203 protein-coding genes (1 of these 203 cut by a window edge) are annotated in these 230,686 nt (G+C 55.7%); 96 read left to right on the forward strand and 107 right to left on the reverse strand.

The genetic code is table 11. From position 1 onward, the window contains the following. Positions 1-301 carry the 5' portion of a hypothetical protein gene (locus CLR77_RS13370; RefSeq protein WP_097461167.1) on the reverse strand. 173 nt of this gene lie to the left of the window's left edge, so the window shows 301 of its 474 coding nt (coding positions 1-301); its start codon is at positions 299-301; its stop codon lies off the left edge, out of view. Between the two features lie 62 nt (positions 302-363). Then, positions 364-1,578, reverse strand: a complete 1,215-nt coding sequence (locus CLR77_RS13375) for a pyridoxal phosphate-dependent aminotransferase (RefSeq protein WP_097461168.1) — start codon at positions 1,576-1,578, stop codon at positions 364-366. 120 nt (positions 1,579-1,698) lie between these two features. On the opposite strand from CLR77_RS13375, the gene msrB reads away from it, so the two are divergent. The 4 genes from msrB (at position 1,699) to CLR77_RS13395 (ending at position 3,875) form a co-directional block, all read left to right on the forward strand. After that, complete coding sequence (gene msrB, locus CLR77_RS13380) at positions 1,699-2,103, forward strand: peptide-methionine (R)-S-oxide reductase MsrB (RefSeq protein WP_097461169.1); 405 nt, start codon at positions 1,699-1,701, stop codon at positions 2,101-2,103. After that, positions 2,100-2,768, forward strand: coding sequence for a DNA-3-methyladenine glycosylase I (locus CLR77_RS13385; RefSeq protein ID WP_198962762.1), 669 nt, complete (start codon positions 2,100-2,102; stop codon positions 2,766-2,768). Before msrB ends, CLR77_RS13385 begins: the two co-directional genes overlap by 4 nt. Positions 2,769-2,876: 108 nt before the next feature. Further along, complete coding sequence (locus CLR77_RS13390; protein ID WP_097461170.1) at positions 2,877-3,374, forward strand: glutathione peroxidase; 498 nt, start codon at positions 2,877-2,879, stop codon at positions 3,372-3,374. Between the two features lie 36 nt (positions 3,375-3,410). Next, a complete protein-coding gene (locus tag CLR77_RS13395; protein WP_097461171.1) occupies positions 3,411-3,875 on the forward strand; it encodes a MarR family winged helix-turn-helix transcriptional regulator in 465 nt (154 codons plus the stop codon). Here the strand turns inward: CLR77_RS13395 and CLR77_RS13400 are convergent. From CLR77_RS13400 to CLR77_RS13410, 3 genes are all read right to left on the reverse strand, one after another. Next, complete coding sequence (locus CLR77_RS13400) at positions 3,872-6,235, reverse strand: hybrid sensor histidine kinase/response regulator (RefSeq protein WP_097461172.1); 2,364 nt, start codon at positions 6,233-6,235, stop codon at positions 3,872-3,874. The two genes, CLR77_RS13395 and CLR77_RS13400, sit on opposite strands and share 4 nt — an antisense overlap. Before the next feature lie 97 nt (positions 6,236-6,332). Further along, positions 6,333-7,118 (reverse strand): hypothetical protein, encoded by a 786-nt coding sequence (locus CLR77_RS13405; RefSeq protein WP_097461173.1) that lies wholly within the window; start codon positions 7,116-7,118, stop codon positions 6,333-6,335. An 89-nt stretch (positions 7,119-7,207) separates the two neighbouring features. Beyond that, on the reverse strand, positions 7,208-7,708 hold the full coding sequence (locus CLR77_RS13410; RefSeq protein ID WP_097461174.1) for a SixA phosphatase family protein: 501 nt from the start codon (positions 7,706-7,708) through the stop codon (positions 7,208-7,210). A gap of 170 nt (positions 7,709-7,878) precedes the next feature. Between CLR77_RS13410 and CLR77_RS13415 the strand changes: the two genes are divergently transcribed. Next, positions 7,879-8,889: a LysR family transcriptional regulator gene (locus CLR77_RS13415; RefSeq protein ID WP_097461175.1), complete on the forward strand. Its 1,011-nt coding sequence runs from the start codon at positions 7,879-7,881 to the stop codon at positions 8,887-8,889. Here CLR77_RS13415 and CLR77_RS13420 read toward each other — a convergent pair. The 7 genes from CLR77_RS13420 to CLR77_RS13450 form a co-directional block, all read right to left on the reverse strand. Then, a complete protein-coding gene (locus CLR77_RS13420; RefSeq protein WP_097461176.1) occupies positions 8,878-9,843 on the reverse strand; it encodes a GNAT family N-acetyltransferase in 966 nt (321 codons plus the stop codon). The two genes, CLR77_RS13415 and CLR77_RS13420, sit on opposite strands and share 12 nt — an antisense overlap. Further along, positions 9,840-10,994, reverse strand: coding sequence for a cupin domain-containing protein (locus CLR77_RS13425; protein WP_097461177.1), 1,155 nt, complete (start codon positions 10,992-10,994; stop codon positions 9,840-9,842). Before CLR77_RS13425 ends, CLR77_RS13420 begins: the two co-directional genes overlap by 4 nt. A gap of 127 nt (positions 10,995-11,121) precedes the next feature. Next, the gene (purB, locus tag CLR77_RS13430; protein WP_097461178.1) at positions 11,122-12,501 is read right to left on the reverse strand and encodes an adenylosuccinate lyase; all 1,380 of its coding nucleotides are present in this window, start codon (positions 12,499-12,501) and stop codon (positions 11,122-11,124) included. A gap of 113 nt (positions 12,502-12,614) precedes the next feature. After that, positions 12,615-13,247, reverse strand: coding sequence for a high frequency lysogenization protein HflD (gene hflD, locus CLR77_RS13435; RefSeq protein ID WP_097461179.1), 633 nt, complete (start codon positions 13,245-13,247; stop codon positions 12,615-12,617). Next, positions 13,244-14,425: a tRNA 2-thiouridine(34) synthase MnmA gene (gene mnmA / locus CLR77_RS13440; RefSeq protein WP_319823065.1), complete on the reverse strand. Its 1,182-nt coding sequence runs from the start codon at positions 14,423-14,425 to the stop codon at positions 13,244-13,246. Before mnmA ends, hflD begins: the two co-directional genes overlap by 4 nt. A 95-nt stretch (positions 14,426-14,520) precedes the next feature. Then, positions 14,521-14,985, reverse strand: coding sequence for an NUDIX hydrolase (locus tag CLR77_RS13445; protein ID WP_097461180.1), 465 nt, complete (start codon positions 14,983-14,985; stop codon positions 14,521-14,523). A 2-nt stretch (positions 14,986-14,987) separates the two neighbouring features. Next, the gene (locus tag CLR77_RS13450) at positions 14,988-15,626 is read right to left on the reverse strand and encodes a pseudouridine synthase (RefSeq protein ID WP_097461181.1); all 639 of its coding nucleotides are present in this window, start codon (positions 15,624-15,626) and stop codon (positions 14,988-14,990) included. A gap of 391 nt (positions 15,627-16,017) precedes the next feature. Here CLR77_RS13450 and icd point away from each other — a divergent pair, with 391 nt between their 5' ends. Next, positions 16,018-17,280, forward strand: coding sequence for an NADP-dependent isocitrate dehydrogenase (gene icd / locus CLR77_RS13455; RefSeq protein ID WP_097461182.1), 1,263 nt, complete (start codon positions 16,018-16,020; stop codon positions 17,278-17,280). Positions 17,281-17,626: 346 nt separating this feature from the next. On the opposite strand, the gene cspD is transcribed toward icd, so the two are convergent. Beyond that, a complete protein-coding gene (cspD, locus tag CLR77_RS20450) occupies positions 17,627-17,899 on the reverse strand; it encodes a cold shock domain-containing protein CspD (protein ID WP_097461183.1) in 273 nt (90 codons plus the stop codon). A 321-nt stretch (positions 17,900-18,220) separates the two neighbouring features. Between cspD and clpS the strand changes: the two genes are divergently transcribed. Together clpS and clpA are read left to right on the forward strand one after the other, a co-directional pair. Then, positions 18,221-18,580 (forward strand): ATP-dependent Clp protease adapter ClpS, encoded by a 360-nt coding sequence (gene clpS, locus CLR77_RS13465; protein WP_097461184.1) that lies wholly within the window; start codon positions 18,221-18,223, stop codon positions 18,578-18,580. Between the two features lie 18 nt (positions 18,581-18,598). Continuing rightward, positions 18,599-20,872 carry an ATP-dependent Clp protease ATP-binding subunit ClpA gene (gene clpA, locus CLR77_RS13470; RefSeq protein ID WP_097461185.1) on the forward strand — a complete coding sequence of 758 codons (2,274 nt, stop codon included), beginning with the start codon at positions 18,599-18,601 and terminating at the stop codon, positions 20,870-20,872. A gap of 537 nt (positions 20,873-21,409) precedes the next feature. Here the strand turns inward: clpA and CLR77_RS13475 are convergent. The 10 genes from CLR77_RS13475 to CLR77_RS13520 all read right to left on the reverse strand — a co-directional run bounded on the left by CLR77_RS13475 (position 21,410) and on the right by CLR77_RS13520 (position 31,363). Beyond that, positions 21,410-23,368, reverse strand: coding sequence for an acyltransferase family protein (locus tag CLR77_RS13475; protein WP_158227198.1), 1,959 nt, complete (start codon positions 23,366-23,368; stop codon positions 21,410-21,412). Positions 23,369-24,132: 764 nt separating this feature from the next. Next, positions 24,133-24,351 (reverse strand): translation initiation factor IF-1, encoded by a 219-nt coding sequence (gene infA / locus CLR77_RS13480; protein WP_097461187.1) that lies wholly within the window; start codon positions 24,349-24,351, stop codon positions 24,133-24,135. Positions 24,352-24,533: 182 nt separating this feature from the next. Beyond that, positions 24,534-25,247 carry an arginyltransferase gene (locus tag CLR77_RS13485; protein ID WP_097461188.1) on the reverse strand — a complete coding sequence of 238 codons (714 nt, stop codon included), beginning with the start codon at positions 25,245-25,247 and terminating at the stop codon, positions 24,534-24,536. After that, positions 25,244-25,960: a leucyl/phenylalanyl-tRNA--protein transferase gene (gene aat / locus CLR77_RS13490; protein ID WP_097461189.1), complete on the reverse strand. Its 717-nt coding sequence runs from the start codon at positions 25,958-25,960 to the stop codon at positions 25,244-25,246. The genes CLR77_RS13485 and aat overlap by 4 nt, the downstream gene beginning before the upstream one ends. Positions 25,961-26,039: 79 nt before the next feature. Continuing rightward, positions 26,040-26,996 carry a thioredoxin-disulfide reductase gene (trxB, locus tag CLR77_RS13495; protein WP_097461190.1) on the reverse strand — a complete coding sequence of 319 codons (957 nt, stop codon included), beginning with the start codon at positions 26,994-26,996 and terminating at the stop codon, positions 26,040-26,042. A 251-nt stretch (positions 26,997-27,247) separates the two neighbouring features. Further along, positions 27,248-28,156 (reverse strand): AAA family ATPase, encoded by a 909-nt coding sequence (locus tag CLR77_RS13500; RefSeq protein ID WP_097461191.1) that lies wholly within the window; start codon positions 28,154-28,156, stop codon positions 27,248-27,250. Between the two features lie 20 nt (positions 28,157-28,176). Beyond that, positions 28,177-29,091 carry a carbon-nitrogen hydrolase gene (locus CLR77_RS13505; RefSeq protein WP_097461192.1) on the reverse strand — a complete coding sequence of 305 codons (915 nt, stop codon included), beginning with the start codon at positions 29,089-29,091 and terminating at the stop codon, positions 28,177-28,179. Next, positions 29,088-30,146 carry an agmatine deiminase family protein gene (locus CLR77_RS13510; RefSeq protein WP_097461193.1) on the reverse strand — a complete coding sequence of 353 codons (1,059 nt, stop codon included), beginning with the start codon at positions 30,144-30,146 and terminating at the stop codon, positions 29,088-29,090. Before CLR77_RS13510 ends, CLR77_RS13505 begins: the two co-directional genes overlap by 4 nt. 62 nt (positions 30,147-30,208) lie before the next feature. Continuing rightward, the gene (locus tag CLR77_RS13515; protein ID WP_097461194.1) at positions 30,209-30,535 is read right to left on the reverse strand and encodes a hypothetical protein; all 327 of its coding nucleotides are present in this window, start codon (positions 30,533-30,535) and stop codon (positions 30,209-30,211) included. A gap of 168 nt (positions 30,536-30,703) precedes the next feature. Beyond that, on the reverse strand, positions 30,704-31,363 hold the full coding sequence (locus CLR77_RS13520; RefSeq protein WP_097461195.1) for a PilZ domain-containing protein: 660 nt from the start codon (positions 31,361-31,363) through the stop codon (positions 30,704-30,706). 178 nt (positions 31,364-31,541) lie between these two features. Here CLR77_RS13520 and CLR77_RS13525 point away from each other — a divergent pair, with 178 nt between their 5' ends. After that, positions 31,542-32,780 carry a lipoprotein-releasing ABC transporter permease subunit gene (locus tag CLR77_RS13525; RefSeq protein ID WP_097461196.1) on the forward strand — a complete coding sequence of 413 codons (1,239 nt, stop codon included), beginning with the start codon at positions 31,542-31,544 and terminating at the stop codon, positions 32,778-32,780. Further along, positions 32,773-33,459 (forward strand): lipoprotein-releasing ABC transporter ATP-binding protein LolD, encoded by a 687-nt coding sequence (gene lolD / locus CLR77_RS13530; protein ID WP_097461197.1) that lies wholly within the window; start codon positions 32,773-32,775, stop codon positions 33,457-33,459. The genes CLR77_RS13525 and lolD overlap by 8 nt, the downstream gene beginning before the upstream one ends. 21 nt (positions 33,460-33,480) lie before the next feature. Here the strand turns inward: lolD and CLR77_RS13535 are convergent, their stop codons facing one another. Then, positions 33,481-33,993, reverse strand: a complete 513-nt coding sequence (locus tag CLR77_RS13535; RefSeq protein WP_097461198.1) for a DUF2062 domain-containing protein — start codon at positions 33,991-33,993, stop codon at positions 33,481-33,483. Positions 33,994-34,068: 75 nt separating this feature from the next. On the opposite strand from CLR77_RS13535, the gene CLR77_RS13540 reads away from it, so the two are divergent. The 9 genes from CLR77_RS13540 to murB all read left to right on the forward strand — a co-directional run bounded on the left by CLR77_RS13540 (position 34,069) and on the right by murB (position 42,884). Continuing rightward, positions 34,069-36,366 (forward strand): DNA internalization-related competence protein ComEC/Rec2, encoded by a 2,298-nt coding sequence (locus CLR77_RS13540; protein WP_143269416.1) that lies wholly within the window; start codon positions 34,069-34,071, stop codon positions 36,364-36,366. Positions 36,367-36,448: 82 nt separating this feature from the next. Continuing rightward, positions 36,449-37,075 (forward strand): MotA/TolQ/ExbB proton channel family protein, encoded by a 627-nt coding sequence (locus CLR77_RS13545; RefSeq protein WP_097461200.1) that lies wholly within the window; start codon positions 36,449-36,451, stop codon positions 37,073-37,075. Between the two features lie 5 nt (positions 37,076-37,080). After that, positions 37,081-37,509, forward strand: a complete 429-nt coding sequence (locus CLR77_RS13550; RefSeq protein WP_097461201.1) for an ExbD/TolR family protein — start codon at positions 37,081-37,083, stop codon at positions 37,507-37,509. 50 nt (positions 37,510-37,559) lie between these two features. After that, a complete protein-coding gene (gene msbA, locus CLR77_RS13555) occupies positions 37,560-39,302 on the forward strand; it encodes a lipid A export permease/ATP-binding protein MsbA (RefSeq protein ID WP_097461202.1) in 1,743 nt (580 codons plus the stop codon). Positions 39,303-39,304: 2 nt separating this feature from the next. Beyond that, positions 39,305-40,300, forward strand: a complete 996-nt coding sequence (gene lpxK, locus CLR77_RS13560; RefSeq protein WP_097461203.1) for a tetraacyldisaccharide 4'-kinase — start codon at positions 39,305-39,307, stop codon at positions 40,298-40,300. 91 nt (positions 40,301-40,391) lie between these two features. Further along, entirely contained in the window at positions 40,392-40,580 is a 189-nt protein-coding gene (locus tag CLR77_RS13565; protein ID WP_097461204.1) for a Trm112 family protein, read from the forward strand. Between the two features lie 14 nt (positions 40,581-40,594). Continuing rightward, on the forward strand, positions 40,595-41,362 hold the full coding sequence (gene kdsB, locus CLR77_RS13570) for a 3-deoxy-manno-octulosonate cytidylyltransferase (RefSeq protein ID WP_097461205.1): 768 nt from the start codon (positions 40,595-40,597) through the stop codon (positions 41,360-41,362). Then, a complete protein-coding gene (locus CLR77_RS13575) occupies positions 41,359-41,841 on the forward strand; it encodes a low molecular weight protein-tyrosine-phosphatase (protein WP_097461206.1) in 483 nt (160 codons plus the stop codon). Before kdsB ends, CLR77_RS13575 begins: the two co-directional genes overlap by 4 nt. Continuing rightward, positions 41,838-42,884 carry a UDP-N-acetylmuramate dehydrogenase gene (gene murB, locus CLR77_RS13580; protein WP_097461207.1) on the forward strand — a complete coding sequence of 349 codons (1,047 nt, stop codon included), beginning with the start codon at positions 41,838-41,840 and terminating at the stop codon, positions 42,882-42,884. Before CLR77_RS13575 ends, murB begins: the two co-directional genes overlap by 4 nt. A gap of 76 nt (positions 42,885-42,960) precedes the next feature. On the opposite strand, the gene CLR77_RS13585 is transcribed toward murB, so the two are convergent. The 3 genes from CLR77_RS13585 to CLR77_RS13595 all read right to left on the reverse strand — a co-directional run bounded on the left by CLR77_RS13585 (position 42,961) and on the right by CLR77_RS13595 (position 44,920). Then, the gene (locus tag CLR77_RS13585) at positions 42,961-43,533 is read right to left on the reverse strand and encodes an AAA family ATPase (RefSeq protein WP_158227199.1); all 573 of its coding nucleotides are present in this window, start codon (positions 43,531-43,533) and stop codon (positions 42,961-42,963) included. Continuing rightward, positions 43,526-43,879: a TA system antitoxin ParD family protein gene (locus CLR77_RS13590; RefSeq protein ID WP_158227200.1), complete on the reverse strand. Its 354-nt coding sequence runs from the start codon at positions 43,877-43,879 to the stop codon at positions 43,526-43,528. The genes CLR77_RS13585 and CLR77_RS13590 overlap by 8 nt, the downstream gene beginning before the upstream one ends. Positions 43,880-44,191: 312 nt before the next feature. Beyond that, positions 44,192-44,920 (reverse strand): DUF4114 domain-containing protein, encoded by a 729-nt coding sequence (locus CLR77_RS13595; protein WP_143269427.1) that lies wholly within the window; start codon positions 44,918-44,920, stop codon positions 44,192-44,194. Positions 44,921-45,455: 535 nt separating this feature from the next. Here CLR77_RS13595 and CLR77_RS13600 point away from each other — a divergent pair. The 11 genes from CLR77_RS13600 to xrt all read left to right on the forward strand — a co-directional run bounded on the left by CLR77_RS13600 (position 45,456) and on the right by xrt (position 59,959). Further along, entirely contained in the window at positions 45,456-46,697 is a 1,242-nt protein-coding gene (locus CLR77_RS13600) for an efflux RND transporter periplasmic adaptor subunit (RefSeq protein WP_097461211.1), read from the forward strand. Continuing rightward, on the forward strand, positions 46,694-48,646 hold the full coding sequence (locus CLR77_RS13605; protein ID WP_097461212.1) for a MacB family efflux pump subunit: 1,953 nt from the start codon (positions 46,694-46,696) through the stop codon (positions 48,644-48,646). The genes CLR77_RS13600 and CLR77_RS13605 overlap by 4 nt, the downstream gene beginning before the upstream one ends. A 3-nt stretch (positions 48,647-48,649) precedes the next feature. Beyond that, complete coding sequence (locus tag CLR77_RS13610; protein WP_097461213.1) at positions 48,650-50,086, forward strand: efflux transporter outer membrane subunit; 1,437 nt, start codon at positions 48,650-48,652, stop codon at positions 50,084-50,086. A gap of 231 nt (positions 50,087-50,317) precedes the next feature. Beyond that, positions 50,318-50,980, forward strand: a complete 663-nt coding sequence (locus CLR77_RS13615; protein ID WP_158227201.1) for a DUF6515 family protein — start codon at positions 50,318-50,320, stop codon at positions 50,978-50,980. A gap of 471 nt (positions 50,981-51,451) precedes the next feature. After that, positions 51,452-52,867 (forward strand): TIGR03013 family XrtA/PEP-CTERM system glycosyltransferase, encoded by a 1,416-nt coding sequence (locus CLR77_RS13620; RefSeq protein WP_097461215.1) that lies wholly within the window; start codon positions 51,452-51,454, stop codon positions 52,865-52,867. Positions 52,868-53,023: 156 nt separating this feature from the next. Further along, entirely contained in the window at positions 53,024-53,656 is a 633-nt protein-coding gene (locus CLR77_RS13625; protein WP_097461216.1) for an XrtA/PEP-CTERM system exopolysaccharide export protein, read from the forward strand. A 55-nt stretch (positions 53,657-53,711) separates the two neighbouring features. Further along, positions 53,712-55,235, forward strand: coding sequence for an XrtA system polysaccharide chain length determinant (locus CLR77_RS13630; protein ID WP_097461217.1), 1,524 nt, complete (start codon positions 53,712-53,714; stop codon positions 55,233-55,235). After that, on the forward strand, positions 55,235-56,164 hold the full coding sequence (locus CLR77_RS13635) for a P-loop NTPase family protein (RefSeq protein ID WP_227519926.1): 930 nt from the start codon (positions 55,235-55,237) through the stop codon (positions 56,162-56,164). Before CLR77_RS13630 ends, CLR77_RS13635 begins: the two co-directional genes overlap by 1 nt. Next, positions 56,109-57,452, forward strand: a complete 1,344-nt coding sequence (locus tag CLR77_RS20030; protein ID WP_143269417.1) for a porin family protein — start codon at positions 56,109-56,111, stop codon at positions 57,450-57,452. The genes CLR77_RS13635 and CLR77_RS20030 overlap by 56 nt, the downstream gene beginning before the upstream one ends. Positions 57,453-57,472: 20 nt before the next feature. After that, positions 57,473-58,336: an XrtA system polysaccharide deacetylase gene (locus tag CLR77_RS13645; protein ID WP_097461219.1), complete on the forward strand. Its 864-nt coding sequence runs from the start codon at positions 57,473-57,475 to the stop codon at positions 58,334-58,336. 81 nt (positions 58,337-58,417) lie between these two features. After that, on the forward strand, positions 58,418-59,959 hold the full coding sequence (xrt, locus tag CLR77_RS13650) for an exosortase (protein WP_097461220.1): 1,542 nt from the start codon (positions 58,418-58,420) through the stop codon (positions 59,957-59,959). A 12-nt stretch (positions 59,960-59,971) separates the two neighbouring features. On the opposite strand, the gene CLR77_RS13655 is transcribed toward xrt, so the two are convergent. After that, positions 59,972-60,931, reverse strand: coding sequence for a VanZ family protein (locus CLR77_RS13655; RefSeq protein ID WP_097461221.1), 960 nt, complete (start codon positions 60,929-60,931; stop codon positions 59,972-59,974). Between the two features lie 174 nt (positions 60,932-61,105). Between CLR77_RS13655 and CLR77_RS13660 the strand changes: the two genes are divergently transcribed. The 9 genes from CLR77_RS13660 to CLR77_RS13700 all read left to right on the forward strand — a co-directional run bounded on the left by CLR77_RS13660 (position 61,106) and on the right by CLR77_RS13700 (position 73,096). Next, positions 61,106-62,098 carry a polysaccharide deacetylase family protein gene (locus CLR77_RS13660; RefSeq protein WP_097461222.1) on the forward strand — a complete coding sequence of 331 codons (993 nt, stop codon included), beginning with the start codon at positions 61,106-61,108 and terminating at the stop codon, positions 62,096-62,098. Further along, positions 62,095-63,921: a carbamoyltransferase family protein gene (locus tag CLR77_RS13665; RefSeq protein ID WP_097461223.1), complete on the forward strand. Its 1,827-nt coding sequence runs from the start codon at positions 62,095-62,097 to the stop codon at positions 63,919-63,921. Before CLR77_RS13660 ends, CLR77_RS13665 begins: the two co-directional genes overlap by 4 nt. Positions 63,922-63,945: 24 nt before the next feature. Continuing rightward, complete coding sequence (locus CLR77_RS13670; protein ID WP_198962763.1) at positions 63,946-65,073, forward strand: GNAT family N-acetyltransferase; 1,128 nt, start codon at positions 63,946-63,948, stop codon at positions 65,071-65,073. Further along, positions 65,070-66,200, forward strand: coding sequence for a FemAB family XrtA/PEP-CTERM system-associated protein (locus CLR77_RS13675; protein ID WP_097461224.1), 1,131 nt, complete (start codon positions 65,070-65,072; stop codon positions 66,198-66,200). Before CLR77_RS13670 ends, CLR77_RS13675 begins: the two co-directional genes overlap by 4 nt. Beyond that, positions 66,197-67,468, forward strand: coding sequence for a glycosyltransferase family 2 protein (locus tag CLR77_RS13680; RefSeq protein WP_097461225.1), 1,272 nt, complete (start codon positions 66,197-66,199; stop codon positions 67,466-67,468). The genes CLR77_RS13675 and CLR77_RS13680 overlap by 4 nt, the downstream gene beginning before the upstream one ends. Before the next feature lie 61 nt (positions 67,469-67,529). Beyond that, positions 67,530-68,873 carry an O-antigen ligase family protein gene (locus CLR77_RS13685; protein WP_097461226.1) on the forward strand — a complete coding sequence of 448 codons (1,344 nt, stop codon included), beginning with the start codon at positions 67,530-67,532 and terminating at the stop codon, positions 68,871-68,873. Then, positions 68,870-70,039 carry a glycosyltransferase gene (locus CLR77_RS13690; RefSeq protein ID WP_097461227.1) on the forward strand — a complete coding sequence of 390 codons (1,170 nt, stop codon included), beginning with the start codon at positions 68,870-68,872 and terminating at the stop codon, positions 70,037-70,039. Before CLR77_RS13685 ends, CLR77_RS13690 begins: the two co-directional genes overlap by 4 nt. A gap of 1 nt (position 70,040) precedes the next feature. Next, on the forward strand, positions 70,041-71,942 hold the full coding sequence (gene asnB / locus CLR77_RS13695) for an asparagine synthase (glutamine-hydrolyzing) (RefSeq protein ID WP_097461228.1): 1,902 nt from the start codon (positions 70,041-70,043) through the stop codon (positions 71,940-71,942). A gap of 50 nt (positions 71,943-71,992) precedes the next feature. Continuing rightward, the gene (locus CLR77_RS13700; RefSeq protein ID WP_097461229.1) at positions 71,993-73,096 is read left to right on the forward strand and encodes a glycosyltransferase; all 1,104 of its coding nucleotides are present in this window, start codon (positions 71,993-71,995) and stop codon (positions 73,094-73,096) included. Between the two features lie 46 nt (positions 73,097-73,142). On the opposite strand, the gene CLR77_RS13705 is transcribed toward CLR77_RS13700, so the two are convergent. Genes CLR77_RS13705 through wecB form a run of 5 tightly spaced genes read right to left on the reverse strand, consistent with a single transcriptional unit; the run spans position 73,143 to position 79,478 of the window. Continuing rightward, positions 73,143-74,090, reverse strand: a complete 948-nt coding sequence (locus tag CLR77_RS13705; protein ID WP_097461230.1) for a glycosyltransferase family 2 protein — start codon at positions 74,088-74,090, stop codon at positions 73,143-73,145. 34 nt (positions 74,091-74,124) lie between these two features. Further along, positions 74,125-75,588 (reverse strand): oligosaccharide flippase family protein, encoded by a 1,464-nt coding sequence (locus CLR77_RS13710; protein ID WP_097461231.1) that lies wholly within the window; start codon positions 75,586-75,588, stop codon positions 74,125-74,127. A 25-nt stretch (positions 75,589-75,613) separates the two neighbouring features. Further along, on the reverse strand, positions 75,614-77,014 hold the full coding sequence (locus tag CLR77_RS13715; RefSeq protein ID WP_097461232.1) for a glycosyltransferase: 1,401 nt from the start codon (positions 77,012-77,014) through the stop codon (positions 75,614-75,616). Between the two features lie 34 nt (positions 77,015-77,048). Then, positions 77,049-78,314 (reverse strand): UDP-N-acetyl-D-mannosamine dehydrogenase, encoded by a 1,266-nt coding sequence (wecC, locus tag CLR77_RS13720; RefSeq protein WP_097461233.1) that lies wholly within the window; start codon positions 78,312-78,314, stop codon positions 77,049-77,051. A 30-nt stretch (positions 78,315-78,344) separates the two neighbouring features. Then, positions 78,345-79,478, reverse strand: coding sequence for a non-hydrolyzing UDP-N-acetylglucosamine 2-epimerase (wecB, locus tag CLR77_RS13725; RefSeq protein ID WP_097461234.1), 1,134 nt, complete (start codon positions 79,476-79,478; stop codon positions 78,345-78,347). 131 nt (positions 79,479-79,609) lie between these two features. Here wecB and CLR77_RS13730 point away from each other — a divergent pair, with 131 nt between their 5' ends. Then, entirely contained in the window at positions 79,610-80,566 is a 957-nt protein-coding gene (locus CLR77_RS13730) for a glycosyltransferase family 2 protein (RefSeq protein ID WP_097461235.1), read from the forward strand. A gap of 261 nt (positions 80,567-80,827) precedes the next feature. Then, positions 80,828-81,919, forward strand: a complete 1,092-nt coding sequence (locus CLR77_RS20035; protein ID WP_143269418.1) for a hypothetical protein — start codon at positions 80,828-80,830, stop codon at positions 81,917-81,919. A 2-nt stretch (positions 81,920-81,921) separates the two neighbouring features. Here CLR77_RS20035 and CLR77_RS13735 read toward each other — a convergent pair whose 3' ends face one another. The 15 genes from CLR77_RS13735 to CLR77_RS13810 all read right to left on the reverse strand — a co-directional run bounded on the left by CLR77_RS13735 (position 81,922) and on the right by CLR77_RS13810 (position 104,108). Further along, positions 81,922-82,863 carry a glycosyltransferase gene (locus tag CLR77_RS13735; RefSeq protein WP_097461236.1) on the reverse strand — a complete coding sequence of 314 codons (942 nt, stop codon included), beginning with the start codon at positions 82,861-82,863 and terminating at the stop codon, positions 81,922-81,924. Continuing rightward, on the reverse strand, positions 82,860-84,221 hold the full coding sequence (locus tag CLR77_RS13740) for a phenylacetate--CoA ligase family protein (RefSeq protein WP_097461237.1): 1,362 nt from the start codon (positions 84,219-84,221) through the stop codon (positions 82,860-82,862). The genes CLR77_RS13735 and CLR77_RS13740 overlap by 4 nt, the downstream gene beginning before the upstream one ends. Positions 84,222-84,224: 3 nt before the next feature. Next, a complete protein-coding gene (locus CLR77_RS13745; protein ID WP_097461238.1) occupies positions 84,225-85,931 on the reverse strand; it encodes an asparagine synthase-related protein in 1,707 nt (568 codons plus the stop codon). Next, positions 85,931-86,533: an acyltransferase gene (locus CLR77_RS13750; RefSeq protein ID WP_097461239.1), complete on the reverse strand. Its 603-nt coding sequence runs from the start codon at positions 86,531-86,533 to the stop codon at positions 85,931-85,933. Before CLR77_RS13750 ends, CLR77_RS13745 begins: the two co-directional genes overlap by 1 nt. A gap of 1 nt (position 86,534) precedes the next feature. Beyond that, entirely contained in the window at positions 86,535-89,141 is a 2,607-nt protein-coding gene (locus tag CLR77_RS13755; RefSeq protein ID WP_097461240.1) for an RIFT barrel domain-containing protein, read from the reverse strand. Between the two features lie 125 nt (positions 89,142-89,266). Then, positions 89,267-90,730 carry an oligosaccharide flippase family protein gene (locus CLR77_RS13760; protein ID WP_097461241.1) on the reverse strand — a complete coding sequence of 488 codons (1,464 nt, stop codon included), beginning with the start codon at positions 90,728-90,730 and terminating at the stop codon, positions 89,267-89,269. Between the two features lie 161 nt (positions 90,731-90,891). Then, a complete protein-coding gene (locus tag CLR77_RS13765; protein ID WP_097461242.1) occupies positions 90,892-93,591 on the reverse strand; it encodes a tetratricopeptide repeat protein in 2,700 nt (899 codons plus the stop codon). Between the two features lie 278 nt (positions 93,592-93,869). After that, positions 93,870-95,240: a PEP-CTERM-box response regulator transcription factor gene (prsR, locus tag CLR77_RS13775; RefSeq protein WP_097461244.1), complete on the reverse strand. Its 1,371-nt coding sequence runs from the start codon at positions 95,238-95,240 to the stop codon at positions 93,870-93,872. A 229-nt stretch (positions 95,241-95,469) separates the two neighbouring features. Continuing rightward, a complete protein-coding gene (gene prsK, locus CLR77_RS13780; protein WP_097461245.1) occupies positions 95,470-97,551 on the reverse strand; it encodes an XrtA/PEP-CTERM system histidine kinase PrsK in 2,082 nt (693 codons plus the stop codon). 152 nt (positions 97,552-97,703) lie between these two features. After that, the gene (locus tag CLR77_RS13785; RefSeq protein ID WP_097461246.1) at positions 97,704-98,651 is read right to left on the reverse strand and encodes an SDR family oxidoreductase; all 948 of its coding nucleotides are present in this window, start codon (positions 98,649-98,651) and stop codon (positions 97,704-97,706) included. After that, positions 98,651-99,469: a lysophospholipid acyltransferase family protein gene (locus CLR77_RS13790; protein WP_097461247.1), complete on the reverse strand. Its 819-nt coding sequence runs from the start codon at positions 99,467-99,469 to the stop codon at positions 98,651-98,653. Before CLR77_RS13790 ends, CLR77_RS13785 begins: the two co-directional genes overlap by 1 nt. 527 nt (positions 99,470-99,996) lie before the next feature. Then, positions 99,997-101,163: an AMP-binding protein gene (locus CLR77_RS13795; RefSeq protein ID WP_143269419.1), complete on the reverse strand. Its 1,167-nt coding sequence runs from the start codon at positions 101,161-101,163 to the stop codon at positions 99,997-99,999. Between the two features lie 63 nt (positions 101,164-101,226). Next, positions 101,227-101,604 (reverse strand): photoactive yellow protein, encoded by a 378-nt coding sequence (gene pyp / locus CLR77_RS13800; RefSeq protein ID WP_097461249.1) that lies wholly within the window; start codon positions 101,602-101,604, stop codon positions 101,227-101,229. Positions 101,605-102,165: 561 nt separating this feature from the next. Then, on the reverse strand, positions 102,166-103,797 hold the full coding sequence (gene groL, locus CLR77_RS13805) for a chaperonin GroEL (RefSeq protein ID WP_097461250.1): 1,632 nt from the start codon (positions 103,795-103,797) through the stop codon (positions 102,166-102,168). After that, a complete protein-coding gene (locus CLR77_RS13810) occupies positions 103,794-104,108 on the reverse strand; it encodes a co-chaperone GroES (RefSeq protein ID WP_097461251.1) in 315 nt (104 codons plus the stop codon). The genes groL and CLR77_RS13810 overlap by 4 nt, the downstream gene beginning before the upstream one ends. Before the next feature lie 224 nt (positions 104,109-104,332). On the opposite strand from CLR77_RS13810, the gene CLR77_RS13815 reads away from it, so the two are divergent. Further along, positions 104,333-104,929 carry a hypothetical protein gene (locus tag CLR77_RS13815; protein WP_097461252.1) on the forward strand — a complete coding sequence of 199 codons (597 nt, stop codon included), beginning with the start codon at positions 104,333-104,335 and terminating at the stop codon, positions 104,927-104,929. A gap of 610 nt (positions 104,930-105,539) precedes the next feature. On the opposite strand, the gene CLR77_RS13820 is transcribed toward CLR77_RS13815, so the two are convergent. Then, positions 105,540-106,367 (reverse strand): YiiX/YebB-like N1pC/P60 family cysteine hydrolase, encoded by an 828-nt coding sequence (locus CLR77_RS13820; RefSeq protein ID WP_198962764.1) that lies wholly within the window; start codon positions 106,365-106,367, stop codon positions 105,540-105,542. Positions 106,368-106,541: 174 nt separating this feature from the next. Here CLR77_RS13820 and CLR77_RS13825 point away from each other — a divergent pair, with 174 nt between their 5' ends. After that, positions 106,542-106,982 carry a phasin family protein gene (locus CLR77_RS13825; protein WP_097461253.1) on the forward strand — a complete coding sequence of 147 codons (441 nt, stop codon included), beginning with the start codon at positions 106,542-106,544 and terminating at the stop codon, positions 106,980-106,982. Positions 106,983-106,997: 15 nt separating this feature from the next. Here CLR77_RS13825 and CLR77_RS13830 read toward each other — a convergent pair whose 3' ends face one another. The 10 genes from CLR77_RS13830 to CLR77_RS13875 form a co-directional block, all read right to left on the reverse strand. After that, on the reverse strand, positions 106,998-107,621 hold the full coding sequence (locus CLR77_RS13830) for a TetR/AcrR family transcriptional regulator (RefSeq protein WP_198962765.1): 624 nt from the start codon (positions 107,619-107,621) through the stop codon (positions 106,998-107,000). Between the two features lie 23 nt (positions 107,622-107,644). Continuing rightward, a complete protein-coding gene (gene xthA / locus CLR77_RS13835) occupies positions 107,645-108,457 on the reverse strand; it encodes an exodeoxyribonuclease III (protein ID WP_097461254.1) in 813 nt (270 codons plus the stop codon). Between the two features lie 103 nt (positions 108,458-108,560). Further along, on the reverse strand, positions 108,561-109,298 hold the full coding sequence (locus tag CLR77_RS13840; protein WP_143269420.1) for a hypothetical protein: 738 nt from the start codon (positions 109,296-109,298) through the stop codon (positions 108,561-108,563). Between the two features lie 28 nt (positions 109,299-109,326). After that, positions 109,327-109,854 (reverse strand): DUF2878 domain-containing protein, encoded by a 528-nt coding sequence (locus CLR77_RS13845; protein ID WP_097461256.1) that lies wholly within the window; start codon positions 109,852-109,854, stop codon positions 109,327-109,329. Between the two features lie 14 nt (positions 109,855-109,868). Continuing rightward, positions 109,869-111,125 (reverse strand): SAM-dependent methyltransferase, encoded by a 1,257-nt coding sequence (locus tag CLR77_RS13850; RefSeq protein WP_097461257.1) that lies wholly within the window; start codon positions 111,123-111,125, stop codon positions 109,869-109,871. Between the two features lie 5 nt (positions 111,126-111,130). After that, positions 111,131-111,994 carry a DUF1365 domain-containing protein gene (locus CLR77_RS13855; protein WP_097461258.1) on the reverse strand — a complete coding sequence of 288 codons (864 nt, stop codon included), beginning with the start codon at positions 111,992-111,994 and terminating at the stop codon, positions 111,131-111,133. Further along, the gene (locus CLR77_RS13860) at positions 111,969-113,291 is read right to left on the reverse strand and encodes an NAD(P)/FAD-dependent oxidoreductase (RefSeq protein WP_097461259.1); all 1,323 of its coding nucleotides are present in this window, start codon (positions 113,289-113,291) and stop codon (positions 111,969-111,971) included. The genes CLR77_RS13855 and CLR77_RS13860 overlap by 26 nt, the downstream gene beginning before the upstream one ends. Further along, positions 113,288-114,085: an SDR family NAD(P)-dependent oxidoreductase gene (locus CLR77_RS13865; protein WP_097461260.1), complete on the reverse strand. Its 798-nt coding sequence runs from the start codon at positions 114,083-114,085 to the stop codon at positions 113,288-113,290. The genes CLR77_RS13860 and CLR77_RS13865 overlap by 4 nt, the downstream gene beginning before the upstream one ends. After that, positions 114,082-114,516 (reverse strand): nuclear transport factor 2 family protein, encoded by a 435-nt coding sequence (locus CLR77_RS13870; RefSeq protein WP_097461261.1) that lies wholly within the window; start codon positions 114,514-114,516, stop codon positions 114,082-114,084. Before CLR77_RS13870 ends, CLR77_RS13865 begins: the two co-directional genes overlap by 4 nt. Next, positions 114,500-115,474, reverse strand: coding sequence for an acyl-CoA desaturase (locus tag CLR77_RS13875; RefSeq protein ID WP_097461262.1), 975 nt, complete (start codon positions 115,472-115,474; stop codon positions 114,500-114,502). The genes CLR77_RS13870 and CLR77_RS13875 overlap by 17 nt, the downstream gene beginning before the upstream one ends. A 110-nt stretch (positions 115,475-115,584) precedes the next feature. On the opposite strand from CLR77_RS13875, the gene CLR77_RS13880 reads away from it, so the two are divergent. After that, positions 115,585-116,610, forward strand: a complete 1,026-nt coding sequence (locus CLR77_RS13880) for an NAD(P)/FAD-dependent oxidoreductase (protein WP_097461263.1) — start codon at positions 115,585-115,587, stop codon at positions 116,608-116,610. A 54-nt stretch (positions 116,611-116,664) separates the two neighbouring features. Here the strand turns inward: CLR77_RS13880 and CLR77_RS13885 are convergent, their stop codons facing one another. Next, entirely contained in the window at positions 116,665-118,128 is a 1,464-nt protein-coding gene (locus CLR77_RS13885) for an HD domain-containing protein (protein WP_097461264.1), read from the reverse strand. Between the two features lie 524 nt (positions 118,129-118,652). On the opposite strand from CLR77_RS13885, the gene CLR77_RS13890 reads away from it, so the two are divergent. Genes CLR77_RS13890 through sixA form a run of 4 tightly spaced genes read left to right on the forward strand, consistent with a single transcriptional unit; the run spans position 118,653 to position 121,862 of the window. Beyond that, positions 118,653-119,834 (forward strand): SpoIIE family protein phosphatase, encoded by a 1,182-nt coding sequence (locus tag CLR77_RS13890; RefSeq protein ID WP_097461265.1) that lies wholly within the window; start codon positions 118,653-118,655, stop codon positions 119,832-119,834. Position 119,835: 1 nt separating this feature from the next. After that, a complete protein-coding gene (locus CLR77_RS13895) occupies positions 119,836-120,324 on the forward strand; it encodes an STAS domain-containing protein (RefSeq protein ID WP_097461266.1) in 489 nt (162 codons plus the stop codon). Positions 120,325-120,358: 34 nt separating this feature from the next. Further along, on the forward strand, positions 120,359-121,390 hold the full coding sequence (locus tag CLR77_RS13900; RefSeq protein WP_097461267.1) for an NAD(P)H-dependent glycerol-3-phosphate dehydrogenase: 1,032 nt from the start codon (positions 120,359-120,361) through the stop codon (positions 121,388-121,390). Positions 121,391-121,400: 10 nt separating this feature from the next. Continuing rightward, positions 121,401-121,862: a phosphohistidine phosphatase SixA gene (gene sixA / locus CLR77_RS13905; protein WP_097461268.1), complete on the forward strand. Its 462-nt coding sequence runs from the start codon at positions 121,401-121,403 to the stop codon at positions 121,860-121,862. A gap of 32 nt (positions 121,863-121,894) precedes the next feature. On the opposite strand, the gene CLR77_RS13910 is transcribed toward sixA, so the two are convergent. Next, positions 121,895-123,028: an aminotransferase class V-fold PLP-dependent enzyme gene (locus CLR77_RS13910; RefSeq protein ID WP_097461269.1), complete on the reverse strand. Its 1,134-nt coding sequence runs from the start codon at positions 123,026-123,028 to the stop codon at positions 121,895-121,897. A 172-nt stretch (positions 123,029-123,200) separates the two neighbouring features. Here CLR77_RS13910 and CLR77_RS13915 point away from each other — a divergent pair, with 172 nt between their 5' ends. Both CLR77_RS13915 and CLR77_RS13920 read left to right on the forward strand, forming a co-directional pair. Further along, positions 123,201-123,776 carry a DUF1285 domain-containing protein gene (locus CLR77_RS13915; RefSeq protein WP_097461270.1) on the forward strand — a complete coding sequence of 192 codons (576 nt, stop codon included), beginning with the start codon at positions 123,201-123,203 and terminating at the stop codon, positions 123,774-123,776. Between the two features lie 211 nt (positions 123,777-123,987). Beyond that, on the forward strand, positions 123,988-124,443 hold the full coding sequence (locus CLR77_RS13920; protein ID WP_097461271.1) for an FKBP-type peptidyl-prolyl cis-trans isomerase: 456 nt from the start codon (positions 123,988-123,990) through the stop codon (positions 124,441-124,443). Between the two features lie 155 nt (positions 124,444-124,598). Here the strand turns inward: CLR77_RS13920 and CLR77_RS13925 are convergent, their stop codons facing one another. Further along, entirely contained in the window at positions 124,599-126,248 is a 1,650-nt protein-coding gene (locus CLR77_RS13925; protein WP_097461272.1) for an electron transfer flavoprotein-ubiquinone oxidoreductase, read from the reverse strand. Positions 126,249-126,942: 694 nt separating this feature from the next. On the opposite strand from CLR77_RS13925, the gene CLR77_RS13935 reads away from it, so the two are divergent. Together CLR77_RS13935 and CLR77_RS13940 are read left to right on the forward strand one after the other, a co-directional pair. Further along, positions 126,943-127,692, forward strand: coding sequence for an electron transfer flavoprotein subunit beta/FixA family protein (locus tag CLR77_RS13935; RefSeq protein ID WP_097461274.1), 750 nt, complete (start codon positions 126,943-126,945; stop codon positions 127,690-127,692). Next, the gene (locus CLR77_RS13940) at positions 127,693-128,634 is read left to right on the forward strand and encodes an electron transfer flavoprotein subunit alpha/FixB family protein (RefSeq protein ID WP_097461275.1); all 942 of its coding nucleotides are present in this window, start codon (positions 127,693-127,695) and stop codon (positions 128,632-128,634) included. It begins immediately after the preceding gene. 230 nt (positions 128,635-128,864) lie between these two features. Here CLR77_RS13940 and CLR77_RS13945 read toward each other — a convergent pair whose 3' ends face one another. The 12 genes from CLR77_RS13945 to CLR77_RS14000 form a co-directional block, all read right to left on the reverse strand. After that, on the reverse strand, positions 128,865-129,515 hold the full coding sequence (locus CLR77_RS13945) for a class I SAM-dependent methyltransferase (protein ID WP_097461276.1): 651 nt from the start codon (positions 129,513-129,515) through the stop codon (positions 128,865-128,867). Between the two features lie 56 nt (positions 129,516-129,571). Beyond that, entirely contained in the window at positions 129,572-130,210 is a 639-nt protein-coding gene (locus CLR77_RS13950) for a peroxiredoxin (protein ID WP_097461277.1), read from the reverse strand. A 56-nt stretch (positions 130,211-130,266) separates the two neighbouring features. Further along, on the reverse strand, positions 130,267-132,267 hold the full coding sequence (locus tag CLR77_RS13955) for an acetoacetate--CoA ligase (RefSeq protein ID WP_097461278.1): 2,001 nt from the start codon (positions 132,265-132,267) through the stop codon (positions 130,267-130,269). Positions 132,268-132,337: 70 nt separating this feature from the next. Further along, positions 132,338-133,243, reverse strand: coding sequence for a hydroxymethylglutaryl-CoA lyase (locus tag CLR77_RS13960; protein ID WP_097461279.1), 906 nt, complete (start codon positions 133,241-133,243; stop codon positions 132,338-132,340). Beyond that, complete coding sequence (locus tag CLR77_RS13965) at positions 133,233-135,221, reverse strand: acetyl/propionyl/methylcrotonyl-CoA carboxylase subunit alpha (protein ID WP_097461280.1); 1,989 nt, start codon at positions 135,219-135,221, stop codon at positions 133,233-133,235. The genes CLR77_RS13960 and CLR77_RS13965 overlap by 11 nt, the downstream gene beginning before the upstream one ends. Before the next feature lie 3 nt (positions 135,222-135,224). After that, on the reverse strand, positions 135,225-136,031 hold the full coding sequence (locus CLR77_RS13970) for an enoyl-CoA hydratase/isomerase family protein (protein WP_097461281.1): 807 nt from the start codon (positions 136,029-136,031) through the stop codon (positions 135,225-135,227). Between the two features lie 12 nt (positions 136,032-136,043). Then, positions 136,044-137,648 (reverse strand): carboxyl transferase domain-containing protein, encoded by a 1,605-nt coding sequence (locus CLR77_RS13975; protein ID WP_097461282.1) that lies wholly within the window; start codon positions 137,646-137,648, stop codon positions 136,044-136,046. Positions 137,649-137,656: 8 nt separating this feature from the next. Further along, a complete protein-coding gene (locus CLR77_RS13980; protein ID WP_097461283.1) occupies positions 137,657-138,826 on the reverse strand; it encodes an isovaleryl-CoA dehydrogenase in 1,170 nt (389 codons plus the stop codon). Positions 138,827-139,000: 174 nt separating this feature from the next. Then, on the reverse strand, positions 139,001-140,686 hold the full coding sequence (locus CLR77_RS13985) for an AMP-binding protein (RefSeq protein ID WP_097461284.1): 1,686 nt from the start codon (positions 140,684-140,686) through the stop codon (positions 139,001-139,003). A 97-nt stretch (positions 140,687-140,783) separates the two neighbouring features. Further along, positions 140,784-141,185 (reverse strand): MerR family transcriptional regulator, encoded by a 402-nt coding sequence (locus CLR77_RS13990; protein ID WP_097461285.1) that lies wholly within the window; start codon positions 141,183-141,185, stop codon positions 140,784-140,786. A gap of 111 nt (positions 141,186-141,296) precedes the next feature. Beyond that, positions 141,297-141,959 (reverse strand): transglutaminase-like cysteine peptidase, encoded by a 663-nt coding sequence (locus CLR77_RS13995; RefSeq protein WP_097461499.1) that lies wholly within the window; start codon positions 141,957-141,959, stop codon positions 141,297-141,299. 104 nt (positions 141,960-142,063) lie between these two features. Then, positions 142,064-142,738, reverse strand: coding sequence for a type II secretion system protein N (locus CLR77_RS14000; protein ID WP_158227202.1), 675 nt, complete (start codon positions 142,736-142,738; stop codon positions 142,064-142,066). A gap of 697 nt (positions 142,739-143,435) precedes the next feature. On the opposite strand from CLR77_RS14000, the gene gspE reads away from it, so the two are divergent. The 11 genes from gspE (at position 143,436) to gorA (ending at position 153,445) form a co-directional block, all read left to right on the forward strand. After that, a complete protein-coding gene (gspE, locus tag CLR77_RS14005; RefSeq protein WP_406564960.1) occupies positions 143,436-144,947 on the forward strand; it encodes a type II secretion system ATPase GspE in 1,512 nt (503 codons plus the stop codon). A gap of 61 nt (positions 144,948-145,008) precedes the next feature. Beyond that, positions 145,009-146,220, forward strand: a complete 1,212-nt coding sequence (gspF, locus tag CLR77_RS14010; protein ID WP_097461287.1) for a type II secretion system inner membrane protein GspF — start codon at positions 145,009-145,011, stop codon at positions 146,218-146,220. A 169-nt stretch (positions 146,221-146,389) separates the two neighbouring features. Then, positions 146,390-146,839 carry a type II secretion system major pseudopilin GspG gene (gene gspG, locus CLR77_RS14015; protein ID WP_198962767.1) on the forward strand — a complete coding sequence of 150 codons (450 nt, stop codon included), beginning with the start codon at positions 146,390-146,392 and terminating at the stop codon, positions 146,837-146,839. A 10-nt stretch (positions 146,840-146,849) separates the two neighbouring features. Next, on the forward strand, positions 146,850-147,377 hold the full coding sequence (gspH, locus tag CLR77_RS14020) for a type II secretion system minor pseudopilin GspH (RefSeq protein ID WP_158227203.1): 528 nt from the start codon (positions 146,850-146,852) through the stop codon (positions 147,375-147,377). Beyond that, positions 147,374-147,757, forward strand: a complete 384-nt coding sequence (gene gspI, locus CLR77_RS14025; protein ID WP_097461289.1) for a type II secretion system minor pseudopilin GspI — start codon at positions 147,374-147,376, stop codon at positions 147,755-147,757. The genes gspH and gspI overlap by 4 nt, the downstream gene beginning before the upstream one ends. Beyond that, positions 147,757-148,485: a type II secretion system minor pseudopilin GspJ gene (gene gspJ / locus CLR77_RS14030; RefSeq protein WP_097461290.1), complete on the forward strand. Its 729-nt coding sequence runs from the start codon at positions 147,757-147,759 to the stop codon at positions 148,483-148,485. The genes gspI and gspJ overlap by 1 nt, the downstream gene beginning before the upstream one ends. Next, the gene (gene gspK, locus CLR77_RS14035; RefSeq protein WP_097461291.1) at positions 148,482-149,483 is read left to right on the forward strand and encodes a type II secretion system minor pseudopilin GspK; all 1,002 of its coding nucleotides are present in this window, start codon (positions 148,482-148,484) and stop codon (positions 149,481-149,483) included. Before gspJ ends, gspK begins: the two co-directional genes overlap by 4 nt. A gap of 62 nt (positions 149,484-149,545) precedes the next feature. Further along, positions 149,546-150,856 (forward strand): type II secretion system protein GspL, encoded by a 1,311-nt coding sequence (gene gspL / locus CLR77_RS14040; RefSeq protein WP_097461292.1) that lies wholly within the window; start codon positions 149,546-149,548, stop codon positions 150,854-150,856. Positions 150,857-150,859: 3 nt separating this feature from the next. After that, positions 150,860-151,378: a type II secretion system protein GspM gene (gene gspM, locus CLR77_RS14045; protein ID WP_097461293.1), complete on the forward strand. Its 519-nt coding sequence runs from the start codon at positions 150,860-150,862 to the stop codon at positions 151,376-151,378. Between the two features lie 15 nt (positions 151,379-151,393). Then, positions 151,394-152,026: a GNAT family N-acetyltransferase gene (locus CLR77_RS14050; protein WP_097461294.1), complete on the forward strand. Its 633-nt coding sequence runs from the start codon at positions 151,394-151,396 to the stop codon at positions 152,024-152,026. A 54-nt stretch (positions 152,027-152,080) separates the two neighbouring features. Continuing rightward, positions 152,081-153,445, forward strand: a complete 1,365-nt coding sequence (gene gorA, locus CLR77_RS14055; RefSeq protein ID WP_097461295.1) for a glutathione-disulfide reductase — start codon at positions 152,081-152,083, stop codon at positions 153,443-153,445. A gap of 60 nt (positions 153,446-153,505) precedes the next feature. Here gorA and CLR77_RS14060 read toward each other — a convergent pair whose 3' ends face one another. From CLR77_RS14060 to CLR77_RS14095, 8 genes are all read right to left on the reverse strand, one after another. Continuing rightward, positions 153,506-155,446 (reverse strand): ATP-binding protein, encoded by a 1,941-nt coding sequence (locus CLR77_RS14060; protein ID WP_097461296.1) that lies wholly within the window; start codon positions 155,444-155,446, stop codon positions 153,506-153,508. Continuing rightward, positions 155,443-156,399 carry an ABC transporter substrate-binding protein gene (locus CLR77_RS14065; RefSeq protein ID WP_097461297.1) on the reverse strand — a complete coding sequence of 319 codons (957 nt, stop codon included), beginning with the start codon at positions 156,397-156,399 and terminating at the stop codon, positions 155,443-155,445. Before CLR77_RS14065 ends, CLR77_RS14060 begins: the two co-directional genes overlap by 4 nt. Before the next feature lie 9 nt (positions 156,400-156,408). Beyond that, on the reverse strand, positions 156,409-158,448 hold the full coding sequence (locus CLR77_RS14070; protein WP_158227204.1) for a TonB-dependent receptor plug domain-containing protein: 2,040 nt from the start codon (positions 158,446-158,448) through the stop codon (positions 156,409-156,411). 420 nt (positions 158,449-158,868) lie between these two features. Then, complete coding sequence (locus CLR77_RS14075; RefSeq protein ID WP_097461299.1) at positions 158,869-160,398, reverse strand: DHA2 family efflux MFS transporter permease subunit; 1,530 nt, start codon at positions 160,396-160,398, stop codon at positions 158,869-158,871. A gap of 10 nt (positions 160,399-160,408) precedes the next feature. Continuing rightward, positions 160,409-161,617 carry an HlyD family secretion protein gene (locus CLR77_RS14080; protein WP_097461300.1) on the reverse strand — a complete coding sequence of 403 codons (1,209 nt, stop codon included), beginning with the start codon at positions 161,615-161,617 and terminating at the stop codon, positions 160,409-160,411. Positions 161,618-161,628: 11 nt separating this feature from the next. Further along, positions 161,629-163,110 carry an efflux transporter outer membrane subunit gene (locus CLR77_RS14085; protein WP_227519929.1) on the reverse strand — a complete coding sequence of 494 codons (1,482 nt, stop codon included), beginning with the start codon at positions 163,108-163,110 and terminating at the stop codon, positions 161,629-161,631. Position 163,111: 1 nt separating this feature from the next. Beyond that, the gene (locus CLR77_RS14090) at positions 163,112-163,600 is read right to left on the reverse strand and encodes a MarR family winged helix-turn-helix transcriptional regulator (protein ID WP_097461302.1); all 489 of its coding nucleotides are present in this window, start codon (positions 163,598-163,600) and stop codon (positions 163,112-163,114) included. Positions 163,601-163,744: 144 nt separating this feature from the next. Next, positions 163,745-164,977, reverse strand: coding sequence for an SLC13 family permease (locus CLR77_RS14095; RefSeq protein WP_227519942.1), 1,233 nt, complete (start codon positions 164,975-164,977; stop codon positions 163,745-163,747). A gap of 177 nt (positions 164,978-165,154) precedes the next feature. On the opposite strand from CLR77_RS14095, the gene CLR77_RS14100 reads away from it, so the two are divergent. Continuing rightward, a complete protein-coding gene (locus tag CLR77_RS14100; protein WP_158227206.1) occupies positions 165,155-165,613 on the forward strand; it encodes a CBS domain-containing protein in 459 nt (152 codons plus the stop codon). Positions 165,614-165,644: 31 nt separating this feature from the next. On the opposite strand, the gene CLR77_RS14105 is transcribed toward CLR77_RS14100, so the two are convergent. Beyond that, the gene (locus CLR77_RS14105) at positions 165,645-166,130 is read right to left on the reverse strand and encodes an acyl-CoA thioesterase (protein WP_097461305.1); all 486 of its coding nucleotides are present in this window, start codon (positions 166,128-166,130) and stop codon (positions 165,645-165,647) included. A 156-nt stretch (positions 166,131-166,286) separates the two neighbouring features. Here CLR77_RS14105 and CLR77_RS14110 point away from each other — a divergent pair, with 156 nt between their 5' ends. Both CLR77_RS14110 and CLR77_RS14115 read left to right on the forward strand, forming a co-directional pair. After that, on the forward strand, positions 166,287-167,453 hold the full coding sequence (locus CLR77_RS14110) for a 1-acyl-sn-glycerol-3-phosphate acyltransferase (protein WP_097461306.1): 1,167 nt from the start codon (positions 166,287-166,289) through the stop codon (positions 167,451-167,453). Positions 167,454-167,619: 166 nt separating this feature from the next. Beyond that, positions 167,620-167,775, forward strand: coding sequence for a DUF1127 domain-containing protein (locus tag CLR77_RS14115; RefSeq protein WP_097461307.1), 156 nt, complete (start codon positions 167,620-167,622; stop codon positions 167,773-167,775). 93 nt (positions 167,776-167,868) lie between these two features. Here CLR77_RS14115 and CLR77_RS14120 read toward each other — a convergent pair whose 3' ends face one another. Beyond that, positions 167,869-168,234, reverse strand: a complete 366-nt coding sequence (locus CLR77_RS14120; protein ID WP_097461308.1) for a hypothetical protein — start codon at positions 168,232-168,234, stop codon at positions 167,869-167,871. 223 nt (positions 168,235-168,457) lie between these two features. Between CLR77_RS14120 and CLR77_RS14125 the strand changes: the two genes are divergently transcribed. Together CLR77_RS14125 and CLR77_RS14130 are read left to right on the forward strand one after the other, a co-directional pair. Continuing rightward, complete coding sequence (locus tag CLR77_RS14125) at positions 168,458-169,624, forward strand: patatin-like phospholipase family protein (protein ID WP_227519930.1); 1,167 nt, start codon at positions 168,458-168,460, stop codon at positions 169,622-169,624. A gap of 251 nt (positions 169,625-169,875) precedes the next feature. After that, entirely contained in the window at positions 169,876-170,727 is an 852-nt protein-coding gene (locus CLR77_RS14130; RefSeq protein ID WP_097461309.1) for a ferritin-like domain-containing protein, read from the forward strand. Between the two features lie 17 nt (positions 170,728-170,744). Here CLR77_RS14130 and CLR77_RS14135 read toward each other — a convergent pair whose 3' ends face one another. After that, the gene (locus CLR77_RS14135) at positions 170,745-171,611 is read right to left on the reverse strand and encodes an SDR family NAD(P)-dependent oxidoreductase (RefSeq protein WP_097461310.1); all 867 of its coding nucleotides are present in this window, start codon (positions 171,609-171,611) and stop codon (positions 170,745-170,747) included. Beyond that, positions 171,608-173,185 (reverse strand): flavin-containing monooxygenase, encoded by a 1,578-nt coding sequence (locus CLR77_RS14140; RefSeq protein ID WP_097461311.1) that lies wholly within the window; start codon positions 173,183-173,185, stop codon positions 171,608-171,610. The genes CLR77_RS14135 and CLR77_RS14140 overlap by 4 nt, the downstream gene beginning before the upstream one ends. 237 nt (positions 173,186-173,422) lie before the next feature. Here CLR77_RS14140 and CLR77_RS14145 point away from each other — a divergent pair, with 237 nt between their 5' ends. Together CLR77_RS14145 and opgC are read left to right on the forward strand one after the other, a co-directional pair. Next, positions 173,423-174,145, forward strand: a complete 723-nt coding sequence (locus CLR77_RS14145) for a TetR family transcriptional regulator (protein ID WP_198962768.1) — start codon at positions 173,423-173,425, stop codon at positions 174,143-174,145. A 158-nt stretch (positions 174,146-174,303) separates the two neighbouring features. Continuing rightward, positions 174,304-175,410 (forward strand): OpgC domain-containing protein, encoded by a 1,107-nt coding sequence (opgC, locus tag CLR77_RS14150; protein ID WP_097461313.1) that lies wholly within the window; start codon positions 174,304-174,306, stop codon positions 175,408-175,410. A gap of 23 nt (positions 175,411-175,433) precedes the next feature. On the opposite strand, the gene CLR77_RS14155 is transcribed toward opgC, so the two are convergent. Continuing rightward, a complete protein-coding gene (locus tag CLR77_RS14155; RefSeq protein ID WP_097461314.1) occupies positions 175,434-176,138 on the reverse strand; it encodes an alanyl-tRNA editing protein in 705 nt (234 codons plus the stop codon). Positions 176,139-176,198: 60 nt separating this feature from the next. Next, entirely contained in the window at positions 176,199-177,095 is an 897-nt protein-coding gene (locus CLR77_RS14160; protein WP_097461315.1) for a LysR family transcriptional regulator, read from the reverse strand. Positions 177,096-177,250: 155 nt separating this feature from the next. On the opposite strand from CLR77_RS14160, the gene CLR77_RS14165 reads away from it, so the two are divergent. Both CLR77_RS14165 and CLR77_RS14170 read left to right on the forward strand, forming a co-directional pair. Next, the gene (locus CLR77_RS14165) at positions 177,251-178,162 is read left to right on the forward strand and encodes an EamA family transporter (RefSeq protein ID WP_097461316.1); all 912 of its coding nucleotides are present in this window, start codon (positions 177,251-177,253) and stop codon (positions 178,160-178,162) included. Between the two features lie 3 nt (positions 178,163-178,165). Next, a complete protein-coding gene (locus CLR77_RS14170; protein WP_097461317.1) occupies positions 178,166-179,236 on the forward strand; it encodes an NAD(P)H-dependent flavin oxidoreductase in 1,071 nt (356 codons plus the stop codon). 52 nt (positions 179,237-179,288) lie between these two features. Here CLR77_RS14170 and CLR77_RS14175 read toward each other — a convergent pair whose 3' ends face one another. The 5 genes from CLR77_RS14175 to CLR77_RS14195 all read right to left on the reverse strand — a co-directional run bounded on the left by CLR77_RS14175 (position 179,289) and on the right by CLR77_RS14195 (position 182,197). Further along, the gene (locus tag CLR77_RS14175; protein WP_097461318.1) at positions 179,289-179,711 is read right to left on the reverse strand and encodes an OsmC family protein; all 423 of its coding nucleotides are present in this window, start codon (positions 179,709-179,711) and stop codon (positions 179,289-179,291) included. A 110-nt stretch (positions 179,712-179,821) separates the two neighbouring features. Then, complete coding sequence (arsB, locus tag CLR77_RS14180) at positions 179,822-180,895, reverse strand: ACR3 family arsenite efflux transporter (RefSeq protein WP_097461319.1); 1,074 nt, start codon at positions 180,893-180,895, stop codon at positions 179,822-179,824. Then, the gene (locus CLR77_RS14185) at positions 180,895-181,386 is read right to left on the reverse strand and encodes an arsenate reductase ArsC (RefSeq protein ID WP_097461503.1); all 492 of its coding nucleotides are present in this window, start codon (positions 181,384-181,386) and stop codon (positions 180,895-180,897) included. The genes arsB and CLR77_RS14185 overlap by 1 nt, the downstream gene beginning before the upstream one ends. A gap of 14 nt (positions 181,387-181,400) precedes the next feature. Next, positions 181,401-181,859 carry an ArsI/CadI family heavy metal resistance metalloenzyme gene (locus CLR77_RS14190; protein WP_097461320.1) on the reverse strand — a complete coding sequence of 153 codons (459 nt, stop codon included), beginning with the start codon at positions 181,857-181,859 and terminating at the stop codon, positions 181,401-181,403. Next, on the reverse strand, positions 181,856-182,197 hold the full coding sequence (locus CLR77_RS14195) for an ArsR/SmtB family transcription factor (RefSeq protein ID WP_097461321.1): 342 nt from the start codon (positions 182,195-182,197) through the stop codon (positions 181,856-181,858). Before CLR77_RS14195 ends, CLR77_RS14190 begins: the two co-directional genes overlap by 4 nt. Positions 182,198-182,547: 350 nt before the next feature. Between CLR77_RS14195 and CLR77_RS14200 the strand changes: the two genes are divergently transcribed. Genes CLR77_RS14200 through CLR77_RS14215 form a run of 4 tightly spaced genes read left to right on the forward strand, consistent with a single transcriptional unit; the run spans position 182,548 to position 188,134 of the window. After that, positions 182,548-183,738, forward strand: coding sequence for a thiamine pyrophosphate-dependent dehydrogenase E1 component subunit alpha (locus CLR77_RS14200; protein WP_097461322.1), 1,191 nt, complete (start codon positions 182,548-182,550; stop codon positions 183,736-183,738). Beyond that, entirely contained in the window at positions 183,731-184,708 is a 978-nt protein-coding gene (locus CLR77_RS14205) for an alpha-ketoacid dehydrogenase subunit beta (protein ID WP_097461323.1), read from the forward strand. Before CLR77_RS14200 ends, CLR77_RS14205 begins: the two co-directional genes overlap by 8 nt. A 12-nt stretch (positions 184,709-184,720) precedes the next feature. Beyond that, positions 184,721-186,280 (forward strand): dihydrolipoyllysine-residue acetyltransferase, encoded by a 1,560-nt coding sequence (locus tag CLR77_RS14210; RefSeq protein ID WP_097461324.1) that lies wholly within the window; start codon positions 184,721-184,723, stop codon positions 186,278-186,280. A 21-nt stretch (positions 186,281-186,301) separates the two neighbouring features. Further along, the gene (locus CLR77_RS14215; RefSeq protein WP_097461325.1) at positions 186,302-188,134 is read left to right on the forward strand and encodes a protein kinase domain-containing protein; all 1,833 of its coding nucleotides are present in this window, start codon (positions 186,302-186,304) and stop codon (positions 188,132-188,134) included. A 35-nt stretch (positions 188,135-188,169) separates the two neighbouring features. On the opposite strand, the gene CLR77_RS14220 is transcribed toward CLR77_RS14215, so the two are convergent. From CLR77_RS14220 to CLR77_RS14230, 3 genes are read right to left on the reverse strand one after another with little or no spacing between them, the layout of a single operon-like run. After that, positions 188,170-191,220 (reverse strand): efflux RND transporter permease subunit, encoded by a 3,051-nt coding sequence (locus CLR77_RS14220; protein WP_097461326.1) that lies wholly within the window; start codon positions 191,218-191,220, stop codon positions 188,170-188,172. Further along, positions 191,220-192,263 (reverse strand): efflux RND transporter periplasmic adaptor subunit, encoded by a 1,044-nt coding sequence (locus CLR77_RS14225; protein WP_097461327.1) that lies wholly within the window; start codon positions 192,261-192,263, stop codon positions 191,220-191,222. The genes CLR77_RS14220 and CLR77_RS14225 overlap by 1 nt, the downstream gene beginning before the upstream one ends. Continuing rightward, complete coding sequence (locus CLR77_RS14230; RefSeq protein WP_097461328.1) at positions 192,260-193,678, reverse strand: TolC family protein; 1,419 nt, start codon at positions 193,676-193,678, stop codon at positions 192,260-192,262. Before CLR77_RS14230 ends, CLR77_RS14225 begins: the two co-directional genes overlap by 4 nt. Before the next feature lie 211 nt (positions 193,679-193,889). Between CLR77_RS14230 and CLR77_RS14235 the strand changes: the two genes are divergently transcribed. Genes CLR77_RS14235 through CLR77_RS14245 form a run of 3 tightly spaced genes read left to right on the forward strand, consistent with a single transcriptional unit; the run spans position 193,890 to position 196,946 of the window. Continuing rightward, the gene (locus CLR77_RS14235) at positions 193,890-194,552 is read left to right on the forward strand and encodes a response regulator (protein WP_097461504.1); all 663 of its coding nucleotides are present in this window, start codon (positions 193,890-193,892) and stop codon (positions 194,550-194,552) included. Further along, entirely contained in the window at positions 194,528-195,856 is a 1,329-nt protein-coding gene (locus CLR77_RS14240) for a sensor histidine kinase (protein WP_097461329.1), read from the forward strand. The genes CLR77_RS14235 and CLR77_RS14240 overlap by 25 nt, the downstream gene beginning before the upstream one ends. A gap of 40 nt (positions 195,857-195,896) precedes the next feature. After that, positions 195,897-196,946: a DMT family transporter gene (locus tag CLR77_RS14245; protein WP_097461330.1), complete on the forward strand. Its 1,050-nt coding sequence runs from the start codon at positions 195,897-195,899 to the stop codon at positions 196,944-196,946. On the opposite strand, the gene CLR77_RS14250 is transcribed toward CLR77_RS14245, so the two are convergent. Beyond that, positions 196,943-197,395, reverse strand: coding sequence for a SirB2 family protein (locus CLR77_RS14250; RefSeq protein ID WP_319823066.1), 453 nt, complete (start codon positions 197,393-197,395; stop codon positions 196,943-196,945). The two genes, CLR77_RS14245 and CLR77_RS14250, sit on opposite strands and share 4 nt — an antisense overlap. 104 nt (positions 197,396-197,499) lie before the next feature. Here CLR77_RS14250 and CLR77_RS14255 point away from each other — a divergent pair, with 104 nt between their 5' ends. From CLR77_RS14255 to CLR77_RS14265, 3 genes are read left to right on the forward strand one after another with little or no spacing between them, the layout of a single operon-like run. Then, positions 197,500-198,531 carry an AI-2E family transporter gene (locus tag CLR77_RS14255; RefSeq protein WP_097461331.1) on the forward strand — a complete coding sequence of 344 codons (1,032 nt, stop codon included), beginning with the start codon at positions 197,500-197,502 and terminating at the stop codon, positions 198,529-198,531. A gap of 60 nt (positions 198,532-198,591) precedes the next feature. After that, entirely contained in the window at positions 198,592-199,740 is a 1,149-nt protein-coding gene (locus CLR77_RS14260; protein ID WP_097461332.1) for an efflux RND transporter periplasmic adaptor subunit, read from the forward strand. A 3-nt stretch (positions 199,741-199,743) separates the two neighbouring features. Beyond that, the gene (locus CLR77_RS14265) at positions 199,744-202,788 is read left to right on the forward strand and encodes an efflux RND transporter permease subunit (RefSeq protein ID WP_097461333.1); all 3,045 of its coding nucleotides are present in this window, start codon (positions 199,744-199,746) and stop codon (positions 202,786-202,788) included. Between the two features lie 179 nt (positions 202,789-202,967). Here CLR77_RS14265 and CLR77_RS14270 read toward each other — a convergent pair whose 3' ends face one another. Beyond that, positions 202,968-204,212, reverse strand: a complete 1,245-nt coding sequence (locus CLR77_RS14270) for an EAL and HDOD domain-containing protein (RefSeq protein ID WP_097461334.1) — start codon at positions 204,210-204,212, stop codon at positions 202,968-202,970. A gap of 151 nt (positions 204,213-204,363) precedes the next feature. Between CLR77_RS14270 and CLR77_RS14275 the strand changes: the two genes are divergently transcribed. From CLR77_RS14275 to CLR77_RS14295, 5 genes are all read left to right on the forward strand, one after another. Next, positions 204,364-204,711, forward strand: a complete 348-nt coding sequence (locus CLR77_RS14275; protein ID WP_097461335.1) for a zinc ribbon domain-containing protein YjdM — start codon at positions 204,364-204,366, stop codon at positions 204,709-204,711. A gap of 107 nt (positions 204,712-204,818) precedes the next feature. Next, the gene (locus CLR77_RS14280; RefSeq protein WP_097461336.1) at positions 204,819-206,096 is read left to right on the forward strand and encodes an NRAMP family divalent metal transporter; all 1,278 of its coding nucleotides are present in this window, start codon (positions 204,819-204,821) and stop codon (positions 206,094-206,096) included. A gap of 226 nt (positions 206,097-206,322) precedes the next feature. Further along, positions 206,323-207,399, forward strand: coding sequence for a fatty acid desaturase (locus CLR77_RS14285; RefSeq protein ID WP_097461337.1), 1,077 nt, complete (start codon positions 206,323-206,325; stop codon positions 207,397-207,399). Between the two features lie 201 nt (positions 207,400-207,600). Further along, a complete protein-coding gene (locus CLR77_RS14290; protein ID WP_198962770.1) occupies positions 207,601-209,031 on the forward strand; it encodes an NfeD family protein in 1,431 nt (476 codons plus the stop codon). A 62-nt stretch (positions 209,032-209,093) separates the two neighbouring features. Beyond that, entirely contained in the window at positions 209,094-209,822 is a 729-nt protein-coding gene (locus CLR77_RS14295; RefSeq protein WP_097461507.1) for a slipin family protein, read from the forward strand. 24 nt (positions 209,823-209,846) lie between these two features. Here CLR77_RS14295 and CLR77_RS14300 read toward each other — a convergent pair whose 3' ends face one another. The 4 genes from CLR77_RS14300 to CLR77_RS14315 are packed head-to-tail and all read right to left on the reverse strand — an operon-like array spanning position 209,847 to position 214,723. Continuing rightward, positions 209,847-210,956 (reverse strand): ABC transporter permease, encoded by a 1,110-nt coding sequence (locus CLR77_RS14300; protein ID WP_097461338.1) that lies wholly within the window; start codon positions 210,954-210,956, stop codon positions 209,847-209,849. Between the two features lie 5 nt (positions 210,957-210,961). Beyond that, on the reverse strand, positions 210,962-212,086 hold the full coding sequence (locus CLR77_RS14305; RefSeq protein ID WP_097461339.1) for an ABC transporter permease: 1,125 nt from the start codon (positions 212,084-212,086) through the stop codon (positions 210,962-210,964). Beyond that, complete coding sequence (locus CLR77_RS14310; RefSeq protein ID WP_097461340.1) at positions 212,083-213,849, reverse strand: ATP-binding cassette domain-containing protein; 1,767 nt, start codon at positions 213,847-213,849, stop codon at positions 212,083-212,085. The genes CLR77_RS14305 and CLR77_RS14310 overlap by 4 nt, the downstream gene beginning before the upstream one ends. Next, positions 213,830-214,723 (reverse strand): efflux RND transporter periplasmic adaptor subunit, encoded by an 894-nt coding sequence (locus tag CLR77_RS14315; RefSeq protein WP_198962771.1) that lies wholly within the window; start codon positions 214,721-214,723, stop codon positions 213,830-213,832. The genes CLR77_RS14310 and CLR77_RS14315 overlap by 20 nt, the downstream gene beginning before the upstream one ends. A 308-nt stretch (positions 214,724-215,031) precedes the next feature. On the opposite strand from CLR77_RS14315, the gene CLR77_RS14320 reads away from it, so the two are divergent. Further along, positions 215,032-215,925, forward strand: a complete 894-nt coding sequence (locus tag CLR77_RS14320) for an NAD(P)-dependent oxidoreductase (RefSeq protein WP_097461341.1) — start codon at positions 215,032-215,034, stop codon at positions 215,923-215,925. 55 nt (positions 215,926-215,980) lie between these two features. Continuing rightward, positions 215,981-216,496, forward strand: a complete 516-nt coding sequence (locus tag CLR77_RS14325; protein WP_097461342.1) for a GNAT family N-acetyltransferase — start codon at positions 215,981-215,983, stop codon at positions 216,494-216,496. Here the strand turns inward: CLR77_RS14325 and CLR77_RS14330 are convergent. Next, a complete protein-coding gene (locus CLR77_RS14330; protein ID WP_097461343.1) occupies positions 216,486-217,340 on the reverse strand; it encodes an AraC family transcriptional regulator in 855 nt (284 codons plus the stop codon). The genes CLR77_RS14325 and CLR77_RS14330 overlap by 11 nt on opposite strands. A 159-nt stretch (positions 217,341-217,499) precedes the next feature. Between CLR77_RS14330 and CLR77_RS14335 the strand changes: the two genes are divergently transcribed. The 3 genes from CLR77_RS14335 (at position 217,500) to CLR77_RS14345 (ending at position 221,236) form a co-directional block, all read left to right on the forward strand. After that, positions 217,500-218,441 (forward strand): LysR family transcriptional regulator, encoded by a 942-nt coding sequence (locus tag CLR77_RS14335; protein WP_227519943.1) that lies wholly within the window; start codon positions 217,500-217,502, stop codon positions 218,439-218,441. 156 nt (positions 218,442-218,597) lie between these two features. Continuing rightward, the gene (locus tag CLR77_RS14340) at positions 218,598-218,819 is read left to right on the forward strand and encodes a hypothetical protein (protein WP_097461345.1); all 222 of its coding nucleotides are present in this window, start codon (positions 218,598-218,600) and stop codon (positions 218,817-218,819) included. A 674-nt stretch (positions 218,820-219,493) separates the two neighbouring features. Then, positions 219,494-221,236 (forward strand): methyl-accepting chemotaxis protein, encoded by a 1,743-nt coding sequence (locus CLR77_RS14345; protein WP_158227208.1) that lies wholly within the window; start codon positions 219,494-219,496, stop codon positions 221,234-221,236. A gap of 210 nt (positions 221,237-221,446) precedes the next feature. On the opposite strand, the gene CLR77_RS14350 is transcribed toward CLR77_RS14345, so the two are convergent. Next, positions 221,447-222,886, reverse strand: a complete 1,440-nt coding sequence (locus tag CLR77_RS14350) for a sigma-54 interaction domain-containing protein (protein ID WP_198962772.1) — start codon at positions 222,884-222,886, stop codon at positions 221,447-221,449. Positions 222,887-223,075: 189 nt separating this feature from the next. Here CLR77_RS14350 and CLR77_RS14355 point away from each other — a divergent pair, with 189 nt between their 5' ends. The 3 genes from CLR77_RS14355 (at position 223,076) to CLR77_RS14365 (ending at position 226,861) form a co-directional block, all read left to right on the forward strand. Then, positions 223,076-224,620 carry a class I adenylate-forming enzyme family protein gene (locus CLR77_RS14355; RefSeq protein ID WP_097461347.1) on the forward strand — a complete coding sequence of 515 codons (1,545 nt, stop codon included), beginning with the start codon at positions 223,076-223,078 and terminating at the stop codon, positions 224,618-224,620. Between the two features lie 58 nt (positions 224,621-224,678). Next, complete coding sequence (locus tag CLR77_RS14360) at positions 224,679-225,458, forward strand: 3-hydroxybutyrate dehydrogenase (RefSeq protein ID WP_097461348.1); 780 nt, start codon at positions 224,679-224,681, stop codon at positions 225,456-225,458. 179 nt (positions 225,459-225,637) lie between these two features. After that, positions 225,638-226,861: an ABC transporter substrate-binding protein gene (locus CLR77_RS14365; RefSeq protein WP_097461349.1), complete on the forward strand. Its 1,224-nt coding sequence runs from the start codon at positions 225,638-225,640 to the stop codon at positions 226,859-226,861. 312 nt (positions 226,862-227,173) lie between these two features. On the opposite strand, the gene CLR77_RS14370 is transcribed toward CLR77_RS14365, so the two are convergent. After that, positions 227,174-227,656: a Panacea domain-containing protein gene (locus tag CLR77_RS14370; protein WP_158227209.1), complete on the reverse strand. Its 483-nt coding sequence runs from the start codon at positions 227,654-227,656 to the stop codon at positions 227,174-227,176. Between the two features lie 216 nt (positions 227,657-227,872). Further along, positions 227,873-228,583 (reverse strand): ArsR/SmtB family transcription factor, encoded by a 711-nt coding sequence (locus CLR77_RS14375; RefSeq protein WP_097461351.1) that lies wholly within the window; start codon positions 228,581-228,583, stop codon positions 227,873-227,875. A gap of 124 nt (positions 228,584-228,707) precedes the next feature. On the opposite strand from CLR77_RS14375, the gene CLR77_RS14380 reads away from it, so the two are divergent. Beyond that, a complete protein-coding gene (locus tag CLR77_RS14380) occupies positions 228,708-230,120 on the forward strand; it encodes an MFS transporter (protein WP_198962773.1) in 1,413 nt (470 codons plus the stop codon). Between the two features lie 67 nt (positions 230,121-230,187). On the opposite strand, the gene CLR77_RS14385 is transcribed toward CLR77_RS14380, so the two are convergent. Beyond that, the gene (locus CLR77_RS14385; protein WP_097461352.1) at positions 230,188-230,664 is read right to left on the reverse strand and encodes a DUF1203 domain-containing protein; all 477 of its coding nucleotides are present in this window, start codon (positions 230,662-230,664) and stop codon (positions 230,188-230,190) included. Positions 230,665-230,686: the final 22 nt, after the last annotated feature.

Here is a 230,686-nt window from a genome sequence, read left to right on the forward strand (position 1 = left end):
TAAGCTGCGGGTCCCGGCTAAGGGAGCTTAGTCGGACAAAACTCTGCTGGGTCAGGATGGCCTGATCGACGGCTTCCTGTCGGATGGTATCCACGTAGCGGATAAAGCCTTCTTCGGCGAGCCAGAGCATGGCACCGAAACAGGCCATATGGCGCTTGCTGTGAAGGCCGAATTCATCGGGTTGATCCGGACCGGCGATGTCTTCGACGAAAACGCTGGCCTTGCGCGGGAAGGCATTGTAAAGCTGCAGCAGTATGCGAGCGGTGTCCTTGTAGAAGTCGTCGATATGGATGTCGGCCATGATTTTCCTGTCTTACCGTCGGTGAAACGGGGGGCGCCCTTAAGACGCACCCCGCTTCTTTTCTATTGGCGGTAGCTGGCCAGGAAATGTGCCAGACGCTTGATAGCGTCTTCGAGGAGGTCTTCCCGTGGCAGAAACACCACGCGCATGTGCTGGCGGTCGTCGATGTTGAAGGCCGACCCTTGCACCAGCAGGATGCGCTCCTGCAGCAACAGATCCAGCACCAGTCGCTCGTCGTTCTGAATAGGGAAGCGTTTTGGATCCAGCTTGGGGAAAAGGTATAGCGCGCCATTCGGCTTCACACAACTTACCCCGGGAATATCGTTCAGCAGTCGCCAGGCCGTGTCGCGCTGTTCGCGCAACCGTCCACCGGGGGCGACCAGGTCATTGATTGACTGATAACCGCCGAGTGCAGTCTGGATGGCGAACTGTGCGGGAACATTGGCACAGAGGCGCATGGACGCCAGCATGTCGATGCCTTCGATGAGGTCGCGGGCCTGATACTTGGCTCCGCTGATGACCATCCAGCCGGCACGGTAGCCGGCAGCCCGGTAATTTTTCGACAGGCCGTTGTAGGTGAAGAACAGGACGTCATTGGCCAGCGATGCCGTTGAGATGTGGGTGGCATCCTCGTAAAGGATCTTGTCGTAGATTTCATCCGACAACACCACGAGGTTGTGCTCCCTGGCAAGATCCACGATCTGCTGGAGCAAATCGCGGGAATAGACAGCGCCGGTCGGGTTGTTGGGGTTGATCAGTACGATGGCGCGGGTCCGCGATGTCAGCTTACTGCGTATATCGTCGATATCCGGGTACCAGTCCTGCTGTTCGTCACACCGGTAGTGGACGGGTTTGCCGCTGGACAAGGTTACGGCGGCGGTCCACAGAGGATAGTCCGGCGCGGGAATCAGGACTTCGTCTCCGGTATTGAGCAGTGCTTGCATCGACATGACGATGAGTTCGCTGACACCGTTGCCGATGTAGATGTCTTCGATGTCGACATCGGAAATTTCCCGCTGCTGGCAATATTGCATGACCGCCTTGCGCGCCGAGAAAAGGCCCTTCGACTCGCAGTATCCCTGGGCCTGGGGCAGGTTGTAGATCATGTCCTGCTGTAGCTCGTCGGGGACATCGAAGCCAAAGGGGGCAGGATTACCGATATTGAGCTTGAGGATGCGGTGACCTTCATCCTCGAGGCGGCGGGCTTCCTGAAGCACCACACCACGAATTTCGTAACAAACATTGTCCAGTTTTGATGACTTCTTGAAACTTTGCATGATCGTCGGCAATCCTTGAAAACCGGAGAACAGGGCCAAGCTCTTACCGTTGACGGGCAGCCAGCGTAAAAGTACGGCATTATTGGAGCTGAGGATCGTATTCTAAAGGAGGCTCGGTCTATGAAAAAAGTGATGAAATCTGACGAAGAATGGCAAAAAGAGCTTTCACCTGAAGTGTATCGCATCACGCGGCAAAAAGGCACAGAGCCCCCATTCAGCGGTCTCTACAACGGTTGTCACAAGCAGGGCACCTACGTCTGTGCCTGTTGTGGGCAGCCCCTGTTTCGTTCCGGCGAAAAATACGATTCCGGTTCCGGCTGGCCGAGTTTCTGGCAGCCGGTGGCGGAGGCTGCCATCGAAGAGCATGTCGACCGTAGTCATATGATGGTTCGTACTGAAATCGTTTGCAGCCGTTGTGAGGCTCACCTGGGGCATGTTTTTGAGGACGGCCCGAACCCAACGGGCTTACGCTATTGCGTTAACTCTGCCTCCCTGAAACTGGATGAAGAGGGTCAGGAAGGGTGACGTCATTCCGTATTATCGAAGACCGGGCTCTTCGTCGCCTGGGCAGTCCAGAGGCGCTGGAGGCCCGTATGCCGGCGGTACTGACCGGGGGCGAGCTGGCTTCCCGCCCTGACGGTTATTTCCTGTCCGCCATGTCTCGCCGCATTTTTCAGGCAGGGATGAAGCATTCGGTGATCGATGATCGCTGGCCGTTTTTCGAGGAATGGTTCTGGCATTTCGATCCTGAAAAGCTATCGCTGTTGTCGGAGCCCCAGCTCGAACAAGCCATGCAGGAGCCACGGTTAATTCGTCATTGGGGCAAGTTAAGGACGATTCCGATCAATGCTGCGGAGATGTTGGCGATCAGTCGGGAGCACGGCGGGTTTGGGCGCTGGCTGGCGGAATGGCCGGACAGCGATCTTGTCGGCCTTTGGAAAGTGCTGGGAAAGCGCTTTGAGCGAATGGGAGGGCATTCCGCTCCGCGTTTCCTGCGACTGTGTGGGCGAGATACATTTGTTTTCACCGATGATGTGCTCGCGGCATTGAAAGCGCTCGACGTGATCGACGGCAAGCCCACCCGTAAAGATGACATCGCGCGGGTAACGGCCCAATTTCTGACGTGGCAATCTGAGAGCGGGCGCCCCCTGGCTCACCTGAGTCGGATACTGTCACTGACCGTGGATTGAATTCGGGCAGGGCCGCCTTCAGTCGTTCGGTTTTCATAAAAGATTGTGCGCAATATTATTTTGTGCAATGCTTTTAGCATAACCGAATCATGGGAAAGGGACTTGGATATGGCAGAGAATACGTCGATTTACGACATCGCGGTAAAGGATATCAAGGGGAACGAACTCGCTCTTGAGGCGTATCGCGGCAAGGTGATGCTGATCGTCAATACCGCAAGCAAGTGCGGCTTTACACCGCAGTTTGAGGGCTTGCAGGCGCTGAATGAGGCTTATGAATCGCAGGGGCTGGCTATTCTGGGTTTTCCCTGTAACCAGTTCCTCAGCCAGGACCCTGGTAGTAATGACGAAATCAGCCAGTTCTGCTCGCTCAATTACGGCGTGACATTCCCAATGTTTGCCAAGGTTGAGGTCAATGGTCCGGATGCGCACCCGCTTTACCAGTTCCTCAAGCATTCCGCCAAGGGCATGTTGGGTTCTGAAGGGATCAAGTGGAACTTCACCAAGTTCCTGGTCGACCGGTCCGGCCGGGTCGTTAAGCGTTATCCGCCGACAGTGAAGCCGGAAGCGCTCAAGGCCGACATCGAAAAATTACTGAAAGCGGCTTAACGGAGTATCCCCGTGTCTTCAGACGCCCCGGCTTCGATGGAGGCAGATGATCTCTGGCTTCGGTTGGACAATCAGCTGTGTTTTGCGCTTTATGCGGCAAACCGTGCGGTAACAGCCGAATATCGGGAGTTGCTGGCCGATCTCGATCTGACGTACCCCCAGTATCTGGTCATGCTGGTGCTCTGGGAGGCGGAGCGGTCGGGGCAGGTCGTAAAGATTTCCGATCTGGGGCAGCGGTTGCGTCTGGATACCGGTACGCTTACCCCGTTATTGAAGCGAATGGCTGGGCACGGTTTGCTCGAGCGGCGTCGCGACCAGCAGGATGAACGGATCGTGACGCTGCATTTGACAGCGTCCGGCTCCGCTTTGCGGGAAAGTGCCAGGTCAGTTCCGCGGGAGCTGGTCTGCCGGGCCGGTATGGAGCGCGAACAGCTCGTCAGTCTGAGGCAGACCCTGTATCAGTTGCTCGAACACTTGGAGAAAGTGACTGATCACGGTTAGGCATCGCGCTCCAGTCGATGGCTGGCCCGGTCGGTCAGCCATTTGCTGATGGCGACCCGCAGGGCATCCATATTGTATGGTTTGGTGACATAATCATTCATGCCGGCGCGGAGGCAGTCTTCCCGGTCGCCCTGCATGACGTTGGCCGTGACGGCAATGACAGGCAGGTCTTTCCAGCGACCGTTTTGACGAATATGACGGGTGGCTTCAAAACCATCCATAACCGGCATCTGGCAGTCCATCAGGACCATATCGAAACTTTGTTTTTCCAGGGTCGTCAGGGCGCGCTCGCCGTTTTCCGCCAGGGTGACGGCGCAGCCGAGTTTTCGCAGCATGCCGCTCGCAACAATCTGGTTGACCCGGTTATCCTCCACCAGCAATACGCGAACGCCTTGAAGAGAAATATCCTCCATGTTGCTTTGGTCGCTGCGTCCCGGGAGCACTTCTTCCGCCATTCCCAATACGGCCCGGACTGCATGCCTGAATTGGGCACGGCAGAGTGGAAGTTGCACGCGAATGGTCGTGTCGGCATCGGTCAGTCTATTTTCCGGTTCGTCCAACACGAGGATCTTGGCTTGATCTTCTGCGGGGAGTGAGGATCGCTGAGAGCGGAGTGTGGCGGAACGGATCAGCAGGATATCGGGATTATCCTGTTTCAGTATTTCGGGTTCCAGCGAGGGCCGGATACTCACTTCAGCGCCCCAGTACTCCAACTGGGCCACCAGGGCCGGGCGGTGAAGATACTCTTCAGAAACATTGAGAAGGACGCGATAACCCTTGAGGAAACGTGGGTCGGCGCCGGCTGAAGCGTCTTCAGCGATTTCCAGTGGCAGTGTGACAATAAAAGAGGTACCCACGTTTTCCTGCGACTCGACGTTGATGGAGCCTCGCATACGGTCGACCAACTGGCGACATAGCGCGAGCCCTAAACCCGTTCCCCCGAAACGTCGGGTGGTGTCCGAGTGAGCCTGCGAGAAGGGCGAAAAAATACGCTCCAAAGAGAGTTCAGAAATACCGATACCGGTATCCGATATACGCAGCATTACACCCTGGGATGCCGCCTCCACCCTTAATGTCACGCTACCCTTGTCGGTGAATTTGATGGCGTTGCCCAGAAGGTTGGCAATGATTTGGCGGATGCGGGTCGGGTCACCCAGGTAGGTATCCGGTAGATCCGGCGCGACATCGACCACCATGGCCACCTGCTTGCGAGCGGCCTGTTGAGACAGCAGTGCGGCGTTTTCTTCCGCCAGTTCGCGCAAGCTGAACGGAATATGTTCCAGGCTGAGTTTGCCGGCCTCGACTTTTGATATGTCGAGGATGTCGTTGAGCAGGCTCTGCAAGCTATGTCCGGCACTCAGGGCAATCTGCAATCGGTTGCGTTGCGCAGGCGACAGCTCTTCATCGAGCGCCAGGCTCACCATGCCCAGCAGGCCGTTTAGCGGCGTGCGGATTTCATGACTCATGCTGGCCAGGAAGTTGGCACGGGCGCGGGCCCTGCGCATCGCGTCCTCCTTGGCCTGAATCTGCGCACGGTTGCTACGCTGTAAGGCTTCGTTCTTGTCGGAGATTTCGCGGGTACGGGCTTCGACGATCTGTTCCAGCTCTTCGGAATAGCCTTTCAAGCGCCCTTCGGCTTCGCGCAGTTTCTGTAGGTTTTCATCGATCTTGTCGAGATGCTCATTGGTGATACTGACCAGCAATCCAATCTCGTCTTCACGATGTCCCAGGGGAATCGGCAGGCGGATTTTTTCCCGTGTGTCGGTATCGACCTGGGAAAGGGCCTCAATCACGGCCAATAGCGGTTTGGTCAGCATGACGTAGTAGAGGAACAGCAGGATAACGGCGAGGATCAGGCTCCGTGCGAATCCGCTGATGATGGTCGACGCCGCCCGCTGCAGGAACGCGGTGCCGTAATAGTAGGTGTCGACCACCAGATCCAGGTGCCCCAGGTCTATATCCGAGAGCTGAGGCACGCGCAGTTGTTCCGTGTATTGGCGCTTGGCGCCAAACAGAAGATCGCTGAGCCATCGGTAGGGGGATTCGCTGACAGGGCGTTCGCGTTTGGCCAGGACCCGGCCGTCAGGATCAACGATTTTTGCCTGCACGATGGCGGGGTGCTGAAGCAGGCCTGTCAGGAGTTCCTGGGCGAGGCGTGTATCGATGTTATAGGCGATTTGCGACGCCGGGCTGTGGCTAATGTCGAGGAGAGCCCGAATCTCCTGATCCATGGCACGCTGCGCGTTGAAATAGTCAAAAGTGACCTGTACGAAGTTCAACAGGATGCCGAGCGTCAGCGCGAGCAAAACCGTGTTACGCGCAAGTTTGAACGACAGGCGTTTGGCGACGTCAATCTTCACGGTATGCACTCATCCCGTTGTGTGCTGGAGCGGCGTCATCGAACGCCTTTGCCCGATAGTCCCGTCGGGTGCCCGTTGATATGTTATACCGTGCGAATCAGGAGTCGTAATCCGCTTTTTTCTTCCAGGCATCTTCGTCCTTGAGCATGGATTCCATTTCTTTATCGAGACGGTTGGTGTCTTCGGCGCGTTTAGCGGCGGGCTGCTTGCCCAGGGCTTGTTGTTGCAATTCCTCAATTTTCTGCCGGTATCCCTTGATCGCCTTAACGGCTTCTGGATTGTCCTTGCTCTTTTCGAGTTCAGTGCAGGCGAGGTTCAGGCAGTGAATCGCCTTGCGGAAGTCTTTGCGCTGAAGGTGTTCATTGGCAGTATGCGCCAGCAAGTCCGCCTGGGCCCGGTGGACGAAAAACAGAATCTGCTTGAGGTGCTGGCGGGCGACAGACGTCGCCAGCTTGCCGCTTTTGTGTCGCGCTTCGACGAAGCGGAACAGTAATTCCAACAGATGCTTGGCGGTATCGAACGTTTCTTTGTTGTCGATCGGTAAAGGCTTTGGGGCCGGCCCCTTCGCCGATTCGATGATCTGTTGACGCCGACTTTTGTCATCGGCGAGCAAGGTGTCGATATCCATCGTTGATTTGAGCGCACGCATTTCCCCGCAAAGTTCGATCGCACGGTCGACGATCAACAAGCGCAGCTCATTCGTAAGAAACTGCGGAGGCAGTTCATTCAGCATGCGGTTCATGCGTGAATGGGCATCTTCAAGTGCGGTCAGACGTCGAGCCTGCTCGAGGCGATTGCGCTCTCGTGCCTGCACGAACAAGATGATGCCAATCGACGCGATTACCAGCACACCGAACAATACGACAATATTGGTAGTTGTCATTACTACAGTTCACACCTGCAATGATTCTGCGTTTGCCAGCAGTATAGCTCACTGTTGGATAACGGAAAGTCGCGAGTTATGTCGAAATGTTATCGAAAGTTGAGACCCTTCGGTGTGAGCAACAGGGAAAGGGTGCCCTGGACTTGGTCGAGCCCGGACCAGGATTTGACGCTGAAACGTATGGCGGCCAATCCGCAGGTGGGAAGGTTGGTGATGTGGCTATCGCTAAGGCGGTTTATCACATCGGTCAGTCCAGGATTATGTGCGCAGATCATCAGGTGGTCTATGTGATCGGGAGTACGGCAAATACACTCGAACAACTGGCTCCAGTCGGCGTTGTACAGGGTTTTGTCGGTGGTCAGCGCTGACGTTTTGAGGGAAAGGTGGGCACCCACACAGCGGGCCGTGTTGTAGGTTCTGACGGCAGGACTGGCGACCAGAATATCCGGCGACCAGTGCAGGCTGGCCAGTAGATCGCCCATCGCCGCGGACTGCTTTTTGCCCCGCTTGTTCAGAGGCCGGTCGAAGTCTTTCAGCGATGTATCCTTCCAGGACGACTTCGCATGCCGGAGGAGGGTTAACGTTTTCATGGCGATAGCGCTCAAGTTAAGGGAGGTCTTTGCGTTTTAGCACACCAATATGAACCCATGCGAGCATGCGTCGGTTCCGGAATTTTTTCCATGTATGTTCGGTGTGGATGCATTTAGATGGTGAATGATGGGATAATGCCGTACGTTTATGTTGTACGAAGGGGCGCCTGATGGACCTATCCCGAGTTGATCTCAACCTGCTGGTTTACCTGGATGTGTTGTTGCGCGAGAAAAGCGTGACGAAGGCCGCCAATCACCTCGGTATCACGCAGCCGGCATTGAGTAACGGTCTTCGACGCTTACGCCAGTTGTTCGACGACCCCATTCTGGTTCGCACCAGTGAAGGCATGACGGCAACCGACCGTGGGACGGAATTACAGCCGCTTGTGCGGTCCATTCTGGCGGAGGTTGAGCGAGCCGTGCAGCCGACTCGTTCATTCCAGGCAGAGGAAAGCCAGCGGGTGTTTCGGGTCATGGCCAGTGACTATGCCGAATCGACGTTGATTCCCCGGGTTCTCAAACGTATCCGCCAGGAAGCCCCCTATGTCACTCTGGATGTGCTGACACCCAGCGATGTCAGCTTTCTGGACGTCGAGCAGGGGCGGGTGGATATGGCCATCAATCGCTTCGACAAGATCCCCCAATCGTTTCACCAGAAAACGCTCTGGATGGACTACTTTGCCTGCCTGATGAGTGCCCGCAATCCGATCCTGCAGGAACCGTTCGTTTTGGAAACCTATCTGGCGGCGAGTCATATTTGGGTCAGCAAGACGGGCTTTGGGGTAGGCGTGGGCGTCAATCCCAAGGATGTTCAGCGTTTGGGTTGGGTCGATGAGGCCCTGGCGCGAATGGGGCGTAAACGGCGTATTTCGGTATTTACCCGTCACTATCAAGTGGCCACGCTGCTGGCGGAGCAGCATGACCTGATTGCGACCTTGCCCAGCCGTGCCGCGTGGCGGCAGCGGGATAATCCCGCTTTGGTGATCAAGGCGCCTCCCTTTGATATTCCGCCCTTTGAGTTAAAAATGGCCTGGAGCCCCCTACTGCAACACAACCCGGACCATCAATGGCTGCGCCGAGTGATCGTCGATGTCGCCCATCAGGTCGATGAGGAATTCGCACCTTTCGGTGTACAGTTCGAGCCGAGTGGGCCGCGGCCGCTCAATCCGTCAGAGCGGTAATTGACGTAGTTCGACGGATGCCTTGGCATAGTCCCACTGGCGCTGGTATTGCTCTGCCAATAAGCGGATTTTGCCCGACGCGCTGAAATTGGCGAATCCGGCCGGCGCCGACCAGTCGTGCCGGAACAGCAGCCCGTCGTTATCGGCGATAATGAAGGCCCTTTCGTCGAAGGGGTAAGCCGGGTTAATCAGCTTAAGACTGATACTGCTGGGGAGGCGCTGCATCAGTTGAACAAGCCGATGACGGCGCTCGACCAGCGGGCGATCATCCTGAATCAGTAAGCGCACCTCGGTCGCACGATGACGACGGGCAAGGCGTGACATTTCGTCATAGAGAAACTCGGAGTCGTAGCGCTCATGCTCCAGTTGCCTGTCATAGATCCAGAGTCGCTGGCTGGCCTGGCCGATCAGGTGATTTGCCAACTGACTCCAGTCGCGCACGTCGGAGTATAGCCAGCTGCTGTCGTCGCGCCCCAGTTGCATGGGAAAGGGCGCGTCGGCGGGCGAGCGTAGGATGAGTTGGGCCGCGGCACAGCGCATGTCCCGGTGAGGCAGGCCGGCTTCTTCATAGGTCTCAGAGCACAGGTGGAATCCGCTGCGCTCATAGAAGGGTATGGCCTGCTCCTGTGCGCTGAGGCAGAGGAAGGCGTAACGTTGAGCGCCTGCACGCATGATCTCATGCAGCAGTGCGCTGCCAATACCCTGACCGCGCACCGAAGGTTCAACCGCCATTCGCCCTATGCGTCCGGTTTCCACGACGGAAGGGTAAAGTCGCCCGACAGCGACGACATCCCCGTTATCGTCAAAGCCGACAAAGTGTTCGGCGATCTCGTCGGTGTCGTCCCATTCCAGATCGGCAGGTACGCCTTGTTCTTCGATGAATACCCGTTCCCTGAGCCGACGCGCTGCCTGAGGCAGACGATGCCAGGGAAAACGTTCAACCTGTAAGCTCATGAGGCATCATAGAGGCTCCCCTGGTTGAATAGCAGGGTCACCAGCTCCAGTAAGGCCTGATCGTCGATGAGGCGGGCCAGCTGTTCTGTATCCACCTCATAGCGGCGGCAGAGCAGGGGTGCCAGTTCGCGGGCTTCTCCCCGCAAGAGGTAACGCTCGCCATCAACGAACAGAGCAGTTTCGTCACCCAGATCATGGTAGGCGAAACGTGAGCCTTCGTTCCAGCAAATGGGCGCCCCGCTGTCGATCAGTTCTCGAATGTCCTGGTCGCTCCAGGGTTCATCGAGGGGGATGACAATGTCTTCGTGCTTGGGTTCGGTGGAGAACTGGCCGAACCAGAGCGTAAGCTGACGGCGGTCGAGCAGTTTTTCCCGGATAATCGCTTCGAGGTCGTCCAGTACCTGTGTGTCGATTCGGCCGGGGTTGTCCTGCAGGCGCAGGTCACGGTCCTCCAGGTGCCGCTCGCTGTCTTCCTGATGGCAGCAGTAGTCGCTGAAACTGGTAATGATCTCTTCGTGGGTCGGTGACCTGAAACCAACGGAAAAGGTGATGCAGTCGCCTTCCGCCACACCCCAGTGGGCAACCTGCGGCGGTAAATAAAGCATGTCGCCCGGTTCCAGTACCCATTCCTCGTCGGGTTGGAAGTCGCTCAGAATCCGTAGAGGCGTCCCCGACAGGCGTGGAGAATGGCTGTCGCAGTTGCCCCCCACCTGCCAGCGCCGGCGGCCTTCGACCTGCAGCAGGAAAACATCGTAATAGTCGAAATGCGGGCCGACACTGCCGCCATCCGGTGCGTAGCTGGCCATGATGTCGTCAAGACGCCAGTTGGGGATGAAGCGAAAACGGTCAAGCAGTTCGGCGACTTCGGGTACCCAGTGATCAAGGCCTTGGACCAGGAGTGTCCAGGGGCTATCCGGAAGTTTCTCGAAATGACTTTCATCAAAAGGACCGTGCCGGAGCTGCCAGGGTTTGCCGTTGTCGTTTTCGATAACGATACGTGCCTCGACGTTTTCTTCGCAGGCCAGGCCGGCGAGCTCGTCGGCGGAAATCGGTGAAACCAGGTCTGGAATCGCCTGCCGGATCAGCAAGGGACGTTTTTGCCAGTAATCGCGCAGGAAGGTCTCGATCGAAAGGTCGCCGAGCACGGACATGGTGAGCTCCTGATAGTCAGCCATAATGCGCTGGTATCGATACACAGGCATCAAGGCGTGAAGTTGCAGTGTCGAGATACTAGCCGGTGGATGCAGTTGGACTGCACCCATCAGCAGAAAGGCCCGGTTAGATGGCGCGCGCCTGATCGGTGGCGTTACCGGTATAGGTCGCAGGTGTCAGCGCAAGAAGCTGGTCCTTGGCGTCCTGGGGGATATCCAACTGGGCAATGAATTGTTGCAGGACTTCACGGGTCATCGCTTTGCCCCGGGTCAAGGCTTTCAGCTTTTCATAAGGCTGTTCGATATTGTATCGGCGCATGACCGTTTGGATCGGCTCAGCCAGGACTTCCCAGCTTTGGTCGAGATCGGCGGAGAGTCTTGCCGGGTTGATTTCCAGCTTGTTCAGGCCCTTCAGGGTGGCCTGGTAGGCGATCAGGCTATGGGCAAAGCCGACACCGAGGTTGCGCAGCACGGTGGAATCGGTCAGATCGCGCTGCCAACGGGAAATCGGGAGTTTGCTGGCCAGGTGCCCGAGAATCGCATTGGCGAGGCCCAGGTTGCCTTCGGAATTTTCGAAGTCGATAGGGTTGACCTTATGGGGCATGGTCGAAGAGCCCACTTCACCTTCCACAGTCTTCTGCTTGAAATAGCCCAGGGAGATATAACCCCAGATATCCCGGTCGAGGTCGATCAGGATCGTGTTGAAACGGGCAACGGCGTCGAACAGTTCCGCGATGTAGTCGTGCGGCTCAATCTGGGTGGTATAGGGGTTCCACGTCAACCCCAGGGATGTCACGAAGGCTTCGGCGTTGGCCTGCCAGTCGACATCCGGATACGCGGACAGGTGAGCGTTGTAGTTGCCAACGGCACCGTTCATTTTTCCGAGCAGTTCGACCGATTGAATCGGCCGTAGTTGGCGGCGCAGACGGTGCACGACATTGGCCAGTTCTTTGCCCATGGTTGTCGGCGATGCGGTCTGGCCATGGGTACGGGCGAGCATTGGCTGGTCGGCGAGATCCTGGGCCAGCCCTGTGAGGCGGTCGAGAATCTGGTTCATGGCGGGCAGCAGGCCATGATCCAGGCCTTCGCGCAGCATCAATGCGTGGGACAGGTTATTGATGTCTTCGGAGGTGCAGGCGAAATGAACGAACTCAGTGACGGCCTGCAACTCGGGAAAGCGGTCAGCGACGGCATCGAATTTCTGCTTGATCAGGTATTCAACGGCCTTGACGTCGTGATTGGTTGTGCGCTCGATCTGTTTGACCTGTTCGGCGTCCGCCAGGCTGAATTCGGAGATCCACTGATCGAGCCAGGCATTGGCGGCTTCGGAGAAAGGCGGAACCTCGGGAATACCAGGATGATTGGCCAGTTGCTGCAACCAGCGAATTTCCACCGTAACGCGACAACGGATCAACCCATACTCGCTGAAGATTTCGCGAAATACCTGGACTTTATCACCGTAACGGCCGTCGACCGGGGAGATGGCGGTCAGGGCAGTCAGTTCCATCAGAAGACCTCTTGAAATTCGATACCGGAGAAGGGATGCAATGATACACCAATACCGGTGTATTTTCGGCGATTTTGTCGGGGCCTCATTGAAGGCCCCCATGACTCGGGGATTCAGTGTGTTCCGAGGGAGGCGGCCAATTGCCGGGCGGATTTGATATACCGTTGCCGCCCGAAGACCAGCTGCCAGCGGCGGCCTCCGGTTTGATGCCAAAGGATGGCGGAGCGGATTCCCGCAAGCAGCAGTGCGCGAATCTTGACGGCGTTGCTGTCGACCCGCAGGTGCGATGGATTTCCCGTCACCTGGATGCGCTGGCTGAAGGTGCTGATACTGTCCAGGTAAACGGACGCCAGATTGCTCAGCGTATTGCTGTGGGTATAGCCAAAATGATCGGCCGTATGGCGAGCCTGTTCGATGCGCTTCCCAATCAGGTCAAGCATATCCTTGCGGCGGCGTAGCCTGCCGCTGAGGTGAACCAGGTTAAGACTGTAGCGGAGGATCTCGATATCCTTATGGCTGGTCTGGCGATCCAGCACCTCGCCCATTTCCTGTAAGCCCAGGCGAATACCATAGTAGTCACCAAAGACATCGATGGTTGACTGTGGGTTTGTAACGAACAGCGACATCAGGCTGCTGTCCATAGTGGCTTCCGGACAGGTTCCGCGATGGGCAATCTGGTGTACCAGCGCGGCCGCCTGGAAGACTCCGGCCAGAGCAACGGTGCGATCTTCTTGCGTATAGCTCAAGGGTGTGACGCCTTGTCGATAGGAATGGTATGCGTGAGAACAGCGCCGGCTTCAGCGATTTCATCATCACGGAAGCTTTGCTCAATAACACCGCCCCCGAGACAGATATCCCCCCGATAAAAGACCACGGACTGCCCCGGCGTCACCGCTCTTTGGGGCTGGTCGAAAACAACATGGAATCCGCCGTCTACCTTTTCTACGACACAGTCCTGATCGGGCTGCCGGTAGCGCGTTTTGGCCTTACAGCGCAAGGGCATGTCGGGAGCTTCTCCGGCGACCCAGTCAACGGTGCCGGTGGTCAGGGCGCGGGCGAAAAGCAGGGGGTTCTGTTTGCCTTGGACGACCACCAACACGTTGCGTTCCAGATCCTTTTTCGCGACATACCACGGCGCATCGCCATAGTCGCGCAGCCCGCCGATGCCGAGGCCCTCCCGCTGGCCGATCGTATGATACATCAGGCCCTGGTGACGACCGATAACATCACCGTCCGGGGTCTGTATCTCGCCGGGCTGAGCGGGTAGGTATTGCTTGAGAAAGTCGCGAAATTTGCGTTCGCCGATAAAGCAGATGCCGGTGGAATCCTTTTTATCGTGAGTGATCAAACCCTGTTCTTCGGCGAGTTCGCGTACGCGGGGCTTTTCCAGCTCGCCAACCGGGAAGAGCGTTCGGGCGATCTTGTCGCCGGATACGGCGTGCAGGAAGTAACTCTGATCCTTGTTGGGGTCCAGGCCCTTGAGCAACTGAGCCTGTCCTTCCGTCACGCGGGACCGGGTGTAATGGCCGGTCGCAATATAGTCGGCGCCCAGCGTCAGTGCGTAATCCAGAAATGCGCGGAATTTGATCTCTTTATTGCAGAGAATGTCAGGATTGGGCGTGCGGCCCGCCTGATACTCTTCGAGGAAATGTTCGAATACCCGATCCCAATATTCGGCAGCGAAACTCGCTGTATGCAGCTTGATGCCCAGGCGATCGCATACCGCTTGGGCGTCAGCGAGATCCTGCATGGCCGTGCAGTACTCGGTGCCGTCGTCCTCATCCCAGTTCTTCATGAACAGGCCTTCCACCTGGTAACCCTGTTGCTGCAACAGCAGGGCTGAGACGGAAGAGTCCACACCGCCGGACATGCCGACGATAACTCGGGTATCTTGGGGAGCCTTTTTCATGTCGTTGCGTTTCATCTTGGATCGGTCAAAGAGGCGCTATTGTATCAATCTTGCGGCAAATTGCCCGGTTGCCTGTTGTGGATTGTACGCATGCAGGATCCCGCGACGGCCTAGGCTTGGTTGGAAGGCTCTGCCTGCAATTCCCGAATAACGTCCAGCGGCCAGCGACGCCCCTGGCGATAATCGTCGATACATTGCATCACCAGTGGGCTGCGTAGGGATTCGGCACGTGCCAGCAGGGCGTCATAGGACAGCCAGTGGGCGGCTACGATATCCGGGTCCAGCTCCGTAGTAACCTGTTCGACCGCCTTTGCGACAAAGCAGAAGCGGTAGTATGTCACGCCGTTTGCGGGCGCTTTCCAGGTATAGAGGCCGAGAAATTCCGTCGGTTCCACCTGCCAGCCGGTTTCCTCCAGGGCTTCACGACGGGCCGCATCGATCAGCGATTCGTTCTCTTCGACGTGGCCTGCGGGCTGGTTGAACACACGGGCCTCTTCCCGGCCTTCTTCGACCATAAGGAACTGGCCGTCGGTTTCGACGACGACTGCGACCGTAGCGTGGGGTGTCCAGCTCATGGTTATGGGCTCCTCTTGTGTCGGGTGGCGTGGGTGCGAGGCTTGGGTGTCGGGCGCTGGCCGCCCTGTCGTCGAGCCGGCCGAGAGGCGCCCTGCGACAGGTGTACGGACAGGACGCGGGATTCGCCCGGCGCAAGACCCTGTAGTGTCCAGTCGCCCACAGCCCAGCGAACCAGGCGCAGTGTAGGGTAGCCTACCGCAGCCGTCATGCGGCGAACCTGACGATTGCGGCCCTCGGACAAAGTCAGTTCCAGCCAGCTGGTCGGGATCTGGCGCCGTTCACGTACGGGAGGCTGGCGTGGCCAAAGGTCCGGGGCTGAAATCCGGCGCGCCTGGGCCGGGCGAGTGGGGCCGTCGTTCAGATTGATGCCGTGACGGAGTGCGTCGAGGGCTTCGTCGCTGATAGTGCCTTCGACTTGTACCCAATAGGTTTTGGGGAGTTTAAAGCGTGGGGAGGCGATTCGGGCCTGCAGGCTGCCGTCGTCGGTCAACAGGACCAGTCCCTCGGAGTCGTAGTCCAGACGCCCGGCAGCGTAGACGTTAGGCACGTCTACGTAGTCGGCCAGCGTGGCCCGCCCTTTCGTATCGGTGAACTGGCAGAGCACGTTGAACGGCTTGTTAAGAAGGATCAGTGTTGCCATGGATGCGTCGTGTCGCGATTTGTAATAAAATTACGCCCGGCAGGGAGGGGCTTAGATCTTCGTGTAATAAAACTACAAAAACGGCTTCATTCCCTCTAATATACTGCCGACAGCTCAGAAGCGCTTAATGGGAAGCGAAGTGTAGTCGTTCGCTCCCAGGTTTGATAGCGATGTATGACGGCGACGCCGCCACCTGTCATAACCCCCCGCCAGGTGCCTGTCACTGAAGCGTGTCCGTCACAAGAGGATGGGGTGCTCAGATTTCGGTGGAGGTCCGGTTTGCTCATCGCATCGGCTGCTTGCGGCCGCCCCCCGGCCCGGATGTCCACGCTAGCTATCAGCTACAGCTATCAAAACGTGCATCTTTCGTTTCACCAATACGGAGACAAGCATGGGATACCAAAAGATTACGGTTCCTAAAGACGGTGACAAAATCACTGTTAACGCGGACCTGTCCCTGAACGTACCTAACCACCCCATTATTCCTTTCATCGAAGGCGACGGTATCGGTACAGATATCACGCCGGCCATGATGAAGGTGGTTAATGCCGCGGTCCAAAAGGCTTACGGTTCCAAGCGTTCCATCGTATGGATGGAAGTATACTGTGGTGAGAAGTCGACCAAGATTTACGGTCCGGACGTCTGGCTGCCGGAAGAAACCCTGGAAGTGCTGCGAGAGTATTCTGTCAGCATCAAGGGCCCTCTGACGACGCCGGTGGGCGGTGGTTTCCGCTCCCTGAACGTTGCCCTGCGCCAGGAGTTGGATCTTTACGCCTGTATCCGCCCGGTGCGTTGGTTCAAGGGTGTTCCCAGCCCGGTCAACCATCCCGAGCTGACCGACATGATTATCTTCCGTGAGAATTCGGAGGATATCTACGCAGGTATCGAGTGGAAGGCTGACTCGGAAGATGCCAAGAAGCTGATTCGCTTCCTGCGCGAAGAAATGGGTGTCAAGAACATCCGTTTCCCCGAAGGCTGTGGTATCGGCGTTAAGCCGGTGTCGAAGGAAGGTACGCAGCGTCTGGTGCGCAAGGCGATTCAGTACGCGATCGACAACGATATGCCCTCCGTTACCTTGGTGCACAAGGGCAATATCATGAAGTTCACCGAAGGTGCTTTCCGTGACTGGGGTTACGAGTTAGCACGTGATCGTTATGGTGCAGAGCCCCTTGACGGTGGTCCCTGGCACACGATCAAGAATCCTGTGACTGGCCGCGACATCATCATCAAGGATGTTATCGCCGACGCCTTCCTGCAGCAGATCCTGATGCGTCCCAATGAGTACAGCGTCATCGCGACCCTGAACCTCAACGGCGACTACATCTCCGATGCCCTGGCCGCGGAAGTGGGTGGTATCGGTATCGCTCCGGGCGCCAACATCGGTGGTTCCATAGCCATGTTCGAGGCTACCCACGGTACGGCGCCGAAGTACGCCGGCCAGGATAAGGTGAACCCTGGTTCATTGATCCTGTCTGCGGAAATGATGCTGCGCCACATGGGCTGGTCCGAAGCCGCAGACCTGATTATCAAAGGCGTTGAAGGGGCGATCGAGGCGAAGACGGTTACTTACGACTTCGAACGTCTGATGCCTGATGCCACGCTGCTCAAGTGCTCCGAATTTGGTGACGCTGTCGTTACCAATATGGACCGCTGAGTGGTTTGACGGGGCCACCGGCCTTGCGCTGGTGAGTCCCGACTTTTGGCGGGAGCGGTTGCTTCCGCCAAATTCCTGAACCCTGCCTTCGTTTTGTCTCTTGTTCAGGTTGTAAATCTGAATTAGCCATATCTACGTATAACGACAACTCGATCTTCGTCTTATGGTGTGGATAGTGGCTGTGGTGATAAAAAAGGCAGTATAAGAGAGCCTCCTTGCCAGACATCTTGATACTTGGCAAGGTAGTTAGGCAGTGCCCCTTTTTTGCAGGCGCAAAAAGACTCAGCCTATTGACGTCATCAAGGGGCTGTACGGAATGCCGGCTTAGTGGCTGGCGCTAGTCCTTTTAGGCGTTTGCGGCTACCGCGGTGACTTGAGCGGTTTCAGGTTCATGCTCCGCCTGCTGCTCAAGCTTGTCCTGCGGAACGATATTGACCGCATGAGTGCCCTTATCGCTCGGCTGCTTTTCGAAGCTGACGCTTTGACCCGCTTTCAGTGTCTTATAACCTTCCATCTGGATGGAAGAAAAGTGCGCGAAGAGGTCTTCGCTGCAACCGTCTTCAATGATGAAGCCGTAGCCCTTGGCATTGTTGAACCATTTCACTTTACCTTGAGGCATTTTCCACTCCCTTGTTTCATCGTTTTTATAAGCAAAACGCTGCAAGTCATGTCCTCGGGATATTTAATTGTTATATAACGATATTAATCCCGTACCAACAGCGCCCACTGGCTACTTTTGACTAATCTTCATACATAGTCAAGATGCGTGAATGGTGGTTCGCAGGTGTTGCAGGGCGCTATGATAGAAGTAGCTTGAAGGCCGGCAAATGAATCGGGAAGCTTGGGGTTGTGACATGTGCCTATGGTCATCCGCAAGCCTTGAATTCAGTGTCCGGAGTAACCATTTGACACATTTGGATTCACCAATCCGGTGAGAAACATGCTTAAACTGGAAAATAGTCTACTAATATTGAATCAAGGAGGTGATCACGAAGGGGAGCGCGAAGACGGCGTCGCACTGGAGTCGGCGAAACCCGCGCTTAAGCGTCCATCGATGTATCGGGTTGTCATGATGAATGACGACTATACGCCAATGGATTTCGTGGTTGACGTATTGATGAAGTTTTTTGGCATGGATGAAGAGAAGGCCACGCAGGTGATGCTGATCGTACATACGCAGGGTAAGGCAGTCTGTGGGGTTTACACGAGGGATATTGCAGAAACCAAGGCAGCACAGGTGAATCAATATTCCTCTGAGTGTGAACATCCGCTACTCTGCGAGATAGAACGTGCCGACTGATAGATATCGGGGTGACCAATGTTGAGCAAAGACCTCGAAATGACGCTGAATGCAGCGTTCAAGAATGCGCGGGACAAACGTCATGAATTCATGACCGTCGAACACCTTTTGCTGGCGTTACTGGATAACGATTCGGCAATCAAGGTGTTGCGTGCCTGTGGCGCCGATTTGGGGCGGCTACGGGAGGAGCTGACGGAGTTTGTCGATTCCACCACACCATTGATTCCCAATAACGACGCCGAACGCGAAACCCAACCTACGTTGGGCTTCCAGCGTGTTCTGCAGCGTGCCGTTTTCCATGTCCAGTCTTCCGGCAAGAAGGAGGTCACGGGTGCCAATGTGCTCGTCGCCATCTTCAGTGAGCAGGAAAGCCAGGCAGTTTATGCGCTGAAGAAACAGAACGTCGCCCGTATCGATATCGTCAACTTCATCTCCCACGGCATCAGCAAAGTGCCTGGACACGATGGTCAGGAAGGTGATGAAGGCGTACAGGGGCAGGAAGAGGGTAGCGAAGAGGGTGGCGTGGGCAACCCCCTGGAATCCTATGCCACCAACCTGAACGAACAAGCCCGTCGCGGCCGGATCGATCCACTGATCGGTCGGGAGCGGGAGGTCGAGCGTGTGGTCCAGATACTGGTCCGCCGCCGCAAGAACAATCCGCTGCTGGTCGGTGAGGCCGGTGTCGGCAAAACCGCAATTGCCGAGGGGCTGGCGAAGCAGATCGTCGATAAGCAGGTGCCCGAAATCATCGCGGATGCCGTCGTATATTCGCTGGACCTGGGCGCGCTCCTGGCTGGTACCAAATATCGCGGTGACTTCGAGAAGCGGTTCAAGGCGCTGTTGGCGGAACTGAAAAAACAGAAGCATGCGATTCTGTTCATCGATGAAATTCACACGATCATCGGCGCGGGATCAGCTTCTGGTGGGGTTATGGATGCTTCGAACCTACTCAAACCGTTGTTGAGTTCGGGTGAGATCCGCTGCATCGGCTCGACGACCTTCTCCGAATTCCGGGGTATTTTCGAGAAAGACAGTGCCTTGGCACGCCGCTTTCAGAAGATCGATGTCAACGAGCCCAGCGTCGATGACACGTATCAGATCCTGCGTGGCTTAAAGAGTCATTTTGAGAAACACCATGATCTGAAATACACCGACAAGGCGTTGCGCTCCGCAGCCGAGCTGGCGGCTCGTTATATCACGGACCGTCATTTGCCCGATAAAGCGATCGACGTGATTGATGAGGCTGGCGCTCGTCAGCGTCTTGTGCCCGCGAACAAGCGCAAGAAGGTGATTGGTGTTTCAGCGATCGAGGATGTCGTAGCGACCATCGCGCGGATTCCGCCGAAGAATGTTTCGTCGACGGATAAGGATCTGCTGCGCAAGTTGGAGCGGGATCTCAAGATGGTGGTGTTCGGGCAGGATCGAGCCATCGAGTCGCTGTCGACGGCGATCAAGCTGGCGCGTGCAGGCTTGAAGTCGCCTGAGAAGCCGGAGGGTGCCTTCCTGTTCGCGGGTCCCACCGGTGTCGGTAAGACTGAAGTGACCCGCCAGTTGGCGAAGATCCTGGGTATCGAGTTGGTACGCTTCGATATGTCGGAGTACATGGAGCGTCATACGGTATCGCGTCTGATCGGTGCCCCTCCGGGGTATGTCGGCTTTGACCAGGGCGGTTTGCTGACGGAATCGATCAACAAGCATCCGCATTGCGTGTTGCTGCTGGATGAGATCGAGAAGGCCCACCCGGAAGTGTTCAACCTGCTGCTGCAGGTGATGGACCACGGGACCCTGACCGATAACAACGGTCGTAAAGCGGATTTCCGTCATGTCATCATCGTAATGACAACGAACGCCGGAGCTGAAAGTCTGGCGCGACGTTCAATCGGCTTCCAGGAGCAGGATAACAGTACGGATGCCATGGAGGTGATCACCAAGATGTTCACGCCAGAGTTCCGTAACCGGTTGGATGGCATCATTCAGTTCTCCGCGCTCAATCGGGATACCATCACCCATGTGGTGGACAAATTCCTCGTTGAGCTGCAGGCGCAGTTGGATGAGAAACGTGTGGTTCTGCACGTGGATGAGGCGGCCAAACGCTGGCTGGCCGAGCATGGCTACGACGACAAGATGGGCGCTCGCCCGATGGCGCGCCTGATCCAGGAGAAGATCAAGAAGCCTATGGCGGAGGAAATTCTCTTTGGACGACTCGCGGATAATGGGGGTGAGGTTTCTATTACCCTCAAGGGCGACGAACTCGAGTTTGAGTTCGAGGCGGAGCCTGCTGAAGCGGTCTAAGTTGATGTAGTCGCTCGTTTAAAAGGCGCGGTCCTGAAAGGGGCTGCGCCTTTTTTATAGGCGTTGTTGTGAATAAGGCGCTGTGAGGTATGGCTTATGGGCCATAGCGAAACTCCTACGGCATGCGTAATGGCCTTCAGTTACTCGTCTGGCCCCCTAAAAAAAGGATCGTCGCGGATTAGCGTGAAAAGCCGTAGGGCGCAATAACCGAAGGGCATTGCGCCGAATGAGACGCCACTCGGTGTAACAACACCCCATGACTGACCAACGGCGATACTACACCCGGAAGCTAAACTCGGAGTTTGCCTGCTGCCATGCGGCGCAATGCCCTTCGGTTATTGCGCCCTACCGATGGAGCAAGCGCTAACCTCCAGGTATGACAAAGGGGTATCGGGGCAGCGACTTCTCTTTGAAATCAAAGCCGCTTTTCCCGGTAAAGTGCGATGAACCTAAAAAATGGGGCTGACGGGTAATCAGCTGACCACTCGTTGAGAGCAAAGAGTGGTCAGTTTATATTCCATGAACCAGCTGTCGGAGCTACTTCCTCTGGATCGAGATCACTTTCTCGACAGCTGGTGTGATTAGGTTAACCATCTGTAGCGCCATAAAATTGCTGATATGATGATTGTCCTTGAATAGAATTTGTCCTTTTTTAATACTCACACAAGTTTCTTTGTCGCAAAAATAGTTTTCTAAAGACAAAATGTGCGCTCCCCATCGCTTGCCAATTGCCTCATAGAAAGGAGAGAGTTGCTTGTCATATTCCTTTCGACTTATGGTTTCGCCGTCATAAGGTATGCCTAGCATTGCGTTATGGATATATTGGTCTGGTACTCTTCTGTTGAAGCGCGGCGGCTGAGCCATTATCAAAAATTTAGTGTTATTGGTTGTAAGTTTTTCGAAGGTGCTATTTGCGGCAGCAGAAAAATCTATTTCAGACTTTGAGGGATTTCTATAGAAATTTGATTTATTGCTTTCGATTACGCCCCAATCTAAATAGTTGTCAAATGCGCCGAATAAAATAATTAAATCGTAATGATTTTTAAGTATGTAGTGAAAAACCATATTGTTCACGCGAACGCACGACTGTCTCCAATCGTTTCTCCTAATATCAATTATAGGTGGGCATCCCGTAGTGTTTGCGAAGTCAATTTTGTACTTTGAAGCTAATTCTGAAAATCCGGTCATTGCAGCGCTGCCGTGGCTATCTCCCCAAACGAAGATCTTCTTGCTGGGGTTGGAACCATAGGGGATTTTTAAACTACAAATATGAAGCTTTCCGGTATTTCTGGTCCTATCAGTGCAATCTCTTCTTATTTCTGGATGAATAGCTTTCTCATATTTTGCAACGACTGCACCGGTAGGGTCAGAATAAAAGGCATTTCCATAAATAATTCCACCCGTTGATAGTAGCGCTACTGCTGCAAAGGCGGGAATGAAAATTTTTTTGAACTGAGTATTTGATATGATCTCTTTTTTTCTAAATGGCGTTTCAATGTATTTGTATGATAGCCATGAAAATATAAAGGTAGCGCTCAGGATAAGTAAAGTTTTTGGCCAGGCGTTTGTGCTGTAAATCCAATTACTAAAAACAATGATTGGCCAGTGCCAGAGATAGAGCGAGTACGAAATAATTCCAATAAAAGTAAGGAGCTTTGACTTAAGTAATAAATTAACAACGCTTCGCTCGTTCGAAGAAAACATTATAAGTGAAGCCCCGATAACCGGGAATAAGGCGTTGTATGAAGGAAATTTTGTGTTGCTATTAAATGCGAATATTGGGATTGCGATTAAGGCCATCCCTACTTCTTTTAAGTATGGAAGAGATCTATAGCGAGATTGAGGGTAGTAATGAATGTAAATCGCAGCTATCCCTCCAATGCAGAGTTCATAAAATCTGGGTGGAAGCAAATAAAATGCAGCAAAAGATCTATATGATGGCGTGTAGTGTATGGCTAAGTATATTGAGAATAGTGAGACAATAATAAATATTAGAAGCTGGGCTAGCTTTTCCCTGAATAAAGTTAGCGTAATCAGCATGAAAAGTGGAAAAGCAAGATAATATTGCTCCTCAATGCTCAGACTCCAAGTGTGAAGGAAGGGGTTTAAGCTAAGATCAGAGCTGAAGTAGCCGCCTTGTTTCCAAAAATAGATGTTGGATACAAATGTCAAAGATGATAATGCCGCTTTAGACACACTTTGATAATAAGGTGGCGGATATATGAAGAAAAAGGTTAAGAGTGTTGTTAAATATATAATTAATGCCGCTGGAGCCAGTCGTCGGAATCGTCTTGCATAGAAGTCTTTAAAAGAAAAGGTGGATGTGTTCATTTTTTTTATTATGATTGAGGTTATCAAGAATCCGCTAATGGCAAAGAAAACATCTACCCCTATAAATCCTCCAGAGAAAGCTGATAAATGCATATGGAAAAATATAACGGGAATTATTGCTAAAGCGCGTAGGCCATCAATATCTTTTCTGTATTCTATATCCACTTTTTGAACCATCCTTGATAATGGACTCAGTTGTATTTAAATTTTGCAATTTTTTTCGATTGCATGAGGGATATAAATTAAATTTATTTATGCAACCTTCATGGTTCAATTTTGTAGTGAATTTTAGATGAAAATGTGTTTGAAGGGAATTTTTGATCTTGGTAGGGGGCAGAAAGCAGGTTATCAATTGATTTTATCGTTGTTGCTTCGAGCCCTTTCCTCGTAATGAGAGTCTCTTTTGTTGTGGGGGTTGTACAAAAAACGCTCAATATATGTTTGTGGGGCTGTGTTGTGTTCAAACAATTAGATTTATGTGCCCTGGTAAGCGCCTTTCTCGTGGCGTGCTAGGTGAGAAGATTTCTCAGTAGGTCTGCGTCGATGATTGCGTCATAGCGCACGTAATGAAGGTTGGGCGCAAGTAATCAAGAGCATGGCGCTGAGTGGAAGAACCTACTTTTCCCGCTAAAGTTGTTCCAGATGCACATGTGTGGCGAGCTGCGCACAGCAAGCCACACTCTTCGACGACACGTGTGTACGATCTGCGAAAATTCGTTTTCATCGTTACTGTGTTCGAACAACTTCCTGCAAGACCGTTTGGCGACGGATGCATTTACAATATTTTGAGGTGCTCACCGTGACGAAACGATATTAATTCTCGGTCTTCCGTTTTTTTGTTTAAGTCAATAAGTTACTTTGTGATCATGAATGTATCATTAGTCAGCGAAGTAACCAGAACCGGGCGCCGCCAGGGTGAGGGATTCGGATCAGCGGGCGCGGTAGACGATGCGACCCTTGCTCAGGTCGTAGGGAGTCAGCTCAACTTTGACTTTATCTCCGGTCAGGATGCGGATGTAGTTTTTGCGCATTTTGCCGGAAATGTGTGCCGTCACAACGTGACCGTTGCTCAGTTCAACACGGAACATGGTGTTGGGAAGGGTATCGATAACAGTCCCTTCCATTTCGATGACATCAGTCTTCGCCATTCAGTATAAACCCCAGTTGCGATCAATCTGTAATAAGCCGGTGATGCACAAAAGCCTGCTCAGCGGGGATTTTGCACCGCCTGAACATGACCGGCCGGAAAGTGGCAGCAATTCTGCCTGAATTATCGGCAATTGGCAAAAGCCGTAAGTGTCTTAGTGCGGTAGAGGCAATCCGTTAAGGTCTAATCGAGGGGAAGATCCTGCCAGTGACCGTCTGAAAGCATTTCCAGTGGCTGGAAATGGTCCTTATAGCTCATCTTGCGACAGTCCTTAATCCAGTAGCCCAAGTATACGTAGGGCAATTCCCGTCGACGTGTTTCTTCGATTTGCCAGAGGATAGCCAGTGTGCCAAGTCCCCTGGGGGTGGATGATGGCTCAAACAACGTATAGATCGCGGAGAGGCCGTCGTCCAGGGCGTCAACGACGCCCAGGCCGATCAGTCGCCCATGTTCCCGCATTTCCAGATAAAACCCATCGACACCACCTTCTACCAGAAAGGAAGAAAACTGCTCCCGGCTCGGTGGATACATATCGCCATCCGAATGGCGCTGATTGATATAGTTCTCGTAAAGCCGGTAATACTCTTCGGTATAGCGCGCAGGGACTGGGCGTAACTCAAGGTCGCTGTTCTGGCGCAGGTTACGTCGCTGCGATCTATCTGGCCGAAAGCGGTCTACCGGTATTCGGACGGGAATGCAGGCGTTGCAGGATTCGCAGTGTGGACGATAGTAATGCGAGCCGCTGCGCCGGAAGCCGAGGGCCGTCAGTTGACTGTACAGTCTGCGGTCAACATGCGCTCGAGGGTCCACGAACATGGTGGTGGCGTGCCGATCAGTCAAGTAGCTGCAATGGTGTTCCGGTGTGGCGAAAAATACTAACGTCTTGAGACTGCTCATGGCGCCTCCCGTTCTGACCATTGCCACTCCATTTGCCATAACACATGGTCTGGAGACTGGTCGATGTTCTTTTCCAGTATAGATAAAAATTCGGCGCGGGGAACAAGTCGGGCGCCCAGGGAACGCAAGTGGGCATTCTCCACCTGGCAGTCGATGAGGGCATATTTCCAGGCCTGAAGTTGTCGCACCATATGGGTAAAGGCGACCTTTGAGGCATCGGTTTGCCGGGCAAACATCGACTCGCCAAAGAAGCAGCGCCCCATGGCAACGCCGTAGAGGCCTCCGGCGAGGTTGCCTTCATCGTCCCAGGCTTCGAAGGAGTGAGCCAGGCGGAGCTGGTGCAACCGGGAGTAGGCCATCTTCATGTCCGGCGTAATCCAGGTGCCTTCGCTGCGTGAGTCGGCGCAGGCAGTAACGACTTCATCGAACGCTTTGTCGATAGTGACGTGGTAGCGACCCTGGCGCAGGGTCTTGCGCAGGCTGCGGGAAGTATGCAATTCGTGAGGCAACAGTATGCAGCGGGGATTGGGCGACCACCAGAGTATCGGCTGCTCTTCACTGAACCAGGGGAAAATGCCGGAGCGATAGGCAAGCAGCAGCCTGTCGACGGCTAAGTCGCCGCCGATAGCAAGCAGACCGTCCGGATCCTCCAGGGCGGCATCCGGGGAGGGGAACCAGAGATGGTCGGAGTCCAGCCAGGGTAACGTCGTCATCCCGATATCTGAGCGCGCCTAAGGGACGATGGGCAGCCCTCCCGTATCGGTCCGGAAGGGCCCTGCATCTCATTGTGACTCAAGCGTGGTGATCGAGAAAGCGTTCTGCGTCCAGAGCGGCCATGCAGCCGAAACCGGCAGAGGTGATCGCTTGGCGATACACATGGTCGGCAACGTCTCCGGCAGCGAATACGCCAGGCACGCTGGTTTGCGTCGCCATACCTTCAAGACCTGAACGGATGTTGATGTAGCCGTTGGTCATATCCAGTTGGCCTTCGAAAATATGGGTGTTCGGGTGATGGCCGATGGCAATGAAGGCGCCGGTGACCTCGAGGTCCTGCTTTTCGCCGGTCTGGGTATCAACCAGGCGTACACCGGTTACGCCGCTGTCGTCGCCCAGTACCTCATCCAGCGTGTGGTTCCAGATCAGGCGTACATTACCGCTTTCTGCCTTCTCGAAGAGTTTGTCCTGCATGATTTTTTCGGCACGCAGGGAATCGCGACGATGAACCAGCGTTACCTCAGCGGCAATGTTGGAAAGGTAGAGCGCTTCTTCTACGGCCGTGTTGCCCCCCCCAATGACGGCGACTTTCTGCTTGCGGTAGAAAAAGCCGTCACAGGTGGCGCAGGCGCTGACGCCTTTTCCCTTGAAGGCCTCTTCAGAAGGCAGGCCCAGATATTTGGCGGAGGCGCCTGTGGCGATGATCAGGGCGTCGCAGGTGTATTCGCCGCTATCGCCCTTGAGCCGGAACGGGCGTTGGGACAGGTCGGCTTCGTTGATGGTATCGAAGACCATTTCGGTTTCGAAACGCTCGGCATGTTTCTGCATGCGCTGCATCAGTTCCGGGCCTTGCACGCCGTCGGCATCACCGGGCCAGTTATCGACGTCGGTGGTAGTGGTCAACTGGCCGCCGACCTCGATACCGGTAATCATCATGGGTTTGAGGTTGGCGCGTGCTGCGTAGACCGCAGCGCTGTAACCGGCAGGGCCAGAGCCCAGGATGATGACTTTGGCGTGCTTTTTCGTCGTGCTCATGTGTCCTCTCTCGAAACAGTCGACAGGCTGGAATACGTGGCGTCGGTCCCCCTTTTGCAGGAGCAGGTCGGGGTCAGCTCGGGATGGCGCCAGCCGCCATCCCATTTTGAAGTGGCTAGGTTACCACGATGTCCAGCGTTATCGGATTGAATTGGCCAATATCGATTATTGAGATACTTAATGGGCTAGCTGAGGGCGATAGTCTGTATTTCAACCGTTGCGTGGACCTTTCTACGGGACTCTACAGGACGCTACAGGACCGCGACGTCCTCCAGGATACGTTGGGCACGCAACTGGCCTTTGGGGGACTCGCCTTGGGCCAGCCGGTGCTCGACGATGGCGGGCAACACCATCTGAACGTCATCGGGCAGTACATGGTGGCGGCCACTCATCAGTGCCCAGGCCCTGGCGGCGCGGAGTAATCCAAGGCCGGCCCGGGGAGAGAGCCCGTAGACGACACCGGGCATTTGCCGGGTGTAGCCGAGAATCCGCTGAACATAGTCCAGCAAGGCTTCTGATACGGTAACCCGGTCGACGGCCTGCTGCAGGGTCAGAACGTCTTCGGTGCTTAATTGCGGTTGCAGTCGGGCGGTGAGGTCGCGTCGGTCCTCTCCCTGCAATAGCGCACGCTCCGCCAGACGGTCGGGATATCCCAACTGGAGTCGCATAAGGAAGCGGTCCAGTTGTGACTCCGGGAGCGGGTATGTGCCCCCTTGCTCGAGTGGATTCTGGGTGGCAATCACGAAGAAAGGAATCGGCAGAGGGCGGGTGTGGCCCTCGATAGAGACCTGACGTTCTTCCATCGCTTCCAGCAGCGCGCTCTGGGTGCGCGGTGAGGCTCGGTTAATCTCGTCGGCCAGGACGACCTGGGAGAAGATGGGGCCGGGATGAAAGACCAGGTCATTCGCGTCGCGATCAAAGGTCGAGAAACCGAGCACATCGGCCGGCAACAGGTCGCTGGTGAACTGAATGCGCTGATAGCTCAGGCCCATAATACGGGCAAGGGCATGAGACAGCGTGGTTTTACCCATGCCGGGAATGTCCTCGATCAGCAGGTGACCCCGAGCCAACATGCAGCACAGTGCGAGTCGAACCTGCAGATCCTTGCCCAGAAGCACCTCATTGAGGGCGCCGATGGTGTTCTCGATAAGTCGTTTCACGAAGGATTACCGGGTTCGGCTCAATCGCGCACGCGCTTGAGGATGTCCTGATAAGCGTCGATGCGCCGGTCTCGCAAGTAGGGCCAGATGCGCCGAACACTTTCTGTGCGTTCCCGGTCGAGCTCGACCATGAGAACAGTTTCCGTTACGTCGTCCGCCCGTGCCAGGAATTCACCCTGGGGCCCGGCAATAAAACTGTTACCCCAGAAACGGATGCCGTCGGATTGCCCGGAAGGATCGGGCTCCTGTCCGATACGGTTTGGCGCGATAACCGGGAGATTGTTGGCAACCGCGTGACCGCGCTGAACGGTCACCCAGGCTTCAAGTTGCCGGGCCTTTTCATCATCGGTATCCGCCAGGTCCCAACCGATTGCGGTGGGGTAAATCAGGATTTCGGCGCCGGCGAGAGCCATCAGGCGCGCGGCTTCCGGATACCACTGATCCCAGCAAACCAATACCCCGAGGCGGCCTACCGAGGTGTCGATAGGGCTGAAACCGCTGCGGCCGTCGTTGAACTGGGCATCGCCTGGTGTGAAATAGAATTTCTCATAAAAGCCGGGGTCGTCCGGAATGTGCATTTTCCGATACAGGCCCGCAATGGAGCCATCTCGCTCAAGGACCACAGCGGTATTGTGGTAGACGCCGTTCATACGGCGCTCGAATACGGAACCGACGATGACAATACCCAGTTCCTTCGCCAGAGCCGACAGGTGATCTGTCGTTGGGCCGGGAATGGGTTCCGCGAGTTCGAAAATCGCCGTGTCCTCGGTCTGACAGAAATACTGCGTCGCGTGCAATTCCTGCAGCACAACGAGTTCCGCTCCCTGGCCGGCCGCCTCGCGGACCAGGCGTTCGCTGGTTGCCAGGCTTTCCGCTTTCTGCGTGGAACAGGCCTGCTGGAGGGCGGCCACTTTTAGGGGGGATCGGCTAGTCATGAGGCTCCGACGACTCCACTGGGAATTTGCATGGTCAGGCAGTGCAGGCTGCCGTGTTGTTCGATGATGGCGCGGCAATTGATCGGTACGATCTCATGCTCCGGGAAACACTGTGCCATGACTTCGATCGCCGCGTCATCCTGGGGAACACCATAAACCGGCAGCAGCACGGCACCGTTTACCAGCAGGAAGTTGGCATAGGTCGCGGGCAGTCGGTGTCCATCTTCGGAGTAGATGGCGTCGGGCCAGGGCAGTGGTACCAGTTCATAGGGCTCGCCGTTTCGCTGTCGGAGCGCTTGCAACTCCCGCTCCATGGCATTGAGCTCGTTAAAATGCTCGTCGCCGGCGTCGGTGCAGCGCACGTAACAGATGCGGGAAGGTGTGCAAAACCGCGCCAACGTGTCGATATGGCTGTCGGTGTCGTCTCCGGCCAGGTAGCCATGTTCGAGCCACAGTATGCGGTCGAAGCCGAGAAGGTCGCTCAGCCGTTGTTCAACCTCCGCACGGCTAAGGCCCGGGTTACGGGTGGGGGTCAGCAGGCATTGGGCTGTGGTCAGCAGAGTGCCTTCACCGTCGGACTCGACGGAGCCGCCTTCGAGGACGAAATCCACTGCTTGTAACGGGGTCTGCCCGAACAGCCGGCTGCGCGCAAGATGCGTATTTAACGCGTCGTCCTTCTCGTGGGGAAACTTGCCGCCCCAGGCATTGAAGCGGAAATCGAGCAGACGTGGCTGACCATCGACGATGACGGTAATTGGGCCATGGTCTCGTGCCCAAGTGTCATTAGCCGGCGCCGGCGTGGCGAACACCCGACCGGGCAGCTTGTCGGCGTTGATGTGCTCCTGCAGCGTTTTCTGGATGCGCTCGAGCCGGAAGACGTCTTCGCAACTGACAACGAGATGCTCGCGACGCAGCACTTCGATGGCGATCTCGAAAAACACCGGTTCCACCTGGTCGATAAGGTCGGCCCAGTCTGTCCCCATGTGTGGCCAGGTCAGCATCACCGCGCTTTGCGGTGCCCATTCGGCCGGAAGTACAGGTGTTTGTTGCGTCATCTCGTCTCCTGGGAGAAGGCGGCCGGAACGCTCATGGCCGCCGACCACTGGTCAGACGGGCATTATTTGGCGCTTTGCGGCTGATGGCTCAGCACGGTATGAATAACCCGATCGCCTTCAAAAAAAACCGTAAATTTATCGTAATGCCACTGTGTATAAGAGTAGGGCGCCTTGCCCACAGGACCTTTCTTGGACTTGGGCTCACCGAACTGTTTTAGCACCTTGGCCTGGGTTTCACCCCATTTGGGCCTCGGGATCGACTGATCCTGAGGCGACTGCGACATCAGGGGAACGACGGTCTGCTCAGCCTGCGTCGCGGGCGCGAGCATTAAAGCAAAAGCTGCCCCGGCGAACAATTGGGACAGGGCGGCAACTCGAGGTCGGGACATACTGGATTTCCGCAATGTCGGGCTCTCCACGCGTTCTTTGAGATAGGTTCGCGCCTTTCGTTGAAACCATCGTTTCAGCGGAATGGCGCATTTCAGGGTGAGGGCATACTGAAACAGCCCTTGCCTAGTACTATAGACGCTCCCGCAGCACTTTCCCGCTGAGGAGCTTCAGGAGGCCGGGTCGGGCTGCTGGGATTGACGCTGGCGTGCCTGCCATCGCAGCACGTGGCGTGCGATGCTCTGCCGGTCGTGGTCATCCATCTCAACAAATTCCACATGCACGCGGGAGGTTTCGCCGGGTGCCTGGACAAGGTCGAGTACCCTTGCCTTCATGCGGGGGCGGGCAAGATCCGGCATCAGGGTCAGGCGAAGCGCGATGCCATCGCCGGGCTGCAGGTCCTCCTCGAGCAGCGCGGCGGAAAAGGCCAGGCCGCCTTCGCTCAACGTGACATCGCACCACTGGCTCGGTTGCAACGGATTCTGCTGAAAGGCCATAATGCGCGCCAGTGTGTCGAGCTTTAGATTCAGTGATTTGAAAAGACTGGATATTTGGCGCTCTTTCTCCGCGAGGAGGCTCATCTGGAGGCGAATGTCCTGGTCGAGCCGGCGTACTTCCTGGTAAAGGGGGCCAAGGTGGGCGTCGTTGAAAACGGCATCCAGTGACTGATCGGCATTCGCAAGTACCCGGACTTCCAGCCCGATACGATCTTCAATTCGGTAGAACTGCCGGCGATTGTTGGAAGGTACATTCTCCACGCTGTCGTCCGGTGCCGAAGGTGCGGTTTTCGGGGCACGTTGGTTGCTGGACAGATTCTTATGGCGAGGCATGAAGGCTCCAACTCGGTTGCCCGAAAGGGCAGTTCAGCGTATCCGGGGTGGATGCCATGCCGGTTCCGCCCCTGTTTTTCGTTAGTGTAACAGCTTCTGCGCGAGTTGCTTTTTTCGCCGCAGGTTGATTCGGGTTCCCGCCTCAGGGCGGTGTGGCCATGGAGTGGAATGACCGCAGATGTTTAAGCCCTTACCGTTTTATATCGGTTTGCGTTACACCGCAGCCAAGCGCCGCAATCACTTTATTTCCTTTATTTCATTGATATCGATGCTGGGGTTGACCCTGGGCATCGCCGTGCTGATCACGGTCCTGTCCGTCATGAACGGATTCGACCATGAATTACAGAAGCGCATCCTGGGTATGGTGCCCCATGCCGTGATTCGCAGTCAGGGGCCGATGACGGACTGGCGCCAGGTGGCAAAAATTGCCAGCCAGGATCCTGATGTGGTGGGCACGGCCCCTTTCACACAGGTGCAGGGTATGGTGACTGAGCGAGGGCAGGTCCGGGGCATTCTGCTCAATGGAATCCTTCCTTCGATGGAGCCCAAGGTCTCCATTATCCAGAATCATATGATTGCAGGCAGTCTCAATGATCTGAAGCCCGGCAAGTTCGGCATTATCGTGGGCCAGTTACTGGCGCGATATCTGGATCTCTCGCTCGGCGATAAGGTGACGGTGATCCTGCCAGAGGCATCGCTGACACCGGCGGGAGTGTTACCGCGGCTTAAGCGGTTTACCGTGGTCGGCATCTTCAAGGTGGGAGCGGAGCTGGATGCGAACTACACGGTGATCAATATCGATGATGCAGAACGCATCCTGCATACCGACGGCGTAGGCGGGGTGCGGCTGAAAGTGGATAACCTGTTCAAGGCCCCGATGATCGCGGAACGAATCGCCCAGAAGCTGCCAGGCATGCACTATATCAGCGACTGGACCCAGACCCAGGGCAACCTGTTCCGCGCCATCGGTATGGAAAAGACGATGATCGGGTTGTTGCTGATGTTTATCGTTGCCGTGGCGGCTTTCAATATCGTCTCTGCGCTGGTGATGGTGGTCACCGACAAGCGTGCCGATATCGCGATCCTGCGGACCATGGGGGCGACGCCGGGCACCATACTGCGGATCTTTATCGTTCAGGGGGCAGTGATAGGTCTCACCGGCCTGGTTGTCGGCGCCATTCTCGGCATCATTCTCGCGCTGAACGTGAGCGATATGTTCAACTGGCTGGAGCATGTGACCCACCATCAGTTCCTCAGTGCGGACGTCTATTTCATCAGCTATCTGCCCTCGCAGCTCAAGTGGTCCGATGTGGCCGTTATCTGTGGCTCGGGGCTTGCCATGAGCCTGCTGGCAACCCTCTATCCGGCATGGCGGGCATCAAAAGTGGATCCTGCGGAGGCATTGCGATATGAGTAATGCGTTGGTTATCGACTGTCGCAGTGTTACCAAGAGCTACCGTGAGGGGCGGTCTACGCTGACCGTTTTCCATGATATTTCAGTGGAATTGGCTGCGGGAGAAACCCTCGGGATTGTGGGCAGTTCAGGTGCGGGCAAAACGACGTTGCTCAATTTGCTGGGGGGCTTGGATAAGCCCAGTTCCGGCGAAGTGCACGTTATGGGGCAGAACATCCATCGCCTGCGGGAAAAGCCCCGGGCAGCATTCCGCAATCGAACTCTTGGCTTCGTCTACCAATTTCACCACCTGTTGTCCGAGTTTACCGCGCTGGAAAATGTCGCGATGCCTTGCTTGCTGGGTGGCCGCTCAGTGGTGGAAAGCCGGCAAAGAGCCCGGGATATCCTGACACGGGTCGGCTTGGAGCCCCGGTTGGAGCACAAGCCGGCAGAGCTGTCAGGCGGGGAGCGTCAGCGTGTCGCCATTGCCCGTGCCCTGGTGAATGAACCCAAGTGTGTGCTGATGGACGAGCCTACCGGTAATCTCGACGAGGCGACCGCGGCGGGTGTACAGGCGTTGATTGAGGAGCTGAGCGCTCAACTGGCGACATCCTTCGTGATCGTGACGCACGATAGCCAGCTGGCTGGCCGTCTGCAGCGGGTGTGCCGCTTGGAACAGGGGCGCTTGATCGCAGAACGGTAGCGTTTTGGGCGCGCGGGAAGGCTATCGATGCTTTCGCCGTTCGCGCCAGTCGCGGCGAATCTTGCGTCTCCACAGCCAGTCGACGACGACAAAACTCGCGATACCAAAGCCCAGGCCCGCGATGACCGATCCGGTATACAGGGGGACTCCCACTTCCATCAGGCGGTGGCTGATCCAGTTAAGGGACAGATGGAAGTCAAAAGGCAGGGTGGGTCTGCCCAGTAGCAGTGCTCCGAGCCGGTAATTGAAGTAGAAGATCGGAGGCATGGTCAGCGGGTTGGTGATCCAGACCAAGGCCACGGACAAGGGCAGGTTGGCATTCAACCAGAGTGCGAACAGGGCGGCCGGGATCATCTGAAACGGCATGGGTATAAAACACCAGAAGATACCGATCAGGCAGGCGCGTGCAATGGAATGCCGGTTGATATGCCAAAGATTGGGTTCGTGCAGGATGTTGCCCAGAAAGTGCAGAGACTTGATGTTCCGGACTTTCTCCGGTGACGGCATATGTCGCTTGATGAAATCCTTGGGCATAGAACAGTCAGCCTACAGTGCCTTGACCGGTTTTTGACGAAATAAGGTAATACACAGTCGCAGGGAGCGAAGATATTGCGCGCACGGATGATCGCGTTTTCGGGCGGGGTAATCTTACTGTATTGTGTCGGCACAATACCACCGCCCACCTACCTGTTTGGGGCTGCAGCGCTGCTGCTGTTGGTCGCATGGCGTGCTCGCGGCAGACGGGTGGCAGGGCTGTTTTGTTGCCTGTTGCTGGGGGCTTCATGGGCCGACTACCAGGCCCTGGTCCGATATAACGGGCGCTTGCCGGCAGCTGTGGAGCTAAAGCCTTTGATGGCGGAAGGCTACCTCTGCAGTCTTCCAGCCCCTGGTGCCTACGGAGCTGTCCACTTCGATTTCTGCGTTACCCGCTGGCCTCAAACTTCATTATTGTCGCAGCCAGCTCGCATACGCCTCACACGCTATCACGCGAAGCCCTCAGATATCCCGGATCAGGCCCGTCTTGTCGTTCGGTTGAAGCGCCCCCATGGCGAAGTCAATCCATCGGGTTTTCGCTATGAAACCTGGCTCTTTCGCCACGGTTACCTGGCAACAGGTTCAGTGCGAACGATCGAGCCGGGCAGGGGCCACTGTGGACCTTCCTGTCATTTCGATGAATGGCGTCGGCACCTGGTTCTGCGCTTTGAACAGCGATACCCCCATCTTGACCAGCAGCCGCTTGTGGAGTCGCTGCTATTTGGCGTGCGCGCCCGGATTACCTCATCGCAATGGCAGGTTTTGCAGCGCACGGGCACGATTCACCTGATTTCGATCTCTGGCCTGCACGTGGGGCTGCTGGCGGCATTGACGGGATGGCTGAGTCGTTATGTTTGGCTGCTGCTGTGTGGTCAACGCTTCCCGCCTTCGTGGCAGCGTCGTTTCGTTGTTATTTCGGTATTGGTTAGCAGTGGGTTTTACGCGGCCCTGGCAGGGTTTTCGATACCGACACAGCGAGCACTGATCATGGTGGCGGTTGGGCTGGCAGCCTATTTATCGGGGCGTCGGTTGAGTTTGTGGACAGCCTGGTGGACGGCGCTTTGCCTGGTGCTGCTGATCGACCCGCTCGCGCCTTTGGATTTGGGCTGCTGGCTATCGTTCTGCGCTGTGGCCAGCCTTCTGTTCGCGTTTGGCGGTCGCCTTCGGCCGTCATCGTCCGTGGGTAGCCTCATCGTTGCGCAGATTGCGATTGGTGCCGGGCTGCTTCCTGTCCTGATGGCCATGGGATTACCTGTGGCGAGCCTGGGTTTCCTGGTGAACCTTTTGGCGATTCCCTGGGTGTCATTGTTGGTGATGCCATTACTTTTTGTCGCTGTGCCGCTGGGAATGACATTTCCTTTTCTGGCGGGACCCTTGAGTGTCCTCATGGATGCGGTGTTAGGGTTGTGGTGGCAGGGTCTGAGTTGGTCGTCAGCGCACAGTGACCTCCTGTTCCCGGTCAGCGTTACGGTTGCTCTCGGGGTTGCGGCAACCACCATGATGATGCTTTGGCCGGTCTCGAGGTTCTACCGCATGGTTGCTGCTATAACCTTGCTGATCGTATTGACCCCGCTGTTGCCGGAATGGCGTCGAAACAGTGTGGTGTCCGGGGTAACCATGCGGGTCTTTGATGTCGGGGAGGGAACTTCGGTATTGCTGCGCTCGGGGCGTCATGCGGTGCTTTACGGTGTGGGGCCGGGATCACCGGATGGGTATAACGCTGCCAGTCAGGTGATTCTGCCGAGCCTTGCCGCATTGGGAGTGCGGCGATTGGATGCGCTGGTGATGAGTCGTGCTGACTGGAACCACCGACTGGATGCGAAACTGCTCGAAAATGGCGTTTGGGTCGAAAGGGTGATCAGTCCAAAAGCGACGGAGCCCGAACTCGCCTGTAAAGCTGCACCCGCTATGGTGCTGGGCGATATGGTATTGACCTTCTGGGCACCCCCCAGGGCGGGCGATCGAGAGAGGAGTGCCTGCGTGACACGCGTCGAAACGGCCGGCGGCGATGTGATGCTGGCGGGCGATCTTTCCGTGGCTGGCGAGAGGTGGCGGTTGAGCCGCCCCAATCGGCCGGCTCCGGTCAGGATTCTGGTGGCCGGTCGGGCCGGCAGCGCTACCGGCTCATCGTTACCTTGGGTGAGGGCGCTTGAGCCTGAATGGGTGGTGTTTGCGGCAGGCTACCGAAACCCTTATCACCATCCGGCCGCATTGGTAGTACGCCGTTATCGGCAGGCCGGGGCTCGGATACTCGAAACAGCGAAGAGAGGGAGTCTCCATTTTCGCTGGAAACGCGATCATATTGTGGTTTCCGGTACCCGGGATCAGGCCGCATTTTGGATAGAAAAGACACAGTTGGGGGCGGGATCTTGAGGAACGGGATTCATTGTTGCGATTCGGCTGTGTCACTGTGCTAAAGTATCGCGCGGCTTGATTGACTTCATGGAGACTTCGCGTGTTAGAGCTGTTGAAAGCCGGCGGTATCGTCATGATTCCCATCGTGGCTTGTTCGATCCTCGCACTGGCCATCGTTTTGGAACGTTTCTGGACATTGCGGACCAGTCGGATCGCCCCCAAGGACACTATAAAAGAGCTTTGGCGCTGGATTAAACGCAAAGAGCTGAATTCGCGAAAGCTCAAAGCGCTGCGTGAATCTTCACCGTTGGGCCGAATCCTTTCTGCGGGCCTGATGAACGCCAAGCATGGCCGCGATGTGATGAAGGAAAGCATCGAGGAAGAGGCTGCACAGGTGGTACATGAGCTGGAGCGGTTCCTCAACGCTTTGGGTACCATTGCGGCCATCTCGCCGTTGCTGGGTCTTCTGGGTACCGTTGTCGGCATGATCCAGGTGTTTTCGGAGATCTCACTGGCGGGGATCGGTAATGCCGACAACCTGGCAGGCGGTATTTCCCAGGCGCTGATCACCACGGCTGCCGGTCTGACAATCGCCATACCCACCCTGATTTGCCATCGTTACTTCGTGGCACGCGTCGACGCCATCGTCGTCGGCATGGAACAGGAAGCGGTGAAACTCGTGGAAGTCGTCCACGGTGATCGTGAGATTGACGCCGAGGGAGAATAAGCACCGTGAAATTCAAGCGTCAGGCTTCCCGCGGTGAGTCGCTGGTCGATATCACACCGCTGATCGATGTGGTGTTCCTGCTGCTGATCTTTTTCATGGTGTCGGCAACCTTTACCCGGGAAAGTCACCTGAAAATCGATCTGCCCCAGGCGGATGGCCAGCAAGGCAAGATTGAAAAGCTCAATGTCGATGTCATCATCGATGCCAAGGGCAATTTCTCGGTCAACGATCGGCCGCTGGTCAACAACCAGCGCGATACCTTGAAACGTGCGGTCGAAAAAGTGGCAAACGGCAATCACAAGATTCCTTTCGTGATAACCGCCGATGCGATGACTCCGCACGAGTATGTGGTTCGGGCAATGGATGTGGCTGGCCAACTGGGGTTCGTGCGACTCAGTATCACCACCAAGCGTGGCAACGATAACGGCAAATAATCGCCCGCCCGTGCACTAGGCACGGGCCCTCCGGAGTCCACTAGAGTTTCATGTCTGACGAAAACGCGTCTCACTGGCAGATCTATAGGCGTCTGCTGACTTATCTCAAACCGCTCTGGTTTGCTTTCATGCTGGCTGTCATTGGCAACGGTATTTATGCCGGTGCCTCGACAGCTATGGCCGCGGCGATGGAGTTCGTCATCAAGGCGGTTCAGGAGCCTTCCCACCACAGCCGGGTACTGGTCTGTTTGCTGATTGTTGCGGTATTTCTGATGCGCGGCGTCGGTACTTTTTTTGGCCAGTATTTCATGGCCAAGGTGGCCCGTAGCATCGTCAACGAAATGCGGACCGAGATCTTCAACCACTTCCTGAAGCTGCCCTGTGGGTTTTTCGAAGACCATGCCTCTGGTCATTTGGTCTCGAAGATCACGTATAACGTGGAACAGGTGACCGGGGCCGCAACCAGTGCCATTACGGTCATGCTGCGCGAAGGACTGACGGTCGTCGGGCTGGTGGGGTTCATGTTCGTGACCAATTGGCGACTGTCGCTCATCTTCCTGGCATTGGGGCCGCTCATCGGTGGCATCATCAGCTATGTCAGCAAACGCTTCCGAAAGCTGAGCCGACGGATTCAGAGTTCGATGGGCGATGTGACCCATGTTGCGTCTGAGGCCATCAACGGCTACCGCGTCGTAAGGATCTTCGGTGGCGAGAGCTACGAAGAGGTTCGTTTTCGCGAGGTTAGCGAGAATAACCAGCGACAGAGCATGAAGATGGCGTTGACCCAGGCGATCAGCACGCCGGTCGTCCAGGTCCTGGTGGCTATCGCTATCGCACTACTTGTCTGGTTGGCGCTGGCGCCTTCGGTACAGGGGCATATGACCACCGGACAGTTCGTCGCGTTTATCACAGCGGCGACGACGCTGGCCAAACCCATCCGTCAGCTGACTTCGGTACATTCCCAGGTGCAACAGGGGATTGCTGCCGCGCAGGATGTATTCGAGAATCTTGATGTCCCTATTGAGGCCGATGAAGGGTCTCTTGAGCCGCCGCGCGTTAGGGGTGATATTCGTTTCGACCAGGTGCGTTTCCGTTACCGGTCTCAATACGAAGACGTGCTCAAAGGCATCGATCTCGACATTCGCGCAGGGCAGACCGTGGCGCTGGTCGGTCGGTCCGGAAGTGGCAAGTCAACATTGATTAGCCTGCTACCCAGGTTCTACGATTTTACGGGCGGAAATATCCTTATCGATGGCATGCCCCAGCGGGATCTGACACTGGCTGCATTGCGTCGGCAGATGTCGCTCGTTACGCAGCAGGTGGTGCTGTTTAACGACACTATCGCCAACAACATTGCTTATGGCGTGCTACGGAATACCTCTAAAGAGGAGATTCGCGAGGCGGCCCGCAAGGCGTATGCGCTGGAGTTTATCGAAAGGCTGCCGCAGGGCTTCGATACGCTGATCGGTGATAACGGTGTCATGCTCTCCGGAGGCCAACGGCAGCGTCTGGCCATTGCCCGTGCGTTGCTGAAGGATGCTCCTATCCTCATCCTGGACGAAGCAACCTCTGCCCTGGATACCGAATCCGAGCGTCAGATTCAGGCGGCACTCGAGACCGTGATGCAGGGGCGTACCACACTGGTGATCGCCCACCGGCTGTCCACCGTCGAAAATGCCGACCGGATCCTGGTGATGGATGCCGGGCAGATTGTCGAATCCGGAAGTCACAGTGAGTTGCTGGCGTTGGACGGGCAATACGCTCAGCTCTACCAGATGCAATTCAGCGATTGACCATGCGCTTCAATGTCGACAGGCTTTGGTACCGGCGCGCGCGTCCGCTATTGATACTGGCGCCGCTGGCCTGGTTGTTCGGTGTGATCGTGCGTCGGCGGCGTTTGCGCTACCGCACAGGAAATTCCGCTTCATATCGCTCTTCCTTGCCGGTCATTGTGGTGGGCAACATCACCGTGGGCGGCACCGGCAAATCGCCACTGACGGCCTGGTTGGTGGAATTCCTCAAGCGTCAGGGTAAGCGCCCGGTGATTGTCAGTCGCGGTTACGGCGGGCGGGCGGACTACTACCCCTGTGTGATCGATGCCCATAGCCGCCCGGAAACCGTGGGAGATGAGCCGCTGATGCTCGCCCGCCTTACCGGTGTTCCTGTCGTTGTAGACCCTCAGCGTGCGAGAGCAGCCGCCTATGTGCAGGAGAGGAGTCTGGGCGATATCATCGTCTGTGACGACGGTCTGCAGCACTATGCGCTTCAACGTGATGTCGAAATCGTTGTTTTTGACGGTCAGCGTGGCGTCGGCAATGGCATGCTGTTACCGGTAGGGCCGTTGAGAGAACCTTTGGCGAGGGCTGTTGAAGCTGATTTACTGGTCGCCAACGGCGGTGTACCTGCAACGCTCAGTGGCTTGCCGATCCATGAGATGCGATTGGCTCCGCGGCAGTTACGACGGGTGTCGACAGGGGAGACTGCGCCCTTGGAGTGGTTGCACGGGCAGACCGTACATGGCGTCGCCGGCATCGGGAATCCCGCTCGATTTTTTGATACGCTGACGAAACTCGGTGCCAATGTTATTCCCCATCCGTTGCCGGACCATTATCGGTTGACAGCGTCCGATATTGATTATCTGGGAGAGGTCGTTATGACCGACAAGGATGCCGTCAAATGCGAGGCCTTTGCTGGAGAGCGGGCGTGGGCGCTTGAAGTCAATGCCGAATTGGGCAGCGAGTTTGTGTCGGCACTCAAAACGGTTCTGCGGGCAAAAGGCCTCTTGAAGTAAAATTTGCTCCAGAAATTTCGCTCCAGAAATAAAGTGGCGCGGGAGCACGGCATTTGGCGTATTCCGGACATTCATACAGGTAGAACCATCAATGGATAAGAAACTACTGGCCTTGCTGGCCTGTCCCGTTTGCAGGGGTGAGTTGAAACTGGATAAAGAGCGTCAGGAACTGATCTGTCGTGCAGACGGTATGGCATTCCCCATCCGGGATGGGATTCCGGTCATGCTGGCGACTGAAGCCCGGACACTGACCTCGGACGAGCGTCTGGCCAAGTCCTGATCCGGAGCATCTGCATGGCTTTTTCCGTTGTGATTCCTGCGCGTTACGCGTCCACTCGTCTTCCCGGGAAACCCCTGCTGGAGATTGGCGGAAAGCCGATGATTCAGCATGTCTACGAGCGAGCGAGTGAAAGCCAGGCTTCCGAGGTTGTCATTGCCACCGATGATGCGCGGATATACCAGGTGGCAGAGTCCTTTGGTGCCAGGGTCGTCATGACCGCAGCCACGCACAATTCCGGCACTGATCGCCTGGAAGAGGTGGCGTCCCGCCTGGGATATGCAGACGACCATATCGTGGTCAACGTTCAAGGGGATGAACCGCTGATCCCGGCCGCGTTGATCAATCAAGTCGCGGACAATCTGGCGACTGAGGCCGAAGCGAGCATTGCAACGCTTTGCGAACGGATTCATGACCGGGAGTCGGTCTTCAATCCCAATGTGGTTAAAGTGGTTTTCGATCATAAGGGGATGGCGCACTATTTCAGCAGAGCGACCATTCCCTGGGCTCGGGACGACTTCGCGAAGGGCCAGCCGGCAAGCTTGCCCGATCATGTTCGCTGGTATCGTCATATCGGAATCTATGCCTATCGCGTCAGCTTGTTGAAGGCGTTTGTGGAATGGGAACCGGCCCCGCTGGAGGTGACTGAGGCCCTTGAACAGTTGCGTGCACTCTGGAACGGCGCACGTATCCATGTGGCCGAGGCGGGCGTCACGCCAGCACCGGGCGTGGATACTGAGGCCGATCTGGAGCGTGTCCGCGCTATTCTGGAGAAGCGTCCATGAGCGGAGAGATCTCCGTCCTGTTCGTTTGTCTGGGCAACATCTGTCGCTCGCCCACTGCGCACGGTGTCTTCGAGAAAATGGTGCAGGATGCCGGTTTGCAGGATCGGATTCGGATCGATTCGGCAGGAACCGGGGCCTGGCACGTCGGGGAATCGCCTGACAAGCGAGCGACGGCTGCCGCGGCGCAGCGCGGTTATCGGCTTGATCACTTGCGTGCCCGCCAGGCGACGGCGGGTGACTTTTCCCGTTTTGATTACGTCTTGGCGATGGATCGCAGCAATTACGGGGATCTCGAAAGCATACGTCAGGAAGGCTCCTCTGCGCGCCTGCAGCTGTTTCTTGAGTATGCGGCCCGTTTCGATGAACGGGAAGTGCCGGACCCATATTATGGCGGGGCGGACGGATTCGATCACGTTCTGGATCTGGTCGAGGATGCTGCAGCGGGATTGTTGAGCCACATCCGGGAGCGCCATCTGTGACGCCGAGTGCCAAGCAGTTGAAAACGCAGGTCGACCTGCGTTCGATGAATACGCTTGGCGTGTCTGCGATGGCGGCGTGGTTCGTTCGGTTAGCCCGGAAGGATGATCTGCCGTATTGGCTGTCCTGGGCTCGGGAAAAGAGCCTGCCGGTGTTGATCCTCGGCGGGGGCAGTAATCTTGTGTTGGCTCAGGATTTTCCGGGGCTGGTGATCCAGATGGGCTTGAAAGGGCGTTGTTGGGAGTCCGTTTCGCAGGAAAGCGCGATTCTTGATGTGGCTGCCGGAGAAAACTGGCATGACACCGTCATGTACAGTGTCGATGCCGGGTATGGCGGTCTGGAAAACCTCGCCTTGATCCCCGGCACCGTGGGCGCTGCGCCTATTCAGAATATTGGCGCCTATGGTGCTGAACTGGGTGATGTGCTGGCGTCTGTGGACGTCTTTGACACACAGCTCGGCGAGTGGCGGCGAATTGCCCGTCAGGAGTGCCGTTTCGGCTATAGGGACAGCCTGTTCAAGCAGGAGCCGGGGCGCTATGTCGTTACCGGTGTTCGGTTTGGCCTGTCGCGGCAGCGGCCGCTTAATATAGCGTACCGGGATCTTCAGCAGTATTTTGCGCAGGTGCAACGCGAGCCGTCGTCCTTGAGCGGGGCAGATGTGGCTCGGGCAGTCATTGCCATTCGCCACGACAAGCTACCCGATCCCACCCGGCTACCCAATGTCGGGAGCTTCTTCAAGAACCCCATTGTTTCCCGCGCACATTACGAAAAGCTTAGCGCGTCATTCCCGGGGCTGGTCTCTTATCCCGATCCCGGCGGCGTTAAACTGGCGGCAGGCTGGATGATCGATCAGTGTGGCTGGAAAGGTTATCGCAATACCCATGTCGGTGTGCATGCACGCCAGGCGTTGGTGCTGATCAACCATGCCAATGGCACGGGCAAGGATATTCTGGATCTTGCCAGGGCGATTCAGGCGGATGTGGAAAAAACCTTTGGAGTTATGCTGGAGATCGAGCCTCTGGTCATCGGGGAAGATGCAGCGTAACGCCGTTTTGATCGTTGGTTTTTATCTTCGACACCTCCCATGCCGTATCTTCAAAGGTAATAGCGGCTTCCGTCCTTTAAATCAGTAGTCGAATCCAGGGAAAGTGTTTGGGATAGGCTTCGACTGCAATGCCTTGTTCCAGTCGCGCTGCGGTGCGGTAGGGGTGTTCGAAGTCGCTGTTATCGAAAAGCCAGGCTCGATCAACTATTTTGATGGCATCGGCCATCAGGGCGTAGGTGCGTTCGTAACGGGCCCTGATCTTATCTTCCGGCACGGGATGTCCGCCGCGGGCCACCCGGTGTTTGACACGAGCCACATTCAGGGTTGGCGTGTCGAGGTGGCAGTAAATCAGGGTTACCAGATAGCCGGCACGTTTGGCCTCGCTCAGTAATTCCAATTTCGAGGGATGGCTAAAAACGGTTTCCGTACAAAAGGAGCGACGTTCCCGGATCAAGGTGTCCCGTAACGTTGCGGCTTCCTGGGCCGCCTGCCAGCTGAGTTCGTCGGTTAACGGCTGATCGTAGCTTTGTGCAATCTGGTCGGCGTTGACAAATGGCAGACCCAGCCGCGCTAAGCGAAAGCGGTAGAAGGTACTTTTTCCTGAACCGTTAGCGCCAGCGAGTAACCAGAGCTCTGGAATATCAGCCATCCTGTTTGGGGTCCAGCAGGACCACATTCCCGTCGCGGGACACTGGAATCGGCTCTCCGCTTTCGATCAACTCTTTCTTCAGGTCCGAATAGTCCTGATCGCCGCCCAGCGTATCGAACACATAGCGGGATGCAACTTGTCGAACCGGCGAACTCAGTTCATCCAGCGACAGCCGTCCCTCTATAAAGGCCTGGAGTTGCTGGATGCTCAGTACCGAACTGGATTCCAGCATTCTGCCCAGCTCCACCCAGTGCTCGATTTGCCCGTTAATGGAGCGGTGGTTGGCTTTACCGGCATTGCGTGCGCGTTCTACCAATTCATCACTCAAGCGTACGGATTGCGGCATGACATTCCCTCCTGTGCTGATCCCCATTATACATAAAAATCGCATTTTGCGATTATTGAGTGCATTTTGCGTTTATTGATCCGCTGGCTGGCAGGGTATTGCGGTTGCTGAAGGGGGCTGTCTGGGGGTGCTAATGCGTTTGTTGATGAAAGTGCGGGGAGGGGGGAGTAAAGGGGCAGTAGGCCTTTCCTGGTTCTACTCGTGGGTAGAGATTGTCAAAAAAATTGACGGATGGCTTAAGCCGTCGGTCGTTAGCATGACATACAAACAAAGAACGCCCCGGTCGGGGCGTTCTTTGTTCAGCCGCCGCGATTAAGCGTTAGCTTTACGACGCTTGTAGGCAATGCCAAGGCCTACCAGGCCAAGACCCATCAGAGCCAGCGAGCCGGGCTCCGGAACAGGCTTGACGGACTCAACTTCAACGACCATGTCCTGATAGTCGAAGTCAGTACCGTCTTCAAAACCGAGGATGTATTCGTTTGGAGTCCAGGTTCCAGCTGAATTTCCGCCGATCTGAATTTTGTCTTTGCCCGTTCCTTCATAGGCGACCATGTGGTCTTGACCGTCGCTGTTCAGGTTCGTGTCGGAGTAGAAGACCTTCGAGCCGGTATTGACGTAGAAGCCAAACAGGTTCTGACCAATGTTGCCCACAATGCTGGTGTTGTTCAGCCAGACGTCGCCATTAGCTTTGATGCTAATGGTTGCCTGTTGCCCAGCCGCAGAGCTGTGACTCAGCAGAGGAATCAGGTTAGAGCCATTCCCGTACTGGAAAATGCCGAACTGTTCACTCGTGTTCCCAGTCAGCGAGATGATGAATGTGCTCGTGGTCGCGCTGGAACCGGTGATTTCCCAGTAGTTATCGCCAGCCACTTGATCGGTGTTCACGTTAACACTGCTGGTGCCGCCGACAGTGATGCCATTAATAACCTGTTGCAGCGATTGCTCATTCGCAGGTGACGGCTGAATGACGGTGGCGCTTACGGTTGATGCAAACGCTGCACATGCCACAACGAGAGCAACTTTAAGTTTGGAGAATTTCATGGGGTAACTCCGCAATTTTTTCAGTTGATTCCAGTGCAGGAGGCCATTGTGCAGCGTATTCACTCGCCTTTAATTCCCTCTGCCCTTTACAACGTTAGTCAGGCTTTTCGGATCGCAATCACCATAAGCAATTGTGGTGCCAACTTAAAAATAACAGCTAGAACAACGAGATACGATTGCTCCAAAAAAGGTGGTGTAAAATATGCTGACAAACACAGCGTGTCGTGACGGTGAATCCCAATGTCGACTGGCTCCGGTGCGGGGATACTACGCAGTGATAGAGGCATTTGTATCAAATTGTCTCCACCGGGGAATTAGCGACACCTCGTTACATATCGACTGATCTGCGGCATATTCGAATGACATCCTTCACGTTAAATAGTCATCCTGAATGTTCTGTAGGCGCCGTATGCGCCGGGGTTCCTGTCGACGTTGATTCACAAGGCGAATTTTTCATGGCTGAAATCTCCGCAATTCTCCAGGGTATCTCGCATTCGGAGTGGCCCGATTCTCGTCTGTTCATGGAGTGCGCGACATGACGACAACTCCGGAAAGGTCGAACCGGGTTGAGGCGGCCCGAGGTACGCGTGGTGCGCATAGCCCGGTGAAAGGTCGGGCGCCACGGAATAGAGGTCTGCGCTGGTTGATCGTCGGGGTTATTCTGGTTCTGGCTGTTGGGGCCGGGGTGACTTATCGGCTGCGCCTCAACGACGCCTCACCACATTATGCCCTGGCGACCGTCACACGCGGCAATATAGAAAAGACCGTTACGGCACTGGGCTCGATTAAGCCAAAGGATTATGTGGACGTCGGTGTCCAGGTTTCCGGCCAGTTGCAGAAGATCTGGGTCGCCATCGGTGACCGTGTCAGCAAGGGACAGCTGCTGGCGGAGATCGATCCCAAAGTGTACGAGACCCGGGTCAGCACCGATAAGGCGAATATGGCGAGCCTCAAGGCCCAGTTGTTGGAGAAAGAGGCCGCGTTGACGCTGGCCCGACAGCAATACAACAGGAACCTGAATCTTTTTAAGGAAAATGCTGTCAGCCAGGACACCCTGCAGACCAGTCATTCTGCAGTGAAGGTGGCTCAGGCACAGATCCTTTCCTACCGTGCGCAGATCGACTCAGCCCAGGCTGCTTTGGATGGCGACGAGGCCAGTCTGGGCTACACCAAGATTTATGCACCGATGTCCGGCACTGTCGTGACGGAGCCGGCCGTTGAAGGTCAGACACTCAACGCCAATCAGACGACGCCGACCATCTTGGAAATCGCGAATCTCGATACCATGACGGTGTGGGCGCAGGTGGCCGAAGCTGACATCAATCGCCTTAAAGTCGGTATGCCGGTCTACTTCACCACACTCGGCATGCCTGATCAGCGGTGGCACGCCACGGTTCGCCAGATTCTCCCTACGCCGGAAACCGTGAACGACGTGATTCTTTACGACGTGCTGATCGATATCGCGAACCCGAATCATGTCTTGATGAGCAGTATGACGGCGCAGGTTTTCTTCGTCCTCGGCGCCGTGCGCGACGTTCCTGTGGTACCGGTTTCGGCGCTCCATTACGATCAGGAGGGCGGTAAAAATCAGGCTTTTGTCATGGTTATGACGGCTCAGGGGCCTCGTCGCAGGCTGGTGGATATTGGCCTACAAAATCGTACAGAGGCTGAGGTGAAATCGGGACTTCAGCCCGGCGACAAGGTCATTGTCGGCGAACTCTCCGCCACGGCCGCATCTCAGGGGCGTCGCCGCTTCGGCATGGGGCCGCACCTATGACGACCGAAACCTCTGATCGTGCTGAACCGCTGTTGTCCTTAAGTGAGATATCCCGCATTTACGAGCGGGGCGATAACCGGGTTTATGCGCTCGACAAGGTCTCTTTGGACATTTTTCCCGGCGAGTTCGTTGCCATTATGGGGCAGTCCGGCTCGGGCAAATCGACGCTGATGAACATCATTGGCTGTCTCGATCGTCCTTCTGAGGGCACCTACGCCGTGAATGGGCAGGATGTCGCAGCACTGACTCGCGACGAACTGGCTGGGTTGCGGCGAGACACCTTTGGTTTCATCTTTCAGCGTTACAACCTGCTGGAGACGGTGACGGCTGTTGAAAATGTTGAAATTCCCGCCGTCTATGCCGGCAGGTCCCGTCGTTCCCGCCTGGAGCGCGCGCGTGCCTTGCTGGATACCCTGGGCTTGGCGGATCGCGCAGAACACCGCCCCAGTGAACTGTCTGGTGGTCAGCAGCAGCGCGTGTCTATTGCGCGTGCGCTGATGAATGATGCTGAAGTCATTCTGGCCGATGAGCCGACAGGCGCCCTGGATTCTCAAAGTGGTGACGATGTCCTGACACTTCTCAAGCAGCTGCATGCTCAGGGGCGCACCATCGTGCTGATTACCCATGATAATGACGTGGCTGCCCATGCTGAGCGCGTGATTCGTATTGCGGACGGCCGGATTGTCGATGACACGGGCGTGGTGCATCGTTGGCCTCCGGTACAAGCCGTTGAGCGGGCGTTGCACACAGGTGGCTTCATGTCCGATTTGAGTGAAGCGGTAAAAATGGCGCTGCGTTCGTTGCGTGCCAATCTTTTTCGATCTTCCCTGACATTGTTGGGGATCGTAATCGGTGTTGCGGCCGTCGTGTCGATGTTGGCGATTGGCGAAGGCAGCCGACTGTCCGTATTGAGAAGCATCGAGTCGATGGGGACCAACCTGGTCATGATTCGGCCTGGGGCGCCAGGCCTGCGCAGCAGTGGAGATATCATCACGTTGACGCCGGGGGACGCAAAGGCCTTGCAGGCGATTCCCGGGGTCGAGAACGTCAGTCCGGAGCGTAACTCCCAAATGACGCTGCGCTACGGCAGTGAAGATTACCGGACACGTGTTCAGGGTGTCTGGCCAGGGTATGCCCTGGCGCGGGACTGGACGATGGCAACGGGCGGTTTTGTCACCCAGAGCGATGTGACCAGCTATGCACCTGTGGTCGTACTGGGGCAAACCGCCGCCAGGAACCTGTTTCCCAGCGGTACAGATCCCATTGGCAAGTATGTGCTGATCCAGAATGTTCCTTTCGAGGTTATCGGTGTCCTCTCGCCGAAAGGCGCCACGCCCTTTGGGTCAGACCAGGACGATGTCGCCATGGTGCCCTTGTCCACGGGTTTTATGCGGCTATTTGGGCGTCAGTACGTCAATACCATCATGCTCAAGGTCGACGATGCCTCGAAAATCGACAGCATCCAGACTGCAATCACCCGGTTATTGGTCAGCCGTCACCGGACCCAGGACTTCCAGGTACGCAACACCGCTTCGATATTGCAGATGGCCAACGATACCCAACAGACGATGACGGTGCTGCTGGGTACTGTAGCGGCTATTTCGCTGTTGGTGGGTGGGATTGGTGTCATGAATATCATGCTGGTCAGTGTCACTGAGCGTAAGCGGGAGATTGGGATCCGGATGGCCACGGGCGCCCGGCCAGGCAACATCCTGCTTCAGTTCAACACCGAAGCCTTGGTGATATGCGGTATCGGCGGACTCGTCGGCGTTGCGTTGGGCGTTTTGTCTGGAGTGGTCGCCAAGACTTTTGGTGTATCGGTGGCCTTTTCGACGGCGCCGGCGGTACTGGCATTTTCTTGTGCGTTTGCCACGGGATTGCTGTTCGGGTTTCTGCCGGCGAGGCAAGCCTCTCGTCTGGACCCGGTCGTCGCATTGGCGGCGGAGTAGGCGATGATGACATTCCGAGTGAAGGGCCTGCCCGCCAAGCCTCTCCCGTTGAGTCACATGTTGGTGCTCACCGTGGTCGTCACACTGCTTTCCGCCTGCTCGGTAACGCCGGCTTATCAAAAGCCGCTCGTTACGCTTCCACAGCAGTGGTCGCCCGTTGCGGCTAACGTCACGCATCAGGTGCAGGCAGGGCGAGCGTGGTGGTCCCACTTCGGTAACAGCGAATTGGATGATCTGGTATCGCAGGCGCTGGCCAGGAACCATGACTTGAAGGCCGCTATGCAACGCGTGGCGCAGGCGAGGGCGCAGGTACGTGTTGCCGGGGCAGGGTTACGGCCCTCGTTGAGCGGTAGCGTCTCCGCAACCCGTAGCCATAACCGCGGTGCAAGCGGCGATGGTAAAACCTCCTATGAGGGGTTGCTGTCGGCCAGTTACGAATTGGACCTTTGGGGTGCCAATCGGGCCTCGTTGACTGCCGCTGAAGCGTCTGCGGAGAAAAGTGTCTACGATCGGGCGGCGTTAGCGCTGGTGGTGGAGGCGGAAGTCGCTTCGGATTATTTCCAGGTTCTGGCATTGAAGGATCGTATCAGGGTTGCACGTCGCAATCTGGCGGCGGCGGAAGACCTGTTGAAGCTTGTCAGAGCCGAGTATGCCCAGGGGGCGACATCCGCCCTGGAAGTCGCCCAGCAGGAAACGACTGTTTATAACGATCAGGCCAAGATCCCTCAGCTCACGGCGCAGAAGGTGAATCTGGAGCATGCCATTGCGGTGCTTATTGGGGTTCCGCCGCAGGCGTTTAGTGTGAAGTCTGAGGGACTGGATGCCGTCTCACTGCCGGCGATCGGTGCCGGTCAGCCGAGTACCCTGTTGGAGCGTCGACCCGATATCCGCTCAGCGGAGGCGGCACTTCGCGGCGCAAATGCCGACGTGGGTATTGCCCGGGCGGCGTTTTTGCCCGCGCTGGATCTTAGTGCGAGTGCAGGATTAGCCGGCCTCATCACCGGAGGGGCATCCACAGTGGCATCACTTGTCGCCCAGATGACGGCGCCTCTCTATAAGGGCGGTGAGCTCCGCGGGCAATTGGCTGTCTCTAAAGCCAAATTGGCGGAGTTGGTGGAGAACTATCGACAAGCGGTTTTGGCCGCATTGCAGGATGTCGAGGATGCCCAGTCGTCGATTTATTACGGTCATCGGCAGGTCGCGCTGCTGAAGCGCGCGGCGGTCAGTGCCCAGCGGGCCTATCATCTGGCCAGAGTCAGGTTTAAGGCGGGTTCGGTGGACTTCCTGAGTGTGCTGTCGGCAGAACAGGCGCAACTGAGTGCCGATGATGCCTTGCTTCAGGCCCAGGCCAGCCAGTTTGTTAACGCCGCTGGATTGTTCAAAGCGCTTGGCGGTGGTTGGGACCTTCGGGAAGGGACGGCCGGTAAGGGTAATTCCTAGGCGCCCGGAGCGGGTCCTCTGATTATCCTGCGACCAGGGAAGGATGATCGGCGCGATACGATCATTGCGATTGCAATGGAGGCCCGCATAGCAAGCGGCCTTCCGTCGGTACCGGAAACGGTGGGGATTTGGTGTTCCGGTCGGCACAGTGGGTCGACATCGCCTTATCACCAAGATCGACTTTTCACCAAGAAAGAAGGTCATTACAAAAAAGTACATCAGGAGAACGCTATGAAAGTTCAAAAGCTGATTTCTGCTAAAGCACTACTAACGGCGATATCCCTGATAGTGGCAATGACCGCTGGGTCGGCCTCAGCGGACGATCGTGGTCGCCACGACAATGATCGGTGGGATAATCACTACCGGCACGATGATGACCGCTATCGCCATCACCGTGATGTACCGAAAGGCTATATTCCAGCGTGGCATGGACGGGAGGTTTACTATGTCCGCCGTGGTCATTTCTATCGCCACACAGACACGGGCTTCGTGTCCATTGGGCTGCCTTTCGGCGCTATCGTTGCGACCTTGCCCGGAGGGCATGTCTCGGTAACGATTGGTGGCCTGGGATATTTCCTCGCCGATGGCGTCTATTATCGGCCGTACCGCACAGGTGGATACCAAATCGTTACACCTCCGGTAGTGCCCGTTGTCCCTGCCGCGAGGGTCCCCGCACCGGCACCGACGTCTTCCGTGACGGTGACGGTGTCAGCATTGAATGTTCGCTCCGGGCCGGGTGGAAATTTCTCGGTTGTCGGCGAAGTGTTCAATGGCGACCCGCTGGTCGTCCACGGTACGGCGCCAGGCTGGTATTACGTGCAGTTGTCCAACGGACAGTATGGCTGGGTCATGATCAGGTATGTCTCACCCATGCAGGTGGAGCCTGAGGGGTAAATTGCGGCGCTCATTCGGTATTTGGGGTATTGTCGAATAACCCGCTGTCATACGGCGGACATTGGCGACTGCTAGATATCGCAGTGGACGGCGTGACTGACTGTTCGAGAAGCAGGGTTTAACGGCTGTAAATTGTAAAAAGTTGCTTAAACCCTGATCAGAGTGTCCTTTATCTGGCGCTTTGACTCGCTTGAAATTGCAAATGCTGCAATGTGGCTTAGAATACTAACCAGTGGTGAGATCGCGGTGAGTATCTCAACAGCGGTGGAACTTTCTCTCTTTTTGGATATCCCTGTCTTCGAACCAACAGCCGACTACTACGCTTTCGTTTATTCTGGTGCTGTCATGGAGCGGTCAGCGAATGACTGATGGTTATTTTCTGTTGTTGACAGGACGGCTCCAGAGGGTTCCGTCGAGTGTATGCTCGTCCGTGGATTGCTGTATTATCGATGCGCTTGACAAGGAGTGAATGTGGCGCACTTTCGCATTTTTGGTCATTATATCCACGTCCCTTATGCCATTCTTGGACTGTTGGATTTCCTGGTTCTTCTACTCTCGTTCTACCTGTCGGTTTTTTTCCGGTTTTTTGGTGACCTGTCCCTTTTAGAACAGCACTGGGCTGCAGTGTTGCCGTCCGCGACGTTCTTTTCCGCAGCTAACCTGGTGGTGATGCTGTCGATCGGCGTGCATCAGTCCCGTTTGGAAGAAGGGATGACCGGCATGATGCTGCGAACCATCCTGGGGCTGATTCTCAGTCTTCCGCTGTCCACCATGGCCTATATCGCCATACCGTCCTCCTTCTGGTACTTAGGCGGGGACAGTGTGTTGCCCTCGGCTTCCGTTTTCGGCTTCTTTTTCCTCGGCATCACGCGCACCCTGTTCTTTATTTTCGTCCGGGAGGCATCCTTTCGGCGTAAGGTGTTGGTGTTGGGAGCGGGGGAGCGGGCCCGCCGATTGATGGAGGACCTGAAAGGCCCGGTCAACCGAAAGGGATTTGAGCTTCAGGGGTTTGTTGCGACAGGTACTGAAGACGAGCTCAAGGTTCCCGAAAACCTGCTCCTGAACATCCCGGGACCCTTGCAGGCTTATGCGCTTGAGCATGCTATCGAGGAAATCGTTGTTGCCGTTGACGATCGTCGTAAAGGTCTGCCGATGGACGATCTTCTGGAATGCAAGATGAAGGGCGTCCGGATACTGGATGGCGCTTCATTCTATGAGCGGGAATCCCGTAAAGTGGCTCTGGAAATGATCTCGCCGGGCTGGCTGGTCTTTTCTGAAGGGTTCAACCTGTCAACGGTGTCCGGCCTGGGCAAGCGTACGATCGATATCCTGGCCAGCTGCACGTTGCTGCTGGCGACCTGGCCGTTGATGTTACTCACTGTGCTGGCTATCAAGCTCGAAGAGGGGTGGCGTGCGCCCATTCTGTACAGCCAGGAGCGGGTTGGTCTCAACGGCCGGCCATTCAATGTGCTTAAATTCCGCTCGATGCGTACTGACGCTGAAAAAGGCGGGGCCGTGTGGGCAAAGCAGAATGATACGCGCGTGACCAAAGTGGGTGCTTTTATCAGAAAGGTTCGTATCGATGAGCTGCCCCAACTTTTTAACGTGGTCAGGGGGGATATGGCCTTCGTTGGCCCGCGGCCCGAACGGCCTGTTTTTGTTGATAAACTGGCACAGACGATACCCTTCTATCATGAGCGGCACCGGGTTAAACCGGGACTGACAGGCTGGGCTCAGCTATGCTTCGCTTATGCGGATAATGAAGAGGATAGTCGCGAAAAACTTCGGTATGACTTGTACTACATCAAGAATCAAAGTCTGCTACTCGATATATTGATCATATTGCAGACAGTAGAAGTCGTCCTGTTTAAAAAAGGGTCCCGATAGACCCGAGTGTTCCAGAGCGGCTGTTCATGTTGATCTTGGGCCTGCGCAGCGGCTGCGGAATTTGGCAACGTTTTAATCAATGCCTTGTAATTGAACGCGATTACGAGGTTTGTTAGCGTTTTTTCGGAATTCATAGGCGGAATTGAGGGCTTTCTCATGGCAAGGATGTTTAAGATCCTGCTGGCAGTGGTGTCGATGGTTTGGTTGGCGGGATGTGCAGGACCGCAGATTTCCAGTCAACAGCAGATTAAGGCGGCCTTGAGCAGTACGCCGGAGTCAGTGAAGCAATATGTGCTTGGGCCGAGCGACGTCGTCAATGTGAGCGTTTGGCGCAATCAGGATCTGAGTGTGACGGTGCCTATCCGCCCGGATGGGAAGATCTCTGTGCCGCTGCTGGGGGATGTCCAGGCTGCTGGCCTTACACCCGAGGCCCTGGCGAACAATATTCAGAGCAAGCTTGGCGTTTATATTCGTGAGCCGAAGGTCAGTGTCATCGTCGAGCAGATGATCAGCCACGAATATACGGAGCGGGTACGCATCACGGGGGCGGTCAAGAGTCCGATGTCCGCACCTTACCGAGAAGGCATGACGGTGCTGGATATGGTGCTGGGCGCCGGTGGGCTCAACGATTTTGCGGCACCTAACAAAGCCGTGCTTTATCGGAAGGTAGGCAAGGATATCGTCGCCATTCCGGTACATTTGGACGATATTCTCAATCAGGGCGATATCGCGACCAATTACAAGTTGCACGCGGGTGACATTCTGACCATACCCGAGCGGACTTTCTGAACGAGAATTTCGGCACGTCGATGACCTCGTGAGGCATCCAGAAACAGGGTTCTATATGGCTTTACCCGCATCGCAGTTACCGTTTGAGATTATCCGTGAGGTTCGGCAGCGCAAATGGATTGCGCTGCTGGTTTTCGTGGCGGTTTGTCTGGCCGTTCTGGCAACGGGATTCCTGTGGCACTACAAGTATCAGTCACAGGTTGTGATTTTTGTCGATGACTCCAACATCATCAAGCCGTTGATGGCGGGCTCTGCGGTCACAACGACAATATCTGATCGAGCCTCGGAAGCCGAGCAGTTGCTCATCAGTCGCGACCTTTTGTCCAAGGTGGGGAAAGACACCAGTATATTTGGCGCGGACGCCGATTCCCTGGAAGGCCATGCCTTGGAGCAGCGGCTGGATGGTATACGTTCGGGGATTCGCGTGGTGGCCTTGGGAAGGAGTTATTTTGGCATCCGCTACACCGCGCATGACCCGGAAAAGGCTTTTCTGGTCGCGCAAAAGCTGGGACAACTGTTTATTGAAGAATCGGAACGTCGCAAGAAGCAGGAAAGCCGCAGTGCTTACGACTTTATTGATAAGCAGGTCAAAGCCTATGAGCAACAGCTTCAGCAAAGCGAAGAAAACCTGAAGGACTTCCTGGCACAGAATACCGACGGCACCGAAAGTGAGGCTGACCGCAAGATAGCCGAGATCCGGGGCAAGATCGAACTGGCCAAGCTTGACCTGCAGGAGGCGCAATCTGAGCGTTCTGCCTTGCAACAGCAGCTTGTTGGCGTCCGGGATACGGTGACGCAGGGGCAGACGGAGGATGTGTTTCAGACCCGCATCAACAACCTCCAGCAGCAGTTGGATAATCTGCGCCTCAAATACAAGGATTCTTACCCTGATATCATCAACCTCAAGCAGCAGATTATCGAGCTGAAAAAACAGCATGCAGCGGCTATCAAGGACAAGTCTGCGGATCAGGTGACACAGGGACAGGAAGTGATCAACCCCCTGTACCAATCCATTAAGTCCCAGTTGGCCACGGCCGCTGCGAAAATTGACAGCACCAAGACCCGTTTGAACGCCCTGAACGGCATGCTGGATCAGGAAAAGGTGCGCATGAAACGTATTCAGGCGAATAAGGCCAGGTATGCAGAGCTGACCCGCGGCATGCAGGTCAACAAGGAAATCTACGACAATCTGCTGCGCAAGCGGGAGACGGCGCGGGTTTCGATGCGCCTGGACTTTGACGGGCAGGGGTTGAGCTACCATATTCAGGAGTCAGCGCAGTATCCCCTGGCACCCGTGGGGCCGAAATTCCCTTATTTCGCGGCGGCTGGTTTGCTGCTTGGCCTATGTGCGCCTTTCGGGCTGGCCGCCGGCCTGTTACGCATCGATCCCAGGGTGCGCAGCCGGGAAGTGATCGAGGACGATCTAGGGGTTCCGGTGCTTACCGTTATTCCGGAGGTCCGCACGCCCTTCGAGCACCGTCAGGACCGACGGCGAACGCTGATCATCGGTCTGATTGCAATGCTGGTTGTGGCCGGTTATTCGGCGATCGCCCTGCTACATATAATGGGGGTCTTTTGATGACGGATTCTCAAAAGTCGACGACTGAAAAGGAAGAGATGGAAGAACTCTCCCGCAATCTTTCAACGTCTGATCCAGATAAGTCCGTCCAAGGAAAAGGCAACCAGAACGGCGGTGAATCAGCCGATGGATCTGCGTTGCGAAAGCCTTCCAGTGACGTGTCTGCCAGAAGCAACTGGGACGAAGACTCCAAACTGCTTGTGCCGAGTTCGCTGGAGCTCGGTGCTGGTGCGGTCGACCGTTATATCATCAGCAAACAGATTTCACGCATGGAGGAGCCTCGGCGCCTCACGCGTGAAGATCTGGATGAACGCCGCATCATCTACCCCGAATCGACCAACCGTCGCGTGGTCAACCGTTTTCGGGATCTGCGCACCAAACTGGTTGAACGGAGCCAGGGAAATAATTTCGCGCTTGTCGTTACGGGAGCTGTTGCCGGGGCTGGCGCTTCATTCGTTGCGCTGAATCTTGCCGCCTCCTTTGCGTTTGATCACGCCAAGACCGCGTTGTTGATCGACTGCAACCTGCGCGAGCCGGTCTTGCACTCGCAACTGGATTTAATCCCTGAGGTGGGTTTAACCGATTTTCTCGAAAATCCCGATATGGATATCGGCGGCATTATCTACCCGACAGGCATTAGCCGCTTGCGACTGATTCCCGCCGGATCCCGCAGGGAATCTCCTGCGGAATTCTTTACCTCCTTCCGCATGAAGCAGTTCCTGTTGGCAATCCGTCGCCGTTATCCCGATCGCTTTATCATTCTGGATACCAGCAGTATCGATGACTCGCCTGACGCCCGTATCCTTACGGAATTTTGTGATTATACGCTTGTTGTCGTGCCCCATGGCCGCGCGAGCAAGGAACAGGTTCGCTATGCAGTGGAGTCCATCAATAGCGAAAAAATGGTCGGGGTGGTCATCAATGACTGATTTCTCGCGCGCAAAAAGGAAGCTATGCGCGGGCGGTTGTGTGGGAGGGCTGCTTGTTCTGGCGTCGCTTTCCGGTCAGGCGCTTGCAGAGCCGGTTCAGGTGGGCCTGCACCTGGATGAGCGGTTCAGCGATAACATCGGTCGGAGTGAGAGCCATCCCCGGAGCGATCTTGAGCACCGTCTATCGGTGTCTGTGTTGCACCAAACCGATCCAGCCCCTTGCAGTTCCTTTCTGGATGGTGTCTTTGGTTTTCGGCATTATCAGCGAGGAACCTATTCCGACCAGGCCGACCTTAATGGTTCCTGGAATGGTGCTTGTGCGTTGTCAGATTCGGGGCTGCAATGGACGGCTTCAGATAGTGTAAGTCAGGTGGCAGTGAATACCACGCAGGCCTTTACACCGAACAACCAGACAAGACGGAATGTGTTCTCGACAGGGCCCCGTTATCTATGGTTGATAAGTCCCAGGGACCAATTGGCGACATCAGCTCAATACCAGAGAACCAGTTACGCAGGACAGGGGCAGAGTAACGCCACACATTATCTGGGTAATTCGACCTATACGCACCAAATGAGTCCGACGTTATCGGTGGGTTTAGGTGCGGAGATTGATAAAGGGAAATTGGATACCGGAGAGGATATCACTCGGCGCACAGGGAATGTGCAGATGACCAAGACCCTGACTTCAACCCGGTTTTCCGGTTCTGTCGGGTATTCGCGCCTTGAAGACAATTTCGGTGGCTTTCAGAGCACCAACAGTGGAATGACTTGGCAGTTGCGCGTTGACCGGCAGCTGACCGAAAGGCGCAGCGTCTATGCGGAATATGGAAGGGAACTGTCTGACTCGTCGTCGCCTTATGTCATTCAAATCGCCGGCCTGACCTTTAACCTGTCGCAGACGTCTGCATTGCAGTTGACGCATTGGCGTGCGGGCCTGAATCAGGACCTAAGCAGCGGTGGAACTATCAACTTCGATATATCGCAGCAGAACTCAGAGTATCTCAGTACATCTGAAACCGAGAAAAGCTCTACGGCTACGTTGTCGTTGGCCCAACCCATTGTGACCAACCTGACGCTGCATTCCGATATCTCAGCCCAACATCAGACAAGTTCACTCACGACGCTTTCTCAAAACCTCTACGGAGCCTCGCTGGCGCTTTCCTATCAAAAGACTAGGGCTCTTGCTTTCAGGGCGGGACTCGGTAGGAATATCAACTCAGCGAACAGTATCGGCACATCCTATCGGGAAAACTGGATGCTGGTCGGTGTTGATTACGCATTTCGTTAAGCACAGACCAGAGATATCAGATGCCAGTATCACAGGGAATTCGTAATGCGCTGACGATTGATGTCGAGGATTATTTCCAGGTTGCGGCGCTCGCTGAAGCGGTGCGGGTGGAAGACTGGTCGAAGATGGAGTATCGCGTTGAGGCCAATACCCAGCGCCTTCTCGTCTTATTGGCCGAGCGGGATATCAAGGCAACTTTTTTTGTCCTGGGGTGGGTCGCTGAGCGGTCCCCGGCGCTGGTGAGGGCGATTGCCGATGCCGGACATGAAATCGCCTGTCACGGTTATAGTCATCAGCTGGTTTACAGCCAGACTCCCGAAGTCTTCCGAGAAGAAACCCATAAAGCCAAAGCAATACTGGAAGCGCAGATACAGAAGCCAGTGCTAGGGTATAGGGCAGCCAGTTATTCCATCACGCAAGCCTCTCGTTGGGCTCTCGATATTCTCGTCGAGGAAGGCTTTACATGGGATTCTTCGATATTCCCCGTTCGTCACGATCGCTACGGCATGCCAGGTACCCCACGATGGCCCCATCGATTGAAGGCCGATGGTGGCGGTGAACTCGTTGAATTTCCACTTAGCACCTTGAAGCTCATGCATATGACGCTGCCGATTGCCGGTGGCGGCTATTTCCGGTTGTTTCCTTATTGGTTCAGCGAATGGGGGCTGGCGAGTATCAATCGTCAAGGAGAGCCCTTTATCTTTTATCTTCACCCCTGGGAAATTGATCCGGGACAGCCTCGGTTGGAGGTTAAAGCCCTGTCGCGCTTTAGGCATTACAACAATCTGAATAAATGTGAGAGCCGGCTCTGCCGCCTGCTTGACCGCTTCGCTTTCACGACCGTCGAAGAAGTGTTGCGTGGTAAATCTCTGCTGCCATCGTGATGTTTAGGACGCCAGACATGTGGCCCTTGTGGCAGCTGTTGGAGTGTTTAACGGGCCGCCATTCTCCAGGAGGAATTCTACATGGCGTTGCGTAGTAACAACGTGGCTCATCGGGCCGCCGTCATGTTGTCGCCTTTTGTCATTATGGCTGCAATCGTTATCCTCGAGTATTCGACCGTTCAGGGAATATTCCATCGCTGGTTGATCTTCGAGGAATCCTATTCTCAGGGATTGCTGCTGTTTTTGGTGGCGATATTCCTGTTTATCCTTAAATTTCGTGAAGTGAGACCGGTCGTCGGTCTTTATCCGCGTTGGTTTATTCCGTTTTTCCTGGGGTTGGCTTTCTACGTTCTGGGCGCGGTGATGGTGATCCAAGCCTTTCAGCAGGTCATTCTCCTTCCGTTGTTATGGTGCACGCTGGCGTTGTTTTGGGGGTGGCGTCAAGCAAAGCATTTTATTGTATCCGTCGGCGTTCTCATTTTTGCCATCAATATCTGGGAGATCATCCGGTTACCGCTACAGGTCATGGCGGTCAAGGTGAATGGTTTTGCACTGGGACTGCTGGGTATTCATTTCTACGTCGATGATGTGTTCGTCCACCTTCCAGGGATCGGTTCTTTCGAAGTGGCTCGGGGTTGTTCTGGGCTGAATTACTTCCTGGTGGGCCTCAGCCTCTCGTTCATCTATGGGGAACTCAACAATCTAAAGTGGCGGAACCGGCTTATTCTGGGCGCCGTGGGTGGTTGTTTGGCTTTATTAGCCAACTGGATTCGGGTGTTTGTCATTATCTATGTGGGTTATGCCTCCGACATGAAATCCCCGCTGGTTTCCAATCACACGACCTTCGGGTGGATCGTGTTCGCCATTTCCCTGGTGCCCATGTTCTGGGTGGCAAAGAAGTTGGAGCATGTCGACGGGTATCCCGGCGCATCGAAACCCCAATCAGTCAATGACGGCGCACCAAGCAAGGCTACTGTTCTTGCAGGGGGCGTCCTTGCGATTTTTATGGTCGGATGCGCGGCCTATTTGACAAGACCACCGAGTGATACGGTATATGCAGGGGATGCGACCTATGATTTTTCGCCTGTCGATTTGGCTGAGTGGGTGCCCACGTACAGCAAGCGACTTTATGACTGGCAGCCGTCCGTGGTTAATTCAGACGCGAGTTCCCTCGGTACTTATGCAAAACTGGGTAGCGTTGCTGACAAGAACAATGCTGACCTGAGCCTTTTGGTGGCACTGGATACCTATGATTTTCAGCGTGACGGTGCTGAGGTGATTCAGTGGGGTAACTGGATTTACGATCACAAGAAATTTGCAGTGACCCGACGCTTCGATGTCGTCACCAAAGACGGCATTCGGCTCTCTGGCCTGGAGCTGAAGTCACGGCAATATGATAAAGATATCTACGTCGCTTACGGCTACTACGAGAATGGCCGTTGGGAGGCCGATGAAATACAGGCCAAACTGGCTCAGCTCAAAGGTGTTCTTCGGGGAAGGAGGGATGCTACTCGGTTGGTTCTCGGTGTGACCTGCTCGTCGTGTGACGCGCCAGCGGCGTTGGCCGAGATTGGCGGCAAGATCGCTGAGCGCGTATCGGTGAATTTGGATAGGAAATATTAGCCAGCGCTGCCCTTATTGTAGATGGAGACCCAACAAGAAAAAGGACCTCGTGCGATGAAGGTTTGAGGCAAAGATGCCGAGGCGGGTAATGTGATGCATATTCATCTGCCGCCCCAATGGAGCTTCTTCAATTGCACGCAGTGGGATATTGAAACGGTTCAAACCGGGCTTTACCGTCAATTGAAGATTGAATCTGTCGTTATAGGCCTGTCCGTCTTCATCGTGTTTGGCGTCGTTGACTCTCAGTGTTAATCGGAGCGGCCTTTTTTCCGGGTTGTCCAGGACGACGACCAGAAAGCGGTATGCGGACCAATCATGAGGCAGGTTGTCGAGGAAGACCCCCGGATAGGCTCCCGGACGAAGGGTTGCCATTAAAGGATAGTAGCCCTTTCGTGAAAGCAGGTGCGCGGCTGTCATTGGCTCGCCCGTCCAGATGTTGGGAGATGGCGGGCGGCTGAAATCATACAGCGCCGGTAATGACTCCGCGATTCTGAGCTGCCTGGTCCCGACAACGGCGACATGAGCCAATTCGAAGAGTATCAGGCCGCTCGCAATGGTGCGGATAATTGCCTGCCGAAAGGGAGAAGTTCCCCGACCGGTCGTAGAGGTCTGCGTCATGTGTGTGGGCAGCCAGGCGAGTATGAGCCAGCTCCCGGTAAGGTCCCGGTAGACATCCTGGATGTCCATATCGCGCCCGACAAAACCTTGGACAACTTCGATCAGCCCGCCAATGGCGATGACCGAAAGTGAAACGAATAGCCAAAGCCGCCACCCCTTAAGCGAGCGCCAGGGGCGGACAACAATCATGAGCAAGGCAAAAAACGCCGGGTGGCCCAGATTCCAGACGGCATTATAGAAATCGCAGTTATTGCACTCCGGGCCGCCCCAAAAGAACAGTGGCGTCGCGAACATAACCGCCGCCAGGGAAAAACGTCTAATCCAACAGGCATTGTTAACGATGAAGGCTGTCACCTGGTCTATCCTTCGTTCAGCAAATGATGATGTTGCGATGACAGTGGGGGGCGAATGACGGCGGTATCTCAATGGGATTCTCATTTCGAGGAATCGAGTGCGAAATGGGTTTCGCTAACAGTGTCATATATCGCATGTTAATATCCACCGCTGAAAATGTGCAGGGAAGTGAGCATGTTTGATAACCGGCGCTATATAACGCCACCTCAAGATCTAAAGCCACAACTGATTGTCGTTATCGATACTGAGGAAGAGTTCGATTGGAATGCCGAACCGGACTCCAAAGCGACGGGCGTGTCTGCCATGGCCCATATCGACCGGGTGCAGTCGATTTTTGATGAATATGGCATTGTTCCCTGTTACGTGGTGGATTATCCCATTGCCAGCCAGTCGTCATCGGTGGAAGTGCTCAAAACGATTCATGCGCAGGGGCGTTGTGAAATTGGTGCACACTTGCACCCTTGGGTGAGTCCCCCTGTTGAAGAGACCCTGTCCCGGGCCAACATGTACCCAGGGAATCTGCCGGCTGCACTGGAGAAAGAGAAACTTCGGCAGTTACGCGACACGATAGAAACGTCCTTTGGAAAAGCGCCTTCAATCTATAAAGCAGGCCGCTACGGCTTTGGCTCCAACACAGCGACTATACTTCGAGAGCTGGGGTTCAACATCGATCTGTCGGTTTGCCCCCCGCTGGATTCGCGAGGCGATGGCGGGCCTGATTACCGGCGCTTCGACGCGCGCCCGTTCTGGTTCGGTCCATCCCAGGACATTCTTGAAATTCCCGTCACGGGCGGTTTTGTCGGCTGGGCGCATCGCTTCGCGCTCCCGTTGTTCGGATTGGCCAGCCGCCTGCGCCGGCTGCGCGCGCCAGGTATTCTGGCTCGTTTGGGCGCAGTGGATCGACTGATGCTTTCCCCGGAAGGTTTTTCTCCGGCCGAGCACATCAAACTGACGCAGTTTTTACTGTCTCAAGGGGTGCGAACTTTCACGTGGAGTTTCCACAGCCCCAGCGTCGTGCCCGGTCATACCGATTACGTGCAGAACGATCAACAGTTAACGCAGTTCCTCGCATCGTTCCGCCAATATTTCGATTTCTTCTTTAATCAGTTGGGCGGGCAGGCCACGACACCTACCCGGCTACGCACGCTAATGGAGCAACAGACATGAAAGTGCTAGGCATTTCACCGCTGGACAAGGATGCAACGGTTTCGGTGGTAGAGGATGGCCAGATCCTTTTTGCCGCGGGCGAAGAACGGTTTTCCCGGCAAAAGCAACAGGACGGATTTCCCCGCCTGGCACTGGAGCGGGCGCTTAAGGATACCGGTCTGAGCATGAGCGATTTTGACCTGGTCTGCTATCCGTTCCTGACCTGGGAAAACGAACAAAAGCTGTATACCAAGAATCTCGAAGACGAAAAGGCCTTCATTAAATCGTTTCAGCCCCGCGATCTGAATGAGCAGATAAAGATTGCCCAAAGCAAGGTGCCGGATCGTCGCGAGGGTATCCATGGTCTTGAGCACCCCAATGCGATCATGGAAAAGGGCTTTCTTCACAACTCGTACTACAACATGGCGGGTACCCAACGGCTGGCCTCTAACAATGCGGCATTGAAAGGTTCGCGTCAGTGGGCCGAAGGTGCGACAGAGTCCTTCCGCAATTATGAGCAGATATTGAATGATGGCTTGAAGGAGGCCGGGTGGTCCGGCGCCGTCAAGCGAATGGATCATCACCTGTCCCATGCCGCCAATGCCTATTTGTGTAGTGGTTATGAGCGAGCTCTTTGCGTCACCCTTGATGGTTATGGCTCTGGACTGGCCGGTTCAGTCAGTGAGGCAAGGGACGGGAAGATCCATCGCCTTCACGGGATTCCTTTCCCCAACTCTCTGGGCACGCTCTACGAACATGTCACCTCCAGTCTCGGCTTCAAGCCCAGCCGGCATGAAGGCAAGATCGTAGGGCTGGCCTCCTACGGCGACCCCAACATCCTGGGCGATATCCTGCTTTCCCGTATCGAACAGGAGCCCGGGAATTTCCGGATTTACGAAGCGAACAACGTGTTCTTTAGCCGGTATCTGGCCTCCAAATTCCCCAAAATCGATGTGGCCGCGGCCTACCAGTATGTGTTGGAGAAGGTCGCAACGGATTACGTGCGCTATTGGGTACAGAAAACGGGTATCGATACCATTGTGTTGTCTGGCGGTGTCGCGGCGAACGTTAAACTCAATCAACGTATTTTTGAAATTGAAGGCGTCAACCAGATCTTTGTGTACCCGAATATGGGCGATGGTGGCTGTGGCAGCGGCGCTGCGCTCTACCACGCCTGGCCTGGCGGTGTGAAAGAGACCATCCAGAACGCTTATCTGGGGCCGGAATATTCGGAAGGCGAAATCGAGAAAGCCTTGGCGGCGGAAAACCTGACGTATACCCGACCCAACAATCTGGCAGCGGAAGTCGCCGCACTGATTCATAGCGGGCAAGTCGTCGCTCGCTTTGATGGCAGGATGGAATACGGTCCCCGTGCATTGGGTAATCGCTCGATTATGTATCACGCACGGGAGCCCGAGGTGAACCAGTGGCTCAACAAGCGTTTGGGGCGAACAGAATTTATGCCTTTTGCTCCGGTCACCCTCTATGAGGCGAGAGAACGCTGCTATCACAACATCAAGGGCGCTGAGCATGCGGCCGAATTTATGACCATTACCTTCGACTGTACAGATTTCATGCGGCAGAACTGTCCTGCTGCGGTGCATGTCGACGGGACGGCCCGTCCCCAGCTCATTCGCCGCGAGGTGAATCCGGGCTACTACGACATTCTGGTGGAGTACGAGAAGCTCAGCGGCATTCCAAGCCTGATCAATACCAGCTTCAATATGCATGAAGAGCCCATCGTCAACTCGCCGGAGGACGCGATACGTGCTTTCCTGCAGGGTTCTCTGGATTATCTGGCAATAGGACCTTTCCTCGTTAAACAGCCTAATCCGGCTCACTGATACCCGGCAAAAAGGATTGCGCATATGGGGGCCGGCGAACTGACGGTGACATGCAGTGGCCTTGACGATATTCCCACGCTGGAAGCGGAATGGCGTGAGCTGGAAAGCCGCGCCCATCCCACGGTGTTTTTATCGTGGCAATGGCTGGGGCCCTGGTTGCAGGTCTATCGCCCCGCGGCGAAGGTTTTACGCGTCCGCGATGGCAATCGCTTAATCGGTATGGGCTTGGTGGTTGAAACCGAAGAGGTCCGCCATGGGGTGCTCCGTTCGCGGTGCTTGCGGCTGCACCAGACGGGAGAGCGGGCGCTCGATCAAATCTGGATCGAATACAACGGTTTTCTGGCGGAGCAAGGGGCCCAGCGTCAAGTGGTGAATGCGTGCCTGGATTACCTCTGTCATGAAATGACCCAATGGGACGAATTTGTCGTCGGCGCGATAGAGGTGGAGGAGGCGAATCGATATGCGGCCATTACTGGCCTGCATGCACATGTGCGTTGGGATGCACCCTGTTATGGCGTCGATCTCGATGCGTTGCGCCAGTCCGGAAAAACCTACCTGAGCGAGCTGTCCCGGAATACGCGTTATCAGATTCGCCGCTCACAACGTCTTTATGAGGAACGCGGACCGCTACGCCTGATCCGGCCGGATTCGCTGGAGGAGGCGCTGGCGGTCTTCGACGGTATAGGGCCGCTGCACCTGAAGCGATGGGGCAGTGGACCGGACGAAAGTGGGTTCGCAAACCCTGACTTCGTGCGCTTCCACCGAGCGATGATCGAACAGCAATGGCCTCACGGTGGCGTGGACCTGGTGCGCGTCGTCGCCGGTGATGAGGATATTGCCGCCTTCTACAACCTCCTCTATGAGAAGGTCGTGTATTTCTATCTGGGTGGGATGACGCAGGAGGACGACAACCGCTTCCACCCCGGTTTGCTGGGGCACTCACTCTGTATCGAAGACTACCGGCATCACGGGTTCACCTACTACGACTTTATGGGTGGCGATGAACGCTACAAGGCCAATCTCGGTCATTTGCACCGCCATCTGGTGCAAGTGTCACTGCAGCGGGACCGTCTCAAGCTGAAAATTGAAGATGCCGCCAGGCGAGCCCGAAATCGATGGCTGGGTGGGGTAAAGGCGGGCCCTGAATCATGATAGGGGAAGCGCTCGACAGGAAGGATGAGGACCTTCATTCAAAAGCCGGTAAATTGATAGAGACCCGTTGCCTGAGGCTGGACGCCGTCGACAGTGATGCCTACGACCGATATGTCCAGTCCCATGAAGGTGCTTCACCTTACCATTACTCGGCCTGGCTGAAGGCTGTCGAGGCGGCATACGGCCATCAGGCCTGGATCATCCTGGCCGAACGCGAGGGCATCGTCTGTGGGGTATTGCCCTTCGTTTACGTCAAGCCTCCCTTGGGAAGCGGTTCACTTGTGTCGCTACCGTTTTGCGATATAGGCGGCATTCTTGCCGATGATGAATCCGTTGAGGCGTCGTTGAGGCTCGCTGGCGGCCATTTGGCTCAGCAACTCGGTTTATCCGAGGCCCAGTTGCGGACAACCGGAAGCTCGATGGATGACGATCCTGACAGTGAGACGGTGGCGCAGGCTCCGAAAGTCAGCATGCGCTGCGAATTACCGGAAAGCAGTGAGGCGCTGTTCAAAAGCTATAAGCCGAAGTTGCGCAGTCAGATTCGAAAAGCGGAAAAGAATGGCCTCTCGGCGACGGTGAGCTGCACGCCAGAGGCGGTAAAGGCGTTTTATCCGGTTTTTGCCGCAAATATGAGGCGGCTGGGCTCTCCCACACATAGCCTGGCGTGGTTTCTAGCGCTACAAGCGGCTTATGGCCCAGACATGGTGATTGGCCTGGTTTTCTCGGGCGAAACCGTTGTAGGGGGCGGCGTGGTGTTGCGTCGCGGGGACCTTGCGAGTATTCCCTGGGCGTCCACCCTGGCTGAGTACAATCGTCTGGCCCCAAACATGCTCCTGTATTGGACCTTACTGAGTTACCTGAGTGATAACGGTTGCCGGGTCTTTGATTTTGGCCGTTCATCGTTGGGCGAGGGGACTTACCGGTTTAAACAGCAGTGGGGGGCAAAGCCCTACACATTGCAGTGGGATAAGCTTACGTCCGCAGGGGACATCCTACCGACGACGACCACGACGCCGTCCCGGCAAGCCCGGCAAATAAGGGCATGGATAGAATGGTTGTGGCAGCGATTACCGCTGGCATTGGCCAATCACCTAGGACCTCGTATTCGAAAATATATCACCCTATGACCGAAATCCTGACTTCCCTCACGATGCTTTGTCTGTTGGTGCCCGTCTATGTCTATTTCGGCTATCCGGTGCTGCTGTGGACATTGACGCTTTGGCGCCCGCGACGTACCCACCGGGTTGGGCTGATCGAGCCGTCGGTCTCGCTCATCGTGTCCTGTTATAACGAAGCCGGCGTTATCCGCGAAAAGCTGGATAACGCGAGTGCGCTTGATTACCCCTCCGAAAAACTGGAGATCATCGTCGTTTCTGATGGTTCGGACGATGGGACGGACGATATCGTCAAGGAATATGCCGCTCAGGGCGTAAGACTGATTCGCCAGGAAGGGCGTCTCGGTAAAACCATGGGATTGAACCTGGCCCTTGAGGCGGCAACCGGCGAGATTGTTGTGTTCAGTGATGCCAATGCGATGTATGCCGCCGATGCCCTCCGGATGTTGGTGCGTAATTTCGCGGATGAGGGGGTTGGGTATGTCGTCGGTGCCGCGCTCTATACCGATGGCCGTGAAGGTGCTAGCGCACAAAATGAAAACCTTTATTGGCGTTACGAGCTTGCCATCAAATCGATGGAATCTAGGCTCCACTCTGTCGTGGGCGGTGATGGTGCGATATACGCAATCCGCCGCGAGTTATGGGAGCCATTGCAACAACGGGATATCAACGATTTCGTCAATCCGTTGCAGATCGTAGCGAAGGGCTACCGGGGAATATTCGAGCCGGAGGCAAAGTGTTTCGAGGAAACGGCTGGCAGCTTCGACAAGGAGATCGCGCGTAAGGAGCGTATCGTTAATCGAAGTATCCGGGGCTTGATGCGGGTGAAGTCGGTGATGAATCCGCTGACCGTAGGTATTTTCGCGGTTGAGGTGATTTCACACAAATTGTTGCGTTGGCTGATACCGCTCTTTCTCCTGGTCGGTGTCGGCGGGAGCACGCTTTTGGCCGCCAGGGCCCTGTGGCCATTTCAAGTTATCACCGCCGGAGCCCTTGTCCTGACGGTGTTGGCTTTTCAGGGGCAGCGTGCTGGCGATAAGCAGGATTTACCCGTCTGGATTTCCGTGCCTTATTATTTCGTTATGGTAAACCTTTATGCGGTAAAGGGTATTGCCAAGGCAGCCAGAGGCGAAACGCAGGTGACTTGGAGCAGTGCTCGACCGGTGTCCCATGGGGGCCTAATGATCGATAACAACGGTTCTCGGGAAAGCGTTAACCGCTGGTGGCTGCTCCTCATATTGTTTTTTGTGTTGGGGCTGGGGATTGGCTATGTTTGTTAAAGCCTTCAATAGGATAAATATATTGTGCAAGCAATAATGCCTAATAAGGGGAGACTGTAAATTGAGTAAGCTTGCCCTTTTATTTTTGGGTATCTTTGGTGTAGGTATTATTGGCGCATTATTTTATGACAGTTCTCTGTCATTTTTACTCTATCAGTTAGTATATTTCCTGGACCCTAAAGAGCGCTGGTGGGGGCATCAACTTCCAGATATAAGTTATTCTTTTATATCATCTATATTGATGCTTTTGGTTTTAGCTTTTAATTATCAAAAACTTTCAAAGTTCAACCCTTGGAAGGGGCATCCAGCACTGATCTGGCTGGCGGCGCTTTTGATGTGTTACTATTTGGCATACTTCTGGGCTGTTGATATGTATATGCAGCAGCGTTTCACCTACGACTTCATGAAGCTTGTCGTAGTTGTTTTTGCAGCATATAAGTTGATAAATACAAAAAAGTCTTTGGATTGGTCTTTATGGGCATACATCATCGGCTGCACTTACATTGGTTATTTGGCGACCAGTACTGGGCGTAACGCTGGAGATCGTGTTGAGGGTATAGCACTTCCGTCGACGGGGGGGGATGTGAATCCAGTCGCTGCGGCCTTGGTACCCGCAGGTGTATTGCTTCTATATTTTGCGTGGATGGGAAATAAAAAAATTAAGGTACTATGCATTTTTTGCGGCGCTCTTATTGCGAATGGTTTAGTACTCTTCAATAGTCGCGGTGCTTTTTTAGGCGCTTCAGTAAGTACATCTATTTACCTTCTTTACATGATTTTTTCTCGGCATCGCCAGCCAGGGCAGAGAGGAGTTGCCATATTCATCATTGCTTTGGGGATCGGTGGCTTCTTCTATGTGGCCGATAACCTGTTTTGGCAGCGAATGTCTACTATCGATAATGCTCATGACAAAGATAGTGGGCGAGGGAGAATTCAGTTTTGGTTCGCTGCTCTCAAAATGATGAAGGATCATCCTTTGGGGTTGGGTATTTATGGATTTAACGTTCTGTCCTCACACTATTTAACTGATGAACAGCGTGGCGGTGTTCATTATAGAGCGGTCCACTCGCTTTGGTTTCAGGGACTCACTGAAGTAGGGTGGCATGGGATGATCATATTTCTGTCTATGCTGTTCACTTTGTATAGGCTATCTAGAAGAGCTCGTAGGGCAATACTTGCGGAAAAGGACTATGCAGCTTTCTTCAAACTGTTGGCCTTAGAATGTGGGCTCATCGGATATTTGGTTACAAGTACTTTTATCAATCAGTTTAGAGCAGAAATATTATATTGGTTCGTATTGTTAGTGGCGGCTGGTACGAATATATATTATCTGAGGCCTGAATTAGAAAGGCAGCAAGAGGCAAAAGTGTCTAAGCGCGTTCTACGTAATAAGGTAAAAACATGAGCCAGGTCCGTGTACTTCAATTTATCACGCCTGCTGGATTTTATGGTGCGGAGCGCTGGATTTTAGCCCTGGCAAATAATGTCGATTACGATCAGGTCGTTTGCGATTTAGCTGTTAGTGACGAAGGAGGAAGTCAGGATCTCTCGGTGCTCGACTATTTCCCGAGTGAGGCTGGGAAAATCCATAAATTGCCCATGCGAGGCCGTTTTGATTGGCGTGTCGTTCGTGAGCTTTGCCGAATTATCGGCGAAAGACGCATCGACGTAATCCATACGCACGGCTATAAATCCGATATTCTCGGTGTTATTGCGGCCAAACGCATGGGTATTGCCTGCGTCAGTACGCCTCATGGATTCCCAAACAACATGAACTTCAAGCTGGCGACATTCGTTCGTATGGGTACCTTTGCGCTGCGATATTTCGATACGGTTGCGCCGCTCTCCGATGAACTGGTCGCCGATATGCGCCGTATCCATGTGCCGGTTAAGAAGACACGGTTCATCCGCAATGGTGTAGACCTCAAAGAAATTGATCAGGCGATGGCTGACATTAAGCACGTCGACCGGGGTAGCGAGTGGAAACAGCAAACGACCTTCACCATTGGATTCATCGGTCAGATGATTGATCGTAAGGGGGTCCCCGAGCTGCTGGCTGTCTTTGATCGACTTTATGAAAAATACCCACATCTACGTTTGGTATTGGTGGGTGATGGCGACAAGCGACTGGAACTTGAAGCGCAGGCCGCAAACCTGGCCAGCCGTGATGCGATTAATTTTCTTGGCTTTCGGATTGACCGCCTGGAGTTACTGTCGCAGTTCGATTTGTTCGTGATGACGTCTTCTCTCGAGGGCATTCCCCGCTGCATGATGGAAGCAATGTCCGTCGGCGTACCCGTGGTGGGTTACGATATTCCCGGCGTTGATCAGTTGATTGAACACGATGTCACAGGCCTGCTGGCGCCGCTGGGAGATCGTGACGCGCTTGCCTCCTGCTGCGAACGCGTCATTAATAACCCCTTAAGCGCTAAAGCATGGACCTCTGCGGCGCGGGAAAAGATCGACCGTGAATATTCCGCCGCCCGCATGGCGCGTGAATATGAGGCGCTTTTCCGTGAACTCAGGGATCATCGCAGGTTAGCGGCACAGCCGGACAGGAGGCCTGGTTGAAATGTGCGGTATCGCCGGTTTTCTGCGTAACCCCGACACGCCCGATAGAGAGCATCATCGGCGATGGCTCGAGCAAATGGGCCTGGCCATAATTCATCGCGGCCCGGATGCCGGTGGCGTGTATCTTGACGATCATGTGGGTCTTTCCCACCGGCGGCTCAGTATTCTCGACCTCAGCGAGGCAGGTACCCAGCCAATGGCGTCCGCGTCCGGGCGGCACCTGATTGCGTTCAACGGCGAGATATACAATTTCCAAGTGCTGCGACGGGAGCTCGAGGCGCAAGGCCACCAATTTCGTACACAGACGGATACGGAAGTCTTTGTCACGCTGTTCGAGTTGGAGGGTATCGATTGCCTGCAAAAGCTGAACGGAATGTTTGCCGCGGCTATTTGGGATACCCAGCGTCAGCGTCTCTTCCTGGTGCGGGATCGCCTGGGCAAGAAGCCGCTCTACTACTACCACAACAACGGCCAGTTTGCGTTCGCATCGGAAATCAAGGCGCTACACGAGGTCCCTTTCGTCAAAACCACCATCCGATATGATGCGATCAAGGATTTTTTCTTTTACCAATATATTCCAGACCCGAAGTCTATTTATCGGGAAGTGCACAAACTTCCTCCTGGCCATTGGTTAACCATCGAAGGTTCGACCGTTAAAAGCGGCGCATACTGGGATATCAGCTTTGGCAAGGTTCACCCGGGATCAGAACAGCAATTTGCCGAAGGATTGAGAGAGAAACTCCACGAAGCGGTTCGGCTAAGAATGATCAGTGATGTACCGCTCGGTGCTTTCCTGAGTGGTGGTGTCGATTCGAGTGCGGTGGTGGCATTGATGGCAGGCGAGTCAGCGACCCCGGTAACGACTTGCGCTATCGGCTTCGACTCCAAGCGGTATGATGAAGTCCACTATGCACGGCAGGTCGCGGACCTTTTTCATACCGACCACCATGAATTCACGGTGCGAGCCTCTGTTGCGGATAACCTGCGAGGGATCGCCCGTTTTTTTGACGAACCCTTTGCCGATCCCTCATTCGTCCCGACGTATTTTGTGTCTCAACTGGCGCGACAGAAGGTAACGGTAGCGTTAGCCGGCGATGGCGGGGACGAGAACTTTGCCGGTTATACGAAATACCATACCGATGCTGTCGAAAACCGGCTGCGTAAACTATTTCCATCCGCATTGCGGCAGCACGTCTTCCCGCCGCTTGCCGCGATGCTGAATCATTTCCCTTTCCGGCAGGCGCGTCGTGCCACCTCACTCTTGAATACCCTGGCTCTGGATCCGGCGACTGCATTTTATGTTAGTAATCGCTTTTGCAGCCCCCTGGTGTGGCAGCGTATTGCGAAGGGTAGATTGGCCCGGGAAACCCAAGACTATGACCCCGCCGACATCACTCGTGGTCATTATCATCACGCGGATACGGACGACCACCTGTCGCGCATCCTTTATACCGACTTCAAAACCTACCTACCCGGCGATGTGATGGTAAAGGTCGACCGCATGAGTATGGCGAACTCCCTCGAAACACGGGCGCCGCTCCTCGATTATCGCGTCGTCGAGTATGTCGCTTCGGTGCCCTCTTCGCTGAAGCTCCTTGGTGCGGAGAAGAAATATATTCTTAAGAAGGCGTTTGAGGGTGACCTCCCTAAAGATATTCTTTACCGCAAAAAGATGGGGTTTTCCGTGCCGCTTGCCGACTGGCTTCGCAACGAAATTCGTTCAATCGCAGAATCTTTGTTGACGGCGCAGAATGGGGGACTATCGCTCTTTTTTGAGATGGATGCGGTAAGAGATCTTTGGAGTATTCACTTGTCCGGTAGCGACCGCCATACACAAGAGCTATGGACCTTACTTGCCTTTGCTCTTTGGTGGGGACCTTATGGAGAAAAGGCCAAATTATAGTAATTCTCATCTAGGGCGGCCTCGCCTCTCATATTCGGTTGATACTTTTGATGCTAAATATACTACATATAACTTTCAATATGGGGATTGGTGGCACCGAACAGGTGATTCGTCAGTTGGTGACGTGCCTACCTAATAATAAATACAGGAACCGCATTGTTTGTATTGATGGAATTATCGGGCCGATTGGGGAAGCTCTATCTGCAGAGGGTATATCCGTAGAGGCTATGCGCAGAAAGCCCGGATTGGATTTGGGCTTAGTAATGGCGCTTAAAAGACTCATTCGTCATCATAATATCGATATCGTCCATTGCCATCAGTATACGCCATTTGTTTACGGTTGGTTGGCTACTATAGGCCGTAAAACTAAAGTTGTTTTTACGGAGCATGGACGTTTTTATCCAGATCGCTATCGATATAAAGCGGCACTTGTTAATCCTATTATGGCGCTTTCTAGTGATGCTGTTGTTGCGATTTCTGTCGCGACTCGCGAGGCATTGTCAAAATATGAATTCATCCCGAAAGCTAAGGTTCGAGTTATATATAACGGCATTCAGGCATTAAAAAGCTCACCAGAGAAGACAGCGGAGGTTAGATATAAGCTGGGGATACCCCAGGATGCATATGTTATTGGAACCGTCGCGAGATTGGACCCGGTAAAAAATCAGGAAATGATGCTCAACGCATTTGCTCAGATTATTGAGGATATACCCAATAGTTGGCTTCTAATGGTTGGTGATGGACCTGATCGCAAAAAGTTGGAAGCATTGTCGTCTACCTTGGGTGTGTCTGATAGGGTAATTTTTACTGGGTTCATAAGTTTACCTAAGGACTATCTGGCGTCAATGGACTTGTTTCTGCTGTCCTCTCACACCGAAGGCACGTCAATGACTCTATTAGAATCATTAAGCTTAGAAATTCCTTCGGTAGTGACAAACGTTGGGGGTAATCCAGAGATCGTGACACATCTTGAAACGGGAATGCTCGTAGAGAGCGATGATGCAGCGGCGTTTGCGGATGCAATCAAGGAATTGAATTCAAATACAAATCTTTATGAAACAATGAAAATAAATTGCAGGATTGTATTTAAAGAGCGCTTTTCTGTAGATAAGATGATAAGTCAGTATGATGATTTGTATGGCGAATTTTGTTAGATATTTAATTGTTGGTTGATATTTGTTAATTGGTTATATTTTTATTTTAATTTATGGTCTTTTTTATGGCGGATTTTGTTATATAAAATAAAGACACTGGGTCAGCTATTGTCAGTTGCAGAAAGCTTGCAAGGCCACCTCGTCTCAGGCGATGTAAAATATTCCAAGAAATATTTTTACGTGCTAGATGGAGCCTGCTCTTCATTAGCTCGCATGACTTTCTATGTTCGCTAAATTCCGATAGGAATTTCTTTCGGAAAAGGATTTCATCTTTTAGTCGTAGGAAGTCCTTTTTTGTTCCAAAGCTTTGGTCAGAATATATGCTTACTCCCTTTCCATAAATTACGCCGACACCGGTTGAATATACGGCTTTTTTTGCCACTGCTGCCATTTTAAGCCACAAAAATTGATCTTCGCCAAATCTGCAGAATTGAGTCGGAAACAAAAGATCTTTGAATGGCTGGTGTCTAAAAACAACTGTAGATGTCGTTACATAACCTTTAATTATTGTTTCCTGAAACTCCTCATGGTTTATCGTTAAAAAACCTGGAGCGGAGCCTTCTGAGTGTTTAGCGCTAGTTATAAAGTCATGTTTGTTGAAAAGGCTTATTTCTTCATCTTCCACAATGCGGTCACAGAAATAAAAATCAAAATTTGATCCTAGGGCAGCAATCGCTCTCTTTAAATGGTCTTGAGTCCAATAATCATCAGAATCCAAAAAAGCAACGAAAGAAATATCGCTATGGATGCTCTTTAGTGCCTTGTTACGAGCAAATGCAGGGCCTGCGTTAGATTGCTTCAAAATTTCGACAGAGATGTTCTTGGGTGGAGTTACACCCTGCAAAGCTTTATCCGCAGGAAAAGGACTTTCGTCGTCAACGATGATAACTTTAATGTCACTTTCAATTGTTTGGCTAAATATAGAATTAATGCATCGGCTGAGGAGAAAGCCATCGTTCTGATAGTAGGGAATTACTACTGCTATTGGCTTCATTTTATTAACTCTTCCACTATAAAGTGAAGTATTTTTAATTTTTATCTTTTTGCTTTTTAAATTTCGACATAATTTTATTTATTATGTCTTTGATCTCATGGGATATTGCATGTCTTGTTAGTGTGGCTGCAGATAGCCAGAATATAGGCATTATTAGTGCGACGATTGATATCGTAAGGTAGGGGTTTAGACTAAAATGATCTATGGCCCTTTTAAGTATCTCGGAAAAAATAAGGCAAATTATTGTAAGATTTAAGCTCGGGATTATCGATTTAATGAATATTTTGGCGCTGAAATTGGTAGCCATTTTCAGAATTAAAGTTGTTATCATTAAGCTAAAAAGCGACGTTAGTAGGTACGAGTACGCGAGCCCTATGAGTGAGTAGCGGAAATAAAGGACTAAAGATATGATGAAAGCCAAAAAAATAAGAGCATCTTTTATAATGAGAAAGTGCTCTTTGGAAGATGCTACGATATATTGATTGGAATATAAATGAGCTTCTTTGATGATAACGGATATGGCGATGATTGCGGCAAGTGGTGCAGCTTCGATCCATTGATTTCCAAAAAGCACGATAATGGCCGGCTTAGCAAACACTGACACGACAGCGAGAACCGGCCATATGAGAGCTGTGGAAAAAACCGAAGCCTTCCTATAGGCAAGCTCCATCGCTGCCGGTGATTGATTGTTTTTTGAAAGGTAAGGTAACGAAATTGGAGTCGTACCGGAAGATACTGCTTCGTTGACAAACTCGACGAACCCTAAACCTTTTGAAAAGATCCCAACTTGGGCAGTCGTTCCAAAACGTCCAATTAGTAGGTCTGGAAATGTAAACTGGGCCTTTCTTAGAAGTCCTGATGTAGAACTATATAGGCCGAGCTTAATTATTTTGGATGAGTTGTGGAAGTTGGGTATTACTGGAGTTCCCTTATGAGTATTAAATCGAATTCCAAAAAAATATATAATTTCTCTGGATAAGAATCCAAGTGCAAGAGAGTAGAATGAAAAGCCATATAATATTAAGAGTATAGTTATAGTTATGCTGATAATGGATGAGGCAATATTTATCCTCAATAATATATTGAATTTTAGCTTTCTGGTTAGTAATGCTTGGTAAACACTGGTGTAAGGCGATAGGATGAAGGTTGCGGCCAAGATTTTTATGATATTCCCAACGTCGCGGTTTGCAAAAAAATCAGCAATAATTGTTGATGAAAAGAAAAGTATAAAACCTATAAGCCAGGATAATATAATAGAAACACCTAACGAAGATCGTATCTTGTTGGTATCTATATTTTTCTCTCGTATTATATAAAGATTTGCGCCCATTAGTTTGATTTCAGATAGCCATACAATTAATGAACTGGCTATAGCGTAAGTACCTACTTCGCTCGGCGTAAGCAGGCGAGCGACGATGACGCTCGATGCTATGGCTAGAACCTTCAACGAGTAGCTGTTTAGAATAGAGTGTAGAAGCGCTTTGCGTATCTCGCTCATAAACTACTTATCCTTCGATGTGAATTTATGAGGATGAGATGGAATTTATTCTATTTGCTAGATCTTCAGTTATTTTTGAACATAAAAAGTCTGCGCGGCTGTTATAGCCAGAAAAATTATTCCATTCGGAGTGATTCTGAGAAATCTCTATTAGTCGATTTGTCAGTGCGTCAACTTCATTAAAATCAAAAAGTTCGCCTAAACCTTTCGCTTTAACAAGGCGACCGAGCGCACCGCTTTGAGGGGTGATATTAATGATGGGTTTTCTTAGCGCCAAGTAGTCGTAAAGCTTCGAAGGGATTTGGGTATTTGTGTTGGGCTGAATATTGGCGACCCAATCCGAGTTTTTAAGAATCTGCAAGCATTCTTTGTAAGATGTCGGCGGGTCGAGTACCAGCGATCCGTTTTCGATCATATCGGCGTAGCGCTGCTCAATGTCATAGTCTAGTGACACCTGGCCGACTTGCTGAAAGCGAATCCGAGGTCCCTGATCTCCGATGGCGACATTTGCAGATTTGATGGCTTCCAATAGGACGGATGGATCTCGGACACCATAAAGGAACCCGGTATGGCATATGGTAATAGCATTGGATGGTTCGTGAGTATTTTGGGGTTCAATATCTTGAAAATCGATTTCGTCGAAACCATTAGGCAGGACGAAAAACTTATTTTCGGATACGAAGGGGTAACGGCGAACGAAGTCGTCATAGAGTGCTATGGTATTGAGGGAAACCGCTGACGCATGAGCGATAACTTTTCGTTCAAGTTTTGCCGAAATTCCGTCGAGGAGCTTTCCCTTCGAGTGGTGGAAGGGGTTATTCATCCAAGGGTCGCGGAAGTCGACAATTAAAGGTTTTCTCGTAAGCTTGCTGAGATAGTACCCGGCTATGAGCCCAGACCAGGGAGAACCGGTCGCAAAAATAACGTCGATTTTTTCCTTTTTGATCAGATTGCGCCCTTTTTTAATGGCAGGAAGTATCCACGGGCCGGCCTGATCGGGAAAATAGCAAGCGTTGTAAATAAAGTCCTTGAATCGTTGCAGCACTCCCGGTGAATCCTCGTTTCTGCTGCCAGACTTAAACGGATCGGAAGTCGGTTTGGTTGAAGCGTCGGAATCAGGCGTCTTTCTCCGAAGCAGACTCTTCAAGGTTTGGCGGAACGCCAGCAATAACTTGAAGATATCCCATGCATTAATGCGGTAAATTTTCTCGCCATTGACCGGAAGCGATAGATGACCCAGTGCAGAGCTTTTCTCATCGACGCGAGGTGGGGTGGTTAGGACGTGGAAACTGCCATTTGTCATGTTCCGAATGAACTTAACGGTTCTCATTGCCCCTGGAACCCCCGTGCTATCGACAGGAGGATAAAAGTAGGCAATGAAAAGAATGTTTTTTCCTTTGAGGTCTGCCTTGGTTATTGCGGTCATTAGACGGCTATTCCATGCGTAGCGTAAGTGCGTTTCAGTTAGTCAAGCCTACGGCGTCAACCAAGTTTTTCACTTCGCTCAACTCCGCACGCACAGCTTCAAATGGCGCATGCTTCACCAGTACGCAGAGGATATCGGCATCTGCCAGTGCGTTTTCCATGGCCACTTTCGTAATATTCGAGCGGGCTAGCGACTCAGGTAGCTTGTCGACATTTGGTTCTACGACGAGTACTGAGCAACCAAGTTCAGCGATCTGTTGTGTGATGCGAAGGGCGGGGCTTTCACGCAAATCATCGATATTTGGTTTGAAGGCCACGCCCAGGCAAGCCACTTTTATATCGGCGCGGCTTCTGTTGGGGGCAGTGGCGTGCAGTTGCTGCAGTAACGTTTGAACCTTCCCGATGACCCATCCGGGCTTGTTGTCGTTGACTTCCCGGGCCATACGGATAATGCGTGCATACTCGGGGCAGCTATCGACAATAAACCATGGGTCAACGGCGATGCAGTGGCCTCCGACGCCGGGTCCGGGCTGAAGTATGTTGACCCTGGGGTGACGGTTAGCGAGGGAGATCATTTCCCATACGTTAATACCCAAACTGTCGCAAATCATCGAAAGTTCATTCGCAAAGGCGATGTTGACATCTCTGAAGCTGTTTTCAGTAAGCTTAGCCATCTCCGCCGTACGCGCGGTAGTGGTGATGCAGTCACCCTGAACGATCATTTTATAGAGGGAAAAAGCAGCTGCTGAGCAGGCGGGCGTAATGCCTCCGATTACACGATCGTTCTCGACCAATTCTCTAATGACCTGGCCGGGCAGTACCCGTTCAGGACAATGAGCGACATTAATGTTTGCTGAATCCCCATGTATGTGGGGTACCTTGAGATCTGGACGTTCATCGGCAATCCAAGCGGACACTTGTTCGGTTGTACCAACCGGTGATGTCGACTCCAACACTACGAGGTTTCCAGGGCGAAGATAAGGTGCGATGGCTCTGGATGCGCTTTCCACATAGGATAAGTCCGGCTTTTTGTCGCCTTTGAAAGGTGTGGGCACAGCAATAAGGAACGCATCCGCTTCCTGTGGTTGGGTATCCGCATGTAGGTAGCCCTCAGTCACCGCAGCGCGAACGACGATATCCAGTGAGGGTTCTACGATATGAATCTTTCCCTGGTTGATCATGTTAACCGCATTCTGATTGACGTCGACGCCGAGAACGTGAGTTCGGCGCGAGGCGAATACCGCAGCGGTTGGCAATCCTACGTAACCTAGACCCATCACCACAATTTTCTTGATCGTCATGCGATTAACCTTATTTTTGATCCGGTTGGATTATTGCCACGACTGAAGCAGTGTCTCGACGATGCGTTTGCTGGCCTTCCCGTCACCATAGGGGTTGTGGGCATGAGCCATACTTGCGTATGCGTCAGTGTTGGTCAAAAGCTCGCGAACTTCTTGCGTAATGAGCTCAACGTCAGTGCCGACAAGCCGAACGGTCCCGGCTTCGACCGCTTCCGGACGTTCCGTAGTGTCGCGCATGACGAGTACTGGCTTACCCAGTGAAGGGGCTTCTTCCTGAATGCCACCGGAATCGGTGAGGATAATAGTCGAGCGTCTCATCAAATACACGAAGGGCAGATAGTCCTGAGGCTCGATAAGGTGCACGTTATCCTTGCTGCCAAGCAGGCGCTTAACGGGCTCTCGTACGTTGGGGTTGAGGTGGACCGGATAGAGGATTTCTGTATCGGTATGTTCTTCTGCGATAGATGAAAGAGCTTCGCAAATTCGCTCGAACCCACTACCGAAGCTTTCTCGCCTGTGCCCGGTTACCAGAATGAGCTTCTTATCAGGGGCTAGGAAGTTAAACACTTCTTCGAATTGTTTGTCGAGTTGGCGATCATTGTCTAACTTGGCGGAAACCGCAAGCAGCGTGTCGATCACCGTATTCCCCGTTACTGTAATTCGTGCGTCTTCGACCCCTTCGCGAAGCAGGTTGTTTCTTGCTAAAGCTGTAGGGGCAAAGTGTAGAAGAGTGAGTGCACCCGTAAGTTTGCGGTTAGCTTCCTCTGGCCACGGCGAATAAAGATTTCCGGTCCTCAGGCCCGCCTCGACATGACCCACAGGAATCTGTTTATAGTAGGCTGCCAGCGATGTGGCAAAGGTCGTGGTTGTATCGCCGTGCACTAAAACGACGTCCGGCCGGAATTCATCGAGCACGGACTCCATGCCGCTTAGCACGCGAGCGGTCAGTTCGCCCAGTGTCTGGCCTGCTTTCATAACGTTTAGGTCGAAATCCGGGGATATATGAAAGAGCTCCAGAACCTGATCTAACATCTCCCGATGTTGCGCCGTTACGCAAACTTTTGCGTCGAAACGAGAGTCTTCTGCAAGAAGGAGTGCCAAGGGGGCCATTTTTATAGCCTCGGGGCGGGTGCCAAAAACGGTTAGCACTCGTAACGCTGACATAAACAACCTTTCCGTAGGTAGTGAACGACGGGCAGAATATAGCATAGGCCAGCGGGTTTCTGTACGGAGCAGCTAGGCTGATTTCGCCCCCTATACTTTGATTGGCAGAGTTTTTCAAAGGCAACTAGCGAATGACCCAAAATTTTTCCGGTCAAGATATTACAGTGGTGATTCCCGCACACAATTGTGAGCGCTTTATCGAAGATGCAATCTGTAGCGTGGAGGCCCAAACAGAAAGACCAAAAGAAATACTTATCGTTGAGAACGCGTCTTCGGACAAAAGCTACGAAGTTATCCAGGGCCTCGCAGCAGAGCGGAAGGTTCCTTTACGTATAGTTAAGACGAGTTGCCCCGGAGTCTCCAATGCGAGAAATCTTGGTTTTTCTTTGGCTAGCACACCCTTAATTTCAATGCTGGACGCTGATGATCTTTATGATCAATGCTTTCTCTCGCTGGCGTTGAGAGCGTTTAACGCTAAGCCAGAGCTGACACTTTTTTTCGGCAATCGACGCCCTTTATCGGATGGTAATGTAACCGGCGACACCTTTCTGGAAAAGACTCGTTTGATGAGCCTGGATTATGAGGAGGTGGTCCCGGATATTCGATACGTATCTGGTGACCTGTTCTCCGAGTTACTGAAAGGGAGCTTCGTGTCCTGTAGCGGGGCCGTGCTTCAAAAGGAAGCGGCATACCGCGCGGGACTCTTTCCTGTTGGGCTCGTTTCCAGTGAAGATCGCAAGTTTTTCTGCCGCCTTTCTCTTTGTGGGCCTTCAGCCTATACGCTTGCCGTCACGCATTTTTACCGTGAACATGATGCGAGCCGAACAGGGCGATCCCACTGGATTGAACTCAGGAGGAATGCGATCGTCGCGTTGAATATGATTCGATTGGAGCTAAGTAACAAAGACCTGTCCGTGGAGCAGCAGGGACGTCTTGATGAGGCCATTGGTGCGGAAGTCACCAAGCTATTGTACGACGGCGCTGATAATGGATGGGAACGCTTTCAAGCTCAGCGGCGTTGGCTGGAGTCCAAGGGCCTTTCCAAGGGGATTTCTCCTCGTTTCTACCTGAAAGCGTTGAAAAATTAGTGTCTTGGGAAAGGCTCGGACCGTTAAATACGCATGTCCGGTTTTGTAAAGTAATTATATGAAATTTAGTAATATGTAATCTTGAGAATTAGATCATTTGGTATGAGGTTTGTGGCCTTATCATGGGCCGGTAAATGCTAAACTTCGTTAAATGAGAGATCGGTCGCAGGGCCGGTGAAGTTGAGCTTCGCTTCGATGGTTATAGCCTCAGTGCTGGCGAGTGTTCTTAAACTTGGGTGTTGAATATTGGGAATCGTTGATATGAGCATTTTCCGTAAAGCAATCGGCCTTGGCGCCGCAGCATGGCTTGCAACTTCATTTGCTCCAGCGGTTTCGGCTGGGGTTATTTTCCAAGATAATTTTGATAATCAACCTGACTATATTGCCGATAACTACCTATCTGGTTCTAACCATGAACTTTGGGCCAGTAGAGGAGACACTGTTCCCAAAGGTTGGGATGCGGTTTCCGTGTGGTCATTGTTTGCTGGGAAAAGCGGCTTGCAAATTACATCGGCTAATAGTGATAAGGCCCGTGGTGGAACCGGAAAATCATTAGTAATCTTGCGGGGTAGTGGAAGTACCGCTTGGTCCAGTGATGCGGAGCTCGCGAAAAACTTTTCGCCAGGTTACGATCAACTCTATGTTAGTTTTTGGATTAAATTTCAGCCCGGTTGGACTCCTGATGGACATACAAAAATATTCAGGATTGGATCCTATGCTCCAGACACTATCGGTCCAGATTACTGGAGCAATATCGGAATGGGTTTTATTTGGGATTGGGTTAGTTATCCTACGGGCAGCGGTTTGAGAAATGGATTATTTTTAGCGCCTAAGCCAGGTGCACATTTTTCTAATCCAAATATTGGTAACGGTGGCTGCAATTATGATGGTTATAACACATATAATGCTAACTATACTAATTGTCCATATGATTTAAATGCTGACGGCGTCGTAGATAATAAACCTCAGATCCTGGATCGGGTGAGTGGCGGAATAATTCCTGATGGCGGTGTTGCTACGCACGATATGGTATTTGGTTCGGCGTGGAATCATATGGAATTCTTTGTCAAAGTGAATTCTAAACCCGGCGTTCAGGATGGCATTCTTAAAGAGTGGTTTAATGGAAGTCTAATTTTTGAAAATGATGCTATACCTTGGCGTCAAGCTGATATGTCTGCTAGCCAGAATTTCACTGCAATAAAGTTTGGTGGAAATGATTTCTTTACTACGTATCCACGCTCTGATGAGCATACTGAATGGTATTCAATAGATGACGTCGTCGTTAGGGATGATTTGCCTGCTAATAGGCTTGGCAATGCTCCTAATCCACCTTCAAATGTATCAGTGAAATAGCGTCATCGATTTAACCTGCGGCCTACAAGACTGAGTAGTAGGCCGCAGCTTCTTGCGGTTACATAAATTATATCTATAAAATATATTGAAAATATTTGCTTTTTGCTTATTTTTTTAACTCCGCTTCGATATATTCTTTTGAAAGAAAATGCTGCCGGTATAAAAAACATTCCCGATAATCCTGCGAATAACTTGCTGGGACTTAATGTTATAAGTCCGATGAGAAATAAAGTGAAGAGAAAAATGTGCAGGGAAATAAGAATGAATACTGGGTCCTTAATGGATGCGGATAAATTGTTGAAATAATTTTCAGAGTGCCAAATTTGGCGCATAAAAAATTGGCGGAGTGTCTTTGCATTACCAAGGTGAGTTACAGATAATTCTTGCGTCATTTTAATGGAATAGCCTTTCGATTTCAGGTCTACAGAAAGCTGGGTATCCTCTCCTGATGATAGTAGTTCGTTAAATCCGCCGATAGATTCAAAGGTTTCTTTTGAGATAAAGATACTGGCACCAATAAGTTCTTTTGGAACTCGTTTTATTCCTTCTCCAAGTAACCAGTTTTTTTCTAGCCAATTTGCTTCTCTGGGAATTAGACACCCCCCTCCAAATACGTGATTAGGGTGAGCTGTGGCAAGATTGACGGCTCGATTAACCCAGTCATTATCTATAATGCAATCTGCGTCTATGAAAGCAAGAAATTGTCCAGATGCTTTGCGCGCGCCCTGATTTCTGACCGCGCCAACATAGCCTTTCGCTCCTTCAATAACTAATGCGCCGGTTTTCTTTGCAATGTCAGCCGTTTCATCGGTTGAACTGTTGTCAACTACAATAATTTCTAGACATTCTGTTGGATAGTTTTGAGAATTTATTGATGCTAAGCAGCGACCAATAAATTCTTTTTCATTTTTGGCTGGTATAATAACAGATACAATTGGTTTCATGAGATTCCTACTACTGACTTAAATTTACCATTTTTCCCCCTGGGTATTCTTTCTACATATTCAAAATTTATGGCTATTTCTTCGCTTATTCGAGATTTGAAGTTTTCAGTTATCAGTTTTTCATTGTTTGGAATCTTTTTGCTAGTAGAAATTAAAATTGTGCATTGAGTAACAGAGTTCTGGATTACTTGTGCTTCTCTAATGCCATATACTCCTTTGAATATATGATCAATACGACCAATTTTTCGACCGTCTGGAGTAAAAATATAATCATCCTTTCTACCATTGAAGCGAACTATAGATTTTACTCCTTCCGAATTGCCTTTGTCGTCAATGGAGATTGCTGTATCCCCTACGTCGTAGCGAACTAATGGCATGGCATAGTTATTAAGGGTCGTTGCTATAATGCGACCTTCTTGCGCATCATCACTCTCTTTAACTATCTCGGAAATTCCAATTAGTGGATTCGTTTTGTAAATTCCAGATATATTTTGCCCTGCAAAAATCACATATTCAGCCGTGCCGTAATAGTCATATATGGGGCATTGAAACGCAGATTCTATTCGGTCTCTTTGCCAGCTAAGCAAACTTTCTGAGTTTGTCACTATTGCTTTAGCTTGGAATTGAGGTCGGATGCCTTTTTCCAAATAATGTGTCGCCAATTCGCTAATGGCAGAGGGATAGCCGATAATTTCTAATGGTTTAAAGTTATCTAACTCTTTTCTGTAATAGGGGAAAGTTCGAGAACTTAAATGATAGCTAGAAAAAATTTTTTGATTTTCCGCCCAGTTAAAACGTGAGAAAGGAGGAGTTAGATTGTTTAGTGGTTGTATCATGCGCCCGGCAAAGGTTGCTCTGCGTGAACGAAAAGGAACACCATGAGACTCTTCATGATCTACCAAAAGAGCCATCGCTAGCTTGTATGTGTATTCGTTTACATCTAGTGCAAGAGGGGTGCCCGTGCTTCCGCTTGTTTTTTGAACAATAAAGGGCCTTTTACCGTTAATAGGCCGAAATAGACTTATGTGTTCCCGCAGAACCTGTTTGTCCAATATTGGCAATTTTTGAAGATCCGCGACTGAAGTTATATCTTGAGGTTTTAGGGCGTATTCAGAAAAAATATTCTGGTAGTAAGGGATGTTTCGGTAACAATATTGAATCAGCGCATGAAGCCTCTCTTGCTGCATTGCATCGATTTTATCCTTGCTTGCTTCCTTAAACTCAAGAATTTCCTGCTTTATCTTTTTATAGATTCCGATATAGCGTTTTCTATATAAATCGCAGCCATATACTGAAACTAGAAAGCTCTGAGCCCAAGACGGCGTATTGTAATAGACGTAGTCAAACGCACCTCTCATTGCTTATCTTTCCCTTTTGGCAAAAGCCAAGTAGTAGTCCACGGTTTTTACCTTAGCCAGCATATCAAGTGTTGAACCCGCATCAATAGAATTTTTGGGGTTGTCTTTGATTGTGAGCCTCATTTTTTCCTTATCCCACATCTCATGCTGCAAGCTGTCGATAATGTCGTATAAGCTGGAGGATTGGTACAAGTGTTCATAGTTGAACCAACCAAGCTGAGGACTTTTGTTTCGTAACCGCCGGGATAGAAGTTCTTTGACGATCCGGACTCCCCGTGACAACTCTTGGATGGGGATCGGGTATTTTGCGCCAACCAGAGTTGCAGACATTGGCTCTTTTAGTAGTTCCGAGTGGTGGCGTCGGAGTATCTCTTGGTTGGTTTTGTTATGAACCCGTTCGCTGAAAGGGAGCTTCCCAATGGCTTCAACAGCTCTGTCATCGGCGAAGGGTAAGCGGTACCCGATCAAACACGATGCAGCTTGTGCCTGTTTCAGAATGTATTGCCGAGCCCTGTGGTCCATATTGAATTGCTCGATAGCCAGCTGCCAATCCCTTGTTTCCTGATACTGGCGGCTCAGACTGTCATAGGTTTGTTGCGCCGTTTTGTCTGCCAATGTGGAAAAATGCGCATTTGCGTCGTCGGTCAAAAACCAATGGCTGGTCGGCGGCAACGCGAATTTTCTGACTGCTGCTTCAATACGGTGGTCAGGGATCCTTTGTTTGTTAAAGATGAACAGAGCTGATTTCAATTTTTGCCACCGGTTTCCCAAACTGAGTAAACCGTAATGGCCACCTAACAGTTCGCCGAGCACGCCGCTGACCAACGGCGCGTCATAGATTTTTTTGATTTTCTGTGCGGCGAGGTACCAGATAGGAAAAACACAAAAGCCATTTTCGTTCAGCATGCTTTCAAGAAGCTGTGGTGTAAAATCTAGCCGGCTGATCTCTGTAAATATGTGATCCAGCCGAACAGACCCTGTGAGTCTCTGCGTAATCCGTAACTCTCGACTTGAAAGGTCGCCGTGGGAATAGGCTGTTGCAAATGGAGTGCTCCCGTCGAGAAGGAGCGTTCTTGAATCCCAACCGGCCGACATCATCAATACGCCTGGTGGAGAGCTCCTGAGATGATCCCTTAGGCGCTCTGCAATGGTATTAACCGGATCTTCTGAATCATCATCTGAGCTTCTCGTCCGACCACTGACGCTCACTGAGGGCACTGGGCCATCCAGCGATACTGTGATCTCTTGGTTTGGCAGCGTTTGCTGAATCTCCTGGAAAAACGTTTTGCTATCTAGCGTATAGCCGCGGCAAAGATACTGTTGAATCGAGTGCCATTCGACGGTCGTTTCATTAGAGATGAGGTGTTCGAGGCGGTTTGAGAGGCAGTATGTACCATCGCCAAGTTGCCGATGGAAAACAATGGCCGTCCCGAGCCGGTCAGTGCTTAAACGAAACTGATGGGTTGTTGAATCGTAACGGATCAGGGTTCCTGAAGCACCAGGATGAGTAGCTTCAGGTTCTTCGAATGGCGATGCAGTCCGCTCACCCATGAAGAGCGAAAACCCGGTGTGATCCGTCTGGTATTGAATGTAATACGGATTGTCGACGTTAACCCATAAGCTGCAGTGCGAGTCTTCGAAAACACAGGAAACATCATGGAGGCTCAGGCGTGTGGGACCAAGCGCTATAGAAAAGGAAGTCGGTTTCACTAAGCCTGCTCCTTGGTAATTCTGTCACCGATGGCTTTTGCTGGGTTACCGGCAATGATGATTTTAGGTTTCGGCGTCTCTTTTGTAACTACGCTTCCTGCGGCCACGATGCAGCCATCATGAACGTTAGCCATCACCAGTGCGCTATTGCCTAGCCAGCAGTCGGAACCGATGGAAATTTTCTGGTATGCGCCACCTTGTGCCTGAATGGGTTGAGTGGCGTCTTCAAAGAAATGTTGCTTGTTCCCACTCAAAATATGGACACCGCTGCCGATTAGCGTGTCCGCCCCGATTTTACATTTGCCGATATTACATTGGGGGCCGATGTAAACCCCTTTTTGTATTGTCGTGTCGCGGTGAGACAAAAGTGTGAGGAATCCAATCGAAATTTCATCCGAGGTGTCGGGACAGGCTAGGTGGTAAAAGGCTGCTCTGGTGTATATCCCCAGCTTGCCGGGAATGATACTCAGAAACTGGGAGAAGCCGCTGAATACGGCGTCAGTCTTACCGCCTTTTGAAAGCATCCAATAGAGGGCATACAGGGGTAATACCAGAATGAGGACGCCTTTCTTGACGATAGTCTTTACGACTCCTCGAATCATGTTAGCGTCCCATGCGAATTGACAGCCATGCCTTTTCCCGTTTGATACTGAAATGGCGCAGTCCCAGCAGAAGGCGTTTCAGTATGCGTAATGTTATCGACGCAAAGCCGATTCGTGATGGCGATAACCTGTGGAAGGCGCTGGGGGATAGCTTTGCCAGTTGATCTTGAAATAAGGATTGTAGCTCGTCAATCGTAAACCCCTGAGGACCATAGTTCTGAAGTAATATGACCAATACCCGGGTGTATTGGCGTTCCGGCGTTTGCGTTAAGGTATCGGTGATATGTTGTTGCCATTCGAGCGCTTTCCCATAGAAATCTGTTGCAGACTCGGGGAAGAAGCTTGCAGCCTGGTAGAGCAGCGCCGCTTTGCGTATGTCCTGCGCGGTCCAGGTATGATTCGGAAATTCCAGCTGCTCCGGGTGGGTCAGAAAAGGGACTTCACAGTTCATGATCCACTGACAGTAAAGCTGCAGGGCGTTCCTTGCGTAGATCAGCGCGTCGTCGATCTCCGAACGTTCAAGCTTCAGGTTGATGTACCGGCTCAAACTGGCGAGAAAAACGAGGTAAGACCAGGCGACCTCGACATCTAACAGGTTTCTGTCGTTTGGATCGTCATCAGGGTGGACTGTTGCCGCGATGACGCGCGCTGCCTGGTGCAGCCAGTCTCCGGAAGGATCGATCAGACTGGCGTCAATCAGCGTATTGAGGTAGTTGCCGGTGCCTCGAGTGAAGGCGTATTGCCGGTTGGATACGGTCCGTCCCTTGACGCAATGTATGAGAGAGGGGAGATCCCTCCGCCTAACCAGATCGAGCTGGCCCAGTATGCTTGTATCACCCTCTCGCTGACTGGTTATCCAGTTTGCTAATTCAAGGACTGCCGTACGCGCGGTTTCATCGCCGGTCATCAAGTAGTGGTATAACAGGCCCGTACTATAGCAGTGCTCTTCGGCGGGCCCGCCTCCAGTTTGCCCCGGCGTAGAACTCGTATCATTGTGACGAGTGAACGTCCTGTGGGTCGCCGTACTGGCGTCCAGGTAATGATCGGTATGCCAGAAGAGTCCGTTGTTGTATTCCGCGCGGTCTTCCTGGGTATGGTAGATATCGATGTCTACGACGTGGCGGGCGAGGTCGTCCATCAGTTGGAACCAGCGGGGATCTCCGCTGAGTGCAAACTGCCGCGCAAAACCGTAAATCGGGTCGTATTGATTGTTGTAGTGGGAGATGAACGGCTGTTCGTCTTTACCCTGATAGAGCGTCTCGTGGTCCGCAAACAGGTCGCCGAAGTTGCGCCAGCCGTACTCGTCAATGATCTCCCGCTTCTGAAAGAAATTACTGGGGCCTTCAATGCCCGCCTGAATGAGGTCATCCAACCCGGTTTTGGGGGCATTTGCCTTAAACCAGGGAAAGGCTTGTGCCTGCTCGTAGATTACCGGGTCAAGTGATGGGACGGGCGGCGACTGTGTCCAGTCGAGGGCATTCGGGCTGTCACCGTAATGAAGGTAGAACGTTTGGTTTTTTCGCTCTCCACCCTGAAGTTCATAGGGTAGGGCCGTTTCCTCCGGGAATAGCGCAATATCCAGGCTTTGCGGGGTTACGCCGATGGCACTGGGAAAATTTTGCCAGAATCGGTCCAGGCTCGCCTGGAAGCTTCCGATGGCGGTCATCAGGCCTGCGGTGGGGGTCGCGCGAAGGCCTTCCGCGATCTGTTTTTCGCCACGGCTGACCTTGTAGCCGGGAAAGGACACGGTCAGTTTACCGTCCGCGCCAATGTGGTTGCGGCTATTCCAGTGCTCCCCGCCACTGGAATCCTGATAGAGGCGTAACGGGGCGCCGGTTTCGGCTTCGGGCTGGTCAATGGCTGCTCTAAGCCAGCCTGTTCCTGGCGCGGGAGATTCCAGGCTCGCTGTCAGAGAGCGGAAATGTATCGAACCCGGATCTCCCAGGTCCCAAAGTCCGCCGGGATGCCGGGCGCGCTTCGGATTGTGCAGGCACAGTGACGCAGTAACCGTGTCGCTGTCCCTGAAAATTTCGACAGAGCTGCTGAAGTCGGCCAGGCGATCGCCTTGTGGATTTTGCCAGTATCCACTCATTTCGAGCCGTACACAGACGGAGCCGGCTTCCCGGATTGACCATGGGGATTTTATAACGGCGGCACAGGGCGCGCCCAAGGCGTCGCTTAAGGCAAATGAGAGCGTTGAGGGCTGCTCAGCGCCCTCCTGAGTCTGAAGCCAGCCGGGCCGCTGCCTGTCGAAAGCGAAAATATGCTTTCCATTACTGACGCACAGGATGTTCCCAGTGTGTTCGACCTTCAGGGGGGGCGCCAGCTCCGCCGCATTCTCGGCGAACTCCAGCTGGTAGGTCGTAGTGGCGTTTGAAGTGGGCGAGGCGATAAAGCGGACTTTTAGCCACCTAACAGAACCGTCGGGCCAGTAGGCGAGTGGCATGGTCTGTACCGCGCAGGCTTCGCCGTTTTCGCCATTGATCAGTCGGCAGCTCTGATCCTTGGAAAGTTGTCCTTGCGGGTAAGGAACCCCAATGGTTTGCGGTACACCGGAAAGTGAATGGGGTAGCTTGTTCGAAACGCGAATGGAAACGGCTTTATGCATCTGCTCTCAAGCGCCTACTTCGTTGGTAATACGTCGTCCGTAATACAATGATACTTTGTCCTTTACACGGATAAAGCATAGTAAAGGATGCGATTGTTGTTTGATGCGTCGATCTTTCCAGCCTATCAGGGACTCGGCTTTTTTCTACGAATCACGTGCTTCAGCAGGAAACGAATCTGATGCCACTCTTCTGTGTTTCGTAGCAGGAGCGAGGCCCATATCAGTGTCGTTGCCACGGCGATCAGGACAAAGCCTGCGCCACGGAGGAGGAACTCAACGACAGGCGGCAGCGCTTGTAGCGGGCACTGTGCAATTAAATATCCAGCGCCTGCGCTGCCGATCAGGGACGGAAGTGTCAGCCAGCAGTATCTCGCCAGTCCGAAGCGGGTCATTCGGGCGAGAATCAACAGCAAGGCCAATGTCGTCGCGATGGCCAGCCATCCCCGTGACCAGGCCATCGCCGTCAGGCTATGGGTCCCCGTTAACAACAGTGTGACAAATATGATGACGGTGGAAATGACGTCAAACCAGAACAGGCGATAGACCTTACCCAGGGCGATTATGGCATCGCTAACGAGGGCAAACAGGCAGAAGGTGAAAAACAGGAGGCCGAACGGGCGAAGCAAGGGTGCATACGCTGTCCAGTTATCACCCAGCAAGACACCAACGATCAGCTTCGGGTACATCATGATAAAAAGTGTGACCGGGATAAGGCAGCTGCTCATTACGGCGAGACTGAAGCGAATACGGTGGGCCAGGGTGGCTGGGTCTTCTTTGGCCTTGGCGATGGCGGCCAGTAGCGGCTCTGACATGGGAATGATTGCCGATAGTGCCGGCAGCAGGCTGACTTCCCGTACGACGTTATAACCACCGAGCGGCGTGGTACCGAAAAAACGGGATACCATCAGGTTATCGATTTGAGAGCGGGTAAAGCCGACGATGCCTCTCAGCAGAAGCCACTGGGAAAAACCCCATTGCTCGCGAAAGTTGACCAGTGTCCATCGAGGTCGATAGGCATCCACCCGGTAAGAACCAATGGCCAAAATACAGGCAGACACAATGTTGCCGGCAATGAGCGCCCAGTAGCTGGGGTGCGCCAGTGCCAGCCCGATAACAACGATAAAGGTGATGATTTTCTGCCAAAGGTTGAGCCGGAAGATCGGCCGGTAATTGATGTCGCGTGCCAGTTTCATCAGGCCGGGCGTTTTAAGTGCCCGAATAGGGAGCGTTAGTGCCGTAACACTCAGCGCGGCGGTTAATTCCGGTGTCCTGAAGTAAATCGCCAGTAATGGTGACGCCGCGATGATGAGAAGGGCGAGCAGGCTCTTAAGCAGGACATCCATGGACCAGGCAGTATTGAGATCGTCGTCGACCAGGGTTTTCTTCTGAACGATATATTGCTGATTGCCCGTCTCTACGAGCAATTCGAAAAACTGCATGGAAATCGTCACCAGTGCGACGATACCGAATTCGGCTGGGACCAGGAGGCGAGCCAGGATCAGGGTACTGACGATCCCCAGGCCTCTCTGGACGAGTTGCAGGCTGAGTAAGAGTGCTGCGCTTTTGAGAACGCTAAGGCTAGCGGACATGGAGATCGTCGCGGAGGAGGGCTGACATTCAGATAAGCCTTATGATGACTGCGTAACGCTGTGTCCGAAACCCATATCTTCGCCGACCTATGGTGCCGAGATCTCCCCTTGGGTCAGCGAGTTTCGCTGCGGCCGACCCAAGGGATAGAGGTGGTGACTTGTCAGAACTTCTCCAGAATTGCCTTCGCTTTCTTGTCCTGTGAGGTTTGCTTGTAAGCCTCTGCCAAATGGAGTGCGATTTCCTTCTGGTCCGGCGCTTTCTGGTGAGCCGCCTCGAGGATCGGAACACTTGCCTTGGCGTTACCCTGTTTCAGCAATATCCAACCGTAGGTATCCGCAATGGCGGCCGAATCGGGTTGAATTTCATAAGCCTTCTTGGCTGTTTCTGCCGCGCGCTTGTCGCCTTTTTGCTGATAAATCCAGGCGAGGTTGTTGAGTGCCGCGGGCTGGTCCGGCGACAACTTCAGTAGCTGCTGATAGGCCTGTTCCGCTTTATCGATCTTGTTCTCATTCTGATAGGCGATGCCGAGACGCAGGTAGGTCTCTGGTACATCCGGGTATTGTTTGGCGGTGTCTTCAAGCGTTGCGATGGCGTTTTGCGGCTGCCCACCCAGGGTCTGCGCGGTAGCCAGCTGAAGTGCGGTAGCCGGGCTACTGGCCTTTTGAAGCGCCAGCTTGTATAGCTCGATCGCCTGGTCGAATTGCTTTTTCGATAGCCGGTAACCTGCTTCCACCAAGTAGGGTTGAGCCGTATCAGGATTCTTCAGCTTGAGCTGACGCAGCAACGCGAGTGCGCCGTCTTCGTTGTTCTGGGTGAACAGTACAGTTGCGCGGGCCAAACCAATTTGGAGGTTGTCTGGGAACCGTTGGTCGGCAAGGTCCAGAACTTTGCCCGCCTGATCGGCCTTCTGGGCTCTCAAATCGTTCATGGCTGCATTGACGTAAACCATGGCCATAAGCCGCTCAGCACCTTCCTTGCTCTTTGACAGCGCTTGAACCTTGTCGCCGAGTGCTTCGCTTTCCTTGAAGTTGCCTTGATCCAGGGCATATTCCATCAGGATGATGCGAGGGCCGGTCGCCTCGGGATGCTTGTCGGCCTCGTTGCGCAGGAAGCTGACGGTTTGAGCGATCTGCTTCTTATCGTTGGCGGTGAGGCGAATGAGCGATGACAGGGCCGCATTATCATTGGGGGCTAATTCGATCGCGTTCTTGTAGTAGGTCAGGGCTTTCGCGCGTTCGCCATTGACCTCCATCAGGTGCCCCATGGCCATTTGGGGGGCGGCGGATTTCGGATCCATCTTGGCGGCAGCCTGATAGTCTTCGAACGCCTGTGTCGTCTTTTTCTGTAACGCGTTCAAATCACCGCTGGCGAGAAGGGCATAGATGTTCTTGGGTTGCGATTTACGCCATGCCTTAGCGGCTTCCACGGCCTGTTCGGCCTGGTTCCCCTTGAGGAGAGCGGCAATTTCAAGTCGGTGTGCGGGAACCGAATCCGGTGCGTACTTGATCGCCTCGCGGGCTTGAGCTGCAGCGCCATTGAAGTCGTTTTGCTTCATCAGCCACTGGCCATAACGAAGTCGCAATGTGAGGTTTTTCGGTTCGAGTGTTAAGGACTTCTCGATGTATTGACGACCAACGTTCAGCTCCCCGGCGCTGATAGCGGCGGTTCCGACGAGGGCAAGTACGCCGGGGTCTGAGTCGGCACCTTTCAGCTCGGACAGCATCTTTTGCGCCTGCTGGCTTTGGCCGGAGCGGATTTGGCTGGCCGCGAGCAGTTTGGTGGCTTCAAGAGAGCTACCGCTTTCCTCCAGCGGTTTAAGCAGCTTTTCTGCTTCCTGGGTCTTTCCTTGCTGGTAGCGGATTAGCCCGAGCAGCAGGGTTGCTTTTTGGTTGCCAGGTGATTGCTTGAGGATTTCCTCGAGATGGTTCGCGGCTTCGCCGAGATCGCCCCGTTTATAGGCTTTGATGGCGGATTCGTAGTAGCCAATGATAATCCCTGGGCCTGATTTGGCGAGAATCTCTTCATAAACATAGGCCTGCTGTATCTTCCCTTCGGCACGCAGCACCTGAATGAGCGATGACATCGTCTGGTATTTCTGCAATGTCATGATGTCATATTTGCCGATATCTTCGAGGGCCCTCATGTAGGCGCTTTCGGCCGTAGCGTAGTCCTTTTCGTTCTGTGCCATCTGAGCCTTCCAAAGCAGGGCATCAGAATTGGTCGGGTTGTCCTTCAGGGTGGCGCTTAAGAGACTTTGCGACTGCTTCTTGTCACCCTGGAAGTAGGCAACCTTGGACAGCCCTACCGCGGCATCGACGGAATTGGGATTGAGTTTCTGGGCGGCTTCGAAGGCGTCTTTGGCGCCGTTAGTGTCACCTTTTGCGAGCAGTACCTGTCCGCGCAGGTTGTTGGCCTTGACCAGGTCGTCCTTAACACCGGATTCCGGTGTTTTGACATCGTCGAGATGCTTAAGGGCGGAGTCATAGTCGCGTTTGAGCAGTTCTGTTTTCGCCCACTCGATGGCGATGCGATTCTTGTCCGCGACGTTAACGTTCTCGGAGAGATGTTTCTCGAGCTTCTTCAGGGACTCTTCGGCGTTGGTCGCATCGCCGGCGATAATAAGATTGTCGATGATGAGCAGGTAAGGCGCCGCATTTTGCGGCTGTAGCCGGATGGCGCTGCGCGCTTCCTGGGTACTGGCCTTCAGCTCGCCCTGCCGCTCAAAAAAGCGGGCCTGGTCCATGTGGCTGAGGTACTCGACCTGAGCCTTCGTCTTTTCGGGCTTTTTGCTGCAACCTGCCAGCGGCAAGGCAATGACGGCGCAGAGCAGCGAAACCTGGAAAAGATTTTTCCCGTTCATCTTCGGATTTCCTTATTATCTTCAGCTTCCGCGGCCTGGTTAGGCTCCGGCTGTCGGGGCGAGCAGGTGGCCCGCGACCTCGAGCGGTAGCGTTGGTCGGGAAGCAAAGTCAACACGCTGGCGGATGATGTTTGTTGTTTGGATTTGCGATGCAATCAAGCCCATCATTCGGGCTGCATTTAACCGTTTTACCTTCTGTTCCGGTCTTTTGTATGTATCAGGCGACATTACCACCGACTTATGGCCCTGCAAGATGCCATTTGCTTGTCGCCCGACGATCATTCATTGACTGCTTGCGATGTCGGAATCCGGTATTTATCCGTCAGATTGTAGAGCGTCGGACGAGTGATACCCAGAAGCCGGGCCGCTTGCGCCATATTAAACTGCGAAGACTGCAGTGCCTGCATGACAGCTTTCCGTTCAGCATCTTCCCGGACCTGACGGAGGTTCAGGATGGCGCCATCCAGACTCTCGTCACAGGTTAGCTCAAGATCGGCGGCGGTCACGCGCTTGCCATCGGCCATAATCGTCGCCCGCTTGACCTTGTTGATCATCTCGCGGACATTGCCTGGCCAGGTATAGGACTTGATTGCGCGTAACGCCTCCTCGGTAAAGGCCAAACCGCCGCGGTCCATGGTACGGGAAAACTCTTTGAGGAGGGCCTGGGCAATGACAACGGCATCGCCTTCCCGGGAGCGCAGGGGCGGCACTTCGACCGTGATTTCGCTGACGCGATAATAGAGGTCTTCCCTGAATTCACCGGAGTCGATCAGTTGGCGAACATCGCGGTGTGTTGCGCAAACAACGCGCACATCGACTGGAATCGATTTTACGCCTCCCACCCGGTCAATCACCCGTTCCTGCAGGAAGCGTAGCAGCTTCGCCTGCAGCGACATGGGCATATCTCCGATTTCATCCAGGAACAGGGTTCCACCGTGGGCGAGTTCGATTTTGCCTTTCTTGTTCTGCGTGGCGCCGGTGAAGGCCCCTTTTTCATAGCCGAAGAGTTCGCTTTCCAGCAGGTTCTCTGGGATGGCGGCGCAGTTGATGGCGGCGAAGGGCTGATCGGAGCGGCCACTGAGATCGTGGATGGCACGAGCCAGGAGTTCCTTGCCGGTGCCGGTTTCGCCAATGATGAGCGACGTGACATCGGCAGGCGCAATTTTCTCGATGGTTCGGCAGATATCCAGCATCTGGGGGCTGGCGGCAATAATGCCTTTGATTCGGGCCCCATTGGTAACCAGGCTGAGTTCGCGGTTTTCCTTTTCCAGCTCGGCGAGACGGAATGCCCGGTTGACCACGAAGGAGAGAATGTCGGCATCCAAAGGCTTTTGGTAAAAGTCGCTGGCGCCCATACCGATAGCGCGAACAGCGTTTTCCTTTTCTTCGCGACCGGTGACCACGATGACCTTGGTGGCGGGGGCCAGTCTCAGGATCTCTTCCAGCAATGCGAAACCTTCGGAGGCGCCACCGGGATCGGGTGGTAGCCCAAGATCCAGCGTGACGACCTGAGGCTCATGGCGCCGCAAGGCGGTGAGGGCACTGTCCCGATCCTCGGCGATAGAAATCTCGATCTTGTCGTCGAAACACCAGCGCATCTGGCTTTGCAGGCCGGGATCATCCTCCACAATGAGTAAACGTTTGTTCACAGTGCGATCAAATCCTTTTTTCGTTATTTGTGGCGACACAGCGCCTCGCCTAATGGAACCACTATTACCGGGGGAAAGCGAGACTTCTCCAGCGTCTTTTCTTGCGCCTTCAAGTGATTATAACAAGCTATAACGTCGCCTGAAGGGGCAATAATGTATTGTTTTTGGCCTGGCAGGCTTGACAACGCGCTTTGATGACCAGGTTTGTGCTTTGACGTCCAGATAGTTGTCAGGCCGCCGCATTGGCTTGATCGGCTTCGCGGTTCAAGGGAATCCGAACCGAGAAACAGGAACCGACTCCAGGCTCGCTGGTGACATCGATATTGCCACCGATCTTACGAATATATTCCCGCGCCTGATAGGCGCCAATTCCCATACCGGTCAGGCCCTTTGTGCTCTCGAAGGGCTTAAACAGCCGGGTCTTGATGAAGTCTTCGGTCATTCCGGAGCCGGAGTCCTGGATAAACAAGACCACGTGGTCAAGGCTGGTTTTGAGCGTGATCGACACTTCGCCGTCCCGGGGCGTGGCATCCTGGGCGTTTTGTACCAGATGACCGAGGACGCCTCGTAGCTGATCGGGGTCGGCCTTCACGTGGATATTGGTCTCGGGGCCCACATAGATCGGTTCCGGTTTCTGCCTCGCTTGCTGCGACACAATGTCGCGAACGATCGGAGGCAGATCCAGCACCTGGGCGCGGGCTTCGTCGCTGGGCTTTTTGATGTGCTCGACCAGATTGGACATCTTGTTAACAGCATGTTCCGTGGTTCGGATCATGTCGTCGATAAATGCCGGATTCTCGCGGTGTTTCGGTGCATTGCGTACCAGTAGGGACAATTGGGCAATCAGGGTTTTCAAGTCATGCACCATAAAGGCGGAGGCCTTGTTGACCGCTTCGAACTGCATGGCACGTGAGAGGCGCGACTGGGCATCGGATTGGGCGAGGAAATTACAGGTCTGGCGCGCGACAACGCGGATCAGGTCGAAGTTTTCCCAATTCAGCTCGACGCGTGTATAGGGCTCGCCGATCAACACGATACCGTACAGCTCGTTGCCCAGATAAAGCGGAACGATCAGCCACTTGTCCGGGAAGTTGAGAATGGCATCCGGAATCTCCAACAAATTGTAGCGAACAGGGTCGTTTTGGTATTCGCGCAAATCCAGGACCCATTCCCGCTCCTGGAAGAAGCGGACGAGATCGCAGTCCAGGTCGATTTCGGTATGTTTGGGTTCTTGCATGTTGACGCTGGTTGCGAGCAGGAAGTGACCTTCGTCGTCGCGGAGCCAGAGGGCGCCGGAATGGCTGTCCACCAGGCTGGCCAGAATGCGGATTGTGCGCTCGGTCAGAGGCGGCTCTTCACCCAGATTACTGAAGAATTGAGTGATTTTGAGCCACTCATCCCGGTAATCGTATTTGTAGTCGAAGAAATTCTTGCTGATCATCAACATCGCCCGGGAGCGCAATCGCGACGACGTTATCAGGAGCGTGAACAGCAGAACGAAGGTGGTCATGAACAGGATCTGCAGCGCCTCTCCCCAAGAGCCGCCCCAAACCCGGACGTAGTATCCGCCGGCGGATACGATCAGGAGATAGATGCCGGCGGCGATCAGCGTCCCGGCATGAAACACCAGATTCCGGGAGAACTGCAGCTCGATAGGCTGTTTGCGGGCATTGATCATATTGACCGCAAACAACGGTGCTACCAGTGCATTGATGGCGCCGCGGGCATCCCACATCGAGCTTGAGATCTGGTTGAATAGCAACGCTTCAGCGTACATGAAAAAGTCGTAGACAAAGATGGCGCCGATAGCGATGCAGACGTACTTGATACTCGAGCGGCCGTAGGTCACAGAGTTGCGCCAGATCTGTTCGACCAGGCTGAGGCCAAATAGCGCGATGGCCATCTGCGCGATGACCCGGACCTTACCGGGAATCAAGGTCACCGAATAGATGTTCTCGACCACAGCCGAGGCGAAGAGCGTCAGCAGGGCGAGTCCAATAATACTGAAAAGAGTGATTCTCAGTCGCTTGAGCTTGGTGGGAATACGGTTGCTATCCCGGATCAGGGTGATCAGCACCGTAATCCAACTGGCATCCCTGGCCAGCTCAAGGCCATAACGGACGACGAAGGGCGGTTGACCCCACACGGACTGTGCCGCAAGGGCTGCTGCCCAGGTCGCAGATAGCAGTGCGGCCACAAGCAGGGCCCGATCCGTGTAGCGTCGCAGGTATCGCCGGGAGACCAGCAGGCCGAGTAGCAGGAATGCGAGCGCTGCAGCGGTATGACTGACCGCGCCGAATGTGAGGGTCATGTGGAGGTCCACCCGGTCATTGGCTGCACCGATAAAAATGAATCATCGCTCAAGTGTAGCCGATAGCTCCCACAAGACGTAAGCCTTGGATGTGAGACGCGTCCGGATGACTTCGGGCCGGCCGCGTGGACGACGGGCCCGATTCCTGCGTATTACACCGGATTCTTGTATTCCCGGTAGTAACGAAAGATTTCTCTCAGCGGACGACGGGGACGGAAGCCGAAAGTATCCCGGAAAACCCGGCCATCGATCACCACAGGGTACTTGAAAAAATTCATCAGGAAGGGTGGGAAGTTCTGCATATTGAGGGTGCGCAGAATGAAGCGGGGTACCGCCGGCGGGACAGAGGGGATCGGAACCATCTTGCAGCCACACAGTGAGAGCGCATGCTGGTAAGACACCCAGTCTTCCGGAGCCACATTGAAAATGCCCGGCTTTTCCTTGGTATAGGCGAGCACCAGGGCCTCTGCCATATCCTCGATATGAATGAACTGCATCATGGGCGAAAAACCGGCCAGTGTCGGTGCGTATTTGCTCGACAGCAGCTGGCTGATAGTGTTCCGCACGCCGGGGCCGACGATATTGCAGGGCCGCAGGATGGTGATGTTCAGGTTGGGGTAACGCCACAGATAAATGGTGGCGAGATTTTCCAGCTCAACCGAATCGATCAAGTCCATCGTCAGTTCGGCACCCTTGAGGGGGGCGGATTCGTCGATCAACGCCGGGTTGTAGGCGTTGGCGCCATAGACGTGATAGGTCGACAGGACGATGACTCGTTTGATGCCGTACTTGTTGCTCAGGTTTAACAGCTTCTGGGTACCCAGGACATTGGCGTTATAACGGCGCATCCGGGTTTCCTGGCTGGACATGATCCGGCCGAGATGAATAACGCCTTCAAAGTCATAGCGCTTGAACAGGTCTTCGAAGACCCGTTTGTTGAAGTCAATACAGTAGCTGGGCACATCATCGCCCAGATAGGGTTGCTCCCGGAAATCAACGGCCACGACGTTATAGCGGTCGCGGAGGCGGTTGATCACATGCTGGGCGAGTGCACCGGCGGCCCCGGTGACAAGAATGCTTTGCTTTTTGCGCTGGTTCATCAGAAGAGCCTTTTCCGTTCACTCAGTCCTTGATCGATCAACTCGCTAATGGCGGATTTAACCTGTTCGACCTGTCTGGTCACTTCTTCTTCGGTGAGATCCTCATTGGCGGGAAAATACATCGGGTCGCCGAAATTCAGGATGACCTTGGCCGGCAGCACCATGGGCAGCGCAACGGGGAAGTAAGGAATGCCCAGGGATTTGGCCACCGGCTTTAAGTTGCTGATTGCCGGAATCGTCTCTTCGCAGCCGACCACGCCAACCGGCACGATCGGTGCGTTGTACTTCATGGCCAAATGCATAAAACCGTTCCCAAAGCGTTTGAGTTGGTAACGGTCCCGGTAAAGTTTGCCGGAACCACGCACGCCCTCCGGGAACACGATAACCGCTTCGTCGTTATCCAGCATTTTGGCGCAGTTAACCGGGTCGCCGAGGACGGCACCGACCTGGTTCAGCACGTTGCCGAGCCAGGGGACGGTCGGAAAGAAGCGCTCGATCATCGCGCGGGGCATGCGCGGCTCTTTATCCCGGGTGGCCAGGGCGAAGCCGATCAAAATGCCGTCGATCGGCAACTGGCCGCTGTGGTTGGCTATGATCAGCACCGGACCTCTGCTGGGGACCTTCTCGGTGCCATGGGCCTCGACCCGGAAGTACTTGTCATAAAGCTGTTTGACCAGGGCATAACCGATTTTGACTGTGTCGGTGTTGTAGCCCCAGGGGTCGTAGCCAAGGCTACCGACGGGTTTGCGAATCTGGTTGATTTTTTCGTCGAGTTCCTTCGACACGAGTTTTTCTTTGAGAAAAGAGCGCAGATTCATCGAAAAGTCCTTGTTGGTCCGTCTGAACGGCAGCGCGCGGTTCGCTGGGCATTATACGCGACAGCGTTTAGGGTTTGGACACTTCTTTGAGGTTCTCATGTATCTGCCGAAGTGGCCTGGACTGACAGGGCGGTGACGTCTTCCATATGACCGCCACCTTCGGCCTGTTCAATCAGGGTTTGGGGCGGGCTATGCGCGCAGCGCTCGCGCAAACCGGGTCGCCTATCGGCGATTCTAGCAACCACGATGTATTTGTACCCCACGATGTATTTGTACCCACCGTTGCCGACGATTGACGTGCCGGTATATGAAGTCTGGGAGAAGATGGCGGATGTGCTGCCGCGCTAAACGGATGGAGAATCCGTGGAATCCCATCCAGATGGTGGAAATTCCGGAATGGAGGCCGCGGGCGCGTCATGGTCTTGCATCGGCGTGGCGGTATTCAGTGCGCGCCTTCTGTGCCTCGCGGCCAGTTTTGAGCGTCGGTGCGAGTCATTTATGGCGCGTTATTTCCGCGCAGTAGACGGTTAGTCGGTTTCAAAACGAAATATTCTGGGTCTTTCCGGCGATGACAGGTTGTCGGAGCACCAGCGGTTTAATTCTGCCCGCATTTGCTCCTCGGTTGGACTGTCGCTAATCGGTTTGATGACCGCCTCAAGGCGACCGCCTTCAGAGGCGGGTCGTAAGTCGACACGGGCGCCCGCGATAAAGTTGAGGGATTCCAGTTGGCTTGCGATGCGCTGAGGGTAAACGTTGACACCGCCAACCTGCACCGCCAGGTCCTTGCGACGAACCGGCGTTAGTTGACGGGCACCGTGCCACTGAATTTCATCCGGCAACACATAAAGGCGGTTGGCTGTAACGTCAGTAATCGCATCGGTTTCCTGGGCGCGTTGCCAGCGTGGCAACAGCTCGAAAGGCTGTTCTGGCTGCGCCCTATAGCCGATGCCTGCTGTTTCGCTGGAACCGTAGATCTCCATAACCAGCGACACGCCTAATCCCTGCAATGCCTTGAAAATATCGGGCTCGCAGCGTTCGGTCGAGGTCAGCGCCATAACCCCCTCGGGGAAACGTCGCCCCGCACGAACGGCCTGTTGCCAAAGAAAAGGAAATCCTACCAACAGGTCGCCTGGCTGTGCCCGTCCACTCAGGACGTGGTTTAAGGCCGTGGGTCCCGACAGGACAGGAACGTCTAGCAGTTGAGGCATCATGACGCCGAACAGGCAGCCATAGATATGATGGCAGGGCGAGGGTGCAACAACTCGTTCGATTGGCCGGCCTAAAATCGCTTGAAAATGCCGGGCAAAGAAGGTTACTTCATCAACCAGTGAAGCCCAAGGATGCTCACATACCTTGGGCGCGCCGGTGGTGCCTGAACTGCTGAAAGCCAAGCTGGTAACGCGTCGAGCACGCGCTTCCTGGACCAGCTCCACCCATTGTCCCAACTGGCGACGACGCAGCAAATAATCTTCCAGGCCGGAGTGATGGAGCTGGAACAGCGTATTGACCGCGGTCGCCACGGTGACCAATTCCAACGAGTCCAAGTCCAGCGAGCTGGAAGCAGGTCCTCCCTGAGACTGACGATCGCTGGTTAGCGCCGTGTCTGACCGCCATTGCTGCGTATCAAACCGGAAACTGTCGCTGCGTCGCGACCGGGTTAACTCGCTGACCAGTAACGACGTTATCATTCGCATAACGCTTTCGTCGGACAACCCCAAATCTTTGGCTACCACCGGCAATGACCTCTGAGCGCGGATTTAAAGTCGTTTCACAAACACCCAGTAGCTGTCACCCACCAATGCTTTCTTCATATGCACTTTCACTTTGGTCGGCTTCATGTTGTAGTCAAAGGTATATTCGAACATGGTGTTCAGGTTGTCGCCCTTAACACCGTCGTCAAACCGTCCCCTGAACTCCGGGCGGTTGGTACATGGAGCCACTTGCCGGAAAAAGTTCTTTCCAATCACATCCTTTGGGTTGCGCCCTGTGATATCACCTTCTGCGGCGTTGTATTTGAGTACGGTGCCAGTCTTGTCGAGTTCGATGGCGCCGAACGCCAATGCGTCCAACTGTGTGCCAGACATTTTCGATAAGGTATTTTCGATATCGTTGGCGCCGAAACTGACCACTTCCATAAATTACTCCCGCGATATTAAGGTGGTTTGCCCAATGCGATTGATTTCTGCGTTGGCCCAGAGTTTACGGTAACACTGCCAATGCGGATCACTGTGCCGGCTAGGGCGAACACCCTGAAAAAGTGAGACTCGCAAAAATCCGACAGGGCCATTAGTCGTGACGGTTGCTGAAGGCAGTGACGTGTGTGCCGGGCGAGGTGTTCCTGGCGTGCTGCAGCCCACAAAAAAGGATCGTCGCGGATTAGCGTGAAAAGCCGTAGGGCGCAATAACCGAAGGGCATTGCGCCGAATGAGACGCCACTCGGTGTAACAACACCCCATGACTGACCAACGGCGATACTACACCCGGAAGCTAAACTCGGAATTTGCCCGCTGCCATGCGGCGCAATGCCCTTCGGTTATTGCGCCCTACCGATGGAGCAAGCGCTAACCTCCAGGTATGACAAAGGGGTATCGGGGCAGCGACTTCTCTTTGAAATCAAAGCCGCTTTTCCCGGTAAAGTGCGATGAACCACAAAAAAGGGGGCCAGTTCGGCCCCCGGATTGACGCCATTGTGCGTCTTACTCGAAGTCGTAGTCAGGTGTTGCGGCGGCGGCCTTCTTATCCGCCGGTGCCTCGGTCACCATGGCTTCGGTGGTGAGCATCAGGCCCGCTACCGAGGCCGCATTTTGCAATGCCGTGCGGGTGACCTTGGCTGGATCGAGAATCCCCATGTCCAGCATATCGCCGTAGGCTTCAGTTTGCGCGTTGTAACCCCAGCTCGCCTTATCGTTGCAACGCACCTTGTCCAGCACCACGCTGGGCTCCACGCCGGCGTTGGCGACGATCTGACGGAACGGCTCCTCCATGGCGCGCAAGGCGATGCGGATACCGGCTTTCTGATCGTCGTTGGCCGCCTTGAGCTCGGCTTTCCGTACAGCGTCGGCAGCGCGCACCAGCGCGATGCCACCACCCGGGACGATACCTTCCTCGACAGCCGCGCGTGTGGCGTGAAGGGCGTCATCCACCAGATCCTTCTTCTCTTTCATTTCCACTTCGGTGGCCGCCCCGACCTTGATGACGGCAACTCCGCCGGAAAGCTTGGCAACGCGCTCCTGGAGTTTTTCGCGATCATAGTCGGAAGTGGAGGCCTCGATTTCCTTTTGGATCTGGCTCACGCGCGCGTCGATATTCGCTTTTTTACCCGCACCTTCGACGATGGTGGTGTGTTCCTTGGTGATAACGACCCGCTTGGCGGTACCCAACTGTTCCAGGGTCACCTTTTCCAGCGAGAGGCCGACTTCCTCGGAAATGACCTCGCCGCCGGTCAGGATGGCAATATCCTGCAGCATCGCCTTGCGCCGGTCGCCAAACCCCGGGGCTTTCACCGCAGCGGCTTTCAGAATGCCGCGCAGATTGTTGACCACCAGGGTGGCCAGAGCCTCGCCTTCGACGTCTTCGGCGATCAGCAAGAATGGCTTGCCGGCCTTCGCCACCGCTTCCAGCGCCGGCAACAACTCGCGAATGTTGCTGACTTTCTTATCGAGGAGCAGCACGTAGGGGCTGTCCAGCTCCACCTGCATTTTTTCCTGATTGGTAATGAAGTAGGGCGAAAGGTAGCCGCGGTCGAACTGCATGCCTTCCACGACATCCAGTTCGTTCTCGAGGGATTTTCCTTCTTCCACCGTGATCACGCCATCGCGGCCCACCTTGTCCATGGCTTCCGCCAGGATGTCACCAATGTCGTTGTTCCAGTTCGCTGAAACCGTGGCCACCTGGCCGATGGACTTATTGTCAGCGCAGGGCTTGGCCAGGTTCTTCAACTCTTCGACGGCGGCGCTGACCGCCAGGTCGATGCCACGTTTGAGGTCCATGGGATTCATGCCTGCCGCCACAGCCTTGTGGCCTTCCCGTACGATGGCCTGCGCCAAAACGGTCGCGGTGGTTGTGCCGTCACCGGCGAGGTCCGCGGTTTTCGACGCCACTTCCTTGACCATCTGGGCGCCCATATTCTCGAACTTGTCCTTGAGCTGGATTTCCTTCGCTACCGAGACGCCGTCCTTGGTGACGCGGGGCGCACCGAAACCTTTATCCAGTATCACGTTACGGCCTTTTGGGCCCATGGTGACCTTGACGGCGTCTGCCAGAACATTCACCCCTGCCAGCATACGTTCACGGGCGTTCTGGGAAAACGTGATCATCTTGGTGCTCATGCTGCTTTCTCCTGTTCCTGTACGTCTTCGATAACAGCAAGAATGTCGGTTTCACGAACGATCAGATAGGTTTCGCCGTCGAGCGTGATCTCATTGCCGGCGTACTGACCCAACAGCACTCGATCGCCCACCTTGACGCTCAGCGGACGTTGTTCCCCGTTATCCAGCAAGGTGCCGTCGCCGATGGCCAGGACGTCAGCCTGGGGGGATTTTTCGGCCGATTTATCGGGGATCACTATGCCGCCTTTGGTGGTGGTTTCCGCCTCGACGCGACGGACAACCACCCGATCATACAGCGGTTTGATATGCATTGAGGATGCCTCCTGAATGTCTACAAAACACTGATAAGGAAAGAATGTCGGGAGCGGTGTTATCACCGTCCCGCCATCGCCAAAATAGGAGCGATCCGGCCGGTTTCAAGAGGGGGCTGCCGTGATTTTATAAAATTTTTTGGTATAAAAAGCAGACTGTTATGTATTGAAACGGGCGCCTGCTGTCCTATAGTTAAGAAAGGCCAACAGCGAGAGGTAACAGCATGCTGCAACGGGCTGCAGAAACCTTTGAGCGCACATTGGGTGATTATTTTCGGGAACGGCTGGCAGCCTGCGCCAAGGCACTGGAGCCGCACCCCCAAGAAGACACCCTGTGGTATGTCGGTGCGGTACTGGCACGTTTGGGAGACAGCCGTCACTTGTTCAGCTACGACGAGGGGCGACTGGATCTGCGCCCGTTGGCGCTGCTGTATAAAGACGCGCACGAAGCCACGGCTGAGCATGAGCGTTGCCTGATACTGAGGCAGTTGGGAGACCAGGCCCTCTTTGTCGGTGCGCTCTTCCCCGAACGCTATCAGCGCAAGGGGTTCCGGCAGGACTATTTCGTTGGCATGGGTGGTGGCGCCTACGACTACCTGGCTGGCAACGCCTTCAGTTATCGACATGTGTTTGCCGAATTGGCAGAACGATTCTCAGCATTTCTGGAACTGGTTGCCCACGCCTGTACCCGAAAGGTGGGCAACAATGTAGAGGACGTGCTGGCCCTTTATCAACAGTGGCGAGCAACGGGCAACCCCCGGCTGGCGCGGCATCTCCAATCGCTGGGCATCAGTTTGGACGCTGGCGGCAAAACACACTGATCCAACCGGATGTCCAGAGCGCTTGCCTTTAGTCCACCGGCGGCAACTCCCGGCTAAAAAGCAATGAGCCCAAAAAAAGGTTCATCGCACTTTACCGGGAAAAGCGGCTTTGATTTCAAAGAGAAGTCGCTGCCCCGATACCCCTTTGTCATACCTGGAGGTTAGCGCTTGCTCCATCGGTAGGGCGCAATAACCGAAGGGCATTGCGCCGCATGGCAGCGGGCAAATTCCGAGTTTAGCTTCCGGGTGTAGTATCGCCGTTGGTCAGTCATGGGGTGTTGTTACACCGAGTGGCGTCTCATTCGGCGCAATGCCCTTCGGTTATTGCGCCCTACGGCTTTTCACGCTAATCCGCGACGATCCAAAAAAAAAAGCCCGGCACGAAGGAGCCGGGCAGAGGCGTGCGAGTAGTATCCATGAAAGACTTCCAGACAAACCGGCGCGTTTGAAACACCGGCCCTTACAGTATTGATCAATATTTGTTCAGCTCAAGTAAATTTGCTCGAATAGTGAGCTTATTTTTTCATAAACCGGTCATGCTTATGCTCGACAGTAAGCGGGGCATGGAATTGACGGAAAGCTTTGGCGGCAAGCGCCAAGGAACGGTCGGCTAAGCCTTTCGCACCCGTGTTTCCGACGCTACCAACTCTTCGTCCTTGAACTCGTAGGGGACCAATTGATAGCGCCGGTGCCGGCCGGTGATGTCCACAAAGGGGTATTTGATAATCTCGAAATAGGGAGAGTAGTCAAAATCACTGGGTGTGAAGAGCTTGGGATTGCGTCGGTATAGGCGGAGTTCCCCGTTTTCCTCTCTTTCCACAAGCGGGAGGATGGGATAGTCCACGGAGGCAAAGGCCTCAGCAATCATGGTGGAGCAGACTGTACGGGTCTGGGTGCCGATGTTGTGGTGAAACAGGCTTGAGCGCCATCGCCGGGGCAGGAATTTCCAGGGAAACAGCAGGCGGAACAGGTCGAAGATCTGTCGCATGTCGTAATCGCTTCCCAGACGGCTTACCGCATAGTCGGTGATGCGCTGGACATCGCGATAGGTCAGGTCACGGGGCCGGCAGATGCGAATATGGTCCTGGTCGTAGGCGTGTAACGGCCGGATGATGGTCCCTTTTCCCAGCTCGCTCTCGACGATGAGCTGGACATCCGGCTGGCCGTCAAACCAGGCTTTGATTCGGGCCCGGGTTCTCGGGTCCTCGATTTCGTGGAGGCGGCCGATATAGAGGGCTGAATGCGACCAACGGCTTTGCGTCATATATTTGATCACATCCGAGACGCGTGTCCGCCCTTCGATCAGAACCACGTCACCAGCCCGAACTTCATAGCGGATGCGCTCGAAATTGCACAAGGGGATCGCGGCGGGCGGACGTTCCCGTGTCAGCCAGCGGATGATAGCCCGCATGAAGGTGTTGTGGGTCTGGAGTCCCATGACGTATCCGGCTTATGCGAAAAAAGGATGTGCTCTTTAGTAGGTATAGCAGACGGACAGCCAGCGTAGGCATCGATATCCCTGTGCACAGGGCGCTTCACCTGTGAATGATGTAGGGCTTTATATTAGAATGCGATGACGTTCGGGGATTGCACCGATGGGGAGATGAAGTACATGGCCAAGAGCCGCGACAACGAACAGGAAACGGAAAACGCTAGTCAGCTGGCGGACAAGATCAAGGATTCGGCACGTCAGATCTGGTTGGCGGGGCTGGGTGCTTACACCAAGGCTGAAGAAGATGCCGGCCGTTTCTTTGAGCGTCTGGTGCATGAAGGCGAAGAGATCGAGAGCCGTACCCGGGGAGCTGTCGAGCGGCAGATTCGCAGCGTCGAGGGCCGGGTGGAAGAGGTCAAGGAAAAGGCGACCGGTACCTGGGATAGGCTCGAAAGCGTGTTTGACCAGCGAGTCTCCCGTACCTTGCAGCGTCTGGGTATTCCCACCCGGGAAGAAGTCGCAGCCTTGAAGGCGCAAATCGAAACGCTTGAGGCCGAGCTGAAGACGCTGAAACAGGCCAAGCCTAAAGCTGCCAGTGGAAAGGGCACCAAGTCAAAATAAGGTTCGCCCCGGGCCTTAAAGGTAATCCTGCATCATCGACTGCAACTGCGTCCGCGCCTCTTCGATCAGATAGGGCGCGACCAGTGACATCACCTGGTACACCCCCCTTCCGAGATCGATATTGTCCTTGTTTTCCAGGTGCGTCAGCATCTCGAAGCTGACCCAGTAGGTCGTCGTCAGGACAATCTGTTCGCAGAGCGCGCCCAGCTCTTCATCTGTGGCGTGTAGAATCGCTTGCTCGCGAAGGCTGCCGCAGATGGTACGGGAGGCTTTGCGCTTGCGTTCCAGTATCCTCCGAAAGTGCGGCTGCAAGTCCTGATACCGTGACAGCACGTTGACCAAGTCCTGATAGACGAAGCGATAGCGTGCAATGGCCTCAAAAATGAGGTGCAGGAACAGCCACTGGTCTTCGATGGAAATCGTGACCTGTGGCACATCCAGAAATTCATTGATCTGCGACTCATACCAGCCGAACAGCTCGTGAACGATGTCCGACTTGCTCTTGAAGTGGTAATAGAGATTCCCGGGACTGATATCCAGCTCGTCGGCAATCTGCAACGTGGTAACGTTGGGTTCGCCAAAGCGATTGAAGAGCTCGAGACTGGTATGCAGGATACGGTCGCGGGTCTTCATCTTCATGGGCGGGCTGCCGCTCATCAGGTTTAGATATCGAAATCGGTCCACACCGGCGCATGATCGGATGGCTTTTCCATTGCGCGGGTGTCGTAGTCAATGCCGGCGTCCTTCATTTTACTCACCAGCGGAGACGTCGCCAGGATCAGGTCGATTCGCAGACCGCGCCGGGGATCGCGCTCGAACCCCTTGCTGCGGTAATCGAACCAGCTGAAACGGTCATTGACCTCTGGATAGCGGGCCCGGAAGGAATCTGTCAGGCCCCAGTCGAGCAGCTTATTCATCCACTCGCGTTCTTCCGGCAGGAAGCTGCACTTTCCTTCGCGCAGCCATCGCTTGCGGCTGTCCTCACCAATACCGATATCCTGGTCGGTGGAGGAAATATTCATATCGCCCATGACGACCACACACTCGTCGGGTTTGCTGAATTCACCGAGCCAGCGCATGAGGTCTGCGTAAAAGCGTTCCTTGTTGGGGAATTTTTCCGGATGCGCACGGTTTTCGCCTTGCGGAAAATAACCGTTGATTACGGTCAGGGTTTTTCCGTTTTGCTCGAAACGACCGAGGATCAAGCGCCTTTGGGCCTTTTTGTCATCCCAGGGAAAGCCTTTCTGGACGTCGACCGGTGGAACCTTCGAGAGTAGTGCAACGCCGTAGTGGCCTTTCTGGCCGTGAAAATGCACGTCGTAGCCCAGAGCCTTGACGTCATCTACGGGAAACTCCGCATCGGTGACCTTCGTTTCCTGCAGGCCGATGATATCGGGTGCCAGTGTTTTGGTGACGTGTTCAAGTTGGTGCAGACGGGCGCGTATTCCGTTGACGTTGAAGCTGACAACTCGCATCGGGATCTCGCTCTTTCCTTGGTCAGTGACCGGTCCGGTTAGGCCCGGCGGGCGGAGAGGATGTATGACGGGCGAGTGTAACACAGCGTGCCGGGAAATCGCCTCAATCGGGGTTTGCTTTGGCGCAGTCGGGTATCGGTGGGTGTTGATAGTGGATATGCGCCCGATAATTGGTGTCGGCGGTTTTGGGGATGTTGGTCAAACCGATATAGTCGGTGAGCTGCCGTTGCTGGTTGTATCCCAGCAGGATAGGGTCGACGAACCAGCTTAGAATGGTGCTTTCGGGTTTGATCACAAAACTATGTGCGGCACCGGTTTTCTCCCGTTCAGTCCGGTTGGCGGGGACTAAACGGAACGCAATAGTCTTGCCGCGGGTCGGTGCGAGAAAGTCGAAATGCAGGGTTTCCCCGGCCATCAGTTTGGACCAGTCAGCCTTCACCTTGTAATCGAAGCCACCGTCTATCACCAGGGCCGGCGTGGGACTGACGTCACTTTGATGTTCTTTTCCGTGCGTATCCCGCCAACGGACACTGACGGGTTGTCCCTTTTGGTATCGCACATCGAAGCGCTCACCGAAGACGTCGTCGTGCAGGGTGAAAGAGGGCGTCTGCAGGCCGGAGCCATAGTCCAGCTGCTTGGTCGCCAGGATCTGGCCGTTTGGGGCGCGGTAAGTCACGTTCTCGTGAAGGGGCTGCCAGTGGTTGTTTTCACAGATGCCGGTAATACGATGATCCTCTGTATACAGCAGCGTTTGGCTATTGGCATCGAGTGCTCGTCCCTCGAAACGGATGTGACGATCCAGAGGCTTCGCCAATGCTGTCACGCTAGCGAGTAGCGCCACTACACATAGGCCTGATGCCCGGAGTGTGCTAGGCGATACAGCGTTCATGGGGCTGCCTGAATTGAGCGGTGAGTTTTGCCAGCAGTAGAAAAAGCAACCACCAGCCCAGTGCCAGGAGCGCCCATTCCAAGAGGGTTTGGGGGCCTTCCAGAGCGCCGAGTCGTGCGGCGCTAAAGTAGGCGAAGGGACCTGCAATAGGCGGTAGCACCCAGCGCCACCGGCTTTTTACCAGCCCGTACAGGGAGTGCCAAAGGGTGGTGAGGAAGAGGGCCCAAAGCGCGATCAGCCATAGCGGGATCACCGGTCCTGGGTGCGCCGCGAAGCGCAGTAGGCCGAGTTGCGACCAGAGGCTGTCCATGGCAGACCCCAGCAGGGTCGCTACCAGGATAAACACGCCTTCGCGCAAGGGTTCCCGACTGACGGTTATCAGGTGTACGGTCACCAATGCCAGGGCGACTCCAGCGGCCAGGTTGTCATGTCGAATCGCGACAAAGATCCAACCTCCCTGAAACAGGACAAAGTTGATGAGATTGCGCTGTCCGGTCGATACTTGCATTGCGTGTGGCCCGCTTAAAGCGTCAGGATCGCCGAGCGTCGGTTTCGGGGTTTGCTCAGGAGGATTTGGGCAACACCGATGGCGCGCTCCGCAAAGCCGGCTTCACAGTAGGCAAAATAGAATTCCCAGAGCCGCATGAAGCGGTCGTCGTATCCCAGCGCCTGAATCCGGTCCTCAGCGGCCAGGAAGCGTTCGCGCCAATCGCGAAGCGTTCGAGCGTAATGAAAACCGGTATCTTCAACATGAGTGAGCACAAAGTCCGTTTCCTGGCGAACAGCGTCGAGGATTGCGCCGAAGGAGGGGATGAAGCTTCCCGGAAAAATGTAGCGCTGAATAAAATCAACATTGCGCAGGGCGCGCGCATACCGCTGTTCCGGCATATTGATCGCTTGAATCAGCGCCAGGCCGTCTTCTTTTAGCAGACGGCTGACGGTACCCAGATAGTGGCCAAGGAATTGAGGGCCGACGGCTTCGATCATCTCAATCGACACCAACTTGTCGAACTGGCCCTCCAGGTTGCGGTAATCCTCGAACAGTAGCGTGATGTGGTCCTCTAGGCCCAGCGCCTGTATCCGCGCCTGTGCGTAGTCATGCTGCTCGCGGGAGATCGTCGTCGTCGTGATGTGGCAACCGTAATGGCGTGCGGCGTGAATCGCGAAGCCGCCCCAGCCGGTGCCGATCTCTACCACGCGGTCACCGGGCTGCAGATCCAGCTTTCGGCAGATTCGATCGAGCTTATAGCGTGCGGCTTCCTCGAGCGTACTTTCCTCAGTGGGATAGATGGCACTGGAATACATCATTTCCGGATCCAGGAACTGCTCGAACAGCGCATTTCCCAAATCGTAGTGGGCTTCGATATTCTTGCGCGAACCGGCCTGGGTGTTGCGGTTCAGCCAGTGCAGGGCCCGTAATGCCGGCTTGCTGATCCAGCTGAAGCGGTCCTCGAAGGCATTCATCCGGTCCACATTACGTACAAACAGCCGCAGCAGCGCGACCAGGTCAGGTGAGGTCCAGTCGCCGGCGACATAGGCTTCCGCCGCGCCGATAGCACCGCCGGTCAGCAGGTCGCGCCAGGTGCTCTTGTCCAGAATATCGAGCCGGGCTACCTGAAAACGGGAATCGGGTTCCCCCAGCGTCAACTGGCTTTCGTTTTCGTGGATGACGAGGGTACCGGCTCGCAGTTGCGCCAGCTGACCTAATACGAGCTTACGGGCAACGCCCTGGCGCGTACTTGCCGGGATTGTTGTCTGCTCGGACTTGATGTGTTCCATGCGAATTACCTTTCACGACTTTTGAGGGGACTTACGATGGAACCGGACGGACGGTTCTCAGGCTCAGGTTCAGGGTGGCCGTTTTCGGGGTGATCATAAAAGGTGGCGCCCTTGAGCTTCAGACGCAGGGCCTGCCAGTAAATGCCCGCGACGACCTTGACCGTTTCCAGCGGGAAACGGCGCAGGGCCCGGTGGAAGGTCTGGCGATTCAGGGCGTGACGTTTCACCTCCATGGTTGCATCGAACACCTTGTGGCCGTCCTGGTGCAGGTTCATGTGAATACGACATTCGCCAGGCCGGAAGCTGAATAGCCAGTCATAGTCCTGTTCCATGGGATTGAACGGCGAGACGTGGAATGCCTTGGCAAAGCTGAACCGCCGCGTTTGCCAGCCATGGAGGCCAACGACGACGTCGCCTCCTTCAAGGCAGTAGGTATGCCTTTCACCCCAAGGCGTATTGGTGATCTGCGCCAGAATCACGCGCGGAACGTCACCCGTTGCCGGCGATGCGCCCTTCTCGTAGCAATGATAGAAGCTGACCGGATTGAATATCCGGCCCAGGTAGCGGGGGTGGGTGATGAGCTCAATCGGGCCGTCCGGGCGCCAGCCAGTCGCGTTCAGGACATGATCGCGAACCGCGGTCTCTATATCCGGTTGCTCAGGACAGAAATAGTCTTCCCTGCGGAGGGAAACCCAGTTGAAGTGGCGGGTAGAGAACAGGGGGCTGAGCCGGTTCAGCGTATGCCACTCCGAAAGGTCCACTGAAAACAGGCCGGAACGATAGGAAAACTGGTGCTCGACCGGACTGAAGCGACGATGACGGATACGCGTTTCCAGCCACTGGCTACGCCAGTTGAGGGGCTTGTCCATAGGGCACCTCCTGGCTGTTTCGACTCACCTCGAGAATCGGGTATTCGATGCCAAAGTCGTTGACCACCCTGAGCGCGCTCCGTACCCCATCCTCATGAAACCCATTGTGCCAGTATGCGCCACAGAAGTGAGTACGATGGCGATTGCCGATGTCGTGATAACGCGATTGGGCCTCGACACCGGCCAAGGTAAATTCCGGATGGGCGTATTGGAATCGCTTGATTATTTTAAGGGGATGGATGCCGGCACTCCGATTGAGCGTCACGCAGAAGGTTTCGGGTGCGTCGAAATTCTGCAGAATATTCATGTTGTAGGTGACGGAGACCGGTGCTGACGAACTCTGCGGAATGTAATAATTCCAGGCCGCCCAGGCACGTCGGTTGTTGGGTAGCATGCATTCGTCGGTGTGCAGCACTACATCGTTCATTTGGTACGGAATGGCCCCAAGAATCTCGGTTTCAGCCGGCGTGGCATCTTTCAATAATGCGAGAGCCTGGTCGCTGTGGCAGGCCATTACGATCTGGTCGAAGCGGTGACTTCCCAGAGGGGTGCGGATTTCCACTTCCTTAGGGTGACGCAGCACGGCCTCGACCGGAGCGTTCAGGTGTAGTTTGTCGCCAAAGTGCGGCAGCATGCGTTTGACGTAGCTGGCGGACCCGCGCTTGAGAACGCGCCACTGGGGGCGCTCGTCCACGGACAACATTCCGTGATTTTCGAAGAAACGGAGGAAAAAACGTACCGGAAACTGGGCGGTCGCCCCTTCCGGTGCCGACCAGATGGCCGCCCCCATCGGAATAATGTAATGGTCGCGAAAATAGTTGGAGAAACGGTGGCGTCGCAGGTAGGCCGCCAGCGTCTCATCGGCTTGAATCACGTCTCTGGCGAGCTCGTCGCGTGTTATGCGATTAAAGCGCAGGATCTCCCGGATCATGTTGATAAAGCGCGGATTCAGAAGGTTGCGACGCTGGGCGAACAGGGTGTTGAGGCTGGTACCGTTGTATTCCAGTCCACGACGCTCGCTTTGAACGCTGAAACTCATGTCGCTGGGTTCTGATTCAACCCCAAGCACTTGCATCAAGCGGATGAAGTTTGGATAGGTCCAGTCATTGAAGACGATAAAGCCTGTATTCACCGGCCAGACACGTCCATGTCGCTCCACCGGCAGCGTATGGGTATGGCCCCCGGCATAATCGTTTGCCTCGAAAATGTGGACCTCGTGGCGGCGGGACAGCATCCAGGCGGCGGTGAGTCCAGAGATACCGGTACCGACGACGGCAATACGTTGACGGGAAATCATAGGACAGAGTCCTTCTGTTGTTCGTTACGGGCAAGGTTGGCCGCGATCCGGTCTGCCAGTGGGCGGGGCAGGCAAGCCAGAAGCTTCAACAGACCGGTAAAGCGTTTCGGGAAGGCGATCTCATTGTGACCTCGCTGCAAGCCCCGACAGATAATGCGGGCGGCTTTGTCGGCATCGATGCGAAAAGGCATCGGAAAGTCATTGCGGTCAGTAAGCGGCGTGCGGACAAAACCGGGAGAAATGATCGTCACCGGAATATTTTCCGCGGCAAGGTCAGCCCTTAGTGATAGTGCAAAGGTGGTCAGTGCCGCCTTGGAGGCGCTGTAGGCTTCGGCCCTGGGAAACGGGAACCACCAGGCGGATGAGCTCATGATCGCCAGACGCGCCGGAAGACCGGACGAACGGGTCTGCCGGAGAACCGGCAGGACGGCTTCCACGCAGCGTACAGTTCCCATGACATTGGTCTCCATCACCCTTCCTACAAGTTCGCTGTCGAAATGGCGTACGTCCAGGTATTCGCAGGTACCGGCATTCAGGATTGCCAGCTCTATGGCGCCTTGTTCCCGCAGTGTTTTAGCCAGCCGCGCCACGTCCTCGCGTGATGTCGTGTCGCCCGGTAAAGGCGTTATACGCGCAGGGAATTCCCGCTTCAGGGCATTGAGTGCGTCCTGATTCCGTGCCGTGGCCAGGACGCGAAAGCCCTCATGGGCAAACATCCGGGCGAGGGCGAGGCCGATACCGGAAGAAGCGCCGGTAAGCCAGACTGTTGCCGGGACTTCCTGTTCGGTAATCATGCCGCGTGTCTCCGTATCCAGCGTACTGCGGTACCGAGCAGCGGAATGTTTTCATAGAGCAACTGGCCGGCATCGAAGTAATCCCGATGAAAAATGACCCGGTCGTTCATGAACTGCAGATAGCTGATGCCTTCGACGCGGACCTCCTCGCCACCCCGGAGACGCCGATGCCTCAGACGCATCAGCCAGGGTTGCGTTGCCTCATTGGCCTGTTGCAGCGGCGCATCGAAATCGAAGGTACAGCTGATCACGTTGCTGTAGGCATCCCGGAAATATTGTTCAAGCGCGGTTAATCCCCGGATTGTCACGAAAGGATCCTGAAACCGGATATCCTTTGCGTAGACATCGGAAAGATTTCGCGCTTTAGGGTGGGGCAGCTCATTAAAAAGCTCGCGAAACGGTACCAGCCGATCATCACTGTTGTGATACATGCTTGAGCTCCCTTCTTCTCTGGCGATCGCGGATAATGGCTTCTTCCTGGATGTGCAGGGGTACCGGGTTCAAGTCCCAAATCAGCCGACACTTTTGCATCAGCCAGAGCAGGTAGTAGGTCATGTCGATTTCCCACCAGCGAAAGCCCTGCCGGGCAGACTGGGGCCAGCGGTGATGGTTGTTGTGCCAGCCTTCGCCAAGGGTGATTAACGCCAACCAGATATTGTTTCGGCTGCCATCGTCCGTCTCGAATCGACGAGAACCCCAGACATGCGACAGTGAGTTGATTGAGACGGTGGCGTGAAACAAGAAAACCGTCGAAACAAAAAAGCCCCACAGGGTCAGTTGTGGACCATTGGTGTCAAGCCCAGGAGCCGCCAGTGATAACCATTCGCCCAAGCCGTAGAGCGAAAGTATCGTCAGCACGGGGATCAGGGCATCAAAACGATTAAGAAAGCGGAGCTCCGGAAACTTTTCCCAGTCACGAATACGCCGAAAATCCGTCACGAAGCCTGCGTCACAGGTGAACCAGCCGACATGTGCCCACCAGAAGCCTCGCTGAGTGGGGGAGTGGAGGTCCTCGGGACCGTCTGAATGCTGGTGATGGCGGCGATGGTGGGCGGCCCACCAGAGTGCGCCCCGTTGAGCGGCCATGGCGCCGACCAGCGCGAAAATAAACTGCACGGAACGTGATGTTTTAAAGGTTTTATGGGCAAAATAGCGGTGATAGAAACCGGTAATGGCAAACATCCTGATAAGGAAAAAGGCAGCGGCAAATCCGACAGCGAAAGGGCTGACGCCGACAAACCATATGCCTAGGCACGCTACATGCATGCCAACAAAGGGAAGTACCCGGATAGCGTTAAATTTGACGCTTTGGTGGTCGAGATGATCCAAATGCGCTTCGGCATCGAACCATCGCTGAATGTTGTACTGCAAATGCTGCAATCGGGTCATCGCCCTGATCCCTGTTATGTCTAAAATTGGCTTTATGAGTGACGTTCACGGCCGCTTTCGGAAAAAAGTTGCCGGAACCAGTTCTCCTATATACGAACGAACGGCGGTTTATGATGCATCGCAAACGAATACGAAGTGTCGGGATTATCGGTTCAGGTATGGCTGGTCTGGCCTGTGCGATTCGCCTGAATGCTGTCGGTATTCGTGTGGGTATTTATGAGAAGTCCCGCGGGCCGGGAGGTCGCATGGCGTCCAAGCGCGTGGACGGCGATGCCAGGACCTTGGATATGGGCGCTCAGTACTTCACGATACGCAATACACGCTTTCGTCGCTTCCTCGAAAGTTACGCCGGTTTCGATACCTTCGCGGCGTGGTCAGGACGCCTTTTGCACGAAGCGGACGATGGAGGTCTGGAGGCCTTTACCGTCCAGCAACGGTTTGTGGGTGCTCCCCGCATGTCAGCAATTACCCGGGCGCTCTCGCGACACATTCCGGTTGAATACGGTGTCCAGGCGGAGCGTCTTGAACATGATGAGGATGGTTGGCGGATTCTCGCCCAAGGCGGTCATCGCATTGGTCCATACGATGCCTTGGTGTTGACGCCGCCGCCCGCTCAGTCGAATTGCCTGCTTCATGGTTTCCCCGAGCTGCAGAAGGAATTGGAAGGCTATAGCATGCTGCCCTGTATGGCAGTCGCTGCGTGCTTTTCCGAGCCATTGGATCTGGATTTCCAGGGCGTTCAGCTCGTTCAACATCCGGTCTTGCGATGGGCCGGGCTGGATTCGAGCAAACCGGGTCGAGAAGAAGGTGTCGAATGGTGGGTGTTGCACGCAGATCCTTATTGGTCCCTGTCTCAGCTCGATAAACCTGAAGACGAGGTAAGCGATGCCCTGGTCGAGGCGTTCCGGGAGCGTTTTTCCTTGAAGGCCGTCGTCGCCGAAAGACACATTCACCGTTGGCGTTATGCCATTCCGGAGACTGAAGTCGGTCCAGGTCATCTTTGGTATCCGAAGGTCAATCTCGGGCTCTGCGGCGACTGGTTGAGTGGCGGCCGGGTGGAGGGGGCTTTCGATAGCGCGGAAAGCCTTCTGGCGCATCTTCGCTCGGATGATCGCCTTGGGTTCAGCCTGCCCTGAAGAGATGCGCGCTACCGATACTCTGATGCGCGCGGCAGGGGGAGTGGGCTCTTATCAGGCGCGAAGTATCGCTGGCTTCAGATAGAAGTGGATGATGGTGCCGTCAGAGAACTTATTGAAGAAGGCGCTGACATCGCTGATCTGCCGCAGATGGCGCTCTCTCGTCAGCGGGTCCCGCACCAACACCTTGATGCCGTTGAAGTTCTCGCGAATATTCGTGAATCTTGCGCGCATGGTGCAGGTGACCACCGACTCCGCCGGGACCTTCATTGCCGCCGCGAGCGCCTGACGATGGGCCGCGATCGCGCCGGCATCAAGGTTTTCCCGTGTATCGATATGGTCGAGCTTGATCCGGTCGACGATGCAGCGTGAATAGCTGCCCGGGCTCCGGCGGGCCTTGCGGCGAAAAGCTTCCCAAAAGAAGTTATCGGTCAGCTGGCTGAAATCCTTCATATCGCTCAGGCAATGATCGACCCATTCGAAGGTTTCCTGATCCTCGAGCACCTCATTGATGCCTTCCCGCAGTATCCAGTCGAAGCCCAGTGCCGTCTTGTGGGCATACACCTGACGGTACATCTGGTGGCGGCTGTAGACGAAATCCTCCAGTGCGCCCAGCCCCTTGTGGGCGATGGCCAGCCCGAGCCAGGGGTTCTCCACGTTCCACCCAAACCGGAGGTTGCTTAGTAGGTGGTCGAGGTTGAAGCCCCCGATGGTGACCGACGAATGGAAACCGTCTCGCAGCATGTAGTCGGCCCGGTCCGCATCGACTTCACCGGAGACGATGGAGGACAGGAGGTCCATGACCATTCGCGGTGTAGAGGCGTGTTGGAGTGCGCCGGCATTGGCGTCGGGACCGGCGATGAATTCCCAGAAGGTGTGGGCGTGGGCGCAGAACTGCTCGGATGGACGGGCCTGGGTGGTTTCCATGATGCCGAGTACATCCTCGATGGCGATACCGGTTTCGACGAACCCGGTGTCCTGCAGGATCTGCCAGGCTACCCTGACGGAGTAGTGTTCGTGCTCCAGTTCTTCCGGGGTTTCCCCATGGATGGTGCTAATGTCGACGTCTCGCCAGAGATCGGCAAAACGCTGTGGCCGGCTCATCAGCTCCCGGATGCGCCGAGCCTGAGTGAACTGGTGGGAAAAGCTGGAGTGCCCACTATCGTGAAGAAGACAGCCGAGACGGATCACCTTTGCGAAATAGTCGATAGCCTCCAGTTGGCTGAAGGTCAGGTCGACACGGCGACTGAGATTACGTTCGCGCAGGTACGCATCGATCATCGAACGGAACATGCGCCCGCCGACATGCATGACGCCAATGCTGTGCAGGAATCGCGAATGGGTGGCTCCCGGGAAGACCAGGCTGAGGATGTCGTTTTGACAGATATTGCGCAGGCGCTGAAAAAGCGGGTGATCGATGACATCGATTTCGTGCCGGTAAAGCGGGATGCCGCCATGTACCGGGTCCATAATAAGCTTGTCGTAGGCGCCCAAAAGGTCGTCGATGGCACTGCGCATTGGAGAGTCCTTCGGCCGTCGTCAATGAAGTCTTCGGTGAGTGGAGCGGGGGCCATGTGCCGGATAGTGGTGATTGTTACATTAAATATGTCGGAATGGGCCGTCACGTACCCTTGCATGGCAGATTTTCTTTGGCAGTGAGAGTAGTATAACGCGTCCAATGGCGCGGACGGTATGAAATCCGGGCTATCCGAGGTCGACTGGCGCTCGGAAAGGTGGGGCTGGGAACGATGATTGATGTCGCAAAAGCCCCCAGATAAAGCGATAGGTTTGTGAAATGTGGTTACAGGCGGCACTAAATGTGACGTTTAACATGAAATCTGCCCCTGTATCACAGTCAATTAGGATGAAAACTCTAGAATTGGCACCTAAGCTTCATATATGTGCATGTCGGACCAGAACAGGCCGCCGTTGTGGCGCGCCGAGCAGTGGGCGTCTTCGGGGAGTTTGGGCCCGATGACTGACGAGTGGCCTAACGTTCGGAATACAGTATGGCCCGATCATAACTCAGGCCGGTGTCTGTTATGACGTCGCGAACGGAAAGAATACTGATCGTTGATCAGACCAGCGAGATTCAGGCAGCGCTGACGAAATATTTGAGCGACAAGGGTTTCCTGGTGTCTTCCTGTGCCGATCTCGAGACGGCGCTGACGCGTGTGGACGATAATCCGCCTGACGTGATTTTTGCCGATTTGGGGCCGAAGGCAATCGCAGAGCTTTCATCCCAATGCCGCGTGGAGGATGGGCGCATCCCCGTCGTCGTATGTTCTCACGCAAAACAGGTGGACGATGTCCTGTTGGCGTTGAGAGCGGGTGCTTCGGATTTCCTGAATAAGCCCCTCGATGACCATCAGGCGGTCGACGGAGTCCTGGGCAAGCTCTTCGATCAGGTTCGGTTGACCCGTCTCAACCAGGTGTACCGGCAAGAGCTGGAAGAGAGCAATCGCCACTTACGCGAAGGCATCGCGGAGTTGCGAGCGGATCAGAGCGCTGGTCGCAAGGTCCAGATGCGCATGCTCCCCGAACATAATCGCCAGATCGGCGACATTCACCTGGATCACCTCGTCAAACCCTCCCTCTATCTCAGCGGCGATTTTCTCGATTACTTCCGACTCGATGACAACCGGATGCTGGTGTATATCGCCGACGTGTCTGGACACGGCGCCAGCTCGGCCTTCGTCACGGTTTTGCTGAAGAATCTGACCAATCGTCTGCAGCGTAACCTGAGGCGGGGCTCCAGTGACGATATCCGCTATCCGGACCGTTTCCTGCACCGGGTCAACAAGGAGTTGCTGGATACACGGCTCGGCAAGCACTTGACTTTGTTCGTGGGAATCATCGATACCGCGAAGCACGAAATGAGCTATGCGGTCGGGGCGCATTTCCCCATGCCGATCCTGGCTGCAGGAGGTGAAGCGCACTTTCTCGAGGGGAGTGGGCTGCCGGTTGGCCTGTTCGAAGAGCCGTCGTGGGTTATCTACCACACCTCCTTACCGCAGAATTTCAGCCTTTTACTCTTTTCAGATGGTATATTGGAAGTGATCAAGGCCAATAGTCTCGATGAAAAGGAAAATAGGCTACTTGAAGTCGTCAGCGCCGGGGGGCACACTATCGCGTCCTTGAGTGAGGCACTGGCTCTCGATGAGATTAGCGAACTTCCGGACGATATCGCAATCGTAACCGTGACGGATATGGCGGCGAGCTGAAATGTCCAGTTATAAGATTTTGCAAGCGGAGCAGCAGGGCATCTATGTCCTGAAATTCATCGGCGAGATCCGGTTGAATCTTTGCTCGACGCTCGACAACCTGATCGACTCGATGATTTCCAATCCTGAGTTCCGGACGGTTGTCGTCGATCTGACAGAGACCCAGGTGATCGACAGTACCACCCTGGGGCTGCTCGCCAAGATCGCCATCGCTGCCGAAAAACGCAGTCATTTCCTCCCCACGCTGGTCTCGACGAATCCCGATATTACCCGTATCGTGCTCTCTATGGGGTTTGATCGAATCTTCATTATTGTGAGCGAGCCCGCTACCCGGATCGAGCAGTTGGAAGAGATTCCGGTGCTGCGTGCTTCCGAGAAAGAGGTTCGTGACAAGGTCCTGGATGCCCATCGTGTTTTGATGAGCATGAATAAGAAGAATCGCGACGAGTTCACCAATCTGGTTCGTGCTCTCGAGTGCGAAGACCAGTGATCGGTATCGCGGCTTAATCTAACGGAACTTCTCGATGTCCCAATCTCAAAAGATCGCCGTCATCGGTGGTGGCAGCTTTGGTACTGCAATTGCCAAGGTGCTCTCTGAAAACGGGCAAAGCGTCCTTTTCTGGATGCGAGATCCCGACCGCGCCGAAGAAATCCAACGCACCCGTGTCAACCGGCGTTACATGCCGGACGTGGTACTGGACCCGTTGGTCGAGGCGACGACAGATCTTAAGGCTTGTCTTCGCCAGTGCCCGGTGGTGTTTCTTGCGCTACCCAGTAAGGCCTTTCGCCCCTTTATGGCGGAAGCGGCAGAAGATTTTCACCCCAACCAGATTGTGGTCAGTCTGACGAAAGGTATCGAGCGGGAAGGCTTTCGACTGATGAGCGAAATCCTCCAGCAGATTGTGCCAAAGACACGGATTGGTGTGCTGGGCGGGCCAAACCTGGCGGCTGAAATCATTCGCCGGGACCTGACGGCCAGTGTCATCGCGTCTGCCGACGCCGATGTCCGCAAAACCGTCCAAGCCCTCCTGGGGTGCGAGTACTTCCGTGTCTACGCCAATGTCGACGTCTACGGTGTCGAGCTGGGCGGGGCGCTGAAGAATATTTACGCCATTGTGGCCGGTTTGGCGGCCGCCTTGGGGATGGGCGAAAACACCAAGGCCATGCTGATTACCCGGAGCCTGGCAGAAATGAGCCGCTTTGCGGTCAGTCTCGGTGCTAATCCCATGACGTTTCTCGGCCTGGCGGGCGTCGGGGACCTGATTGTTACCTGCCATTCGCCGCTGAGCCGGAATTACCGGGTCGGGTATGCGCTGGGTAAAGGCGATACCCTGGAGCACGCAGTGGCGGAGCTGGGACAGGTGGCTGAAGGTATCAATACGCTGCTGCTGGTAAAGGAAAAAGCAGAGGAAATGGATATCTATATGCCTCTGGTGAAGGGCTTATACGAGATCATCTATAACAAGGCCAATATCCGGGATGTCATCCAGAACCTGATGATGGCCGTGCAGAGCTCCGACGTGGAATTCATTCTGCCGCGCCCGGAAGGTTGTTGAGTCGGGTCCCATGCAACTTATCATCATGCGTCATGGTGAAGCCGGCTGGCATAGCGACGATCGTCAGCGGGCGCTGACGGACGCCGGTCGTATACGGGCCGAGCTGGTAGCGCGCCAGATTTCGGCGTCCGAGGACTGGAGGCCTGCACAGCTCTGGTGCAGCCCATTGGTCCGTGCGAGACAGACAGCAGATATCGTGGGGCGGGTACTGGGGCTTGTTGCCGAGGAGCGATCCTTTCTGACCCCGGACGATGATCCCGCCCAGTGCCTCGACATGCTTCAGGTTTTGGGTGAGGAGGCGACGGTGATGCTTGTTTCTCACATGCCTTTTGTCGGTGCGCTAACCACCTTGCTGGTTGAAGGGCACCGGAGGGGTATTCCTTTCGGCACGGCTCAGGCCGTGCGTCTCGTCATGCCGGTTGCCGGCCCAGGTTGCGCCGAACTCAAAGGGTTCCTTCCTGCACATCACTAGCTGAACGTTTTATTATCAAGACATTAGGCAGATCATTTGATGATCTGTGTTAGCGTCCGAACCGCGGTTTCGATAACCGCTGACGGTGTGTAGAAGTGGGGAGAGAAGCGGACACCACCACCGCGATAGGCGCAGACGACCCCTCGGTTCATCAGTTCCTGATACAGTTTTGCGCTGTCATGTCCTTCCAGCCGAAAGGTGAAGATTCCGGCCCGCTGCTCAGGATTTACCGGGGTAATCTGTCGATAGCCGGGCAAGGGGGTTAGCAGCGTCTCCAGCCAGGATAGGCGATCGGCTATACCTCGCTGTATTTCCTCAAGCCCGGCCTCCAGAAGCAGGGAGGTGCTGGCCTGCAGTGTATAGATGCCCAGCATGTTAGGGCTACCGCACTCGAAACGCAGAGCATCCTCTGCCGGCTCCCAGTCCTTGCGATCGAAATCTCCGCGATGCTTCACCATATGCCAACCGTATTCATGGAGCTGCAGGCTGTCGCGCAGCTCGGGGCGGACATAGAACAGGCAGAGTCCCTCGGCACCCAGCATCCATTTGTGGCCGTCGGCCATGGTGAAATCGATGGGCAGCGCCTGTACATCCATTGGTTCAGCGCCAATGCTCTGGATGGCGTCGACGCAGAACAGTATGCCCCGTTCCCGGCAGGCATCTCCCAGGCGCTTGAGATCTAGACGCAGCCCGGTGCCATACTGCACGGCGCTTATTGAAACGAGTTTTGTGCGCGGGCTAAGACAGGTCTCGACCGCACCTTCTGGATCGTCCTCGTTCAGTGTCGCCACGGCGACCTTAACGCCTTGTGGGGCCAGGGATTCCCAGACGATACGATTCGACGGGAATTCCTGGTCGCTGATGACGATTTCATCTCCCGCTTCCCACGACAAGCCCCAGGCGACCATCGACAAGGCTTCGGAGGTGTTCTTCACCAGCGCAATGTCCTGTGGCGAAGGCGCATTGACCAACTGCGCCAATTGGCGGCGGAGTTGCGTTTCAACCGCCAGCCAGTGGGGATAGTGCCGAGCGCCTTCTACGACATTTTGCCGGGCGAAGGCGGTTAGGGCGTCACCGGCACGCCTGGGCCAGGGTGCCACGGCGGCGTGGTTGAGGTAGGCAATTTCCGGGTCCTGGGGAAATTCCTGTGCAAGGTCGAGTGCCATGCAGGTTGCTCTCCGGTTTACAGCGGTGCTGGACAGAACGGTTGAATTGCGGGGGATGGCCCCCATTTACAGGAAAAGGCGGTTATCCTGATGCCATCGACTGCCCAGACACGCAATAGTGGATGTCGATGGCCGCTTACTTGATATGACTATGGCTGCATCGGGAGGTGCTATGCAAGGCCGGCAACGGGATCCGGAATCCCTGGCGCAACAGGTGGAACCGTTACACCGGAAAAGTGCGTCGCCGCCGCCCGTCGAGTCCTGGCATCCGGAATTTTCCGGCGACATTGATATCCGTATTGCTCGAGATGGCCAGTGGTACTTCAAAGGTGCACCGATCGAGCGGCAGAGCTTTGTCGCGCTTTTCTCCACGATTCTAAGAAAGGATGACGACGGAGACTACTATCTGGTCACGCCGGTGGAAAAATGGCGTATCAGGGTGGATGACGCTCCCTTTGTTGCCCATTCCCTGTCGGCGGAGGGGCAAGGAGAAGGCCAGAAGCTGTCCTTTGTCACCAATGCCGGCGATACGATTGTGCTTGGGGCGGACCATCCGCTTGAAGTGCATACGCATGTGGAAACGGGGGAACCCTCTCCCTATATCCGGGTCCGGCGCAATCTGTATGCCCTGATCGAGCGTTCCACTTTCTACCATCTGGTTGAACTTGCGGTTTCACGAGAGGGAAGTAACGGCACCGAACTGGGTGTATGGAGCGATGGAAATTTCTACCCGATAGGAACTCTCTAGCCGGAAGCCGGCAGGGGCGTGCCTTTCAACCGTTGGGCCTTTGCCCTAAACTGGTACTTTGGGCCGGTGTTCGAGGGAGGGCACGAAGCCGGACGTAAATCATTGTCCTCAAACACGGTGGTCGTGAGTCCCTCTGTGCAGTCTGACTGTTCACGTACACTTTCGATTACCTCATCCAAAAGGCTGCCGAGTAGGCACACAAGGAGCAAATATGTCCGAACCCCGTGTTGTAACCATCCACTACACGCTGACCAATGATGCCGGCGAAGTTCTAGACTCGTCGCGCGAGCGTGAGCCGCTGAGTTACCTGGAAGGGGCCCAGAATATTATCAGTGGTCTGGAAGAGGCCCTGAACGAGCAGGAAGCCGGTGCTCAGCTGAAAGTATCCATCGAAGCGGAAGATGCCTACGGCGAGCAGCGTGAAGAGCTGGTCCAGCCGGTACCGCGCAGCGCCTTCGAAGGCGTTGACAATGTGGAGCCGGGAATGCAGTTCCAGGCGCAAACGCCAGGTGGTCCTCAGGTCGTGCGGGTTGTCCGTGTGGAAGAAGACACCGTGGTCATCGATGCCAACCATCCGTTGGCGGGCCAGCGTCTGCATTTCGATGTGGAAGTCGTCGGCACCCGTGAGGCGACTGAAGAAGAAACGACTCACGGTCACGCGCACTAATATTGCCCGGCTGGCTCCTCGGGCGGCATCGCTCGAGGGGGGCTGTGTGCGATATAAAAAAAGCGACCTTATGGTCGCTTTTTTGTTTTTATGGAAGGTCTTCCACCTTTTCCCCAACCCCTCTCCCGCCAGGGAGAGGGGGCGGCCAAAGGCCGTTACATGTTGGGATAGTTAGGACCACCGCCGCCTTCCGGCGTTACCCAGGTAATGTTCTGGGCCGGGTCCTTGATGTCACAGGTCTTGCAGTGAACACAGTTTTGCGCGTTGATCTGGAAGCGCTTGCCGCCATCATCGGCTTCTACCACTTCATACACGCCTGCCGGGCAGTATCGCTGTGCTGGCTCGTTGTATTTCGGTAGGTTCTCCTTGATCGGAGTATCCGGATTGGTCAGCTTCAGGTGAATCGGCTGATCCTCTTCGTGGTTGGTGTTTGAAATGAACACCGAGGACAGGCGATCAAACGTCAGCGTGTTGTCCGGCTTGGGATAAGTGATCTTTTTGCACTGATCCGCCGGTTTGAGGGTCGAATAGTCCGGAATCGTGTCGTGGAACGTGAACGGCAGGCTACCGCGCAGGATGTTTTGCTCGAAGAAGGCAATGCCCGCTCCGATCACGTTGCCAAACTTATGCATGCTTGGGCCGAAATTCCGCTCCGCATACAATTCCTTGTACAGCCAGCTGTTCTTGAAGCGATCGGCGAATTCGACAATCTCTTCACCGGTCTTTCCGCCCTTGAGGGCTTCGAAGACGGCTTCAGCGCCCAACAGGCCGGATTTCATCGCAGTGTGGGAACCCTTGATCTTGGAAAAGTTCAAGGTTCCAGCATCGCAGCCCAGCAGTAGACCACCTGGGAAGCTCATTTTGGGCAGGCTGTTGAAGCCCCCTTTGGTAATGGCCCGCGCACCATAGGAAACTCGCTTACCGCCTTCCAGGTACTTGCGGATCTCCGGATGCAGCTTCAGGCGCTGGAATTCCTCGAACGGGCTGATGTTCGGGTTGGAATAGGCCAGGTCGGTAATCAGACCGACGTACACCTGATTGTTTTCCAGGTGGTACAGAAATGAGCCGCCTGTGGAGTTGCTTTCGGTCAGCGGCCAGCCGGTAGTGTGGACAACCAGGCCTGGCTCGTGTTTGGCAGGATCGATATCCCACAGTTCCTTGATGCCGATACCGTAATGCTGCGGGTCCTTGCCTTCATCCAGCTTGTATTGCTTGATGAGGCGTTTGCCGAGATGTCCGCGGCAGCCTTCACTGAACAGTGTGTACTTGGCGCGCAGCTCCATGCCCGGCATGTAGGTGTCTTTTTGGGAACCATCGCGTGCGACACCCATATCGCCGGTAATGACACCCTTAACCTGACCGTCTTCAACGATGACGTCGGCCGCGGCAAATCCCGGGTAGACCTCGACGCCCAGGCCTTCGGCCTGCTCGCCCAGCCAGCGGCAGAGGTTGCCAAGACTGATGATGTAGTTGCCATGGTTGTGCATATTGCGGGGCACGAAGGTATTCGGCACCTTCATGGCGCTTTCCTGGCTACGCAGCAGGAAAATGTCGTCGCGCGTGACCGGCGTATTTAGTGGGGCGCCCAGTTCTTTCCAGTTCGGAAACAGTTCGTTAAGGGCTGTGGGCTCGAAAACGGTACCCGCCAGGATATGAGCTCCGACTTCGGAACCTTTTTCGACGACGCAGACGCTGATCTCCTCACCGGCTTCCTCGGCCATCTGCCGTAGACGGCAGGCTGCCGACAGGCCCGCAGGCCCCGCACCGACGATCAGGACATCAAATTCCATCGATTCGCGTTCCACGTTTTGTCTCCTCAAGCTTCACCAATGGATGAAAGGATCTCGTCACGCAAGGCGTGTCACAGAAACCTTGTGCTTTTAAAGGCACCCCTGGGGCAGCATGCCGCCAGCGTGGGCCCGGCGGGGAGTCTCCGGGACTCCCTCCTTATTATTCGACCGGTTCATATTTCAAAGGGGCTTTTCGCCGCCGGCCGCTCGGACGGGCCACATTCTAGCGAAAGGTGCCGCCAAGAACGACCATTTGACGATCCCGGTCGTGACATTCTTCGCTTAAGGATATAACATTTGATGTCTCAAACAAACGTTTGTTTGAATTTTGCCGTAACCCTTGCCGGTGAGCGGTAAAAGCCCCTGGAAGCCTTCGCTATGGCCCATTTGGAGCCGACGGCATGCTCCTCGGGCTATTGACCATGCGTGTAATTGAGGTCAGTATTAGGGCGCTTTTGCCCGCGGCTGTCTGCATGAAGGCCAGAAAATTTTTAGCGATTTTCTGGCGTCACCCGGTTATCGGTGTCGCGTTTCGGCCCTCAGGGCTGATGGAATCTCAAGCCGCATGCGTTGCCCTAATAGCTTCTCCATAAAAACGGGGGAGCGGAAAGCTTGAGCTGGACTTGCCGGGGATCGGCGATGTTCGCTCGAGTGATATGGCATCGGCACGCACAGTTTTATAAACCCATCGTAGAAGAACGAGGAATCTATGAAGGTTCTGGTCGCTGTAAAACGAGTTATCGACTACAACGTCAAGGTTCGGGTTAAGCCTGATAATACCGGCGTTGATCTGGCCAACGTCAAGATGGCGATGAACCCCTTCTGTGAGATTGCCGTGGAAGAAGCGGTACGTTTGAAAGAGAAAGGGGTTGCTACCGAGATCGTAGTCGTTTCCATCGGCCCGAAAGCCGCTCAGGAGCAGATTCGTACCGCGCTGGCACTGGGTGCCGATCGCGGTATTCACATCGAAACCGACGAAGAAGTTCAGTCGCTGCAAGCGGCCAAACTGCTCAAGGCTGTTGTCGATAAGGAAGAACCCAAGCTGGTTATCCTCGGCAAGCAGTCTATCGACACCGACAACAACCAGACTGGCCAGATGCTGGCGGCATTGGCGGGCATGCCTCAGGGCACTTTCGCCTCTGAAGTGGTTGTCGATGGCGACAAGGTTAACGTGACCCGTGAAGTCGATGGTGGTCTCGTTACCGTTCAGCTGAATCTGCCGGCGGTGGTCACCACGGATCTGCGTCTCAATGAGCCGCGTTATGCTTCGCTGCCGAACATCATGAAAGCCAAGAAAAAGCCGCTGGATACTCAGAGCCCGGCTGATCTGGGCGTCGATCTGACACCTCGCCTGACCACCCTGAAAGTCGAAGCGCCGCAAACGCGTAAGGCAGGTATCAAGGTGGGTAGCGTTGAAGAGCTGGTCGACAAACTGAAGAACGAAGCGAAGGTGATCTAAATGAGCATCCTGGTTTTTGCAGAGCACGATAACAGTACCCTGAAGTCTGCGACCCTGAACGTCGTTGGCGCAGCGAAAGCCATTGGCGGTGATATCCATGTCCTGGTTGCTGGCCAGAACGTGGGTGGCGTTGCCGAAAAGGCGGCTCAGATCGATGGCGTGTCGAAGGTCCTGGTTGCCGATAATGCCGCTTACGGTCATCAACTGGGTGAAAACCTGGCGCTGCTGGTGGCTGAAGTGGGTAAAGGCTACAGCCACATCCTGGCCAATGCCGGTACCACGGGCAAAGACTTCATGCCGCGCGTCGCTGCGCTGCTGGACGTTGCGCAGATCTCCGATATCATGCGTGTCGAGTCGGCTGATACCTTCGTGCGTCCGATCTACGCCGGTAACGCTATTGCAACCGTTAAATCCTCCGATGGCATCAAGGTCATCACTGTGCGCGGTACCGGTTTCGACCCGGTTGCAGGCGAGGGTGGTTCTGCTGCAGTTGAAAGTATCGACGCAGCGCATGATGCCGGTATTTCGTCTTTCGTTGAAGCGAAGATGGCGGAATCCGATCGTCCTGAGCTGACTGCTGCGAGCATCGTTATTTCCGGTGGCCGCGGTATGCAGAACGGTGAAAACTTCCACATGCTGGAAAAAGTTGCCGATTTGCTGGGTGCCGCTGTTGGCGCATCCCGTGCCGCTGTCGATGCAGGCTTCGTACCGAACGACATGCAGGTCGGCCAGACCGGTAAGATCGTCGCGCCGAACCTCTACATCGCTGTGGGTATCTCCGGTGCCATTCAGCACTTGGCGGGTATGTCCGATTCCAAGGTGATTGTTGCAATCAACAAGGATGAGGAAGCACCGATTTTCCAGGTGGCCGATTATGGTCTTGTAGCCGACCTGTTCGAGGCGGTTCCGCAACTGGAAGCGGAGTTGAAGAAAGTACTGTAATGTACTGACTTCAATTAAGAAAAAGGGCGCTTAGGCGCCCTTTTTTACGCTGTAGGGCCGCAATATTGTAGGGCGCAATAACCAAGGGGCATTGCGCCGAAAGGGAGGTCCTCAAACCCGCCCGTACCCGGCCTCCACTGACGGACAGCTCTGCAATGGCCCGCCGGATATGGACAGGCCGCCTCATGCGGCGCAATGCCCTTTGGTTATTGCGCCCTACGGGCTGTGCGCTATTGCTCTCGCTGGGCACTCACCAGAAAGATCGGAAACTGTCTGAGCACACCGTCCTCACCGATTTTTTCCATCGTATAGGCGGTATCGAAGTCTATGTTCGCGAAGCCTGCCGCTTCGAGCCAGCGCCGTATATCATCCCTTTCAAACCCATTGTGAGCTATGCCAGGCTTGTCGCCGTGAAAGGAACCGTCCTCGGCGTCCAGATCTGCCAGTGCCACCTGGCCTCCCGGGGAGAGATGACCATAAAGCCTTTTCAGGAGACCTGGCACGTCTGCAACATGGTGAAGCGTCATGCTACTGACGATCGCATCGAAAGCACCTTCAGGTAGCGTCTGGCTTAGATCGCCCTCGAAGGTTTCGACATTCTTCAGGGGTAACTCCTCGATTTTGCGTTCCAGCACCGCCAACATACCGGGCGCGCTGTCCATGGCAACCACTTGATGAAAGGAGGGGGCGAGGAGAGCGGTGATGAGCCCTGTGCCGCATCCGAATTCGAGCATTCGGCCGCCACCTGCAGGGGCTAAACGTTTCAACATCGCTGCGGCAACATGACGTGCCATCGCGAGTCGGCCGGGTTTGTCGTCCCAAGTCGCCGCAACGTCGTTGAATCGCTGAATGTTGGCCTGGGAAAGCGTGTCGTCACTCATGTTGTCCTCCGCCACTCGGTGGGTAAAACGTCATGACCGCCATCGCGGCTTCCTGTCTATTCGCTGGGATCGGGCGTCAGGCGCAGATAGGGACGAATAACCTTATATCCCTTGGGGAAGCGCCGATGGATATCATCTTCGTCCTGCAAGCTGGGAATGATGACGACATCGTCGCCCTTTTTCCAGTTAACGGGTGTGGCGACCTGATGTTGGTCTGTCAGCTGCAGTGAATCAATCACGCGGAGAATCTCATCGAAATTACGCCCGGTGCTTAGCGGATACGTAATGATCAGCCGGATTTTCTTGGCGGGATCGATGACAAACAGCGAGCGGACCGTGGCCGAGCTGTCGGCATTCGGGTGGATCATGTCGTACAGCATCGAAACCTTGCGATCGGGATCGGCGATAATCGGGAAATCGACGTGGGTATGCTGGGTTGTGTTGATGTCATCGATCCATTTTTCATGGGATGCAACGTCATCGATGCTCAGTGCCAGTACCTTGACATTACGCCTGCTGAATTCATCGTGCAGTTTGGCCGTATAGCCCAATTCCGTGGTGCATACCGGTGTGAAATCGGCTGGGTGGGAGAACAGGACGCCCCAACTGTCACCCAGCCATTCGTGAAGGTGAATGCGCCCTTTGCTGGAGTCCTGTTCGAAGTCGGGTGCCATATCGCCGAGTCGCACTGGCATCGTTTCTTATCCTTATATGATCTTGCGGGTGTGAGCCGTAAGCCGATGTGTCACTGTCAGCTTTTTAACTCTATCAGATCTTCAAAATAATCGAGTGCTTCCGGATTGGCCAGTGCGTCTTTGTTTTTAACCGGTTCTCCGTGGACGACATTGCGGACGGCAAGTTCGACAATCTTGCCGCTGATGGTTCGTGGGATGTCAGCGACCTGCAGAATTTTGGCCGGGACATGGCGGGGTGTCGTGTTCTCACGAATAACGCGCTTGATGCGCTCACGCAATTCGTCGTCCAGCGTGAGTCCGTCCCTGAGTCGCACAAACAGAATCACCCGGGTGTCGTCTTTCCAATTCTGGCCGATCGCAATGGATTCCAGCACGGCTTCAATTTTCTCCACCTGCCGGTAGATTTCAGCGGTGCCGATACGCACGCCGCCGGGGTTGAGCGTTGCATCGGCACGGCCGTGAATAATGACCCCAGTCTGTGCCGGTGTCGTGTCGGTGGCCGGGTGCGGCCTGAGCTCGCCAAAGTCACCGTGGGCCCAGATACCCGGGAATCGTTCGAAATAGGCGCCCCGGAACTTGCTGCCGTCCGCATCGTTCCAAAAACCGAGCGGAATGGAGGGGAAGGGACTACGGCAGACCAATTCGCCTTTGCCGGTGGGCAGGGCGTTGCCGTCGTCATCCAGAAAGGCGACATCCATCCCCAGCGCGAGGCACTGCAGCTCGCCCCGATACACCGGCAGGCTGGGATTGCCCAGTGCGAAACAGGCGACGATATCGGTGCCACCGGAAATACTGGAAAGACAGATGTCCTGCTTTACCTCCCGGTAGAGGTAGTCGAAGCTTTCGTGCGCAAGCGGACTGCCTGTGGAGAGGATCGCGTCAAGGGCGCTGAGATCGTAATCCCGGCCCGGACTGAGGTGGGCCTTGTCGCAGGCGGCATAGTACTTGGCGCCGCCGCCAAAGATGCGTACGCGCTCCTGAGCGGCTATTTCCCATAGGCGGGCCGGTCCGGGATGGAATGGCGATCCATCATAGAGCAGGAGTGTAGCCCCTTGTGCCAGGCCGGATACCAGCCAGTTCCACATCATCCAGCCACAGGTGGTGTAATAGAAAAATACGTCTCCGGAGCGGATGTCCACATGCAGGGAATGTTCCTTGATGTGTTGCAACAAGGTGCCGCCGACCCCGTGGATGATGCACTTGGGCACACCGGTCGTGCCGGAGGAGTACATGATGTAGAGCGGCGAATTGAAGGGAACCTGCTCGAAGTGGTCGTAGGGATCATGAGCCAGCGCGTCATCCCAGAGCGTTTGGCGGTCGCAGAGGGTGTCGGTGCTGTGACCGGACTGGTTATCGATCAGGATCAGCCGGGTCAGATCCGGCAGCCGTTCGACGATATCCGAGACACGATGACAGGTATCCACTGACTTGCCGCCATACTGATAGCCGTTGATGGCGATCAGGATCTTGGGCTGAATCTGGCCGAAGCGGTCAATCACACCATTGAGGCCGAAATCGGGTGAGCAGGAAGACCAGGTTCCACCGAGGCGTGCCGTGGCCAGCATACCTATCACGGCTTCCAGGCCGTTGGAAACGAAGCCGGCGACACGGTCGCCGACGCCGACGCCCTGATCTCGCAGAAAGCCAGCAAGCCGGGCACTGGCGTCCCTTAGTTCGGAGAACGTCATGGTTCGGCGACGGCCGTCTTCCCGGTGCTCGATAAGGGCGGGGGCGTCGTCATCGCCGCGAGCCAGCAGGTTCTCAGCAAAATTCAGTTGGGCACGGGGAAACCAGCGTACGGCGGCCATGTCTCCGGGATGCTCGAAGACGGGTCCGTCTCCGGGATTACCGATGACCTGATGAAAGCGCCAGATGCCCCGCCAAAATGAAGCGGGCTGTTCGACAGACCAGCGGTGCAACCCTTCATAACCTTCCGGCAGCTTGCCGTGGGTGGCCTGCAGAAAGTCGACGAACTGGGTCATATTGCTGGCGGCGATCCGCTCCGGACCCGGAATCCAGAGTGGTGCTTGCGATGGCGACGATACCTGTTGAGACATGGTTTCCCCGACTGCTCACTGGAAGGCGCCTTTATCGCTCGTAGCGGAGGAAGGGCCTTCATCGGTTAGTTTATTGTTTTCGCGTCAATACCAGTGCCTTGCCGGCCTTGGACGGGTTTTCCCGTTGCAGGTGTCGGCAGATGCGATCCCCAAGGTCAGCGACGGCATCCAGGTCCACCCCGGTTCGGAATCCCTCTCCCTGGAATAAATAGAGTAGATCTTCCGTTGCAACATTGCCCGACGCACCTTTGGCGTAAGGGCAGCCACCGAGTCCGGCTACTGCGCTGTCGAAGATGCGGATATCCCGTTCCAGGGCTGCGTAAACGTTGGCGACGGCAGTGCCGCGCGTGTCATGACAATGCAACGCCAATTTGGGGGCAGGGCATAGCGGTAATACCGCGGCCAGCAGCGCGTGTATTTCACGGGGGCGGGCGACGCCGATGGTATCGCCAAGGGAGATTTCGTCCGAGCCGAGTTCCAGCAACTGCTCGACAACCGCCGCGACTTGCTCGGGCGCGATGCGTCCTTCATAGGGACAGCCAACCACACAGGAGACGTAGGCGCGGATACGTTTTCCGGCAGCGCGTCCGCCTGCAACGACATCACGGAAACGGTCGATGCTTTCAGCGATAGTACAGTTGATATTGCGCTGGTTGAAGGTTTCGGAGGCGGCGGTAAAGATCGACAGGGTATCGACGTCTGAAGCCAGGGCCAATTCCAGTCCTTTCGCATTGGGCACCAGTACTTCGACTTCGAGTCCTTCCTTGCGCTCGATCCGGCGCAGCACCTCATCGGTACCGCTCATTTGCGGTACCCATTTGGGAGATACGAAGCTGCCGGCCTCAATGCGACGAAGTCCGGCATGGGATAGCGCATTAAACCAGTCCGCCCGCATTTCCGGGCTGACCGATTGTTTCTCGTTCTGGAGTCCGTCCCGCAGGCCGACCTCGACGATGGCAACGGCTTCAGGCGTCATCTTCCACCTCCGGTTCAAAGTCGAGCAGCGGCTCGGCGGCTTCCACGGTCTGCCCAATGCTGCAGAGCAGGGCGGTGACCGTGCCGTCGACCGGTGCGCGGATGGTATGTTCCATCTTCATGGCTTCCATAATAACCAAAGCAGCGCCGGCACTCACGGTATCGCCTTCCTGGCACAAAACATCGGTGACCCGACCGTGCATGGGGGCATTAAGCGCACTCAGGTGATCGGTGTGTGCGGACTGGGCTTCCGGCTCGTTGATGGCAGCGTTCCAATTCTCGGCATCGGCGAACACGGTGAGGCGCCGGTCATGGCCAAGACAGGTCAGGCTGACCGAGCGGCCTGGCAACTGCACATGCCAGCTGTTGTTCCGCTGTTGCCAGCGCACCGCCAGAGTCTGCTCAGCAAGCTGAACCTGGGCACTGTCAGCGGAGAGGAGTCTGTATGAGAAGACGCTTTCTGCGTCACCTATACGAACCTCGCAGGGTTGGAAATCCGGGCTGCCAAGTCGCCAGCCATCACCCGCCGACCAGGGGTCGTGTTGATTGGCATCGCTGTGACGGGACAGATGCCAGGCCAGCCAGCTGAGTGCGAGCTTTTCTTCGGAGGACACCGCAGGCTGATGCAACTGCTCCTGGTGTTTCTCGATGAAATTGGTCGCCAACTCCGCACCCAAGAAGTCAGGGTGCAGTAATACACGATGTAAAAACGCGGTGTTCAGGGTGACGCCGCGGGCGCGATACTGCGTCACCGCTTCCGCCAAGCGGCGAATGGCGGAAGTACGGTCTTCGCCCCAGGCGATGACCTTGGCCAGCATGGGGTCGTACCAGGCTGTAATCGCCTGCCCCTGGGTGACGCCGGAATCGACGCGAACGTGGGGCAGACCTACAGGCTCCTGCAGGTACTCCAATTGGCCGGTCATCGGCAGGAAGCCATTGTCCGGGTCCTCGGCGTAAATACGCACTTCCACCGCATGGCCTTTGGGTGCCAGCTCATCCTGCGTCCAGGGGAGCGTTTCGCCGGCGGCTACCCGCAACTGCCATTCGACCAGGTCGAGGCCGCTGACCAGCTCCGTTACCGGATGTTCGACCTGCAGGCGGGTGTTCATTTCCATGAAATAGAAATCGTCGCCCTCAACCAGGAACTCTACCGTGCCGGCACCGACGTAGCCGATGGATTCCCCGCAACGAACGGCGGCTTCGCCCATACGGGTGCGCAACTCGCTGGAGAGGCCAGGGGCCGGCGCTTCCTCGATGACCTTTTGGTGACGGCGCTGCACAGAGCAATCCCGGTCGAACAGGTAAACGCCTTTGCCGTGGGTGTCGAACAGGATCTGTACTTCGACGTGACGAGGCTTCTCCAGGTAGCGTTCGATCAGCAACTTGGGGTCACCAAAGGAGGATTGGGCTTCCCGCTGGGCCGCGCCGAGGTTGTCGCGCAGCTCGGATTCGTCGCGGACGACCCGCATACCCTTGCCGCCGCCGCCCGCGCTCGCCTTGATCAGCAACGGGTAGCCGACGCGGCTGGCTTCGCGCTCAAGCAGATCGAGGTCCTGATCATCTCCGTGATAACCGGGCACCAGGGGAACGCCCGCCTTTTCCATCAGTGCCTTGGCAGCGCTTTTAGAACCCATGGCGGCAATGGAGTCGGCCGAAGGGCCGACGAAACGGATACCGGCGTTTTCCAGGCGGCGGGCGAAATCGGTGTTCTCGGAAAGAAAACCGTAACCAGGGTGCACGGCGTCTGCGCCGGATTGGGTGGCGGCGTGAAGCAGCTTGTCGACATTCAGGTAGCTGTCGCGAGCCATGGCCGGGCCGATGGGCAAGGCGATATCGGCAGCCTGTACGAAGGGTGCCCCGGCGTCTGCTTCGGAATAGACGGCCACACAGCGAATACCCATTCGCTGGGCGGTGCGCATCACACGAAGGGCGATCTCACCCCGGTTGGCGATCAGCAGGGTCTTGATGGGATGCGTCATGATTCAGTGATCCTCCTGCGTGGCCGCATGCCAGGCCGGTGCGCGTTTTTCGAAGAAAGCGGTCAGACCTTCCTGTCCTTCACTGCCGGTACGCAGTCGGGCGATCAGTTGGGTCGTATAGTCCTGCAAATCGTCGTCCGGTTGGCGACTGTACGCTGTTTCGATCAGCGTCTTGCAGGCGGCGAGGGCTGTGGGGCCATTGCGGGTGATGCGTGCGGCGAGTTCCTGGACCGTGTTGTCCAGCGATTCCGCGTCCACCACTTCGTGGACCAGGCCCAGGTTCAGGGCTTTGCTCGCAGGGATCTCCTCGGTGGTCAGGAAATAACGACGAGCCTGCCGTGCACCGAGTGCGCGCAGCACATAGGGGCTGATAACGGCCGGGGCAAGACCCAGACGGGCTTCACTCAGGCAAAAACGGGTGTCGTCGCTGGCGACAGCGATATCGCAGCAGGAAACCAGACCCACAGCCCCACCGTAAACGGCGCCCTGGACCCGGGCAATCGTCGGCTTGGCCAGTTGATCCAGCGTCGACATCAGTCCTGCGAGCTTATGAGCGTCTCGCAGGTTGTCCTCCTGGGACCATTGCGCAGAGTCGCGCATCCAGTTGAGATCGGCGCCGGCAGAAAAGTGCTTGCCGGCGGCGGCAAGCACGACGACACGGACCTCCGGTTTGGCGGCGGCCTCCTGCAGCGCTTCGGTCAGGCTGCGGATGATATCGGCATCGAAGGCATTTCGACGTTCGGGCCGGTTCAGGGTGACCGTGGCGATCCCCTGCGGGTTGACGGTACTGATAACTGTCGCTTCGCTCATGATCTTCGATCCTTACATCCGGAAAACGCCAAACTGGGTGGCTTCGGCAGGGGCGTTACGTGCTGCCGAGAGCGCAAGGGACAGCACCCGGCGGGTATCGGCCGGATCGATGATGCCGTCATCCCAGAGTCGGGCGCTGGCATAATAGGGGTTTGACTGCGCTTCAAACTGATCGACGATGGGTTGTTTGAACGCCTGTTCGTCCTCCACTGGCCAATCGACCCCTTTACGCTTGAGACCGGCGCGGCGGACGTCTGCAAGCACGCCCGCAGCCTGTTCTCCGCCCATGACGGCAATCCGGGCGTTAGGCCACATCCACATAAAGCGCGGTCGATAGGCCCGTCCGCACATGCCGTAGTTGCCAGCGCCGAAGCTGCCGCCGATGACAACGGTGAATTTGGGGACTCGGGCACAGGCGACGGCCATGACCATCTTGGCGCCGTTCTTGGCGATCCCTTCATGTTCGGCCTTTTTGCCGACCATGAAGCCGGTGATGTTCTGCAGGAACACCAGCGCAATGTTGCGTTGGCTGCACAGTTCGATGAAATGGGCGCCTTTGAGGGCCGATTCCGAAAACAGGATGCCGTTGTTCGCGACGATACCGACAGGCATGCCACTGATGGCGGCAAAACCGCAGACCAGGGTGGTACCGTATCCTGCCTTGAACTCATCGAAGTCCGAGTCGTCGACCAGGCGGGCGATGACTTCGTGGACGTCATAAGGCGTGCGCAGCTCCTTGGGTACCACGCCATGCAATTCGGCGGGTGAATAGCGGGGCTCGCGGGCACCGGCAGGGACCGGCTCGGCTTTCTGGTGGTTGAGCCGTGCAACACAGGCGCGGGCGCGCTCCAGGGCCTCTGCTTCAGTATGTGCGTAATGGTCGGCGACGCCCGAAATGCGGGTATGGACATCGCCCCCCCCCAATTCCTCGGCAGAGACTTCTTCTCCCGTGGCGGCTTTGACCAGGGGCGGGCCGGCGAGGAAGATCGAGCTTTGCTCCCGTACCATGATGCTCTCGTCGGCCATGGCAGGAACATAGGCGCCCCCGGCGGTACAGAGGCCCAGTACGACCGCGATTTGCGGTATGCCTTTGGCGGACATCGTGGCCTGACGGTAGAAAATGTGGCCGAAATGCTCGTGGTCGGGGAACACCTCGTCCTGCTGGGGCAGGTTGGCGCCACCGGAATCCACCAGATAGATGCAGGGTAAGCGGTTTTCCTCGGCAATGGTCTGGGCGCGAATGTGCTTCTTGACGGTAAGGGGGTAATAGGTGCCCCCCTTAACGGTGGAGTCGTTTGCCACAATCATGCATTCAACGCCGGAAACGCGTCCGATGCCGGCAATCACGCCAGCGCCGGGGATGTCCTCGTCATAGACCTCGTGTGCCGCCAGGGGGGCCACTTCGAGGAACGGGGAGCCGGGATCGAGAAGGCGATTGATGCGCTCGCGAGGCAACAGCTTGCCTCGTGAGCGATGGCGGGCCTGCGCGACTTCACCGCCACCCAGATAGACATGGTCCATCCGGGCTTGCAGATCGGTCACCAGCGCCTGCATGTGCGCCTGTCGTTCCTGGAACTCTGCGGACTGGGTCTGGATCTTACTCTGCAGTATCGCCATGACGTGCCTCAGTGGGTTTCCTTGAACAGTTCGCGCCCGATCAGCATGCGACGGATCTCCTGGGTGCCAGCGCCGATTTCATAGAGCTTGGCGTCGCGCAGCAGGCGTCCGGTGGAGTATTCGTTGGTGTAACCGTTGCCGCCCAGGATCTGGATGGCTTCCAGTGCCATGCGGGTGGCCCGTTCGGAACAGTAGAGGATGACGCCGGCGGCATCCTTGCGGGTGGCTTCTCCGCGATCGCAGGATTGGGCAACCGCGTAGAGGTAGGCGCGGCAGGCGTTGAGCTCCGTGTACATGTCGGCGAGTTTGCCCTGAATCAGCTGGAATTCGCCAATGGACTGACCGAATTGTTTGCGTTCGTGGACATAGGGCACGACGACATCCAGACAAGCCTGCATGATGCCCGTGGGACCGCCTGAGAGAACGACACGCTCATAGTCCAGGCCGGACATCAGAACCCGCACGCCCTGGTTTTCACCACCAAGGATGTTTTCTTCGGGGACTTCCACGTCTTCGAAGATCAACTCACAGGTGTTGGAGCCGCGCATACCGAGTTTGTCGAGTTTCGGTCCGCGTGAGAAGCCTTTCGAGTCACGCTCGACAATGAACGCCGTAATACCGTGGGGTCCCTTGCTGGTATCGGTCTTGGCGTAAATGACATAGGTGTCGGCGTCAGGACCGTTGGTGATCCACATCTTATTGCCGTTGAGGACAAAACGGTCGCCCTTACGGTCCGCGCGAAGCTTCATGGAAACGACGTCAGAACCGGCGTTGGGCTCGCTCATGGCGAGGGCGCCAATATGTTCACCACTGACCAGCTTAGGCAGGTAGCGGGCACGCTGTTCGTCGTTGCCATTGCGGAAAATCTGGTTAACGCATAGGTTGGAGTGGGCGCCATAGCTGAGACCAATGGAGGCGGAGGCCCGGCTGACCTCTTCCATTGCGATAACGTGCGCAAGGTAACCCATGTCACTACCGCCATATTCCTCGCTGACCGTCATGCCCAGCAGGCCCATGGCACCGAACTGCGGCCAGAGTTCGTTGGGGAACTGGTTGTCGCGGTCCACCTGGGCGGCGATCGGCGCGATTTCCTTGTTGACGAAGGCGCTGACTTGATCGCGGAGCATGTCGGCGGTTTCGCCGAGGCCGAAGTTGAAGAGGGAGTACTGTGCTGCCATGGATTTCATTCCTCTGCTGCGGGTTCTTTTACGCGGGGCTACCGCATTCTGGATCCTGTCGTTCGAAACCATTTCGGCTCGAAAACCAGTTGCCGTTTACGTAAACGGGACTGCTGTGTAGCAAGAAAGCTGTGATGCCCCTGGCGTTATGAGGCATCACAGAATCACTATTTATCAAAAGGTTAAGCCAAGTTCCTCGACGCTGATTTCACGCATCTTGAACTTCTGGATCTTGCCGGTCACCGTCATGGGGAAGTTATCCACAAACTTGATGTAACGTGGAATTTTGTAATGGGCGATCTGGCCTTTGCAGAAAGCGCGCAGGGCGTCTTCATCGAGCTGTTCGCCTTCCACCAGCTTGACCCAGGCCATGACTTCCTCACCATATTTGGTATCGGGAACACCGATAACCTGGACATCCGAGATGGCAGGGTGGGTATAGAGGAATTCCTCGATTTCACGGGGATAGATGTTCTCACCGCCGCGGATGATCATGTCCTTGATGCGACCGGTTATGGCGATGTAGCCCTCCTCATCCATCACTGCGAGGTCGCCGGTGTGCATCCAGCCGGCGCGATCGATCGTCTTGGTTGTGGCTTCGTCGTTGTTCCAGTAACCGAGCATCACACTGTAGCCGCGGGTGCAGAGTTCGCCCCGTTCTCCCCGTGGAACGATTCGTCCCGTCGCCGGATCGACCAGTTTGACTTCCAGGTGCGGCTGGATGGTGCCGACAGTACTGACGCGCTTTTCGAACGGCGCGTCGATGGCCGTCTGCAAGCTCACGGGGCTGGTTTCGGTCATGCCATAGGCGATGGTGACATCGTCCATGTGCATCTGTTTCATGACACGCTTCATGACTTCTGCGGGACAATTGGAGCCCGCCATGATGCCGGTGCGCAGGGTGGACAGGTCGAAGCTTTCGAAGTCGGGGTGTTCCAGCTCGGCGATGAACATGGTCGGCACACCGTAAAGGGCCGTTGCTTTTTCTTCCACGACAGCCTTAAGCGTGGCTTCAGGATCGAAACCGTCGTTCGGATAAATCATGGTGGCGCCGTGCGTGACGCATCCCAGGTTTCCCATGACCATCCCGAAACAGTGGTAAAGCGGCACGGGAATGACCATGCGATCCTGGTCCGTGAGGTTCATCGCACGGGCAACGAAGTAGCCGTTGTTCAGGATATTGTTGTGGGACAGGGTTGCACCTTTGGGCGCGCCGGTCGTACCTGAGGTGTACTGGATATTGATAGGGTCGTCGAACTGCAGTGTGCCCTGGATTTTGGTCAACTCGGCTTCGCTGACTTCGCTGTGCATAGCCATGATGTCCGACCAGGTCCACATGCCGTCGGTTGCCAGGTTTTCGTCGAGGCAGACCAGGTGGCGCAAGTCGGGCAGGCGTTCGGATTTGAAGTTGGCGGGTGGCCCGGATTTGGCTTCGGGAGCCAGCTCGCAGATCATCCCCACATAATCTGACGTCTTGAATTGTCCCTGCAGGATCAGGGTGCCCGTTCCGGACTGCTTCAAGGCATATTCCAGTTCATTTAAGCGGTAGCTGGGATTGATGTTTACGAGAATGGCGCCGATTTTCGCGGTGGCGAATTGCGCAATGCACCATTCGGCGCCATTGGGTGCCCAGATGCCAACGCGATCGCCGGCCTTGACGCCCAAATGCAGCAGGCCGCGAGCGCATTCATTGACGGCTGCCTGTAATTCCCGATAGGTATAACGCAGACCCTGGTGGCGGGAGATCAGGGCATCGTTTTCGGGATGATTGGCGACTGTCCGGTCGAACAGGTCTCCAATGGTCAAGCCTAATAGGGGAGTGGAGCCAACGCCACAAACATAGCTCGAAAGAGTACTCATGGGACACCTTTTTATTGTCAGTTACTGGTCGTGATCAGCGACTGTTTCGTCCACGGCCGGAAGAAACCGGCTCGGCTTATTCTCTCACTGCTACCGCTCAGTTGACGCTCAGGCATTCCTGCATAGCCTGTCGGCAGCGTTCCTCGGCTTCATCGAGTTCATGTCGCATGACTTCGATATCCGCGAGCTGCTGCATCAAAACATCACGTCTTTGATGAATTTTGTTCAATAACGCATTGAGCTGCTTTATGTTTCCCTCGGAAGGGTCATACATTTCTATCAGCTCACGGGACTCGGCGAGACTGAATCCCAGACGCTTCCCCCTGAGGATCAGCTTGAGCTTTACACGGTCTTCGTCCGTGTAGATCCGGGTTTGCCCATCGCGAAGCGGCTGCAATAAGCCGCCTTCCTCATAGAACCTGATGGTGCGGGTGGTTACGTCGAATTCCCGCGCCAGGTCGCTGATGGAGTACGTCTGTTTTCTTTTACGCTCGTCCACGGCGCCCGTCCAGCTATACGTTTACGTTAACGTAAAGATATCGGGAGCGGGGGAAACTTGCAAGGGGGAGCTGCTCAGCAGGAACGGCGGCTGTGATCTGGCCTTAAGAAATTAGCGTAAAGTATTGATTAATCGATTATTCAGGTTGACCCATTGATCGAGCGAGCTGGGTTTTCCAATGCGCTCCGATGGGCCGCGGAGCTTGTTCAGCCAGAGGCCATCGCCGTTAAAGCTATAGACCGGCGCCAGGTCAGTACGTTGTGACGCGGGGAGTATCTTGTTGATCAGGTTGTCGAGTATCAGCGGGTCAGCCCCAGGCGTGGGGTAGTACGCCAACACCATGTGTGCCTGGTTGAGCCTGAGTGCTTTGACATAAGTGATCCGCATTTTGTTGTCTGGGACCCCCATGGCTTTTAGCGTCAGGTATTTGGCAATGGCGAAATCCTCGCAGTCGCCCCCGTCGGTGGCGAGGAATTCAACCGGTGTTGCCCAATAATCCTCTTTTCCCCAGTGCACGAGGTCGTTGACGAAGGGGATCTGGTTAAAGAACTGGTTCACGAGCTGCAGTTTGTCCAGCTCCGGTTTGTTGCGGGAGGAATTGGTCAGGCGCTCCCACTCCAGCAGACGTAATCTGGCCTGGGCGCCGAATTTACTGCCGACGTAGTCAAGTAGGTGATTGCTTAACTGAAGGGCGAAGGCGAGTGATGACAGTAGTGCGAGCAGCAGAAGTAGCCGTCGTGGGAACCCGCGGCGGCGGAAACTGGCTGAAAGCATCTCTCGCGACAGAATCCCCATCTATGGTTCCTGTCCTTGGCAGGGATAGCGTGCTATCCGCGGATCACAACGGAACGCCGAATGGTGTTGTTTTTGGCGTTCCGCTACTGGTAGTTGGCTCTCAAGCGTGCGCGGAGCTGTTGGAGTCGCTTCTGAATTTCATTCTTGCGCTGTTCGCTGAGCCCGTAATTCGGTTCAGGTATATCGCCACCGGCTTGCGGTGAGTTTTGCTCCGAAGAAGGGGTGTAGACGCCATCCTGGGCTGTATTGTCGCTCTCGCTGTCGCCGTTCGCCATCTGGATGCCAGCGCCGGTCTCGTCAGTTTTCGGGAAGTAAAGGTTTTCCAGACGTCCCTGGCGTTCGATAACGACCCTATGGGCGTAAACCGCATGAAGCTTGGCATTCCCTGGTAAGGTGTCGCCCAGGTTATAGGTTTGGGTTTTCTGGTCGGGGCCCTCGACCAATGCGCTGGCGGGGCCTTTATCGGTAGAGGCCATGACGCCGCGTAACACCAGGCGCAGATTGGTTTTTGGCAATTGGGCGGTTTCCAGCGTCTGCTGGGTGGTGACATTTGTCGTGCCGAAGAGTGTCAGCGTTGCCAGGTCCACCCTGGGCTGGGCTGGTGCCTGACGGCGTTGGGTTGTGGTGACGTGCCGGGCCTCACCCTGATGCTGGTGTCCCTGTACAAAGCGATAGCCTTGCCACCCCAGCGACGCCAGCATCGCTAGGACCAGCAGGGTGGCAATCAGCATGGGTAGACGTTTCTGAATCGCCTGCATGCGAAAAAACAACTCCCTTGGCATGAATATCCGGCAATCTTGGCCGGTTTCCGATTATACATCTTGTCAGCACGCCGGGTGGGCGGGCGAATTACGGAATGATCCTGGCTGTCAGGCAACTTACATTGGCCTGATATTTCCTGTAGCCCCGATGGTCCGTAGTCTCCAGCCCCGAAAACGGATAGATTGAAGACCCTGTGGCGCAGATCGCTTTATCGTGCTCCGTAAGAAACACTTTTGCTCCGTAAGAAACACTTTATAGTGCTTGGAATATAGTGCATCTTTCGGCGTTCGTACGCCAAAGTGCGCTACTTTACCGAAAGCTTCGCGTCAGGTCTGTGACAGCGCTATTCCGGTAGGGTTTCAAGGGCCAGGCGTTGACCGCGGTCAGGTTATGCGGACACCTGACATTGTGATCTGGTCGGAGGAATGCGCCATGGCGGTTTTTCGCCGGGAGCAGAGCGGCTATCATCTGTGTAGTGAAAAACGCGTGTCGTAAAAAACGTGTGTAGTGAAAAACGTATGTAGTGAAAAACGTATGTAGCAAGAAGGGTGCACAGTCGGGAACGATTGATGGCCGGTTTCGTCATATAGTGATGGGTAGGCTTCCGGTTACAACCGCTTTGCCGAACCGCAGGGCGTCACGCTAACAAGTATGAGGTAGGCATTGGATACCCAGGCATTGGACTCTCAGGATCTGCCGACATTGGCCGATACGGTCGCGCCGGAGCGGGTGGCGACGTATAACCGCTTGCCCTTTACCTTTGCCAAACGCAATGGTGTCATCCTGACCCGCGACGAAAATGGTGCCAGCGTTGCTTTGGTCCGCGCCGGAGCCCCGGCGACAGCGTTGGCCGAGGTTAATCGGCTGACACAGGGCCAGGTGCGTTTTGCGTCGATCGACGCCGCGGAATTCGACGAGGCACTCGCCCGTGCCTACCAGAACGATTCCGCGGAAGCCATGCAGATGGTGGAAGGGATTGGCGATGAGATGGACCTGGCCAGTCTCGCCGACTCGGTGCCGGAAACGGAGGACCTGCTGGAACAGGAAGACGATGCGCCGATTATCCGCCTGATCAATGCCATTCTGACCGAAGCGGTTAAAACCAATGCTTCGGACGTCCACATCGAGACCTACGAAAAGAATCTGGTTGTGCGTTTCCGAGTCGACGGCGTATTGCGGGAAATCGTACAACCGAAGCGGGCACTCGCGCCCCTGCTCGTATCGCGGATCAAGGTTATGGCGCGACTCGATATTGCGGAGAAGCGGCTACCGCAGGATGGCCGGATTTCCCTTCGGGTCGGCGGCCGGGAGGTCGATATCCGTGTTTCGACGATGCCCTCGGCCAACGGCGAACGCATCGTGCTGCGTCTGCTGGATAAGCAGGCAGGGCGTTTGCGCTTGGCGCTGTTGGGAATGGCGGACCGGGACCATAACCTGATCAAGGATCTCATCAGCCGTCCCTACGGCATCCTGCTCGTCACCGGGCCGACGGGTTCAGGGAAAACCACAACGCTGTATGCGGCGCTTACCGAGATCAACGACCGGACACGTAACATCCTGACCGTCGAGGATCCGATCGAATACAATCTGCCCGGAGTGGGTCAGACCCAGGTCAATATGAAGGTGGATATGACCTTCGCCCGGGGATTACGCGCGATTCTCCGCCAGGACCCGGATGTGGTGATGATCGGGGAGATCCGGGATCTGGAGACGGCGGAAATTGCGGTTCAGGCCAGTTTGACCGGCCACCTCGTGTTATCGACCCTGCATACGAATACTGCCGTGGGTGCCATAACCCGGCTTATCGATATGGGCATCGAGCCCTTCCTGATTTCCTCCAGTCTCGTTGGGATCATTGCCCAGCGACTGGTGCGCGTCCTCTGCGAGCACTGTAAGGAAAGCTACGTGGCGAGTGAGGAGCACTGCGCATTCATGCAAGTGGATCCGGCCAATCCCCCAACCATATACCGCCCTAAAGGATGCCAGGAGTGTAATCAGTTGGGCTATCGCGGTCGCGTCGGTATTTACGAGGTGGTGGAAGTCGATGAGGAAATGCGTTCCCTCATCCATAAGCAGGTCGGCGAACTCGATCTCGAGCGCCAGGCCCGCACGCGGGGGCCCAGTATTCACGCCGATGGCGTCGCCAAGATTCTTTCCGGGATAACCTCTATTGAGGAAGTCTTGAGAGTGACTCACCGGGGATGATCGCCCTCTCAGGTTGAGGCGACCGTAACATCGGCTTACAGGATTGGCGACAGGCGGTTAAATGGCAGCATACGAATTCAAGGCCCTGGATGGGCGGGGCAAGGCGCAGCAAGGTGTGCTGGAGGCCGATAGCGCCCGAGCGGTACGCCAGCAGTTGCGCGAGAAAGGGTGGGCGCCATTGGCTGTCGAGCCGGCGCGTGAGAAGCAGAAGCAGGGTGGCGCTTTTGTCCGCCGGGCAGGATTGAGCGCAGGGGATCTTGCGCTGGTGACCCGGCAGCTGGCGACATTGATCCAGTCGGGAATTCCCGTGGAACAGTCGCTGGCGGCCGTTGCACAGCAGGCGGAGAAGGCAAAACTCAAGAGTATGGTCCTGGCTATCCGCGCAAGGGTCCTGGAAGGGTATTCCCTGGCGGATAGCCTGAACGAATTTCCCGGAGCCTTTCCCCGCCTGTATCGTTCGACGGTGGCGGCGGGTGAGCATGCCGGGCATCTGGACCTGGTCCTCAACCGGCTGGCGGACTACACCGAATCCCGGCAGGAATCCCGTCAAAAAATCCAGTTGGCAGCCATTTACCCCGTTATCCTGACCGTTGTGGCCATCAGCATCGTTATTTTCCTGCTGACCTACGTTGTGCCGGACATTGTGCAGGTGTTCGTGAAGCAGGGGCAGGCGCTTCCGGTATTGACGCAGGCACTTCTGGCAACCAGTTCCTTCCTGGCGAAGTATGGTATCTACCTCGCTGCGATCCTGATTGCGCTGGGTGCCGGGTTCCGAATGGCGCTGCAGAAGGACAATACCCGGAAGCGGTTTCACCGGATGCTGCTGGATCTGCCGTTTATCTCGCGTCTTTCACGGGGCATCAATGCGGCTCAGTTCGCCAGCACCCTGAGCATCCTGAGCAGCAGTGGCGTCCCGCTGGTGGATGCGATGCGTATTGCCGGCGAGGTTCTGTCCAATGATTTCCTGCGGGAAAAGGTGCAGGAATCGGCTCAGCGGGTCAGCGAGGGCACGAGCCTGCATCGTGCACTGGAGCAGATGGGCTATTTCCCCCCCATGATGCTGCATATGATCGCCAGCGGCGAGGCGAGCGGTGAGCTCGACCAGATGCTGGAGCGCACGGCCCGCAATCAGGAGAACGATTTGCAAGGAAAAATAGCGACGCTTGTCGGTCTCTTCGAACCCCTGATGCTCTTGTTGATGGGGGGGGTGGTGCTCATAATCGTGATGGCGATTATGCTGCCCATCCTGAATATCAGTAACCTGGTGCATTGAAGCACTTGATTCGATCGGGAACGACGTTGTTGCGACAGCCGCTCGTAGGGAAACGTAGCCGTTATGACACGACGCCAAGTGACGCAACGCCTGGTGACATCGGTTCCGATCAAACACGGTGGTCGATAGTGGGAACGCCTGTCGTTCCCGTCATATAAAAAGGACGAACATGAACACGCTCAAATCCAGTCGTGGCTTTACCCTTATCGAAATCATGGTGGTGATGGTCATCCTCGGCCTGCTGGTTGCTATTGTCGCACCCAACATTATCGGTCGTAGCGATCAGGCAAAGGTGACGGTGGCCCGTACTCAGCTCAAGCAAATCGGCAATGCGCTCGATCTCTACAAACTGGACAATCACAATTACCCCTCCACCCAGCAAGGGTTGCAGGCACTGGTCAGCAAGCCCGATGGTTTCCCGGACGCGAAGAATTGGAATCCTGACGGTTATATGAAGAGTGTACCGGTGGATCCCTGGGGCAATGCCTACCAGTATGTCAGTCCCGGTGCCAACCACCCCTACGATCTCTATTCCTACGGCTCTGACGGCCGTGAAGGTGGAGATGGCGATGCCGCGGATCTGAGCGTCTGGGATACGAATGGGCCCAAGAAGCAGTAATCGAAACCGTATGACCAGGCCCGGGCAATCGGGTTTTACGCTGATCGAAATCCTGGTGGTGGTGGTGATCGTTGGGCTGATTGCGACCATCGCCGTGGTCAATATGGGCAGTGGTTCCCAATTGCGCGATCTCGAGAACAGTGCCCGTCAATTGTTCCTGGTTTTGCAGACGGCTTCGGATCAGGCTGTGCTCCAAAACGAGGAAATCGGTGTCGTGCTGGATGAGCATGGCTACCAATTATACGTTTACAACGAAGACAAGAGCACTTGGGATGCCGGTACCGGGACTTTGTTCCAGCCATATACGATGCCGGACTGGGTTTCCATGACACTGCAGCGTGACAAAAAGACCCCCAAGCTCGCCACGGGCGACAATAACACGGTGAAACCGGATCTGGTGTTGTTCTCAAGTAGCGAAACGACCCCCTTTCAGTTGACCGTTAAGGTCAAGGGCAAGGACGACTCTCCCGTTTATACGATCCGCTCCGATGGCGTCAATGGTTTGGAATGGGTGCCGCCGGGAGAGAACAAGCAATGACACGCTGTCGCCATAACCGGGGCTTCACATTGCTGGAAGTGATGGTGGCGCTGATGATTTTTGCGCTGTTCGCTGTCGCGGTAGAGCGGGCGGGCAGCCAGTACTTCAGTCATTTCGAACGCATCGAAGGCAAGACGCTGGCCACCTGGATTGCCCAGAACACCCTGGCCAAGATACGGCTTGCCACCAACCTGCCATCGGTATCCGAAAACAGTGACGAGTTGGATTACGCCGACTTTCACTGGAAAGTCACCACCAAGGTCAGCACGACCGGCGACCCTACGATCCGTCGTGTGGATATCACCGTCGATCAATACCAGAACAATGGAAGAGACCCGCGACAACAACTTGTCTTCAGCGGTTTTGTGGGGAAAAACTGATGGCTAGGCCCGTTGTATCCCGGCAGGCAGGCTTTACGCTGCTGGAGGTCCTGATTGCTATCGGCATCACGGCGTTGATCGGAATCGGTATTTGGCAAGTAATGTCCGGCGTCATCAATTCCCGTAACGGCGTCGACCGTGTATCGACACAGTTCGAGCAGCTCCAGAAAACCGTATTGCTGATCGAACGGGACATCTTTCAGGTCGTCAATCGACCGATTCGCGACGCCTATGGCGATGCCCAGTTTGCAATCACCACCCGCGCCGACCCCTATGCATTGGAGCTGACCCGGCAGGGGTGGCGCAATCCACTGAATGACCCACGCAGTGAACTTCAGCGGGTGGCATACAGCCTGGACGGTACGACCCTCCATCGCTGGCAGTGGCAGGTGCTTGATCGGGCACAGGACAGCCAGCCGCTGGATCAGGTGCTCTTAAAGGATGTCGACCAATTGCAGGTGCGGTTTCTGGACAGCCACAATCAATGGGTGGATAGCTGGCCGGAGCAGCAGGTCATCGACCAGCAAAATGTCGATCCCTCTATTGTGCCGATGCCGCGGGCGATTGAAATCGCCTTTGACCAGAAACAGTTCGGACATATTTCCCGGATCTTTGTGCTGCCTAACTTCGACCTGGTTAAGGCGCGTCAGGCTGCGAGCCGTGCCTCTGGTTCGGATACGACGTCGTCCGGACAGGGTGCTTCGACCCAGACGGAGAATGCGCAATGAAGCGCCCGCAGCGGGGGCAACCCTCGCGTCAGCGCGGCGTCGCGCTGATCATGGTCTTGTTGGCGTTTGCCCTGGCGACGGCACTGGCGGCGGGCATGTATACCAGTCAGCACCTTATGATCTACAAGGCCTCCCATTATCTGGACCGGGAACAACAGCGTAGCCTGGCGTTAGGGGCTGAGGCGCTCGCCGAGCATATCCTCGCCCAGGACTGGAAGAGCGATAAGCAGAATAATGCCTATGTCGACGATTACGGTGAGGATTGGGGAAAGTACGCCGCGGCATTACCCGTGGATAATGGCGTCGTTCAGCTGCAAATCGATGACCTTGAGGGGCGGTTCAACCTCAATGACCTGTTGACGGCGACGGGGCAGGTGGATCCGGTGGCGAAGCAGCGTTTCGAACGCTTGCTCCAGGTGTTGGAGATCACCAGCATCAACGTCGACAAGGTGATCGACTGGGAGGACAGTAACGATACGCCCAGTGGCGCGACGGGCGCGGAAGACAACTACTATCTGGGGCTGACACCGCCTTATCGCGCCGCAAACCGGCCTTTCACGAGCGTCACTGAGCTGCGCCTTATTGCCGGTATCACCGAGGCGGACTATAAGAAACTCCTGCCTAACGTGAGTGCGCTGCCGCTGACAGGGATCGGGTTCAACGTCAATACGGCGACCGGACCCGTATTAAGAAGCCTGAATCAGGGGATTACGCAGGCCCAGGCGGAAACTATACTGCAGGTCAGGGCGGACACACCGTTCAAGGATATAACCGATTTTCTCGCTCGGCCCGAGTTCGCCGGGCTGGGCTTGAAGAACCAGGAACTGTCGGTCAACAGTCATTTTTTCCGGGTTGCGATCCGGGTGACCTACGATGATCAGGTCTATCGCCTGGTTTCGGTACTTTATCGGGACGATCAGGGCAATCTCAGTGTGGTCAGTCGCGATGAAGGCCAGAGAGCACTGATTACCAAAAAACTGTTTAGCTTGTCACAATAGGGTGAGGCGATCCGCACAGATGCGGACGCGATCCCGACACTGGAGTGGGGGAGCAGGCCAAGATGTCGTATCGACTGTATGTCAGACCCGTTTCTGGCGAGGGAGGACGATTGCCCGATGAAACGGCGCCATGGCGTTACGACTGGCTGTTGCAGGATGCCGGTGGACAGGTGCAGGCCCAGGGCGAGGCGGAGGAAAAGGACGCGATCGAACAGGTTCTGCGTCAGAACGATCTCGACAATGTTCGTCTGACAGGCCTGTTGCCGGCCGAAAACGTGCTCTGGTGTACTGCCGTTCTGCCCGGCAAGCAGTCCCGCTACTTACGCCAGGCGTTGCCGTTTGCCGTCGAGGAGCAGTTGGCCCAGGATGTGGAGTCCGTCCACCTTGCCCTGGGCAATCGTTATGAGGACGCCTACAGCGTTGCCGCCATCGATGAACCCTTGATGGCCGATACGGTGGCACGCCTGTCTCAATGGTCGGCCGACCTGCATGCGGTCTATGCAGATGCCGCCTTGCTGCCGGTGGACAACGGCCGGTGGACCTTCTGCATCGAGGGGAGCGACACCCTGATTGCCGGTGCCGGAGGCGAATGGTGCAGGCTGCAGACGCAGAACCTGCCGGTCTATGTCGAAACACTGGAAGCGGCCAGCGGAGATGATGAAACGCTGCCGGTGTTACGTATCTACGTAACCCCAGCGGCCCGTGAAGCACATAGCCTGGTGATTGCGGCACTTGAGCAGAGCGAACGGTTTTCGGTCATTGTTGAAGACCTCGCGGCTTCCCCGCTGGAGTTACTGGCGCATGCTCACCACCTTCGCCTCTGCCAGCCAATCAACCTCTCGCAGGGTCCCTTTGCGACCGACTCCGGGACACAGAGCCCCTGGCGCGCCTGGCGCGCCTGGCGCGCGGTTGCTGTCGTTGCCGGGATCTGGTTCGTGCTGCAGGTGGGGCTGGAGATTGGACAGGGTATTTACTTTGAGCGTGATGCCCAACATTGGCAGCAGCAGGCGCTGTCGACGTATAAATCGATTTTCCCCCGCGAAAGCCGGGTGACGGGGCAAAACATGAAAAGGGTCCTGGAAGGCAAATTGCGTCTTGCGAGTCAGCAGGGCAGCAACCTGGGATTCCTGCCGTTGCTCAAACAGGCTGGATATCAATATTCGGTCATTCCGGATAAAGGCAATCTGGAGTTTGATTCTGTGAATTACAGCCAGGACCGGGGCGAGCTGGTGATCGAAATGAAGGCTGACAACTTCGACAAGCTCAATCAGCTTAAGAACGGCCTTACCAGTGCAGGGTTGGAGGCCCGTATCGGTTCGGTGGTCAACGACAAGAACAGCGCCCGTGGGCGCATTACGATCACTGGAGGCTGAGTTGTGTTGAATCGTTTGCGAACATCGCCACTCGTGCTGAAAGCCGTCGCTGCCTTCGATCAGTTGCCGACACGAGACCAGCGGGCACTTCAGCTCCTGGGTGCCGCGCTCCTGATCTTTATTCTGTTTTTCGGGGTCTGGCGTCCGGCACACGAGTTTCATCTGCGCGGCGCGCGGGATCTGGCGCAGGCACAGGATCTTGTCAGTTGGATGCACGCCCACGAAGCAGAAGCCCGTCAGTTGGCGCGTAACGGGCAGCAGTCTGCCGCCAGTGTTGTCGATAGTCGCTCGCTGCTGACGACCGTTACGACGTCGGCGCAACAATCCGGGCTGGCGTTGCAACGGTTTGAACCCAGCGGCGAGCGGGGTATGCGGGTCTGGTTGGAAGATGTACCCTTCACAACATTAGCCGCTTGGCTGGAAAAGCTGGATAGGCAGTACGGCATAAAAGTGGATCAGGCATCGATCGACCGCGGGCAGACACCAGGGCTCGTGACGGCACGCCTGACATTGAAAATCTGAGAGGGAGACGTCCCGATGACGATTGCCGCAGCCTCTGTTGAACCCGTTGTCGTACGTCTGGACGAATCAGCACTGAGTGAAGCCAACAGTATCCTTTACGCCGCCTATCTGCATGACCCGACGTTTCACTACCTGTTCGAGGAGAATCGTCCCGGCTATGAAAAGCGGGTCAGGGCGACGGTACGGGAACTGATTACCCTGTATTTCGAGCGTAATCGGGATGCGATAGGACTCATGCTGGACAATACGCTGGTCGCTGTAGCCTTTATCGGCAGCCCGGAATTGCGCATGAACCTGGCCCAGCAGTTCGGTTGGCGGATGCGCATGATGTTGACCGCGGGGCTGACGTCGACGCGGCGTTACATCGACTATCATGAGCAGATCGCAGCGCTACTGCCTGAGCGCCAGGTTCATGAATTACCGTTGATGGGCGTGAATCCCAAGTATCAGGATCGTGGGCTGGGACGGCGCATGCTGGCTGCAGTGGAAGCGCTTTGCAGCGAAAATCCCCGTACCACTGGTATCGTCCTGGATACCGGCAACAGCCGCTATCTGCCGTTTTACGAATCCATCGGTTATCGTAGCCTGGGTCAGATCCGACTGGGTCCTCTGACCGAATACGTGTTATTCAAATCCGTTTCCCATTGAAGCGCGCCATGTGTTTGCGCCGTGGCCGCTCATCATCTGCCGTATAGGTGTTTTGTGTCCGAAAATCATGAGTACGATCTGGTTGTCATAGGTGCGGGCTCCGGCGGAGTCCGTCTTGCCCGTATGTCCGCGGGCTATGGCGCTCGCGTTGCTGTCATCGAGTCCCGTTATTTGGGCGGCACCTGTGTCAATGTAGGCTGTGTTCCCAAGAAGCTGTTCGTTTACGGCTCCCATCTGCCGGAAGAGATCGAAGACGCTGCGGGTTATGGCTGGGAGGTCCAGGAGGGCGCGGTCAGTTTTGACTGGTCGACGCTGGTCCGTAACAAGAATACCGAGATCAGCCGGCTTAACGGCATCTACGAAAAGCTCTTGCAGGGCGCCGGTGTCGATATCATCGAAGGCACCGCAACGATCGACGACCCGCACACCGTCAGTGTCGGGGATCGCCGTCTTCGTGCCCGCCATATTGCCGTCGCTACCGGCAGTTGGCCCTGCGTGCCGGAAATACCCGGTGCGCAGTTCGTGAAAACCTCGAATGAGATGTTTTTCCTGGATCGCCTGCCCAAGCACGCTATCGTCTGGGGCGGCGGCTACATTGCGGTTGAATTCGCCGGCATTCTGAATGGTCTTGGGGTCAAAACCACCCTGGTCTATCGGGGAGAGCTGTTTCTGCGAGGTTTCGACCAGGATGTGCGTACCTTTGTGGCCGAAGAGCTGGGCAAGAAAGGTATCGAACTATGCTTTGGCCGCAATATCAACTCCGTCGCGGAGTCCGATGAGGGCTTCCGGGTGACGCTGGATAACGGCGACACGCTGGACACGGGTCTGGTGCTGGCTGCGACCGGCCGCAAGCCGCTGTTGGATGGGCTGGGTTTGGACTCCCTGGGCGTCGAACTCAATGAGGACGGTTCCCTGAAGGTGGACGAGCAGTTCAGGACCAGCGTTCCCTCCATTGTCGCATTGGGCGATGTTATCGGTACTCCGCAGCTGACACCGGTTGCGATCAGGCAAGGGATGGTGTTGTCCCGTAACCTGTTTGACGGTGGGCAGGACCGCATGGATTACGAAGCGATTCCCACAGCCGTCTTCTGCCAACCGAATATCGGTACTGTAGGGTTGACGGAAGATGAAGCCAGGGAGCGTTACGGCGTCTTGCGTATTTATCGGACGAGCTTTCGCCCGATGAAGTATACGCTGTCGGGGCGGGACGAGCGGACCCTTATGAAACTGGTTGTCGACGACGCCTCTGATCGTGTGGTGGGCGCCCATATGGTGGGACCGGATGCGGGAGAAATTATCCAGGGCATCGCGGTCGCGATTAAGGCCGGTGCCACCAAGGCCGTGTTCGACAGTACGATCGGTATCCACCCGACTTCTGCCGAGGAGTTTGTCACCATGCGTCAGCCCGTCGACGCCTGACCCCCTTCCTTGTGCGCCTCCATTCAGGGCGCTGGAGGCGTCAGGTAACACCTTGTTTCCCTAGACATTGATCCAGCGTTTCAGGGACTCGCGCAACTTTTCCTTGCGTACCGGCTTGGCCAGGTAGTCGTTCATCCCGACGTTGCGGCAGCTTTCCTCAGTATCCGGCAAGGCATCGGCGGTCATGGCGATGATCGGCGTCGGCGCCCGCTGGCTTTTATGCTCCCATTCACGAATGTGTCGGGTCGCTTCCCAGCCATCCATCGTCGGCATCTGGCAGTCCATCAGGATGACGGAGTATGGTGGATCGGCCTGCATGACCCGCTCTACCGCCTCCGCGCCATTATCGGCACACTCCACCGCGAACCCGAGACGCTGAAGCATGGCGGCGGCAACGCGTTGGTTCACCGCGTTATCCTCAACGATGAGGGCGTGCCGGCTGCTCGTGCCAGGAGGTATTTCGGGGAATGTATCGTTGGGTTCCGCAGCGGCTTTACGTTCCACCGTCTGGTCGATCTCAAGCGGGATCGTGAAGCGGAAGGCGCTGCCACAGGCGAGAGCGCTGTCCACCGTAATGTGCCCCCCCATCAGTTCGATCAGTCTTTGCACCAGCGGTAAACCGATCCCAGTCCCGCCATAACGACGGGAAGAAGAGGTATCGAGCTGTTCGAAGGCGTTGAACATTTCCTGCATCCGCTCCATGGGGATACCGATGCCGGTATCCTGGATTTCGCAGCTCAGGAACACGCTGTCGTAGGTATTGGGAATCCATTGTGCCGTCACCGTGATGGTGCCTTCGTCGGTGAATTTGATGGCATTCTCCAGCAGGTTCGCCATTACCTGCCGTAGCCTGCCAGGATCACCCAAGACCTGAGCCACCTGTGGCCAGCCCCCGAGTAAGCGGACATCCAGTTCGAGCTTCTTGCTGCGCACTTCGTGGCGGAAGGAGGCAATGCAATTCTCCAGAAGCTGCCGCAGATCGAAGGACTGGTGGTCGATGATCAGCTTGCCGCGTTCGATCCGGGAGAAGTCCAGGATGTCGCTGATGATGGTCAGCAGGTCTTCGGTGGAACGTACGGCTGTTGTCAGGTAGTCACGCTGGCGCGGCGAGAGCGCGTCGTCCTGCAGGAGTTGCAACATACCGAGTATGCCGTTGAGCGGTGTCCTGAGTTCATGGCTCATCAGCGTCAGGAACTCCGACTTTGCGTGGCTTGCCATTTCCGCCTTTTCGCGCGCCAGACGTGACTGCTCCAGCGTTTTTTCGGTATTGCTCTCGGCCTTGGCCAAATGATTGGCCATGGTCGATATGGCATTTTGGAGGTGATCCATTTCCACCGCCACGCGTATCGGTTCCGGTTCGAAGTGATATTGGCCCTGCTGAATGCGCTGCACCCGTTCTGCGAGTCTGGAAATGGGCGTGTTCAGGCGGTGCGCCATGCGATTGATGAACAGCAGTGTGAATGCCAGCATGAAGATGCCCAGCACCAGCGATGACCAGATAATTTCGGATCTTTCATGGGCCAGGGTGGCATCGGAGACGGTGACTTCGACCGTACCCAGGCTATAGCGACCGTTCCCATTCCCATAATCCGGCGCGAACCAGTCCAATTGGTCAGGTTCGGAGAGGTTCACCGGTTGCTGGGTGATTTGTGCCTTGAAGGTATGCTGGGTGCCGCTGGTGATGTCAGTATCTTTCGTCTTGACGTCACCCACGATCTTACCCAGAACGTCACGAACCCGGATGGACATAAGGTCGGAGCGGTTAAGCGTCTGTTCCAGCAGACTTTGCAGTGCATCATGATTGCCGGATACAACGGCATATTCGACCGCAGGCGCGAGGTTATCGGCGATAATCTGACCGTTACTGTAGAGCTGCTGGCGGGCGTCATTGATCCGCGCCGAGGTAAAAAATACCAGCAATATGACGAACATCGCCACGGCGGGGGCGGTACCCAGCACCAGGAGACGTTGATACAGCGTCCAACGAGTGGGGCGCTTCATGGCGACACCTCCGACGCCGCCTGCTTTTCCAACGCCTTGAGCTCCTTTTCAAGCGTGTCGGTGGGCGGAACGATAATATTGAGCGAGCGCGCTACCTGGCGGTTGACGTCTACGGCATAGCGGTCGGCGAAGGCCGCTGCCGGCAGCTTCCCGGTGCGTTGCCAGGTGCGAATCATGTCAGCGGCCTGCGCCGCGAAATCCGGAATTGTTGTATAGGTCGAGGCCAGCGCTCCGGCCCGCACATAGGCGCGCCCAGGCCCAATCAGCACCCGGCTCTGACGATAGGTTGTCAGCAGGATGTGTTTGATGGTGGCCCGGTTGTAGATTTTCGGATCGGGTGTCCCCAGGAGGAAATCGCCGTAAACAAGGGCCCGGTCAAGGGTTCGAACCAAATTGCGGATAGTGTCGACAGGAAAGGCCTGCATAGCCAGTCCTCGCTTGACGAGCCGGTTGCGCAGTTTTTCGAGATCGCCGCCGTAACCGGGGCTGGTCAGCAGCGAGATACGCTGGGCTTGAGGGAATATCAGGGTCCCAAGCAGGGCCTGCCGCAGCAGCGGTGGATCGTAAAAAATGGCACTGACGCGTGGCGCCTGATCATGCTGCAGTGTCTGGTACTGCTGTTGTGTGACGAACAGTGCCAGCACTGGCATTTTGTCGTCGACCTGGTTCAGTACGGCATTGAGTTCGGCAGGCCCCAGGGTGACGATGATGTGCTTGTCGCCATTGTTTGTATTGATTGGTGTGCCGCTGCGATAGGGAACGACCGTCGCGGTTCCCGTCAAGGCTTCGCCCAGGCTTTTAAAAACGGCCTGGTTGAGTTCGAGGTTGGACGACCCTGCAAGGTGCAAATAGAGGGTTTGCCCGTACAGCTGCGGACTGAACAGCAGCCAGGCCGCCAGCACGCAGCGTAAGATGCAACTCCCTATGATGGTGCCCTGCAAGGCTGCCGGCATAGCGTTCCTTTAAAACCGTGAGGATAATTGAACGAAGACCTGATTCTGGCCCTGATAGTTATTGTCTCGATACATGATGGGATCGGCGGTTACGTAGTGTTGAAGAATCCCGGCGATTTCCAGTGTCATCCTCGGCAAGTAAAAGGACTTTGCGATGCGTGTATCGATTCGCTGGTAAGGGAACGTGTTCAGGTCGAAATCGGCATAGTACGCCACTGAAGACGTAATGTTGTGATTGAATCGATGTATCCACGCGGCGCTACCGCTATTGCGAGCGGTCATTCGGTTCTGGAAGTCGATGTAACGGCCAGGCGCCAACGAGGTGCTGGTCAGCGTGCCGGTAAAGGAGCCTTTCTGATCGAGATAAGCGTAGCTCAGGCGGTAATAGTCTCGCCGGTACTCCATTGATGACTCCAGTTCGATACCCTGCTGACGGAGATTGACGTTATTCTGCAGGTCCCAATTACTGATATCGAAGCGGCCGCTGATGATATTGGTCAGGGTGTCGTGGAATAGCTTGATCTCGTTGGACCAGATGCCCCTGCCAACATTGAATTTGCCATAATAACTGACTTCGCGGGAGATGATCTGTTCAGGCTGCAGCCCGCCTGGCGCCTGGAATGATATGAGGGTGGCCGTCGTCTGCCCGTTGAGCGGGGGCGTGATATTTCGCGCCGTGTAACTCCAGTTGGCAGACTGCTCGAAGGCGTCCGGCGTTCTGTAGGCTTTGGAAAATATCAGCCGGATAGTCTGATTGTCGGCAAAGGGAAAGTTGATGGCGTAACGCGGTTGGAAAAAGGTGCCGTTAACGCTGTCATGCTCCCACATCGCGCCGACATTGGTCGTCAGCCAGTCAAGAGGCGAATATTCGACATTGGTGAACAGGCTGGACAGAAACTTCTCACCGGAGCCGCTGAAGAAGGTTTCCGAATCGTAGCTGTCCTTGCGATAACTCACGCCTGACACGAAGCGCAGCTGGCTGGAGGGGCTATAGGTATCCTGAAGCTCGATATTGGCGCGGGCTTCGCTCTTGTTCTGGTTGGCGTCGCCGCAGATGGGAATGTCGGGAAGGGAACTGTCTATCGCGCTGAGGCTGAGACAACTCCGCCATTCCTGTGTCTGACGCTGTGTCTGGTAATAGGCCTGGAGGGAATAACTGTGATGCTGGTTCAGGGTTTGCGACCATTTCAACTGGCCGAAATAGTTTTCCTTGTATTTATTGGGTGCGGTTACGACGCCCAAACCCCGATACTGGTAGGGGTCTTCATCTTCCCGGGCCCGGGTGGCACCGGCGTTTAGCGCCAGAGAGCGGGTGTTGTCGACCTGGAATATGGAGTTGTAGGTTAGTGTGTCGACGTTATAGGCATCATTGAACGGCACACGGGCTTCAGTGTCAGACTGCTTGACATAGCGCCAGTCGAAGCCGTCGCTCACATTCTTCAGGTAGGTTATCCGGTAATCGTATTGGCCGACATGTTGGCCAACCCTTGCTTCATAATGACCGAAACCCTTGCTGCCGGACATGGCATCCAGCCTGACGCCATTGGTGTCCTGGGGGGACTTGGTAATGATGTTGATAACGGCCAGGAAGGCATTGATGCCATAGGTGGCAGCGTCCGGTCCACGTGTGACTTCGATGCGCTGGATATCCTGCAGCGCAACCGGCATGGTATGCCAGTCGACTTCGGCGAGGTCCACGTTGTAGGTAGCGCGTCCGTCGATGAGTACCTGCAGGCGCCGTTGGTCGTCTGCCACGGTTCCATGGTAGCTAACCACGGCATTATTGCTCTTGCTGTAGCCTACGGTCATGCCGGGAACGAGCCGGAAAACGTCCCAGAGCGTATTGATTCCCAATTCCTGGATGAGGTCGCCGGGAATGATCGTCACAGATGCAGGTACCTTGGTTTTCGGCTGGCGTAGACGGGTTGCGGTCAACACATCCGGGAGTTGGGCATCGTAAAGGTCGTTCGGCAGGTCGCCTGGCATGTAGTTGTCTGTCACCGGCACCGTTGAATCCTTCGCGGCCGGTTGCGCAGCATCACTTGTCATGGTTTCTGCACGAGCCGTGTTCGTAAGCGTCATCGAGCCCCCCAAAAGGGCCAGCAGCGCGTAGCAATAGCTTTTCATCGTTTTCGTTCTTTTTTGCCGAGCGGGCTCCCGGAAACTTGGCGTTTATGCCGGGGAAACCCGGATATTTTTATTTATGTCCCCATGTGGCGCCCTATATCGAATGACACCCCGATGGTTTTTTACGCTCAGGCCCCCTCCCTGTATCGTAAACCCGCGCCATGGAATCCCTTTCACGTATCAGGAAAGGCCCCGGCGAGTTACGCGACTGAACGTAAGAATCATATTGAATCGCAGGTCCAATGTCTTGGTTTTTACGGACGAAAGTCAGGGAAGGAAAAAGGACCGGACCTCAAGGGCAGGAGAGGTCCGGCAAAAGGGGTATTGCAGGGAGAGTGGCCCTCAATGGGCCGAGGAGGGGCCGGCGGAGCGGCCCGCGAAGGGCGGTTTGGCCAACCAGATTACGGCTATCAGGACGACAAAGAGCCAGCCCAGCAGCGTGAAAATATCCAGCGTCGACATCATCAATGCCTGACCGTTGACCATGTTATTGAGCATGGCCGCCCCCTGTTGGGTCGAAGTGGCATGGAGATTGTCGATGGCTGCGCGCGTGGTCGGGTCATACAGGCTCAGGTGCTCGCTTAGATAGGCGTGATGCATCGTCGTGCGCCGGGTCCACAGCCATGTGGTCAGCGAGGCAGCGAAGCTGCCGCCGAGGTTTCGCAGGAAGGTGGATAATCCCGATCCGTCGGCGATTTCGTTGGGCGGTAGGTCCGACAGCAGGATGGACAGTACCGGCATGAAAAACAGAGCCACGCCAAGCCCCATCATAAGCTGGACCTCGGCGACATAGGCGAATGTCACCTGATCGTTGAAACCAGCGCGCATGAAACAGGTTATTGCCATGGCCGTAAATGAGAGTCCTGCCAGCACTCGAAGATCGAAGCGGAAGGCATGTCGGCCAATGACGGGCGCGAGAAAGACAGGAATGATCCCCATCGGCGCGGTGGCTAAGCCGGCCCAGGACGCCGTGTATCCCATTTGGCGCTGCAACCACTGTGGCAGTAGCAGGTTAATGCTGAAAAAGGCCGCATAACCCCCAATCAGGGCCAGGGTGCCCGCTGTGAAATTCCTGTGGCGAAACAGCCGAAGGTTCACTATCGGGTGTCGGTCGGTGAACTCCCAGATGACAAAGAAAACCAGCGAGACTACAGCGATAGCGGTACCGCCGAGAATGAAATTTGACTCGAACCAGTCCATTTCATTGCCCTTGTCCAAGACCACCTGAAGCATGCCGACACCGATCACCAGCGTTATCAGACCGATATAGTCCATCGGGGCCCTGGTCAGGGTTTCAGGGCGACCCCGCATCTGCTGGAAGACCACTGAACAGGCGAAAATGCCGATAGGCACGTTGATGAAGAAGATCCAGGGCCAACTGTAGTCATCCGTCAGCCAGCCACCGAGAATGGGGCCTGCAATGGGTGCGACGACGGTCACCATCGCCAGTAGGGCGAGTGCCATACCGCGCTTTTGTGGCGGATAGATCGAAATCAGCAACGCTTGAGTGATCGGATACATCGGGCCGGCGACAAAGCCCTGGATTGCCCGGAACGTCACCAGCATTCCCATCGATTGGGATATGCCGCAAAGTAACGAGGCCAGCGAAAAGAGCAGTGTCGCGGCGATGAATAATTTGACCTCACCGAACCGGCGGCCGAGCCAACCGGTCAGGGGAAGGGCAATGGCATTACTGACCGCAAACGATGTAATCACCCAGGTTCCCTGGTTTGCGCTCACGCCCAGGTTGCCGGCAATCGTCGGCAAGGACACGTTGGCAATGGTCGTGTCGAGGACCTGCATGAACGTGGCCAGCGAAAGACCGATGGTACTGAGTACCAGGCTGGGCGGCCGGAAGGGTGTGTCCGACATGGAGGGTCCCCTAACGCGTTGCTTGCGCGTGAGTAATGCGGGCTACCGCTGTGGTGTTGTTGGCCTGCAAAACCCGATCGATCAGGGCTTGGGCATCCGCCATTTGGCGCTGATAGACAGCGGTTTCCAGCACGGGCCTGGTCGGCGCCGTTTGCGCGAGCATCGGACCCTTTTGATCATGAAGGTTGACGGAAACCGTCATGGAGAGCCCAACCCTCAGCGGATGTTTTTGCAGCTGCTCCGGGTCCAGCTTGATGCGAACAGGAACCCTTTGAACGATCTTGATCCAGTTGCCGGTGGCATTCTGGGCCGGTAGCAGCGAGAAGGCGCTGCCAGTGCCGACACCGAGGCTTTCGACGGTCCCGTGATAAGGTACATCGCTTCCGTACAGGTCTGACTCCAGGGTAACCGGCTGCCCCAACCGCATCTCCTTCAACTGGGTTTCCTTGAAATTCGCATCGACCCAGACTTGTTGCAGCGGTACCACGGCCATCAATGGTGTGCCCGGTTGCACGCGTTGTCCCACCTGTACCGTCCGTTTTGCAATGTATCCGGTGACCGGTGCCACAATGGTGCTGCGCACATCATTCAGGTAAGCCTGTCTCAACTGCGCTTCCGCGTCTTTCACCTCCGGGTTGGAAGCGACAGTGGTGTCGTCGATCAATGCCTTGCTGCTGTTCAACTGCTGACGGGCCCGGGCCAGGGCGCTGCGGGCCGCCGCCAGGGCATCGCGGGCATGGGCGAGCTCCTCGCTGGAGATAGCGCCACTTTGGGCAAGATCGCGGCGGCGATTAAAATCGGATTGGGTGCGCTGAAGCGCCACCTGGCGGGCGCTCACTTCGGCACGATAACTGTCGACGGTCGCGAACAGGCCCCGGACTTTGCGGACGGTGTGAGCAAGCCGGGCCTCAGCCTGTTGCAGCGTGATATCGGCATCGCTCGGATCGAATTTCACCAGCACCTGACCAGCATGGACCAAATCGCCGTCATCCGCGCCGATACTGACAACGGTGCCGGTCGTTTGCGGTGTGATCTGCACAATATTGCCGTCGACATAGGCGTCGTCCGTTCCTTCGTACCAGCGGCCGTATAACAGATACCAGGTGGTAGCTGATGCCAACGCGACCAGGACTACCAGGAGCAGGATCAGGAGCATGCGCCGGCGGGGGGTATTGCCGCCAGTTTCAGTGGCAGCCTCATTCGATGCGTTGTTGCTCATAGAGACTCCTTTTAATCGGCTTGTAACGTGTTAAGGGCGATGCCGGCTTGGCGATGGGTGTTCGCCGAAGTATCGTTATGGGGTTTGAAACCCCCGCCCAGTGCTTGCACCAGTCTTAGGGATGCGTCGATCTGTTCGGACTTCAGGGTCGCAAGGAGTTTGTCCGCCTGAAGTAATTGCTGTTCCACGCTAAGCGCCTGCAGGTAGCTGCCGATACCGGAGCCGTAACGCTGCATGGCGAGGTCGTAAGATGATTTGGCGATGTCCCGTGCGCGCTGCTGCGCCTGGACTCGCGATTTCAAGGCGCGGAGCGACTGCAGACTGTCTCCGACCTGTGACAGGGCATTGATCAGAACCTGGTTATATCGTGCGACGGCGAGGTCGTAGTCCGCGTCGCGACCGGCGAGGTTGGCTCTGAGACGTCCGCCATCGAACAATGGCAGGGAAAGCGCCGGAGTCACGTTATAGAAGCGGGCCGGTGCAGAGAGTAGGTCGCTCGTCTGCATCGATGTGAGTCCAAGCCCCGCGCTCAGGTCGATATTTGGGTAGAACCGGGTTTTGGCGACCTTGATATCTTTTGCAGCAGATTCGACACGCAGTCTGGCGGCAACGACATCGGGTCGATGGCCAAGGAGGTCGGCCGGCAAGGTCGAGGGGAGCGTCAAACTGTGTGGTCGCAGCAGGCGTGGGCGATCAATCTCAATCCCACGGTCCGGACCTTTGCCGAGCAGCGCGGCCAGGCTGATACGGATGCTGTTGATGGACTGCTGTGCAGCGGTAACCTGCTGCTGTGCGCCTGCGACCAGACTTTCCGTCTGCTCGTACTCCACCTTACTGTCGAGCCCGGAGTTCCAGCGGTGCTCGCTGAGCTGCGCCATGTGCTGCGTCCGATGCAGCTCGTCGCGCGCCAAGTCGCGTTGCACATACGCATACCCGAGACTGGAGTAAGCCTGCACGATCTCGGCCGACAACGTTAATCGAGCAGCCTGTCTGTCGACCTGGGCGGCTTGGGCGCGACCGACGGCGGCCTCCCAGGCGGCCTTTTGACCGCCCCAAAGATCAAAACCATAAGTAAAATCGAGACCCAGGCTCTTTTGCGCAATGTAGCGGTTGCCGTACATCGGATCGATATCGAGCGGTTGGCGTCTGCCCTGATAACGGGCGGAAGCATCCAGGCGGGGCTGCCGGTCAGCATCGTAAACTGAGGCGGCCGCCAGTGCCTGCTGCATGCGGGCGTTGGCTACCTGCAGGCTAGGGTTACCCTGGAGGGCCTGGGTGACCAAATCATCCAACTGGGCATCCTTAAAGCCTTTCCACCAATCGGCGTCAGGCCAGGCGTTCTGGCTCAGCGCAACGTCCGAGAGCGTCTGAGTCGCCTTTAGCTCGGAGGCCTTCAGCGTCTTGCCGGTGGGGTGCAGGTTATCCATGCTGGCGCAGCCGCTAAGAGCAGTAGCGGTCGCCGCCAGCGTAAGGGCGATCAGGCGTGGACTCACTTCAGTCTTCCTCTCGCGTGCCAAATGGCGGGTTGGATTGACCGGCGGCGTTGACGATTTTCCACAGAATACGTTCGAGACTTGCGAACTCTTCCGGACTGATCGGTTCGAAGAGTTCATTCAGCGCATCGACGGCCATATTCGGAATACGGTCGGCAACCTTATGGCCTTCCTCCGTCAGGTCAACACGAACCACACGGCGGTCGGTGGGGCAGCGTCGGCGTTCAATCAGCCCCTTTTTTTCAAGGCGGTCGAGCATGCGGGTCATCGCGCCGCTGTCGAGCCCCAGTTCCCGGCAGAATTCAGCCGGCGTTTCCATCTTGCCGTAGACCATGCTGATGAAAACCTTGAATTGGGCCGGTGTGATATCGAGTGGCATCAGGTGCTTTTCGAGAACCCGGTCCTTGATATGTGCCATGGCGGAAATTAGGTAGCCGATAGATTTCCGGTAGGGAAATTCCTCGCCGTACTGAAAATGTTTGAATTTCATCTCAACTCCGATTTGCCTGCCTAGGCAGTAAGCGCTTGAGCAGGATATTAATCTGCCTAGGCAGGGATAGACAACCGGAATTGTGCTTTAGGTATGTAGGTATTTCCCCTTACAGGGGGACGAAAGGGACAGTGGAACCAAGGTTCAATGGGCTTGCAGATACAGCAGCAATGATGTTGCCATTGCACCGAAAAGCCAGGCGATGAGCGAATAGCGATGGAAGAGAAGCCATAGCCCTGGTGAAGAGACCTGCCGCAATGCTATGAGATTGGCCAGGGACCCTATAGCCAGACCGAATCCTCCAACATTGACTCCGTAGGCAAGAGCAGACCACTGCTGCGTGAATCCAGCCAGCGTGATGGTAGCGGGCACGTTACTGATGACCTGGGACCCGAATGCGGCTGCCCAGAAACTGCCCTGCACCGAATTCAGCGGCAGCATGTGCAGGAAGTGGTTGATGAACGGCAATTGTGCGAGCCCCCGGAAGTCGATAAACATCAGGATAAAGGCGAAGACCAGCCCCCAATCCAACGTCGAGAGTATCCGGCGACCGCTGATGGCCGAAAGCACCATGACCGCAGCCAATACCAACGTGAGTCCGGAGAAGGTGTGGTTGGTGTCCATTGCTGTGATAAATGCGATATAGAGTGCACCGCCTGACGCGATCAACATTTTTGAACGCTGCTCAGGATCGGGGGATTCCTCTATCTCGAGTCGTCGCGAAGAAAACGCAACAAAGGCCAGACCAACCACGATCCCCATCATCAAGAGGGAGGCAGGTGCCATGCGTAAAGAGAATTCCAACAGGGAGTCGCCGGATACTCTCCAGAGGAAAAGGTTTTGAGGGTTACCGATAGCGGTGATGCTCGACCCCGCGTTCACGGCCAGCGCTTCAAAGATAACCAGTCGTGCGACCGGCAGGGAAGAGTGGCGGGCTGCACTGAGCGTCAGGGGCACGATGATAAAGAGGGCAACGTCGTTGGTGATCCAGGCCGACAGCACAGCCGACAGGAGTATCAGCGTCAGCGCCAATCGCCGCTCGGTATGGCAGTGGTAAAGCATATGGCGCGCCCCAATGGCGAGATAGCCGCTCAGTTCCAGCGTTTTCGCCGGCGCCAGCAAACCACAAATGGCGCCGACCGTTTTCCATTCAACGAGATCTTTCACCTGCCCGATCAGCGTCGGCTCGAGGACAACGAGGAAGAGCGCTAGGAATAGCAATACCTGTACCCAGCGATCCGTAACGATCCGGTCGACGACCATCAGTAATCGAGACCTGTCGTTGGCCCGGATATCCGGCATAAAAGTGGCTCCAGGAGTGTTCTTGGCGATAACGATGTAACTCGCCGGGCGGCTGTGCCAGCGGCGGCGGAACATCTTCAAGTACATTCCTTTTGACGTCAATGTTGACCGGCATCAAGACGGTGCTCAGGGTGCGGGCATAGATTCAGAATGAGAGCGTGTGGAATGATCCGACCGGAGGGCCGCAGGAGCATGGTGTCCTCGGTCAGTGAATACCGACAAGAAGGATCTGTCTCATTAAGGGGTGTCGCCATGAAAATCGATGACGTCTGTAACCGTCATGTGATCGCAGTGAATCAGGGGGCCAGTCTCCAGGAGGCCGTGAAACTGATGCGGCAGTATCATGTAGGCGTACTGGTGGTCGTCCGTGAGGAGAGTGGCCAGCGTTTTCCGGTAGGCATGATCACCGACCGGGACATTCTTATGCGGGTACTGGGCGAGGAACTCTCACTCGATGAAGTTGATGTGGCCGATGTCATGTCCAGCGAACTGGTGTTGGGGCATGTTGGAGACTCTGTGTCCCATAGCATACGCTGGATGCGGGAAAACGGCGTAAGGCGTTTGCCGGTGGTGAATGATAACGATGAGCTTATCGGCATCCTCAGTGTTGACGATCTCATCGATGTGATCGCCGGCGAGCTGTCTGATCTGGCCGGCCTGATCCGCCGTGAACAGATTGAAGAACGCCGGCGGACGATTTCCACACCCTAGGATAGGCCAGCAATCGCTTTGGTGATTCGGCTTATTCGGCCAGAAAGGCGTTCATTTCCTGGTTGATCGACTGTCTCAGTGCCATAAGCTTTTGGGCGTATTGGTGTAATTCGATATCTTCCTCGGTCTCAGGCTCCCATTTGGGCACGGTAATAGGGTTGCCGCTGTCGTCGACTGCCACGAAAACCACGATGCAGTGAGTCGTGCGATGGCGCTCCCGGGACTGGGGATCGGCGGCATGGACGTCGACGGCGATCTGCATACTGGTCTTGCCCGTGTAGACGATCTTGGCATCGATATCGACCACTTCGCCAATACGTATCGGTCGAAAAAAGCGGATACCACCCACGTAAACAGTTACGCAGTAGCGCCCACTCCAGCCCGCTGCGCAGGTGTAGCCTGCCTGGTCGATCCATTTCATCACGGCACCGCCATGGACTTTCCCGCCAAAATTCACGTCGCCGGGTTCAGCGAGGAAACGGAGCGTTATCTTTCGCTGCATCGAAGGTTCTGTCATAAGGTTTTCCTTCATATCCGCTGAGTTGGGGACAAGTTCATTTACAATATCGGGTATGGCCGGAGCCAAAGCGAGTCTTTGCTCCGGCATCCAATGGTTTTCTTTGGGGCGCAGTACGGTTAGTCTTTGCCGTCCGCTTTGTAACGAACAGGTATTATGGATCCATTTGCAGAGATACGACCCTACCAGGACGATGAAGTTCGTCCGGTGCTGGATCGCTTATTGACCGATAATCACTTTCTCGACCTTATGGGCCGTTTCCGGGTTCCTCGGTTGAGTCGTTGGTTTCCGTTTCTTATCCGCCCTCTGGTAAGACACAGGATGGCTCGCGAGATTCGTGACGTCCATTGCGTTGACGATTTGCAGCAGGTTATTGCCCGCTATGTCGACCATGCAGTGGAGCACACGACCAGCGGCTTGACCCACAGCGGCCTGGAGCAGCTCTCGCCGAACCGGGCTTACCTGTTTGTGTCCAATCACAGGGATATCGTGTTCGATCCCACGGTGGTCAACTATATGCTCTGGCACAATGGCTTTGGGACATCTCGCATTGCCATTGGCGACAATCTCCTCAAAAATCCGTTGTTTGCCGAGATGATGCGGCTCAACAAAAGTTTTGTGGTGAAGCGTAACCTCACCAGCCCGCGGGAAATGCGCGACGTTTATTCGACGCTTTCGGCTTTCGTCAATCACTCGATCGAAGAAGGGCATTCCATCTGGATTGCCCAGCGTGAGGGTCGGGCCAAAGACGGTATCGATGCGACGGATCCCGCTATTATCAAAATGTTCTACATGAGCCAGAAAACCTCCGGGGACGCCTTTCAGGATGTCATACGGCGACTGAGTATTGTCCCGGTTTCCATTGCTTATGAATACGATCCTTGTGATATCGCCAAGGCTTGGGAGCTGGAAGAGAGAGGGCGGACGGGTGCTTACGTCAAGACCGATACCGAGGACAGCGAACACATTATCCGGGGAATTACAGGTTTCAAGGGGCGAGTCCATGTAGGCTTTGGTGCACCTTTGACGGGGGAATACGAAAATGCCAAGGCGGTGGCCCAAGCCATCGATACGGCTATTCTGGACGCCTACAAGCTGTTCCCCACTCACCACCTGGCCTATGAGCGTCTGCGGGAAATTCAGCCTGAAAAGGGGTATCCGGTCCTTTCCTGGGATGAAAATCAGGCAGGTGTCGAACCGGCTCGACGCTGGTTGGAGGGGCATCTGGCGCAATGTCCGGAAGCGCTCCATCCGTACCTGCTGGGCATGTACGCAAATCCGGTAATTCGCAAGTACGGTATCGAGGTCGCTGAAACCCAATAACCTGTTAATAAACAAAATTTTGAGGTGTTTATCTAAGGTAATTTGGAAGTGAGTAGCGGGAACTACCTAATAGGTACTTCCGGCAACTGTCAAGGGGTTTTTTCGTGCATATAATTAGCACATCAATTAATCCAAATGACATTCACTTTACCAAGAGGTAATCACCATGTTTCAGAAACTCGTAAAAACCACTAACAGCTGGCAACGTCGCAGAAGCGAACGCGCATCTCTGGCCACTATGGACGACCGCATGCTGCGTGATATCGGTATGGATCGTTTTCAGGCCGAGCGTGAAGCCCGCAAGCCGTTTTGGAAGAAATAAGCGTTATGACGGTTCTCCAGTGGGAGACGTCGCTAACGCCATCCATTCACTGAAAGGCCCTGATTGTCAGGGCCTTTTTTGTTGTCTTGCGGATCAGTTTACCGATAGGCGCTTTGCGCGACCGGCCAACGCTTCTCCCAGGCCGATAACGCCAATACCGAGCAATAGATGTACGACCTGGGTCAGCCAATGCATGGACCCGGTCAGGATCTGGACCTGCGCTCCACCAAAGACAAGTTCCACCAGCCCCCAGACAATAGCTACCCAAATCAGGCCACCTGTTACGCCCCGTCGCTTCGCCTGAAATGCAATGACCCACAGTGCCAGTACGGCAATGGAACCCATTGCCATGTGCAGGGGAGCGAGATGGAACAGGTGTCCGGTCCACAAGGCAATTCCCATGATGATGGCTATTAGCCAACACAGGCGAAGGGTCATCAGTGGTGCTTTAATGCTCATGAATGAGGTCTCCTGTCCTCGGTTTTCGTCTATACGATTGGGCTCAGCTTATGCGACATGGTGCGCCAAGTCGATGAGGGGCTTTGTCTTAGCCACAACGTTATGGAACTCGACGACGCTTGGCTCGTCATAGAACAAGGCTCCCGGCATCCGCTACACTGGTAGTCAGCGACCCCTGATTTTCATCTCGTCATCTTTTCCTTCCGACAATTAAGGTTAGGCCGTGCATATCGCCAATAGCGCACTGGGTAAGGCGGGTTTAGTGTTGACCGGCGGGGGCGCCCGTGCCGCCTACCAGGTGGGTGTGCTGCGAGCCGTCTCGGACCTGTTGCCAGACCTGAACGATCCTTTTCGAGTCATATGCGGCACCTCTGCCGGCGCCATCAATGCGGTGGCTTTGGCGGGAGGCGATGACATCTTCCGGCATAACGTGGGGCATCTTGAGCGACTTTGGGCGCGCCTGAAAATCGAGGATATATACCGGGCAGATGTCTTCGGCATGTCTCGCTGGATGACCGGGTTTGTCCGCGGCATTCTGCAGGGGCAGGGCGACGAGCCGGTGTCCTTGCTGGACAACCGGCCGCTACGGGCTTTCCTCGAAAAGGAAATGCATTTCGATGCCATCGCCAGATCCATTGACGAAGGCCGTCTCGATGCGATTGGGATCAATGCCTGCGCCTATACTGCAGGCCAGAACGTGTGCTTTTTCCAGGGGAAACCGGAGGTGGCGAGCTGGGATTTGGGACAACGGGTTGGGGCAAAGTGCCAGTTGACACTTGATCACGTTATGGCGTCTTCGGCCATTCCCACCATTTTTCCGCCGGTCAAGCTCAACCGGGAGTATTTTGGCGATGGTGTGACCCGGCAGATGGCTCACATCAGTCCGGCGCTGCACATGGGGGCCGATCGGGTACTGGTGATCGGGGTCAGTGCGAACCGGGTGAGCAAGCCGGTGCGCTTCAGCGCGAAAGAGCCGCCGTCGCTGGCGAAAGTGATGGAGCACGTTCTCAACGGTCTGTTTCTGGATACGATGGAATACGATATCGATCGCCTGATAACGATTAACCGCCTGGTTGACCTGATCCCTGAAGAAAAGCGGCAGGAAGCGGGACTGAATCTGCGGCCGGTGAAGTTGTTGGACATTTCCCCGAGTCGTCCGATCAACGAAATCGCCTCTCAGTACCTCGATGGCCTTCCGTTGATACTGCGTCGGCTCCTGGGGCGCAATCTGGAAAAAGGCGAGGGTGGCGCCAGCCTGGCGAGCTACCTGCTTTTCGATCACCGTTTCTGTCGGGACCTGATTGCGCTCGGCTATCAGGATGCCCAGGCCCAAGCCCACCAACTTGTTGAATTTCTCGATCCCCGGGCGTCTCAGGAGATATCCCTATAGGAGTTCGCCCGCGTCAATATCCCGGTTTTATTTAGGGGGGGCGGGAGATACAGTACTCGTATTCGGGATCGCATGTGATCCCGGTGGTGTCAGAGGTTTATCCGTAAACTCCAATAAGATTTTAATCGCATTGAGACAAGCGCATTGGAACGAGCCCCAGTTGAGTCGGCACCACGTGGCCGGCGATGCGTTATCGGAGGATGGGGCGAGGTGGGAGCCGTGTACCTAACCGCCAAAGGAGAATGTGCGTTATGCGTCTGGATTCCGCTTCCCGCTGGTCACTCGATGATATCCCTTACGACAAGATCGAGATTGGACTCGCCCGGCAAGACCCCTACCTTTTGTACCTGATTGCAGCGGCGTCCTTTGTAGAGATCACGTCTGACCTGTATTCCCGGAACCTGATTTCCTATTTCGAAACGCAACCGGCCTTGCAGCAATGGCTTCGCAGTCGTTGGGCCCCGGAAGAGGTGCAGCATGGTGAGGCCCTGAAACGATACGTCCTGACAGTCTGGCCGTCATTCGACTGGGAGTCGGCCTACGCAGACTTCTATCGGGAGTACATGCAGTTCTGTAAGCCGGAGCTGCTGGGGCCAACCCAGGCTCTGGAGCTGGTTGCACGCTGCGTGGTGGAAACGGGTACGGCAACCTTCTATACAGCACTGTCCCGCTTCACCCAGGAACCGGTCCTGGCTAAATTGGCCGACCTAATCCGGCAGGACGAGGTGCGACACTATCACCGTTTCTATCATGACTTTCTGGCGTTAGTCACGGCGGATGGCGTTGGCCGTCTCGCCGTCAGCAGGACGCTATGGGAGCGATTGGCTGAAGTCGATCAGGAAGATGCCTATTACGCGTTTAAACATGTCTTCCTTTCGGTCAATCCGGAGAAAACATTCGACAAGCGCCAGTACCAGGCATTTCGACGGCATTACGCGCCGCTCTTCCAACAATACTTTCCGTACCGGACAGCGGCGAATATGTTCGTTAAGCCGTTAAGGTTGAATCGTTCGGTACAACGCCTATCGACGCGAGGTCTGGCAACCGGAGCCGAGTGGGCGTTTCGGTTTTTGAGCCAAAAAGGATGGCTGCGCAGGGCCTAAGCCCTGCGCCTGATCGGTCAGGCCTTGGCGTGGCGCCGTGCGGAACGGCGCTGTGCCTGCATGGCGGCGGTGACCAGCCGTTGATAGGACGCGGGCAAGAGCCGCTGCATACGGTCAGCGATTCTAGCGTCGGCACCGATGAGCACGCGGCGATCATTGTGGCGCACCGCTTCGAGAATCACCTGGGCGGCTTTCTCCGGCGTAGTGCGGAACATTTTGGCGAAGTTGTCCCGGAGGTCGTCATCGCTCACGTCGTCACCGGCCACCTCATGGATACTCTTCGACATGCGGGCGTTGTGCGCGATATTGGTCTTGATCCCACCGGGGTGGACGCAGGTGGCGGAGACGCCGCACTGCATGATATCCAGTTCCTGGCGCAGCGACTCGGTGAATCCTCGCACGGCGAACTTCGTGGTGTTGTAGGCGCTCTGGGTCGGTTGGGCAAAGATACCGAAGATGCTGGAAATGTTGATCACATGACCGTCCCCGGTTTCCTTGAGGTAGGGCAGGAATGCCTTGGTTCCGTGAATCACACCCCAAAGATTGATACCGATAATCCACTCGTAGTCAGCGTAGTCGGAACCTTCCACGGTGCCGCCGTGTGCGACACCGGCGTTATTGAAGATCAGATTGACCTTGCCGTGATCCTTCTTGACCTGATCGGCCCAGGCATGGACCTGATCCCGGTTGGCGACATCCACCTTGGCGGTGGTTACCTTTACGCCCTTGGCCGACGCCAGTCGGGCAGTTTCGGCGAGACCGTTTTCATCCACATCGCTAAGGGCAAGCTGGCACTGCTGATCGGCCAGTGCCAACGCCAGGGCTCGGCCAATACCGGATGCGGCACCAGTGATGGCGGCGACTTTATGGTTGAAGGATTTCATGCGGAAGTACTCTCCCTGTGCTTTAGGGTAACGGGTTTACGGGTCTTGCGCGTCTTGGTCGTTTTTGTACGGCGGACCCGGGCTGACTCCAAACGGTAGGCATCGGCGTCGAAATGACGCGTCTGCTGCCGGAATTTCCAGGTAAAGTCTGGCCAAAGTGTCACATTTTTGCCACTAACCGGATGCAGATACCAGCTCTGGCAGCCCCCGATGTTCCACACAGTGCCGCCCAGCTTGCTCTGGATGCGGTTGTTGAAGCGCTTTTGCGCATCCTCACGGACTTCAATACTCCGCAATTCCTTTTTCCGCATCAGGCGCAGGGCGTCGGTGACATAGGCTATCTGTGACTCGATCATGTATACCATGGAGTTGTGACCGAGACCGGTATTGGGTCCCATGAGGAAAAACAGGTTGGGAAAGCCGGCGACACTGGTTCCCTTGTAGGCTTCGGGGCCCTCATTCCAGCTATCGAGAAGATCGGTGCCGCCCCGTCCAAAGACGGTTCCACGCGGTACCGGATCGGCAGCCTGGAAGCCGGTTCCGAAAATAATGGCATCCACCGGTCGTTCGGTTCCGTCTTCGGTGATTACGCTGTGATCGCGAATTTCGCGAATGCCAGCCGTAACGACATCGACGTTGTCCTTGGCCAGGGCCGGGTAGTAATCGTTGGAGATCAGGATACGTTTACATCCGATGGTATAGTCCGGCGTTACGGTACGGCGCAGCGCCGGGTCTTCGACCTGCTTGTGAATATGTCGTATGGCCAGCCGCTGGGCGAGCTTCATAATGCGCGGCGAGATGGAAAAGCCCAGTACGCGGCTTTCCAGCATCATGTAGATAAGGTTGCGGGCACCTTGCTGCAGCACTGGAAAACGTTTGAACAGGCGCTGCTCGGTGGCGCTGACCTCGCGGTCCGGTTTGGGCATGATCCAGGGGGCGGTACGCTGGTAGAGGTCAAGGTGGGCTACGTCAGGCTGGATCTTCGGCACGAACTGTATGGCCGACGCGCCGGTCCCGATTACTGCGACCCTTTTACCCTTCAGGTCATAGTCGTGATTCCATTGTTGGGAATGGAACATTTCGCCCTTGAAGGTTTCCAGTCCCTTGAGTTTCGGATAGGCGGGTGTGGACAGTCCACCCATGCCGGAGACCACGATAGTGGCTGTGCTCTTGTGACCCTGCGCATCTTCGATGTGCCAGAGGCTTTGGTCGTCGTCCCATTTCAGTGTGCGGATTTCGGTATTCAATCGAATGTGGGGGAGAAGATCGTACTTTTCCGCACAATGCTCCAGGTAACCGCGAATCTCCGGTTGTGGCGCAAACATACGGCTCCAGTTCGGATTGGGTTCGAAAGAGAAGGAATACAGGTGTGACTGCACATCGCAGGCGCACCCCGGATAATGGTTCACCCGCCAGGTTCCGCCAACGCCACCCTCCCGTTCATAGACGACGAAGTCGTTCTCACCGCTCTGCTTCAACTTGATGGCCATTCCCAAACCGGAAAAGCCGCTGCCGATAATGGCAATGTGATGGTGTGACGAGGCGCCACGGTGTTGTGATTGTTGGTTTGGCATAGACCATCTCCCTTACGAGAAGTGTCATCGGACAACGCGATATCCGTGAGAGTCCCTCGGCGAATACGGCATGTAGACATCTGTCTACCAATGTAGACGCTTGTATACTCGAGGGTCAATATGGTCTAGACTTCAATCATTAGTCATTTCATGCCAATGTGACGCCCGTCGCGGGTTTTGGGGTGTCAGATGGCCATCAATAATCCATCTTCTTCCGGCCGGGAACAGGGATCTACTGTGAATATCAGTGCTCGTTCTGACACTGCCCAGGGGAAACGCCTGCTGATGGTGGCTGCCTTGAAGCTGGCGGCCGATTCTCGCAGTGTCACTTCTCTGGGATTAAGGGAGCTGGCACGTGAGGCCGGCCTGAATCCGAATACCTTCTATCGCCATTTTAAGAATATCGATGAACTGGGCCTGGCTATCGTCGAGGACGTTGCAGGCCAGCTTCGCCAGCCATTACGGGCGTTACGCTATCAGGCGGCTGCTTCGGTATCGGAGGCGTCAGAGGTTGCGCCGGGCGGCACGCTGCACTTCGAGCGAGGTCGCCGGGTCAATGAGGAGACTGTCCGCCTCTTCTTCAACTTTGTCGCCGAGCATCCGGCGGCATTCATTATCGGCGTTCGGGAACTTCATGGTGCCTCTCCGGCCTTGCGTCAGGCTGTACGTGAGGTCATGAAGGGGTTTTCCGAGGATATGGTCGAGGATATTGGTAAACTCGCGCTTTTGCCGGGGATTGACCACGACACCGTCAGTGAGCTGGCGACAGCGGTAACGCGGCAGATGTTCCAGATGTCTCTGGATTACATTGAAGCGACGTCGGATCAGCGGGAGGTGATTATCGATCGGGCCGCTCGCCAGATGTTTATGCTCTTCGCAGGCGCGATGGCGCTCAAAGGGTTACAGCCCTTGCAGGCCATGATCAGCCAGCCGAAAATCCGGAAATCATCAGGGGCCTGATCTCCGCCGAAATCTGTTCTTCGGGGTTCTACCTATGACCCCATTTCTGCATTGCGCGGCTTAGCCGATTGGCTATGATGGGTTACCTGCGATAAGGATTAAGTGTCCCTAAAGGTTTTCGCCGGTCTTTCATCTTATTTGTGAGGCCATCAACGGCAATGAACCGCGACCTGAGAATCGACACCCTGAGGGGGATTCTCCTGGTAATTATGACCATCGATCATCTCGGTGGCTGGCTGGCACGAATCACCAGTGAAACCCTGGGCTACGTCTCCGCACTGGAAGGTTTTATCTTCCTGTCGGCGTTCGTCTTTGCCATGGTTTATGTGCGTTACGTCAACGATCCCCGGATGATGTGGCGTAAAAGCCTGTCCCGGGCCCTGGTCATCTACCGGTATCACCTGATTCTGCTGGCGACGATCCCGCTATTGCTATGGCTGTCGCCGGAATACCGGCTTTCCTTGGCCAACTGGATCAATCCCTATCTTCAGCATCCGCTTTACTATGGGGCGTATGCGCTGATGATGCTGCATCAGCCGGTTTATATGGATATCCTGCCGATCTACTTTGTCTTCGTTGTATTGTCGCCGCTGCTGTTGCTGGCTTTCCGACGTGGGGCAGGGCCTGCGGTTATCCTGATCAGCGTGCTGATCTGGGCCTTATCACAAAGCGTCAATCCCGTGAAATTTCTGGCAGGAACGGCCTGCGACCATTGTCGCTACGGTTTCCTGAACCTGTTTGCGTGGCAACTTATCTGGGTGAGCGGGCTTTATCTTGGATACCTGCGCCAAAGCGGTAAGCCCTTACTGAAGGCGCTCAGCAGGCCGTGGGCGGGGGCGTTACTGATCGCTGTCGCCGCAGTCCTGTTTATGACGCGCCATCAGTTGATCGACGTCGGGCTCCGTATCGGTCCCTGGATCGACCGGGAAAACCTGGGTGTCCTGCGTATCCTGAATTTCTTCGTTGTCGTGACCCTGATCGGCTTGCTGATTCAACGTTGGCCACGGACGGCGGGGATTCCCTGGTTGAGCTTTATCGGGCGTTATTCGCTGCAGGTGTTTGCGTTCCATGTCTTCCTGTCATACCTGATCCTGCCGTACCGATCGGTTATCGCCAATGCGGCAGGTCCCATCGGGTACAGCCTGTTCACGCTGCTGGTCGTGGCCAGCCTGACGCTGCCGGCCTGGATCTATCACTGCTATCAGAAGCGTCAGGCTGAAGGCGAGGCCCGGAGTTTTGTCAGAATCAGGAAGCTTCCCTGGTAATGGCTATGCTTCGCAAGTAATGACTATGCATCCCAGGTGATGACGACGCGCTTGTTGCGGGCACCCTTACTGCGAATATCGGATACGCGCATGGCGCCGATCTCTCCGGTATGGCGGATATGGGTGCCTCCGCAGGGCTGGTAGTCGACACCGTCGACCCGGATCATGCGAATGTCTCCCACGCCGCGGGGCGGTCGTACGGACATGGTCTTGATCAGTTCAGGTTGCTGGTCGAGTTCCGCTTCGGTCAGGGTTTCGATCGAGACGGGGTGGTCCTCGGCAATCAACCGTTGCAGCCCTTCTGTTAATGCTTCTGCATCCAGGACAAGGTCGCCGATGTCGAAATCCAGACGGCTTTTGTCTTCGCCGACATCACCTCCGGTCACGCCGCAAGGAATCAGGGCCGAAAGCAGGTGCAGGCAGGTGTGCATGCGCATCAGGCGGTAACGACGATCCCAATCGAGCTTCATGGCGATCGACTGGCCGGGCGCCAGGTCATTCGCGCGCTCGACTTGGTGACGAATCTGGCCACCTTCACCCTTGCGGGTGTCCAGAACCCTCACAGTTTCTCCATTAGGCAGACGCCAGGTACCCGTATCGCCAGGTTGGCCGCCACCCCGTGGATAGAAAACGGTTTTGTCGGTTATGACCCAGTCGCCATCGACAGCAGTGATCGTCGCATCGGTCTCGGTCTGGTAAGCGTCCTGTTGGAATACGGCGTCTGTCATGGCGGTCGGTTCCCTCTTGTTGGATAAGACTTCTTTCAATAGCAGGTTCGTCGACACGGCTCAAGCCATGTGTGTGCGCTGGGTCGCTTGGCCCTGTTCGCCGACCACTTTAGCCAGGGCTTCCAGCGCCGCGGTGGATGCAGATGGCTGATAAACCATCAGCGTTCCGGCATTTGCGATATGTGGCGGTAGTGCATGTACGGAAAGTCGGGTGCCGATCATGGCGAGATCCAATACGGACCGGGGCACGATAGCGATACCGGCGCCAGCAGCGACGCAGGCGATGATCGCGTGGTAGGAGCCAAATTCCATCACCCTCAGCGGCACCACCCGTGATTCAGCAAGCCAGCGCTCCAGTCTGGCGCGGTAGGCGCAGCCGTGGCTGAACGTGATGATCGTGTGATGGGCAACAGCAGACGCCTTATCTACGTTTTCCGGCGTTGGAGGGGTAATCAGAACCAGTTCTTCGTCAAAGGCAAACCGGGTAACCAGGTCGTCGGTTTGGACCGGTTCGGCAACAAAGGCAACATCGATGGCGCACTGGCGCAGCTGCTGCAGGAGGGCGCCGGTAGTATCGGTCGTGAGTTCCAGCCGGACATCGGGAAAGCGCTCATGATAAGTGGACAGAACAGGCGGTAACCGGCTGGCAGCGGTGCTCTCCATGGTACCTATCCGCAGCACGCCGCCGGGGCGCCGACTGGTGATGGCGGATTCGGCTTCGTCCGCAAGGTTTAGCAAACGGTTGGCAAAAACCAGCAATCTTTCTCCGTCCTGGGTCAATACCATGCGTCGCTGGCTACGATGGAACAACTGGGTTCCCAATCGTTCTTCCAACTGCTTGATACGGGTGGTCACATTGGACTGTACGCGATGCAGCTTTTCTGCTGCGCGGTTAATGCCGCCTTCGTCAACGACAGCCTTGAACACTTCCAGGGACGCCAAGTCCAGTGCACGCATCCTTTGGTTCTCTAAACAGGAATGTGGAATCATTTTAATTCATTACAAGTGATAGTTTGAAGCGGTTAGGATGGGTTTCTGCCTTCAGGAAACTCGCTTTTCGGGAATAGAGGCAGTCCTGGTGCAGGGGATTCTGCCGGTTTTGGAGTTTGAGTATGGCGTTTCGGGATGTGTTGATCGCGCTGTCAATTGTGGTGGTCTGGGGGCTGAGTTTCGTGGTGGTGAAATGGGGGCTCAGTGATATGCCGCCCCTGTTTTTCGTGACACTGCGGTTTGCCGGTGTTGCAGTGTTGGCGCTGGTGCTGCCGCGTCCTCGGCTGCCGTGGTCCCATCTTGCAGCCTATGGCCTGAGCTGGGGCGCCATACAGTTCGGGGCGTTGTTTATTGCGATACAGGTGGGAATGCCCGCAGGGCTGGCATCGGTGGTGGTGCAGTCTCAGGCCTTCTTTACCCTGATCCTTGCCACCTTTTTCCTCAATGAGCACTGGAAAATTCAGCAGGTGGTCGGCTTGCTCTGCGCGGCGGCGGGGCTATGGCTGATTGCGGACAGTCCCCGTGGAGAGGTGCCGCTGCTGGGTTTCCTGCTTAACCTGCTCGGCGCGCTGGGTTGGGCGTTCGGGAATATCATCGTGCGGCGTGTGGTGCAACGTGAGACTCGGACGGATAACGTGGCCTTCATTGCCTGGGCGTCGATTATTCCGGCGTTGGTGCTTGGCGCGCTGAGTCTCGGTGTTGAAGGGCCGCATCGTATTGGCGCGTCCGTGACCCATATGGGGCTTTCTGCCTGGACGGCAGTGGCATACCAAGCCTTTGGTGCCTTGTTGTTCGGCGCGCTGATGTGGAACCGGTTGTTGAGCCGTTATCCCGCCAATCAGGTGGCACCGTTTTCCCTGTTGGTACCCTGCATCGGGCTTGTGAGTTGCGCGTTGCTGCTGGACGAAAAGACGACGGCGGTGCAACTGGTCGGGACCTTACTGGTGATGGCGGGGTTGCTGGTGAACGTGGCGGGGCAACGTGTGTTTGGGATGTTCATGCCGAGACGTGCAACCCTGGAGCAGGATGGCTGACAAATGGAGGTATCACAGGTGAAGGGCAAGTTTGATCTGGCGAAACGGTTGGGAATACGGCACCCCATCTTTCTGGCGCCCATGGCGGGGGAGGCAGCCAAGCCGGGTTTTGTGGCGGCAGTATCCGATGCAGGTGGTTTGGGCAATCTGGGGGCCGGTTATATGGCGCCTGAAGCGTTGCGAACCGCTATCGACGAGATTCGCAAACTGACCAAGGCGCCGTTTGGCATCAATCTGTTTGCGCCGTTATCGCCGGTTGTACAGGACCTTGAGCAGATTGCTCAATATGGCAGGGCTCTCGAGCCGATACACAGGGAGCTGGCACTCGGGGAGCCTTCGTTGCCAGGACACCTGGCGGAGGATTTCGATACCCAGTTCGATGTTGTCCTGGCGGCGAGGGTGCCCGTGTTCAGCTACACCTTCGGTCCCATTGGAAAGGACCGCGTGGCGGCCCTTAAAGAGGGTGGCACTTTTGTCGTTGGAACGGCAACCAACGTGGCCGAGGGTTTGGCGCTGCAGGATGAAGGCGTGGATGCCGTGATAGCGCAGGGCGCTGAGGCCGGTGGCCACCGGGGGACCTTTATGGGGAGTTTCGCCGAAGGGCTGATGGGTACTATGGCGTTGGTCCCCGCCTTGGTGGATGCTCTCAGGATTCCGGTGATTGCCGCAGGCGGCATCGCCGACCGACGAGGCGTGCGGGCCGCAATGGCTTTGGGCGCCAGCGGTGTCACCGTAGGTACCGCCTTTCTTTCAACCAGGGAGTCCCCGCTGGGCGAAGCCTACAAGGCCGCGCTGCTGGCGCCCACAGCCGAACGAGTGACACGCGTGACGTCCGCGATTTCCGGGCGGCCTGCACGGGGCCTGGTGAATACCCTGATGACGACGCTGGAGCAGGTGGATGCCGGCGCGCCTCCCTATCCCTTGGCCAATGCCATGACGCGCGCGCTGCGTAAAAGCGCTGGAGGGCAGGGGCGTGCTGACTACCTGTCGTTGTGGGCGGGACAGGCCGTCCCACTCAATCGTTCCTGGGCGGTGTCCGACTTAATGGAGGAGTTGGCGAAGGGACTGGCGTAGCAATCACCAGGTACCGCATTGCGTTCGCGCCAAAGGCGTTCGGTCGGCGGCGCTACACTTTTCGCCTCAGTACACCTTCCAAAGCGGTCCCGGGAGCTACGGTATTAAACACCGTGCCGAACTTCTTCACGTTGTCGTGAAGCAGGTCGAGGCGGTGATCGGTCTCATCGGAGTCCACGATGATCTCGTAGCTGATAGAAGCCATGCGCGGGGGCGCGTCCTGCCGCACACCCCGTATATGGACGTCGATGCCGCGAAACTGAAACTTCAAGATCGGCGCGACCCGTTCGATGCCTTTGATGATACAGGCCGAGATGGCCGCCAGCAGCAATTCCGCGGGATTGAAGGCGTCGGTGCGTCCTGCAAGATCGGTGTCGAGCGTGATGTCGGCGTTCTTGCAGTGGGCGACGCTGCCGTGAGCGTCAATGCGCTGACTGACGACATGAAACTGCATACCTTGGGGGGCATCAGACATCAGGGGTGACTCCTGCTCGGGGTTATGTTGACTGGCGGCTGATAACAGCCGCCTTACCTTGGGCACCACCTGAAGATATCGTCTTCAGGCTGGCTCCGCGTTGCCTGTCGTCAATAAGAAGCCCTGTCGTACCACCCTTTGCTGCGGTTGACGATTCGTACGACCAATAGCATGACCGGTACCTCGATCAAGACACCGACAACCGTCGCCAACGCTGCACCCGACTCGAATCCGAACAGACTGATCGCGGTGGCGACGGCAAGTTCGAAAAAGTTGGAGGCACCGATGAGCGCGGAGGGGCAGGCAATATTGTGCTTTTCCCCCAGCAGCCGGTTCAGGCCATAAGCGAGGCTCGCGTTAAAGAATACCTGGATCAGGATCGGTACGGCGATCAAGGCGATTACCAGGGGCTGCTTGAGAATTTCGACACCCTGGAAAGCAAAGAGCAAAACCAGGGTCGCCAGCAACGCCAACGTCGACCAGGGCGCGATCTTGGCCATGGTGCTCTCGAAGTGTGCCTGACCTTTGGAAAGCAGGATTTTCCGCCAGAGCTGGGCCAGTATCACAGGGATAACGATATAGAGGGCGACGGAAGTGAGCAGGGTGGCCCAGGGAACGGTAATAGAAGACAAGCCAAGAAGCAGGGCAACGATAGGCGCGAAAGCAAACACCATAATGGTGTCGTTGAGGGCGACCTGGGACAGCGTGAACAGGGGATCACCGTTAGTGAGCCGGCTCCAGACGAAGACCATGGCCGTACAGGGCGCGGCGGCGAGCAGGATCAGTCCGGCCATGTAGCTGTCGATCTGGCCTGCGGGCAGCCATTCGGCGAACAGGTGACGGATAAACAGCCAGGCAAGAAACGCCATCGAGAACGGTTTGACCAGCCAGTTCACGAACAGCGTCACGCCGATCCCTCGCACGTGCTGGCGGATTTCGCCGAGCGCCGCGAAGTCGACCTTTACCAGCATGGGGATGATCATTATCCAGATCAGCAGCCCCACCGGCAGATTGACCTGAGCCACCTGCAGGCGGCCAATCGCCTGAAACAGGTTCGGCAGCCATTGTCCGAGAGTGACTCCGGCCACGATGCACAGAAACACCCAGAGCGTCAGATAGCGTTCAAAAAAGCTGATAGGCGCGTGCGCGGCGGGCTCGACGACAGCGTTGTTACCGGCGGACATCAGTCTGCATCTCCGGGAATGAGTGTACCGATCCTGCTGAGTTCGGTCTTGAGGGAGTCTGGTACCAGCCGCAAATCATCAAACGGCAGGGCGAGAAATTGCTCTATTCGGTAACGTAATGTCCGATAGGCGTTGTAAAAGGCGGCTTCGATGTGCGCCTCGCTGCCAGTGGCATGGGCTGGGTCGTCGACCCCCCAGTGCGCCCGGATCGCCGGCCCAAGATAAGCCGGGCAGGTTTCTCCGGCCGCACTGGCGCAAACGGTAATGACGATGTCAGGGGCTTCATCAAGGTCGTCCCAGGATTTGCTGTGGAGTCCCTCCGTGGGGATGCCTTCCCGGGTCAGCAGCGCCAAAGACCGGGGGTGTACCTGTCCGGTGGGGTGGCTGCCGGCACTCACCGCTTTGAGCCCGGCTGGCGCCAACTGGTTGAAGGTGGCTTCGGCCAGGATCGAACGGCAGGAGTTTCCGGTGCATAGAAAGAGTATGGACAGATCCTTGGCAAGCATCAGCAGCAACCCCGTCCGGAAGGTGTTTTGGTCTGTTCGTTCCGGGGGGCGCAACAGGTGGTGCCGGAATCCGTTTTCGCCGATCCGTTGAAGGTGGGAATGTCCTGCAACGAGTGGAAGCCTTCCCAGGGGATTCCCTGAGGGTCGACAGACCAATACTTGTTGGATTGCACATAGCAGCATGCCGTGTCGAATTCCTTACGAGAAGGGAGTTCGGCATCAGCCAGACGCTGATTCAGTGCGACGAGCTCTTCATCGGAGTCGACCTGGAAACCCAGATGATCCAGCCCGGGTTCGGCGCCGCGCTGCGAAATCGCGAAATTCACGCAGGGATCGTCCAGCATCCATTTGGCGTAGTCGGCTTTGACGACGGCAGGTTCGCCACCGAACAGGGCAGAGTAGAAACGGATGCTGTCCTCCAGATTGGCGACAGCCAGGTGCACATGAAAACGTTTCATTGAGGGTCTCCCGTCATGGGGGCTGCGCAGCCAGCGTCCTCGAGGTCGCAGGACTCTCCCTGGCAGCAGTTTTCGGTCAGATAGGCGATCACGCCGTTCATGGCGGCAAAGTCGGCCTGGTAGTGGATGAAGCGGCCTTCCTGTCTTTTGCGTAACAGGCCGGCATGCAGCAATTCCTTCAGGTGAAAGGATAGGGTCGCAGGCGCCAGTTCCAGAGCCTGGCTCAAGGCCCCGGGTGTCAGCCCCTCCGGGCCGGCGATAACAAGCCGTCGAAAAATGGCCAGGCGATTCTCCTGGGCAAGGGCGGCTAATGCAGAAAGAGTCTGTTGTGTATTCATGTTTTTATGTTTCCATAAATATGGAAATGATTCAATAACCATCGCACCAAGGCGTACGAGAACTGACGAGTGGCTTTCACTGTCGAAGTATGACGTTGCCAGTTGAGAGGCGGGCGGGGAGTGTGTGTTTCGTAGCGACTTAAGTCGACTACGTACGGTGGATGGTTGGCATTATGGTGCTTTCGGAAGCTCAGGATCGGACGTAATCAGGGGGCTTTAAGTTTACGTTTACGTAAAAGTCCTTAGCGGCTATGATCCTTAACCGTAGATTACCGTCTACATTCATACTAAGGCAGACCCCCACAAGGGGTATGCCGTTCCTCAACTCCCTAGACCAGGACGAGGATGTTATGCCGACAACAAAAAACGCTAACTCCAGTTCCATCCATACGCCGACGTTCATTCGCGGCGATGAATTCCATTTCCCGATCTACAAGGTCCTTAAACAGGACGGCACGACCTATCGTGGCGCCGTGTTGCCGAAGCTGGATCAGGAAAAAGCCCTGCGCATCTACCGCACCATGGTGTTCACCCGTGTTCTTGACGAGCGCATGCTCGCTGCCCAGCGGCAGGGGCGCCTCAGTTTCTATATGCAAAGTACCGGCGAGGAGGCAACTGTTATCGGCAGCGCCGCTGCGCTGGACGATGCCGACATGATCATGGCCCAGTACCGGGAGCAGGGCGCCCTGGCGTATCGGGGGTTCACGACTGACCAATTTATGAACCAGTTGTTCAGCAATGAGCTGGACTATGGTAAAGGTCGTCAGATGCCGATCCACTACGGGTCGCGCGACCTGCATTACATGACGATCTCGTCACCGCTAGCTACCCAGATCCCCCAGGCGACTGGTTATGCCTACGGACAGAAGCTGGATGGCGGCGGGCACTGCACCATTACCTATTTTGGTGAAGGGGCTGCCTCCGAAGGGGACTTCCATGCGGCGCTCAATATGGCGTCGGTGCACAAGGTCCCGGTGATTTTCCTTTGCCGTAACAACGGCTATGCCATTTCCACGCCTTCCAGTGAACAGTTTGCCGCCGACGGTATCGCGCCGCGGGCACTCGGATATCGGATGCACGCTATCCGGGTAGACGGCAACGATATCCTCGCCGTCTATCAGGCGACACTCGAAGCGCGAAAGATTGCCGTCGAGCAGAACGAGCCGGTTCTGGTGGAGGCGATGTCCTATCGTCTGGCAGCGCATTCTTCCTCGGATGATCCTTCCGGTTATCGTAGCAAGAAGGAAGAGGAAGCCTGGCGCGAGAAAGATCCGATCCTGCGCATGAAGCTGTGGCTTCAGAAGAAAAAATGGTGGTCTGAAGAGGAAGAGAAAAACCTCCAGGAAAGCCTGCGCCGGGAAGTACTGGAGACCATGAAAAAGGCCGAGAAACGGCCACCGCCCCCGCTGGACAGTCTGGTTACCGATGTGTACGACGAAGTTCCACCGCAACTCGCCGAGCAGTTGAGCAAGCTGAAGGCCCATATCCGCAAGTATCCGGATGCTTATCCGAAAAGCGCGGGAGGGCTGAAGCATGGCTAAGATGAACCTGTTGCAGGCGATCAATAATGCGCTCGACCTGGCCATGGCCAGCAATGACAAAACGGTTTGTTTCGGTGAGGATGTGGGTGTCTTTGGCGGCGTTTTCCGCGCCACCAGCCATCTGCAGGAAAAATACGGCCGTGCTCGCTGTTTCAATACGCCACTGGTCGAGCAAGGGATTATCGGCTTCGCCAATGGTCTGGCTGCCCAGGGGCATGTGGCGGTCGCTGAGATTCAGTTCGCCGATTACATCTTTCCGGCGTTTGACCAGATCGTCAACGAATCCGCCAAATACCGCTATCGCTCTGGCAGCCTGTTCGATGTCGGGAACCTGACGATACGGACACCCTACGGTGGTGGTATTGCCGGTGGTCTCTACCATTCCCAGTCGCCGGAAGCCTACTTTGCCCATACGCCGGGCCTGAAAATCGTGGTGCCGCGCAATCCTTACGAAGCCAAGGGCTTGTTGCTGGCCTCGATTCGCGACCCCAACCCTGTGGTGTTCTTTGAGCCCAAGCGACTCTATCGTGCTTCCGTCGGCGATGTGCCCGAGGAAGATTATGAGCTGCCACTGGGTAAAGCCTCTGTTCTCAAGGAAGGCACGGACATCACATTGCTGGCCTGGGGCGCGCAGATGGAACCCCTCGAAAAAGCGGCCGAGATGGCCGAAAAAGAGGGCATTTCCTGCGAAATCATTGACCTGCGAACCATTGTTCCCTGGGATATTGAAACGGTGACCAACTCCGTGCTGAAAACCGGTCGCCTGGTCATCAGTCATGAGGCCCCCCTGACAGGTGGTTTTGCCGGCGAAATCGCCGCGACCATCCAGGAACGCTGTTTCCTCTACCTTGAATCGCCGATCGCTCGTGTCACCGGTCTCGATACACCTTTCCCCCTCGCGCTGGAGAAAGAGTATGTGCCGGATCACCTGAAGATCTTTGAAGCGATCAAGCACAGTATTCATTTTTAGGGGGAGACACTGATGGCTGATTTCATTCTGCCCGATATCGGCGAGGGCATTGTCGAGTGTGAACTGGTCAAATGGCTGATCAAGGAAGGCGATGTGATCGTCGAAGACCAGCCGGTCGCCGAAGTCATGACCGACAAGGCCCTTGTCGAGATTCCAGCGCCCCATGCCGGGCGTGTGACCAAATTGTATTATCAGGAAGGCGAGATCGCGCGGGTGCATTCCCCGTTGTTTGCGGTCACCGATACTGAAACCGCTGAAACGCCCTCAGCGCCGGCGGCTGAGCCGAAATCGCCTGCGGAGGACGAACCGACGGCTCCGGCGCCGTCTGCAGCGCCGCAGACCTCTTCCGGTGCGCGGGACTTTGTTCTGCCGGATATCGGTGAGGGCATCGTCGAGTGTGAAGTCGTGACCTGGCAAGTGCAGGACGGCGACGAGATCGAGGAAGACCAGCCGATTGTCGACGTTATGACCGACAAGGCCATGGTTGAAATCACCGCGCCAGAAGCCGGTAAGATCGTCAAACACTACTATGCGCAGGGCGATATCGCGAAAGTCCATTCGCCGTTGTTTGCCTATATTCCCCGTGACGGTGCCGCCAGCACTGCGCCGGTATCGGTCTCTGCATCAGAGCCGGCGAAAGAAACCGAGACGCGACCTGCTCAGGTCACGGCTCCCAAGGCGGCCCGGGATCGAATTCCGGCCAGCCCTGCGGTACGGCGTCTGGTGCGTGAGATGGAAATCAATCTTGACGATATCCTCGGCTCCGGCCCCAATGGGCGCGTCCTGAAAGAGGATGTTCTGCGCTTCCGGAAAGGTCCGGAAACGGTTAAGACACCGATCACCCCGGCAGCCGTCGAGGCCCAGGGAGAAGTGCGTGTCGAGCCTATCCGAGGCATTCGCGCGGTCATGGCCAAGCGTATGGTGGAGTCGGCTAATACGATTCCGCATTTCATCTACGGCGATGAAGTGGATGTCACCGCGCTGCTGGCGTTGCGCGAACAGCTCAAGCCTCTCGCCGAAAAAGAGGGCGTCCGGCTGACGCTGATGCCGTTCATCATGAAGGCATTGGCGATGGCCGTGGCGGAGTTCCCCATCTTGAACAGCCGGGTCAATGATGAGGTAACCGAAATCCACTACTTGCCGAACTGCAATATCGGCATGGCCGTGGATACGCCTAAGGGGCTGATCGTGCCCAATGTGAAGGGCGTGGAAAGCCTGAGCATACTGGGTATCGCGCGGGAAGTGACGCGTCTGACCCAGGCTGCCCGCGAAGGCGGGGTGCGACAGGAGGATCTGCGCGACGGCACCATCAGCATCTCCAATATCGGTGCGCTGGGGGGGACCTATGCCTCGCCAATTATCAGTAAGCCGGAGGTCGCTATCGTTGCGCTGGGGCGGACACAGACATTGCCCCGCTTTGCTGACGATGGTTCGGTCGTGGCCCGCAGCATCATGAACATCAGTTGGGCTGGCGATCACCGGATCATCGACGGCGGCACCATCGCACGATTCAGCAACCGCTGGCGCCAGTACCTTGAGGATCCTGCGTCAATGGTGCTGCATCTGCGATAACCGGAGCTTACCGGAGCGCCCATGACGCAACCGACACTGCAGCAGTTCTACATCCCGGAAGAGCAGTCGATCTACCTGCTCAGCCACAACGATGCCAAAAAGCTCAAGGACTGGGTCGCGCTCTGCCAGACCCAGCTTGAGCAACTCGGGTATCGGGATATCGAACTGGTGGGCAAGGGCGCCTACGCCTTTGTCTTCGCCGGTGTCACGGCGCAGGGCGCTCATTACGTCTTCAAGTTCACCCGTATTACCTTGCCGCAACATCTCCAGGATCGCCTCGAAGAAGAGGCGTTCATGCTGGATCAGGTCGAACATCCCCATGTACCGCGTTTGATCGCCTTCCAGCGGGTCCGGCGTCAATCCATCCTGGTGATGGAACGGGCGCGGGGAATCAACCTGGAAGAATATTCCCTTCGTCACGGTCGACTATCAGCTCGACTCGTTATTAAAATTGCGGCTCAACTTGCTGATATACTAAGGTATCTCAGACAAGGATCTCAGGCCAACGGTAAGCCGGTCGTGCACGGGGATATCAAACCCTCCAACCTGGTTTTCGATGCGGACCGTGAGCGGGTGGCGCTGATCGACTGGGGTTCTTCTGTCTTCGCTCAACTGGATGAGAACCATCAATTCGTTGCCTCCAATGTCATGGAACTGATGTCGGATAACCTTCAGCAGACCAACGCGCGCCTGGGGGATGTCTACTTTATCGGTGACGAACAGCTCAATGGCGGGCTGTCGAGCCCGCGCTTCGACGAGCAGGGCGTTGCGGGCACCCTCTATGCGCTGGCATCGGGTCAGTCATGCCGGTTCGGGCACAAGGCGATTCCGGCGACGGCACTGGGACTACCCATGGAGTTCGCCCGTATGCTGGATGGCATGCTGGATGAGGACCCCCGCAAGCGCGCCGAGGCCGGGGACTACTTCATTACCCATATGCCGCGGATGGCCCGCACCGTAATCCTGGACCTACCCGCCAAGCCTGAGCTGCCGCTGGTGCCGGTCTGGGTGCGTCCCAGTCACCGGGAAATCGATACGGTCGTCTATAGCTCCCGCAAATCCTTTCTGCGCGAGGAAGGTGTGCGGGAATCGCTCAAGGATGTGAACGATGTGCAGCTCGATCGCTACTACAAGAACTTCATGCAGGGGATGGGTGAGACGGCCAAGGCCTTCGTGGCGGCGGTAAGCCGTCTGGGGCAGTATCCCGTCGTCGGTGGCCTGGCCGTGCGCTGGGAGAAAGACGGCGTCTATATCGATACCAGCCTGAACCTTCATGACGTCAGCCACAAGGCGGCCTTCGTGGCATCGGTTAACAACATGGTAAGCCTTGCCAGGGCGATCCATCGGCAAGGGGTGTTCAAAAGCTGCCTGTTCAATGCGCGGGATACCTTGCATATTGATCGCGAACAGGCCAGCGATCCCTTCGTGCCGACCCCGGAGATGGCACTGCCTTATGAAGTGAGCGCCGCACCGGAACTGGAGGATGAAAGTCGGGTTCACTCCTATTTCGAAGATGGTCCGGACCCAGACGAATTCCTGCAATTACCCGATGAAATCATGGTGTTGCTGAAACATCTTAATACGATTCATCATACAGGACTGATCATCTTTGAGAGCCTGAGTAATCACCTGAAGATCCACAGCTATTACCGGCTGCTCGATCCCGCCCGGGAGGCGGAATTCCGCGACTGTCTCGCGGCCATCATCGATGCTGTACCGTTGATCCGTGGGCTGGGCATTTCCGGCTTTATGAAAATGCCTTACAAGGACACCAAGTTTTTCACCCACATCGAGCATCTCCCCGAGAAGTTTTATCCCAAGGATCCGCGGGCTGAACTCGATCCGCCGGTGTAGCACGAATCGCGTTCCTCCCCCGGTCATCTGATCGGTTAAGCCCGATATCGTATCCGTTTCAGCAACGCGAAGATCACCGGCATGGCCAGCAGCACCAGGGGCATTTGGATAAAGAGCCCGGAGATGATGGCGATGGCCAATGGTTGTTGCATCGCTGAGCCCTGTCCGATGCCAAGCGCAAGGGGTGCCAGTGCCAGGATGGCGGCGATGGTCGTCATGGCGATGGGACGCATCCGGTTAACCCCGGCTTTGACCAGCGCGATATCCTCCGGCTCGTTATGCTCCTGTGTGAGGGTCTTGTATTCCGAGAAATAGAAGATCGCGACTTCGGTGACAATACCTACCACCATCGTCATCCCCATCATAGCCGTGATATTGAGTTCGATACCCGTCAGCCATAGACCGGCAAAGACAATGTTCACCGCCAGCAATGGCATGAGGATCACGCTGATCGCCATCCGGAAGCTTTCGTAGAGATAGAGCAGTAGCAGGAACACCAGGGCGAAGGCAGCAATGATGACCGCAATGAGACCACGAAAGGCAATTTGCTGCTGCTTATAGAGACCGCCGAGTTCATAGTACATCTTCCCGGGCAACAGGCCCTGTTGATTAAGAACCCGCTTCACGTCCTGCAGGGTGTGGCCCATGTCCCGACCGTTGATCCTCGCGGACACCGCCACCATACGTTGCAGTTGATCGCGGGTGATCATCGGTTGTCCTTTTTCAATGGTTACCTTGGCGATGTGCTTCAGGGAGACCACCTGTCCGGAAGGCGTTCTCAGCTGCATACGTTCCAGGTCACGGATGCTATGGCGAATATCCCGAGGCACCCAAACCCGGATGCCGAGCATGCGGACGCCTTTTTGAATATGGGTCGTGACGACACCGCTGAAGTAGTTCTGAATATCCTGGGTCACGGTGTCGGGATCGATACCCATCAGTGCGGCCTTGGCGCGATCGACCTGAATGCGAAGGGAATCACCGGCAACGATAACCCCGTCCTGGACATCCACCACACCCGGAATCTTGCTGATCGCAGCGGCGACTTTGGGGGCGGTTTTCAGCAACTCGTCGGAGCTGCCGCCAAAGAGCTTGATTTCAATAGGTTGGGGCACCGCCGTGAGATCGCCGATCAGGTCCTCCATCAGCTGTGCCATATCGATATCCAGGCCAGGTACCTGTGTCTCGACCTGATGCCGGACTTCGTCCATCACCTGCCAGACCGTTTCTCGAGGCTGGGGCTTGAGACGTACGAAGAAATCGCCTTCGTTGGTCCCGGTGATACCGCCCCCGAGTTGCAGACCGGTCCTGCGTGAGTAGGTCGCCACGTTGGGATTGTGCATCAGGATCTGGCCAACCTGGCGCAGCAGGCGATCCGTTTCGGCCAGGGATGTCCCAGGCTCTGCCCGGTAGTCGAGGATAAAGCCCCCCTCGTCCATGGCCGGCATAAAGCCGGAGCCCACGCGGTGGTAACTGACATAACCCACTCCGGCGAGCGGGACAATCAAGGCCAGCAACCACAGGGGGCGTTTCAGCATGGCCACCAGCACCCTGGAGTAGCGACGCTGTATGATGCGGGCGAGTGGACCTTCGTCTTCCCGTTCGATGTCCCGGTTGCTGATAAGGTGGTCTGCCAGCAGCGGAATGGCCAGCCATGCGATCATGTATGAGATGATCAGGGAGCTGGCCATGGTCAGGGATAGCGCCTTGAAGAAGGCCCCGGTGACGCCGGACAGGAAGGCCAGTGGCACAAACACGATGATGGTGGACAATGAAGAGCCGGTCAGCGGTTTGGTGAACTCCATCGCAGCATAACGCACCTGGTCGTGCCGGTTACCGGTGCCGTCGCGCACCCTGCGCATAATGTTCTCGATCATGACGATGGCATCGTCGATGATCAGCCCCACTGCCGCGGCCATGCCGCCCAAGGTCATGATGTTAAAACTCATGCCCAGCACATAGAGCAGCAGGATGGTGGCGGCCAGCACGGCCGGCACCACCAGGATCGCGATCCCCATGATGCGCACGCTGCGCAGGAAAACGAAGAGTACCAACGCCGCCAGCGCCACGCCGATGAGGATGGCATCCCGCACGCTACCCGCCGAGGCGATAATCAGCTGGCTCTGGTCATACCAGTTCCTGACGGTGATATCGCCCGGCATTTTGCTGCGATAGGCGGCGAGTTTGGCCTTGATGTTCTTGACGATCTGTACCGTATTACCGCTGGGCTGTTGGAAGATTTGAACGGATACAGCGCGCTTACCGTCTGCGGTTACCGTGGACCAATGGGGAACCGTCGCCGTTTGTACCGTGGCGATGTCACCGAGTTCCACCAGGCCATTCTTTCCGCTACGCAAGATGGTATGGCGAATACTCTTGACGCCGGTGAGCCGGGTATCGGACAGCATCAGGTACAGGTTGTAATGTTCGTCGAGCCGACCCACGGCCTTCAATACGTTGGTTGCCGAAAGTGCCTTGGTCACATCGGCAAAGGTCAATCCATAGGCGAGCAGTTTCGCGGGATCGACTTCAACCCGGTATTCCTCATGATCGCCTCCGATCGCCGTGACCTTGGCGACGCCTTTTACTGACGATAGCAGCGGTATCAGTTGGTACTGCGCCAGGTCCCGCAAGGCAACCTGGCTTTCGGTGGCAGAGGTCAGGCTGAAAGCTGCGACCGGATCCACGGTTGGGTCCATGCGCCGGGCGGTAAAGGTCGTTCCCTTGGGCAGGGAAGGTAGTGTCTGCGTCACCGCAGACATGACTTCCTGCAACGTCAGGGGCATATTGGCGCCCCAGTCGAAATTTATGGACAGGTCGGCTGCGCCGCGGCTGGTATCCGAACGAATCTCGCGGACACCGGGAACCGAACGGATGGCCTCTTCCACCGGTCGGGTCACGTCGAGCGTCATCTGGTCAGCCGGCCGGTCGCCGGCATCCAGTTCGACGCGTATGCGGGGGAAATCGACATGGGGAAACAGGGCTACCGGTAACCGAAATGCCGTGGCGGCCCCGCCCGCTGCCAGGATAAACAACAGGAACAGGATCGAACGGCGGTGCCGGGCTGCCCACTCGGCAAAGTTCATCAGTGAACCTCCCGCACGTGCATACCGTCCGTCAGTTCATAATTGCCGGTGATCACCACCGAGTCCCCAGCATGCACAGCGCCCGTGATCCCAACGTAGCCGTCGCTTTGGATCCCGGTCTGGATATAGTGCTTATGGGCGATGCCCTGATGATCAACGGTGAACAGGTAGTGTCCTTTGCGATCGTCCAAAATGGCGCTGGCCGGCACGGCCAGGCTGTTCGCCTGCTGCAAGGTGATATGGCCGCGCATCATTTCGTTGAAGATCAGGGCCGCGGCCTGAGCCGCGGGCACCGGCACGATGACGTCGACCAGCCCGGTGGCTGGATCGGCCATCGCATGAATCTGACCGATGCGCGAGTCGATCTTCAGGTCCGGGTTGAATACCGGTTCCAGGACAACGGTTTGCCCGGGTTTCAGGCGTGAGACGTCCTCTTGTTCGACACCCAGGGGCACCAACATGCCTTCCCGGCGGGCAACCTGGACTACGGTCGTGTCCTGTTGTACCCGGTCGCCCTGCGAAACGGCCACCTTGCTGACAACCCCATCAAAGGGAGAGCGCAGGATGCTGGTGGGAGTATCGGCGCCAAGGCGCCTTTGGGCCTGCAATGCCGCCTCTGCGCTCTTCAGGTCCTTCTGCGCGGACGCGACATCGCCCTGCGTGACCAGATGCTGACTGAAAAGTGATTGCTTTCGGGCCAATTCAGCCTTGGCATATTTCAGGTTCGCCTCGGCTTGCTGGTAATCCATGCGAGAGGCCGGGGAGGTGGCCAGTTGAATCAGTGCCTGCCCAGCGCTGACCTGCTCGCCGGGGCGCACCATAAGTTTCTCGATGGTACCGGCGTGGACGACAGCGATGTTGCTTTGGGAGTCGGGGTCCGGCACCACGCGGCCGTAAGTGTCGATCGTTTCGGTAAGGGTCCGTACCTGAAGGGTGACGGTCTTGACCTTCGCCGAGACAACGTCATCAGCCCTGGCAACCTGCCCAAACAGGCAAAGAGCGACGAACAATCCCGTCAACGATGGGGAAAAGACGAACTTCATGAGGGGTTCTTCTCCTGATTCGGGTGGCTGTTCGACAGGGAGTGCTGGGCATCTACCGGCCAACCCAGTAGTGTTTCAAGCGAAATACGGGCATCCCAGAGCGCGAGGCGCAAATCGATGGCATCGGTTTCCTTTTTCAACAGGGTGTCCTGGATGTTCAGGTAGGAGAGGCTGTTGAAATTACCCGCCTGATAGGCTTTGAGCGCCTGTCGATAGACCTGTTGCAGCGTCGGCAGTGTCGCCTGCAGTTGCTCGTATTGCGCCTGCAGAAGCCGGAAGCGGCTATCGAGCTGATCGACATCGCTCAGGCTCTGATCGAGACGTGCCTGATAATCCTGGCGCAAGGCTGCACGGGTGGCCCGTTGAACGGCAATCTCGCCGCGGTTGACGTTCCACAAGGGGAGATTGATTTGCAACCCGAAGCCGAGGGTACGCACGTCCGACGTATCGTTGGCGCTATTGAAACCCAGGCTGATTGACGGGAACTGGTCCAGAATGGCCTTGCGTACCTTGGCCTCCTGGCTTTGGTAGCCCGCGCGAAGCGCCAACAGGTCAGGGCGGTGGCGAACCAGGATCGCCGCATCGGCGTTCATCGCCGGAGGTAGGACCGGTATCGATACGCCTTGCGGTTTCAGGTTGAGGATGACATTCGGTTTCAGACCGAGCAGAGCGTTTAACTGGTGACGACTATCGGAGAGATCCAGCCGCGCCTGATAGAGTTGCCCCTGAATATCGGTATAGCCCGTGAGGTCGTTACTGAGGGTCTCCAGCGTAATATTACCGAGAGACAGTTGATGCTGGGCGTTCTGGTAGCGCTGTTTTTGTGTGGCGGCACTTTGGTTCAGCAGCGCGACTTTATCCTGATCGGCCAAAACCCTGAAATACAGCTGCCGTGCTTTTTGCGCGGTTTGCCATTCCTGCCAGAGCAGGTCCAAGCGGGTTTTCCGGTGTTCGCCGCGCGCACTGTCGACACTCGCGCTGTGATCGATCAGCGTCATCAGGTCATAGCTGAGACCGAGTGATTTTGCATTGCTCAGGCCGGGACCGTTCGATGTAGGGTGATCCAGCGAGAAGGCAAGCTGGGGGTCCGGCAACAGGTGTGCCGCGTAGAGTTGCGCTCCGGCCACACCCAGTTGTGCGCGACGGGCCTTGAGTTCCGGATTATTGGCGACCGTCAGCATGGCGACGCCGACACTGTCCAGCCCCTCTGCGGGGTTCAGGGCATGATGCCGTAACGGGGGTAAAGGGATGGCCTGCTGGTCGACCGTGGCTGGAATCTGATCTGCAAGATCGCTCGAGTGGGGCAATGGCTGAGCCTGATAGGTGGCGCAACCGGCAAGCAATAGCAAGCAGGATGCGGGTACCAGTACTTTCAGGCGCGATACGGGTTGCCGAGCTTTGGGGCGCGCGGGCATGGGATATTTTCCTGTCCTTTATCGTTCCGTCCGTTCGTGACGGCTTTTGAGGATGAGTAGAATGGCATTGATGAATTAGGCTTTTATTAGCGGTTTACAGATGGAGGCGCACCGCGCCGCTAATCGTTCCCTAATCTTTCGAGGCCACACTCAAGGCCAAATGAGCTATCGCTGCGAGACGCTGCGCGGTGAATCGAGTCGGGTGAAGGTTATGAGAGTCTTGTTGGTGGAAGATGATGAGATGCTTGGCGCGGCCGTTGAGCAGGGACTGAGAGACGAGGGCTACGCAGCGGACTGGGCCCTTGATGGCCAACTGGCACAAGCGTCCCTCGCCGCCCAGCGCTATGATGTGGTGCTGCTGGATCTGACGCTGCCCAAGGTGCCCGGGCTGGATGTCCTGCAGGGCTTGCGCCGTGAGCGCAATCCTATACCGGTCATCATCATCACCGCCCGCGACGATATCGATATGCGTATCCGGGGCCTGGACCTTGGCGCCGATGACTATGTCATCAAGCCGTTCGCCCTGCGAGAGTTGCTTGCACGTATGCGTGCCGTGGTCCGTCGTCGCGGGGGTCACCTGGATAATATGTTGTCCTGTGGCGCCCTGACACTGGACACCAATACCCACGAAGCGACGTATGAAGGCAAGCACTGTCGGCTGACGGCACGAGAGTTTGCTTTGCTGAATGCACTCCTGCTGAAGCCCGGGAAGATTCTCTCCCGCAGCGAGCTGGAGGATCGCATCTACGGCTGGAACGAGGAAGTCGAAAGTAATGCCGTCGACTTCCTGATTCACGGCATCCGTCGAAAGCTGGGGTCCGGCGTGATCGAAAATATACGGGGGGCAGGGTGGCTGATTCGAAGCGAAACCTGACGCTGTCGCTGCAGGGGCGACTGGCGCGAGATCTTACCATCCTGATCCTCACTCTGGGGGCCGTCGCCACCGCGCTGTCCTTTTCGCTGGCCTATAACGACGCCCATGCGCTGCAGGATACGGAACTGAAGCAGGTGGCCGGTCTCTATCCCCCCGGAGAACAGCATGTCCTGCGTTCAATGCTCCACCCCAAGACCGATATCCAGGACGACAGTCTGATCCAGATCTGGCCGCAACGGGTCTGGAAGCGGTTTGCCATCGATCTGTTGCCGGACGGCTACAGCGATGTCCACCTCCAGGGTGAGGATTGGCGTCTCTACAAGGAAAGCCGTTCTGGTCACGGAGGGGTTGCAGTGCTGCAGTCGACCGATCTTCGTGACGAACTCGCCGCATCCAGCGCCCTGCAGACACTATTGCCCTTGCTCCTGACGATTCCGGCCATGCTCTGGTTGAGCCGTCGGACGCTGGCCCAAGGCTTCACAACGGTCCAGGATGCCATTCGGCGTATCGACCGGCGTTCGCCGGGAGATGTCTCGCCTCTGGTGATGGAGACACCTGTTCAGGAAATCCAGCCTTTTGTGGATTCCATCAATGGCCTGTTGGAGAGGGCGGGTGCCGAAATGGAGCGCCAGCAACGCTTTATCGCCGATGCCGCCCACGAATTACGCACACCGCTAGCGGCCATGACGGTGCAGGTCGGCAATCTTCAGCGCGTGGATTCCCTGGATGAGTTGGGAGAACGCCTGGCGCCCCTGAATGCCGGGTTGCAGCGGATGGAGCGACTGGTCAATCAACTGCTGACATTGGCACGCAATCAGGCCGTGACAGCCCCCGTGCGGCAGCCGGTGGATTTTGCCGAGATCGCACGCGACATGGTTGGGAACCTGCTACCGCTTGCACGGGCCAAGGACATCGATCTTGGTCTCTATGCCCCGGGATCCTGCATGGTCAGCGCGCAGCCGGGTGAGCTCGAAACCCTCATCCAGGCATTACTGGAAAACGCCATCAAATATACACCTGCGGGAGGGCACATTACGGTACGCGTGACCAACGGGAGGGATCATGCCTCGCTCGAAATCGAGGACAGCGGCCCGGGTATCCCTGTCGACCAACAGGCCGACATTTTCGATCCCTTTCATCGCGGTGCCAATGCCAGTGGGGAAGGCAGCGGTCTCGGACTGGCTATCGCGAAAGCCATTTCAGAACGCTATGCTGGCGATCTCCTCCTGGAAAACCTGCTTGACGAAGCTGGCCAGCCCAACGGGCTGTGCGTGCGTTACCGGCACCCCATCGCGCCGGTTTGATGGGGGCTCGTCAGCGTAACCCGACAATGCCGAGGGCCTGATGTCTCAGAAATTCTTCCTTCCCGGAGGCGCCCTGGCCGCATTGGTCGCGGCGGCGCTCTTTGGTGCTGGCACGCCAGCCTCGAAATGGCTGCTGGACAGTATCGGTCCCTGGCTGATGGCCGGATTGCTCTACCTGGGATGCGGTCTGGGGCTGACGCTGTACCGGTTGCTGACCCGTCCGCCTGCTGTATCGATGGCGCCCGCGGAGTGGGGATGGTTAATCGCAGCCGTCCTGGCCGGTGGCGTGGCCGGGCCCGTATTGTTGATGTTCGGCCTGACGGGAATGCCGGCCGCCTCAACAGCCTTGCTGCTCAATGCAGAGTCCGTATTTACTGCCTTGCTTGCCTGGGTATTCTTTCACGAGAACGTCGACCGACGTATCGCCCTGGGCATGTTATCCATCGTCGCCGGTGCCGTTTTGCTGAGCTGGCCGGCCCACCTTCAATTCTCCAGCCTCTGGCCCTCCCTCTGTGTGCTCGGCGCCTGCCTGGCCTGGGGCGTGGACAATAACCTGACGCGCAAGATTGCCTTGTCCGATGCGAGTTTCATTGCGGCGGTTAAAGGGTGGGTCGCCGGCATTATCAATGTATTGCTGGCCGTCATTATCGGAACATCGATGCCGCCTGTTCATGCCATGCTGGGTGCGCTGGTCGTCGGTTCACTGGCTTATGGCGCCAGTCTGGCATTGTTTGTGGTGGCATTGAGGGATCTCGGCACGGCCCGAACCGGTGCCTACTTTTCAGTCGCCCCGTTCTTTGGTGCCGTGCTGGCCATTTTCTGGCTTCGCGAGCCGCTGAATGGACACCTTATTGCCGCCGGGGCACTGATGGCCTTCGGTGTCTGGCTGCACCTCACCGAGAAACACAGCCATCCCCACACCCATGAAAGCCTTTTGCACGATCACTGGCATGTCCACGACGAGCATCACCAGCACGAGCATGATTATCCGGTTGCTCCGGGCGTGAGGCACAAGCACGTTCATCAACATGCGCCGTTAACGCATAGTCACCACCATTTCCCTGATGCTCATCACCGGCATCGCCACTAAAGGACACTGAACAGGGAGGTAGGGACGACCTGTTTTGTCAGGGCAACGCTGACGATATAGAAGAACATAAATAGCCCAAGAGCCAGGCAGGTCACGCGGATACGGCGTGTGCGGCCCCTTTTGAGGGCGAGGGTGCCGAATCCAATATACGCAAACAGGCCAATGACTTTCGCCGTCAGCCAGGGGGTTTCGAAGGGATACTGGTGAATCATCCATGCCAGGATCAGTGCACTGGCCAGCAGCAGGCTGTCGACGACATGCGGCACCACCCGGATCCAGCGCTGTCGGAGCCGGTCAGAGCCGGTCATCATCCAATATCCCCGGATGCTGAAAAGAATGAATGTGGTTGCGACCGCTGAGATATGGACAGTCTTTATGATGAAAAAGGACAGCATGTTCACGGGTCCGGTTGGTCGGTGAATGCCTGTTTTTGCGAAGCAGCCTTGCATTCAGGAAGTCTACACATCTCCTGGCGTCGGTGGCTTCGCAATCGTCTCAAAATTCCCCATAATCGGCTCCTTCATCCGCAAGGATCCCATGGAGTTGTTGCCGCATGTATGCTTTTACTCCGTCGACCGCCCGTTTTCTGGCGTTCTGCTGCGCCGCGCTCGTCTTCCTTTTCGTTCTCAAGCTGTCACTGCTGGCCCCCCTGTATTCCGGGTTGCTGACCTACGCCCTGGTGACGGCCCTTTCGGGGCGGCTGGCGCAGCACGTGCCGCATACCCACGGCGCAAAAGTCTTGTCGGCCTGGATCGTGGCGGCGCTCGTGGCTGTGGTGCTGGTGGGGATAGGGCTGGCAATCCATGCCCAGGTCCGGAATGGTTTTGGTTTGCAACGACTGCTGGTTGAGATGAGCAAGATCCTCAGTTCCGCACGGATTTGGCTGCCGCACTCGCTGAGTGCACTGCTGCCGGAACAGAGCGATTTGCTCAAGGAAGCCGGTGACTGGCTCAAGCAGCATGCGGCGCTGGTCGGCGCTGCCGGACTGGGCACTCTTAAACTGTTTGGCTATATCGTCGTCGGTATCCTGCTGGGTGCCATGATCGGTGTGAGCGATGTTACCCGCGAAACCCCTTTGGGGCCGGCCTCCCGTTATCTGATGGCGCAGGTGATCGGGCTTCGTGAGGCCTTTTGGCAGGTGGCCACAGCACAGTTGAAAATCTCAGCGTTAAACACGTTGTTGACCGCGATTTACCTGGTGGTCGCGCTCCCCATCGCCGGCATTCACCTGCCGTTTACCAAGACCTTGCTGATCATCACCTTTGTCGCGGGATTACTGCCGGTTCTGGGTAATCTGGTTTCCAATACGGTTATGGTGGTTATCAGCCTTTCGGCCTCGTTGAACGTGGCTTTGGCGTCGCTGATCTTCCTCGTTGCGGTACATAAGCTGGAATACTTTGCCAATGCCCGCATTGTCGGTGGAGAAATCAAGGCCAAGGCGTGGGAAATCCTGCTCTGCATGCTGGTGATGGAGCGTATCTTCGGCATAGTCGGTGTGATCGCCGGTCCCGTGTTCTACGCCTGGATGAAAAGTGAATGGCATCGCTGGGACCGAGCCAGCGAGGATGTCATCCGTTTCTCCTGAGCTCCTAAGTATCCCCTAATTCAAGTGGGCTAGCCTGAGTCGAACGGACTCTGTCAGCCCATGTTTTCGATTTTCCATGGGCATCCACCGAAGGCCGGCCCAGCCGTCATGCCATCGAGACTGATTGGCATGCCGCTGAGTCCTGTCAGCCTTGAGCCTTTCCGGAGCTTGTTCGCCATGCCCCTTCTGCGGTTTCTGTTGTTACCGATCCTGGTTGGCGTTGTATCTATGGCGATGGCTTCACCGTCGCCTAAGGTGTTTCACGTCGAGCTTCGTCCTCTGCAGCAACGGGTCAGCCTCTTTGCCAAGGTGGTCGCCAGCCAGCCCGTCTCATTGTCTGCCAATGCCTCTGGACGTCTGAGCGGGTTCTCCCTGGTCGTGGGCGACAGGGTTGCGGCCGGTCAGATGATCGGCCGTTTGGAATCGCCAACAAGCGTGGCCTCTCAGGCGTCTGCTGAGCAGGCTTTCCAGCAGGACGAAAAGGATGTCGCCTTCTATCGTCGCCGGCTACAGCTGATCCAGCAGAAACAACATCAGCGTTTTGCGACAGAAGCCAATGTGCTTGAGCTGACGCAACAGCTTAGCGACAGTGAATCCCGTCTGGCCATCGCGCGAATGCACCTCGACGCCCTGAGGCAGGAATCTCGGATCCTGGCGCCGGTGGCGGGGCAGATCGTCGCGATCAAGGCCGGCGAGGGTGACCATTTGACGCCGGGGCAAGCCATTGCAACGATTCAGCCCGACAAAGGCCTCTGGTTGAGGGCTGAAACCTACGGCGAACAAGGTTTTAAGCTGGCGCCCGGAGACAGCGGACAGTTTCGTGCTGAGAGTTCGGGACGCCATGTCTCGGTCGAAGTCGTGTCCCGGTATCCGGATCCGTCTTTACCGGGCCGCTGGTGGGTTGACCTGAAACCGGCCAGAGTCCCTGTAAATTGGTTCCCCGGTGAGTTCGGCGAGTTACGCCTGACCATAAAAAGCCGGCAGCTCCCCGCGGTACCCACGAGCGCTCTGATACTGGATGCAGGCACCTGGTGGGTGATGCAGGAGATCGCCGGTAAGGCCACGCCCGTCGAAGTCAGTCTTGCAGCGACCCAGCAGGGTTGGAGCTGGATCAGGAAAGGGCTTTCTCCGGGGGACAGGGTCGTTATCGACGGTGCTTACGCGCTGTACCACAAGGATTTCTCCAGCCACTATTCGAACCCGGACTGACCTGTGGCGACCACTTTCCGTATCCCGCTTCGTTTGCGACATCCGCTGCTATGGCTGCTGATCTATGGTTGTCTGGTACTGGCCGGAATCTATGCGCTGCATAACATTTCCGTAGAGGTATTGCCCCAGTTCCGCTTTCCCCAGATAAGCGTGGTGGTTCATGCGCCCGGGTCGACGCCCGTTGATTTAGAGAGCCAGGTAGTTCGCCCCCTGGAAGCGCAGTTGATGACCTTGCCCGACGTAACGGAAGTTCGCTCGGTCATGGGAGAGGGGGCCGTCGAAATCGACGTCCGTTTCTCTCCCAATAGCGACGTGCATCAGGATCTGCAGGCTGTCCAGTCGGCCCTGGACCGAGGACATGCTTCGTTGCCGCCGGGTGTTCAGCCTCATGCGGAAATTATGGGTAATGCCATCAACGAAGTGGCGGATTATGCACTGAAACTTCCCGCCGGGGTCTCTGTGGTACAGGCCAAAACGCTTGTGGAAACACGGATTGCGCCGGCTTTACGCGCGCTGTCTGGCGTGCAGAGGGTCAACGTGTTCGGTGCGGGCGACGAAGCGATCTGGATCGAACCCCATCTCGCGCGTCTCCAGGCGTATGGCGTCACCGTGCAGACGCTGGAGGCGGCCGTGCGTTCGCAGGTGGTGTTGGGGGCGGATGGTTACCTGAGCCTGGGGCACCAGGATGTTTTCCTGGAAGCAAGGCACCTACCGGTTTCCGCTGCCGAACTGACGCAAATCATGGTCAAGGGGACCAAGGGCAGGGTGCCTCTTGGAACGCTGGCAACGGTAGTGCACGGGGCTGTCCCGACACATAATGCTGTGGCGCTCGACGGATTGCCTACGGTGATCATGACCATTTTCAAACAGCCAGGTGCGTCGACCTTACCGGTGACACACGGGCTGGCGCAGGTTCTGAACGACACCCGTAACCAGCTTCCAGCGGGTGCCCGTTGGGTAAAACTCTATAGTCAGGGGCATCTCGTGGCACTGATCGGTGCCGACCTGGGACGCAACCTGGTTGTGGGCGGGATGCTCGCCATCCTGGTGCTGTTGGCGCTGATCGGGCCCCGTCGTGGTGGGTGGATACTGGCGATCAGTATTCCGCTTTCCCTGCTGCTGGGGATCGCCGGTCTCTATGTGTTGGGTCAAAGCCTCAATCTGCTCACGCTGGGGGCGCTCTCGATTTCTGTGGGATTGCTGGTGGATGATGCCATCATCGTTTTTGAGAGTATCTGCTATCGCTGGGAAACGGGGCTGTCAGGGTGGGCCGGCATCCGGGCGGGTCTTGGCGATATTGTCGGGCCGGATATCTCCGGGACGCTGACCACGGTATCGGTTTTCGTGCCCTTGCTGTTTGTCGGGGGACTCGCCGGGCTCTTCAGTATTCCCTTTGCGTTGGCGATGAGCCTGTCCCTGCTGGCGTCGCTTCTGGTGTCCCTGACGCTCATCCCATTGTTGATGAGCCGCGTTCGCGACAGAAAACCTGTCAGTGTTGGTCTGGGTGAACGCCTGATTCACCGGTTACAACAGGCCAATGCGCGCCTTTTCGAGGTTGCATTGAGGTATCCAAGAGCGAGCCTCGCGGCCTGCGGCGGCTTACTGGTTTTCAGCCTGTTGCTGCTGGTGCTGGTGCCGGTCGACTTCCTGCCGCTCCCCAATGAAGGTGTCTTGCTGGAGAGTTTCACGCTGCCGCCCGGTACCTCGCTGGTCGAGACGCGCAAGGTCGCAACGGGCATTAGCGACCGCCTGATGCGTAATCCTGCAGTTGAACATACCTATATCCGGATGGGTTCGCCGGGCGACACCTCGTATATGGAAAACAGCTACGCAGGCGAAATCGAGATCGTCCTGAAGCCTTCCGTCGCCGATCATAGCCTGGACCGGCTGGCTGCCTCCCTGTTGCAGGTCAGCCAGACTGACGGCGTTCAATTGGCGATGGGCACCCCAACCCTGGAACGCGTGGGCGAGAGTCTGTCCGGTTTGCCGCAGCCGTTCGTCCTCAGGTTGTTCGGGCCCAGCCTACAGCGGTTACGGCAACTGTCCGAGACTGTCACCGAGCGCCTCCATCAGGTGCCGCTCCTGTCGGATGTGTTCGATGACGACGGTTATCCCGTTACGCAGTTACAGCTCGTGCCGGACATCCAGGCGCTGCGTTATTACGGGCTGAGTCCCGCGGATTTGGAAGTGCAGCTGCATCCGCTGTTGGGCGGAGACGTCCTGGCAGCGCTACCGGATGGTGATCATCACCTGGACCTGTATCTGCGCCTGAAAGATGTCAAGGATCTCAGTCTCGCGCAGCTGCGTGAATTGCCGGTGCACAGCGATGCGGGGTGGGTTCCTTTGAGGGCGGTAGCACAGGTACGGTGGTCGGCGATTCCCAATCAGATCCGTCATATCGACGGCGCTCGTGCCCTGGATATTACGGCTATCCCTCTCGGTCCTTTGGGGAGCGTTGTGGAGCAGGCCCGGGCTGCGCTTGCCTCATTGCATTTGCCTCCAGGCTACCGAATTGCCTTTGGTGGCCTGCTGCCCGCTTTGGAAAAGGCCGGGGTTACCCTGCTTACCGCCGCTGTACTGGCGTTTGTTCTGATGGCGGGCTTGCTGGTTCTGCAGTTTGATGGCCTGCGCGTTCCGGGATTATTGCTCCTGCAACTGCCACTGGCGGTAACCGGAGGCGCGCTGGCACTTGCTGCCAGTGGCGTGGGACTCAATGCGACCGGACTGGTCGCTTTTCTGACGCTTATCGGCATAAGCCTCAATCACGGCATCGTGCTGTTACATCGGGCGCGTCGCAATGAAATGTCCGGCATGGCTGTTGAAGCAGCGGTGCGCGAGGCCATAAAAGTGCGATTCCGGCCAATTCTGCTGACGACGGTCACCGCGATTCTTGGCATGCTTCCGACAGCTCTCGGCTGGGGAAAAGGGGCTGCGCCGGAGCAAGGGCTGGCGATTGTGATTCTCGGAGGGATTGTGTGGAGTGCACTCCTGAGCACAAACCTGTTACCGGCACTGTATCTTTGGCGGTCAACTATCAAGGGCCGCTGACTGTTCCGGGGATTAATGGCAGGTATGAGCCTTAGTGGCTTCCTCGAACGGATACGTTCAGGGGGTCCTTAAAGAAATCCACATGAGGGGAAGGGTCTCGTAAAATCGACGGGTAATTGTTGGCGAACCTGTACAAATCCTTATTGGCTTCGATCTGTTGCAGATAGTTCGCTGGTTGGTTATTCGGAGCTGCTTTCGACCTCTTCAGCCCATTGGATACTGTCCCTGTAATCCACCGCCAGATCTGTCGCGGCAACGCCGCTGCGCTTGAGCAATGACAATTGCAGGTCAGCCCATTTGCCGCGTTCGTATGAAAGCACGGTGTCGAGAATCAGGCCAAGGGGGCCTCCTTTTTCAAGTAGGGCTTTGCGCAAACTCTCGTGCAAGGGAATCAGTTCCAACACTTCGGCCATCGGTGTGTCAAAAAAGGCATCGATGCATGAGAACAGGCCCGTGGTGAAGGCCGCATCCTTATCCCTGATGCCCATCCTCTGTGCGATGAGTTCAGCAAATCGGGCTCGCGTGAGTGCCAGCATTTGCAGCGCATGGGGTTTATCTTCCAGCTTGGCGAGAGCCAGCATGCTGATCAGCGCGCGGATGCGGTTGAGCCCCAGCAACATCACGGCGGTATTGATCGAGGTGATTTCGGCAGAGCGTCGCAGCGCCGCCGAATTGACGACTCGCAGCAAACGGATGCTGAAAAAGGAATCCTGCCGTATCAGTTGCATGATTTCCTGCAGCTCCATCTGGGGCTTATTGACGGCCGTCAGCAGGCGCAATACGGAGAGTCGGTTGTTGGGCATTTTCCGGCCCCTGACCACTTCCGGCCGCGCGAGGAAATACCCTTGGAAGAGGTCGCAACCGGCGTCCATGCAGCGACGAAGGTCTTCCTGGGTTTCCAGCTTTTCTGCAAGGACCTGGACGCGCCGCTGCTTGAGTTGATGGACGACACCGGACAATTTGTCGGCGGGGCAGGCGGGATATTCGAGCTTGATAATATCGGCGTAGTGGACCAGCGGGCTGTCCAGGTTGCCAATGACGAAATCATCGAGGGCGAGGCGATACCCCATCTGGGCCAACTGATCCAATACCGGACCGAGCGAAGAATCCCATTCAATCGTTTCCAGCAATTCCAGGACCACATGGTCCGGTGCAAAGGGTATTGGCTCACAAAGGCGTTGCCGGGTCATATTGATAAAGGCCGGCTTCCCGTCACACACCTCCTGAATGGTGCTTTCGATGAAGGCGTTCAGCATTACTTCGTTGGTTGCGAGATCTCCGTCGAGGTTATTCGGCGCCATGTGCTCGTTGTTTTCGGACCGGAATAAGAGCTCATAAGCGGCAACCGACAGGTTACGGTCGAATATGGGTTGTCGCGCAAAAAGAATGGCCGGTCCGGAGATTTCTTGTTGTTGGTCTGTCATCGGCGCTCCCTCTGCCTGATACCTTTGGAAGTGTAGCTTCTCCAGGCAATGTCAGCGAACGGTACTGTCGGACCTTGCAGGCTCTCCCAAAACTCTCCAGGAACGACTATCATGTGCGCCCCGATAACCACGCGTTTCATGAGGATATTCAGTGAACCCTTTACCGCCTTGCCCCCAGTGCAAATCCGAATACACCTATGAAGACGGCAACCTCCTGATGTGTCCAGAATGTGGAAATGAATGGAGCCCTAACGAAGCTTCAACAGCAGAAAACGTTAACGAGGGGAAAGTCGTCAAGGACTCTGCGGGTAATACGTTGCAGGATGGGGATACCGTCACCGTGATCAAGGACCTTAAGGTCAAAGGCTCGTCCTTGGTGGTCAAGATCGGCACCAAAGTCAGGAATATTCGCCTGGTTGAAGGCGACCATGACATCGACTGCAAAATCGACGGCATTGGTGCGATGAAACTGAAATCCGAATTCGTCAAAAAGGTTTAGCCTGCTGGTGCCTAATCCGGGTAGAGCTGATCCAGCTCAAGCGGTGGGTATTGAGTTTTTGCGACTTATATTGATAATGAGTTTCATTTGCGCGCCGGAGAAGCAGTATGACGCACATGGTGGACCCCTCTTTGTCGGATAAGCACCTTACCAACAGGCCTCTGGCACGTTGGCGCCTTGCGCTGTCCGTGTTTGGGCCCGGTCTGGTCGTCATGCTGGCCGATACCGATGTAGGTAGCATCATCACGGCGGCGCAAAGTGGTGCCCAATGGGGATACCACCTGCTATTGCTGCAGATCATCCTGGTTCCGATCCTGTTTGTGGTCCAGGAGCTTACTGTTCGCCTCGGTTTAATTACGGGACGTGGCCACGGTGAGCTGATTCGCGAGACGTTCGGTCAGGGGTGGGCCTGGTTGTCAGTCTCGACGTTGGTTGTTGCATGCATTGGTGCCTTGTTGACAGAGTTTTCCGGCATTGTCAGCGTTGGTCGGCTCTATGGTGTGCCAGGTATTGTAAGCCTGAGTCTGGCCGCCGGATTCCTGATTCTCGTTGTCTGGACTGGCAGCTACCGCCGCGTAGAGCGTGTCGCCATGTTGATGGGGGGCTTCGAATTAGCGTTCTTTTGGGTTGCCGCCAAGGCACATCCCAACCCTGCGGATATTGTAAGTGGGCTGGCGCACATGCCGTTGAACAACTCCGCTTATCTTTATCTGGTTGCGGCCAATATCGGTGCGGTGATCATGCCCTGGATGGTGTTTTACCAGCAGTCAGCCATCGCGGATAAAGGATTGCGTCCGGAAGCACTGCGCTATGCCCGTTGGGATACGGCGATTGGCGCCGTCGTTACGCAGTTGGTCATGGCGGCCGTGTTGATTGCCGCGGCTGCAACCCTGGGTGCCCATTCCGACGGAGCCCCCCTGAATACCGTCGAGCAAATCAGTGAAGCATTGACACCTTATCTGGGGGCCGATATCGGCCGCCTGTTCTTTTCCGTCGGCATACTGGGCGCGGCCATGGTCGCTGCCATCGTGGTATCCCTGGCTGCGGCGTGGGGCTTGGGGGAGGTTGTGGGCTACCGCCGTTCCCTGCAGGACACCCCGACCAAGGCCCCTTGGTTCTACGCGGTTTTCTCATTTGTTGTCATCGCGGGGGCGCTGGTGGTCGGCGAAGCACAGGATCTCGTCGCATTGAGCTTAGCGGTTGAAGTGATGAATGCCTTGTTGCTGCCGCTTGTCCTGATGTTTCTGTTTATGTTGGGGCGGAAGGCATTGCCCGAATCTCACCGCCTGAAAGGCGGCTATGCCGTTGTTGTCGCGGCAGTCATTGCTGTCACGGCGGGCCTGGGTGTGTACGGCGGTCTGGTGGGGGTTTTCGGTCACGGTTGAAGATTTGATAGAGCGACGCGTCATAAACAGGGTAAATAATGGTACGCATTGTTCGGTTGGTAGCGCAATTGTCACCCAATTATGGGACTATGGATCGTAGTCGTCTATCAGGTGCCTGTTTGGAATCAAGGCTCAAGAAGGAGCGCGCGCGAGGGAGATAGAAGCCATTTTTAAGGTTGGCGTGCAATAGTCGATAGTTATTTATTCACGCTGAGGTTAAAAATGCATGAGTGATCGTCATACACTCGAAAATAATAAACGACAAATCATCGACCGTTTCTCTCAAAAGAGCGACATTACTGCTTTCAGCCAACTGGCTCTCACATTAATTCCTTATGGCATTTTCTGGTATCTGGCGATCGTTAGCTGGCCGGTTTCCGGGCTGCTGACGTTGCTCTGCGGTGTTTTTATCACCCTGTTTCTGTTGCGTATCTTTGTGTTGATGCACGAGTGTGGGCATAACGCGCTGTTTGCCACTTGCCGCTACAACAAAATCGCCGGGTTCCTGTTGGGGGTACTCTGCGGCATGCCGCAGTATGTCTGGTCGAAAAATCACGACTTCCACCATGCGAATAATGGCAATTGGGAACGTTATCGGGGGCCCTTGGGCACGCTTACGCGGGAAGAGTACACGGCGCTTTCCCCGCGGAAACAGCGTCTATACCACATGACCCGCAACATTTTTTTTGCACCTGTTGGCGGCTTCCTTTACCTCATTTTCAATCCCCGATACACCTGGATCAAAGGCTCGATCCTGCTGTGGTCTAGTGTGCTGAAACAGAAAATGGCGACCCCCGGTCTTCCGGTTGCTTCGATCATCCGTGATTTCAAATGCCGCTATTGGAAAAATGAAAAGGAATACTGGCACATGACGGGCAATAATATTGTCCTGCTCTCGCTGTGGGCTTTGATGTCGATAGCGGTTGGCCCAGCCTTGTTCTTTACGATCTACCTGCTCACCCTGTCCATAGCCGGTGCCGGAGGCATCATCCTCTTTGCCGTACAGCACAATTTCGAGGGTTCCTGGGCTGCGGATGATAAGAACTGGTGTTATCACCGTGCGGCGGTTGAGGGCACGAGTTTTCTCTTACTGCCGACGTGGTTGAACTGGTTTACGGCCAATATCGCCTACCACCACATACATCATCTTTCTGCTCGTATTCCCAACTATCGACTGGCCGCCTGTCATCAGGAGTATGAGTACCTTTTTGCCGACGTTACCCGGATTAAACTTCGCCATATTCCAGCAGCGCTCAAGAACAATATCTGGGATGTGGACCATCAGCGTATTACGACGATCTAGTCTCGACGCGACACTCGTTAAGAGTGTCGCGGCCCAAATGCTCGCCGCATTTATCCCACCGGGATCAAGGAAAACGCAAAAGACCCACGGTTCATCTCGCCCGCCTGCCTAATCCGGCGTATTGTTGAAATTCGTATGAATAAAAGGAACCTTGGTCGTTGTTTCAGGGCCGAGACGGTTATTCAGGAGCGGGAGTGGCACATGATTCGTACACGCGGTTATGCCATGTTAAGGCGCTGGGGCGCGTGGCTGCTTGCCGGAATTGTCGTGCTATCGGTTGGCAGTCCAGGGTCGATGGCGCGGGAACAAAACTCGCGCACGGCCTTATTGCTGACCATCGACGGACCCATAGGGCCTGCAACGACGGATTACCTGAAACGAGGACTGTCGAAAGCCGCCCACGATGGCGATGCGTTGCTGGTTATCGAACTGGATACCCCGGGTGGGCTGATGAATAGCCTGCACGATATCGTTAAGGCGATCCTGGCATCGCCGGTCCCTGTGGTGACTTATGTGTCGCCGTCTGGCGCGCGCGCGGCGAGCGCCGGCACCTACCTGCTTTATGCCAGTCATATCGCTGCCATGGCACCTGCCACTCATCTCGGCTCCGCAACACCGGTTCAGCTTGGCGGAATCCCCGGCCTCTCGGACGACAAGGGACAGGATAATGAGGGTAAGTCGGCGAAGAACGCCATGGATCGCAAAATTACGGAAGACGCTGTCGCCTATATTCGCAGCCTTGCAGAGCGCCGTGGGAGAAATGCCGATTGGGCCGAAGAGGCGGTGCGCCACGCCGCAAACCTGGATGCCCAGGCAGCGCTAAAACGCCACGTGATCGATGTAGTGGCACCAACCCTGGACGATGTTTTTCGCCAGATCGATGGGCGTCAAGTCATGATGGCTCAGCAGATACAGGTCTTGCGCACCTTGAATCTCACGGTGGTGCGTTTCGATCCGGACTGGCGTACCAATCTGCTATCCGTCATTGCCAATCCCAATATCGCGTATTTGCTCTTGCTGGCCGGTTTTTTGGGGCTGGCTATCGAGCTGTTCAATCCTGGAGGAACGGTACCCGGCGTGGTGGGTGGTATCTGCCTGCTACTGGCGTTGTTCGCGTTCCAGATGCTGCCCGTGAATTATTCCGGTCTGGCACTGCTTGTCCTGGGATTGGGGTTTATTGTTGCGGAGGCGTTTGTGCCCAGTTTTGGCGTGCTTGGCATTGGCGGCATTGTGGCCTTTGTGACGGGCTCTATCCTGTTGATGGATGGGCTGCACCCGCAAGTTTCCATACCGCTCATCGGTGGCACGGCGTTGATCGCGGCAGGATTCCTTCTTTGGATGGTGACACGGCTTCTTGGTTTTCGCCGACGACCGCCCACCACCGGCGAACCGCAGATGATCGGCTTGTCAGCCCTTGTTCTCGACGATTTCGTTCAGGATGCAGAAACCGGCCGCTGGCGAGGGCGCGTCCGTGTGCGTGGCGAAAATTGGCTGGCGTTGGGTGAGCGCGCTGCCAAAGCGGGCGATGTTCTTGAAGTAACCGGTATCGAGGGACTTCATGTCTTCGTCTCGGTAATCCATCAAGGGACCGACGGGCCGGGTGAAAATATGGCCGACGGTCAGGGAAACTGATCCTTAACCCAGAAGGGAGATCGACCGTGAGTGAATTGATTGCCTATCTTGTACCTCTTGTAATGGTGGGGCTGATTATCGGTTCCGCCATTCGAATTGTTCCCGAATACCAGCGGGGAGTCGTGTTTTTCCTTGGACGCTTCCAGGCTGTCAAAGGGCCGGGATTGGTACTGATCGTGCCCGGTATACAGCAGGTCGTCAGGGTGGATCTGCGGGTTATTACCCATGACGTGCCGGCGCAGGATGTTATCTCCAAAGATAACGTTACCGTCCGCGTCAATGCGGTTCTCTACTATCGGGTCGTCGATCCCGAAAAGGCGATCATCCAGGTCGAGAATTTTGGCAACGCCACCAGCCAATTGGCTCAGACGACGTTGCGTTCCGTGCTTGGCAAGCACGACTTGGATGAGATGCTCTCCGAAAGGGATAAGTTGAATCGGGATATTCAGGAGATCCTCGATGCCCAGACCGAGGCTTGGGGCATCAAGGTCGCCAATGTGGAGATCAAGCACGTCGACCTCAACGAAAGCATGATCAGGGCTATTGCACGTCAGGCTGAGGCGGAACGTGAGCGTCGTGCCAAGGTGATCCATGCCGATGGCGAACTGCAGGCGTCACACAAACTGTTCGAAGCGGCGGAAATCATGTCGCGCAATCCGGCAGCCCTGCAATTACGCTATCTGCAGACAATGGCGGATATGAGCAACAACAGCTCGTCCACCGTCTTTTTCCCCTTGCCGATAAACCTGATGGAAGCCTTCGAAAAATTGCGGCCGACTAAGCCTGAGTAAGTGAGCCGCAAGGGGAAAGCTGTATCAGGACAGCCGTTTGCGGAACAGCCACGCGGCCGTGATCAGTGTGACCAGGCCGATCACGGCCATTGGCCAGTATTGCGCGGTCAAGGCGGAGAAATCCGCGCCTTCCAGAAACACCTTTCGCACGATAATCAGGAAGTAGCGCATTGGATTGATAAAGGTCAGGTACTGCACCCATTCCGACATATTGGCGATGGGGGTGGCAAAGCCCGATAGAATGACCGATGGCACCATGAATAGGAACGCCCCCAAGAGTGCCTGCTGCTGGGTGACGGCCAGCGACGAAATCATCAGGCCGATACCGGTAACCGACACGACAAACAGCAGTAGCCCGAAATAGAGCGCCAAGAGTTCCCCCCTCAAGGGGATATCGAACCACCAGACCGTCGCCGCAATAATCACCGTAGCCTCTATGCCACCGATCAGCAGGCTGGGGAGGCCTTTCCCGAGTAGAATGTCGAACTGTCGGAGCGGCGTTACCAGCAACTGGTCAAAAGTCCCCGTCTCCCGTTCCCTGGCGACCGACATCCCAACAATCAACAACGTCACCAACTGCGTCAGCAAGGCGATGATGCCGGGCACGATAAACCAATGTGAATCAAGAGTTGGGTTGAAGCGGGCGCGCATATCCAGCACCGCCGGGGGCGGTGGGGCGCCTTTTCGGGCGTTCCAGGCAAGAGCGTAGTCGTTCAGTATGTTGTTGGCATAGCCCTGTATCAGCAACGCAGTGTTGGAGTTACGACCGTCCACGATCATCTGTACCGGCGCAGGGTGGCCGCTCAGCAGGTTGCGTGTAAATCGCGGGTCGATGACCAATACCATTCGAACCTCGCGGGAATCGATGAGATCGTCGATAGGTTTCTCGCTCTTCAGATTAGCCACGACATTAAAGGTAGGGGAGCCGGTAAAGTGAGCCACCAGGTCCCGCGAAGCGGCACTTCGGTCCTGGTTATAGATGGCGATGGGCACTTTGTTGAGATCGAAGGTCGCCGCGTAACCAAACACCATCAGTTGGATTAACGGCGGGCCGATCAGCACAACACGGCTCTTACGGTCACTGAGTACCGTGAGCAATTCCTTGATAAGCAGTGCAAGCACCTGTCGCCACATGGGTTTCAGTCCAATCTCTTGTGGGTAATGGCGCGTGCGGCGGCAAGAAAGATCACCGCCATTATGGCCAGTGCCAGGGCGTTAGGCAGAATCACCGACCAGACATCCCCGGCCAGGAAAAGCGTCTGCAGTATGGCCACGAAATAACGGGCGGCGACGATGTGGGTAATGAACTGAACCACTTGCGGCATGCTGTCGATGTCGAACACAAACCCCGACAGGATAAACGCCGGCAGGAAGGTGGTGATGATGGCAATCTGACCGGCAACAAACTGATTGCGGGCAAAGCTCGAAATCAGTAAACCCATCCCCAGGGCTGCGAGCATGAACAGGGCCGAAGTCCCCGTCAATACGAGCAGCGAACCTCTCATTGGAATGCCGAACAGGAACACCGCAATCGCCACTGAGGCGGCCATGCCGCCCATGCCCAACAGAAAGTAGGGAACCAGTTTGGCGAGGAGTATTTCCCGCATCTTTACGCGGGTTACCATGAGGGCCTCCAGCGTACCGCGTTCCCATTCGCGAGCCATGACCAAGGCTGTCAACAGCGCGCCGGTTAGCGTCATAATCAGCGCAATGAGGCCCGGGACGAGATAATCGCGGCTGCTGACGCCCGGATTGAAGCGAACCCTGGCGGCCACATCTAGCGGTAGCGGAGAGCGCTTGCCCTGGAGGCGGGCCTGAGCGGCAAGCCAGGTGCTCCAAACCTGTTGAACATAGCCTTCGATCAATCGTGCATCGTTGGCATCGACCCCATTGACGATCACACCGATCGGTGAATTACCGTTTGCTCTGGCTCTGCGACTGAAGTCGCTGGGTAACCAGACGATTGCTTGCACTTTGCCTGCTGCCATCGCGGCCTCTGCCGACTGGATATCCCGATAACGCAAAGGGCGGAAGTAGGGCGATTGCTCGAAATGTCCGGTAAAGCTGGCCGTCAATGCATCCGGATGCTGCACGACCAGCGCAACCGGTACTCCGCGGGCGTCCAGGGAAACCCCTTGCCCGATGATCAGCAACAGGACCGCCGGTAATACAAAGGCGATGGCGAGCGCTGAGGGGTCCCGCAGGATTTGCAGGAATTCCTTGCGTAATAGGCCGGTGAAACGACGAAGAGCGGCGCCTTTCATGTGACGTCGGCCTCTGCAGGGGTTTCGATGACCGCAATGAAGGCATCCTCCATCGTAGGATCCGGCGTTTCCGGCGTACGGGCGATACGCTTGATGTTCTCCGGGGCTCCGGTGGCAAGGATGCGGCCCTGCGCCATGATCACCAACTGATCGCAGTACTCGGCCTCTTCCATGAAGTGCGTCGTGACGAGAACGGTTACGCCAGACTCGGCTAACCCGTTGATTCGGCGCCAGAACTCCCTCCTTGCAAGGGGGTCGACACCCGAGGTGGGTTCGTCGAGGAAAAGAATGTCCGGCTCATGCATCAAGGCGCAGGCAAGGGCGAGCCGTTGTTTGAATCCCAACGGCAGGTCCTTCGAGGTGTCGTTAAGGATGGGCTTTAGGTCGAATTCCTGAATGGCCCAGTCGATACGATCCTGCTGCCGGGCGCCCTTGAGCCGGTAGGCACTGCTGAAAAAGCGCAGGTTTCGGTGTACTGAGAGATCGCCGTACAGTGAAAATTTTTGCGCCATATAGCCAATTCTTCCCCGCGCCGCTGCGGCGGCTTTTCGTAGGTCGTAACCAGCCACCTGCAGTGAGCCGGATGAGGGCGGCAGCAATCCGCACAGCATTCGGAACGTGGTGGATTTCCCGGCGCCATTGGCGCCCAGGAGCCCGAATATCTGGCCTCGGTTTACTGAAAAGCTGATGTCGTTTACCGCTACAAAATCACCGAACCGGCGACTAAGGCGACTGACGGATATGACATTATCATCTCCGTCATTTGCTGATTTTAACGGGGGTGGCATGGCCGTGACGGAACTGCCGGTTTCCTGCGCCTGTTCGTGCAAACGCGCAACAAAGCTATCCTCGAAGCGAGGGGGTGTCGGCGTCAGACGAAGGTCCGGCGCTTCCTCTATCCAGCCTGCCGGGTCGGATGTTGTGGTCGATGCCGTGATAACCCGCACATGGCTGCCCTGAATGATGGCATCTATAACGCCAGGGGTACTGCTCAACCGCGCCTGCAGGCGGCGACGGCTTAGTTGACTGGAGGCAAGATAACTGCGGCCTTCGATCTCTTTCGTGAACTCGCCGGGCTTTCCGCTGCCCAATAAACGACCTTCATGCAGAAGAAGCACCGCGTCGCAACGCTCTGCCTCATCCAAGTAGGCCGTGCTGAACAGGACGGTGAGCGACGTCGTCTGCATCAGGTGTTCGATGATCTGCCAGAGTTCTCGCCGGGATACGGGGTCGACGCCGACGGTCGGTTCATCGAGCAAAAGGAGTTCAGGCGGATGAAGCAGGGTACAGGCCAGTCCAAGCTTCTGTTTCATGCCTCCGGAAAGGCGGCCGGCCATGCGCTGGGTAAAGGGACCCAGTCCGGTCATGTGCAGTAGCTCGGCATAACGCGCCGGTCTTATGGCTGGTGCAACGCCCTGCAGGTCGGCATAAAGGTCGAGATTCTCCCGCACGCTCAGGTCTTCATAGAGACCAAAGCGCTGCGGCATGTAACCGAGCTTGCCTTGCACGCCAAGAGGGTCGGCAGAGACATCGAGACCCAATGCCTGGATGCTGCCGCCATCGAGCCGCAAAAGCCCCGCAATGAGCCGCATCAACGTGGTTTTGCCTGCGCCATCAGGACCGATCAAACCGGTAACGGTCCCTTCTTCGACCTCTGCGGAAATGCCGTCAAGTGCCGTTACCAGGCGTTTGTTGGTGCGGAAATGACGTTGAACCGCCTCCAGTTTTAGCGCGGGTGGTTTTTCAGGGCGCTCGTTTGGCATCGACGGGCCCGCATTTCGGAGGTTGTGCCGGTGTCGAAGGCTGCGTATCGATATGAACTGTGGCTGGCATCCCCAGACGCAATTCATCACGGGTATCACAGACATACACGCGAACTTCGAAGACCAGGGCCGTCCGCAATGCGGGTGTCTGAACCGTTTTGGGCGTGAATTCCGCTGTCGGCGAAATGTAGCCGATCCAGCCTTCATAGCGATGGTTGGGAAAACTGTCCGTGCTTACCGCGGCACGCATGCCGGTTCTGATTCGACCCATTGCGGTTTCGGGAACATAGGCCCGAACCCAGGTCGGCGAAAGCAGGGCGATGGTGTAAACCGGGGTTGAGGGCGACGCCATGTCCCCAGGCTCGAGTATGCGGTTCTCAACGATCCCGTCGGCAGGTGCATAGAGGCGGGTATCGTCCAGTTGTCGCTGCGCCAGAGCAACAGCGGCTTGCTGCGCCTGGTAGGTTGCATACGCCGCCTGATAGGCCGCCCTTGCATCGTCCCGTTGCTGAATCGCGGTTGCGTTGGTGGTCGCCAGCTGCGTATAGCGCCGGTAGATCACAGCGTTGTTCTGATAGGTCACTTTCGCTGCCGCCAGGGCAGCGGTGGCCTGATTCAACGCTGCGGTGTATCGACTGCTATCCAGTGTCGCCAGCAGCTCGCCCTGTTTTACCCGAGCACCTTCCTGAACCGCCAGGGAGGTAATGCGGCCGCTGGCGTTGAATGCGGGTTGGACTTCCCGTATATCGACGTTGCCGTATAGCGTCAATTGTGTCGGGTCCGACGGGGATTCGCGGTGCTTATAAAACCAGATACCCCCGCCAATACCGCCAACCAGCAGGAGAAGAATCAGGAAGCGCGCCATTTTGGGCATGTCGAGTCAGTCCAACCAAAAGATCTGCCCATTGTTTCATAGGCGAAGGCAATAACCCTTGATATGTGTCAACGTTGTATGGTTCCAGAACATCCCTAAAATCAGCGAGTTCCGGAACTCCTAGTGAGTATTTTTTATTCAGCGTCCCTGCATCGCATTGCCCGGACCCGCTTACTCCAGAACACATCACAATCCTTCAAGACGCTTTGCCATTCCCTCAATAAATTAGACAGTGAATCTACCTCGGCGCCCGCATCAGATGCGCGACAGGCGGGGCGAGCCCTGGACAAAGGTTTGTGGAGGCGACTATGACGATTGGTTTTATTGGTCTGGGGGTCATGGGAAAACCCATGGCAACAAACCTGGCGAAGGCCGGCACGCCTATTGTGGTCTGGAACCGTAGCCCTGGAGCCGGAGACGAGCTTCGAACACTGGGCGCTTCCGTGGTGGAGAGTCCGGCAGAGGTTTTTGCCTGTGCCAGGATCGTCATACTGATGTTGGCTACCGAGTCTGCTATCGATGACGTCCTTGCCCGGCAAACACCGGTTTTCAGCGACTATGTGGCGAACCACATCGTCGTACATATGGGTACCACTTCGCCCGAGTACTCCAAAGCATTGGGTAAAGCCATAACGTCGGCCGGTGGACACTATGTGGAAGCGCCCGTATCAGGCTCTCGAAAACCCGCCGAAGCCGGCCAGTTGGTGGCAATGCTCGCCGGTGAGCCGGATGTCCTCTGCGAAATCAAGCCGCTACTCGCGCCGATGTGCCATGAAACCGTGCTTTGCGGGCCGGTGCCGTCAGCACTGTTGATGAAGCTTTCCGTGAATCTCTTTCTCATCACGATGGTGACAGGGCTTGTCGAGTCGCTGCATTTTGCCAACCATCACGCACTGGATATCGATAAGTTACTGGCGGTGCTGGACGCCGGACCGATGGCTAGCGATGTCTCCCGGATGAAATCCCACAAGTTGGCTGCGCGTGATTTCGATGTCCAGGCCTCCATTCTTGATGTGTTGAAGAACAATCGCCTGATTTCGGAAGCCGCAAGGTCGGCCAAGGTTGCATCCCCCCTTCTGGATGTCTGTTACGCGCTCTTCGGTGAAAGTGCTGCGCAAGGGCATGGCGATCTCGATATGGTCGCGGTATCGCTGGCGATCGAAGCGAGAACCCGTTCGCTCGAACAGGATCAGGCGCCGTAAGGCTGATCGGCGAGAGTGGCAAGGCTGACTGTCAGATCAGGCGGAGAGGGCGCTCATGGCATTCGATCGGGATTTGACGGCTGAACTTATCGACTACATTGACTCCCGGCGAGTAAGTTCGTTACGGGGTTTTGCCGCGTTGCTGGGCCGGGAGGATATCCGCCTGCGATTCGGCACCCCTCGCAGATTAGGGGCCGAGGAAGCGATATTGGCGGCATTCCAGTGCCACCCGCCGGAACAGGAAATGATCTGGGGCATGTCCCAGGACGGTTCCCTGGCCGGGGTCGTGAATTGCGCCTTGGTCAGTCCTACGGAAATGGAGATTGGCCTTATCGTTCGGTCTGACCTAAAGCGAAACGGGATTGGCTCCTGGCTGCTTGAGGTTGCCAAGCGCAGGGCCCTTCACCGGAAGATGGATAAGGTACTGGGAACGATCCTTTGGGAGAACTCAGCGATGAGATCGCTCGCCAGGAAGGCGGGTTTCGTCGCGATCGGAACCTACGGTATCTTGATTGATATGGAGATCGTGCTGCGGCCAGATACGCAAAACCCGGAAACCGCTATCCGTTAAGGGCGGTAAGCCACTTCTTGGGCGTCAGTCCGTAAGCAAGTTTGAATTGTCGCGTCATGTGGCTCTGATCGGAAAAACCGGCATCCATGGCAGCATCGGCCAGGGTTAGGCCCTGCTTCAGCAAAAGGCGGACCCTGTCCAGCTGCCGTAGCGTCCTATAGCGACGCGGACTGGTGCCGAATGCCGCCCGAAACTGTCGTGCCAGCGTCCAACGGTCGATACCGGCAATCACCTCAAGTTCATCCATGGAGTGCTGTTCTGCACAATTTGCCGATATTAATGCCTTTACGCGCAGCAGTGCGGGAAGATTCAAGGAGCCAATGCGCTCTGGTCTTTGCTCTGCCGCATGCAGGAGGAGGTTTGAAGCGGCGACGATGAGGTCCGTACTCACAACATCGTCGAGATCAGTATCCAGGTCCCATAAGTCGGGAGAGGTATTCGCTCTCAGAAGATCCGCGTCAACGATAGCCTGTTTGACGAACGGCAGGGGTCTGCCTTGCAGCGCTTCCTGAATAAGGGCTGGATCGATGTAAAGCATTCGATAGCAGAAGCCCTCTTCTGTCCCTGCGCCGCCGTCATGCAGTTCATCAGGGTGCAGGATGTGGCACTGGCCGGGCAGGCATTGCCATCGCTCGCCTCGATAGCGGAATGTCTGGACACCCGAGACGGTAATACCAATGGCATAGGTATCATGGCGATGGGGGGAAAAGGGCTGTCCGTGCAGAGATGCCTCCAGTCGTTCAATACCTTTCGTCCCGCTAGCCACGCGAAAGCAGTCGTTTCCGGGGGCGGCCTGGTGCTGTGCTTGGGCGTGGATTTCCGTGACTGGCCGGCACTCAGCCATGGCAGTTTCTCCCGATCATGCGCGATAAAAGGACGTGTCGATGCACCCTGGCTTTTTCAGGGAATTCCTTAAAGGCGTTCTGGGAATCACTCTATCGGTGTAGAATTGATAATAATAATGGATTTTTTGAATATTCTTGCATAGGCAATGCTTATGAATATGAGACCATTGAGGTTCTTTGCGGCCATCGTCGATTACGGTGGCGTCAGTAAGGCTGCGGAACGCCTGAACATATCGCAGCCTGCCATGTCGGCGGCGCTGAAGGTCCTTGAGCAAGAGCTCGGCGTAGAGTTGTTTGATCGCCGAAGCGGTAGGGGAGGCTTGCGTTTAACCGACGAAGGTCAGCGCTTTTACCAGCATGTCGTCAAAATCCTGCGTGATTATGATCAGGCGAAATCGGAATTACGGGATATGCCAACGCCACGGCGTCGATTACGCGTCGGGGTGCTTGAGACGATGTCATCGGAGGTGGTTCAGGCGTCGTTATTTGCTCTCATCGAAAATAATCCGGATTGCCGTGTGGAACTGTGGGAAGGCCCTCCGTCCCGCCTGTCTGACTGGCTATCCCAGGGGCGGCTCGATATCGCCTGGACGCTCGTTGAGGAAGGGGAGCAGCAGGTACGCGTGTTGTGGCAGGAACCATTTGTGCTCGCGTTGGCTCCGGAGCATATTTTGGCATCGTCTCCAGGTAACTCCGTCGGACTGGATAGCATCGGAAAATATCCCTTTGTTTTTCGTGCCCGCTGTGAAATGACTGGGGCCATCAGGGTCCATTTGCGCAGCGCCGGCGTATCTCCTCAGATCATGATGCGGATTGAGCGGGAGGATGTCGCCTTTTCCTTTGTAGCGAAGGGCGTCGGCATTACCCTAAGTCCTTTTAGCCTGGTGCCGGACGGGCTTTTGCCGGTGAAAGTGGACGGGTTCTCCCTGCAGCGGACGATCGGGCTGCGTTGGCGTGAAGATGCCTTTTTGGCCAGCGTGGATGCCACGGAGAAGGCTATTGAACTGGGAGCTGCCGATATGCTGAAGGGGCTGCGCGAGTTTGCCTCAAAGAACGGGAGTGCATCCGCCGTCATTGCTGCAAGCGCGACGCCATCGTGAAGGAAGAGTTGGCAAATGGGTTGGGCGAACGTATAAGTGCACATCGTATTCGCCTTGCCTGCGCCTGTAACAGCCCCGTGTTGTCTTGCGTGGATTTGCAGGCAGCCATGTTAATCTATCCCCTAAAGTTTCTTACCTCACTTTTCAGGAATCATAGTGCCAAAAGAAAAATATACGCCGAAGGTGTCGACCCATGTCGACAAGAAGCGCCTTCTGGATCAACTGGCTAGCGAGCTACAAGCGTTAGATGAGAATGTTACGGTAAAGCGGGAAACGCAATTTCGGGATGCGATTCTCGGTCTTATGGAACAGCATGATTTTTCGTTGGCTGAAACCGCTCAAATCCTGAAATTGCTCGATGGCAAAAGCCAGGACTGACGTAGCGCCGGAGCCCTACCTTGCGACACAAAACGTCAATGACGAGCGATAAGGCCCCGAAGACTGATAGCCATTGGGTAAATCATAGCAACCAGGGAAGGGCGGACACCCGTCTCCGACGTCCGTATATCTCATTCTCGCCGGCTTCCGGCATCAGGCTAATCCCAATCCATCCAACTCATCCGAGATAACGTTGTCGTACGACTCGCCCTCGATGTGTGCGCTCAATTTCTTCCTGTGCCAAAAGCTCCCAGATTCAAGAGTCGCCCCGCCTGATTCTGTGCAGATGCTTTGCCATTAGTCATCTTGCAAACAGAAAAATCATCCAATAAAGACACAATAATTAATGCTTTCACATACTTTGTGTGTCAAATAGTAAAACGAAAAACATTGTTATCATATTGTTTATAAACATCTTATTTAATTTTTAACGCTAAATAACGATATTAGAGAAACATCACAATTGACACAAATTGAATTTTAAGTATCCAATAAGGGCGTTCTCGCCTTGACCCGGTATCGCGGATCATGGGCTGAAAAAGGTGCAGTGACTTACCTTAAAACGAGGCGGGTTATGAGAAGTTGCGCTCGATCTTTGCCATCTCCGGATGATGGCGCATTCATTCCAGCGTCGTCTCCCCGTAAAACCTTCACTGAAGAATATGGTTGTTTCGATGTCGGCAAACGATGAGCGTGCGCGCTCCGGCGGTACTACAGCTGCAGCCAGGGTCTGGCTAGCCATCCTGCTACCCACGATTCCGGCGCTGATACTGGAAATCGTTTTAGTTTCATCAGATCTGGGGTCTAGCTCGAGCCTTCACTTTTGGAGTTTTGTCTCTGCGATAGCGATCCCTGTATCCCTCTTCTTTAGTTATCGTCTGCTGGCTGCCGGCCTCCTGAAACCCATCCTCAGGATCAAGGAGACATTCGAAGATATCAAGAATCGGCACGGCGATATCTCCGTAAGCCTACCGGCGGGAGACGGTGACGAAATTGGCCGACTCGGCGCTGCCTATAATGATTTTTCCCACGCCCTGAAACAGATGATCGCCCAATCGCGGCAACGCAGTGTCAATGTTTCACTGGGAGCCGCACAGCTGCAGAGCATCATCAATCGAGTTCGCCAGGCCACCGATAGCCAATCGAAGGAGGCCAGCCAAGTATTCCAGGCCAGCCAGGAAGCCACCCAAGCCATCAATGAAATTGCCGGTCACACACAGCACATTGCCCAACGGAACGAGCACAACCTGCAGGAAATCAATACCTCGAGCGAGGAATTGTCTCGTATCCAGGAGCAGGTGAAGGCGATAGGAGAGGAGGTATCCCGGTTTCAGGAGGTGGTGGATCGACTGTCGACGAATTCGGAAAACGTCGTCTCGGTGCTGGCCATGGTCAGGGGATTCTCCGAACAGACGAATCTATTGGCACTCAATGCCAGCATAGAAGCCGCTCGTGCCGGTGAGGCCGGCCGAGGGTTCGCGGTTGTCGCAGATGAGGTTCGCAACCTGTCTCTCAAAGTGAGTAACGCAACGCAGCAAATCGACAGCAGTGTCGCTGAGATGACGACGCTGGTGGAAAGCACCCGCGAAGGCTCGCAACACATTATGAATCACGTACGCGATACGGATTCTTTCATCAGTATCACTCACGGCAAGTTTTCCGAGCTGCTGAAAGACTTTACGGCACTCAATGGCCAGCTCAGCGAAATCAGCGCGGCCGTCGAGGAGCTGTCCTACACCAACGGTGCCACTCACGAGAATATTTCATCGATCAACCGTCTTTCCGACAACATTCGGAATGAGATCGAGGTATCTGTACGCCATTCCCAGTCGTTGGAGGGCGCAAGCGAGGAGCTACAAGTTCTCCTTTCCAACTTCCGCATCGGGTATGGCGGTTTCGAAAACATCATTGGCACGGCGCGGAGTTGGGCGACTGAGGTCCAACAGCAACTGCAGATGCTGGCTGATTCCGGTCACGACCTCTTCGACCACAATTATCGACGCACCAACCCGAACCAGTTGCCTGAAAAGTACGACACCCGCTATGTGGATGCATACGAACGAGCACTGCAGCCATTGTTTGACCGTTTTATCCAGGATCGACCTGAGTTTATGATTGCTTCGGCATTCGATATCAACGGCTATCTGCCTGCACACAACAGCAAGATCTCACGACCGCTGACCGGCGATTTCGAAACCGACAACCAACTCAGCCGACACCGGCGCATCTACGATGCCAATCGCGCAGAAAAGCGACGCGCGTCAAACACCGCTCCATTCCTGTTGCAAACCTTCATCCGCGACACGGGCGAGATTCTCAACTCGGTTTCAGTTCCCCTCTATGTGTCCGATCGACACTGGGGTAACTTCTGCACAGCCTTTTTACCGGATCAGTTGCTGGACGTTGAGCAGGAGTAGGGACTATGCGACTCATTATGGTTCTTTGATCGATTCCGGATCGTTGCGCCGGGGACGGGATTTACTGGTTGGATTGATCGGCCGATATTTGCAGAGAAGCTCACAGTTATTGGGCTAGAGCGGTACTGAGTAAAATCTCATGAACCTTTTGGTACACTGCATGTTCCTTAACATAATATACATTATGCGTAATTCCAGATGTGTCATACCTCATAACTTAAGACGCCCCATCTTCTCGTAAAGCGATGCACGGGAGATCCCCAATAACTCGGCGGCCTTTTTTCTGTTTCCGTTTGTTTTGCCTAATGCCTGTTTGAGTGCGGCCCTTTCCGCCGACGCCATCTGTTCCTGGAGGGGCGTTATGGTGAGTGACTCCGACGCATATTTGGCGTCAGGCTGCGTGCGCTCGTCATCGTTGCCGGGAATGACGCCATGCTCCTGAGCCAGAAGCTCGCTGATCAGTTCGGAACCGATTTCAGGATTATTTTGAGAAAGAATGACCGCTCTCTCCAGGACGTTACGCAGCTCGCGGATATTGCCGGGCCAATTGTGTTTTCGCAGTACATCAAGGGCGTCTGGCGTCAGGAAGTACAACTGGAGATGCAGAGCGCTCGTAATGTCATCCAGAATCCTTTCTGCAATCAGATCAATATCCTCAAGTCTTTCTCGTAACGGTGGCAAATGCAGCGGCATGCCATTGAGCCGGTAAAAAAGGTCGGATCGGAATTCGCCTTCACGTATCATTTTCTGGAGATCCCGACTCGTAGCCGCAACGATCCTGACGTTTGCTTTTTGGACTTTGTCCGACCCAACGGCTTCAAACTCCTGATCCTGTAATACACGCAATAGTTTACTTTGGACTTCAGCCGGCATATCCCCGATTTCGTCCAAAAATAACGTGCCTCCCCGTGCCAAAGCCAATTTGCCTTCTCTCCCTTCCTTTTTGGCGCCTGTAAATGCCCCAGGAGCAACGCCAAAAAACTCCGCTTCAACGAGGTTGTCCGGAATGGCTGAGACGTTCAGTGAAACAAATGGCTTGTGGGAACGGTTCGAAAGCTGATGGATGGCGTGGGCAAAGAGTTCTTTGCCTGTCCCTGTCTCCCCCGTGAGAAGGACTGAAATATCGAAGCGGGCGACTTGTCTGAGGCGCTGCTTGATCGCCTGCAGTTCCCTGCTCCGGCCGACGATATGCGACAACCGGTATTTACTCCGACGCTCCTGGTCAAGCTGGCTACTTACGCTTTTAAGTTCCTGCTGCAGCTTGTTGTATTTATTGGCAAGTTTACCAAGACCGCTATTGTCAGCCATCGCCACAAAGCCAAAGGCGCCGACAATAGAACCTGTCTCATTCTGTAAGGGTAAAGCGCTGACAATGACCCATTGTTCCTGGACGTAAAGAAGGTCGAGGAAAACGGGTTTCCCCGTATCCACGACTCTGGGCATATAGCTGTTTGGGATGTGGCGGGTAATGGGGTCGCCTATGGGTGAACGATCCAGGCCGAGAAAACGTTGGTATCCATCGCTAATCCAGGTGACTTTATGCGCGGTATCGATAGCAATGGCATATTCGTAGAATGTGCCAAATGATTCCGCAAGCATCTTAACCGCACTCTCGCGGACACCCTTTGGTGGAGAATTCAAATCGGTCACGCCTGCTCCGGCTTTTGTCTAAAATATTCGACACTCATTGTCTATAAATCTGGACATTAGTGTCCATGTATTTAGACGCATTATTTGAATTATTCAAAATAATACCTATAAAACCGCCAGTTATCATTTTGGCACGTTTGTTGATCGTCAGGACTTACAACAATAATTATCAGACCGGTCGACATCGCTATGAATATAGCCACCCTCCTCCCTCAGGCCGCCCTTCGCTGGACGAACCTGACAGCCCTGCAGTCATCATCGGGGCAACGCCTTACCTTCGGCCAGTTTCATGACCGGGTACGCCGCCTCGCCTACTGGTTCGAGAAAGGGATCCAGCTGCGTCCCGGAGATCGTGTGGTGCTCTTCATGGAAAACCGGATGGAATACCCGGAAATCATGTTCGCCACCTGGTATGCCGGTCTGGTCGTCGTGCCCGTCAACGCCAAGCTCCATGCCAGAGAATTCAGCCATATCCTGAGGAGCAGCGAAGCCAGCATTGCGTTCATCAGTAACAAGAATGCAGATGCGATTGTGACGGCCGGGTCAGACACTCCGTGCACTTTTATCAATGTGGATGAAGGCGCTTACCAGGCATGTTTTGGCGATGGTAAGGCCAGTCTTGTCGAACGTGATCCCAATGACCTCGCCTGGCTGTTCTACACCAGCGGCACAACCGGTAAACCCAAAGGCGCGATGCAGTCCCACCGTAACCTTTATGCCATGCTCAATGGCTTCCTGGACAAGGTTAAGAAGGTTGAGCCGGGGCAGGCGCTTTATCACGGCGCCCCCATGTCTCACGGCAGTGGATACTACACCCTCCCCTTTATGGCCAACGGGGGCTGCCAGATTATTCCGGCCTCAGGCGGTTTTGATGTTGAAGAGCTTTGCCAGATTCTGAGTGAGCACCCGTCGGTTTCATTCTTTGCCGCACCCACCATGGTCAAGCGTATTCTCGACCGGCCGGACCTGCTCACAAAATCAGTGCTCTCCGGGCTGGACAGAATTATCTACGGAGGTGGTCCCATGTACCTCCGTGATCTCGAGCGTGCGCACGACGTTTTTGGCCACAAGCTGGTTCAGATCTACGGCCAGGGTGAATGCCCGATGACCATCACCGTGCTTGACGAGGCTCAGCACAAAGATACGGGACATCCTCGGTACCGTACCCGCCTTTCTTCGGTTGGCCAGGCCCAATCGGGCATAGAAATCAAGATTGTCGATCCGGTAGGGAATGTCCTGCCGGCAGGCGAAACCGGTGAAATCCTCGTTCGCGGTGACGCCGTTATGCTGGGTTATTGGAACAACGCTGAGGCTTCCGCCGCAACAATAAAGGAGGGTTGGCTCCACACAGGGGATGTCGGTCACCTGGATGAGGACAATTTTCTTTACCTTACCGACCGTTCGAAGGACGTCATTATCAGCGGCGGCACCAACGTGTATCCACGCGAAGTTGAGGAAGTTCTACTCCAACATCCCGATGTTAAAGAAGTTTCTGTTATTGGTGCAGCGGATGCAGACTGGGGGGAACGCGTCGTGGCCTGTATCGCAACCCAAGAGGGCAAACATTGCAGCCCGGAAGAACTGGGCCGGTTTTGCGCCACGCAACTCGCTCGCTTCAAGCTTCCGAAGGAGTACCGGTTCTACAGTGAACTCCCGAAAAACGCGACGGGGAAAATCCTGAAGACGACACTTCGGGATCAGGTTGGGGAAATCGGCACCGGTAGCCATCATTGATGCCGCCGTTTCCGGGGTTAGTCACACGGCGTTCCTGAGTCGGTAAGGAGCAATAATAATGAACAGCGACAATGTATTAATTACCGGATCTACGAGTGGTATCGGCTTGGCAACAGCACGAGTACTGGCTGGCCGGGGTTTCAATTTGATGTTAAACGGCCTGGAATCCGGTTCAGAGGGAGATTCGCTGGCCCAGGGGCTGCAGCGGGAATTCGGCGTCAAAGCCGCCTATTGTCAGGCGGATCTTTCCAACGTCGATCAACTCAACAAGCTGATTGATGCAGCCGAAACGTCGCTCGGGCCCATTGGCATCCTGGTTAACAACGCCGGTATTCAGTTCACATCGTCGCTGGCTGAATTTCCCGTGGAAAAGTGGAATGCCATTATTGCCATCAATTTATCGGCAGCCTTTCACACCATGAAGCGCCTGATGCCCGCGATGAAGGACGCCGGTTGGGGGCGTGTCATCAACATTGCCTCAGTGCATGGTTTGGTGGCGTCGCCACAAAAAGCCGCCTACTGTGCGGCAAAGCATGGTCTCGTGGGACTTTCCAAAGTCGCGGCGCTCGAGTACGCAGAGTATGGCGTGACGGTTAATTGTATCTGTCCTGGATGGACAGAAACCCCTATCCTAAATCATCAGTTCAACGAATTCGCCAAAGCCAATGGCGTCAGTTTTGAAGAGGCGAAAAGAGGTCTCATCAAAACCAAGACCCCCTACCCTGAGCTTATCAAGCCTGAAGCCATCGGTAGGATGATTCAGTTTCTGATTTCCGACAGTGCCGATGCCATCACCGGCGCTTCGCTACCCATCGATGGCGGCTGGACAGCTCTTTAGAGCAGCCATTAAGGACATAAACTTAGGCCTACCAGCACGGCCAGGATGATCGGTGCGGCAAATCTGAAGACGAACATGGACGGAATCAACAGCTATCTCAGTGTGTGAAAGGGGCCGGCGAGTATCGCGGTCTGGCAACAACAACAATAACCAAAACCAGAAACCTGAGGAGATCCACTATGAAGAAACTTACCTGTGCACTCGCCTGTGCGGCCGCCCTGGGGCTGTCCACTGCGGGCCCCGTCAACGCTGCTGGCATATCCAACGGATCGGTTAAGATCGGTGTCCTGTCCGATATGTCCGGTGTCTACTCCGCCATCGGTGGCAAAGGTTCTGTGGTAGCCGCCGAGATGGCTGTCCATGACTTTGGGGGTAGCGTTCTGGGCAAACCGATCGAGATCGTTTCTGCCGACCACCAGAACAAGGCGGATGTCGGTTCAGCCGTCGCCCGTGAGTGGATCGATAAGGATCATGTGGACATGATCACCGACATCCTCAATTCCGGTGTCGGTATTGCCGTGCAGAAGCTGGCGTCAGAAAAGCACACCATCACCATGAACACCGGTGCCGGCTCCACCGCGCTGACCAACAAAGATTGCACCAAGTACGGCATCCACTACCTGTATGACACCTATGCGCTGCCAGTCGGTACCGCCACTGCAATGGTCAAGGGGGGTGGCAAAAGCTGGTTTTTCATCACAGCTGACTATGCCTTCGGTCATTCGTTGCAGGGCAACACAGAAAAAGTCGTGAAATCGCTGGGCGGCACCATAAAAGGGGCGGTGCTGGCGCCGCTGGCCACCTCTGACTTTTCCTCGTACCTGCTTCAGGCACAATCTTCCGGTGCACAGGTTATCGCCCTGGCTAATGCCGGCGCGGACACCATCAATGCGATCAAGCAGGCCAACGAGTTCGGTATCGTGGCGCAGGGCCAGAAAATGGCCGGCATGCTGGTTTTCCTGACGGACGTTAAGAGCCTGGGTCTGAACATCGCCAAGGGTCTGCAGTTCACCACCAGTTACTACTGGGATCGCAATGATGCCTCGCGTAAGTTCGGCGATGCCTTCTATGCCAAGTTCGGCAAGATGCCGACCATGGACCAGGCGGGCGTTTACTCAGCGGTTATGAACTACCTGCAGGCCGTCAAGACGGCAGGTACCGACAATGCGGATGCGGTCCGTGCAGAGCTGGGCAAGATGAAGATCAACTTCTTCGGTACCGAGGGCCATATCCGTGCTGACGGTCTGAACGTCCACGACATGTACCTGGTCAAGGTGAAAACCCCGAAGGAATCCAATCCGAAGCATGGCCACGGCTGGGACCTGCTGAAGGTTGAGCAGACCATTCCCGGGGACAAGGCCTTCATGACCCTGGCCCAAGGCTCCTGCCCGCTGGTTAAATAATCATCGTAACAGGCGGCGGAGGCAGTTTAGATTCTGGCTCCGCCCGCCCCCCCCCTAATCTGCCGCGCGACGCTGTAAATCCGAAAGAAATCGAGAAACCGTGCTTCCCGCTCGGCATTCTGGCTCCGGATTTCCTCAATCATTCCTTCAAACCGGTTAGGGAATTGACCCTTTTCCCGTGGTCCGGTTGACCTGCAAACGGCTGGAAAGTATCTAAGCGATTCAGTGATTCAAAAAGGTGATGTTGCTAACCGTAGCTCTCTGTATTGTGACAACAAAGGCAAGTTGAGCCGCCGCACCAATAATTCATAATTAAAGAAAGTCTCGAAAATAGCGTTGGATGCTGTCTTTCGAAATGACGGTGTCGCCTTTCTCCCCAGCAAACAAATCGTTTCGGCTCAGTAGCCACGGCTGCTGTTCAATGATGGCGGCTTCCAGTTGGTAAGTTGAGAGATTTCTGTAAATTTTAAAGGCCAGCTCTATGTGACGTTGATCGTCTTGACTGATGAGCGGGCGGTACGTTTTGTTTGGTTTGAAGTAAAGACTCTCTAAATCGAGAGGTGTTAGGAGGGGTGAGTAAACGTCTTCGAATCGAAGATGGATGGCCCGGATCGTCGGGCCACGAACCCAGCCTTCGAAATCGTCTTCAAACAGCGATATATCATGAACGGCCAAGTGCCACCCCTGCATGTAGTAAAGGAGCTTTTGGACTTTTGCCGAACTCAGAAAGGTATTTTGTTTATGATGCAGAAAAATGATGTGGTCTGTGATCGCGTGAATTTTATTAGGGTCCATTGCCTGTGCCCTCCTATGGTAGGGCTGAGTCTTTGCCAGATCATCATGTGTTGTCGCCGCGTTATACGGATTCACCGAAACACTATAACGCCATGCGGATAGCCACCTCCACAGGATAAATGGGTGCTGACTTAGCGCCCGGAACATTTAAGCCCTGCTTTGGAAAAAGCGGAGATGGAGCCCTTTCCAGAACCGCCAAAAGTTACGGACTGAGATTTAGGTCGGGCGATGGAACTGTTCCTGAACAACATCCAGGTGCCTGGCTAAAGCCGCCCACCCTGGCGGGGTAACATGGATGATTCGAGAGTTCTTCGATCGGCGTAGCCAGCCATTATCGCAAAAAACTGTGAGCAGTTGGACGCCGATTGGTCCGGCCAGGTGATGGTCGCGTTCGGTCCAGTCGAGACACTGGCGGGCAAGTCCGCGACGACTTGGGTTCAGCGCACAGATGTCGAGGCCCAGGTCGCCAAACCATTCGGCGCCCAAAGTCGTAATTTCAAACCGCTTGTCCTGGGCCGGAAGGATATACCCTTTCTCCACCAAGGCTCGGGTAACAGCGATACCCAGACGGCCGGCCAGGTGGTCGTAGCAGCGCCGGGCGAACTGAAGGGTTCTTGCCTCCTGACTGAGGGGTTTCTGGCGAACTGGATGCATTTGATTGATTGCAGCGAGATGCTCTAACGCCTGAGCGACATGGTCCCCTGCCAAACGGTAATAGCGATGCCGACCTTCGCTCTCGCACAGAAGTAATCCGCCGTCCAACAATTTAGCCAGATGCGAGCTGGCCGTCTGGGGAGTGACCCCAGCGACAAACGCCAACTCACCGGCGGGGCGGGCACGACCGTCCACCAATAAAGCCAGCATTGCCGCCCGCGATGGGTCAGCTATCAAATAGGCGACAGTGTACAGTTGCGTTTCAGGGCACACGATTTCACCTCCCAGCGACACAGTTCATGTTATCTGGTTCCGGCTAGGAATGCTTCGATCCGCGTCGAGTCATTGTGATCGACGGCGGACCTAAAATGGCGCCTCCGACAAAGGAGTGCCTCCAATGCAGCACCGTAGCCATCAACCAATGCCTGATGCGAGACAGGCAGATATTACCAGCCACACTATCAAGGACAGGAGAGGTCTCACACTGGTTACCCTTTGTCTGGCTGTGTTAATCGCACAGGTGGACACCTCTGTGGTTAACCTTGCCACCCACCCCATAGCCTTGTTCTTCAATGCTGGCGTCAGCCAGATACAGTGGGTGTTGGACGCCTATAATCTTACCTACGCCGCATTTCTGCTGACGGGCGGATTGTTAGCGGACCTTTATGGAAGGCGACGGATCTTTATGACAGGGGTAGGTATTTTTGCTGGCGCTTCGCTCCTGTGCGCGTTTTCACCTGCCATGGATCTTTTGATAACCGGTCGCGCCATAGCCGGATTGGGGGCTGCGCTAATGATTCCCGCGTCATTGGCCATTGTTCGGGTGGTTTGGACCGATGTCGGATCGCGGGCGCGTGTTTTGGGTATCTGGGCGGCCTGCAACGGTCTGGCCTTGGCAATGGGCCCGTCAATTGGCGGAATTCTAATCGACCATTGTGGCTGGCGGAGCATTTTTCTCCTGGTGGTTCCCCTGGCGCTGGCGGCGGTTGCATTGTCCCACCTGAGTATTAGGGAGTCGTCCAACCCGGAAGGTCGCCATCCGCAATTCATTGCGCAGGGACTGGGGATATTGGTATTGGGCGGACTGGCCGTCGCAGCGATATCTGCCCATGGGGCACCGGTGCATGCGATGCTTGCGTTGATAGTGACTGTGGTGGCTCTGACGTTGTTTGTCCGCACGCAGCATCGAGCCGGCTCTCGGGCGATGGTGCCGCTCGATTTGTTTCGCCAAGGACCCTTCCGGGGCGCCATGATTGCCACCGGCGGCATGACATTCGGTATGTATGGCGCCCTGTTTTTGGTGCCGCTGGTCTGGGAGGACACTGCCGTCCTTGGGCCGACAGGCGCGGGCCTGGCACTCATGCCTATGGCACTGGCGTTTGTTTTTGTTTCACCGTTCTCCGGTTTTCTGGCAGGTTGGCTCGGAAGCCGAATAATGACGACTGGGGGCATGATCGTCATCGACTCCGGATTGATATCCACCGGCTTGGGTGCGGGGCATGGGAGTTTGGCGGTTACCGAGTTGGGGTTGATATCCACCGGTGTGGGAATGGGGCTAGCCACTGGCCCGCTTTTCGGATTGGCAGTGGGGTCAGTATCCGCCTCCCGGGCAGGAAGCGCGTCCGCCTTGATTAATGTGGCGCGTATGGTTGGGGCAACCCTGGGCGTGGCTCTGTTAGGCACTGTTTTTGCCATATTTCAGGGTGGAGAAATGGGACTGGAAGCGGCCCTGCTGGTGGGGGGTGGCGTCCAGCTTGGATGCACCGCGCTAATGGCGCGGTCTGCAAGACTCGACGAAAGCGAAAGTTAAACTGCATGGGCGGTGGGGATTCAGGTGGTTCGTGCCGGCAACGAAAATTTTGGTATGCGCTGCATGGTCATTCAGAAGAAACGCGATCGACGCGACAGGCATAACAGCCATATTTCGCGTAGTGGAGCTGAATATACGCGGTGTTTTCGTCGGCCAGCATCTTTTCTATGAAGCGTTCGAGAGCATGGCCTTCACAAAGTTCGGCACCCATCATCATGTCAGAGTCGTCAAATGCGCGAAGGGAGATCATTCGCGACAGCAAGACATCCGGGATTTGATTGACCTGATCGTACCGATGGGAGGGATTTTCAAGAACGTAGACTGCGTGCGAAGCTTTATAGGGGGTGGAGGCGGGTTGGTGCATATAGTTTACCAAAATCAGACTCTCGCCCACCTTGGCGTCGCGAAGCTCGATTCGGTCCGGGTAGCGCGGTGAGGTTTCGGCTATCACACGCACTGCCCCGAGTTTTCGGAGATCATGGCTGGACATGCCGAACAGTGGTTGGAATTCAGAGGCATCTAATCCCGTGATCCGAAATGACATGATGGCGACTCCTTTGATGTTG

This window comes from Mangrovitalea sediminis (assembly GCF_002514725.1).
Lineage (GTDB): Bacteria > Pseudomonadota > Gammaproteobacteria > Pseudomonadales > Oleiphilaceae > Mangrovitalea > Mangrovitalea sediminis.

Bases quoted from the DNA above. Each gene is read 5' to 3' on its own strand.
- CLR77_RS14135 (WP_097461310.1), bottom strand. From the start codon at position 171,611: ATGAAATCCTTCAACCATAAAGTCGCCGCCATCACTGGTGCCGCATCC.
- CLR77_RS14360 (WP_097461348.1), top strand. From the start codon at position 224,679: ATGAACAGCGACAATGTATTAATTACCGGATCTACGAGTGGTATCGGC.
- CLR77_RS14280 (WP_097461336.1), top strand. From the start codon at position 204,819: ATGACGCACATGGTGGACCCCTCTTTGTCGGATAAGCACCTTACCAAC.
- CLR77_RS13965 (WP_097461280.1), bottom strand. From the start codon at position 135,221: ATGACGCATCCCATCAAGACCCTGCTGATCGCCAACCGGGGTGAGATC.
- CLR77_RS14000 (WP_158227202.1), bottom strand. From the start codon at position 142,738: ATGCAGGCGATTCAGAAACGTCTACCCATGCTGATTGCCACCCTGCTG.
- arsB (WP_097461319.1), bottom strand. From the start codon at position 180,895: ATGTCCGCCGGTAACAACGCTGTCGTCGAGCCCGCCGCGCACGCGCCT.
- CLR77_RS14140 (WP_097461311.1), bottom strand. From the start codon at position 173,185: ATGCCAAACCAACAATCACAACACCGTGGCGCCTCGTCACACCATCAC.
- CLR77_RS13845 (WP_097461256.1), bottom strand. From the start codon at position 109,854: ATGCAAGTATCGACCGGACAGCGCAATCTCATCAACTTTGTCCTGTTT.
- CLR77_RS13970 (WP_097461281.1), bottom strand. From the start codon at position 136,031: ATGAGCGAAGCGACAGTTATCAGTACCGTCAACCCGCAGGGGATCGCC.
- gspK (WP_097461291.1), top strand. From the start codon at position 148,482: ATGAAGCGCCCGCAGCGGGGGCAACCCTCGCGTCAGCGCGGCGTCGCG.
- CLR77_RS13935 (WP_097461274.1), top strand. From the start codon at position 126,943: ATGAAGGTTCTGGTCGCTGTAAAACGAGTTATCGACTACAACGTCAAG.
- CLR77_RS13420 (WP_097461176.1), bottom strand. From the start codon at position 9,843: ATGAGCTTACAGGTTGAACGTTTTCCCTGGCATCGTCTGCCTCAGGCA.
- CLR77_RS13940 (WP_097461275.1), top strand. From the start codon at position 127,693: ATGAGCATCCTGGTTTTTGCAGAGCACGATAACAGTACCCTGAAGTCT.
- clpS (WP_097461184.1), top strand. From the start codon at position 18,221: ATGCTTAAACTGGAAAATAGTCTACTAATATTGAATCAAGGAGGTGAT.
- infA (WP_097461187.1), bottom strand. From the start codon at position 24,351: ATGGCGAAGACTGATGTCATCGAAATGGAAGGGACTGTTATCGATACC.
- CLR77_RS14120 (WP_097461308.1), bottom strand. From the start codon at position 168,234: ATGAGCATTAAAGCACCACTGATGACCCTTCGCCTGTGTTGGCTAATA.
- CLR77_RS13575 (WP_097461206.1), top strand. From the start codon at position 41,359: ATGAGCGGAGAGATCTCCGTCCTGTTCGTTTGTCTGGGCAACATCTGT.
- xrt (WP_097461220.1), top strand. From the start codon at position 58,418: ATGGCGTTGCGTAGTAACAACGTGGCTCATCGGGCCGCCGTCATGTTG.
- cspD (WP_097461183.1), bottom strand. From the start codon at position 17,899: ATGCCTCAAGGTAAAGTGAAATGGTTCAACAATGCCAAGGGCTACGGC.
- CLR77_RS13865 (WP_097461260.1), bottom strand. From the start codon at position 114,085: ATGATTACCGAACAGGAAGTCCCGGCAACAGTCTGGCTTACCGGCGCT.
- CLR77_RS13660 (WP_097461222.1), top strand. From the start codon at position 61,106: ATGTTTGATAACCGGCGCTATATAACGCCACCTCAAGATCTAAAGCCA.
- CLR77_RS14385 (WP_097461352.1), bottom strand. From the start codon at position 230,664: ATGTCATTTCGGATCACGGGATTAGATGCCTCTGAATTCCAACCACTG.
- CLR77_RS13980 (WP_097461283.1), bottom strand. From the start codon at position 138,826: ATGGCAGCACAGTACTCCCTCTTCAACTTCGGCCTCGGCGAAACCGCC.
- gspH (WP_158227203.1), top strand. From the start codon at position 146,850: ATGACCAGGCCCGGGCAATCGGGTTTTACGCTGATCGAAATCCTGGTG.
- CLR77_RS13450 (WP_097461181.1), bottom strand. From the start codon at position 15,626: ATGGCAACACTGATCCTTCTTAACAAGCCGTTCAACGTGCTCTGCCAG.
- CLR77_RS13585 (WP_158227199.1), bottom strand. From the start codon at position 43,533: ATGGCTGATATTCCAGAGCTCTGGTTACTCGCTGGCGCTAACGGTTCA.
- CLR77_RS13375 (WP_097461168.1), bottom strand. From the start codon at position 1,578: ATGCAAAGTTTCAAGAAGTCATCAAAACTGGACAATGTTTGTTACGAA.
- icd (WP_097461182.1), top strand. From the start codon at position 16,018: ATGGGATACCAAAAGATTACGGTTCCTAAAGACGGTGACAAAATCACT.
- prsK (WP_097461245.1), bottom strand. From the start codon at position 97,551: ATGACCCTCACATTCGGCGCGGTCAGTCATACCGCTGCAGCGCTCGCA.
- CLR77_RS13565 (WP_097461204.1), top strand. From the start codon at position 40,392: ATGGATAAGAAACTACTGGCCTTGCTGGCCTGTCCCGTTTGCAGGGGT.
- CLR77_RS14345 (WP_158227208.1), top strand. From the start codon at position 219,494: ATGTCGGCAAACGATGAGCGTGCGCGCTCCGGCGGTACTACAGCTGCA.
- CLR77_RS13590 (WP_158227200.1), bottom strand. From the start codon at position 43,879: ATGCCGCAATCCGTACGCTTGAGTGATGAATTGGTAGAACGCGCACGC.
- CLR77_RS14190 (WP_097461320.1), bottom strand. From the start codon at position 181,859: ATGAAACGTTTTCATGTGCACCTGGCTGTCGCCAATCTGGAGGACAGC.
- CLR77_RS13875 (WP_097461262.1), bottom strand. From the start codon at position 115,474: ATGACCCGATTGCAGCATTTGCAGTACAACATTCAGCGATGGTTCGAT.
- CLR77_RS13680 (WP_097461225.1), top strand. From the start codon at position 66,197: ATGACCGAAATCCTGACTTCCCTCACGATGCTTTGTCTGTTGGTGCCC.
- CLR77_RS13395 (WP_097461171.1), top strand. From the start codon at position 3,411: ATGGAGGCAGATGATCTCTGGCTTCGGTTGGACAATCAGCTGTGTTTT.
- CLR77_RS13445 (WP_097461180.1), bottom strand. From the start codon at position 14,985: ATGAGCTGGACACCCCACGCTACGGTCGCAGTCGTCGTCGAAACCGAC.
- CLR77_RS13870 (WP_097461261.1), bottom strand. From the start codon at position 114,516: ATGTATCACAACAGTGATGATCGGCTGGTACCGTTTCGCGAGCTTTTT.
- CLR77_RS13920 (WP_097461271.1), top strand. From the start codon at position 123,988: ATGTCCGAACCCCGTGTTGTAACCATCCACTACACGCTGACCAATGAT.
- CLR77_RS20030 (WP_143269417.1), top strand. From the start codon at position 56,109: ATGCAGTGGAGTCCATCAATAGCGAAAAAATGGTCGGGGTGGTCATCA.
- CLR77_RS14255 (WP_097461331.1), top strand. From the start codon at position 197,500: ATGTATGCTTTTACTCCGTCGACCGCCCGTTTTCTGGCGTTCTGCTGC.
- CLR77_RS14050 (WP_097461294.1), top strand. From the start codon at position 151,394: ATGACGATTGCCGCAGCCTCTGTTGAACCCGTTGTCGTACGTCTGGAC.
- CLR77_RS13950 (WP_097461277.1), bottom strand. From the start codon at position 130,210: ATGCCAGTGCGACTCGGCGATATGGCACCCGACTTCGAACAGGACTCC.
- CLR77_RS13765 (WP_097461242.1), bottom strand. From the start codon at position 93,591: ATGAACGGGAAAAATCTTTTCCAGGTTTCGCTGCTCTGCGCCGTCATT.
- CLR77_RS14335 (WP_227519943.1), top strand. From the start codon at position 217,500: ATGAGACCATTGAGGTTCTTTGCGGCCATCGTCGATTACGGTGGCGTC.
- CLR77_RS13760 (WP_097461241.1), bottom strand. From the start codon at position 90,730: ATGTCCGCTAGCCTTAGCGTTCTCAAAAGCGCAGCACTCTTACTCAGC.
- CLR77_RS13995 (WP_097461499.1), bottom strand. From the start codon at position 141,959: ATGCTTTCAGCCAGTTTCCGCCGCCGCGGGTTCCCACGACGGCTACTT.
- CLR77_RS13670 (WP_198962763.1), top strand. From the start codon at position 63,946: ATGGGGGCCGGCGAACTGACGGTGACATGCAGTGGCCTTGACGATATT.
- CLR77_RS14295 (WP_097461507.1), top strand. From the start codon at position 209,094: ATGGTGGGGCTGATTATCGGTTCCGCCATTCGAATTGTTCCCGAATAC.
- CLR77_RS14080 (WP_097461300.1), bottom strand. From the start codon at position 161,617: ATGAGCAACAACGCATCGAATGAGGCTGCCACTGAAACTGGCGGCAAT.
- CLR77_RS14290 (WP_198962770.1), top strand. From the start codon at position 207,601: ATGATTCGTACACGCGGTTATGCCATGTTAAGGCGCTGGGGCGCGTGG.
- CLR77_RS20035 (WP_143269418.1), top strand. From the start codon at position 80,828: ATGAGCATTTTCCGTAAAGCAATCGGCCTTGGCGCCGCAGCATGGCTT.
- CLR77_RS13975 (WP_097461282.1), bottom strand. From the start codon at position 137,648: ATGGCGATACTGCAGAGTAAGATCCAGACCCAGTCCGCAGAGTTCCAG.
- clpA (WP_097461185.1), top strand. From the start codon at position 18,599: ATGTTGAGCAAAGACCTCGAAATGACGCTGAATGCAGCGTTCAAGAAT.
- trxB (WP_097461190.1), bottom strand. From the start codon at position 26,996: ATGAGCACGACGAAAAAGCACGCCAAAGTCATCATCCTGGGCTCTGGC.
- purB (WP_097461178.1), bottom strand. From the start codon at position 12,501: ATGGAACTGACTGCCCTGACCGCCATCTCCCCGGTCGACGGCCGTTAC.
- wecB (WP_097461234.1), bottom strand. From the start codon at position 79,478: ATGTCAGCGTTACGAGTGCTAACCGTTTTTGGCACCCGCCCCGAGGCT.
- gspG (WP_198962767.1), top strand. From the start codon at position 146,390: ATGAACACGCTCAAATCCAGTCGTGGCTTTACCCTTATCGAAATCATG.
- CLR77_RS13885 (WP_097461264.1), bottom strand. From the start codon at position 118,128: ATGCGCAGTGCCATCGACGACCTTTTGGGCGCCTACGACAAGCTTATT.
- kdsB (WP_097461205.1), top strand. From the start codon at position 40,595: ATGGCTTTTTCCGTTGTGATTCCTGCGCGTTACGCGTCCACTCGTCTT.
- CLR77_RS14220 (WP_097461326.1), bottom strand. From the start codon at position 191,220: ATGAACTTTGCCGAGTGGGCAGCCCGGCACCGCCGTTCGATCCTGTTC.
- CLR77_RS14205 (WP_097461323.1), top strand. From the start codon at position 183,731: ATGGCTAAGATGAACCTGTTGCAGGCGATCAATAATGCGCTCGACCTG.
- CLR77_RS13485 (WP_097461188.1), bottom strand. From the start codon at position 25,247: ATGAGCAGTCTCAAGACGTTAGTATTTTTCGCCACACCGGAACACCAT.
- CLR77_RS14325 (WP_097461342.1), top strand. From the start codon at position 215,981: ATGGCATTCGATCGGGATTTGACGGCTGAACTTATCGACTACATTGAC.
- CLR77_RS13425 (WP_097461177.1), bottom strand. From the start codon at position 10,994: ATGTCCGTGCTCGGCGACCTTTCGATCGAGACCTTCCTGCGCGATTAC.
- CLR77_RS14195 (WP_097461321.1), bottom strand. From the start codon at position 182,197: ATGAATACACAACAGACTCTTTCTGCATTAGCCGCCCTTGCCCAGGAG.
- CLR77_RS13810 (WP_097461251.1), bottom strand. From the start codon at position 104,108: ATGCATATCAAACCGCTGTATGATCGGGTGGTTGTCCGTCGCGTCGAG.
- CLR77_RS13525 (WP_097461196.1), top strand. From the start codon at position 31,542: ATGTTTAAGCCCTTACCGTTTTATATCGGTTTGCGTTACACCGCAGCC.
- CLR77_RS13705 (WP_097461230.1), bottom strand. From the start codon at position 74,090: ATGAAGCCAATAGCAGTAGTAATTCCCTACTATCAGAACGATGGCTTT.
- CLR77_RS14310 (WP_097461340.1), bottom strand. From the start codon at position 213,849: ATGCCAAACGAGCGCCCTGAAAAACCACCCGCGCTAAAACTGGAGGCG.
- CLR77_RS14210 (WP_097461324.1), top strand. From the start codon at position 184,721: ATGGCTGATTTCATTCTGCCCGATATCGGCGAGGGCATTGTCGAGTGT.
- CLR77_RS13595 (WP_143269427.1), bottom strand. From the start codon at position 44,920: ATGAAATTCTCCAAACTTAAAGTTGCTCTCGTTGTGGCATGTGCAGCG.
- CLR77_RS13880 (WP_097461263.1), top strand. From the start codon at position 115,585: ATGATGCATCGCAAACGAATACGAAGTGTCGGGATTATCGGTTCAGGT.
- aat (WP_097461189.1), bottom strand. From the start codon at position 25,960: ATGACGACGTTACCCTGGCTGGACTCCGACCATCTCTGGTTCCCCTCC.
- CLR77_RS13730 (WP_097461235.1), top strand. From the start codon at position 79,610: ATGACCCAAAATTTTTCCGGTCAAGATATTACAGTGGTGATTCCCGCA.
- CLR77_RS14380 (WP_198962773.1), top strand. From the start codon at position 228,708: ATGCAGCACCGTAGCCATCAACCAATGCCTGATGCGAGACAGGCAGAT.
- sixA (WP_097461268.1), top strand. From the start codon at position 121,401: ATGCAACTTATCATCATGCGTCATGGTGAAGCCGGCTGGCATAGCGAC.
- CLR77_RS13675 (WP_097461224.1), top strand. From the start codon at position 65,070: ATGATAGGGGAAGCGCTCGACAGGAAGGATGAGGACCTTCATTCAAAA.
- CLR77_RS14200 (WP_097461322.1), top strand. From the start codon at position 182,548: ATGCCGACAACAAAAAACGCTAACTCCAGTTCCATCCATACGCCGACG.
- CLR77_RS13945 (WP_097461276.1), bottom strand. From the start codon at position 129,515: ATGAGTGACGACACGCTTTCCCAGGCCAACATTCAGCGATTCAACGAC.
- CLR77_RS13600 (WP_097461211.1), top strand. From the start codon at position 45,456: ATGACGACAACTCCGGAAAGGTCGAACCGGGTTGAGGCGGCCCGAGGT.
- CLR77_RS14245 (WP_097461330.1), top strand. From the start codon at position 195,897: ATGTCTCAGAAATTCTTCCTTCCCGGAGGCGCCCTGGCCGCATTGGTC.
- CLR77_RS13955 (WP_097461278.1), bottom strand. From the start codon at position 132,267: ATGTCTCAACAGGTATCGTCGCCATCGCAAGCACCACTCTGGATTCCG.
- gspF (WP_097461287.1), top strand. From the start codon at position 145,009: ATGGCAGCATACGAATTCAAGGCCCTGGATGGGCGGGGCAAGGCGCAG.
- CLR77_RS13410 (WP_097461174.1), bottom strand. From the start codon at position 7,708: ATGAAAACGTTAACCCTCCTCCGGCATGCGAAGTCGTCCTGGAAGGAT.
- CLR77_RS14315 (WP_198962771.1), bottom strand. From the start codon at position 214,723: ATGCCCAAAATGGCGCGCTTCCTGATTCTTCTCCTGCTGGTTGGCGGT.
- opgC (WP_097461313.1), top strand. From the start codon at position 174,304: ATGAACCGCGACCTGAGAATCGACACCCTGAGGGGGATTCTCCTGGTA.
- CLR77_RS13815 (WP_097461252.1), top strand. From the start codon at position 104,333: ATGCTGCAACGGGCTGCAGAAACCTTTGAGCGCACATTGGGTGATTAT.
- CLR77_RS13615 (WP_158227201.1), top strand. From the start codon at position 50,318: ATGAAAGTTCAAAAGCTGATTTCTGCTAAAGCACTACTAACGGCGATA.
- CLR77_RS13635 (WP_227519926.1), top strand. From the start codon at position 55,235: ATGACGGATTCTCAAAAGTCGACGACTGAAAAGGAAGAGATGGAAGAA.
- CLR77_RS14090 (WP_097461302.1), bottom strand. From the start codon at position 163,600: ATGAAATTCAAACATTTTCAGTACGGCGAGGAATTTCCCTACCGGAAA.
- CLR77_RS14300 (WP_097461338.1), bottom strand. From the start codon at position 210,956: ATGTGGCGACAGGTGCTTGCACTGCTTATCAAGGAATTGCTCACGGTA.
- CLR77_RS13390 (WP_097461170.1), top strand. From the start codon at position 2,877: ATGGCAGAGAATACGTCGATTTACGACATCGCGGTAAAGGATATCAAG.
- xthA (WP_097461254.1), bottom strand. From the start codon at position 108,457: ATGCGAGTTGTCAGCTTCAACGTCAACGGAATACGCGCCCGTCTGCAC.
- CLR77_RS13665 (WP_097461223.1), top strand. From the start codon at position 62,095: ATGAAAGTGCTAGGCATTTCACCGCTGGACAAGGATGCAACGGTTTCG.
- CLR77_RS13740 (WP_097461237.1), bottom strand. From the start codon at position 84,221: ATGAGAGGTGCGTTTGACTACGTCTATTACAATACGCCGTCTTGGGCT.
- CLR77_RS13630 (WP_097461217.1), top strand. From the start codon at position 53,712: ATGGCTTTACCCGCATCGCAGTTACCGTTTGAGATTATCCGTGAGGTT.
- CLR77_RS13785 (WP_097461246.1), bottom strand. From the start codon at position 98,651: ATGAACCAGCGCAAAAAGCAAAGCATTCTTGTCACCGGGGCCGCCGGT.
- gspI (WP_097461289.1), top strand. From the start codon at position 147,374: ATGACACGCTGTCGCCATAACCGGGGCTTCACATTGCTGGAAGTGATG.
- CLR77_RS13710 (WP_097461231.1), bottom strand. From the start codon at position 75,588: ATGAGCGAGATACGCAAAGCGCTTCTACACTCTATTCTAAACAGCTAC.
- CLR77_RS13605 (WP_097461212.1), top strand. From the start codon at position 46,694: ATGACGACCGAAACCTCTGATCGTGCTGAACCGCTGTTGTCCTTAAGT.
- CLR77_RS14320 (WP_097461341.1), top strand. From the start codon at position 215,032: ATGACGATTGGTTTTATTGGTCTGGGGGTCATGGGAAAACCCATGGCA.
- CLR77_RS14165 (WP_097461316.1), top strand. From the start codon at position 177,251: ATGGCGTTTCGGGATGTGTTGATCGCGCTGTCAATTGTGGTGGTCTGG.
- CLR77_RS14075 (WP_097461299.1), bottom strand. From the start codon at position 160,398: ATGTCGGACACACCCTTCCGGCCGCCCAGCCTGGTACTCAGTACCATC.
- CLR77_RS13645 (WP_097461219.1), top strand. From the start codon at position 57,473: ATGCCAGTATCACAGGGAATTCGTAATGCGCTGACGATTGATGTCGAG.
- CLR77_RS14330 (WP_097461343.1), bottom strand. From the start codon at position 217,340: ATGGCTGAGTGCCGGCCAGTCACGGAAATCCACGCCCAAGCACAGCAC.
- CLR77_RS14130 (WP_097461309.1), top strand. From the start codon at position 169,876: ATGCGTCTGGATTCCGCTTCCCGCTGGTCACTCGATGATATCCCTTAC.
- lpxK (WP_097461203.1), top strand. From the start codon at position 39,305: ATGCGCTTCAATGTCGACAGGCTTTGGTACCGGCGCGCGCGTCCGCTA.
- CLR77_RS13520 (WP_097461195.1), bottom strand. From the start codon at position 31,363: ATGCCTCGCCATAAGAATCTGTCCAGCAACCAACGTGCCCCGAAAACC.
- CLR77_RS14225 (WP_097461327.1), bottom strand. From the start codon at position 192,263: ATGAAGTTCGTCTTTTCCCCATCGTTGACGGGATTGTTCGTCGCTCTT.
- CLR77_RS13735 (WP_097461236.1), bottom strand. From the start codon at position 82,863: ATGAAACCAATTGTATCTGTTATTATACCAGCCAAAAATGAAAAAGAA.
- CLR77_RS13895 (WP_097461266.1), top strand. From the start codon at position 119,836: ATGTCCAGTTATAAGATTTTGCAAGCGGAGCAGCAGGGCATCTATGTC.
- CLR77_RS14270 (WP_097461334.1), bottom strand. From the start codon at position 204,212: ATGACAGACCAACAACAAGAAATCTCCGGACCGGCCATTCTTTTTGCG.
- CLR77_RS13985 (WP_097461284.1), bottom strand. From the start codon at position 140,686: ATGAGTACTCTTTCGAGCTATGTTTGTGGCGTTGGCTCCACTCCCCTA.
- mnmA (WP_319823065.1), bottom strand. From the start codon at position 14,425: ATGAAACGCAACGACATGAAAAAGGCTCCCCAAGATACCCGAGTTATC.
- CLR77_RS13750 (WP_097461239.1), bottom strand. From the start codon at position 86,533: ATGATTCGAGGAGTCGTAAAGACTATCGTCAAGAAAGGCGTCCTCATT.
- CLR77_RS13700 (WP_097461229.1), top strand. From the start codon at position 71,993: ATGCTAAATATACTACATATAACTTTCAATATGGGGATTGGTGGCACC.
- CLR77_RS13505 (WP_097461192.1), bottom strand. From the start codon at position 29,091: ATGACTAGCCGATCCCCCCTAAAAGTGGCCGCCCTCCAGCAGGCCTGT.
- gspL (WP_097461292.1), top strand. From the start codon at position 149,546: ATGTCGTATCGACTGTATGTCAGACCCGTTTCTGGCGAGGGAGGACGA.
- CLR77_RS14070 (WP_158227204.1), bottom strand. From the start codon at position 158,448: ATGACAAGTGATGCTGCGCAACCGGCCGCGAAGGATTCAACGGTGCCG.
- CLR77_RS14155 (WP_097461314.1), bottom strand. From the start codon at position 176,138: ATGACAGACGCCGTATTCCAACAGGACGCTTACCAGACCGAGACCGAT.
- CLR77_RS13610 (WP_097461213.1), top strand. From the start codon at position 48,650: ATGATGACATTCCGAGTGAAGGGCCTGCCCGCCAAGCCTCTCCCGTTG.
- CLR77_RS14170 (WP_097461317.1), top strand. From the start codon at position 178,166: ATGGAGGTATCACAGGTGAAGGGCAAGTTTGATCTGGCGAAACGGTTG.
- CLR77_RS13890 (WP_097461265.1), top strand. From the start codon at position 118,653: ATGACGTCGCGAACGGAAAGAATACTGATCGTTGATCAGACCAGCGAG.
- groL (WP_097461250.1), bottom strand. From the start codon at position 103,797: ATGAGCACCAAGATGATCACGTTTTCCCAGAACGCCCGTGAACGTATG.
- CLR77_RS13510 (WP_097461193.1), bottom strand. From the start codon at position 30,146: ATGACGCAACAAACACCTGTACTTCCGGCCGAATGGGCACCGCAAAGC.
- CLR77_RS14365 (WP_097461349.1), top strand. From the start codon at position 225,638: ATGAAGAAACTTACCTGTGCACTCGCCTGTGCGGCCGCCCTGGGGCTG.
- CLR77_RS13625 (WP_097461216.1), top strand. From the start codon at position 53,024: ATGGCAAGGATGTTTAAGATCCTGCTGGCAGTGGTGTCGATGGTTTGG.
- CLR77_RS14115 (WP_097461307.1), top strand. From the start codon at position 167,620: ATGTTTCAGAAACTCGTAAAAACCACTAACAGCTGGCAACGTCGCAGA.
- CLR77_RS14175 (WP_097461318.1), bottom strand. From the start codon at position 179,711: ATGTCTGATGCCCCCCAAGGTATGCAGTTTCATGTCGTCAGTCAGCGC.
- msbA (WP_097461202.1), top strand. From the start codon at position 37,560: ATGTCTGACGAAAACGCGTCTCACTGGCAGATCTATAGGCGTCTGCTG.
- CLR77_RS13755 (WP_097461240.1), bottom strand. From the start codon at position 89,141: ATGCATAAAGCCGTTTCCATTCGCGTTTCGAACAAGCTACCCCATTCA.
- CLR77_RS13855 (WP_097461258.1), bottom strand. From the start codon at position 111,994: ATGGACAAGCCCCTCAACTGGCGTAGCCAGTGGCTGGAAACGCGTATC.
- CLR77_RS13915 (WP_097461270.1), top strand. From the start codon at position 123,201: ATGCAAGGCCGGCAACGGGATCCGGAATCCCTGGCGCAACAGGTGGAA.
- CLR77_RS13825 (WP_097461253.1), top strand. From the start codon at position 106,542: ATGGCCAAGAGCCGCGACAACGAACAGGAAACGGAAAACGCTAGTCAG.
- CLR77_RS14095 (WP_227519942.1), bottom strand. From the start codon at position 164,977: ATGTTCCGCCGCCGCTGGCACAGCCGCCCGGCGAGTTACATCGTTATC.
- CLR77_RS14230 (WP_097461328.1), bottom strand. From the start codon at position 193,678: ATGCCCGCGCGCCCCAAAGCTCGGCAACCCGTATCGCGCCTGAAAGTA.
- CLR77_RS13415 (WP_097461175.1), top strand. From the start codon at position 7,879: ATGGACCTATCCCGAGTTGATCTCAACCTGCTGGTTTACCTGGATGTG.
- CLR77_RS14370 (WP_158227209.1), bottom strand. From the start codon at position 227,656: ATGGACCCTAATAAAATTCACGCGATCACAGACCACATCATTTTTCTG.
- CLR77_RS13790 (WP_097461247.1), bottom strand. From the start codon at position 99,469: ATGAATCTGCGCTCTTTTCTCAAAGAAAAACTCGTGTCGAAGGAACTC.
- CLR77_RS13960 (WP_097461279.1), bottom strand. From the start codon at position 133,243: ATGACGCCTGAAGCCGTTGCCATCGTCGAGGTCGGCCTGCGGGACGGA.
- CLR77_RS14260 (WP_097461332.1), top strand. From the start codon at position 198,592: ATGTTTTCGATTTTCCATGGGCATCCACCGAAGGCCGGCCCAGCCGTC.
- CLR77_RS14250 (WP_319823066.1), bottom strand. From the start codon at position 197,395: ATGCAAGGCTGCTTCGCAAAAACAGGCATTCACCGACCAACCGGACCC.
- CLR77_RS13820 (WP_198962764.1), bottom strand. From the start codon at position 106,367: ATGGGACTCCAGACCCACAACACCTTCATGCGGGCTATCATCCGCTGG.
- CLR77_RS13850 (WP_097461257.1), bottom strand. From the start codon at position 111,125: ATGGAACACATCAAGTCCGAGCAGACAACAATCCCGGCAAGTACGCGC.
- CLR77_RS14305 (WP_097461339.1), bottom strand. From the start codon at position 212,086: ATGAAAGGCGCCGCTCTTCGTCGTTTCACCGGCCTATTACGCAAGGAA.
- CLR77_RS14060 (WP_097461296.1), bottom strand. From the start codon at position 155,446: ATGAAGCGCCCCACTCGTTGGACGCTGTATCAACGTCTCCTGGTGCTG.
- CLR77_RS14100 (WP_158227206.1), top strand. From the start codon at position 165,155: ATGAAAATCGATGACGTCTGTAACCGTCATGTGATCGCAGTGAATCAG.
- lolD (WP_097461197.1), top strand. From the start codon at position 32,773: ATGAGTAATGCGTTGGTTATCGACTGTCGCAGTGTTACCAAGAGCTAC.
- wecC (WP_097461233.1), bottom strand. From the start codon at position 78,314: ATGACGATCAAGAAAATTGTGGTGATGGGTCTAGGTTACGTAGGATTG.
- gspJ (WP_097461290.1), top strand. From the start codon at position 147,757: ATGGCTAGGCCCGTTGTATCCCGGCAGGCAGGCTTTACGCTGCTGGAG.
- CLR77_RS14160 (WP_097461315.1), bottom strand. From the start codon at position 177,095: ATGCGTGCACTGGACTTGGCGTCCCTGGAAGTGTTCAAGGCTGTCGTT.
- CLR77_RS13515 (WP_097461194.1), bottom strand. From the start codon at position 30,535: ATGTCCCGACCTCGAGTTGCCGCCCTGTCCCAATTGTTCGCCGGGGCA.
- CLR77_RS13900 (WP_097461267.1), top strand. From the start codon at position 120,359: ATGTCCCAATCTCAAAAGATCGCCGTCATCGGTGGTGGCAGCTTTGGT.
- CLR77_RS13690 (WP_097461227.1), top strand. From the start codon at position 68,870: ATGAGCCAGGTCCGTGTACTTCAATTTATCACGCCTGCTGGATTTTAT.
- CLR77_RS13910 (WP_097461269.1), bottom strand. From the start codon at position 123,028: ATGGCACTCGACCTTGCACAGGAATTTCCCCAGGACCCGGAAATTGCC.
- CLR77_RS13830 (WP_198962765.1), bottom strand. From the start codon at position 107,621: ATGAAGATGAAGACCCGCGACCGTATCCTGCATACCAGTCTCGAGCTC.
- CLR77_RS13535 (WP_097461198.1), bottom strand. From the start codon at position 33,993: ATGCCCAAGGATTTCATCAAGCGACATATGCCGTCACCGGAGAAAGTC.
- CLR77_RS14355 (WP_097461347.1), top strand. From the start codon at position 223,076: ATGAATATAGCCACCCTCCTCCCTCAGGCCGCCCTTCGCTGGACGAAC.
- CLR77_RS14285 (WP_097461337.1), top strand. From the start codon at position 206,323: ATGAGTGATCGTCATACACTCGAAAATAATAAACGACAAATCATCGAC.
- CLR77_RS13860 (WP_097461259.1), bottom strand. From the start codon at position 113,291: ATGATTTCCCGTCAACGTATTGCCGTCGTCGGTACCGGTATCTCTGGA.
- msrB (WP_097461169.1), top strand. From the start codon at position 1,699: ATGAAAAAAGTGATGAAATCTGACGAAGAATGGCAAAAAGAGCTTTCA.
- CLR77_RS13405 (WP_097461173.1), bottom strand. From the start codon at position 7,118: ATGACAACTACCAATATTGTCGTATTGTTCGGTGTGCTGGTAATCGCG.
- asnB (WP_097461228.1), top strand. From the start codon at position 70,041: ATGTGCGGTATCGCCGGTTTTCTGCGTAACCCCGACACGCCCGATAGA.
- CLR77_RS14215 (WP_097461325.1), top strand. From the start codon at position 186,302: ATGACGCAACCGACACTGCAGCAGTTCTACATCCCGGAAGAGCAGTCG.
- CLR77_RS14065 (WP_097461297.1), bottom strand. From the start codon at position 156,399: ATGCCGGCAGCCTTGCAGGGCACCATCATAGGGAGTTGCATCTTACGC.
- pyp (WP_097461249.1), bottom strand. From the start codon at position 101,604: ATGGAAGTGGTCAGTTTCGGCGCCAACGATATCGAAAATACCTTATCG.
- CLR77_RS13715 (WP_097461232.1), bottom strand. From the start codon at position 77,014: ATGACCGCAATAACCAAGGCAGACCTCAAAGGAAAAAACATTCTTTTC.
- CLR77_RS14105 (WP_097461305.1), bottom strand. From the start codon at position 166,130: ATGACAGAACCTTCGATGCAGCGAAAGATAACGCTCCGTTTCCTCGCT.
- CLR77_RS14110 (WP_097461306.1), top strand. From the start codon at position 166,287: ATGGATCCATTTGCAGAGATACGACCCTACCAGGACGATGAAGTTCGT.
- CLR77_RS13795 (WP_143269419.1), bottom strand. From the start codon at position 101,163: ATGCGAATGATAACGTCGTTACTGGTCAGCGAGTTAACCCGGTCGCGA.
- CLR77_RS14235 (WP_097461504.1), top strand. From the start codon at position 193,890: ATGAGAGTCTTGTTGGTGGAAGATGATGAGATGCTTGGCGCGGCCGTT.